This is a genomic window from Massilia sp. TS11, from assembly GCF_022012445.1.
Taxonomy (GTDB): Bacteria; Pseudomonadota; Gammaproteobacteria; order Burkholderiales; family Burkholderiaceae_D; genus Telluria.
The window spans coordinates 1-221288 of record NZ_JAKLTS010000009.1; the positions used below are offsets into that span (position 1 = coordinate 1).

Annotated in this window: 219 protein-coding genes, 1 other RNA gene, 1 pseudogene and 1 riboswitch (1 of these 222 running past the window's edge); of the genes and pseudogenes, 95 read left to right on the forward strand and 126 right to left on the reverse strand. The window is 66.4% G+C overall.

Annotated features, from left to right (window positions below; translation table 11 throughout):
- The first annotated feature begins 20 nt into the window (after window positions 1-20).
- Genes LZ005_RS14335 through LZ005_RS14385 form a run of 11 tightly spaced genes read left to right on the forward strand, consistent with a single transcriptional unit; the run spans window position 21 to window position 12188 of the window.
- Entirely contained in the window at window positions 21-4895 is a 4875-nt protein-coding gene (locus tag LZ005_RS14335) for a hypothetical protein (protein ID WP_237808768.1), read from the forward strand.
- Window positions 4892-6388 carry a hypothetical protein gene (locus LZ005_RS14340; RefSeq protein ID WP_237808769.1) on the forward strand — a complete coding sequence of 499 codons (1497 nt, stop codon included), beginning with the start codon at window positions 4892-4894 and terminating at the stop codon, window positions 6386-6388. The genes LZ005_RS14335 and LZ005_RS14340 overlap by 4 nt, the downstream gene beginning before the upstream one ends.
- Window positions 6385-7665 carry a hypothetical protein gene (locus LZ005_RS14345; protein WP_237808770.1) on the forward strand — a complete coding sequence of 427 codons (1281 nt, stop codon included), beginning with the start codon at window positions 6385-6387 and terminating at the stop codon, window positions 7663-7665. The genes LZ005_RS14340 and LZ005_RS14345 overlap by 4 nt, the downstream gene beginning before the upstream one ends.
- Before the next feature lie 3 nt (window positions 7666-7668).
- Window positions 7669-8307: a DUF4376 domain-containing protein gene (locus tag LZ005_RS14350; RefSeq protein ID WP_237808771.1), complete on the forward strand. Its 639-nt coding sequence runs from the start codon at window positions 7669-7671 to the stop codon at window positions 8305-8307.
- Entirely contained in the window at window positions 8304-10184 is a 1881-nt protein-coding gene (locus tag LZ005_RS14355; RefSeq protein WP_237808772.1) for a hypothetical protein, read from the forward strand. Before LZ005_RS14350 ends, LZ005_RS14355 begins: the two co-directional genes overlap by 4 nt.
- Before the next feature lie 2 nt (window positions 10185-10186).
- On the forward strand, window positions 10187-10687 hold the full coding sequence (locus LZ005_RS14360; protein WP_237808773.1) for a hypothetical protein: 501 nt from the start codon (window positions 10187-10189) through the stop codon (window positions 10685-10687).
- 9 nt (window positions 10688-10696) lie between these two features.
- On the forward strand, window positions 10697-10882 hold the full coding sequence (locus LZ005_RS14365; protein ID WP_237808774.1) for a hypothetical protein: 186 nt from the start codon (window positions 10697-10699) through the stop codon (window positions 10880-10882).
- A complete protein-coding gene (locus LZ005_RS14370; RefSeq protein WP_237808775.1) occupies window positions 10879-11322 on the forward strand; it encodes a D-Ala-D-Ala carboxypeptidase family metallohydrolase in 444 nt (147 codons plus the stop codon). The genes LZ005_RS14365 and LZ005_RS14370 overlap by 4 nt, the downstream gene beginning before the upstream one ends.
- Complete coding sequence (locus tag LZ005_RS14375) at window positions 11319-11573, forward strand: hypothetical protein (protein ID WP_237808776.1); 255 nt, start codon at window positions 11319-11321, stop codon at window positions 11571-11573. Before LZ005_RS14370 ends, LZ005_RS14375 begins: the two co-directional genes overlap by 4 nt.
- Complete coding sequence (locus LZ005_RS14380) at window positions 11566-11931, forward strand: hypothetical protein (RefSeq protein WP_237808777.1); 366 nt, start codon at window positions 11566-11568, stop codon at window positions 11929-11931. The genes LZ005_RS14375 and LZ005_RS14380 overlap by 8 nt, the downstream gene beginning before the upstream one ends.
- The gene (locus LZ005_RS14385) at window positions 11928-12188 is read left to right on the forward strand and encodes a hypothetical protein (RefSeq protein WP_237808778.1); all 261 of its coding nucleotides are present in this window, start codon (window positions 11928-11930) and stop codon (window positions 12186-12188) included. The genes LZ005_RS14380 and LZ005_RS14385 overlap by 4 nt, the downstream gene beginning before the upstream one ends.
- Window positions 12189-12481: 293 nt before the next feature.
- On the opposite strand, the gene LZ005_RS14390 is transcribed toward LZ005_RS14385, so the two are convergent.
- The gene (locus LZ005_RS14390) at window positions 12482-12814 is read right to left on the reverse strand and encodes an STAS-like domain-containing protein (RefSeq protein ID WP_237808779.1); all 333 of its coding nucleotides are present in this window, start codon (window positions 12812-12814) and stop codon (window positions 12482-12484) included.
- A complete protein-coding gene (locus LZ005_RS14395) occupies window positions 12759-13616 on the reverse strand; it encodes an ATP-binding protein (RefSeq protein WP_237808780.1) in 858 nt (285 codons plus the stop codon). Before LZ005_RS14395 ends, LZ005_RS14390 begins: the two co-directional genes overlap by 56 nt.
- 180 nt (window positions 13617-13796) lie before the next feature.
- On the opposite strand from LZ005_RS14395, the gene LZ005_RS14400 reads away from it, so the two are divergent.
- Window positions 13797-14042: a hypothetical protein gene (locus LZ005_RS14400; RefSeq protein WP_237808781.1), complete on the forward strand. Its 246-nt coding sequence runs from the start codon at window positions 13797-13799 to the stop codon at window positions 14040-14042.
- Between the two features lie 1090 nt (window positions 14043-15132).
- Here the strand turns inward: LZ005_RS14400 and LZ005_RS14405 are convergent.
- The 21 genes from LZ005_RS14405 to LZ005_RS14505 form a co-directional block, all read right to left on the reverse strand.
- Window positions 15133-15522 (reverse strand): RidA family protein, encoded by a 390-nt coding sequence (locus LZ005_RS14405; protein ID WP_237808782.1) that lies wholly within the window; start codon window positions 15520-15522, stop codon window positions 15133-15135.
- Between the two features lie 9 nt (window positions 15523-15531).
- Complete coding sequence (locus tag LZ005_RS14410; protein WP_237808783.1) at window positions 15532-16680, reverse strand: acyl-CoA dehydrogenase family protein; 1149 nt, start codon at window positions 16678-16680, stop codon at window positions 15532-15534.
- 1 nt (window position 16681) lies between these two features.
- On the reverse strand, window positions 16682-17536 hold the full coding sequence (locus tag LZ005_RS14415; protein WP_237808784.1) for an enoyl-CoA hydratase family protein: 855 nt from the start codon (window positions 17534-17536) through the stop codon (window positions 16682-16684).
- An 8-nt stretch (window positions 17537-17544) separates the two neighbouring features.
- Window positions 17545-18060 (reverse strand): MarR family winged helix-turn-helix transcriptional regulator, encoded by a 516-nt coding sequence (locus tag LZ005_RS14420; protein WP_237808785.1) that lies wholly within the window; start codon window positions 18058-18060, stop codon window positions 17545-17547.
- An 8-nt stretch (window positions 18061-18068) separates the two neighbouring features.
- Window positions 18069-18827 carry an SDR family NAD(P)-dependent oxidoreductase gene (locus tag LZ005_RS14425; protein ID WP_237808786.1) on the reverse strand — a complete coding sequence of 253 codons (759 nt, stop codon included), beginning with the start codon at window positions 18825-18827 and terminating at the stop codon, window positions 18069-18071.
- Window positions 18828-18830: 3 nt separating this feature from the next.
- Complete coding sequence (locus LZ005_RS14430) at window positions 18831-21185, reverse strand: bifunctional salicylyl-CoA 5-hydroxylase/oxidoreductase (protein ID WP_237808787.1); 2355 nt, start codon at window positions 21183-21185, stop codon at window positions 18831-18833.
- Entirely contained in the window at window positions 21182-22807 is a 1626-nt protein-coding gene (locus LZ005_RS14435; protein WP_373889334.1) for an AMP-binding protein, read from the reverse strand. Before LZ005_RS14435 ends, LZ005_RS14430 begins: the two co-directional genes overlap by 4 nt.
- A gap of 115 nt (window positions 22808-22922) precedes the next feature.
- Window positions 22923-23633 carry a response regulator gene (locus LZ005_RS14440; protein WP_237808788.1) on the reverse strand — a complete coding sequence of 237 codons (711 nt, stop codon included), beginning with the start codon at window positions 23631-23633 and terminating at the stop codon, window positions 22923-22925.
- Window positions 23634-23734: 101 nt separating this feature from the next.
- On the reverse strand, window positions 23735-28618 hold the full coding sequence (locus LZ005_RS14445) for a two-component regulator propeller domain-containing protein (RefSeq protein ID WP_237808789.1): 4884 nt from the start codon (window positions 28616-28618) through the stop codon (window positions 23735-23737).
- A gap of 9 nt (window positions 28619-28627) precedes the next feature.
- On the reverse strand, window positions 28628-29353 hold the full coding sequence (locus LZ005_RS14450; RefSeq protein WP_237808790.1) for a response regulator transcription factor: 726 nt from the start codon (window positions 29351-29353) through the stop codon (window positions 28628-28630).
- Between the two features lie 34 nt (window positions 29354-29387).
- Window positions 29388-30557, reverse strand: a complete 1170-nt coding sequence (locus LZ005_RS14455) for a patatin-like phospholipase family protein (RefSeq protein WP_237808791.1) — start codon at window positions 30555-30557, stop codon at window positions 29388-29390.
- A gap of 71 nt (window positions 30558-30628) precedes the next feature.
- Complete coding sequence (ggt, locus tag LZ005_RS14460) at window positions 30629-32407, reverse strand: gamma-glutamyltransferase (RefSeq protein ID WP_237808792.1); 1779 nt, start codon at window positions 32405-32407, stop codon at window positions 30629-30631.
- A gap of 101 nt (window positions 32408-32508) precedes the next feature.
- Window positions 32509-33267: a 3-hydroxyacyl-CoA dehydrogenase gene (locus LZ005_RS14465; RefSeq protein ID WP_237808793.1), complete on the reverse strand. Its 759-nt coding sequence runs from the start codon at window positions 33265-33267 to the stop codon at window positions 32509-32511.
- A 125-nt stretch (window positions 33268-33392) separates the two neighbouring features.
- The gene (locus tag LZ005_RS14470; RefSeq protein ID WP_237808794.1) at window positions 33393-33707 is read right to left on the reverse strand and encodes a hypothetical protein; all 315 of its coding nucleotides are present in this window, start codon (window positions 33705-33707) and stop codon (window positions 33393-33395) included.
- 54 nt (window positions 33708-33761) lie between these two features.
- Entirely contained in the window at window positions 33762-35891 is a 2130-nt protein-coding gene (locus tag LZ005_RS14475) for a sodium-translocating pyrophosphatase (protein WP_237808795.1), read from the reverse strand.
- Between the two features lie 156 nt (window positions 35892-36047).
- A complete protein-coding gene (gene adk, locus LZ005_RS14480; RefSeq protein ID WP_237808796.1) occupies window positions 36048-36704 on the reverse strand; it encodes an adenylate kinase in 657 nt (218 codons plus the stop codon).
- Between the two features lie 152 nt (window positions 36705-36856).
- Window positions 36857-37606, reverse strand: a complete 750-nt coding sequence (kdsB, locus tag LZ005_RS14485) for a 3-deoxy-manno-octulosonate cytidylyltransferase (RefSeq protein WP_237808797.1) — start codon at window positions 37604-37606, stop codon at window positions 36857-36859.
- Window positions 37603-37773, reverse strand: coding sequence for a Trm112 family protein (locus LZ005_RS14490; RefSeq protein WP_237808798.1), 171 nt, complete (start codon window positions 37771-37773; stop codon window positions 37603-37605). The genes kdsB and LZ005_RS14490 overlap by 4 nt, the downstream gene beginning before the upstream one ends.
- Window positions 37754-38785, reverse strand: a complete 1032-nt coding sequence (gene lpxK / locus LZ005_RS14495; RefSeq protein WP_237808799.1) for a tetraacyldisaccharide 4'-kinase — start codon at window positions 38783-38785, stop codon at window positions 37754-37756. The genes LZ005_RS14490 and lpxK overlap by 20 nt, the downstream gene beginning before the upstream one ends.
- 7 nt (window positions 38786-38792) lie before the next feature.
- Entirely contained in the window at window positions 38793-39221 is a 429-nt protein-coding gene (locus tag LZ005_RS14500) for a biopolymer transporter ExbD (protein ID WP_237809043.1), read from the reverse strand.
- Window positions 39221-39826, reverse strand: a complete 606-nt coding sequence (locus LZ005_RS14505; protein WP_237808800.1) for a MotA/TolQ/ExbB proton channel family protein — start codon at window positions 39824-39826, stop codon at window positions 39221-39223. Before LZ005_RS14505 ends, LZ005_RS14500 begins: the two co-directional genes overlap by 1 nt.
- 628 nt (window positions 39827-40454) lie before the next feature.
- Here LZ005_RS14505 and xseA point away from each other — a divergent pair.
- From xseA to LZ005_RS14520, 3 genes are all read left to right on the forward strand, one after another.
- The gene (gene xseA, locus LZ005_RS14510) at window positions 40455-41810 is read left to right on the forward strand and encodes an exodeoxyribonuclease VII large subunit (protein WP_237808801.1); all 1356 of its coding nucleotides are present in this window, start codon (window positions 40455-40457) and stop codon (window positions 41808-41810) included.
- A gap of 90 nt (window positions 41811-41900) precedes the next feature.
- On the forward strand, window positions 41901-42479 hold the full coding sequence (sodB, locus tag LZ005_RS14515; RefSeq protein ID WP_237808802.1) for a superoxide dismutase: 579 nt from the start codon (window positions 41901-41903) through the stop codon (window positions 42477-42479).
- Between the two features lie 177 nt (window positions 42480-42656).
- The gene (locus LZ005_RS14520) at window positions 42657-43343 is read left to right on the forward strand and encodes a response regulator transcription factor (protein ID WP_237808803.1); all 687 of its coding nucleotides are present in this window, start codon (window positions 42657-42659) and stop codon (window positions 43341-43343) included.
- Here the strand turns inward: LZ005_RS14520 and LZ005_RS14525 are convergent, their stop codons facing one another.
- The 3 genes from LZ005_RS14525 to LZ005_RS14535 form a co-directional block, all read right to left on the reverse strand.
- Window positions 43344-44042: a hypothetical protein gene (locus tag LZ005_RS14525; RefSeq protein WP_237808804.1), complete on the reverse strand. Its 699-nt coding sequence runs from the start codon at window positions 44040-44042 to the stop codon at window positions 43344-43346. It abuts the gene before it with no gap.
- 9 nt (window positions 44043-44051) lie between these two features.
- Window positions 44052-44909: a MipA/OmpV family protein gene (locus tag LZ005_RS14530; protein WP_237808805.1), complete on the reverse strand. Its 858-nt coding sequence runs from the start codon at window positions 44907-44909 to the stop codon at window positions 44052-44054.
- A gap of 79 nt (window positions 44910-44988) precedes the next feature.
- Window positions 44989-46218: a hypothetical protein gene (locus LZ005_RS14535; protein WP_237808806.1), complete on the reverse strand. Its 1230-nt coding sequence runs from the start codon at window positions 46216-46218 to the stop codon at window positions 44989-44991.
- A 315-nt stretch (window positions 46219-46533) separates the two neighbouring features.
- Here LZ005_RS14535 and LZ005_RS14540 point away from each other — a divergent pair, with 315 nt between their 5' ends.
- Window positions 46534-47853 (forward strand): ATP-binding protein, encoded by a 1320-nt coding sequence (locus LZ005_RS14540; protein WP_237808807.1) that lies wholly within the window; start codon window positions 46534-46536, stop codon window positions 47851-47853.
- Here the strand turns inward: LZ005_RS14540 and LZ005_RS14545 are convergent.
- From LZ005_RS14545 to LZ005_RS14575, 7 genes are all read right to left on the reverse strand, one after another.
- The gene (locus tag LZ005_RS14545; RefSeq protein ID WP_237808808.1) at window positions 47850-48158 is read right to left on the reverse strand and encodes a hypothetical protein; all 309 of its coding nucleotides are present in this window, start codon (window positions 48156-48158) and stop codon (window positions 47850-47852) included. The genes LZ005_RS14540 and LZ005_RS14545 overlap by 4 nt on opposite strands.
- Entirely contained in the window at window positions 48155-48832 is a 678-nt protein-coding gene (locus LZ005_RS14550; protein WP_237808809.1) for a thiol:disulfide interchange protein DsbA/DsbL, read from the reverse strand. The genes LZ005_RS14545 and LZ005_RS14550 overlap by 4 nt, the downstream gene beginning before the upstream one ends.
- Window positions 48833-48964: 132 nt before the next feature.
- Window positions 48965-49486: a hypothetical protein gene (locus LZ005_RS14555; RefSeq protein ID WP_237808810.1), complete on the reverse strand. Its 522-nt coding sequence runs from the start codon at window positions 49484-49486 to the stop codon at window positions 48965-48967.
- A 290-nt stretch (window positions 49487-49776) separates the two neighbouring features.
- Window positions 49777-50649 (reverse strand): cobalamin-binding protein, encoded by an 873-nt coding sequence (locus LZ005_RS14560; protein ID WP_237808811.1) that lies wholly within the window; start codon window positions 50647-50649, stop codon window positions 49777-49779.
- Window positions 50650-50652: 3 nt separating this feature from the next.
- Entirely contained in the window at window positions 50653-51423 is a 771-nt protein-coding gene (locus LZ005_RS14565) for an ABC transporter ATP-binding protein (protein WP_237808812.1), read from the reverse strand.
- A complete protein-coding gene (locus tag LZ005_RS14570) occupies window positions 51420-52469 on the reverse strand; it encodes an iron ABC transporter permease (protein ID WP_237808813.1) in 1050 nt (349 codons plus the stop codon). Before LZ005_RS14570 ends, LZ005_RS14565 begins: the two co-directional genes overlap by 4 nt.
- A gap of 20 nt (window positions 52470-52489) precedes the next feature.
- A complete protein-coding gene (locus LZ005_RS14575) occupies window positions 52490-54463 on the reverse strand; it encodes a TonB-dependent receptor (protein ID WP_269106727.1) in 1974 nt (657 codons plus the stop codon).
- Window positions 54464-54528: 65 nt separating this feature from the next.
- Window positions 54529-54760, reverse strand: a riboswitch (cobalamin riboswitch).
- A gap of 75 nt (window positions 54761-54835) precedes the next feature.
- Between LZ005_RS14575 and LZ005_RS14580 the strand changes: the two genes are divergently transcribed.
- Genes LZ005_RS14580 through LZ005_RS14590 form a run of 3 tightly spaced genes read left to right on the forward strand, consistent with a single transcriptional unit; the run spans window position 54836 to window position 58550 of the window.
- On the forward strand, window positions 54836-56875 hold the full coding sequence (locus LZ005_RS14580) for a M1 family metallopeptidase (protein ID WP_237808814.1): 2040 nt from the start codon (window positions 54836-54838) through the stop codon (window positions 56873-56875).
- Window positions 56876-56878: 3 nt separating this feature from the next.
- The gene (locus LZ005_RS14585; protein ID WP_237808815.1) at window positions 56879-57739 is read left to right on the forward strand and encodes a hypothetical protein; all 861 of its coding nucleotides are present in this window, start codon (window positions 56879-56881) and stop codon (window positions 57737-57739) included.
- A 10-nt stretch (window positions 57740-57749) separates the two neighbouring features.
- Window positions 57750-58550, forward strand: a complete 801-nt coding sequence (locus tag LZ005_RS14590) for a class III extradiol ring-cleavage dioxygenase (protein WP_237808816.1) — start codon at window positions 57750-57752, stop codon at window positions 58548-58550.
- Here the strand turns inward: LZ005_RS14590 and ylqF are convergent.
- Together ylqF and LZ005_RS14600 are read right to left on the reverse strand one after the other, a co-directional pair.
- A complete protein-coding gene (ylqF, locus tag LZ005_RS14595; protein ID WP_237808817.1) occupies window positions 58547-59494 on the reverse strand; it encodes a ribosome biogenesis GTPase YlqF in 948 nt (315 codons plus the stop codon). The two genes, LZ005_RS14590 and ylqF, sit on opposite strands and share 4 nt — an antisense overlap.
- 44 nt (window positions 59495-59538) lie before the next feature.
- Window positions 59539-60471, reverse strand: coding sequence for a histone deacetylase family protein (locus tag LZ005_RS14600; protein ID WP_237808818.1), 933 nt, complete (start codon window positions 60469-60471; stop codon window positions 59539-59541).
- 122 nt (window positions 60472-60593) lie between these two features.
- On the opposite strand from LZ005_RS14600, the gene LZ005_RS14605 reads away from it, so the two are divergent.
- The 5 genes from LZ005_RS14605 to LZ005_RS14625 all read left to right on the forward strand — a co-directional run bounded on the left by LZ005_RS14605 (window position 60594) and on the right by LZ005_RS14625 (window position 66172).
- Complete coding sequence (locus LZ005_RS14605; protein WP_237808819.1) at window positions 60594-61514, forward strand: MoxR family ATPase; 921 nt, start codon at window positions 60594-60596, stop codon at window positions 61512-61514.
- Between the two features lie 6 nt (window positions 61515-61520).
- Entirely contained in the window at window positions 61521-62522 is a 1002-nt protein-coding gene (locus tag LZ005_RS14610) for a DUF58 domain-containing protein (RefSeq protein ID WP_237808820.1), read from the forward strand.
- The gene (locus tag LZ005_RS14615; RefSeq protein WP_237808821.1) at window positions 62507-64504 is read left to right on the forward strand and encodes a DUF3488 and transglutaminase-like domain-containing protein; all 1998 of its coding nucleotides are present in this window, start codon (window positions 62507-62509) and stop codon (window positions 64502-64504) included. The genes LZ005_RS14610 and LZ005_RS14615 overlap by 16 nt, the downstream gene beginning before the upstream one ends.
- On the forward strand, window positions 64495-65601 hold the full coding sequence (gene mltB, locus LZ005_RS14620) for a lytic murein transglycosylase B (protein WP_237808822.1): 1107 nt from the start codon (window positions 64495-64497) through the stop codon (window positions 65599-65601). The genes LZ005_RS14615 and mltB overlap by 10 nt, the downstream gene beginning before the upstream one ends.
- Before the next feature lie 226 nt (window positions 65602-65827).
- A complete protein-coding gene (locus tag LZ005_RS14625; RefSeq protein WP_237808823.1) occupies window positions 65828-66172 on the forward strand; it encodes a hypothetical protein in 345 nt (114 codons plus the stop codon).
- Between the two features lie 44 nt (window positions 66173-66216).
- On the opposite strand, the gene cysM is transcribed toward LZ005_RS14625, so the two are convergent.
- From cysM to gyrA, 19 genes are all read right to left on the reverse strand, one after another.
- Window positions 66217-67119 (reverse strand): cysteine synthase CysM, encoded by a 903-nt coding sequence (cysM, locus tag LZ005_RS14630; RefSeq protein WP_237808824.1) that lies wholly within the window; start codon window positions 67117-67119, stop codon window positions 66217-66219.
- Between the two features lie 83 nt (window positions 67120-67202).
- Window positions 67203-67520, reverse strand: a complete 318-nt coding sequence (locus LZ005_RS14635; protein ID WP_237808825.1) for a DUF655 domain-containing protein — start codon at window positions 67518-67520, stop codon at window positions 67203-67205.
- Window positions 67521-67633: 113 nt separating this feature from the next.
- Window positions 67634-68470: an alpha/beta hydrolase gene (locus LZ005_RS14640; protein WP_237808826.1), complete on the reverse strand. Its 837-nt coding sequence runs from the start codon at window positions 68468-68470 to the stop codon at window positions 67634-67636.
- Between the two features lie 109 nt (window positions 68471-68579).
- A complete protein-coding gene (gene rfaE1 / locus LZ005_RS14645) occupies window positions 68580-69545 on the reverse strand; it encodes a D-glycero-beta-D-manno-heptose-7-phosphate kinase (RefSeq protein WP_373889335.1) in 966 nt (321 codons plus the stop codon).
- On the reverse strand, window positions 69542-70909 hold the full coding sequence (locus tag LZ005_RS14650) for a UDP-glucose/GDP-mannose dehydrogenase family protein (RefSeq protein WP_237808827.1): 1368 nt from the start codon (window positions 70907-70909) through the stop codon (window positions 69542-69544). The genes rfaE1 and LZ005_RS14650 overlap by 4 nt, the downstream gene beginning before the upstream one ends.
- Before the next feature lie 9 nt (window positions 70910-70918).
- Window positions 70919-72094, reverse strand: a complete 1176-nt coding sequence (gene lapB / locus LZ005_RS14655) for a lipopolysaccharide assembly protein LapB (RefSeq protein ID WP_237808828.1) — start codon at window positions 72092-72094, stop codon at window positions 70919-70921.
- Window positions 72095-72112: 18 nt separating this feature from the next.
- Entirely contained in the window at window positions 72113-72415 is a 303-nt protein-coding gene (locus LZ005_RS14660) for a lipopolysaccharide assembly LapA domain-containing protein (RefSeq protein ID WP_237808829.1), read from the reverse strand.
- 105 nt (window positions 72416-72520) lie between these two features.
- Complete coding sequence (locus tag LZ005_RS14665; protein ID WP_237808830.1) at window positions 72521-72826, reverse strand: integration host factor subunit beta; 306 nt, start codon at window positions 72824-72826, stop codon at window positions 72521-72523.
- A gap of 8 nt (window positions 72827-72834) precedes the next feature.
- Window positions 72835-74538, reverse strand: a complete 1704-nt coding sequence (gene rpsA / locus LZ005_RS14670; RefSeq protein WP_269106728.1) for a 30S ribosomal protein S1 — start codon at window positions 74536-74538, stop codon at window positions 72835-72837.
- A 118-nt stretch (window positions 74539-74656) separates the two neighbouring features.
- On the reverse strand, window positions 74657-75331 hold the full coding sequence (gene cmk / locus LZ005_RS14675; RefSeq protein ID WP_237808831.1) for a (d)CMP kinase: 675 nt from the start codon (window positions 75329-75331) through the stop codon (window positions 74657-74659).
- A gap of 13 nt (window positions 75332-75344) precedes the next feature.
- Window positions 75345-75608, reverse strand: coding sequence for a helix-hairpin-helix domain-containing protein (locus LZ005_RS14680; protein WP_237808832.1), 264 nt, complete (start codon window positions 75606-75608; stop codon window positions 75345-75347).
- A gap of 33 nt (window positions 75609-75641) precedes the next feature.
- Entirely contained in the window at window positions 75642-78047 is a 2406-nt protein-coding gene (locus LZ005_RS14685; RefSeq protein WP_237808833.1) for a catalase, read from the reverse strand.
- Between the two features lie 145 nt (window positions 78048-78192).
- Window positions 78193-79521 (reverse strand): 3-phosphoshikimate 1-carboxyvinyltransferase, encoded by a 1329-nt coding sequence (gene aroA / locus LZ005_RS14690; RefSeq protein WP_237808834.1) that lies wholly within the window; start codon window positions 79519-79521, stop codon window positions 78193-78195.
- A gap of 9 nt (window positions 79522-79530) precedes the next feature.
- A complete protein-coding gene (locus LZ005_RS14695) occupies window positions 79531-80442 on the reverse strand; it encodes a prephenate dehydrogenase/arogenate dehydrogenase family protein (protein WP_237808835.1) in 912 nt (303 codons plus the stop codon).
- Between the two features lie 18 nt (window positions 80443-80460).
- Window positions 80461-81567 (reverse strand): histidinol-phosphate transaminase, encoded by a 1107-nt coding sequence (gene hisC, locus LZ005_RS14700; RefSeq protein ID WP_237808836.1) that lies wholly within the window; start codon window positions 81565-81567, stop codon window positions 80461-80463.
- Between the two features lie 13 nt (window positions 81568-81580).
- Entirely contained in the window at window positions 81581-82660 is a 1080-nt protein-coding gene (gene pheA / locus LZ005_RS14705; RefSeq protein WP_237808837.1) for a prephenate dehydratase, read from the reverse strand.
- A gap of 40 nt (window positions 82661-82700) precedes the next feature.
- Window positions 82701-83789: a 3-phosphoserine/phosphohydroxythreonine transaminase gene (serC, locus tag LZ005_RS14710; protein WP_237808838.1), complete on the reverse strand. Its 1089-nt coding sequence runs from the start codon at window positions 83787-83789 to the stop codon at window positions 82701-82703.
- 47 nt (window positions 83790-83836) lie between these two features.
- Window positions 83837-84382 carry a DUF2059 domain-containing protein gene (locus LZ005_RS14715; RefSeq protein ID WP_237808839.1) on the reverse strand — a complete coding sequence of 182 codons (546 nt, stop codon included), beginning with the start codon at window positions 84380-84382 and terminating at the stop codon, window positions 83837-83839.
- Between the two features lie 88 nt (window positions 84383-84470).
- Window positions 84471-87092: a DNA gyrase subunit A gene (gene gyrA, locus LZ005_RS14720; RefSeq protein WP_237808840.1), complete on the reverse strand. Its 2622-nt coding sequence runs from the start codon at window positions 87090-87092 to the stop codon at window positions 84471-84473.
- Between the two features lie 333 nt (window positions 87093-87425).
- Between gyrA and ompA the strand changes: the two genes are divergently transcribed.
- The 3 genes from ompA to LZ005_RS14735 all read left to right on the forward strand — a co-directional run bounded on the left by ompA (window position 87426) and on the right by LZ005_RS14735 (window position 89603).
- Window positions 87426-88145, forward strand: a complete 720-nt coding sequence (ompA, locus tag LZ005_RS14725; protein ID WP_237808841.1) for an outer membrane protein OmpA — start codon at window positions 87426-87428, stop codon at window positions 88143-88145.
- Between the two features lie 63 nt (window positions 88146-88208).
- Window positions 88209-88904, forward strand: a complete 696-nt coding sequence (ubiG, locus tag LZ005_RS14730; protein WP_237808842.1) for a bifunctional 2-polyprenyl-6-hydroxyphenol methylase/3-demethylubiquinol 3-O-methyltransferase UbiG — start codon at window positions 88209-88211, stop codon at window positions 88902-88904.
- A 9-nt stretch (window positions 88905-88913) separates the two neighbouring features.
- Window positions 88914-89603: an HAD family hydrolase gene (locus LZ005_RS14735; protein WP_237808843.1), complete on the forward strand. Its 690-nt coding sequence runs from the start codon at window positions 88914-88916 to the stop codon at window positions 89601-89603.
- Between the two features lie 12 nt (window positions 89604-89615).
- Here the strand turns inward: LZ005_RS14735 and LZ005_RS14740 are convergent, their stop codons facing one another.
- Entirely contained in the window at window positions 89616-89945 is a 330-nt protein-coding gene (locus LZ005_RS14740) for an energy transducer TonB (RefSeq protein ID WP_237808844.1), read from the reverse strand.
- Between the two features lie 241 nt (window positions 89946-90186).
- On the opposite strand from LZ005_RS14740, the gene ssrA reads away from it, so the two are divergent.
- The 4 genes from ssrA (at window position 90187) to LZ005_RS21900 (ending at window position 93136) form a co-directional block, all read left to right on the forward strand.
- Window positions 90187-90546, forward strand: a transfer-messenger RNA (tmRNA) gene (gene ssrA / locus LZ005_RS14745).
- Between the two features lie 349 nt (window positions 90547-90895).
- Window positions 90896-91516, forward strand: a complete 621-nt coding sequence (locus LZ005_RS14750; protein WP_143504896.1) for a DUF6088 family protein — start codon at window positions 90896-90898, stop codon at window positions 91514-91516.
- Window positions 91509-92525 carry a nucleotidyl transferase AbiEii/AbiGii toxin family protein gene (locus LZ005_RS14755; protein WP_237808845.1) on the forward strand — a complete coding sequence of 339 codons (1017 nt, stop codon included), beginning with the start codon at window positions 91509-91511 and terminating at the stop codon, window positions 92523-92525. Before LZ005_RS14750 ends, LZ005_RS14755 begins: the two co-directional genes overlap by 8 nt.
- Window positions 92526-92806: 281 nt before the next feature.
- Window positions 92807-93136 carry a DUF2793 domain-containing protein gene (locus tag LZ005_RS21900; protein WP_373889336.1) on the forward strand — a complete coding sequence of 110 codons (330 nt, stop codon included), beginning with the start codon at window positions 92807-92809 and terminating at the stop codon, window positions 93134-93136.
- Between the two features lie 6 nt (window positions 93137-93142).
- On the opposite strand, the pseudogene LZ005_RS14765 reads toward LZ005_RS21900, so the two are convergent.
- Window positions 93143-93946, reverse strand: a pseudogene (locus tag LZ005_RS14765) (COG2958 family protein); the annotation flags it as partial.
- Between the two features lie 18 nt (window positions 93947-93964).
- Window positions 93965-94924 carry a BREX system Lon protease-like protein BrxL gene (locus tag LZ005_RS14770; protein ID WP_237808846.1) on the reverse strand — a complete coding sequence of 320 codons (960 nt, stop codon included), beginning with the start codon at window positions 94922-94924 and terminating at the stop codon, window positions 93965-93967.
- 122 nt (window positions 94925-95046) lie between these two features.
- Here LZ005_RS14770 and LZ005_RS14775 point away from each other — a divergent pair, with 122 nt between their 5' ends.
- The 3 genes from LZ005_RS14775 to LZ005_RS21905 all read left to right on the forward strand — a co-directional run bounded on the left by LZ005_RS14775 (window position 95047) and on the right by LZ005_RS21905 (window position 98725).
- Window positions 95047-96870, forward strand: coding sequence for an ATP-binding protein (locus LZ005_RS14775; protein ID WP_237808847.1), 1824 nt, complete (start codon window positions 95047-95049; stop codon window positions 96868-96870).
- Complete coding sequence (locus LZ005_RS14780; RefSeq protein WP_237808848.1) at window positions 96857-97897, forward strand: DUF3322 domain-containing protein; 1041 nt, start codon at window positions 96857-96859, stop codon at window positions 97895-97897. The genes LZ005_RS14775 and LZ005_RS14780 overlap by 14 nt, the downstream gene beginning before the upstream one ends.
- Window positions 97898-98209: 312 nt before the next feature.
- Window positions 98210-98725 (forward strand): tyrosine-type recombinase/integrase, encoded by a 516-nt coding sequence (locus LZ005_RS21905; protein ID WP_373889337.1) that lies wholly within the window; start codon window positions 98210-98212, stop codon window positions 98723-98725.
- Window positions 98726-98966: 241 nt separating this feature from the next.
- Here the strand turns inward: LZ005_RS21905 and LZ005_RS14785 are convergent, their stop codons facing one another.
- The 5 genes from LZ005_RS14785 to LZ005_RS14805 form a co-directional block, all read right to left on the reverse strand.
- Complete coding sequence (locus LZ005_RS14785; protein WP_237808849.1) at window positions 98967-99356, reverse strand: hypothetical protein; 390 nt, start codon at window positions 99354-99356, stop codon at window positions 98967-98969.
- An 11-nt stretch (window positions 99357-99367) separates the two neighbouring features.
- Window positions 99368-99739 carry a BPSL0067 family protein gene (locus LZ005_RS14790; protein WP_237808850.1) on the reverse strand — a complete coding sequence of 124 codons (372 nt, stop codon included), beginning with the start codon at window positions 99737-99739 and terminating at the stop codon, window positions 99368-99370.
- A gap of 513 nt (window positions 99740-100252) precedes the next feature.
- Window positions 100253-100807 (reverse strand): DUF4865 family protein, encoded by a 555-nt coding sequence (locus LZ005_RS14795; RefSeq protein WP_237808851.1) that lies wholly within the window; start codon window positions 100805-100807, stop codon window positions 100253-100255.
- Entirely contained in the window at window positions 100804-101196 is a 393-nt protein-coding gene (locus LZ005_RS14800) for a tautomerase family protein (protein ID WP_237808852.1), read from the reverse strand. Before LZ005_RS14800 ends, LZ005_RS14795 begins: the two co-directional genes overlap by 4 nt.
- 10 nt (window positions 101197-101206) lie before the next feature.
- The gene (locus LZ005_RS14805) at window positions 101207-101539 is read right to left on the reverse strand and encodes a carboxymuconolactone decarboxylase family protein (RefSeq protein WP_237809047.1); all 333 of its coding nucleotides are present in this window, start codon (window positions 101537-101539) and stop codon (window positions 101207-101209) included.
- 109 nt (window positions 101540-101648) lie between these two features.
- On the opposite strand from LZ005_RS14805, the gene LZ005_RS14810 reads away from it, so the two are divergent.
- Window positions 101649-102608, forward strand: coding sequence for a LysR substrate-binding domain-containing protein (locus LZ005_RS14810; protein ID WP_237808853.1), 960 nt, complete (start codon window positions 101649-101651; stop codon window positions 102606-102608).
- Here LZ005_RS14810 and LZ005_RS14815 read toward each other — a convergent pair.
- Window positions 102605-103492, reverse strand: a complete 888-nt coding sequence (locus tag LZ005_RS14815; RefSeq protein WP_237808854.1) for a LysR family transcriptional regulator — start codon at window positions 103490-103492, stop codon at window positions 102605-102607. The two genes, LZ005_RS14810 and LZ005_RS14815, sit on opposite strands and share 4 nt — an antisense overlap.
- A gap of 155 nt (window positions 103493-103647) precedes the next feature.
- On the opposite strand from LZ005_RS14815, the gene LZ005_RS14820 reads away from it, so the two are divergent.
- The gene (locus LZ005_RS14820; protein ID WP_237808855.1) at window positions 103648-105141 is read left to right on the forward strand and encodes a hypothetical protein; all 1494 of its coding nucleotides are present in this window, start codon (window positions 103648-103650) and stop codon (window positions 105139-105141) included.
- Between the two features lie 41 nt (window positions 105142-105182).
- Complete coding sequence (locus tag LZ005_RS14825; protein ID WP_237808858.1) at window positions 105183-105485, forward strand: YciI family protein; 303 nt, start codon at window positions 105183-105185, stop codon at window positions 105483-105485.
- 79 nt (window positions 105486-105564) lie between these two features.
- On the opposite strand, the gene LZ005_RS14830 is transcribed toward LZ005_RS14825, so the two are convergent.
- Window positions 105565-105948 (reverse strand): carboxymuconolactone decarboxylase family protein, encoded by a 384-nt coding sequence (locus LZ005_RS14830; RefSeq protein WP_237808859.1) that lies wholly within the window; start codon window positions 105946-105948, stop codon window positions 105565-105567.
- Between the two features lie 317 nt (window positions 105949-106265).
- On the opposite strand from LZ005_RS14830, the gene LZ005_RS14835 reads away from it, so the two are divergent.
- The 3 genes from LZ005_RS14835 to LZ005_RS14845 all read left to right on the forward strand — a co-directional run bounded on the left by LZ005_RS14835 (window position 106266) and on the right by LZ005_RS14845 (window position 108512).
- On the forward strand, window positions 106266-107273 hold the full coding sequence (locus LZ005_RS14835; RefSeq protein WP_237809048.1) for a quinone oxidoreductase: 1008 nt from the start codon (window positions 106266-106268) through the stop codon (window positions 107271-107273).
- A gap of 37 nt (window positions 107274-107310) precedes the next feature.
- Complete coding sequence (locus LZ005_RS14840) at window positions 107311-107622, forward strand: EthD family reductase (RefSeq protein ID WP_237808861.1); 312 nt, start codon at window positions 107311-107313, stop codon at window positions 107620-107622.
- A gap of 182 nt (window positions 107623-107804) precedes the next feature.
- The gene (locus tag LZ005_RS14845; protein WP_237808866.1) at window positions 107805-108512 is read left to right on the forward strand and encodes an ABC transporter substrate-binding protein; all 708 of its coding nucleotides are present in this window, start codon (window positions 107805-107807) and stop codon (window positions 108510-108512) included.
- 23 nt (window positions 108513-108535) lie between these two features.
- Here the strand turns inward: LZ005_RS14845 and LZ005_RS14850 are convergent, their stop codons facing one another.
- On the reverse strand, window positions 108536-108871 hold the full coding sequence (locus LZ005_RS14850; protein WP_237808872.1) for a hypothetical protein: 336 nt from the start codon (window positions 108869-108871) through the stop codon (window positions 108536-108538).
- A 447-nt stretch (window positions 108872-109318) separates the two neighbouring features.
- Between LZ005_RS14850 and LZ005_RS14855 the strand changes: the two genes are divergently transcribed.
- Entirely contained in the window at window positions 109319-109798 is a 480-nt protein-coding gene (locus LZ005_RS14855) for a Dps family protein (protein ID WP_237808874.1), read from the forward strand.
- Here the strand turns inward: LZ005_RS14855 and LZ005_RS14860 are convergent.
- The gene (locus LZ005_RS14860) at window positions 109795-110622 is read right to left on the reverse strand and encodes an ion transporter (protein ID WP_237808875.1); all 828 of its coding nucleotides are present in this window, start codon (window positions 110620-110622) and stop codon (window positions 109795-109797) included. The two genes, LZ005_RS14855 and LZ005_RS14860, sit on opposite strands and share 4 nt — an antisense overlap.
- 103 nt (window positions 110623-110725) lie before the next feature.
- Between LZ005_RS14860 and LZ005_RS14865 the strand changes: the two genes are divergently transcribed.
- Window positions 110726-111955 (forward strand): dipeptidase, encoded by a 1230-nt coding sequence (locus LZ005_RS14865; RefSeq protein WP_237808877.1) that lies wholly within the window; start codon window positions 110726-110728, stop codon window positions 111953-111955.
- 1 nt (window position 111956) lies between these two features.
- Here the strand turns inward: LZ005_RS14865 and LZ005_RS14870 are convergent, their stop codons facing one another.
- The gene (locus LZ005_RS14870; RefSeq protein WP_237808878.1) at window positions 111957-112583 is read right to left on the reverse strand and encodes a Crp/Fnr family transcriptional regulator; all 627 of its coding nucleotides are present in this window, start codon (window positions 112581-112583) and stop codon (window positions 111957-111959) included.
- Window positions 112584-112676: 93 nt separating this feature from the next.
- On the opposite strand from LZ005_RS14870, the gene LZ005_RS14875 reads away from it, so the two are divergent.
- Window positions 112677-113255 carry a TMEM165/GDT1 family protein gene (locus tag LZ005_RS14875; RefSeq protein WP_237808880.1) on the forward strand — a complete coding sequence of 193 codons (579 nt, stop codon included), beginning with the start codon at window positions 112677-112679 and terminating at the stop codon, window positions 113253-113255.
- A 1-nt stretch (window position 113256) separates the two neighbouring features.
- On the forward strand, window positions 113257-114423 hold the full coding sequence (locus LZ005_RS14880; RefSeq protein ID WP_237808882.1) for an MFS transporter: 1167 nt from the start codon (window positions 113257-113259) through the stop codon (window positions 114421-114423).
- A gap of 3 nt (window positions 114424-114426) precedes the next feature.
- On the opposite strand, the gene LZ005_RS14885 is transcribed toward LZ005_RS14880, so the two are convergent.
- The 3 genes from LZ005_RS14885 to LZ005_RS14895 form a co-directional block, all read right to left on the reverse strand.
- Window positions 114427-115620, reverse strand: coding sequence for a DUF4382 domain-containing protein (locus LZ005_RS14885; RefSeq protein ID WP_237808884.1), 1194 nt, complete (start codon window positions 115618-115620; stop codon window positions 114427-114429).
- Window positions 115621-115757: 137 nt separating this feature from the next.
- Window positions 115758-117224 (reverse strand): glycoside hydrolase family 32 protein, encoded by a 1467-nt coding sequence (locus tag LZ005_RS14890; RefSeq protein WP_237808885.1) that lies wholly within the window; start codon window positions 117222-117224, stop codon window positions 115758-115760.
- Complete coding sequence (locus tag LZ005_RS14895) at window positions 117217-117735, reverse strand: arsinothricin resistance N-acetyltransferase ArsN1 family B (RefSeq protein WP_237809049.1); 519 nt, start codon at window positions 117733-117735, stop codon at window positions 117217-117219. The genes LZ005_RS14890 and LZ005_RS14895 overlap by 8 nt, the downstream gene beginning before the upstream one ends.
- Before the next feature lie 43 nt (window positions 117736-117778).
- Here LZ005_RS14895 and LZ005_RS14900 point away from each other — a divergent pair, with 43 nt between their 5' ends.
- The 5 genes from LZ005_RS14900 to LZ005_RS14920 all read left to right on the forward strand — a co-directional run bounded on the left by LZ005_RS14900 (window position 117779) and on the right by LZ005_RS14920 (window position 122635).
- Entirely contained in the window at window positions 117779-118918 is a 1140-nt protein-coding gene (locus LZ005_RS14900; protein WP_237808886.1) for an alkane 1-monooxygenase, read from the forward strand.
- 26 nt (window positions 118919-118944) lie between these two features.
- On the forward strand, window positions 118945-119487 hold the full coding sequence (locus LZ005_RS14905) for a dihydrofolate reductase family protein (RefSeq protein WP_237808888.1): 543 nt from the start codon (window positions 118945-118947) through the stop codon (window positions 119485-119487).
- 120 nt (window positions 119488-119607) lie between these two features.
- Window positions 119608-121212: an ATP-binding cassette domain-containing protein gene (locus LZ005_RS14910; RefSeq protein ID WP_237808895.1), complete on the forward strand. Its 1605-nt coding sequence runs from the start codon at window positions 119608-119610 to the stop codon at window positions 121210-121212.
- 41 nt (window positions 121213-121253) lie between these two features.
- On the forward strand, window positions 121254-122207 hold the full coding sequence (locus LZ005_RS14915; RefSeq protein ID WP_237808897.1) for a LicD family protein: 954 nt from the start codon (window positions 121254-121256) through the stop codon (window positions 122205-122207).
- The gene (locus LZ005_RS14920; RefSeq protein WP_237808905.1) at window positions 122204-122635 is read left to right on the forward strand and encodes an adenylyltransferase/cytidyltransferase family protein; all 432 of its coding nucleotides are present in this window, start codon (window positions 122204-122206) and stop codon (window positions 122633-122635) included. The genes LZ005_RS14915 and LZ005_RS14920 overlap by 4 nt, the downstream gene beginning before the upstream one ends.
- On the opposite strand, the gene LZ005_RS14925 is transcribed toward LZ005_RS14920, so the two are convergent.
- The 6 genes from LZ005_RS14925 to LZ005_RS14950 all read right to left on the reverse strand — a co-directional run bounded on the left by LZ005_RS14925 (window position 122632) and on the right by LZ005_RS14950 (window position 130026).
- Window positions 122632-123864 carry a TolC family protein gene (locus LZ005_RS14925; RefSeq protein WP_237808907.1) on the reverse strand — a complete coding sequence of 411 codons (1233 nt, stop codon included), beginning with the start codon at window positions 123862-123864 and terminating at the stop codon, window positions 122632-122634. The genes LZ005_RS14920 and LZ005_RS14925 overlap by 4 nt on opposite strands.
- Window positions 123861-124163, reverse strand: a complete 303-nt coding sequence (locus LZ005_RS14930; protein ID WP_237808913.1) for a DUF3240 family protein — start codon at window positions 124161-124163, stop codon at window positions 123861-123863. The genes LZ005_RS14925 and LZ005_RS14930 overlap by 4 nt, the downstream gene beginning before the upstream one ends.
- Window positions 124156-127239, reverse strand: coding sequence for an efflux RND transporter permease subunit (locus LZ005_RS14935; protein WP_237808923.1), 3084 nt, complete (start codon window positions 127237-127239; stop codon window positions 124156-124158). Before LZ005_RS14935 ends, LZ005_RS14930 begins: the two co-directional genes overlap by 8 nt.
- 1 nt (window position 127240) lies before the next feature.
- Window positions 127241-128350, reverse strand: coding sequence for an efflux RND transporter periplasmic adaptor subunit (locus LZ005_RS14940; RefSeq protein WP_237808930.1), 1110 nt, complete (start codon window positions 128348-128350; stop codon window positions 127241-127243).
- Between the two features lie 80 nt (window positions 128351-128430).
- On the reverse strand, window positions 128431-128802 hold the full coding sequence (locus LZ005_RS14945) for a hypothetical protein (protein ID WP_237808932.1): 372 nt from the start codon (window positions 128800-128802) through the stop codon (window positions 128431-128433).
- A gap of 69 nt (window positions 128803-128871) precedes the next feature.
- A complete protein-coding gene (locus LZ005_RS14950) occupies window positions 128872-130026 on the reverse strand; it encodes a beta/gamma crystallin-related protein (protein WP_237808933.1) in 1155 nt (384 codons plus the stop codon).
- Between the two features lie 130 nt (window positions 130027-130156).
- Here LZ005_RS14950 and LZ005_RS14955 point away from each other — a divergent pair, with 130 nt between their 5' ends.
- Both LZ005_RS14955 and LZ005_RS14960 read left to right on the forward strand, forming a co-directional pair.
- A complete protein-coding gene (locus LZ005_RS14955; protein ID WP_237808937.1) occupies window positions 130157-131539 on the forward strand; it encodes an MATE family efflux transporter in 1383 nt (460 codons plus the stop codon).
- A 26-nt stretch (window positions 131540-131565) separates the two neighbouring features.
- Complete coding sequence (locus tag LZ005_RS14960) at window positions 131566-133770, forward strand: S9 family peptidase (RefSeq protein ID WP_237808938.1); 2205 nt, start codon at window positions 131566-131568, stop codon at window positions 133768-133770.
- Window positions 133771-133901: 131 nt separating this feature from the next.
- Here LZ005_RS14960 and LZ005_RS14965 read toward each other — a convergent pair whose 3' ends face one another.
- Window positions 133902-136502: a M1 family metallopeptidase gene (locus LZ005_RS14965; RefSeq protein WP_237808939.1), complete on the reverse strand. Its 2601-nt coding sequence runs from the start codon at window positions 136500-136502 to the stop codon at window positions 133902-133904.
- 188 nt (window positions 136503-136690) lie between these two features.
- On the opposite strand from LZ005_RS14965, the gene LZ005_RS14970 reads away from it, so the two are divergent.
- Together LZ005_RS14970 and LZ005_RS14975 are read left to right on the forward strand one after the other, a co-directional pair.
- Entirely contained in the window at window positions 136691-137518 is an 828-nt protein-coding gene (locus LZ005_RS14970; RefSeq protein ID WP_237808940.1) for an HDOD domain-containing protein, read from the forward strand.
- 120 nt (window positions 137519-137638) lie between these two features.
- Entirely contained in the window at window positions 137639-137917 is a 279-nt protein-coding gene (locus tag LZ005_RS14975) for a flagellar protein FliT (RefSeq protein ID WP_237808941.1), read from the forward strand.
- A 288-nt stretch (window positions 137918-138205) separates the two neighbouring features.
- Here LZ005_RS14975 and LZ005_RS14980 read toward each other — a convergent pair whose 3' ends face one another.
- Window positions 138206-139333 (reverse strand): FimV family protein, encoded by a 1128-nt coding sequence (locus tag LZ005_RS14980; protein ID WP_237808942.1) that lies wholly within the window; start codon window positions 139331-139333, stop codon window positions 138206-138208.
- Between the two features lie 99 nt (window positions 139334-139432).
- Here LZ005_RS14980 and fumC point away from each other — a divergent pair, with 99 nt between their 5' ends.
- The 3 genes from fumC to LZ005_RS14995 are packed head-to-tail and all read left to right on the forward strand — an operon-like array spanning window position 139433 to window position 141400.
- Window positions 139433-140806 (forward strand): class II fumarate hydratase, encoded by a 1374-nt coding sequence (gene fumC / locus LZ005_RS14985; RefSeq protein WP_237808943.1) that lies wholly within the window; start codon window positions 139433-139435, stop codon window positions 140804-140806.
- A gap of 33 nt (window positions 140807-140839) precedes the next feature.
- Complete coding sequence (locus LZ005_RS14990; RefSeq protein ID WP_237808944.1) at window positions 140840-141058, forward strand: RNA-binding S4 domain-containing protein; 219 nt, start codon at window positions 140840-140842, stop codon at window positions 141056-141058.
- 51 nt (window positions 141059-141109) lie between these two features.
- Window positions 141110-141400: a DUF883 family protein gene (locus tag LZ005_RS14995; RefSeq protein ID WP_237808945.1), complete on the forward strand. Its 291-nt coding sequence runs from the start codon at window positions 141110-141112 to the stop codon at window positions 141398-141400.
- Here the strand turns inward: LZ005_RS14995 and LZ005_RS15000 are convergent.
- From LZ005_RS15000 to LZ005_RS15050, 11 genes are all read right to left on the reverse strand, one after another.
- The gene (locus LZ005_RS15000) at window positions 141375-141839 is read right to left on the reverse strand and encodes a DoxX family protein (RefSeq protein WP_237808946.1); all 465 of its coding nucleotides are present in this window, start codon (window positions 141837-141839) and stop codon (window positions 141375-141377) included. The genes LZ005_RS14995 and LZ005_RS15000 overlap by 26 nt on opposite strands.
- A 39-nt stretch (window positions 141840-141878) precedes the next feature.
- On the reverse strand, window positions 141879-143552 hold the full coding sequence (locus LZ005_RS15005; RefSeq protein ID WP_237808947.1) for a DUF692 family multinuclear iron-containing protein: 1674 nt from the start codon (window positions 143550-143552) through the stop codon (window positions 141879-141881).
- A 78-nt stretch (window positions 143553-143630) separates the two neighbouring features.
- The gene (locus LZ005_RS15010; RefSeq protein ID WP_237808948.1) at window positions 143631-143903 is read right to left on the reverse strand and encodes a DUF2282 domain-containing protein; all 273 of its coding nucleotides are present in this window, start codon (window positions 143901-143903) and stop codon (window positions 143631-143633) included.
- Between the two features lie 142 nt (window positions 143904-144045).
- Window positions 144046-144237: a hypothetical protein gene (locus tag LZ005_RS15015; protein ID WP_237808949.1), complete on the reverse strand. Its 192-nt coding sequence runs from the start codon at window positions 144235-144237 to the stop codon at window positions 144046-144048.
- 99 nt (window positions 144238-144336) lie between these two features.
- Window positions 144337-144534 carry a YjfB family protein gene (locus LZ005_RS15020; protein WP_237808950.1) on the reverse strand — a complete coding sequence of 66 codons (198 nt, stop codon included), beginning with the start codon at window positions 144532-144534 and terminating at the stop codon, window positions 144337-144339.
- Between the two features lie 33 nt (window positions 144535-144567).
- The gene (gene mobB, locus LZ005_RS15025) at window positions 144568-145095 is read right to left on the reverse strand and encodes a molybdopterin-guanine dinucleotide biosynthesis protein B (RefSeq protein ID WP_237809050.1); all 528 of its coding nucleotides are present in this window, start codon (window positions 145093-145095) and stop codon (window positions 144568-144570) included.
- Window position 145096: 1 nt separating this feature from the next.
- Entirely contained in the window at window positions 145097-145693 is a 597-nt protein-coding gene (locus LZ005_RS15030) for a general secretion pathway protein GspB (protein WP_237808951.1), read from the reverse strand.
- Window positions 145694-145696: 3 nt separating this feature from the next.
- Window positions 145697-147226: an ExeA family protein gene (locus tag LZ005_RS15035; protein WP_237808952.1), complete on the reverse strand. Its 1530-nt coding sequence runs from the start codon at window positions 147224-147226 to the stop codon at window positions 145697-145699.
- 4 nt (window positions 147227-147230) lie between these two features.
- Window positions 147231-147713, reverse strand: a complete 483-nt coding sequence (locus LZ005_RS15040) for a hypothetical protein (protein WP_237808953.1) — start codon at window positions 147711-147713, stop codon at window positions 147231-147233.
- 3 nt (window positions 147714-147716) lie between these two features.
- Window positions 147717-147908, reverse strand: a complete 192-nt coding sequence (locus LZ005_RS15045) for a hypothetical protein (protein ID WP_237808954.1) — start codon at window positions 147906-147908, stop codon at window positions 147717-147719.
- A gap of 35 nt (window positions 147909-147943) precedes the next feature.
- Window positions 147944-148861, reverse strand: a complete 918-nt coding sequence (locus tag LZ005_RS15050; RefSeq protein WP_237808955.1) for a LysR family transcriptional regulator — start codon at window positions 148859-148861, stop codon at window positions 147944-147946.
- Window positions 148862-148974: 113 nt separating this feature from the next.
- Here LZ005_RS15050 and LZ005_RS15055 point away from each other — a divergent pair, with 113 nt between their 5' ends.
- From LZ005_RS15055 to LZ005_RS15090, 8 genes are all read left to right on the forward strand, one after another.
- On the forward strand, window positions 148975-149238 hold the full coding sequence (locus LZ005_RS15055; RefSeq protein WP_237808956.1) for a hypothetical protein: 264 nt from the start codon (window positions 148975-148977) through the stop codon (window positions 149236-149238).
- A gap of 175 nt (window positions 149239-149413) precedes the next feature.
- Window positions 149414-150736, forward strand: coding sequence for a GIN domain-containing protein (locus tag LZ005_RS15060; RefSeq protein ID WP_237808957.1), 1323 nt, complete (start codon window positions 149414-149416; stop codon window positions 150734-150736).
- A 139-nt stretch (window positions 150737-150875) separates the two neighbouring features.
- Window positions 150876-151739, forward strand: coding sequence for a BadF/BadG/BcrA/BcrD ATPase family protein (locus tag LZ005_RS15065; RefSeq protein WP_237808958.1), 864 nt, complete (start codon window positions 150876-150878; stop codon window positions 151737-151739).
- Window positions 151736-152473, forward strand: coding sequence for a GntR family transcriptional regulator (locus LZ005_RS15070; RefSeq protein WP_237808959.1), 738 nt, complete (start codon window positions 151736-151738; stop codon window positions 152471-152473). The genes LZ005_RS15065 and LZ005_RS15070 overlap by 4 nt, the downstream gene beginning before the upstream one ends.
- Window positions 152470-153582, forward strand: a complete 1113-nt coding sequence (gene nagA / locus LZ005_RS15075; protein ID WP_237808960.1) for an N-acetylglucosamine-6-phosphate deacetylase — start codon at window positions 152470-152472, stop codon at window positions 153580-153582. The genes LZ005_RS15070 and nagA overlap by 4 nt, the downstream gene beginning before the upstream one ends.
- A complete protein-coding gene (locus tag LZ005_RS15080) occupies window positions 153572-154585 on the forward strand; it encodes an SIS domain-containing protein (protein WP_237809051.1) in 1014 nt (337 codons plus the stop codon). The genes nagA and LZ005_RS15080 overlap by 11 nt, the downstream gene beginning before the upstream one ends.
- A gap of 18 nt (window positions 154586-154603) precedes the next feature.
- Window positions 154604-156097, forward strand: a complete 1494-nt coding sequence (locus tag LZ005_RS15085) for a glycoside hydrolase family 3 protein (protein ID WP_237808961.1) — start codon at window positions 154604-154606, stop codon at window positions 156095-156097.
- Window positions 156098-156184: 87 nt separating this feature from the next.
- Window positions 156185-157465 carry a tetratricopeptide repeat protein gene (locus LZ005_RS15090; protein ID WP_237808962.1) on the forward strand — a complete coding sequence of 427 codons (1281 nt, stop codon included), beginning with the start codon at window positions 156185-156187 and terminating at the stop codon, window positions 157463-157465.
- Between the two features lie 164 nt (window positions 157466-157629).
- On the opposite strand, the gene LZ005_RS15095 is transcribed toward LZ005_RS15090, so the two are convergent.
- From LZ005_RS15095 to rpsP, 8 genes are all read right to left on the reverse strand, one after another.
- A complete protein-coding gene (locus tag LZ005_RS15095; protein ID WP_237808963.1) occupies window positions 157630-160020 on the reverse strand; it encodes a penicillin acylase family protein in 2391 nt (796 codons plus the stop codon).
- Window positions 160021-160096: 76 nt separating this feature from the next.
- The gene (locus tag LZ005_RS15100) at window positions 160097-160429 is read right to left on the reverse strand and encodes a DUF3579 domain-containing protein (protein WP_237808964.1); all 333 of its coding nucleotides are present in this window, start codon (window positions 160427-160429) and stop codon (window positions 160097-160099) included.
- A gap of 174 nt (window positions 160430-160603) precedes the next feature.
- Complete coding sequence (locus LZ005_RS15105) at window positions 160604-161563, reverse strand: CobD/CbiB family protein (protein WP_237808965.1); 960 nt, start codon at window positions 161561-161563, stop codon at window positions 160604-160606.
- Window positions 161564-161615: 52 nt separating this feature from the next.
- Window positions 161616-162296, reverse strand: coding sequence for a CoA pyrophosphatase (locus LZ005_RS15110; protein WP_237808966.1), 681 nt, complete (start codon window positions 162294-162296; stop codon window positions 161616-161618).
- A gap of 108 nt (window positions 162297-162404) precedes the next feature.
- Complete coding sequence (gene rplS / locus LZ005_RS15115; protein ID WP_237808967.1) at window positions 162405-162782, reverse strand: 50S ribosomal protein L19; 378 nt, start codon at window positions 162780-162782, stop codon at window positions 162405-162407.
- Between the two features lie 70 nt (window positions 162783-162852).
- The gene (trmD, locus tag LZ005_RS15120) at window positions 162853-163602 is read right to left on the reverse strand and encodes a tRNA (guanosine(37)-N1)-methyltransferase TrmD (protein WP_237808968.1); all 750 of its coding nucleotides are present in this window, start codon (window positions 163600-163602) and stop codon (window positions 162853-162855) included.
- A gap of 12 nt (window positions 163603-163614) precedes the next feature.
- On the reverse strand, window positions 163615-164142 hold the full coding sequence (gene rimM, locus LZ005_RS15125) for a ribosome maturation factor RimM (RefSeq protein ID WP_237808969.1): 528 nt from the start codon (window positions 164140-164142) through the stop codon (window positions 163615-163617).
- Window positions 164143-164391, reverse strand: coding sequence for a 30S ribosomal protein S16 (gene rpsP / locus LZ005_RS15130; protein ID WP_237808970.1), 249 nt, complete (start codon window positions 164389-164391; stop codon window positions 164143-164145). It abuts the gene before it with no gap.
- Window positions 164392-164522: 131 nt separating this feature from the next.
- On the opposite strand from rpsP, the gene LZ005_RS15135 reads away from it, so the two are divergent.
- Window positions 164523-164924: an NINE protein gene (locus tag LZ005_RS15135; protein ID WP_237808971.1), complete on the forward strand. Its 402-nt coding sequence runs from the start codon at window positions 164523-164525 to the stop codon at window positions 164922-164924.
- A 9-nt stretch (window positions 164925-164933) separates the two neighbouring features.
- Here LZ005_RS15135 and LZ005_RS15140 read toward each other — a convergent pair whose 3' ends face one another.
- From LZ005_RS15140 to ugpQ, 7 genes are all read right to left on the reverse strand, one after another.
- The gene (locus LZ005_RS15140) at window positions 164934-166931 is read right to left on the reverse strand and encodes a hypothetical protein (protein WP_237808972.1); all 1998 of its coding nucleotides are present in this window, start codon (window positions 166929-166931) and stop codon (window positions 164934-164936) included.
- Window positions 166932-167057: 126 nt separating this feature from the next.
- A complete protein-coding gene (locus LZ005_RS15145; protein ID WP_237808973.1) occupies window positions 167058-168848 on the reverse strand; it encodes an acyl-CoA dehydrogenase in 1791 nt (596 codons plus the stop codon).
- 104 nt (window positions 168849-168952) lie between these two features.
- A complete protein-coding gene (locus tag LZ005_RS15150) occupies window positions 168953-169885 on the reverse strand; it encodes an electron transfer flavoprotein subunit alpha/FixB family protein (RefSeq protein ID WP_237808974.1) in 933 nt (310 codons plus the stop codon).
- Window positions 169886-169900: 15 nt separating this feature from the next.
- The gene (locus tag LZ005_RS15155; protein WP_237808975.1) at window positions 169901-170650 is read right to left on the reverse strand and encodes an electron transfer flavoprotein subunit beta/FixA family protein; all 750 of its coding nucleotides are present in this window, start codon (window positions 170648-170650) and stop codon (window positions 169901-169903) included.
- Between the two features lie 158 nt (window positions 170651-170808).
- Complete coding sequence (locus tag LZ005_RS15160; RefSeq protein ID WP_237808976.1) at window positions 170809-171036, reverse strand: sulfurtransferase TusA family protein; 228 nt, start codon at window positions 171034-171036, stop codon at window positions 170809-170811.
- 240 nt (window positions 171037-171276) lie between these two features.
- Complete coding sequence (gene alaS / locus LZ005_RS15165) at window positions 171277-173886, reverse strand: alanine--tRNA ligase (protein ID WP_237808977.1); 2610 nt, start codon at window positions 173884-173886, stop codon at window positions 171277-171279.
- 71 nt (window positions 173887-173957) lie between these two features.
- On the reverse strand, window positions 173958-174713 hold the full coding sequence (gene ugpQ, locus LZ005_RS15170; RefSeq protein WP_237808978.1) for a glycerophosphodiester phosphodiesterase: 756 nt from the start codon (window positions 174711-174713) through the stop codon (window positions 173958-173960).
- A gap of 159 nt (window positions 174714-174872) precedes the next feature.
- Between ugpQ and LZ005_RS15175 the strand changes: the two genes are divergently transcribed.
- The 3 genes from LZ005_RS15175 to LZ005_RS15185 are packed head-to-tail and all read left to right on the forward strand — an operon-like array spanning window position 174873 to window position 177438.
- Window positions 174873-175349, forward strand: a complete 477-nt coding sequence (locus LZ005_RS15175; protein ID WP_237808979.1) for a Spy/CpxP family protein refolding chaperone — start codon at window positions 174873-174875, stop codon at window positions 175347-175349.
- Between the two features lie 48 nt (window positions 175350-175397).
- Window positions 175398-176111: a response regulator transcription factor gene (locus LZ005_RS15180; protein ID WP_237808980.1), complete on the forward strand. Its 714-nt coding sequence runs from the start codon at window positions 175398-175400 to the stop codon at window positions 176109-176111.
- The gene (locus tag LZ005_RS15185) at window positions 176104-177438 is read left to right on the forward strand and encodes a HAMP domain-containing sensor histidine kinase (RefSeq protein ID WP_237808981.1); all 1335 of its coding nucleotides are present in this window, start codon (window positions 176104-176106) and stop codon (window positions 177436-177438) included. The genes LZ005_RS15180 and LZ005_RS15185 overlap by 8 nt, the downstream gene beginning before the upstream one ends.
- Here LZ005_RS15185 and LZ005_RS15190 read toward each other — a convergent pair.
- A complete protein-coding gene (locus tag LZ005_RS15190; RefSeq protein ID WP_237808982.1) occupies window positions 177380-177694 on the reverse strand; it encodes a DUF1294 domain-containing protein in 315 nt (104 codons plus the stop codon). The two genes, LZ005_RS15185 and LZ005_RS15190, sit on opposite strands and share 59 nt — an antisense overlap.
- 52 nt (window positions 177695-177746) lie before the next feature.
- Between LZ005_RS15190 and LZ005_RS15195 the strand changes: the two genes are divergently transcribed.
- Together LZ005_RS15195 and LZ005_RS15200 are read left to right on the forward strand one after the other, a co-directional pair.
- On the forward strand, window positions 177747-179051 hold the full coding sequence (locus LZ005_RS15195) for a sensor domain-containing diguanylate cyclase (protein ID WP_237808983.1): 1305 nt from the start codon (window positions 177747-177749) through the stop codon (window positions 179049-179051).
- 34 nt (window positions 179052-179085) lie between these two features.
- Entirely contained in the window at window positions 179086-179583 is a 498-nt protein-coding gene (locus LZ005_RS15200) for a hypothetical protein (RefSeq protein WP_237808984.1), read from the forward strand.
- On the opposite strand, the gene LZ005_RS15205 is transcribed toward LZ005_RS15200, so the two are convergent.
- Complete coding sequence (locus LZ005_RS15205) at window positions 179580-181187, reverse strand: NAD(P)-binding protein (RefSeq protein WP_237808985.1); 1608 nt, start codon at window positions 181185-181187, stop codon at window positions 179580-179582. The genes LZ005_RS15200 and LZ005_RS15205 overlap by 4 nt on opposite strands.
- On the reverse strand, window positions 181187-182698 hold the full coding sequence (locus LZ005_RS15210; RefSeq protein WP_237808986.1) for a polyamine aminopropyltransferase: 1512 nt from the start codon (window positions 182696-182698) through the stop codon (window positions 181187-181189). Before LZ005_RS15210 ends, LZ005_RS15205 begins: the two co-directional genes overlap by 1 nt.
- Before the next feature lie 63 nt (window positions 182699-182761).
- Between LZ005_RS15210 and LZ005_RS15215 the strand changes: the two genes are divergently transcribed.
- Genes LZ005_RS15215 through LZ005_RS15240 form a run of 6 tightly spaced genes read left to right on the forward strand, consistent with a single transcriptional unit; the run spans window position 182762 to window position 187485 of the window.
- On the forward strand, window positions 182762-183148 hold the full coding sequence (locus LZ005_RS15215; protein ID WP_237808987.1) for a DUF350 domain-containing protein: 387 nt from the start codon (window positions 182762-182764) through the stop codon (window positions 183146-183148).
- A 21-nt stretch (window positions 183149-183169) separates the two neighbouring features.
- Entirely contained in the window at window positions 183170-184180 is a 1011-nt protein-coding gene (locus LZ005_RS15220) for an SPFH domain-containing protein (protein WP_237808988.1), read from the forward strand.
- A gap of 9 nt (window positions 184181-184189) precedes the next feature.
- Window positions 184190-185635, forward strand: a complete 1446-nt coding sequence (locus tag LZ005_RS15225; RefSeq protein ID WP_237808989.1) for a DUF4178 domain-containing protein — start codon at window positions 184190-184192, stop codon at window positions 185633-185635.
- 2 nt (window positions 185636-185637) lie between these two features.
- A complete protein-coding gene (locus LZ005_RS15230; RefSeq protein WP_237808990.1) occupies window positions 185638-185826 on the forward strand; it encodes a hypothetical protein in 189 nt (62 codons plus the stop codon).
- Complete coding sequence (speD, locus tag LZ005_RS15235) at window positions 185823-186215, forward strand: adenosylmethionine decarboxylase (RefSeq protein WP_237808991.1); 393 nt, start codon at window positions 185823-185825, stop codon at window positions 186213-186215. Before LZ005_RS15230 ends, speD begins: the two co-directional genes overlap by 4 nt.
- A 28-nt stretch (window positions 186216-186243) precedes the next feature.
- On the forward strand, window positions 186244-187485 hold the full coding sequence (locus tag LZ005_RS15240; protein ID WP_237808992.1) for a CaiB/BaiF CoA-transferase family protein: 1242 nt from the start codon (window positions 186244-186246) through the stop codon (window positions 187483-187485).
- Between the two features lie 2 nt (window positions 187486-187487).
- Here the strand turns inward: LZ005_RS15240 and LZ005_RS15245 are convergent, their stop codons facing one another.
- Window positions 187488-187814, reverse strand: coding sequence for a hypothetical protein (locus tag LZ005_RS15245; protein WP_237808993.1), 327 nt, complete (start codon window positions 187812-187814; stop codon window positions 187488-187490).
- Window positions 187815-187980: 166 nt separating this feature from the next.
- Here LZ005_RS15245 and LZ005_RS15250 point away from each other — a divergent pair, with 166 nt between their 5' ends.
- Together LZ005_RS15250 and LZ005_RS15255 are read left to right on the forward strand one after the other, a co-directional pair.
- Window positions 187981-189027, forward strand: coding sequence for a sensor histidine kinase (locus LZ005_RS15250; protein ID WP_237808994.1), 1047 nt, complete (start codon window positions 187981-187983; stop codon window positions 189025-189027).
- Window positions 189024-189800: a LytTR family DNA-binding domain-containing protein gene (locus tag LZ005_RS15255; protein WP_237808995.1), complete on the forward strand. Its 777-nt coding sequence runs from the start codon at window positions 189024-189026 to the stop codon at window positions 189798-189800. Before LZ005_RS15250 ends, LZ005_RS15255 begins: the two co-directional genes overlap by 4 nt.
- A 1-nt stretch (window position 189801) precedes the next feature.
- Here LZ005_RS15255 and LZ005_RS15260 read toward each other — a convergent pair whose 3' ends face one another.
- From LZ005_RS15260 to LZ005_RS15300, 9 genes are all read right to left on the reverse strand, one after another.
- A complete protein-coding gene (locus tag LZ005_RS15260) occupies window positions 189802-190983 on the reverse strand; it encodes a hypothetical protein (protein ID WP_237808996.1) in 1182 nt (393 codons plus the stop codon).
- A complete protein-coding gene (locus LZ005_RS15265; RefSeq protein ID WP_237808997.1) occupies window positions 190980-191708 on the reverse strand; it encodes an outer membrane lipoprotein-sorting protein in 729 nt (242 codons plus the stop codon). Before LZ005_RS15265 ends, LZ005_RS15260 begins: the two co-directional genes overlap by 4 nt.
- On the reverse strand, window positions 191701-192933 hold the full coding sequence (locus LZ005_RS15270; RefSeq protein ID WP_237808998.1) for an ABC transporter permease: 1233 nt from the start codon (window positions 192931-192933) through the stop codon (window positions 191701-191703). The genes LZ005_RS15265 and LZ005_RS15270 overlap by 8 nt, the downstream gene beginning before the upstream one ends.
- Window positions 192923-193618, reverse strand: a complete 696-nt coding sequence (locus LZ005_RS15275) for an ABC transporter ATP-binding protein (RefSeq protein WP_237808999.1) — start codon at window positions 193616-193618, stop codon at window positions 192923-192925. Before LZ005_RS15275 ends, LZ005_RS15270 begins: the two co-directional genes overlap by 11 nt.
- Complete coding sequence (locus LZ005_RS15280; protein ID WP_237809000.1) at window positions 193615-194256, reverse strand: hypothetical protein; 642 nt, start codon at window positions 194254-194256, stop codon at window positions 193615-193617. Before LZ005_RS15280 ends, LZ005_RS15275 begins: the two co-directional genes overlap by 4 nt.
- A gap of 172 nt (window positions 194257-194428) precedes the next feature.
- A complete protein-coding gene (locus LZ005_RS15285) occupies window positions 194429-194896 on the reverse strand; it encodes a CARDB domain-containing protein (RefSeq protein WP_237809001.1) in 468 nt (155 codons plus the stop codon).
- A gap of 123 nt (window positions 194897-195019) precedes the next feature.
- Window positions 195020-195688 (reverse strand): response regulator, encoded by a 669-nt coding sequence (locus LZ005_RS15290; RefSeq protein WP_237809002.1) that lies wholly within the window; start codon window positions 195686-195688, stop codon window positions 195020-195022.
- Window positions 195685-197232, reverse strand: a complete 1548-nt coding sequence (locus LZ005_RS15295) for an ATP-binding protein (protein WP_237809003.1) — start codon at window positions 197230-197232, stop codon at window positions 195685-195687. The genes LZ005_RS15290 and LZ005_RS15295 overlap by 4 nt, the downstream gene beginning before the upstream one ends.
- A 67-nt stretch (window positions 197233-197299) precedes the next feature.
- Window positions 197300-198496 (reverse strand): MFS transporter, encoded by a 1197-nt coding sequence (locus tag LZ005_RS15300; protein WP_237809004.1) that lies wholly within the window; start codon window positions 198494-198496, stop codon window positions 197300-197302.
- 74 nt (window positions 198497-198570) lie between these two features.
- Between LZ005_RS15300 and LZ005_RS15305 the strand changes: the two genes are divergently transcribed.
- Together LZ005_RS15305 and LZ005_RS15310 are read left to right on the forward strand one after the other, a co-directional pair.
- Entirely contained in the window at window positions 198571-199464 is an 894-nt protein-coding gene (locus LZ005_RS15305) for a LysR family transcriptional regulator (protein ID WP_237809005.1), read from the forward strand.
- 63 nt (window positions 199465-199527) lie between these two features.
- The gene (locus LZ005_RS15310; RefSeq protein WP_237809006.1) at window positions 199528-201069 is read left to right on the forward strand and encodes a cytochrome c peroxidase; all 1542 of its coding nucleotides are present in this window, start codon (window positions 199528-199530) and stop codon (window positions 201067-201069) included.
- A 9-nt stretch (window positions 201070-201078) separates the two neighbouring features.
- On the opposite strand, the gene LZ005_RS15315 is transcribed toward LZ005_RS15310, so the two are convergent.
- The 4 genes from LZ005_RS15315 to LZ005_RS15330 are packed head-to-tail and all read right to left on the reverse strand — an operon-like array spanning window position 201079 to window position 203563.
- Window positions 201079-201948 (reverse strand): hypothetical protein, encoded by an 870-nt coding sequence (locus LZ005_RS15315; protein WP_237809007.1) that lies wholly within the window; start codon window positions 201946-201948, stop codon window positions 201079-201081.
- Window positions 201949-201951: 3 nt separating this feature from the next.
- Window positions 201952-202728 carry a hypothetical protein gene (locus LZ005_RS15320; protein WP_237809008.1) on the reverse strand — a complete coding sequence of 259 codons (777 nt, stop codon included), beginning with the start codon at window positions 202726-202728 and terminating at the stop codon, window positions 201952-201954.
- 3 nt (window positions 202729-202731) lie between these two features.
- Window positions 202732-203232 (reverse strand): hypothetical protein, encoded by a 501-nt coding sequence (locus LZ005_RS15325; RefSeq protein WP_237809009.1) that lies wholly within the window; start codon window positions 203230-203232, stop codon window positions 202732-202734.
- A gap of 37 nt (window positions 203233-203269) precedes the next feature.
- Window positions 203270-203563, reverse strand: coding sequence for a DnaJ domain-containing protein (locus LZ005_RS15330; protein ID WP_237809010.1), 294 nt, complete (start codon window positions 203561-203563; stop codon window positions 203270-203272).
- A 130-nt stretch (window positions 203564-203693) separates the two neighbouring features.
- Here LZ005_RS15330 and LZ005_RS15335 point away from each other — a divergent pair, with 130 nt between their 5' ends.
- The 5 genes from LZ005_RS15335 (at window position 203694) to LZ005_RS15355 (ending at window position 209158) form a co-directional block, all read left to right on the forward strand.
- On the forward strand, window positions 203694-205433 hold the full coding sequence (locus tag LZ005_RS15335) for a glutamine--tRNA ligase/YqeY domain fusion protein (protein WP_237809011.1): 1740 nt from the start codon (window positions 203694-203696) through the stop codon (window positions 205431-205433).
- A gap of 121 nt (window positions 205434-205554) precedes the next feature.
- Window positions 205555-207372 carry a CHASE domain-containing protein gene (locus LZ005_RS15340; protein ID WP_237809012.1) on the forward strand — a complete coding sequence of 606 codons (1818 nt, stop codon included), beginning with the start codon at window positions 205555-205557 and terminating at the stop codon, window positions 207370-207372.
- A gap of 169 nt (window positions 207373-207541) precedes the next feature.
- The gene (locus LZ005_RS15345; RefSeq protein ID WP_237809013.1) at window positions 207542-208219 is read left to right on the forward strand and encodes a hypothetical protein; all 678 of its coding nucleotides are present in this window, start codon (window positions 207542-207544) and stop codon (window positions 208217-208219) included.
- A gap of 130 nt (window positions 208220-208349) precedes the next feature.
- Window positions 208350-208910, forward strand: a complete 561-nt coding sequence (locus LZ005_RS15350) for a glycine-rich domain-containing protein-like (RefSeq protein ID WP_237809014.1) — start codon at window positions 208350-208352, stop codon at window positions 208908-208910.
- A gap of 77 nt (window positions 208911-208987) precedes the next feature.
- On the forward strand, window positions 208988-209158 hold the full coding sequence (locus LZ005_RS15355) for a hypothetical protein (protein ID WP_237809015.1): 171 nt from the start codon (window positions 208988-208990) through the stop codon (window positions 209156-209158).
- On the opposite strand, the gene LZ005_RS15360 is transcribed toward LZ005_RS15355, so the two are convergent.
- Complete coding sequence (locus LZ005_RS15360) at window positions 209142-209396, reverse strand: hypothetical protein (protein WP_237809016.1); 255 nt, start codon at window positions 209394-209396, stop codon at window positions 209142-209144. The two genes, LZ005_RS15355 and LZ005_RS15360, sit on opposite strands and share 17 nt — an antisense overlap.
- Before the next feature lie 104 nt (window positions 209397-209500).
- Window positions 209501-210388 (reverse strand): NAD-dependent epimerase/dehydratase family protein, encoded by an 888-nt coding sequence (locus LZ005_RS15365; RefSeq protein ID WP_237809052.1) that lies wholly within the window; start codon window positions 210386-210388, stop codon window positions 209501-209503.
- 15 nt (window positions 210389-210403) lie between these two features.
- Between LZ005_RS15365 and LZ005_RS15370 the strand changes: the two genes are divergently transcribed.
- The 5 genes from LZ005_RS15370 to LZ005_RS15390 all read left to right on the forward strand — a co-directional run bounded on the left by LZ005_RS15370 (window position 210404) and on the right by LZ005_RS15390 (window position 214583).
- Window positions 210404-211432: a CDP-6-deoxy-delta-3,4-glucoseen reductase gene (locus tag LZ005_RS15370; protein WP_237809017.1), complete on the forward strand. Its 1029-nt coding sequence runs from the start codon at window positions 210404-210406 to the stop codon at window positions 211430-211432.
- 92 nt (window positions 211433-211524) lie between these two features.
- Entirely contained in the window at window positions 211525-212247 is a 723-nt protein-coding gene (locus LZ005_RS15375; RefSeq protein WP_237809018.1) for a class I SAM-dependent methyltransferase, read from the forward strand.
- A gap of 78 nt (window positions 212248-212325) precedes the next feature.
- Window positions 212326-213549, forward strand: a complete 1224-nt coding sequence (locus LZ005_RS15380; protein ID WP_237809019.1) for an MFS transporter — start codon at window positions 212326-212328, stop codon at window positions 213547-213549.
- Between the two features lie 20 nt (window positions 213550-213569).
- Window positions 213570-214223: a DUF1345 domain-containing protein gene (locus LZ005_RS15385; protein WP_237809020.1), complete on the forward strand. Its 654-nt coding sequence runs from the start codon at window positions 213570-213572 to the stop codon at window positions 214221-214223.
- Window positions 214224-214241: 18 nt separating this feature from the next.
- The gene (locus LZ005_RS15390) at window positions 214242-214583 is read left to right on the forward strand and encodes an HPF/RaiA family ribosome-associated protein (RefSeq protein WP_237809021.1); all 342 of its coding nucleotides are present in this window, start codon (window positions 214242-214244) and stop codon (window positions 214581-214583) included.
- 3 nt (window positions 214584-214586) lie between these two features.
- Here LZ005_RS15390 and LZ005_RS15395 read toward each other — a convergent pair whose 3' ends face one another.
- Complete coding sequence (locus LZ005_RS15395; protein ID WP_237809022.1) at window positions 214587-215357, reverse strand: helical backbone metal receptor; 771 nt, start codon at window positions 215355-215357, stop codon at window positions 214587-214589.
- A 76-nt stretch (window positions 215358-215433) separates the two neighbouring features.
- Here LZ005_RS15395 and LZ005_RS15400 point away from each other — a divergent pair, with 76 nt between their 5' ends.
- Window positions 215434-216399, forward strand: a complete 966-nt coding sequence (locus LZ005_RS15400) for a diguanylate cyclase (RefSeq protein ID WP_237809023.1) — start codon at window positions 215434-215436, stop codon at window positions 216397-216399.
- Between the two features lies 1 nt (window position 216400).
- On the opposite strand, the gene LZ005_RS15405 is transcribed toward LZ005_RS15400, so the two are convergent.
- Window positions 216401-216925, reverse strand: a complete 525-nt coding sequence (locus LZ005_RS15405) for a DUF5610 domain-containing protein (RefSeq protein ID WP_237809024.1) — start codon at window positions 216923-216925, stop codon at window positions 216401-216403.
- An 87-nt stretch (window positions 216926-217012) separates the two neighbouring features.
- Between LZ005_RS15405 and sbcB the strand changes: the two genes are divergently transcribed.
- Complete coding sequence (gene sbcB, locus LZ005_RS15410; protein ID WP_237809025.1) at window positions 217013-218455, forward strand: exodeoxyribonuclease I; 1443 nt, start codon at window positions 217013-217015, stop codon at window positions 218453-218455.
- Window positions 218456-218460: 5 nt separating this feature from the next.
- On the opposite strand, the gene pyrF is transcribed toward sbcB, so the two are convergent.
- Window positions 218461-219279: an orotidine-5'-phosphate decarboxylase gene (pyrF, locus tag LZ005_RS15415; RefSeq protein WP_237809026.1), complete on the reverse strand. Its 819-nt coding sequence runs from the start codon at window positions 219277-219279 to the stop codon at window positions 218461-218463.
- A gap of 85 nt (window positions 219280-219364) precedes the next feature.
- Here pyrF and LZ005_RS15420 point away from each other — a divergent pair, with 85 nt between their 5' ends.
- The 3 genes from LZ005_RS15420 to LZ005_RS15430 form a co-directional block, all read left to right on the forward strand.
- A complete protein-coding gene (locus LZ005_RS15420) occupies window positions 219365-220129 on the forward strand; it encodes an SDR family NAD(P)-dependent oxidoreductase (protein ID WP_237809027.1) in 765 nt (254 codons plus the stop codon).
- 550 nt (window positions 220130-220679) lie between these two features.
- The gene (locus LZ005_RS15425) at window positions 220680-220961 is read left to right on the forward strand and encodes a phage terminase large subunit family protein (RefSeq protein WP_237809028.1); all 282 of its coding nucleotides are present in this window, start codon (window positions 220680-220682) and stop codon (window positions 220959-220961) included.
- Between the two features lie 41 nt (window positions 220962-221002).
- Window positions 221003-221288, forward strand: partial view of a VanZ family protein gene (locus LZ005_RS15430; RefSeq protein WP_237809029.1) — the 5' portion only. Its footprint extends 107 nt past the window's final position; 286 of the gene's 393 nt are visible here — the first part of the coding sequence; its start codon is at window positions 221003-221005; its stop codon lies beyond the right edge, outside the window.

The window sequence follows — 221288 nt, forward strand, 5'->3', positions numbered from 1 at the left end:
TTTCTTTTCCAGGATAGCAAATGAACGTCGGAACTCTCGAAATTGAGCTGATGGCGAATATCGCCAGGCTGCAAGCCGATATGGACCGAGCTCAGCGCACCGTCGGTGGTGCAATGGCCGACATTAGCAAGACCGTAGAACTCGCGAAGAAGGCCATGCTCGGGTTTGCTGGGGTGGCGTCAGCCTCGGCTTTTGCAGACATGATCAAGGGTTCCATCGAAGCCAGCGCCGGAATGCATGACCTGTCGATTCAGACAGGGGCGTCCGTGGCTGCGCTACAAGCCCTGAAATCAGTGGCGGCAACCTCAGACACCACCATCGAAGGAATCGCTGAAGCGATGGGGAAACTTGCAAAAGGCATGGCTGGCGCAGATGAAGAAAGTAAAGGTGTCGGCGCCGCCATCAAAGCCCTCGGCCTGGATTTCAACCGCCTGCAAGCGCTGTCCCCGGATCAACAAATGCTCTCGATCGCGAAAGCAATGGATGAATTCGCCGACGGAGCCGGAAAGTCTGCCGCGGCAATGACGCTGTTTGGAAAGTCCGGGGCACAAATGCTCCCGTTCTTGAAGGATCTTGCGGATGAATCTGAAAACGTCACCGCCAAACTAACAGATCAGCAAGTGGCCGCAAAAGCCGCCCAGGCCGCAATGGCGGACGACTTCACCGACAACCTCACCAAAATCAAGAAGGCTGGCGAGAAGTGGAAAGGAGATATTGCAACTGGCATGCTTCCGGCGCTCTTTGAGCTGTCCCAGGCATTCCTCGACGTAAATAACAGTGCCGGCGGTATCAAGGCACAGATTTCCGGTCTGTCCAAAGACGGATCGATTACCGAATGGTCCCGGATGGCTGTTACTGGCGTGACCTATGCCATGGACGCATTCGAGGGATTCTGGCGCGTTCTCAAAGCACTCGGGAAAGGCATAGGGGCGTTCTTTGCTGCCGACATTGCCCTACTCCAGGGCGTCTTCACTGCAATGAAGCAAGGGATTCAGGGGAATTTCTCCGACGCCCTCAATACTTTGCAAAGCATGGGTTCAACGGTTGCAAGCGTTGTATCGGAATATGGCTCCGACCTTTCCGGCATTTTCAGCGAACAAACGCTAGGCCAAAAACTGCGGGACCGCATGAGCGAATTGCGTGGTGTTGCAGCTGTCGCAAAGGATGCTAAGCAGGCACTTGATTTCGACGCAAATGGCGATGCCAAGTTGGATAAGGAAGCTCAGGCATACGCAGCACTAATTTCTCAAATTAAGTCAAAAATCCAAGAAAGCAAACTGGCACTTGTGATCAACGATCAGTTGACCGAGGGTCAGAAGATCGCAATCAAGGTCGAGCAAGAACTTGCCTCGGGCAAACTCGTTCTCTCCGATGCACATCAGAAGGTCATTCAGTCTAAGTTGGCTGAACTGGCTGCAACCGAGAACCTCATTAAAGCTCAGGCCATTGAAAAGGACGTTCTCAATTGGATTATCGAGAGCACACGCGCGCGTCTTGCATCTCGCGACGCTCTTGAGATTGAGTATGCAATGTATGGGAAGTCGAATGCTTCCCGCGAAGTTGCAATGATCGCCATTCGTGAAGAAGCTGAAATGGAGAAGTTTCTTTCAGCCGAACGCAAGGCTGGGAAGTCAATTACCGAAGAGCAATTGGATCAACTTCGCCGGGAAACGGACCTCCGAATCGCAACAATGCAAGCCACGCTTGCCCAAACCAAGGCATTGCAAGGCGCCGCCACCCTGGCCGAGAAGAACAAGACCTTCAACGCTGAGTGGATCATTGATGACGAAGCGCGCGCTCAGGTCCAGCTCCAGCTTGAGGCTGAGAAATGGCAGGAGATGATCCAACTGGCCGGCGACGGAACCGACGCACAGAAGAAGCTGCAGAAGGAGTACGACCAGTGGTATGCAAATGAGTCGATGCGACCTGCTCTTCAGAAGCAAAAAGATCTCTGGAAGTCGATTGAAGGAGTGGCGCACGACACGTTCATCAGCATCCTCCAGAGCGGTAAGTCGGCATTCGATCGCCTGCGAGATGCACTGAAAAATGGCCTGTATGAGCTGCTGTACCAGATGACATTGAAGCAGTGGATTCTGAACATTCAAGGGAACGTCAGCAGCGTCCCTGGCGCACTACAAGCAGTCGGAAGTGCTGGATCGGCACTTGCCGCGGCGGGCTCTCTGTCTGGACTGCTTAACCTTGGTGGAGCGGCCGGAACCGCCCTCAATTCCAGCGTCGTCGGGCAGTTCTATTCCGGGCTTACGGGTTCCGCTGGTGCTGCAGCGCAGGCCATGGGAGCGGAGATGACCACGGCAGCCAGTATCGGTAATACCGTGGCGACCGTGTTCCAATCGCTAGGTGGTTGGACGACGGTCGCCGGTGTAGTGGGCGCTTGGCTGATTTCGAATTGGCTGGATAAGGGCCCGGAGGCCAATACCCGCCTCACGTTTGCCAACAACAACAAGCCGGGGAACATCAGTATCAACGAGCGCGGCAACGAGGGGCAGACCTCGAACCCGTATATCGGCGGCTATGGCACATCGGCCCTGGGCACGTTCGGCGTGTCGTCCAGCTTCTGGATGGATACCACCAGCAAGGCCATGCAGGACTTCATCAAGACCGTGAGCCAGACGGACGATGTTCTAGCTCGGCTGATGACGACGACTGAGCAGGCTTCGGTGAAGGACTACCTGACCGGCAAGAGCTACTACGCCTCCACCGGAGCCGAGGGGTCGAACCCGAATGCCAACGGGCAGCTAGACAAGGTATTCGCGCAGCGCCTGGCCAATATCCTCGACGGCGTAGAAAGCGGATTGTCCGATGCGATCAAGTCGTTTGTCGGAACGTCGCAGGAAGCGGCCACGGAGGCTGCGAAGATCCTCGCAGCCCGCCATAACCTCGATCTGAACAGCAAGAGTGTCTTCGGCGAGCAGGTATCCCTTCAGCAGATCATGGCACTGCGCGGCTCCTCGGAAGCGACGAGTGCGGCTCTCGATCGAGTCGTTCAGGAGTTCCAGCTGACGGACGCCGCCGCCAAAATGCTGGGCAAGACAACCGTCGAGGCCTACGGAAAGGCTGGCTTCGCTTCGGTCCAGGCGCGTGAGGAGTTCATTGCTGCTGCGGGTGGCATGGATGCCCTGACGGCCAAGGTTGGTGCCTACAACACGGCCATGGCCACGTTGACGTCGGCCCAGAGCGCATATAACTCCGCTGTGCAGGCCGCGCGCTCCGCGATGTCTACGGCCGCTGGCCAGTATATGAACTTTGTGAATGCCGTGACGGCCGCTCAGAGCGGCGTGGCCGACGCGCGCGCCGCAATCAGCGAGCAATACCTCGCCGCTGTTCAGGCCGAGCGCGACGCACGCAAGACCGTCATCGACGAACAGACGCGCATCACCGACGGTTACCTACAGGCCGCTGACAAGGTGGCCCAGGCGCGTCAGAAGATCGGCGACAGCTTTTCCAAGTTGGCGAACGATCTCGGCGAATTCCTGTCGAGCCTGGAAACCACGGACCTGGCAGGCGCGTCGAGCGCGAGTCAATACGCCGCCCTGCAGTCGCAATTTGCCGTCATGGGCGCTGCCGCCAAGGCCGGTGATGCCTATGCAGCGAGCCGCTTGCCGACAATCGCCACCAACCTCCTGAAAGCGAGCAAGGATCAGGCGAGTACTTCGCTCGAGTTCCAGCGTGATGTCGCGCTGGTGCGCAATACAGTTGGGGCGGCCCTCAATTACGCCAATGGCCGCGCAACGGCGGCCAATCCGAACGGAACACCAGACGAATTGGGTGCAGCTCTGGCCGAGCAAGCCAAATGGGCCGAGGCCGTCACCAAGTCTGGCGCCAGCTTCGAGCGATCGACCACCTCGATCCTGGCCGGCTATGACGCTGCGGTGGCGGCCCAGAAGGATGCCGCCGGCGCTGTAGCCTACTGGGCAACGGTCGCGCGCGACACTGGCGCCAGCACCGATCTGACCAAGTCGGCCCTGCAGACCCAGGGCGAAGCATTGATCGCACAGTACCTGGCCGCCCAGAACGCACTCGCCAAGGCTCAGATCGAGCTGGAGGCGGCGAACAAGATCAAGGGCGACCTGGAGCTCAAGCAAACCACGGCGCTCGAGGAATTTGCCACCAGCATCAAGAACGTCAATTCGACGGCGGCCGATGCCTACGCAAAGGCAAGCGAGCTCTTTACAGCCGCCAGCAACGAGCTTCTGGCCGGATCCGCAGCTGCGGCCGCAGCCCAAGTCGAAGCCAAGTCCGGCATGACCTACTGGGGCTCTGTCGTCACGAGCACGGCGGCCGGCATTGCGGCGTCCGTTGCCGCCCTGGCTGGCGTGCAGGCCCAGGTTCAGGCTGCCGCTGCAGCCAATGCCGCCGCCATCAAGGCGACGGGCACCGAGGCTCTGGTGCGCAGCTGGTACGCCGGGAATTGGCAGTACGGCGATGGATCCAAGCCTGACGCTGGCGGGGTTGCCTATTGGATGGACAAGCTGAAGCAGTACGGCATGGATACCGTCAAGTCCGGGTTCGCCGAGGCCGCGGCGCGCGATGCCGGCTACACCACCCCTCTCAGCATCAAGACTTTCGCAACTGGCGGGGACTTTGGCGGCGGCCTGCGCATCGTGGGCGAGAACGGCCCGGAACTGGAAGCAACCGGCCCATCGCGCATCTTCAATGCGGGCCAGACCCGTCAAATCCTGTCCGGCGGCACACAGGAACTGGAAAAGCGCATCGATCAAGTGGTGGCCGAGAACAAGCGTCTCAATACGCAGATGACCTCGCTCCTGGCATTCGTGGCCAAGCAGACCAAAATGATTGAGCGCGTCACCAACAACGGTCAGGCCATGACCGTCACCACCGACTCCGACAACCCGCTTCTCACGGAGACGGCATGACGACCGAGAATCCTTTCGCCCTCATCAAGCCGGTAGCCTTTGCCGCGGCCATGTTGGTGGGATCCAGCGTTTCCGAATCTGACCCGGCCGCGTGGAACTCCGGGACAGCGTATGCCGTTGGGGACGTGCGCTATGTCAGCCAGACCCAGCGTTGCTATACCTGCCTGGTCGCGAACACGGGGCACCGGCCCGATTTCTACGACGAGATCGCCATCCCTGAATGGCAGGTGTCCGACACCGAGGCCACGACCTGGGCCGCCGGCGAATATCTGATGGTCGGCGCCCGCCGTCGCTTGGCCAGCACGCACCTGGTCTACGAGTGCCAAGAGGCGCACTACAGCCGCAACGCCAGCACGGCGACCGTCACCATCTCCAACGCGACGCCAGGGGTCGTCGCCTGGACCAGCCACGGCCAGGCCGCCGGCACGCCGGTCGTGCTTTCGACCACCGGAACGCTGCCGGCCCCGCTCGTCCCGGGCGTCACGTATTACGTGTTGAGCCCGAACACCAACGACTTTCAGCTGGCGGCAACCGTTGGTGGCACGGCCATCAACACCACCAGCGCCGGCAGCGGTACGCACACCGCCACCGTGGCCAGCACGAGCCCTGAGCTGAACGTCGGCGATGGCCAACTGTGGGTCGAGGTGGGCGCGACCAACAAATATGCGGCCTTCGACAACACCTGGGGCACGCAAACCACCTCCCGCGCGGCCCTGGTGGACTGGAACAGTGGCACGAGCTACGCGGTCGGCGACCTCTGCAAGTCGGGGGGCATCATCTACAAGTGCCTGATCGCGCACAGCAACGCGGCCCCGGCCTCCAATACAGGAGGCGGTTCGCCCAAGTGGCTCGATGTGGGCGCGGCCAGCACCTACGCCCTGACCCTTGCCTACCAGCCTGGCCAGGTCGTCGACAGCGTGGCGTGCCTGAATCTGCTGGGCTCGAGCATCAATATCACCTGCACGAACGGCGGGGTGCCCATCTCGTCGAGGACCATCACGCTCGAGACGGATATTGGTGTCTACGACTGGTACAGCTACTTCATGGCGCCCATCGTTGCGGAAGACGATGTCGTCGAGACGGATCTGCTGCCCTACTACAACCAGATCGTGCACGTCACGATAACCGGGCCCAGCACGGTCGCGATCGGCAACATCGCTGCCGGGCAGTACGTTGAATTCGGCGCTCTGCAGCTGGACGCCAGCGCGAGCATCACCGACTACAGCAAGAAGACGACCGACGACTTCGGCCACATCACAGTGGTGGAGCGCCCCTACAGCAAGCGCTTCGAGGGCGTGGTGCAGATCGATTCGACCTTCACCGACCAGGCTGCCGCGATCCTCGCCCAGGTGCGCGCCACGCCGTGCGTCTACATCGGCGCCGGAAATCTCTTCTCCAGCCTGATCGTCTGGGGGTTCTTCAAGGACTTCCAGATCCTCTTCAAGCACCAGGAACAGCACTTCGTCTCAATCTCCATTGAAGGCCTCGTATGACCATCGACACCCTGCCAACTTTCAGCGTCGCGGCGCCAACGCGAACCGATCCAAGTACGTTCAGCGAGCGTGGCGACACGATCATGACCGAAATGGTGGCCCTGATCCCGGCCATGAACACGTCCATCGGCCAGATTAACACCGCCACGGCTCAGGTGACGACGGACGCAGCCACCGCAAGTTCGGCGGCGACAACGGCGACTACCCAAGCCACGGCAGCCGCAGCCTCGGCCGCGAGCGCGGTCAATGCCCCCGGCACCACCGCGACATCGACCACCAGCGCGGCAATACCGACCGCGATTCCGACTAGCGTGTCCCTCACCATCCAGACCGGCAAGAGCATCGTGGCCGGCCAGTGGATGATCGTGACCGCCACCAGCTCGACCAATAACTGGTTCATCGGCCAGGTCACCAGCTACAACAGCGGCACGGGCGCGCTGGTGCTGAACGCGCTCTACGCACAGGGCACCGGTACCTTCACCGCTTGGTCCGTCGCGCTGGCCGCGCCCGCGATGACCACCGTGAACAACGCCATCCAGACCAAGAGCGGCGCGTACACGGCTGTCGCTCAGGACAAGGGAAGCGTCTTCAAGGTCATCGGCACCTGGACCTTCGGATTCACGGCCGCCGCTACGCTGGGCTCCGGCTGGTACTGCTACCTTGAGAAGGACGACAGCGGAACGATCACGCTCGACCCGAACAGCACAGAGACAGTCAACGGGAAGAACACCATTGCGATCGGCAGAGCCCAGCGCTGGATGGTCTACTGTGATGGCTCTGCCCTGTACGCGTGGCGTGTTGCTGGGCTGGTTCCTTACCTGAAAGTTTCGGATCAGAAATCGAGTGGTACAGCAGGCGGCTCAAGTTTGAGCAACGACATTACGCAGACCCGTACGTTCAACACCACAGAGATAAACACGATCCCCGGCGCTTCAGTGAGTGGAAACCAGATCACCTTCACTGAGCCGGGTGATTACGAGTGCTACATCAGATGCCCAGCGTACGGTGTCAATGTTCACAAGGCGTTTCTTTACAACGTCACCGACTCGACCTACGCGCTTGTCGGATCGAGCGCCCATGCGTTCAACTACTCCGCTGGTGGTGTGTACGGCCAGACTGATTCCGTCGTGATGGGAATTATCACGATCACTGCAAGCAAGACGTTTTCGATTCGTCATTTAACGTCAGTAGCAGTGGGTACATATGGTCTCGGCATGCCAACCTCAAGTGGCCAGGTCGAGGTCTACACCGAAGCAATTTTCAAGAAGGTGGCATAAGAAATGATCGATTACGTGACCCACGACGGAGCCGGCAACCTGACCGGCGCGTTCTGCCAAGATCCCCACCATGACCACGTCGGCCTGCTTATCGAATGCACGCCGGACGAGCGCTCGAATTGGCTGGCCTACCGAGCCGTGCAGGTTGAGCGCCAAATCGGCGAGAAAGTTATCCCGCCCGCTGAAGGCGCCCCGGAAGGCACGGAGCCAACCATCGAGCCCATCATGGGTATGGTCTGGGAACTGGAGCTGAAACCGGCACCGGAATTCGACCTCGCTGCCGCCAAGGCAAAGTGCAACGATGCGATCAATGCCTGGCGCCTGCACGCGAATTTCTCGCACTTCACCCACGGTGGTAAGCAGATAGCTTGCGATCAGCTCTCGCGCTCGGACCTAGATGCTGTGGCCAATTCGATCGGCTTGACCGGCGAGTTCCCGGAAGGCTGGCCCGGCGGCTGGAAGGCCATGGATAACACTATCCTGCCACTGGCTACCATCGAAGCCTTCAAGAGCCTGTACGCATCGATGACGGCTCAGGGGACGGCAAACTTCGGCCAAGCTCAAGCATGGAAGGCCCAGCTGGCCGCCGCCGAAGACGAGGCAGACATTGCGGCAATCTATGAGGCCATGGAGGCAGCATGATCGGCATCGGAGCGAACCTTGCCCTGAAGGCGGTGACGGCCGCCATAATCGGATGCTGGCAGAGCGGCGCGGCGCTCGAATTTGACTTCAGTACCGGCTCGGCGAATCCGGTTGTCGGCAACGCGACGGTGTACTGCACTCGCTCGGGTGCGACGGCCACGCGCTGGAATTCAGCCGGCCAGCTTGAGACTTGCGCCGCCAATGATCTCCGGTTTGATCACGATCCGACGACGCTACTGTACGAGAATGTTTTTCTCTACTCGGAGCAACTTGATAACTCCTATTGGGGTAAGACCGGTGGCACAGTAATTCTTCCTGATGTGGCTGTTGCACCTGATGGCTCATCAACCATGGAAAAATGGGTTCCACCTGCTGGCATCTCAGGCGCAAATATTGCTGGCGCCTACATGAGCTTTAATGCCGGCACTACCTATCACCTGTCAATCTTTGGTAGGCAAGGCGGGGGATATGACACGTTCACCATGGTCGGCTGCGTTTCAGCGGCATTCGGCGGAGCTGGTGGCAATGCAGCCGCGACCTTCAATCTAGCTACCGGTGCGATTACCAACATTGAACGGGGAGACATAACCGCAACGTGCTCGCTCAACTCTGACGGTTCATTCCGATGCTCTATCAAATTTACGCCTACCGTCACTACTTTGTTCAGCGCTCAGATTGTGAGGCAGCCTGCGACGGCAGACGGAACCAGCGGGACATTTATTTGGGGCGCGCAGTTAAACACGGGTCCGACTCTGCTCCCGTATAAGAGAACCGGAGCCACTGCCTTCCCTAAGTACTACGCCTGCAAGGGCCTGCTGATCGAGGAGGCACGCACCAACAGCATCCGCAATAGCACGATGGTTGGTGCTGCGGCTGGGTCTCCTGGGACTCTGCCAAACTATTGGACCCTGTCCATCGCTTCCGGCCTTTCGTCGCAAGTTGTCGGAACCGGGGTTTCATCGGAGGGGATCAACTATATCGACCTGCGCGTCTTCGGGACCGCATCAGCTTCGGGCCAAATAAACATCGGCTTCGAAGGTGCCACTTCGATCGCAGCAACTTCCGGGCAGACATGGACGCATAGCTTTTTCGTCGCCTTGGTTGGCGGCTCGCTCACCGGACTAGCGTTCAAAAATACGATCGATCAGATCGCGATAGGCGGGGGATTTGTCACAGGAGGTCCTGAAGTCGCGATCACTCCAACCTCGGCCGCAATGTACGGTCAGCGAACTTCGACGACGGCAACTATCTCAAGCGGATCAACCGCATATATGCGACCTGTCCTCTACTCAAACGTCGCAAATGGTGCCGCTATTGACGTGACCCTTCGCATCGGCCTTCCACAGCTCGAGCAAGGCGCGTTTGCCACCAGCGTGATTCCTACGAGCGGGGCGGCCGTCACGCGCAATGCCGATGCAATTTACGCTTGGCTTGGGCCCTGGTTCAACTCGCTTGAGGGAACCATGCTGTGCGTCTTCGATGCGGCTGTGCCAGCCTCTGGGAGCTGGCCACGCGCATGGTGTCTGTCCGATGGAACGATAAACAACTTCATTCATGTTGTGATAAGCAGTTCGGCCCAGGTGTTTGGTGAGGTCTACGCCAGCGGCCACACGTTCAACTCGAACGCCGCTTTCAGCGGTTATGCCGGAGCCGTGACCAAGGTTGCGCTCAACTTCAAGGCGAACGACACCTCGATTGCCAAGGATGGCGTTTGCAATGCAACCGACACCAGTGTCACGCTCCCGACCGTCACCAAGCTCACAATTGGCAGCGATCACGCCAGCAATGCCGGCACCTTCCTGAATGGCCACGTGAAGCGCCTTGCATTCTTCCGCACGCGCGCGGCAAACGCCGACTCTGCCCAAATGGTTGCCTGACCATGGACACCATCACCGTCCGCTTCACTACCCGCTGGCCATGGAACCCTATCAGCCTGGCCGTAGCGCGTCTAACCGGTTCCCGCCAGTGGTCGCACTGCATGCTGATCATCGGTACCGAGGCATTCGAGGCATCGATGACGCACGGTTGCCGGGTGGTGCACATCGACGAGGCTATGCGCGGCGTCGTGGCGTGGCGTGACATGCTGGTGCCTGTTCCGAACTTGGCCGCCGCACTGGCCTTTGGCTATGCGCAGAACGGCCGCCCGTATGACTGGGCCGGCGCGCTGGCGCTGCCGCTTCTGGCTAGTGAGGACTGGGCTGACGATCGCAGCTGGTGGTGCAGCGAGCTGGTGTTCTCCATGCTCGGCGCAGGCGGCACCTGGGTGCTCGACCCGACCGAGGCCCGCCGCGTCACACCGAATGACCTCCACCAGGTCAACTATCCGAAGGGCGCGATCATCCGCGCCCGCCACATTTCCAACCGCCCAAACCCTGCGTAAAGGACCGCCATGCCAGAAGAAACCCGCAATTTGACCGACGCCGACGTGAAGGCAATCGCCGACGAGATGGAGACGCGCATGGTCAACCGCTTTTACAACGACCTCGGGCGCGGAGTCTGGGGCATGGTGTGGAAGGCCATCATCGTGGCTTTGATCGGCCTGGCCGCGCTCGGCTCGGTGAAGGGCATCAAATGAAGCTCTCACTGAACTTCACGCTCGAGGAGCTGACCTTCTCCCAGACCGCTACTCGCCTCGGTATCGACAATACTCCTGGCCCCGATGTGATCGAGAACCTGCGGCGTATCGCCCAGCTTCTCGAGCGCGTCCGGGTGCTGGTGGGCGGCCCGATCGTCGTCTCCAGCGGGTACCGCTCGCCGGCGCTGAACGCTGCTGTCGGCGGCGCTCAGGATCCGCCCAGCGCGCATACGCTGGGACTGGCCGCTGACATCACGACGCCACGCATGACGCCCAAGGCGCTCGCAATCCTGATCCGCGACAGCGGCATCGAGTTTGATCAGGTCATCCATGAGGGAACGTGGGTGCATATCGGCTTGCGCGCCGGCCAACTGCGGCGCCAGGTTCTGACCGCGCAATTCAATGGCGGCCGGGCCACATACACCGAGGGCGTCGCATGAACTGGCTTCGTGAATCGATTTCCGATGGCCGCACCGGGCGCGCATCGAGCAAGCGGGTGGCGATGCTGCTGGCCACACTGGCCCTGGCGCTGGCCGTGGTCATCCTTGCAGCTGCCGCCGTCTTCGGGCGCGACGTAGCGGCAGCCATAGCGGCAGTGGCAGTGCCGCTGGCAGGCATTGGTGGTGGTGCCTATGTTGGCGGCAAGAGTGCCGAGCGGCGGCGCGATGAAGATGGGGGCGCCAATGGGTAGCCTCGAGACTCTGCAGGCCAAGATCATTGCCGGCGGGCTGGCCCTGCTGGTGACACTGGCGGCCGGAGCAGCTGCCGGGGCAGTCGTCAACGGTTGGCGCCTCGAGGCTGGCCATGCCCGCGAGCTGGCCACGAAGGATCAGGAGATCTCCGGTTTGAAGGCGGCCATCGAGAAGCAGAACGGTGCCGTCGAAGGCCTGCGCGCGGCAACCGAGGCAGCTCATGGCGCACGGAAGCTGGCCGAGTCATACGCGCAGCGCGCGATCGGGACGCTCGACCAGCGCGCGGCCGCCGTCGCCGGCACCAAGGCTACCGACTGCCCGGGCGTCCTGCGCGAAGCATGGGGGGCTGGGAAATGATGCGCGTGATCGTGATGCTGGCCGTGGCCAGTCTGCTGCAGGCCTGCGCGACGGTGCAAAAGCCAGTCGAAGTGAAAGTGCCGGTAGCGGTCGGCTGCCTCGGGCCGAAGCCCGCACGCCCGGTCAGCAAATTCGGGCAGGGCCCATACCCTGGCGACAAGCCGGCCGCCCAGCTGGCGCTCGCCGATGCAATCGCGTGGGAAAAGTATGCAACCGGCCTCGAGGCTGCGATGGCTGGGTGCTCAGATTCTGACTAATTCAGTGTGAGGCGATATGCATCAAGAGCTGGGCCCTTGACTCGCCTCCCACCGATCGATGCATGGGTCCGCTTTACGCTTCGCTAACTCAATTAGCCCTTCGATTGTCCATGAAAGTTGAAGGTCAATCAGGCTGGTTTCGCAGTCGCCATATCGATTCGTTAGGCGTAGGGTGAAGGATGCCCCTAGCCCTTGTGATGTCTGCTTCGCTGGCGTGAACCGAAGAAAGCAATTTCGGTATTCGACGTCATCGATCGGGGTCATCACCGAGCCCTTGCCCGGGCTTTGATCCATCATGCGGCCCCGCACCGGGTTAGGATCACATGACGAACAAGCGGACGGGCATTCGCAGCAACGTTTACCAGCTTAACCCGGTTCTTGAAATCGATCAGGCCAATCTGGGCTGCCAGGCGACCAATGCACTCGTCCGCAAAGGACGGCGTGAGGCTTTGATCGTGGAAGTCTATTTCGATGTGATCGTGCTCGTGGAGCAGGTCAAGCAGTTGCTGACGCGCTTGTGCACCCACCGGCCGAGTTGTGAGTTCGGTGGCAAGCGACATTATGTCTACGCTAAAAGAAGTCATCATCGTCGATCCCCTCAGGAAGTGGAAGTTGGCGATAAACATCACCAATATCCATACGCCCACACAAGTCCCATTCGATAACAATGAGAGTACCACTCCATGGGACTTTTGTCTCAAACGTCTGGATTAAGCCGTTCCTTGTAACAAAAACTTCATCGCCAGAGTGAACGTAAAGCATCCCTCCGTTCTGCTCAAGAAGCATTCTCGCGACGGCAAGACCGTAGCCGCTGTGCCCATTTCCTGGCTTGCTCGTGATCCCGTACTCGGTTGCCATTGCGCAGGAATTCTCCGTTTGAAGGCGGGTCCAAAGTGACAAGTTTTGCTTTAAAGACGTTCGAATGCCGATTCCCGAATCGACCAAAGCAATTTGCCCCTTCATCCCTCCGCCCCAAATCTGAGCGCATATGGCACCATAAACACCGTCAGGCACTGCGGCATGTGCATAGCAATTGCCAATCAACTCGCGTAGCATCGTTTGAAGTGCGTCGACAGTTTCTGGAGTATCGCAAACGGATGCCAAAAGACGGCCTATCTTCCCTGCAATCGCCTCAATTCCGCGCTCATCGTTCAAGAGCTCAATTGGATGATACCTCCCGCCAAGACGAACTTTTGGCCCATAGGGTGACGGTATGCCAAGTGCATCCCATAGCTGCATGGTGTCGGCGTAGCTATCAAACTTTGAGCCCAGTGAAATATCCGCAAGCTGACGGTGTCGCAGCACATGTGCAAGCGTCGCAAGGTGATATGGCTTAAGGAACTTTGGGCTTTTGCAAGTTCCAGTCCTTTGTAATTTATCAAGGTCACCAAGCCAATTGCTGATGTCACTGACTAAAGTAAATTCCATTGCCCCGTGAGAGATTCAAAATTTCCATTCTATACAGTTGAGTTGGGAAAAGTTCCGCGAATTGTCACTGGCATTTATACTGTTTGGATGTACAGTACAGTCAAACGCCTCCGCGTCGTCGGCCGCCGCCGTTCTGACCGGGATATCAGTGCAGATCCGGGCATCGCCGGAGACCTGAGCATGGCCATGGTCGGCCGCAACTACGTGCTGGCTATCTGTGGGCCGAATCACAGCGCGATGGGCCCATGCCTATACGATGCGCGCCTGGTTACGATCAGTGGCGATCGGATGCTCTTTGAGGGAGTCGAGCGCGTAGGTGATGAGGCAAACCGCGAGGCCGAGTCCCATATGCAGGAATGGGCGGTTCACGTCACCCTCAAGCTGCCGGCGAGCTTCGGCGCCGTGCATGGTCACAGCAACGTCTAGAACCGGCGCCAACGCCTTTGCCATGGCCGCGTGAGAACACGCAGGGCCACATCAATCGGAATACCGCCGGCGGCCAGCTGGCGCGCAGCAGCAGGTATCCCCTCCACTTCAGCCACGACCTGGGCGAACAGCACCAGCCGCGTCATCTCGCGGCGCTCACTCGCCCTGCCGTCCCGGCCTCTCTTCATGCCCGCAGAGTACTCGCGGCGCGCCAAGCACAGTTGACCCTCCTCACACCGCACCCATCAAAAGAATTGCCGCCTATTTCAAGCCATACTCAGGCTTTGCGCCTTGAGTTGTCCTATGACAATCTGCGCAGGCTGTTAAGAAACAAACAATTAAAATTGAAGCGCACCAAAAATCAGTGCGCATGGGTAGACCGGAGAAAGAACGGCCAGTCGGCGTGGCCGCCATTTAATCCACTTTGAGGAACACGATGAAATACCGAAATACCGCCGACAAATCGAACGGCCAACACCCTGCCGTCGATGAAGTCGCAGCAGTCTGCATGCACGTCCTGTGCTTCGCTTCTTGGTACCGCGCACACGAGCGCCAAATCGTCTTGATGGACCGAGGTGCTGCCGCAACGATTGCCGATGTCATATCGGACGCAACCGGGACAGCGAGGCGATTACTGAGAGCGCGCCGAGTTACCCATCCTGAGCTCTCAGACTTCGACTGGACGCCGGCTGTCAGAACCGACACTTGCAACGAAGACGACATGTAATCCCGCCTACAAAGCGCCGACCTGATGGTATTTCTGATGGTATCTTGGCGCTACCGTTTCTCTAACCTATTGATTTCCCTGAATTTGGTCCCTCCGGTAGATTCCAGCCGGGGACCATCACTGGGCCAGCCGTGCCAAGGCAGTCAGCAGCGCGACAAGCGTCGCAAACTGGCCAATGGCCAGGCCAATATCCACTGCAGCTGGCGCGCGAGGCGCTTATTCACGCGCAGCCCGACTTGATGCAGCTTCTTGGCGATGGCGAGCTCGATCCGGCTGGCTTCCGGCGAAGTAGCTTCAATAGACGTCCCCGTATCGACTTTATGCGAAGCGGGTCCTGCAGGCCCACACGATACCCTTCAGCACTCAGGGCAACACGGCCGTGACTTCGATCTCGACGCGCGCAGCCTCCTCCATCAGGCCGCTGACCTGCACGGCCGTCATGGCCGGATAGTGGCGGCCGATCAGCTCGCGGTAGATGGCGCCAACCTCCTTGCCGGCCGCCAGGTACTCACCCTTGTCGAGCACATACCAGGTCATGCGCACAATGTGCTCGGGCCGCGCGCCGGCTTCGGCCAGCACGGCCACGACATTGGCGAGCGCCTGGCGCACCTGGCCGGCAAAATCCGTGGTCTGGAACTGCTTGTTGGCGTCCCAGCCGACCATCCCGCTGATAAACACCATGCGCCCGCTGGCGGCCACGCCATTGGCGTAACCGCTTGGACGCGCCCAGCCCGGAGGCTGCAGAATCTCCATGATTTCCTTTCAGTTGTGCTCGCGCAGCAGCTCGCGCGCGATGATCAGTTGCTGGACTTCGGTCGCGCCTTCGTAGATGCGCAGCGCGCGGATCTCGCGGTACAGGCGCTCGACCGGGTGCTCGCTGACGACACCGAGGCCGCCGAACAGCTGCACCGCATGGTCGATCACCTGCTGCGCCGTTTCAGTGGCCGTCATCTTGGCCATGGCCGCCTCGCGCGTGACCTTGCGGCCCTGGTCGCGCTGCCAGGCGGCGCGGTAGGTCAGCAAGGCGCTGCTGTCGATATCAGTGGCCATCTGGGCCAGCTTGGCCTGGGTCAGCTGGAAGTCGGCCAGCACCTGCCCGAACATGCTGCGCGTGCGCGCATGGGCGAGCGCCTCGTCGAGCGCGCGCCGGGCAAAGCCCAGCGCGGCCGCCGCCACCGAGGTGCGAAACACGTCGAGCGTGGCCATCGCCACCTTGAAGCCCTGCCCCGCCTCGCCCAGCCGGGCGCCGGCCGGCAGGCGGCAGTCACGCAGGCGCAGGCGCGCCAGCGGATGCGGCGCGATCACCTGGATGCGCTCGGCGATCTCGAAACCGGGCGTGGCCGCATCGATGATAAAGGCGCTGATGCCGCGCGCGCCCGGCTGCTCGCCGGTGCGGGCGAACAGCACATAGAAATCGGCGATGCCGCCATTTGAAATCCAGGTCTTTTCGCCATTGAGCACGTAGTCGTCGCCATCGCGCACGGCGGCGCACTGCATGGCGGCGACATCCGAACCGGCGCCCGGCTCGGACAGCGCAAACGCGGCGATGGCCTCGCCGCGCGCGACCCGTTCGAGATAGCGTTCGCGCTGGGCCGCGCTGCCGAACAGGCTGATGGCGCCGGAGCCCAGGCCCTGCATGGCGAAGGCAAAATCGGCCAGGCCGTTGTGGCGCGCCAGCGTCTCGCGGATCAGGCAGATGGCGCGCGTGTCGATGCCGCTGCCATCCTGATCGACTGCATGGCGCAGCCAGCCGGCGGCGCCGAGGCGGCGCACCAGTTCGCGGCAGTCGGCATCGGCATCGCCGCTGTGGACGTCGGCCGCGTGGCGGGCCGCCCAGACATCGAGTTCGTCGGCCAGATCGGCGTGGCGCGGGTCGAAGAAGGGCCAGTCGAGGTAGGTGCGGTCGGCCATGTCAGTCCCCTTCGAACTGCGGTTTTTCGCGCGCCACGAAGGCGTGATAGGCGCGGTGAAAATCGTTGGTGGCCATGCAGATCGCCTGGGCCTGGGCCTCGGCCTCGATGGCTTCGTCGACGCCCATATTCCACTCCTGCTGCAGCATCTTCTTGGTCATGCCGTGCGCGAAAGTGGGGCCCTCGGCCAGCATGCGCGCGAATTCCTGGGCGCGCGCCAGCAGCTGCTCGGATTCAGCCAGGCCGTTGAAGAAGCCCCAGCGCTCACCCTCCTCCCCGCTCATGCTGCGGCCCGTGTACAGCAGTTCGGCCGCGCGGCCCTGGCCGATCACGCGTGGCAGCAGGCTGCAGGCGCCCATGTCGCAGCCGGCCAGGCCGACGCGCATGAACAAAAAGGCGGTCTTGCTGCGCGCGGTGGCGAAGCGGATGTCCGATGCCAGCGCCAGGATGGCGCCGGCGCCGGCGCAGACGCCGTCCACGGCCGCCACCAGCGGCTGCGGGCAGGCGCGCATGGCCTTGACCAGATCGCCGGTCATGCGCGTGAAGGCCAGCAAGCCAGGCATGTCGAGCCGCGTGAGCGGGCCGATAATGTCGTGCACATCGCCGCCCGAGCAGAAATTCCCGCCCGCGCCGGTCAGCACCACGGCGTGGATATCCTCGGCATAGGCGAGCGCGCGGAACAGGTCGCGCAGTTCGGCATAGCTGTCGAAGGTCAGCGGATTCTTGCGCTCGGGGCGGTTGAGGGTGATCGTGGCCACGCCCTCGGCGGCCTGGTAGTCGAAATGCTGGGGCACATAGCCACTCAGGCTAAGGCGGTTGCCAGGCAGGCTGTGGGCCTGGCCAGGAAGGTGGCGCATGGCGGTCCTTATTTTTCGTCGGTGTCGTTCAGGTGGTTCTTCAGGCGTGACAGCAGCGCAATCAGCTGGGCCTTCTCGTCGCTGCTCAATTCGCCCAGCAGCTCGCTGATCCAGGCTTCGTGTTCGGCCGCCATCTCGGCGAACACGCGCCGGCCAGCCCCGGTCAGCTTGACGCTGTAGGCGCGCCGGTCCTTGGGGTCTAGCACGCGCATGACCAGTTTTTCCTGCTCGAGCTGGTCGGTGATGCCGGTGACATTCCCGCCCGTGACCATCATGCGCTTGGACAGTTCGCCCATGCGCAGGCCATCGGGGAAGCGCTCGAGCTGGGCCATGAGGTCAAAGCGCGGCAGCGTGATGTCGAAGCGCGCCCGCAGGCGCGAGCGGATCTCGTTTTCGATGCGGGTCGTACACGACAGCATGCGCAGCCAGAGTTTGATCGACTGGCTGGCGTCCTGCGGCAGGCGGCTTTCCAGGTCCAGCACCTGGGCATCGGCGTCGTTCGGCTTGTGGTCGTCGTCTTTCATTCTCGTTCTCACATGACTTCACCGCCGGCGACGGCGATGGACTGGCCGTTGATGGCGGCCGCGGCGTCCTGGCACAGCCACAGGACGGTGTGGGCGACTTCGTCCGGGGTGACGAGGCGCTGTTGCGGGTTGGCGGCGGCCAGACTGGCGCGCGCCTGTTCGGTCGTGCGGCCGGTCGTCTGCACGATATTCGCGACCGCCTCGGCCACGATGGCGGTGTCGGTAAAGCCGGGACAGACCGCGTTCACGGTCACGCCCTGGGCCGCCACTTCGAGCGCCAGCGCGCGCGTCAGGCCGACCACGCCGTGCTTGGCGGCGCAGTAGGCGGCCACGTAGCGGTAGCCGGTCAGTCCGGCCGTCGAGGCGATATTCACGATCCGACCCCAGCCCGCCGCCAGCATGCCGGGCAAGGCCGCCTGGCTGCAGTGGAACACGCCGCCGAGGTTCACATCGAGCATGCGCTGCCACAGCGCGCCATCGGTCTTCAGAAACGGGGCCGATGCGGCTTGGCCGGCGTTATTCACCAGGATGTCGATGCGGCCGCTGCGCTCTGCGGCGGCGGCCAGCGCGGCCTGCACGGCAGGGGGGTCGCTGACGTCGCAGCACACCCAGCCCATGCTGGCCCCGGCCGCCGCCTGCAGGGCCGTCGCGTTTCGTCCGGCCAGGGTCACCTGTGCGCCGGCCGCGTGCAGGGCCTGCGCGCAGGCCAGACCGATGCCGGTGGCGCCACCGGTCACGAACGCGTGTTTGCCCGCGAGACTGGCCATGCGCTAGCCCTCCAGCAGGCGCGCGGCCCGCTGTTGCGGCGATTCGCCCGTGGCGCCAAGCGCGCGCTCGCGCGCCAGGTTGCGCTCGAGCTGCTGCTTGCCGGCGCGGTAGGGTTTGGGCCAGGGCACCGCCGTGACGCCGATGCGGGCGGCCTCCATCAGGGTCCAGGCCGGGTTGGCCAGATGCGGGCGGCCCACGGCGCACAGGTCGGCGCGGCCGGCGGCGATGATGCTGTTGGCGTGGTCGGCCTCGTAGATGGCGCCGACAGCGATGGTCGGAATGCCCGCCTCATTGCGCACGCGGTCGGCGAACGGGGTCTGGAACATGCGCCCGTACACGGGCTGCTCACGCTTGCTGACCTGGCCCGAGGAGCAGTCGATCAGGTCCGCCCCGGCGGCCTTGAACAGGCGCGCGATCTGCACCGCGTCGGCCGGCGTGATGCCGCCCTCGACCCAGTCGTGCGCCGAAATGCGCACGCTGATCGGCTTCTCGTGCGGCCAGACGGCGCGGATCGCACGGAACACGCGCAGCGGATAGCGGCAGCGGTTTTCCAGGCTGCCGCCATAGTCGTCGTCGCGCTGATTGGTCAGCGGCGAGATGAAGGACGACAGCAGATAGCCGTGCGCGCAGTGCAGCTCCAGCCAGTCGAAACCGGCGGCATCGGCCGCGCGCGCGGCGCGCACGAAGTCGGCCTCGATGCGCTCCAGATCGTCCAACGTGGCGGCACGCGCCTGCTGCGACACGCCTTCCAGATAGCGTTGCGGGCTGGCCGAGACCAGCGGCCAGCCGCCCTGCGCGAGCGGCTGGTCGATCCCTTCCCACATGACGCGGGTCGCGCCCTTGGCGCCCGCATGGCCAAGCTGCACGCCGATGGCGGCGTCGCTGTGCGCGTGCACATAGTCGGTGATGCGGCGCCAGGCCGTCACGTGCTCGGGAAGGTACAGGCCCGGGCAGGCCGGCGTGATGCGGGCGTCGGCCGAGACGCAGGTCATCTCCGCCATCACCAGCGCGGCGCCGCCCAGCGCACGCGCGCCCAGGTGCACGAGATGATAGTCGCCGACGCAGCCGTCCACGGCCGAATACTGGGCCATCGGCGAGACCACGATGCGGTTCTTCAGGGTCAGGCCGCGCACTTTGTAGGGCGTGAACATCGGCGGCAGCGCCGGCCCGGGCGGCAGTGCCACTCCGGCCTGGGCGCAGGCGCGCGCGGCGAACCAGTGCTCGAAGCGGGCCACGTAGCCAGCATCGCGCAGGCGCAGATTCTCGTGCGAGATGCGCTGGCTGCGCGTCAGCATCGCATACGCGAACTGTTCGGCTTCCAGGGCCGTGTAGCGCGCCACGTTCTCGAACCACTCCATCGAATTGCGCGCGGCGCTCTGAATTTTCAACACCTCGACGGCGCGCGTCTCCTCGTAGGCGGCCAGCGCGGCGGCCAGATCGGGATGGGCGGCGCAGCAGCGCGCCAGTTCTATCGCATCTTCCAGCGCCAGCTTGGTGCCCGAGCCGATCGAGAAATGCGCTGTGTGGGCGGCGTCGCCCATCAGCACCACGGGCCTGCCGTCCTGCCAGTGCACCCAGCGCTGGCAGACGATGCGCGGGAAGGCGATCCAGATGGCCGAGCCGCGCAGATGGCTGGCATTCGACAGCAGCGCATGGCCGTCGAGGTGTTCGGCGAACAGCTGCTCGCAGAAGGCGATGCCCTCCTCCTGGCTCATGGCCTCGAGGCCGGCGGCGCGCCAGACTTCCTCCGGCGTCTCGACGATGAAGGTCGACGTCTCGCCGTCGTACTGGTAGATGTGAGCCTGGAACCAGCCGAACGGGGTCTCCTTGAAGACGAAGGTGAAGGCCTCGAATTTCTTCTTCGTGCCGAGCCAGACGAAGCGGCAGCGCCGCGTTTCGACCTCGGGCCGGTAGCTGTCCGCGTAGCGCTTGCGGATACGGCTGTTCAGGCCATCGGAGGCGATCACCAGATCGGCATCGTAGGCCAGTTCGTCGTCGACCTCGGTCTCGAATTGCAGACGCACGCCGAGCTCCTCGCAGCGCGCCTGCAGGATGTTCAGCAGGCGCTTGCGGCCGATGCCGCAGAAGCCATGCCCGCCCGAGCGCACTTGCGCGCCGCGGTAGAAAACGTCGATATCGTCCCAGTGGTTGAAGGCCTGCAGAATCTGGCGCGCGGTTGGCGCATCGGCCTGCACCAGATTGCCCAGGGTCTGGTCGGAGAACACCACGCCCCAGCCGAAGGTATCGTAGGGGCGGTTGCGCTCGATGACTGTGATCTCGTGGGCCGGGTCCTGCTGCTTCATCAGCAGGGCGAAATACAGGCCGGCCGGGCCGCCGCCGATGCAGACGATCTTCATGCCTGCCCCGTGCGCAGCTTGAAGCGCTGCAGCTTGCCGGTCTCGGTGCGCGGCAGGCTCGCATGGAAGGCGATCGCGCGCGGGTATTTGTAGGGCGCGATCGCCTGCTTCACGAAGTCCTGCAGGGTCTGGACCATGGCGGCGTCGCCGGTGAAGCCGGGTTTGAGCACGATATGCGCCTGCACGATCTGGCCGCGCTCCTCGTCCGGCTGGCCGACCACGCCGCATTCGGCCACGGCCGGATGGCGCAGCAGCACGTCCTCGACCTCGGCCCCGGCGATGTTGTAGCCGGCCGAGATGATCATGTCGTCGGTGCGGGCGCGGTAGTAGAAGTAGCCGTCGGCGTCCATTTCGTAGGCGTCGCCGGTGAGGTTCCAGCCATCGACCACGTAGTCGCGCTGGCGTTCGTCGGCCAGGTAGCGGCAGCCGGTCGGGCCTTTCACGGCCAGCCGTCCGACCACGCCCGGGCCGACCGGGCGGCCCGCCATATCGAGCACGCAGGCCTGGTAGCCGGGCACCGGCTTGCCGGTGGCGCCCGGACGGATGTCGGCGCCGGCGGCCGAGATGAAGATGTGCAGCAGTTCGGTCGCGCCGATCCCGTCGATCATCTGGAGGCCGGTGGCGGCCTGCCAGGCTTCGCGCACGGCCAGCGGCAGCGCTTCGCCGGCCGATACGGTCTGCTGCAGGCTGCGCAGATCGTGGCCGGCGGCCAGCGCCGCCATCTGGCGGTAGAAGGTGGGCGCGGTGAAGCAGATGGTGGCGCGGTGGCGCGCAATGGCGGCCAGCAGGCCCTCGGGCGTGAGCTTTTCGAGCAGCACGCCGGCGCCGCCCACGCGCAGCGGGAACAGCAGCAGGCCGCCAAGGCCGAAGGTAAAGGCCAGCGGCGGCGTACCGATGAAGATGTCGTCGCCGCTGCTGCGCAGCGTGTAACGCGGGAAGCAGTCGCAGATGGCCAGCACGTCGCGGTGAAAATGCATGGTCCCTTTCGGGATGCCGGTGGTGCCCGAGGTGAAGCTGATCAGGCAAACGTCGTCGGCCGCCGTGTCGCAGGCCGTGAACGCCGCCTCCTGCGCGCCCATGCGCGCTTCCAGCCCGTCCGGCGCGCTGCCGCCGAAGCACAGCACGGGTGGGCAGTCGGGGATGCCCTCGAGCTCCGCGCTCAGGCTGGCCGCGCACAGCACCGCATTCACGCGCGCCTTGCCGATGATGACCCCGAGTTCGCGCGCGCGCAGCAGCGGCATGGTCGGCACGGCGATCAGGCCGGCCTTGAGCACGGCCAGAATACAGGCCGCCATCATCGGCGTGTTCGCGCCGCGCAGCAGCACGCGCTGGCCCGGCACCAGGCCAAGGTCGCGCACCAGCACCTGGCAGATGCGGTCGACGCGCGCCTGCAGCTCGGCATAGCTGAGGGTCTCGTGTTCGCCGATCAGGGCCGTGCGCGCGCCCTGCCCGCGCGCCACGGCGGCGTCGAGCAGCTCGCGCACGCAGTTCAGGCGGGCCGGATAGGCCAGTTCGGGCAGATCGAAGCGCAATTCCGGCCACTGCGCGGGCGGCGGCAGGTGGTCACGGGCAAAGCTGTCCTGATGGGCCGATATGCCCAGGACCGGGGTCTGTCGTGTCATGGTCGCCTTTGTGAAGTTCGCGCGGGACAGTGGCAGGAACTTTAAATCTAAACAATCACGGCATCAAGTGATTTATCGAGGCGAATTGCGCTGACGCAAGCCAGCTGTGCGGGGATCAGGAGGCCTGGCGCAGGCGGCGCGTCAGTTCGGCCTGGTGGAGGACGGCGCCGATGGCGTCGGCCAGGGCCGCGTGCAGGCTGTCGGTGGTCAGCGCCGCCCCCTGCAGGGCCTCGAGGCGCGCGGCCATGCCGGCCAGACCGAGGGTGCGGCAGCCGTCGCGCAGGCGCAGCAGCTGCTGCTCTGCCGCGCCCCGTTCGCCGCGCGCCAGCAGGCTGTCGATGGCGCCGCCGGCGGCGGTCAGCTGGGCCTGAAAGCCGCCCAGATAGGCCAGCAGCTGCTCGCTGCTGATGCCCAGCCGCGCGACCGTGTCGAGCGGCGCCTCGGCCGCGGCGTCGGGCGCGCCACCGGACAGCGCGGCCAGATGCACGCGCACCTGCTCGGCCTCGAAGGGTTTGACGATGTAGCCGTTGGCGCCGCAGTCGCTGGCCTGGTGCACGGTATCGGCATCGGTGGCCGAGGACACCAGCACAAACGGGGTGGCGCGCAGGTCGGCGTCGGCCTTGACACGCTGCAGCAGGTCCATGCCCGACAGGCGCGGCATGCGCAGGTCGCAGAACAGGATGGCCGGGCGCAGACCGCCTTCGAGCTGCTCCCAGGCCGCCTGGCCGTCTTCCGCTTCGTGGATTTCGAAGTCGCCGCAACTGTCGATCAGGTGCATCAGCACCATGCGCGAGACTACGTCATCGTCGACCACCAGAACTTTCATGCGCCAACACGCCTTGGAATCATATGGAAATGACTGAATATTAACAAAAAGCCTGCCATTTCGACATTAAATTCCGTAGTTTTTTTACATCGTGCACACAGTCAGTCGGTTTCATCGACCACCGGCATATAGGCCTGCAGCAGCCGCTTCAGGCGCGGCAAGGCGCCCTGGATCACGCCCCAGCGCTCGTCGTCGGCGGCCTTTTCCAGCTCGCTGCACAGGTGGTGCAGGTCGGGCTCGTCGAGATAGGCGGCGCTGCCCTTCATCCCGTGCAGCACGCGCCCGGCGCTGTCGTTGTCGAGCCGGCCGATGGCCGCTTCCAGCTCGGCCAGACGGGCCGGCAGGTCGGCCGAAAAGGCCGTGCGCATGCGCGCGCGCAGGGCCGCGCTGCGTTCCTGCTCGGCCGCGCTGTCCTCGGCCAACGGCGCCGTGTCGACCCCGAACATGGCGTCCAGCTCGCGCATGCTGGGCGTGCGCCCGGCCACAAACCCCATCGGGCTCAGGCCCAGGCCGCGCGCCAGCTGGCGCGCGATCGCGCGGCTCAGAATCAGGTGCAGGGCCGCCTCGTCGATCGGCTTGGTCAGGAAGTCGTCCATGCCGGCCGCCAGGTAGCGCTGGCGGTCCTCCTCGCTGGCATTGGCGGTCAGGGCCACGATCATCAGCTCGGCATCGAGCACCGGCTGGCCGGACGGGCCGCCGCTGCGGATCAGGCGCGTGGCCGTCACCCCGTCCATCTCGGGCATGCGTCCGTCCATCAGAATCAGGTCGTAGCGCGTGCGCGCGCAGGCCTGCACGGCCAGCAGGCCGTTATCGGCGATGTCGACCTGGTGGCCGAGCTCCTCCAGCAGCATGCGGATGATGATCTGGTTGGTCGGGAAGTCCTCGGCGCACAGCACGCGCAGGCGGTGGCTGTGCGGCTCGCGCGGCTGCTGTCCGGCCAGCGGCGGCGCCACCCCGGTCGGCAGCGGCAGCGTGAAGCTGAACATCGAGCCCTGCCCTTCGGCGCTGCGCACCTGGATCTCGCCGCCCATCAGCTCGACCAGCTGGCGGCAGATGGCCAGCCCGAGGCCGGTGCCGCCGTAACGGCGGGTGGTGGTGGCGTCGGCCTGCTCGAATTTCTGGAACAGGCGGGACAGCGCCTCCGGCCGGATGCCGATGCCGCTGTCCTGCACCGCAAAGCAGATCTGGTTCAGGCCGGCCGGCGTCGGCACGGGCGCGCGCGTGACGCTGATCTTGACGAAGCCCTGGTTGGTGAATTTGAAGGCATTGCCGACCAGGTTGACCAGCACCTGGCGCAGGCGGGTCGGGTCGCCGACCACAAACTGCGGCAGATCGGGCGCCAGATCGACGATGAACTCCAGGCTCTGCGACAGGGCCTGCTCCTCGAACAGGCTGATCACGTTTTCCAGGGTCTGGATCAGGGAGAAGTCGATGTTCTCGATACTCAGCTTGCCGGCCTCGATCTTGGAGAAGTCGAGCAGGTCATTGATGATCGCCAGCAGCGACTGGGCATTGATCTGGCCGCGCTCGATCTGCTGGCGCGTGGTCGGCGCCAGGCTGGCGTCGCGCAGCGCGAAGCCGAGCATGCCGATCACGCCGGCCAGCGGGGTGCGCATCTCGTGGCTCATATTCGCCAGGAACTCGGACTTCTGGCGCGTCGCATCCTCGGCGCGCTGCTTGGCCAGGCGCAGGCGCTCCTCGTTCTCCTGCAGCGCGGTATTGGCCAGGGCCAGTTCCTCGGTGCGCTGGCGGATCTGCTTTTCCTGCTCGAGCAGGCGCTCCTCGTTGTCGGCCAGCTGCTGGTAGGCGCGCGCGTTGTCGAGGGCGATGGCGGCGTGCGCGGCCAGGGTCAGCAGCATGTCCATGTGCACGCGCCGGTAGGCCTGCTTCTCCACGCTCTGCACGCACAGCACGCCCATCACGCGCTCCTTGACGATCAGCGGCGCATACAGCATCGAGGCCGGCAGCTGCGGGCGGCTGCCGTCGACCAGCTCGGTCATGGTCAGGGTCTCGATCCCTTCCGGCCCGATGTAGTTGTGGTACTCGGCGTCGATGTCGTTGATGAAGATCTCGCGCCGCTGGTTCAGGCACCAGACGGCGAACTGGTTGGGGTCGTCGAGCGAGCGCGAATACGGCCGGCTGCGCACGCCCTGCTCCATCGAGAACGGGAAATCGATGCAGTTGGCCTCGGGCTGGTAGATGCCGATGCCGAAAATGCGCGCATCCATCAGGTGGTGCACATGGCGGTAGACCGTCATCATGATGGTCTCCATGTCGAGCGTGGCGGTCATCTCGCGCCCGATCTCGGACAGGGTCGCGATATTGCGCTGCGCCTGTTCGACGCGGTCCTTCTGGCGCTCCACCTCCTCTTTCTGGCGTTCGGCCTCGAGGCGCCCTTCGACCGCCTCGGCGCGCTGCTTTTCCAGCTCGCTGGTCTGCAGCTCGAGGCGGCGGTTCTGCTGTTCGATCTCGGTCACGCGCTCGCGCACCTGCTGTTCGAGCATGGCCTTCTGGCGGCGCAGGCCGAGCACGCGCATGCGGTAGCCGCCGTACACGCCGCCCAGCACCAGGCTGGCCGCCAGCAGGCGGAACCACCAGGTCTTCCAGAACGGCGGCCGGATCACGATCTCCAGCGTGGCCGCGCGCGCGCTCCACACGCCGTCCTTGTTGGCCGCCTTGACCATGAAGGTGTAGCTGCCCGGGTCGAGATTGGTGTAGGTGGCGAAGCGCTTGCTGGCGTCGGTGGTGACCCAGGTCTCGTCGAAGCCCTTGAGCTGGTAGGCGAAGCGGTTGCGCTGCGGGGCCGCGTAGTGCAGGGCCGAGAATTCGAGCGAGAACACGGAGTCGGTCGCCTCCAGCGTCAGGCTGCTGGCGTTCTCGATGGCCGTCTTCAGCAGGCCGGGACGGGCCAGGCCGACCGACTTGTTAAACACCTGGAAGTCGGTGATCACGGCGCGCGGCGCGATCTGGTTATCGGTAATCGACTCCGGAATGAAGGCCGTCATGCCATTGAAGCCGCCGAAGTACAGACTGCCGTCGCTGGCGCGGGCGGCGGCGCCGTCGAAATAGGCGCCTTCGATGGTGCCGTCGCCGGCCGAGAAATTGCGCCAGCGGCCAAGCGCCTGGTCGAAGCGTGAGATGCCGGTATTGGTGCTGATCCACAGGCGCCCCAGGCTGTCCTCCTGCAGGGCGGCGATGGCGTCGTCGGCCAGGCCGTCCTTGATGCTGAAGCGGCGAAAACGCAGCTTGCCGTCGGCGCCCTGGTCCATCCGGTTCAGGCCGGCCGCCGTGCCGACCCAGATCTTGCCGTTGCGGTCCTCGTACAGGTAGTGCACCTCGTCGTGCGAGAGCGAGGACGGGTCCTTGGGATCGTGGTGGTAATGGCTGAAGCGCCCGCTGGCGCGGTCGAGCAGATCGAGGCCATTGAAGGTGCCGACCCAGAGCCGGCCCTTGCTGTCCTCGAGGATCGGGCGCACCACATTGTCGGCCAGGCTGGAAGGACTGTTGGCGTCGTGCCGGAAGCTGGTCAGCTGGGCGCTGGCCGGGTCATAGCGGTGCAGGCCGCCGCGCGAAGCCACCCACAGGATGCCGGCGCGGTCGATATACAGGTAGCGGATGTTCTGGGCATCGGGATCGCTGGGCAGCCCGGCCACCAGGCTGAAACGCTGGCTGGCCGGATCGAACAGGCGCAGGCCTTCCTTGGAGCCGACGTACAGGCGGCCGCGCGCGTCGCGCGCGATCGCGGCCACGGTCTGGTCGGCGCTGGCCGGGCCCGGATAGCGGTAGACGGTCGAGACATTGCTGGCCGGGTCGTAGTGATCGAGGCCGCTATTGGTGCCGAGCCAGAGCATGCCCTTGCTGTCGGCGGCGATCGCGCGCACCTTGTTATCCGAGATCGAGCGCGGGTTGTCGGTGGTGCGCACCACGCGCGCGAAGCCGCCGCTGGCCAGGTCGACCCGCGACACCCCCGCATACCAGGTGCCGACCCAGAAGGTGCCGACGCGGTCGCGGTAGAGGGCCGAGATCTGGTTGTCGGCCACGCTGTTCTTGTCGTTGGCCATGTGCTTGTACTGGGCGAAGCGGCCGGCCTGCGGCAGCCAACGGTACAGGCCCTCGGTCAGGCTGCCGACCCACAGGTTCTGGTCCTGGTCTTCGTACAGGGTGATGATCTGGCCAGGCTGCAGGCCCTCGGCGCGGCTGAGGCGCTGGCGGCTCAGACGCCCGGCGCGGTCCCAACGCCAGGCTTCCAGCCCGCCCAGACTGCCGATCCAGAGCGCGCCGTCGCTGGCCACCTGCAGCGCCTGCACCGAACGCAGGCGCGATTCGGTGCCTTCCAGATTGTGGTGCTCGAAGCGCGCGGCGCCAGGGGCCAGGCTATCGAGGCCGCTGGCGGTGCCGATCCACAGGCGGCCCTGCTTGTCGAGCGCCAGCGCATTGATCTGGTCGTCGCCGAGGCTGTGCGGATCGTCGGGGTCGTGGTGGTAGACGGTGAATTTGCCGCTGGCCGGATCGAAGCGCTGCAGGCCGTCGCCGCTGGCGATCCACAGGCCGCCGGCGCCATCGTCGATGATGGCGCGGATGTGACGGTAGCCGCTGCCGCGCTTGGCCAGCTCGCGCGGGGCGAAGTGGCTGAAGCTCTGGGTGGCCGGCTCGTAGCGATTCAGCCCGCCGTCGGTGCCGATCCACAGGCGGCCGTCGCGGTCGACGTGCAGCACGCGCACCCAGTTGTCGGCCAGGGCTTTCGGGTCCTGCGCGCTGCTCTTGTAGACGGTGACCTTGTAGCCGTCAAAGCGCGACAGGCCGGCCTGGCTGCCGAACCACATGAAACCGTCGGCGTCCTGGGCGATGGCCAGCACCGACTCCTGGGCCAGGCCCTGCTCGACCGACAGCTGCTCGAAGCGCAGCGTGCGCGCCGGCGCCGCGTCCGCCAGGGGCGCGGTCAGCGCCAGCACCAGCGCCAGCAGGCAGGCGGTCAGGACGCGCATCGGACCCCGTCAGCCGCCCGCCCCGCTGGCGGCCATGCTGTTCTTCACGCGCTGATGCTGGCGCTCGGCGGCGGCCGCCACTTCCGCGATGACGGCGCCGATGCGCTCGGCATCGAGCTCGCTGCCCTTGCGCTGGCTGTCGAGCAGCGTGGCCACATGCCACAGGCCGAGCGTCATGCAGCCCGTGTGCAGCGCGTCCAGGCGGGCGCGCGCCCCCTCGTCGTCGTAGGCCGAAATCAGGTCGGCGATGTCCTCGGCGCCGCTGGCCAGCTGGCCCTGGAATGCCTTCAGGTAGGAGGCCAGGCGCGCCGGGCTGATATTCAGGCGCTTGAGCGTGGCCGAGGGTGCCTCGGTCAGCTTGTCGAGCGTGATCTTGAAGATTTTTTCGAGATGGGCGCGGGCGTCGATCGCCTTCAGCGGCTTGAGGATGTAGCCGACCGCGCCCAGCTTCACGGCCTGCAGCACGGTGTCGCGGTCGCTGGCCGAGGACACCAGCACGAACGGCACCTCGGCCAGGGTCGGATGGCTTTTCAGCCTTTGCAGCAGCTCGATGCCCGACATGCGCGGCATGCGCACATCGCAGAAGCAGATGACCGGGCGCAGGCCCTCCTCCATCATCTGCCAGGCCGCCTCGCCGTCCTCGGCCTCGAGCAGCTCGAAGCTGTCGAAGCTCTGCAGCAAATCCATGAGGGCCATGCGCGAGACCACATCATCATCGACAACAAGGGCTTTCATCCAATTCTCCGATCAGTTATGACTATTATGTAACTCACGATCCAAAAAAAGCCAGCACATCCGCCTGGCGCGCATAGGTGTCGCGCTGGCCCAACTGGATCAGCTCACGGGTGTAGCTCAATTCAAACAGCAGATACGAGGCCAGCGCCGCGCCGCGCGTTTCGGTGGCGCCGATCCCGCCCAGCATGGTACGGATCGGCGCCGGCAGATTGTGCACATGGCGCGCGGCCAGGTCGTCGAGCCGCTCGGACGGCGCGATCACCAGCAGCTGCACGGGGCGCAGCGGGGTGTCCTGCAGGCGCTCGGACGGCAGCATCGACAGGGTCTTGTTGATGCGGTTCAGGCGTTCGATGTCGACCGCCAGCGAATCGAGGAATATCGAACTCATCGCATGGCCGGCGATCTGCGCCAGGCTCGGATAGCGCGCGCTCTCCTGGGCCTGCGGCTGCGGCTCGTGCAGGCGGCCGGCGCCGACCACCAGCACCTTGTCGGCGCCCAGGTGGATGGCCGGCGAGATCGGCGCCAGCTGGCGCATGGTGCCATCGCCGCAGTACTCGCGGTGGCCGCCGATGAACAGGGGCACGGCCGGAAAAATGAAGGGGATCGCGCTCGAGGCCAGCAGATGCTCGACCCCGATCTGGTCCTGCAGCGCGATGCGCTGGCTGCGCACCCAGGGCGCGATGTCGGCCAGGGTCTGGTAGAAGGTCAGGTGGTGGCCGCTGCTGTAGGACGAAGCCGTTACGGCGAGCGCATGCAGCAGGCCCTCGGACAGCACATGGTCCAGGCGCGGCAGGTCGAGCATGCGGTGCAGCAGGCCGACCAGGGGGGTGTTGTCGAGCAGCGAAGCGGGCGGCGCCGCGCGCCATTTGCGCAGCAGCCAGCCGAACGACAGCAGCGACAGCCAGCGCGCGCCCGAGCGGATCACGCCGAGCGAGTCGGCGCGGTAGACCTGGTCAACGACGATGTGTTCCCAGACCTCGCTCAGGGTCTGCACGCCCTCGCCGAAGTTGTCGGCGCGGCAGGCCAGCGCGGTGGCATTGATGGCGCCGGCCGAGGTGCCGCAGATGATGGCAAACGGATTGCGCGCCGGCGGCCAGCCGGCTTCCCACAGGATGCGCGCCAGGGCTTGCAGGACCCCGACCTGGTAGGCGGCGCGCGCGCCCCCTCCCGTCAGAATCAAGCCGGTTTTCTGCGTAAATGCCATGCCGCAAGAGTATCAGCGTTTCGCGCTTTGTTGTGGAGCGACCAAGCGCCTGACACAATCTTGCAACAGTTTTAATCCCCGCGTGCCACGCCCTCGCGCCGCGGATCGGCACCGCCGAGCCAGACCTTCTGGCCATTGACGGTGGCGCGCATGATGCCCTGCAGGCCCGAGGTCTGCTCGATCACGCGCACCTGGTGGCCCTTGGCCTGCAGCGCATCGATCAGGCTTTGCGGGGCGCGCTTGGCTTCGAGCTCGGTCGGCCCGTTGCGGCTGCCGAAGTTCGGCAGGCTGATCGCCTGCTGCACATCGAGGCCCCAGTCGAGCGTGCCGACCAGCACCTTGGCCACATAGTTGACGATCGCGGTGCCGCCCGGCGAGCCGGTGGCCAGCACCAGTTCGCCCGTGCGCTTGTCGAACACCAGGGTCGGACTCATCGCGCTGCGCGGGCGTTTGCCGGCCTGGACGCGGTTGGCCACCGGGCCGTACTCATCCTGCGAGGCGAAGGAGAAGTCGGTCAGCTGGTTATTCAGGATGAAGCCGTCGACCATCATGCGCGCGCCGAACGCGTCTTCGATGGTGGTCGTCATCGACAGCGCGCCGCCATAGGCATCGACCGCCACCACGTGCGAAGTGGACGGGTTTTCGATCGCATTGTCGGTGCCCCAGGCCACGTTCAGGTCGTCCGGCTTGCCGGGCGCGGCGCGCCCCATCGAGCGCTCGCCGATCAGGGCGGCGCGCTTGGCCAGGTAGGCCGGATGCAGCAGGCTGGCCACGCCCTTGCCGGGCAACGGCACGAAGTCGGGGTCGGCCAGGTAGCGGTCGCGGTCGGCATAGGCCAGGCGGCCGACTTCGCTAAACAGGTGGACCGCCTCGGGCTGCAACTCGCCTTTCTGGGGCGGATAGGGACGCAGGTCCTTGATGGCGAACATGCCGAGCATCTCACCGATGATCAGGCCGCCCGAGGACGGCGGCGGCATGCCGCACACCTGCCAGACGCGGTAGTCGGTGCAGATCGGCTCGCGCACCTTGGGCTGGTAGCCCTCGATGTCGGCCACCGTCAGGCCGCCCGGATTGCTCGGGTGGCCCTGCACGCGCGCCGCGATGTCCTTGGCGATATGGCCCTTGTAGAAGGCGTCGGCGCCGCCCTCGGCGATTTCGCGCAGGGTCTTGGCCAGGGCCGGATTCTTCAGCAGATAGCCGACCGGGCGGGCATTGCCCTGCTCGTCATAGAAATACGGGCCGGCGACCGGGTCCTTGCGGATGTGCTTGTCCCAATTGAGCAGCGCGTTCAGGCGCGGGCTGACGGCAAAGCCGTTCTCAGCCAGGCGGATGGCCGGTTCGAACAGGGTCTTCCAGGGCAGCTTGCCATGCGCCTTGTGGGCCAGTTCGAGCACGCGCACGGCGCCCGGCGCACCGACCGAGCGGCCGCCGACGATGCCCTGCTCGCGCGACATCGGACGGCCGTCGGGCAGCTGGAACAGTTTTTCGGTGGCGCTGGCCGGGGCCGTTTCGCGGCCGTCGTAGGAACGCACCTTCTTGCCGTCGTAGAACATGATGAAGGCGCCGCCGCCGATGCCCGAGGATTGCGGCTCGACCAGGGTCAGCACCATCTGGATGGCGACGGCGGCGTCGACCGCGGTGCCGCCCTGCTTGAGCATCTCGTAGCCGGCCGCGGCCGCCAGCGGATTGGCCGCGGCCGCCATGTACTTGTGCGCCACGGCCGCCTGTTTTTCCTGAAAGCCGGTGGCGATTTCGGGCGCGCGCTGCGGCGCTTCCTGGGCCAGCAGCGGCGCGGCGGACAACAGGCCCAGCAGGAACAGGGCGCGGGACAAGGACGTCAGGCGGATCATGCGTTCTCCAAAGTGAGGCGCGGCCCAAACCGGGCCGCGCATGGCGATGACGCATCCTACCTCAAAACCGGTTTTGACTCACGTCAATACCGGCGCCGTTTTTATTTCGGCTGCATGCGGATGGCGCCGTCCAGACGGATGGTTTCGCCATTGAGCATGCTGTTTTCGATGATGGACTTGGCCAGCTGGGCGTACTCGTCCGGCTTGCCCAGGCGCGAGGGGAAAGGCACCATTTTGCCGAGCGCGTCCTGCACTTCCTGCGGCATGCCGAGCAGCATCGGCGTTTCGAAGATGCCCGGCGCGATCGTCATCACGCGGATGCCGTTACGCGACAGGTCGCGCGCCATCGGCAGGGTCAGGCCGACCACACCGGCTTTCGAGCAGCCATACGCGGCCTGGCCGATCTGGCCGTCGAAGGCCGCGACCGAGGCGGTGTTGATGATCACGCCGCGCTCACCCCATTCGAGGGCCTCGGTCTTGGCCATGGCATCGGCCGCCAGGCGTGCCATATTGAAGGTGCCGACCAGGTTGATGTTGACCACTTTCTGGAACAGTTCCAGCGCATGCGGGCCATCCTTGCCCACGGTCTTCATGGCCGGGGCGACGCCGGCGCAGTTGATCAGGCCGCGCAGGGTGCCGAGCGCGGTCGCGGCCTCGACCACGGCCTTGCCGTCGGCTTCCGAGGTCACATCGCACTTGACGAACACGCCGCCGAGGGCCTGGGCCAGGGCCTGGCCCGGCTCCACCTGGACGTCGGCGATGACGACCTTGGCGCCGTGGGCGTGCAGCATGCGCGCGCTGGCGGCGCCGAGGCCGGACGCGCCGCCGGTGATGATGAAGACATTGTTCTGGATTTGCATGGAGGTCTCCTGGTGTCGAATCAGATATGACGTTTACGTTAACGTCAAGCACGCGGATTGTAGCACCGAAGCCCGCGCGCCGGTCCACTTTTTCCGCCAGGAGAAATTGGGGTCAGACCCCGATTTTACTGGCAGTAAATGAAACCGCCCTGCAGGGTGCACGGCCGGCCAGCCGGGTCCTGCAGCACGCCGCCGACGGGGCCGGTGTAGCGCGTGCCATTGCTGCCGGTGCAGCCGAGGCTGTCGCACTGGCCGCTGACGGGGGCGGGACTGGTGGGGATGGCGCCGGGCGCAGGCGCTAGCAGCGCAGGCGGCGCGGGGACGCCGATCCGGCGCACCGGGCTGATCTCTTGCAACACAGCGCGGCGCGGCGGAATCGGTCGGGGGGGCAGGTCGCGCGCGCCCAGCAGGGCGGGCAAGACCAGAATCATCAGGGACATGGCTACCTCGCAGGCCCTATCATCGGCCTGCGCGGCAGCCCTGGCAAGCAGGCCCTACTTGGCCGGCGCCGCTTCCACCACCGGTGCGGCAGCCGGCGTGACGGCCGGGGCCGGCGCGTGCACAGCGGCGAGCGGCTTGGGCGCGGCCGAAATCGACAGCCAGCCAGTGGCCGGCAGCAGCGGCACCAGCAGCAGCGCGACGATGTTGATAATCTTGATCAAGGGGTTCACGGCCGGGCCGGCCGTGTCCTTGTAGGGGTCGCCCACGGTGTCGCCGGTCACGGCCGCCTTGTGCGCCTCCGAGCCCTTGCCGCCGTGGTTGCCGTCCTCGATGTATTTCTTGGCATTGTCCCAGGCGCCGCCGCCGGTCGTCATCGAGATCGCAACGAACAGGCCGGTGATGATCGTGCCCATCAGCAGGCCGCCGAGCGCGGCCGGGCCGAGCACCATGCCGACCAGGATCGGCACCGCCACCGGCAGCAGCGAGGGCAGGATCATTTCCTTGATCGCCGAGGCGGTCAGCATGTCGACCGCCTTGTCGTATTCGGGCTTGCCGCTGCCATCCATGATGCCCTGGATGGTCTGGAACTGGCGACGCACTTCGACCACCACGGCGCCGGCCGCGCGCCCGACCGCCTCCATCGCCATCGCCCCGAACAGATAGGGAATCAGGCCGCCGATGAACAGGCCGACGATCACCATCGGATCGGACAGGTCAAAGCTGACCTGCTTGCCGACCGATTCGAGCGCATGCGTGTAGTCGGCGAACAGGACCAGGGCGGCCAGGCCGGCCGAGCCGATCGCATAGCCCTTGGTCACGGCCTTGGTGGTATTGCCGACAGCGTCGAGCGGGTCGGTGATGGCGCGCACCGAATCGGGCAGACCGCTCATCTCGGCGATGCCGCCGGCGTTGTCCGTGATCGGGCCGTAGGCGTCGAGCGCGACGATGATGCCGGCCATCGACAGCATCGAGGTGGCGGCAATCGCCACGCCGTACAGGCCGTTGAGTTCAAACGCCACCAGGATGGCGATGCAGACCACGATCACCGGATAGGCGGTGGCCTTCATCGACACCCCGAGGCCGGCGATGATATTGGTGCCGTGGCCGGTGGTCGAGGCGGCCGCGATATGGCGCACCGGCGTGAAGTCGGTGCCCGTGTAGTATTCGGTGATGTAGACCATCAGGCCGGTCAGGACGATGCCGACCACAGCGCAGCCGAGCATCTTCATGCGCATCGCCTCGTCGGGCCAGATCATCCAGGTGACGACGGCAAAGCCGATCAGCGACAGAATCGCGGCCCACCACAGGCCCGTGTACAGGGCCGACATCACGTTCTTGCCGGGCTTGGCCTTGACCATCGCGCAGCCGACGATCGAGCCGAGAATCGACACGCCGCCCAGCACCAGCGGATACAGGGCCGCCTTGGCGGCGTCGCCGGCCACCATCAGGGCGCCCAGCAGCATGGTCGCGATCAGGGTCACGACATAGGTTTCGAACAGGTCGGCCGCCATGCCGGCGCAGTCGCCGACATTGTCGCCGACGTTGTCGGCGATCACGGCCGGATTGCGCGGGTCATCCTCGGGAATCCCGGCCTCGACCTTGCCGACCAGGTCGGCGCCGACGTCGGCGCCCTTGGTGAAGATGCCGCCGCCGAGGCGCGCGAAGATCGAGATCAGGGAGGCGCCGAAGGCCAGGCCGATCAGCGGCTTGATGGCCTCGTGCGAGCCGCTCCCGCCCTGCACCAGCATGGCATAGAACAAGCCCACACCAAGGAGGCCGAGGCCCACCACCAGCATGCCGGTGATGGCGCCGCCGCGGAAGGCCACGTCGAGCGCCTCGTTCATCCCCTTGGTGGCGGCCTGGGCGGTGCGCACATTGGCGCGCACCGAGACATTCATGCCGATAAACCCGCACAGCCCGGACAGCACGGCGCCGATCAGAAAGCCGAGCGCCGTCTTCATATCGAGCAGCAAGCCGATCGCGATCAGCAGCACCACCCCGACCAGGCCGATGGTCTTGTACTGGCGCGCCAGATAGGCGGCCGCGCCTTCCTGAATCGCCTGGGCGATCTGCTGCATGCGCGCGTTGCCCGCTTCCTGCTTGAGAATCCACGCGCGCGAGACCAGGCCGTAGATCACGGCCACGATACCGCAGGCAATGGCAAACATCAGTCCATTACTCATTGTCGTCCCCTATTCTTGATATCAAGCAAAACACCAACAGCTACGGAATCCCCGCTTGTGGCGGGCCATCTACTGCTACTGCAAAACTGATACGGAACTTCAGGAGCGCGCGGCGCGCGGCCAAGAAAAAAGCGGACCCGCAGGTCCGCTTCAGGCTTAGCTGGCGAGGGCCGCGAAGGCGGCGTCGCGAATTTGTTCTACCGGACCCAGGCCGCTGATCTTGCGGTATTTGGGTGCGCCCGGCTGACCGGACGCGGCCCACTGGCCGTAGTAGCCGAGCAGCACCTTGGTCTGGTTGTGATAGACCTCGAGGCGCTTTTTCACGGTCTCGGGCAGGTCGTCGTCGCGCTGCACCAAGGGTTCGCCGGTGATGTCGTCCAGGCCCTCGACCTTGGGCGGATTGAATTTGACGTGGTACACGCGGCCCGAGCCCGGGTGGCTGCGGCGCCCGCTCATGCGCTCGACGATGGCTTCGTCGGGCACGTCGATTTCGAGCACATAGTCGATCGGCACGCCGGCGTCCTTCATGGCGTCGGCCTGGGCGATGGTGCGCGGGAAACCGTCAAACAGATAGCCGTTGGCGCAGTCGGGCGCCTGCAGGCGGTCCTTGACCAGGCCGATGATGATGTCGTCCGACACCAGGCCGCCGGCATCCATCACTTTTTTGGCGGCCAGACCGAGTTCGGTGCCAGCCTTGATCGCTGCGCGCAGCATATCGCCAGTGGAGATTTGCGGGATGTTGAATTTTTCTTTGATGAAATTGGCTTGGGTACCCTTGCCGGCCCCCGGCGCTCCTAGCAATATCAGACGCATTGAATAATTCCTAAACGGCAATTTGAAAAGTGGTATTGATTTTTATAAGTGCGAGGCTTGATATATACCTGACGATCTTTGCACGAAACTTACCACAAAATCCTACATACGCGGCAAATTCCCAAGCAAAGGCTTGATTGCTTTGCGCTGAGTCAGGAAAAGTGCGCGCGCACGCGCAGCAAGTCCTCGGGCGTGTCGACCCCGGCTGGCGGCGCACGGTCGGTCACGTGCACGGCGATCGGGTAGCCGTGCCAGAGCACGCGCAGTTGTTCGAGCGCTTCGAGGGTTTCGAGCGGGGCGACCGGCAAGGCCGGGTAGGCCTGCAGGAAATCATTGCGGTAGGCATACAGGCCGATATGGCGCAGCGGCGCAAAGCCGGGCGGCAGCGCGCTGCGGCTGTGCATGAAGCCGTCGCGGTGCCAGGGAATCGTGGCGCGCGAGAAATACAGGGCGCGCCCGGCGCGGTCGAGCACCACCTTCACCACATTCGGATTGAAGGCCTCCTCGGCCGAGTGCAGCGGATGGGCGCAGGTGGCCATCGGCACATCCAGACTGATGCGGGCGGCGCAGGCGTCCAGCAGGGCCGGATCGATCAGCGGTTCGTCGCCCTGCAGATTGACGACCACGTCGCTGTCGGCGAGGCCGAGGGCGCGCGCCACTTCGGCGATGCGGTCGGTGCCGCTCGGGTGGTCGGCGCGGGTCAGGTAGGCCGGCACATCATGGGCGGCGCAGGCGGCCAGGATGTCGGCATGATCGGTCGCCACCACGATGCGGGCAGCGCCGCTGGCGGCGGCGCGCTCGGCCACGCGCACCACCATCGGCTTGCCGCCGAGGTCGGCCAGCGGCTTGTTCGGCAGCCGGGTCGAGGCCAGGCGCGCCGGGATAATGACGGTGTAGCTCATGCGGCGTCGAGCTTGCGCGCTTCCTGTTCCCACATGATGGGGATGCCGTCGCGGATCGGGAAGGCGAGGCGGTCGGCGCGGCAGATCAGTTCCTGCGCGGCCTTGTCGTGTTCGAGCGGGCCCTTGCACAGGGGGCAGACGAGAATATCAAGCAGACGGGCGTCCACGGCAGGTCTCCAGTATGTGGGCAGCGAGGGCCGGATCGAGGCGGGCCGTGACGGGCACGACCCACAGGCGCGGATCGCTGCGGAAGGCTTCAAGTTGCGCACATTTTACTGCATCCTTCTCGGTGATCAGAATGATCTCGGCCGCGCTGGCGGCAAACGGATTGTGCGCGTAGTCGAAATGGTCAGGCAGGGCCAGGGTCTCGGCGCGCAGTCCGGCCGCGCCCAGCATGGCGAAGAAGCGGGCCGGGTCGCCGATGCCGGCTGCGGCCAGGATGCGGCGCCCGGCGAAGGCCGCCAGCGGCTGGCGTTCGGCCGGCGCGCCGAGGCGCCAGGCGCCCTCGCCCACCAGGTCCATGCGGTAGCTGCGCACCGGGTCGGCGCCGAGGGCGGCCAGCGCGGCCGCATCCAGGCTGGCGCCGTTGATGACGGTGAAGTCGCGCCGCCGCTGCAGCGGCTCGCGCAGCGGGCCGGCCGGCAGCAGCCAGCCATTGCCGCCGCCGCGCGCGTCGAACAGCACGATCTCGGCGTCGCGCGCCAGCGCGTAGTGCTGCAGGCCGTCGTCGGCCACGATCAGGTCGAGCTCGGGATGGGCCGCCAGCAGGGCCTGGGCGGCGGCCGCGCGCTGCTGGCCGACCATCACCGGGCAGGCGCCGTGGCGCGCGATCAGCAGCGGTTCATCGCCGACCGCGGCGGCGCTGGCGTCCGGCCCGACCAGGCAGGGTGCGCCGGCGCGCCGGCCGAAGCCGCGCGAGACCACCCCGGGCCGGGCGCCGAGGGCGCGCAGCTGCTGCACCAGCCAGATCGTGAACGGGGTCTTGCCGGTGCCGCCGACAAACACATTGCCGACGACGATGACCGGCACCGGCAGGCGCGTCACGGCCAGCCGGCCGTCGGCATAGCGGGCGCGGCGCGCGGCCGCGAGCGCGCCGAACAGCTGGGCCAGCGGCCACAGGGCGCGCGCCAGCGGGCCGCGCCGCTGCCAGTTGCGCATCAGGAAGTCGTGGGCGGCCATTGACGCCCTAGCGCGCCGTGGCCGTCTGGGCCGCGAACGTCAGCTTCTCGAAACCGGCCAGGCGCGCCGCCTCCATCACATTCACCACCATCTGGTGCATGGCCAGCTGGTCGGCGTGGATGATCAGCACCGGGCTGTCGCGCCGCCCGGCCGGGGCCGCGCGCCTGAGGTCCTCGGCCAGGCCGGCCGGGCTCTGAAACGACACCGGCTGGCCATTGATCGTGTAATTGCCCTTGGCGTCGACCGTCACCGTGATCTCATTGGGCCGCTCGGCCGCCTTGTTGGCCTCGGCCGTCGGCAGGGTGATGTGCAGCTCGGCGTAGCGGCTGTAGGTGGTGGTCACCATCAGGAAGATCAGGATCACCAGCAGCACGTCGATGAAGGGGATCAGGTTGATCTCCGGCTCCTCGCGCTGGCGGCCGCGGCGAAAATCCATCATGCGCGGCTGCCGTGCACGAGGTCGACGAATTTCACCGCCTGCAGTTCCATGTCGACGATGAAGCTGTCGACCAGGGCGCGGAAGTGGCGGTAGAACACCAGGGTCGGCATGGCGATCACCAGACCGAACATGGTGTTGTACAGGGCCTCGGAAATGCCGTGCGCGAGCAGGGCCGGATTGGTGCCGGTCGGGCTCTGGGCGGCGAAGATGTCGATCATGCCGACCACGGTGCCGAACAGGCCGAGCAGCGGCGCCAGCGAGGCGATCGTGCCGAGCGTGGTCAGGAAGCGTTCGAGCTGGTGGGCCACGCCGCGCCCGGCCTCCTCGATCGCCGCCTTCATCTGCTCGCGCGGGCTGTGCACATTGCGCAGCGCGGCCGCGAGCACGACGCCGAGCGGGGAATTCTGTTCCAGCCGCAGCAGGGTTTCCTCATTGATCTTGCCGCCCTGGTAGACCTGGATCACTTCGGCCAGCAGGGTCTTGGGCAGCAGGCGGGCGCGGCGCAGATACAGGGCGCGCTCGATGATCAGGGCGGTGGCGACCACCGAGGTGCTCAGCAGCAGCCAGATCGGCCAGCCGGCGGCTTGGAAAATAGCGAGCAAGGGACTTCCTCACGGGCAGGGACTGAATCCGGCAATATAGTCGCTTGGCGGGCGCGCGGCAAGGCCGGTCCGGCGCGCGGCTATGCACAGTCTGTGTGGACATCTTTGTGAGCAAGCCCTTTGACAGTTGGTAAAGTCCTTGATTCCTAAAGAGTTTTTCGTGCTGGTCAAAAAACGGGCAGGGCCGCACCCGGCCCTGTTTAACTTTGCACATGTTTTGTGGACATCTTTGTGAGCAAGCCGGGCAACACCCGATTAAGTCTTTGATTTAGCTTGGAATTTTTCCATCGATCAATTTTTAGGCAGAGGTGCGCCGGGCCGGTTCTGCACACCTTCTGTGGACAAAAGTGTGAGCAATTCGACCGATGTCGGAACAATGTCTTGATTTGTAAGGAAATTTTTCCAAAGCTCAATTTTTAGGCAGCGCGCTTACCCCCATTTTGTGTGGATAACTTTGTGAGCAAGTCTTAAGACTTGCGCCAAAGTGCTTGATCCGTAAGGACTTTTTTGATTTGCATCAAAACCAGGCAGGCGAATAATCCTTTTATAATCAAGCACTTACAAAAAGTCCTTGCGACGTGAAAGAATCTATGCCATAAGCGTGGCCTGTTTTGCTTTCTGTGGACAGATGCAGCCCTACGACGCCCCTCCCCCGGCCCAGCCGGTCCTCACCGTCACCGCCCTCAACCAGCAGGTGGCGCGTCTGCTCGAACGCAGTTTCCCCCTGTGCTGGATCGGCGGCGAGGTCTCGAACTTCACGCGCGCCGCCTCCGGCCACTGGTATTTCACGCTCAAAGATGCCCAGGCCCAGGTGCGCGCCGTGATGTTCCGCGGGCGCGCCCAGTTCGCCGACTTCCAGCCGCGCGAGGGCGACAAGGTCGAGGTGCGCGCCCTGGTCACCCTGTACGGGCCGCGCGGCGACTACCAGCTCAATGTCGAGGCGATCCGGCGCGCCGGGGTCGGCAGCCTGTTCGAAGCCTTTCTGCGCCTGAAGGAGAAGCTCGGGGCCGAGGGCCTGTTCGATCCGGAGCGCAAGCGCGCGCTGCCGATTTTTCCGCGCCGCATAGGCATCGTCACCAGTCCCCAGGCGGCCGCCCTGCGCGATGTGCTGACGGCGCTGCGCCGGCGCGCCCCGCATGTCGACGTGATTCTGTATCCGGCCCCGGTCCAGGGCCAGGGTGCGGGCGAGCGCATCGCGGCCGCGATTGCCAGCGCCGGCCGGCGCGCCGAAGTCGACCTGCTGCTGCTGGTGCGCGGCGGCGGCGCCATCGAAGACCTGTGGAGCTTCAACGAGGAAGTGGTGGCGCGCGCCATCGTGGCGGCGCCGATGCCGGTCATCGCCGGGGTCGGCCACGAGACCGACTTCACGATCGCCGACTTCGCCGCCGACCTGCGCGCGGCCACGCCGACGGCGGCGGCCGAACTGGCCGTCAGCCCGCGCGCCGACTGGCTGGCCGGCCTGCGCGGCGACGCCCTCGACCTGACGCGCGCGCTGCGCCGCCAGCTGGCCGACGCCAATCTGAGCCTCGATCATGCGGCGCGCCGCCTGCTCTCGCCCGCGGCCCAGATCGCCCAGCAGCGCCTGCGCCTGCAGGGCCTGGCCGGCGCGCTCGGCCATGCGCTGCGCCAGCCGCTGCACGCCGGCCACCTGGCGCTGGCCCACTGGCTCGGGCGCCTGCAGGCGCGCCGTCCCGACCCGCGCGGCGCACGCCAGCAGCTGGCCGACTGGCAGCGGCGCGCCGCCGGCGCCCTGCCCGCCCGCCTGCAGCAGGAGCGCGCGCGTCTGGCGGCGCTGGCGGCCCAGCTCGAGATGCTCAACCCGCAGCGCACGCTCGAACGCGGCTATGCGATCGTGCGCGACGCCAACGGCCAGGTGCTGCGCGCCCCGGCCCAGATCACGGCGCCCGGGCGCCTGCAGCTGCGTCTGGCCGAGGGCAGCGCGACGGTCGCCGTCAGCGCCGTCCAGACCAGTCTGCTCGAGTAACCCCCTTCGCCGCCGGGTCAATGTGCACGTTCGGCGACGACGAATTACAATACGCGGGTTTCAAACATACCAACTGGAAGGAAACCGCACATGGAACATACGCTCGCTCCGCTGCCCTACGCGCTCGACGCGCTGGCCCCGCACATCTCGAAAGAGACGCTGGAATACCACTATGGCAAGCACCACCAGACCTATGTGACCAATCTGAACAACCTGATCAAGGGCACCGAGTTCGAAAACCTGTCCCTGGTCGAGATCGTCAAGAAGTCGTCCGGCGGCATCTTCAATAACGCCGCCCAGGTGTGGAACCACACCTTCTACTGGAACGGCATGAAGCCCAACGGCGGCGGCGCCCCGAGCGGCGCCCTGGCGGCCGCGATCGACGCCAAGTGGGGCTCGTTCGACAACTTCAAGGCCGAGTTCACCAAATCGGCCCTGGGCAACTTCGGTTCGGGCTGGACCTGGCTGGTGAAGAAGGCCGACGGCGCCCTCGACATCGTCAACACCACCGGCGCCGGCTGCCCGCTGACCAGCGGCGACACCCCGCTGCTGACCTGCGACGTGTGGGAACACGCCTACTATGTCGACTACCGCAATCTGCGCGCCAAGTACGTCGAGACCTTCTGGGGTCTGGTCAACTGGGACTTCGTGGCCGGTAATTTCGCCTGAGTTCCACCCAGGCAGTACGAAGAACGGGCCAGTTGGCCCGTTTTTTGTTGAAGAAGCATGCCTTTTCGATGCAAATTCAATTGTCTTTTATTTGTAGCAAACTGTATTCTTCTGTCTAGCCTGTCGCATCGCCACATTTAGCTCTACTACAATGGCCGGTTCTGAGGAGGATGGTTCATGTTTCGAGTGATGTTGGTGGAAGACGATGCCCGTCTGGCATCGCTGGTGTCGGAATACCTGTCTGCGTACGAATTCAAGGTCGATGTGGTGGCCCGTGGCGATGAAGCCATGGCCCAGTTCCAGACCAATCCGCCCGATGTGGTGGTGCTCGACCTGATGCTGCCCGGCCTGGACGGGATGGTGGTGTGCCGCCAGATCCGCGCCCAGAGCAATGTGCCGATCCTGATCCTGACGGCGCGCGAAGATTCCTACGACGAGGTGTCGGGCCTGGAACAGGGCGCCGACGACTTCGTCAACAAGCCGATCCAGCCGCGCGTGCTGCTGGCGCGCCTGCGCGCCCTGCTGCGCCGGACTCAAACCAAGGCCGCGGCCGAAGCCAGCGTGCTCGAATTCGGCGCCCTGCAGATCGCCAAGAACGACCGCACCGTGACCTGGCGCGGGACCCCGGCCGCCCTCTCGAATACCGAATACAAGCTGCTGCTGGTGCTGGCCGAGTCGGCCGGGCATGTGCTCTCGCGCGACGACCTGCTCAAGCGCCTGCGCGGCATCGAATTCGATGGCCTCGACCGCAGCATTGACAACAACATCTCGCGTCTGCGCCGCAAATTCGACGATACGGAATCAGAGAAAATCAAGACGGTGTGGGGCGAAGGCTATCTGTTCTCGCCCTCGGCCTGGGGCTGATCACTCGATCAGGGCGGCGATCGCCAGCGGCATCGCCGGGCTCAGCACCTGGCCCTTGTCGGGCAGCTCGGCGAAGCGCAGATTGGCCACGCGGAAGTTTTCCACGAGGTCGTCCGGAAACGCCGCGCCCTCGGCCACGCCCAGCGCCGTTTCGCGCCCGCCCGCCTTCAGCCGCGGGGCCACCGTCACCGTGCGCATGTAGGACAGGCGCACACCGACGCATTTGCGTCCCTGCACGCTGGCCGGATCGGCATAGCGCTGATAATTGAGTACTTCCTCGCAGGCCGCGCGCAGGTCGGCCAGTTCATACACGCCGTCGGTGCGGGTCTGGATCGACACGCGCGGGCGGAAGCGGTAGGCCGCCACCTTCTGATTGAGCATCAGGGCGGCGTTTTCATCGTAGGCGGCCTTGGACAGCGGGAACACCGCGCGCCCGGCCGCATCGAGCGGCAGATTCAGACTGCCGGCCTTGCTGTTCAGGCTCAGCTTCAGACCGTCGAGGCTGGCGCCCTTGTCGCGCGGGGCCACCTGGAAATGCACCTGGATGAAGCGCTTGGCCTTGCCGTACTTTTCGAACCACAGCATGCTGCGGTAGGCATCGCGGTAGCTGACCCATTCTTCGTCGGGCACCTGCGCGCCGGCGCCGGCTGCAAGCAGCAGCAGGCTGGCGAAACACAGGGCGCGCAGGGTCGGCTTCATGGGCAAGGGTCAGAAGCGGTAGGCCAGAGCACTGCTCAGGCTGTATTGGAGCGGACGCTCGGTCAGCGGGCTGTCGGCGGCCGTGCCCTGCAGGCGCGCCACGCGCGCGCTGCTGACCAGCATCCAGGACGGCGACAGCTTCCAGTTCCAGCGCAGGCCCAGATGCACATCCTTGAGACCGGCGCTGGCTTCGTACGGTGCATTGATCGAACGCAGAGACTCCTCGGCCGTCACGCCGAACTGGCTGGCATTGGCGGCGCGGTTGCCCAGGCTCAGGCCGGCCGACACCGAAAGACTGTGGCGGCTGGCCACCTCGGCATTCAGGGCCAGCTGCAGATCGCTGTCCAGGCGCAGGCCGCGGCGCTGCTGGCCGGAGCCGTACAGCAGGCTGTTGGTCCAGCGCAGGTCGCGGTTCAGATAGACATTGAGGAAGCCGCCATAGCTGAGGCGCGTGCTCAGCTCGTTCATGCCAACCAGGCGGTTGCGCGTGTCGGGCTTCTTGATGGCGCCCGGCGGCAGCAGGCCCGGCAAGGTGGCCGAGCCGATATCGCCCGGCGCCGTGGCCACGCCATCGACGCCGCGGCCGGGCAGAACGCTCAGCAGCGGGCCGTACTCGAGGTCAGGCTGGTTCGACAGGTGCATGCCCATGCTGGCTCCGGAAAGGAACAGTCCATTACTCCACTGAACCTGGAGCACCGGCAGGTAGCGGGTGCGCTGCTGGTCGGCGCCTTCATAGCGCGGCACCGACTGCAGGCCCAGGCCCAGATACATATCACGGCTCCCATCGGGCATGAGATTGGTGGCCGGGGTTTGGGCGGTGGCGCATTGCGCCAGCGCGCCCAGAGTCAAAGCAAGCAGGCTTTTCATAGGGGCATGCGGGAAGGTAAGAACGCTCGCCATTGTAAGGCCTATGCGTATATTTCCCACAAGAACCCCGATTTCCGCCTCAGAACGGCAGGCCGTCGGCCGAGAAGATCACCGGCGCGTCGCTCTTCGGCACCGCCATGACCAGGCCCGGGGCCGTCAGGTTCAGCGAGCACATGGCGCCGCGGATCTGGCTGCGTTCGTGATAGGTCACATGCAGTTTGCCGTCCTGGGTGAAGACTTCGCCCGCGGCGATGCCGGCGCAGCCATTCGGCTTGGTGCCGAGGAAGACCGCGACCACCATCTGGCGGCTGAAGTCGACATCGCTGACCGGCAGCGGCAGCTGGGCCTGATCGCCGTAGAACTGCTTCATCAGCACGAAGAATTCCTTCTCGTCCTTGACCACGGCCGTGCGCGCCTCGGCCACGCCGGTCAGCGAGGACTCGGCCAGCACGTTGGCCTTGACCAGATTGGCCGTCACGTCGGTGAAGCTGACCGGCAGGTCGGAACGCGGCACCGTCACCATCTGCATGGCGCTGGTCATCACGGCCGGGCAGATCGCGAAGGTCTGCAGCACGCTTTCCGTGTAGGCCACGCTGAGCGCGGCGCCGTTCTGGGTCACGGCCTTGATCGCGGTGGCCTTGCAGCCGTCGTTCGACTGGCCGGTGAACACGGCGATCACCATCTGCTCGCGGAAGTTCACTTCCGGCACCGGCAGCATCGGGCTGACCGTGCTGGCGTGCTCATTCCAGATGCGCGTCAGGGTGTCGGCGTCCTTGATCACCAGCTGCTGACGCTTGACCACGCCCGACATCGCGGCGCTTTCGATCACCGTCATCGGCACCGCTTTAGCGTCGGCCGGCGGCAGGAAGTTCAGTTCTTCGACCTTGTGGTCCTTGCCCAGGCCGAGGTCGGGCTTGTCGAGGTTCTTGGTCATCGTCACGAACAGCTCACGGTAGCGTTCATCGCTGCACAGGGTGCGCGGGCCGGCGATGGTGTCCATGGCGGAGCACAGGGTCTGCTCCGGGGTGGCGCCAAACAGGGTGTAGCCATAGCTGTTGTCGGCGCAATTGCCGCTGCGCGCCCAGAACACCTGCTTGTTGTCGATGATGTACAGGCGGTTGCTGGTGCCGGCGCAGCTGGCGCCCTTTGCCATGGCGGTGAAGGTGACCGCGACCGGGGCCGGATCGACACTGACGGTGCCCGAGGACAGTTGGGTCGGGCTGCTGCCCGAGGTGGCGGCGCCGCCGCCGCAAGCGACCAGCAGGACTGCGGCAGCCACGGGGAGCAGGGAAACGAGCAAAGATTTCATAGTCAGACACTCCTGGGTGGGGACCGGTGGCGCCGCTGATTGGGGCGCCACCGCTCGCGAATAAAAAAACCCGATGTAGCTTGCACCGCAACGGGTAAAACACCTTCCCCAGTAATTCGGCCACGCCGTACAACCAGCCGACACTTCGGGAAAATGAAGGGAAATCGTGGGGTACCCATCACCCGATTCAATGCTGTGCATCTTAGAGACGGCGGCGGAAAAAATCGTCCAAGGACTTGGAGCAATTTGTCATGAATTTGTACATTGCCAAGGCGGAAAATCGCGGCGTCTCTGGTCTCCTTTACAATGCCGGGCGTGAACCGCCTCTTCTTCCGCTTCTTCGTGTTGGTGATGCTGGCCATTTCGGTGGCCACGTTTGTCGTTTACTTCGCGATCAACCGGCTGTTTGGCGATCCGCTGGAAGACATCGCGCGGCGCCAGGCGGCCGCCCAGATCTTTCTGCTTGAGCAATACATCGACCAGGCCCCGGCCGACGAATGGCTGCTGCGCCTGAACAAGGTGCGCGAAGTCTCGAACATCGCCTACGAACTGCTGCCCCTGGCCAGCGTGCGGCCCCAGATCGCGCCGGCCCAGCGCGCCGCCTTCGAGCGCGGCGAGATCGTCATGGATGTCGGCGCCAAGGCCTTCTACCGCCGCGTCGACCTCAAGGGCAATGCCTATGTCGGCGCGGACGAGGAGGCGATCCGCGCCAGCGGCCTGCCGATCGACGTCGGCCTGGCCCTGCGCATGGAGGTGGTGCGTTTCGTGGTCGTGGCCCTGGCCCTGTTGATTCCGATCGCGCTGTGGTCGCGCGCCCACTGGCAGGACCTGCAGCGCCTGTCGGCCGTGGCCGACGCCGTCGGCGAAGGCGAGCTGACCGCGCGCGCCGCGCTCGCCCCGAGCGCCAGCGTCTACCCGCTGGCCCAGCACATCAACCGCATGGCCGAGCGCATCGCCGCCCTGCTGGCGGCCCAGCAGACCCTGCTGCATTCAGTCTCGCATGAGCTGCGCACGCCGATCGCGCGCCTGCAGTTTGCGCTCGAACTGGTGCGCGACGTGCCGCCCGGGCCCGACCTGACGCGCCGCCTGGCCGGCATGGAAGCCGACCTGGCCGAACTCGACGCCCTGGTGGGCGAACTGCTGTCGATGAACCGCCTGTCGGCCCAGCCGACCCTGCTGCGCGAAGACATCGACCTGGCCGCCGCCCTGCGCGAGCTGGTCGCCTCGCTCGACCACACGGCCGGCGCCGAACACATCGTGCTCGATCTGGCGCCCGACCTGGGCCACCTGACGGCCGACCGGCGCCTGCTGCTGCGCGCCGTCGGCAATCTGCTGAAGAACGCGCTCAAGTACGCGGCGCGCAGCATCCATCTGCAAGCCGGTCGCACCGCGCAGTCGGTCTGGATCGTGGTGGAGGATGATGGCCCCGGGATTCCCGAGGCCGAATGGGACAAGGTGTTCACGCCGTTTTACCGGCTCGACCGCAGCCGCGACCGCAATACGGGCGGCTTCGGCCTCGGCCTGGCCATTGCGCGCCAGGCGGTCGACCTGCACCGGGGCAGCCTGCAGGTCGGGCGCGCCGCACTCGGCGGCGCGCGCTTCGTCATCAGTCTGCCGCTCGACGCAAACGCTTAGCTGTTGACGTGGGTGACCGCGTACCACCAGTGCTGCCACCAGTGCTCGCGCGAGTGCGTGGTGCGCAGGCAGGCGGCATCCATCTGGCCCTTGAAGACCGGATCGGCGCACTTGCCCTGCACCATGGTGTTGCGCTGATTCTCGGCATTGACCAGGGCGATCGACAGCCAGAACACCAGGCCGCAGGCAATCAGCAGCAGGGTCAGCATGGTGTGGTTGATGCGGGTCGCATAGTACAGCTCCCGCTCATCCGGCAGCGCGCCGCCGTACGCGGCGATCAGCTTCTTTTCGCGCTCCTCACTCATTTCGCGGGCTTGATGCCTTTTTCTTTTTGCACCTTGGCGACCAGGAAGTCGAGCGTCTGGCCAAGCGCCTTGACGGCGGCCTGTTCGCTCATGCCGGCGTTGGCGTTCATCACGGCGCCGGGCGAGGTCATGTAGCGGCCGTCGATCACCAGATTCGGGGCGCTGTCGACCTTGTATTTTTCCACCAGGCCGTTCAGACGCTTCATCTTGCTCTGCACGCCGAAGGAGTTCCAGTATTCCTTGAACTTGTTGAGGTCGATGCCGGCCGAGGCGGCCCAGTTGAAGGCGTCCTCATCCTTGGTCCAGTAGCGGCGCAGCTTGGCGATCGCCTGCATGGCGCTGTAGGTGTGGGTCTCGGCCAGGCCCATCGCTTCCAGGGTCAGGTAGGCATGGGCTTCGGGATCGTTGGGGCCGGTGTAGGGGAAGTGGATGCGCTTGAACTCGATGTTCGCGCCCTGCTTTTTGACCCAGGCTTCGAGGTCCGGGTTGAGCATGTAGCAGTGCGGGCAGTGCAGCATGAAGAACTCGATCACTTCGACCTTTTTATCGGCGGCCGGGGCGACCGGGCTGGCCAGCTGGATGTACTCGGCACCCAGTTTGGGCTCGGCCGGCGAAGCGAAGGCCGCACTGGCGGCAAAACCCAGGGCGAGCAGGGCGATACGCAGAGGACGCATGGTTTTCCTTTTCGGTAGTGAAGGCGAACGGCCGCAATCTTAGCCGCTTTTCGCCGCCATTGTATGCGATGGCGGCGCCGCAGGCTTAACCGAAGCTTAGCGGCGCCCTGCCCTCACTGCCGTCAGGACCGGCTAGCGCGCAGCCACGCTGGTGTCGCGGTGGTAGACGAGGGTCGCATCGTGGCCGGCTACCTGGGCCTGGATGGTCAGGGTGCTGCCATCCGGGCTCAGTTGCCAGGTCTCCTGCATCGTGCGGCGCACCGGCGCGCCGAAGAAGGTGGTATTGACGGCCGTGCCGAGGTGGGCGCGGCCCTGCTCGTCAAAGGCCATCTGGGCGTGGGCCGGGGCCCAGCGCGCCCAGCCGAGACGGTTGCGGTTCAGGGCTTCGTATTCGGTGTCGCTGCCATTGGTGGCGTATTGCACGGTCTCGCTCAGCACTTTGCCGCCGGCGTTGCTGACGCTCGATACCTTGAGCGTATTGCTGTCCTGGTAGGTGACGAGCTGCTGGCGCTCGACCGCCGCAAACTGCGCGGGCAGGCTCTGGCTGGCGGCCTTGTCGAGGGTCCAGGTACCGGTGTAGTTGAGGGGAGCTGCCGCGGCAAAGGCGGCGCACAGGCAGGCGGCAACGCCGGCCGCGATCGGAATCAGGCGCATGATAGTCTCACTTTCGATTTGTCAGGGAGACCTGCACTTCGTATTTGGCAGGTCACGCTGCATATTACGCCGCGCCCCCTGAAAAGTTCCTGAAATCCGATACAACGCGGAAATCGTGCGATGAAAGGCCGGGATTCCGGCCTGGAAGGGATTGTAGGGACCGTTTTCAAGCCCGCTCTAAAACGGTCTTGCAACGCGGATAAATCGGGGTCAGACCCCATTTATCTGGCCGGCAAAGCTGCTTGCTGGATAAATGGGGTCTGACCCCATTTTTAGTCTGTCAGCTGTTCCTATTTGCGGCGCTGGCGCGCCAGGTCGATTTTTTCGCACAGCTCGGCCATACCCTCGGCCATGCGCGGGGTGGCGCGGGTCAGGCGTTCGCCGCCGAGCGAAAACAGATTGGCGCGCTGGACGGCGAGCAGGCTCTTGTAGCCGCGCCAGATGTTGATGCCCTTGTCCTCGGGATCGTGCTGGTCGCCGCCGAAGATGACTTCCGGGTTCTGCTGCAGCACCGCCTCGGTGCTGACCTGGGGTGCCACCACGTTCAGGCCGGCGAACACGTTGACGCCGCCGCAGGCGCTGATGGCGTCGCTGATGATGTGCTGTCCGCTCAGGGTGTAGAGCGGCTTGTCCCAGATCTGATAGAAGACCTTGACCGGCGCGCGCTGCGCATAGGTGGCGCGCAGCTGGCCGATCCGGCTGCGGAAGGCCTGGGCGGCCGCATTGGCCTGCGTCTCGGTGCCGAGCAGCTGGCCCAGGCGCGTCAGGCTGGTGGCGACTTCATCGAGCTTTTTCGGCTCGCTGTAAAAGATCGGAATACCGAGGCTGGCCAGCTGTTCGAGCTGGCGCGCCGTGTTCCCGCTTTGCCAGACCACCAGCAGATCGGGCTTCAGCGCCAGCACACGCTCCATGTCGATATTCGCGTTCGAGCCGATCAGCGGAATCTTGCGCGCCGCCTCAGGATAGTCGGAGAAGTTCATGGCCCCGACCACGCGCGCGCCGCCGCCCGCGGCGAACAGCAGCTCGGTGATATGGGGCGACATCGAAATCACGCGCTGGGCCGGTCTGGCCAGCGTGATGCTGTGGCCAGCGTCGTCGCGCACGGTGACGGCCGCCTGCGCACCCGCGGCCAACAGCAAGAGCAAAGAACCCAAGAGACGCATGATTTACTCGCTTTCGGCGGCGACAAAGACCGTGCGGCCGCCATGGTGAAGCACATCGATCGGGTGGCCCAGGCAGGCCGACAGGGTTTCGGGGCGCATGACCTCATCGACCGGACCGGCCAGCCAGCGTCCCTGCCCCATCAGCAGCAGCGCGTGGCTGCAGGTGCTGAAGGCCAGGTTCAGGTCATGCCCGACCAGCACCACGCAGCGCCCCTCGTCGCGGCACAGGGCAGCCAGCAGGCGCATGGCGGCGATCTGGTGCGGCAGGTCGAGGGCGGTGGCCGGTTCGTCGAGCAGCATCAGCGGGGCCTGCTGGGCCAGCAGGGCCGCCAGGGCCACGCGCTGGCGCTCGCCGCCGGACAGGCTGCGCACGTCGCGCTGGGCCAGGTCGGCCACGTCCAGCGCCGCCAGCGCCGCCATGGCGATGCGGTGGTCGTCGCTGCCGTCCCAGTAGCGGTCGGCGTGGTAGGGATGGCGCGCGGTCAGCACGGCCTCGATCACGCGGTAGGCAAAGGCGTCGCTGCGCGACTGGGCGAGGAAGGCGCGTTCGCGCGCCAGCGCTTCGAGCGGCCAGTCGGCCAGCAGGCGCCCGCCCAGATGCACCTCGCCCTGCTCGGGCAGGCGCAGGCCGGCCAGGGTGCGCAGCAAGGTGCTCTTGCCGGCCCCGTTGCGGCCCAGGACGGCCCAGCATTCGCCGGCCTTGGCCTCCCAGTCGAGTGCATCGACCAGGCAGCGCGGCCCCGCTTCCAGGCACAGGTGGGTGGTGCGGATCATGGGCGGCCTCCGCGCACGCGGTGCAGCTGGTGCAGCTGGATCAGGAAGATCGGCACGCCGATCAGGGCGGTGAGCACGCCGACCGGCAGCTGCTGCGGCGCCAGCAGCGAGCGCGCCAGGGTATCGGCCAGCACCAGAAAGGCGCCGCCGGCCAGGGCCGATGCGGGCAGCAGCAGGCGGTGGTCAGGCCCGAAGGCGATGCGGCAGGCATGCGGCACGATCAGGCCGACGAAACCAATGGCACCGGCCGTGGTGACGGCGCCGGCCGTCAGCAGCCCGGCGCAGATGAACAGCGCGCGGCGCAGACGCGCCACGTGCACGCCGAGCGCGGCGGCGGCTTCCGCGTGCAGGGCCAGCACATTCATCGCGCGCGCCTGGCGCCGCGCAAACAGCAGCGCGCCGCCCAGCAGCAGCCAGGGCAGCAGGCGCCACTGGACGCCGCCGAGGTCACCGATCATCCAGAACACCATGCCGCGCAGGCGCGAGTCGGGGGCGATCGACAGCATCAGTGTGACCAGGGCCATGCAGGCCGAGGCCAGGATCACGCCGGTCAGGAGCAGGGTCGAGGTGTCGCCGGCCAGTTCGCGCTGCAGCTGGCCGCCCAGGTCGCGCCGCGCCAGCGCGTACAGCAGCAGGGCGATGCCGAGCGCGCCGCCGAGGGCGGCCAGGTCGACCAGCCACAGCGCCGCGCCCAGCAGCAGCGCGCACAGGGCGCCGACGGCGGCGCCGCTGGAGATGCCAAGCACGTAGGGATCGGCCAGGGGATTGCGCAACAGGGCCTGCATCATCACGCCGGCCAGGGACAGGCCGGCCCCGGTGGCGAAGGCGCTGGCCGCGCGCGACAGGCGCAGTTCCAGCAGGGTGGCATCCATGCTGACGGCCTCGCCGCGCACGATCTGCCACAGACTGGCGGGCAGTTCGGCCAGCGGCAGGCTGACCGAACCGACCAGGCAGGAGAGGACCAGCACGGCCAGCGCGCACGCGCCCAGCGCCAGCAGAATCTGGCGCTGGCGGCGGCGCGCGGTAGCGCTGAGAACGGGCGTCATCGGCCTCTCCTTGGGCACACTCAGAAGTCGTAGCGTGCCGCGATTTTCAGCTGGCGTCCATCGCTCGGATAGATGCCGCCCTTGCAGCCATAGGCATTGCTGAAGTAGCGCTTGTCGCTCAGATTGCTGCCGCTGAGCGACAGCTCCCACGGCCCGAGCTGGCGCGCATAGCGGGCGTCGAGCGTGCTGTGGGACGGGATCTGGGCGCTGCAGCTGTTGGCGAAGTCGCCGCCGTAGCGCTGGCTGTCGACCCACTGCACGCCGGCGTCGGCGGTGTGGCCGCCGCTGCGCCAGGTCAGGCGCGCCGTCAGCACATTGGCCGGCACCAGCACCATCTCGCGGCCGGCATACGGACCGGCCGTGAAGCTGGCCGCCACATGCTGGTAGTGGGCGCTGGCGCGCCATTCGCTGTCGAGCGCCGCGCTGGCGTCGATCTCGACGCCCTGGCGCTTGGTCGGGTCGAGGTTGACGTTGGCGCCAAAGCCGTTGACGGTCGGATCGTAGTAGATCTCGTTGGTCAGGCGGTGGCGGAACCAGCGCGCCGTCAGGCTGCGCGCGCCGTCGCCCAGGGTGGTGCCGAGTTCGAGGTCGTGCGCGCTCTGGCCCTTGAGCGGCACATTGGCCTTGGGCGTGTAGGCGTTTTCGTCGGCATTGGCCACGCGGTAGCTCTGACCGGCCTTGGCAAAGCCCTCCAGACCCGGCAGCAGGCGGTAGCTGGCCGCCAGTTCCCAGGCGTTGAGCGACTGCTTGGTGCTGTAGGTGGCCGTGGTGTACGGGGCCGGATCGTTCGAGGTCTTGTCAAACACCTCGTGGCGCAGGCCGAGCGCGATGCGGCCGTCGTTGGCGCGGTCGAACTTGAATTCATCGCGCAGGTACACGGCCTGGGCGTTCTGTTCGGCGTCGGCCAGCGAGAAGCTGGAGTCGGTCTTGCGGTCCCAGCGCGTGAAGTCGGCGCCGGCCACCAGTTCATTCAGGCCGCCGGCGACGCTGTCGAGCAGGCGCAGGCGCGGCGAGAACTGGGTCTGGTGTCCCTTGTAGGCCATGCGCGTGGTGCCGTAGGCGCTGACATAGGTGGCCTTGACGGTCTTCTCGCGGTGCGACAGTTCGGCCGCGAAGTCGATGCCGGCGATGCGCTGCTCGTACAAGGCGCTGACGCGGTCGATATCGTGGCTGCCGAAGTCGTTCGGGGTCTGGGCCGTGCGCGGCGCGCTCTGGAACTGGGCCAGGCTCAGGGCGCCGGGGAAGCGCTGCTCCTGGCGCGCGCTGTCCAGGCGCAGGGCCAGGCGGCCGCCGGCCAGTTGCCAGGCCACGCCGCCGCTGAAGGCGGTCTGGCGGAAGCCGGCGTTGGCGCGGTAGTTGTCGGTGGTCTGGCGCGCCACGCTGGCGTCGAAGGACCCGCCGTCGAAGGCGCGCAGCACGGTGGCGCGGGCGTCGCGCGCGCTGAACTGGCCCAGCTCGGCGCGCAGATTGCCGCTCGCCTCGCCGGCCTTGGCACGGTGCGTGACGATGCGGATCACGCCGCCGGTGGCGCCGTCGCCATACAGCACGCTGGCGCCGCCGCGGATGATTTCGATGCGTTCCACGCTGTCGATCGGGATGGCCGAGAGGATGGCGCCGGACAGCTCGTTTTCGGACAGGCGCACGCCATCGAGCACGATCACCATGTTCTGGGCGCTATTGGTGCCAAAGCCGCGCAGGTCGAGGCCAAAGTCGGGCGAGCCGTCGAGCGACTGGCGGCCATACACGCCGCCCAGCTTGCGCACGGCCTGGCCGACGTCGCTGGCGCCGGCGTCACGGATGTCGGCGGCGCGGATGATGGTGGCGCCGATCGGCTGCAGGTCGGCAGCGGCGGCAAAACGGGCGCCGGTGATGGCGACGGTGGGAATCGTCTCGGAGACGGTCTGGGCATGGACGGTGGCCGCGGCCAGCAAAGAAGCCGCCAGAGCAAATGGCGTACGCGCGCCCAAGGCACGCAGGGTGTGAGTTGTGGTCATTGCGAGATTACTTCGGGGTTCATCCGGCCCGCGTCCCCGCAAGCCAGACTCCAAGGCAGGCGCGTACGCCTGCCACCTATCCTGGCCGGTATCCGGGCTCCAAGCATGACCGTTCCACCTTCCTACGCGACGCGCAGTGGTTGCCGGAGCGGCCTGCCAGCCCTGCCGGGCTGGCGCTTGTTTACCGTTGCGGGGGCAGCACACCTTAGCCAGCGCGGCGCACCGCGGCGGCCTGGTGTTTCCCGTTTAACTGCCGGCGAGACGACGCCGGCGGGCACCAAGACGGGGCAGATTATAGCCGATCGGCGCCGCGCCTTGCGTTTTTGTCATACAAAATCGCGTATAGTGGCGCCGCATACGCAAGGGGAAAGCATGTTCACACGCCTGGTCTGTCTGGTCCTGCTGGCGCTGACGGCGCTGACGGCGGCCTCGCAAGCGGAGATCTTCAAGATTCCGGATCCCGATCTCGATCCCGGCCTGCCGCTGGCGCCGCCCACGGCCGCCGCCGTCACGACGCCGAGCGCGCCCGCCGCCTGGGGCGGCCCGCGTCCGGCCCAGGGCGAGGCGCTGTCCGAGCGCGTGGTCCAGTACGCGATCGACGTCAGCCTCGACCCCGAGCGCCATCTGCTGTCCGGACGCGAGCAGCTCACCTGGCGCAACCGCAGCAGCCAGCCGGTACGCTCGGTGTACCTGCATCTGTATCTGAATGCCTTCCGCGACGCCGGCTCGACCTTCTTTACCGAAGGCCGCCAGCAGCACGCGGGCTTCCGCTCGGGCATGCTGCCGGGGCCGGGCGAATGGGGCTCGATCGACATCACGGTGCGCCAGGGCGGCACCCGCCTGCCCTACAGCTTCGTCCATCCGGACGGCGGTCCCAGCACCGACCGCACGCTGGTGCGGGTCGACCTGGCGGCCCCGGTGGCCGGCGGCGCCAGCACCACGCTCGATATCGGCTTCGCGGCGCGCCTGCCGCGCATCGTCGCGCGCACCGGCTATTTCGGCAGCTTTCATCTGGTCGGCCAGTGGTTCCCGAAGATCGCCGTCCTCGAACTGCCGGGCGAACGCGGGGCCACGGCGGTGCGCTGGAACGCCCACGAATTCCATATGAATTCGGAGTTCTACGCCGACTTTGGCAGCTACGACGTGCGCATCCGCGTCCCGCGCGACTACCAGGTGGGCGCCACCGGGGTGCGCCAGGGCGCGCCCCAGCCCATGCCCGACGGCAGTCTGGTACACCACTACCGCCAGGACGACGTGCACGATTTCGCCTGGACCGCCGACCGCCGCTTCGCCGCGCCTCTGCGCGCGCGCTGGCAGGACGTCGACGTGACGGTGCTGTACCACCCCGAGATGGCCGATTCGGCGCGGCGCGCGCTAGCCAGCAGCCAGGCCGCGCTTGACTACTTCGGACGCAAGCTCGGGCCCTACCCCTACCGCAGCCTGACGGTGGTGATTCCGCCCCTGAACGCGGGCGAAGCGGGCGGCATGGAATACCCGACCTTCATCACCGGCGACGGCAATGCCGGCGCGGCCGACGGCAGCATCACGGCCGCCAACGAGGACGCCACCACCATCCACGAATTCGGCCACAACTACTTCTACGGCATCCTCGCCTCGAACGAATTCGAAGAGCCGATGCTCGACGAAGGCGTCAACGAATACTGGCAGAACCGCATGCTGGCCGAGCGCGGCCCGGCCCTGCCCGCCCCGGCCTGGGCGCGCCTGGTGCGCGGCCTGAATGCGCCCTGGCCCTGGGCCGACTTCGAGCGCAGCCTGGCGCCGCTGCGCACCCCGACCGACGCGCCGGGCGCGAACGCCTGGCAGCGCATCGACGGCCTGGGCCCGATCTATGCGCGCACGGCCACCGTGCTGCGCGATATCGAGGCGCAGATCGGCACGGCCGCGCTGGACGCAGGCTTTCGCCTGTTCTACACACGCTGGCGCTTTCGCCATCCGAGCGTGGCCGACCTGCGCGAGGCCCTGGCCGAGGCCAGCGGCCAGCGCGCCTATATCGAGGCGATGTTCGCGCGCCAGATCTACCGCAGCGCCGCGGTCGACGATGCGGTCGAGGCCCTGTACAGCGCGCGCCTGCCCGGCAGCGCCCTGTACGAGAGCACCCTGGTACTGCGCCGGCGCGGCGCCGCCGTGCCGCAGGAGGTCGTGATCCGTTTCGCCGACGGCAGCAGCGAGCGTCTGCGTTGGGACGATGACGACAGCTTCAAGCGCTACCACTGGCGGCGCGCGGCGCCGGCAGTCTCGGCCCGGATCGATCCGGACCGCCAGCACGCGCTCGATGTGAACAAATTCGACGACAGCCGCACGAGTGCGCCCGACGGCCGCGCCAGCCGCCACTGGAGCGTGCAGGCGGCCACCCTGTTCCAGCTGCTGCTGGCCCTGATCGCGAGTGTCTGAACCATGCTGACCACCACCCTGCACGCCTGGCGCCGCGCCGCCCAATGGCGCCTGCTGCTGCTCTGGCTGATCGCGCTCGGTCTGCCGACCCTGCTGGCGGCGCTGCCCCTGCACGCCTTTCTGGCCGCGCAGTTCGACCGCAGCGCCCATGTCGCGGAGCTGGCCGCCCAGCTTGACCTGGTGGCCCAGACCGATCTGCGTCTGCTGTTCGCCGAACAGGGCGGCGCCACGCGCGCGCTCGGCGCCGCCGGCCTCGTCCTGCTGCTGATCTGCACGCCCTTCCTGCAGGCGGCGACGGCGGCCGCGGCGCGCCTGCCGCACGCGGCCAGCTGGGCCGAACTGCTGGCCGGCGGCGCGCGCGACTATCTGCGCATGGCGCGCCTGCTGCTGGTCTGCCTGCTGCCGGCGGCCGTGCTGGCCTGGCTGCGCCTGGCCCTGGGCGCGGCCGAAGCGCGCGCGCTCGACGCCGCCATCGTGCCGGCCGAGGTCAGCCTGCACAGCGCCGCGGCCAGCGTCCTACCCGCGCTGGCCGGCGCCGTGCTGCTGCTGTGGAGCGAAAGCGCGCGCGCCCTGCTCGCGCTCGACCGCCGCCGCCGCGCCGCGCCCAGCTTGTGGCAGGCGCTGCGCCAGCCGTGGCGCCAGCAGGCCCGCCTGGCTGCCGCGTATGGGCTGTGCAGCGGCCTGGGCGTGCTGGCGGCCGCCCCGCTGCTGGGCCTGCGCCTGGCCCTGCCCGAGGCCGGCCTGGCCGGCGATCTGGCTGTGCTGGCGCTCAGCGAAGCGGCCGTGCTGCTGCTGGTGTGGGCGCGCTGCGCGCGTCTGTTTGCCCTGATGGGCGTGCATGCGCAGGCGCCGAAATCGGCGTAATATAGTACGTATGCGTACTAATTTCCCTACCTTCTTCCTGTCGCACGGCGGCGGACCCTGGCCCTGGATGCAGCAGGAATTCGGTCGTACCTATGACGTGCTGGCCCAGTCGCTGGCCGACCTGCCGCGCCAGCTCGGCGCCACGCCGGACGCGCTGCTGGTCGTCACCGCGCACTGGGAGGCGCCGCAGTTCATGGTCTCCGCGGGCGATGCGCCCGGCATGATCTACGACTACGGCGGCTTCCCGCCGCACACCTACCAGATCCGCTATCCGGCGCCGGGCGAACCGGCATTGGCGCGGCGCGTGCAGGCGCTGGCGGCGGCGGCCGGCATTCCGGTCGGCCTCGATCCGGCGCGCGGTTTCGATCATGGGACGTTTTCGATGCTGGCGCCGGCCTACCCCGAGGCTCAGCTGCCGGTGGTGCAGCTGTCGCTGCGCCAGGGCCTCGATCCCGCGGAGCATCTGGCCCTCGGGCGCGCGCTGGCGCCGCTGCGCGCGGAAGGCATCGCGATTCTCGGCAGCGGCCTCAGTTACCACAATCTGCGCGCCTTCGGCCCGGCCGGGGCGCAGGCCTCGGCCGCCTTCGACGCCTGGCTGCAGCAGACGATGGCGCTGGCGCCGGCCGCGCGCACGGCCGCCCTGCTCGACTGGGAAAAAGCGCCGGCCGCGCGCCAGGCCCACCCGCGCGAGGAGCATCTGCTGCCGCTGATGGTGGCGCTCGGCGCGGCCGAACAGGGCGCGGCCAGCACGGTCTACCACGAGCGCGACTTCTTCGGCGCCCTCACGGTCAGCAGTTTTCGCTTCGCTTAAGTCCCGCGCTTGCCGCGCATGCGCTCTTCGAGGCGGGCGGCGGCGGCGGCCGCCTCCTGCTCCTGCTTGATGCGCATCGCTTCGGCATGGGCGGCCAGGGCGGCCGTGCGGGTGTCCGGGGTTTCGAGCGAGATCCGCCCGAGCGCCCCGCTGCGGTAGTCGAGCAGCAGGGTGTGGGCCGCCTTCTCGTAGTCCATGTCGCCGCCGCGCAGCTTGAAGCCGCGCTTGGCGGCCAGGCCTTCGATCACGCCGACCGCGTCGCGCCCGGCCGTGGCAAAGCCGTAGCGCGCCGTCAGCAGCTGCGGATAGCGCTGCAGCAGCAGGCCGGCCAGGAATTCGGCCACTTCCTCCTCGATCACGGCATTCGTGCCGACCGCATGGCTGGCGGCCAGCATCAGGCCGTCCGAGGGCAGCTCGATCTTCGGCCACAGCAGGCCCGGGGTATCGATCAGCACCACCTCGTTCGACAGATAGATGCGCTGCTGGGTCTTGGTGACGGCCGGCTCGTCGCCGACCTTGGCCACGCGCCGCTTGAGCAGGGCATTCATCAGGGTCGACTTGCCGACGTTCGGAATCCCCATGATCATCATGCGCAGCGGCTTGGTGGCGTCGTTGCGGTGCGGCGCCAGCTTCTTCGCCATCGGGATGATGCGCGCCACGTCGGCCGGCTTCTTGGTCGTCATCGCATACGCCGTGGTGTCGGGCTGGGCGTCGAAATGGGCGCACCAGGCCTCGGTCACGGCCGGATCGGCCAGGTCCGACTTATTCAGGATCTTGAGGCAGGGCCGGTTGCGGAAGCGGCGCAGCTGTTCGACGATCGGGTTGCAGCTGGCCATCGGCAGGCGCGCGTCGAGCACCTCGATCACGAGGTCGACGTTCTCCATCGCTTCCTCCGCCTTCTTGCGGGCGGCGTTCATGTGGCCGGGGAACCATTGGATCGACATGGGGGGCTTTCAAATCAGGCGGACAAACCGCGTATTGTAACCCGCTACTCGAGTTCGGCCAGAATGCGCAGGTGGGCCACCACGCTGCGCGCCAGCGCCGACAGGTTGTAGCCGCCTTCCAGACAGCTGACGATGCGGTTGCCGCAGTGTTCGCGCGCGACCGCCATGATCTGGCGCGTCATCCAGGCGTAATCGGCTTCGACCAGGGCCATGCCGCCCATGTCGTCCTCGCGGTGGGCGTCGAAGCCGGCCGAGATGAAGATCATCTGCGGCCGGTGCGCGTGCAGGGCCGGCAGCCAGTGCTCGGTGACCAGCTGGCGCACCACGTCGCCGCCCGAGCGGGCCGCCACCGGCACATTGACGCTGGTGGCGGTGATCGGTTCCGGCTCCGTGTACGGGTAGTAGGGATGCTGGAAGAAAGAGCACATCAGCACGCGCGGGTCGTGCCCGACCGCCTCCGCCGTGCCATTCCCGTGGTGGACGTCGAAGTCGATGATGGCGACCCGCTCGAGGCCCTTGACGTCGAGCGCATGGCGCGCCGCGATGGCGACATTATTAAACAGGCAGAAGCCCATCGCCCCGCTCGGGCGCGCATGGTGGCCGGGCGGGCGCACGGCGCAGAAGGCATTGCGCACATCGCCGGCCAGCACGGCATCGGTGGCGGCGACGGCGGCGCCGGCCGCGCGCAGGGCCGCGTTCCAGCTCGAGCTGCACAGCAGGGTGTCGGCGTCGATCGGATAAAAGTCGCCGGCCTGCTGCGGCACATTGTCGCGCACCAGGGCGATCGCCTCGCGCGTGTGGACGCGCTCGAGGTCGGCCAGATCGGCCAGCGGGGCGTCGCGGTGCTCGAGATAATCGTCGATGCGGGCCAGGATCAGCTGGTCGCGGATGGCCTGCAGGCGGGCCGGGGATTCTGGGTGCCAGGAGCCCATATCGTGCCGGATGCAGTCGGCGTGGCTGTAAATCGCTGTACTCATTACGTGGACGGCCATTCAGTTGCACGGTGGCGCCCGATCTCGCATAGAATCGGGGCGTGGCGCAGGGCCGCGTCTCCTCATGGCTAATCTACCACGTTTTGAATCCGCCCGATAAGGTGAACATGTTCGACAAACTGCATGCGGTCGCCCGCCAGGTCGGCCAGATCGTGGTCGGCAAGGACCAGTCCATCCGCCTCGCCCTGACCTGCCTGCTGGCCGGCGGCCACCTGCTGATCGAAGACGTGCCCGGGGTCGGCAAGACCACACTGGCGCACGCACTGGCCATCTCGCTCGGCCTGCGCTTTAACCGCGTGCAGTTCACCAGCGACCTGCTGCCGGCCGACGTGGCCGGGATCTCGATTTTCGAACGCGGCCAGAACGCTTTCGTGTTCCACCCGGGCCCGATCTTCACCCAGGTGCTGCTGGCCGATGAAATCAACCGCGCCACCCCGAAGACCCAGTCCGGCCTGCTCGAAGCGATGGAGGAGCGCCAGGTCACGGCCGACGGCGTCACGCGCGCGCTGCCGGCGCCCTTCTTCGTGATCGCCACCCAGAACCCGGCCCACCAGGTCGGCACCTTTCCGCTGCCCGAGTCGCAGCTCGACCGCTTTCTGATGTGTCTCTCGCTCGGCTACCCCGATCCGGCCGCCGAGCGCGCCCTGCTGATGGGCGAGGACCGGCGCGCCATGCTGGCCGCCCTCGGCCCCCAGATGACGCCCGAGGAGCTGCTGGCGGCCCAGGCCGGGCTGCGCCAGATCCACTGCAGCGCCAGCCTGATCGACTATGTCCAGGCCCTGGCCCAGGCCTCGCGCAGCGGCGCCCTGTTTGCCGAGGGCCTGTCGCCGCGCGCCGCGATCGCCCTGCTGCAGGCCGCGCGCGCCTGGGCCGCGCTCGAGGGACGCAACCATGTGATTCCCGAAGACGTGCAGGCGCTGCTGGTGCCGGTCTGCGCGCACCGCCTGCGCCCGCTGAAATCGGCCCAGGGCCAGGCCCTGGCCAGCCGCGACCTGGTGCTGCAACTACAGAAGGCGGTGCCCGTCTAAACCGGCATGGCACACCGCATCCTGACCTGGTGGCGCACGCGCACCGCCCAGTGGCTGTTCCGCCTGCGCGACAGCGAGCCGGGCGAGGTCTACCTGCACCGGCGGCGCGTCTACATCGTGCCCACGCGCGCCGGTTTCGGCTTTGCCGTGCTGGTGCTGGCCCTGCTGATCGGCGCCACCAATTATTCGCTCGGCCTCGGCTTCGGCCTGTGCTTCCTGGTGGTCGGCCTGGCCCTGGTCGACATGGTCGCCACCTTCCAGAACCTGGCCTACCTGCACCTGCAGCCGGGCCGCGCGCGCCCCGTATTCGCCGGCGAGGAAGCCCAGTTCGAGCTGCTGCTGCTGAACCGCACCGGGCGCGCGCGCCACGCGCTGTGGGTCGACTTTCAGGCGGCCGGCGCGCCGCGCCACAGCTGCGACGTCGACGCCCACAGCCGCACCAGCGTGCTGCTCGGCTGGCCCAGCACGGCGCGCGGCTGGCTGGCAGCGCCGCGCGTGCGCCTGGCCACGCGCTTTCCGCTCGGCCTGTTCAATGCCTGGAGCTACTGGCAGCCCGAGCTCAAGGCCCTGGTCTATCCGTTTCCCGAACGCGCCGCGCCGCCGCTGCCGGTGAGCGGGACCGGCCTGCGCAGCGAGCACGGCGCCGGCGGCGATGAGGAATTCGCCGGCGTGCGCCACTACCAGCCGGGCGACCCGCTGCGCCAGCTGGCCTGGCGCCAGATCGCGCGCGTCGATCCGGCCCTGGGCGGGGCCCTGGTCAGCAAGCGCTTCGAAGGCGGGGCCGGCACCGAACTGCGGCTCGACTTTCAGCAGCTGCCGTCCGAGCTCGACCTCGAGCTGCGCCTGTCGCGCATGACGCGCTGGGTGCTCGAGGCCGAGCAGCGCGGCCTGCCGTATGGCTTCCGGCTCGGCGCCCTCGATCTGCCGGCCGGCCTTGGCGAGGCCCACCAGGCCGCCTGTCTGGCGGCGCTGGCCCTGCACACGGAGGCCCGATGCGCGCCTGGCTGACGGGCCTGCGCCAGCTCGCGCGCGACAAGGCCGACACCCTGCTGCTGCTGGCCGCCGTGGCCCTGGTGCTGGCCCCGCACAGCCTGCACCTGCCGCTGTGGATCACGGGCACGGCCGCCGCCACCTTGCTGTGGCGCGCCGTGCTGACCGTGCGCGGCCTGCGCCTGCCGCCGGTCTGGGCCCTGCTGCTGCCGGCCCTGGCGGCCATGGGCGGCGTGTATGCGCAGTACCACTCCTTCCTCGGGCGCGACACCGGGGTGGCCATGCTGGTGCTGCTGCTGGCCTTCAAGACGCTCGAGATGCATGCGCGCCGCGACCTGTTCGTGGTGCTGTATCTGAGCATGTTCGTGCTGCTGACCCACTTCTTCTATTCGCAAAGCCTGGCCAGCGGCCTGCTGATGGGCCTGACCCTGTGGCTGCTGGTGGCCGCCCAGCTGAGTTTTCAGTACGGCCCCGGCACGCCACCGCTGGCGCGCCGCCTGCTGCTGGCCGCGCGCATGCTGGGCCTGGCGCTGCCGCTGGCGCTGGCCCTGTTCGTGCTGTTCCCGCGCATCCAGGGGCCGCTGTGGGGGCGCCCGGGCGAAGCTGGCGCCAGCAGCGGCCTGTCCGACAGCATGTCGCCCGGGCGCATCGCCAGTCTGGCCCAATCCGACGACGTGGCCTTCCGCGTGCGCTTTCGCGATCCGGCCCCGGCCCCGCTGCAGCTGTACTGGCGCGGCATCGTGCTGGGCGACTATGACGGCAACACCTGGCGCCGCCTGGGCGAGAGCCAGCCCTTCGCCAACACCGTCAACATCGAGGTCGGCGGCGCGCCGGTGCGCTACCAGATCACGCTCGAACCGAGCCAGACGCGCTGGCTGTTCACGCTCGACGTGCCGGAAGCCCTGCCGCGCCTGGCCGAGCTGGCGACCCAGATCAGCCCCGAACTCGAAGTCAGCGCCGTCGCTCCGCTCCAGCAGCGCGTGCGCTATGCGGCCACCTCCTATCTGGCCTACACGCTGCAGGGCGACGAAAGCCTGCCCCATCTGGCGCACTGGCTGGTGCTGCCGCCCGGGCGCAATCCGGCCGCCTACAATCTGGGCCGCATGCTGGCGCGCCTTCCGCAGCCGGCCGCGCGCGCCGACGCGCTGCTGCGCATGTTCAACCGCGAGGGCTTCCGCTACACGCTCGAGCCGCCCCTGCTCGGGCGCGACGCCGTCGACGAATTCCTGTTCACCACCAAGGCCGGCTTCTGCGAGCACTTCGCCGGCGCCTTCGTGTATGTGATGCGCGCGGCCGGCCTGCCGGCGCGCGTGGTGCTCGGCTACCAGGGCGGTGAACTCAATCCGCTCGATGGCTACTACACGGTGCGCCAGTCGGACGCCCACGCCTGGGCCGAAGTCTGGCTCGGCGCGCGCGGCTGGGTGCGCATCGACCCGACTGCCGCCGTCGCGCCCGAGCGCGTCCAGTACGGCGCCCGCCGCGCGCTGCCGCGCCGCGCCCCGCTCGGCATCCAGGCGCTGGCCGGGGTGGTCGATTTCGCCCTGTCCGGCGACAGCTGGCTGGGCCGCCTGCGCTACCAGTGGCAGGCCCTGAACAATGGCTGGAACCAGTGGGTGCTCAACTACACGCCCGAGCGCCAGCGCGCCGTGCTCGACGGTCTGGCCCTGGCCCTGCTCAACGGGCGCAGTCTGGCCGGACTGGCGCTGGCGGCCGGCCTGCTGTGGCTGCTGCACTACCAGCGCCGGCGCCAGGCCGTCGATCCGGCCGCGCGTCTGTACGCCGAACTTTGCCAGCGCCTGGCGCGCCGTGGTATCGTGCGCGCGCCCGACGAGGCGCCGCGTACGCTGGCGGCGCGGGTGCAGGCCTGGGACGGGCCGCCGGCCATGGTGGCCGCGGCCACCGCCTTCCTGCATTTGTACAGCGACCTTCTCTATCAACCCGATGTGGCGCGCGCGCCGGCCCTGGCGCGCCTGGCCCGTCTGCTGCAGGAATGCCGATGAATACCATCCGCCGTCTCGCCCTGCTGGTGCTGCTGGCCCTGCCCCTGCTGGCCACGGCCGCGCCGCCCAAAAAGACGCACAAGGCCAAGCCGAAAGCCCACGCGGCAGCGCTGAAGAAAAGCGGCACCGATTACGTGGGCGAGGCCGTCAATTTCCCCGGCTGGCAGAGCGTGGCCGCGTTCGAGGACGAGATGGTGGCGCGCCACGGCTTCACGCGCGCCGAGCTCGATGCGCTGTTCGCCCAGGTGCGCCTGGTCGACGCCGCCGCCCAGCTGATCAAGCCGGCGCCGCCGGGCAAGCCGAAAAACTGGCAGGCCTACCGCGCGCTGATGGTCAGCCCGAGCCGCATCGCGGCCGGGGTCAGCTTCTGGAATACGCATGCGGCCACGCTGGCGCGCGCCGAGGCCGAATTCGGCGTGCCGGCCGAGATCATCGTCGGCATCCTCGGCGTCGAAACCCTGTACGGCCAGAACACCGGGCGCTTCCGCGTGATGGACGCGCTCACCACGCTCGCCTTCGCCTACCCCGAGGCGCCGAACCGCGCCGCGCGCATGGACTTCTTCCGCGCCGAACTGGAAAGCACGCTGCTGTTCGCGCGCCAGCACCAGCTCGATCCGCTCAGCCTGCTGGGCTCGTACGCGGGCGCGGTCGGCCTGCCGCAATTCATGCCCGGCAATATCCTGCGCTATGCGCTCGACTACGACCAGGACGGCCAGATCGATCTGCGCAATTCTCCCGCCGATGCGATCGGCAGCGTCGCCCGCTTTCTGGTCGCGCACGGCTGGCAGGGCGCGGAAGCGGCGCCCTATGTGTATGCGGCCCAGGTGTCGCCGGCGCGCCAGTGGGAAGGCCTGATCGGGCGCGGTCTGGTGGCCGAGTATGCGCTGGCCCAGCTGGCCGAGGCCGGTGTCACGCCGGCTGCGGGCACGCCGCCGGCGCGCCTGTATGGTCTGGTCGATCTGCAGAACGGCGCCGAACCGAGCGAATACTGGCTGGCCAGTCATAACTTCTTTGCTATCACGCAGTACAACCGTTCTTACTTCTATGCCATGGCCGTGATCGCCCTCGGGGAGGCCGTGCGCAGCGCCCGCCCCTAATTGTGCGTGTTACAATTTTTTTCTCCGAAACAAGTTTTTTTCGTGGTTTTGTGAGAGAATTGCGGAGAGGCTACGTTGCGGCTGGACAACTGTGCTATAAGGAAAACAACCGTCAGTTGTTTCTCCGAAGTACGACCACGCGCAAATGCTTGTACAATGACTTAGTCTTTTTATCACGCTTTATCTTTGGTGCTCGTAGTGCCCCACTCTAAGAGGATTGAAAGAAATGACCAATCAAGTCGGAATTGATATGAACAGCGACGGCGAGGGCGACGATCTGCTGCAGTACAACCCGAACCGTTTGCTCGATACCCTGATCGAGAATCTGCGCCTGAAGAATGACGCTGCGCTGTCGCGCGCGCTCGAAGTGGCGCCGCCGGTGATCTCGAAAATTCGCCACCACCGCCTGCCGGTGGGCGCGTCGCTGCTGATCCGCATGCACGAAGTCAGCGACCTGTCGATTCGCGACCTGCGTTATCTGATGGGCGATCGCCGCGCGAAGTTCCGCATCAGCGACAAGCAGTTCAAGCCGAAAGACAAGAAAGACGGCAAGGACGAAGCCAAGTCCTGAGTCCTTGGGACGCCCTGCCCTTCCGCTGGAAGGGCGGGCGATGCTCAGGCCGGGAAGACCCCGGTTGACAGATAGCGGTCGCCGCGGTCGCAGACGACGAACACGATGGTGGCGTTCTCCACCGTCTGGGAAATACGCAGCGCGATCTCGCAGGCCCCCGCGGCCGAAATGCCGCAGAAAATCCCTTCCTCCGCCGCCAGCCGGCGTGCCATGGCTTCGGCCGCGGCCTGGCTGACACTCTCCACCTGATCGACGCGCGCCTTGTCGAAAATTTTCGGCAGATAGGCTTCCGGCCATTTGCGGATGCCCGGAATCTGCGAGCCCTCTTCGGGCTGGGCGCCGATGATGCGCACGTCCGGATTCTGTTCCTTCAGGTATTGCGACACGCCCATGATGGTGCCCGTCGTGCCCATGGCCGACACAAAATGGGTGACGCGCCCGCCCGTATCGCGCCAGATTTCGGGGCCGGTCGCCTCGTAGTGGGCGCGCGGATTATCGTCGTTGGCGAACTGGTCGAGGATGATGCCCTTGCCGTCGCGCTGCATCTGCTCGGCCATGTCGCGCGCATATTCCATGCCGCCCGTTTTCGGCGTCAGGATGATCTGGGCGCCGTAGGCCGCCATGCTCTGGCGCCGTTCGATCGACATGTACTCGGGCATCAGCAGCAGCATCTTGTAGCCCTTGATGGCGGCCGCCATCGCCAGCGCGATGCCGGTGTTGCCGCTGGTGGCTTCGATCAGGGTGTCGCCCGGCTTGATCTGGCCGCGCTGCTCGGCGCGCGTCAGCATCGACATGGCGGCGCGGTCCTTGACGGAACCGGCCGGATTATTGCCTTCGAGCTTGCCGAGGATGACATTATTGCGGGCGGCGGCCTCGGCACCGGGGATGCGCTGCAATTGCACGAGCGGCGTGTTGCCGATGGTGTCGGCGATGGTCAGATAAGACATGCTAGATCGGCGTTTCGGATCAACAAAGCCCTATTCTATCCGAGCCGCCCGGGCCCCGCTGGCCGGCGCCGACACGCCCCGCCCTATTTGCCGGCCTTGGGCGCCTTGGCCAGCGCCGCATCGGCGCCGTCCTTGGCCTTGCCATTGATCTGCAGCCCGGCCTTGGACAGGGCCTGGGCCTTCTTCTCCTTCACGCCCTTGATGCGCGACTGGAAATCGGTCCAGTCCTTGAAGTCGCCGTGCTGGGTGCGCTCGTCGAGAATTTCCTGCGACATCTTGGGGCCGATGCCCTTGATGCTGTCGAGCGCGGCCTTGTCGGCCTTGTTCACCTCGACCTGGGCGAAGGCGACGCCGGCGCTGGCCGCCAGCAGGGCCAGGATACTGATCAAACGTGTCAACATGGGAATGCTCCTTGTGCAGTGAGAGCAGACGGGATGCCTGCCTGCCGTCTCAACGCCAAGCACGCGCCGCTGTTGACGCGGCGCGCTTGAGCCAACGCAAGGCGTGCGCGGCCTTATTCTGCGTACAGCCAGAGCAGGCTGCGCGCCAGCTCCTGGCGCCAGAAGCTCTCGTGGTGCACGCCGATCGGATTCATGTGGTAGCGCGTGACCTGGCTGCTGCGCCCCTCGGCCAGCATGAACTCATACATGGCCAGGGCATCGCTGACGGCACCGGTTTCGAAGCCGCCGATGACGATGTCGACGCGCGCATCGGCCGGCAGCGGATGGCTGTGCAGATAGGCCTTGGCGCTCGGCGCGATCCAGTAGGACGGCGAGAACACGCCGGCCTTGCCGAACACCTGCGGGTAGCGCGCGATCGCGTAGTGCGAGATCAGGCCGCCCATCGAGCTGCCCATGATGCCGGTGTACTGGCGCTCCGGGCGCGTGCGCAGGCGCTGGTCGATCAAGGGCTTGACCGTCTCGACGATGAAGCGCACATAGGCCTCGCCTTCCTTCTTGCCGGCCTCGGAATCGTCGAAGCCGTTCAGCTCCGTCATGCGCTTGTCGCCGCCGTTGTCGATGCCGACCACGATCAGTTCCAGCTTGCCTTCCCTGGCCAGGGCGTTCAGGGTTTCGTCGACGCCCCACTCGCCCGAGTAGGAGGTGGCGTCATCGAACAGGTTCTGGCCATCGTGCATGTAGAGCACCGGATAGCGCTTGGTCGATTCGGCATAGCCGGGCGGCAGATACACGCGGATCTGGCGCGTGCGGTTCAGGCCCGGCATCGGCAGGGCCTCGGGCCAGACGCTGACATTCGGCTGGGCGGTCGAAGGGCGCGCCGGGTCGGCGGCGCAGACCAGGCTGGCCCAGCCCAGACAGAGGATGGCTAATAGCGGACGGATGGATGGCATGAACACTCCCGGTAGCGATGCGCGAGCGATTCTAGCACCGGGAGTGGAAGCAAAATTACGTGCATATCAAATAATTTTGAACGCACGCCGCTCTGAGGCGGTAGGCAAACTACGCGCCGAACAGTTCCTCGCGCGTGACCGTGGCCGTGCCCAGCTTGCCCACCACGATGCCGCCGGCCTGGTTCGCCTTCCACACGGCCTCGTCCAGCTTGGCGCCGGCCCCGAGCATGGCGGCCAGGGTGGCGATCACGGTGTCGCCCGCGCCCGAGACGTCGAACACTTCGCGCGCATCGGCGTGCACGTGCAGGTCTTCGCTGCCCGTGTACAGGCTCATGCCCTCCTCCGAGCGCGTCAGCAGCAGCGCGTCGAGATCGAGCGAGGTGCGCAGCGCGTGCGCCTTGGCCGTCAGCTGGGCTTCGTCCTTCCAGCTGCCGACGATGCGCTTGAGTTCGGACTTGTTCGGCGTCAGCAGGGTCGCGCCGCGGTAGGGCGTGAAGTCGTCGCCCTTCGGATCGACCAGCACGATCTTGCCGGCCGCGCGCGCGGCCGCGATCATCTGGGCCACGTTGACCAGACCGCCCTTGTTGTAGTCGCTGAAGATGATGACGTCGAAATCGGGCAGCAGGGCATTGAACTGGGTGAGCTTGTCGCGCAGGACCACGTCGCTGGGCGCATCCTCGAAGTCGATGCGGATCAGCTGCTGCTGGCGGCCGATCACGCGCAGCTTGACGATGGTGGCGATGCCCTCGTCGCGCTTCAGATAGCTGGTGATGCCGCCTTCGCGCAGCAGGCGCTCGACCTCGTTGCCGGCTTCGTCGGCGCCGACCACGCCGAGCAGGCCGCAGTGGGTGCCCAGCGCGGCCGCATTGCGCGCCACGTTGGCGGCGCCGCCCAGGCGCGCTTCGCGCTTGACCACGCGGCAGACCGGCACCGGCGCCTCGGGCGAAATGCGCGCCACGTCGCCAAACCAGTAACGGTCGAGCATCACGTCGCCGACCACCAGGATGCGCACGCGCGCCAGATCGGGCGCGGCCATCTGGCCCTGGCTGGCGGCCGTCAGCAGGCGCGCGCTCATTGGCGTGCGGCGGCCGAACGGCCGATGCCAAAGTAGTCGAACCCGGCTTCCAGCATGACGGCCGGCTCGAACAGATTGCGGCCGTCAAACACCACCGGCTGCTTCAGGCGCGCCTTGATGGCCTCGAAGTCCGGGCTGCGGAAGGCCTTCCATTCGGTGACGATGATCAGGGCGTCGGCGCCGTCGCAGGTGTCGAGCGGGCTGCTGGCAAAGCGCAGGCGCGCGCGCAGCTCCGGGCTCAGATCGAGGGCCAGCACGCGCTCGGCCTCGCGCATCGCGACCGGGTCGTAGGCGGCCACGCTGGCGCCGCGTTCGAGCAGATCGCGGATCAGCACGCGCGACGGGGCTTCGCGCATATCGTCGGTGTTCGGTTTGAAGGCCAGGCCCCAGACGGCGAAGTGCTTGCCGCGCAGGTCGGGGCCGAACTGGCCGACCACCTTCTGGCCCAGCACCTGCTTCTGACGGTCGTTGACGGCTTCCACGGCGCGCAGGATCAGCAGCTCCTGGTCATACTGGCGCGCCGTGCGTTCGAGCGCCTGCACGTCTTTCGGGAAGCAGGAGCCGCCGTAGCCGGCGCCCGCGTACAGGAAGCTGTGGCCGATGCGCGGATCGGAGCCGATCCCGTGGCGCACGGCCTCGATGTCGGCGCCCACATGGTCGGCCAGATTGGCCAGCTCGTTCATGAAGGAGATGCGCGTGGCCAGCATGGCATTGGCCGCGTACTTGGTGAATTCGGCCGAGCGGATGTCCATCCAGTAGGTGCGCTCGTGGTTGCGGTTGAACGGCGCATACAGCTTCTTCATCAGGTCGCGCGCCTTGAGGCCGGCCGGCGACTGGTCGTGGCCGATCACGATGCGGTCCGGGCGCATGAAGTCCTCGACCGCCGCGCCCTCTTTCAGGAACTCGGGATTGGACACCACGGCAAAGTCGAGCGCCACGCCGCGCGCGGCCAGTTCGCCTGCAATGGCGGCCTGCACGCGGTCGGCCGTGCCCACCGGGACGGTCGACTTGTCGATCACGACCTTGAAGTCATTCATGTACTTGCCGATGTTGCGCGCGGCCGCCAGCACATACTGGAGGTCGGCCGAGCCGTCTTCGTCGGGCGGGGTGCCGACCGCGATGAACTGCAGCTGGCCGTGCGCCACGGCGGCTTCGACATCGGTGGAGAACTGCAGGCGCCCGGCGGCGCGGTTGCGCGCCACGATCTCTTCCAGGCCCGGTTCGTGGATCGGAATCCCGCCGTTATTCAGGATGGCGATCTTGTTGGCGTCCACGTCGAGGCAGAACACGTTGTTGCCCAGTTCGGCGAGGCAGGCGCCGGTCACCAGGCCCACATAGCCGGTGCCGATAATCGTAATTTTCATGGTGTCTTCTTAGTTCATCACATTCAGTTCTTCGGTGCGGCGCGGCGGGTAGGTCTCCCACTGGCTGCAGCCCGGGCAGTGCCAGTAGAACTGGCGCGCCTTGAAGCCGCAGTGGCTGCACTGGTAGCGCGCCAGCTTCTGGGTATAGCCGTGCACGAGGTTCTTCACCATCGACAGTTCCGACATCACGGCCGCCGGCGCGTCCATCAGGCGCGCCTCGAGCAGCTTGTCGAGGCCGAGCAGGGTCGGGCTGCGGCGCAGCTCCTCGAGCACGACCTGCTTGGCCGCCTCCACCCCTTCGGCTTCGCTGACGGCCTTGAACACCACCTCCAGCAGGTCGATCGAGGGCGCTTCGGCCAGATAGGATTTCAACAGGCTCAGGCCCTCGGCCGGGCGCCCGACCTTGCGGTAGCCGTCCATCAGGCGCTGGGCCACCAGGGCCACGTGCGGCACCGACTGCTGCTCCACGCGGCGCCAGCTGACCAGGGCCGCCTCGACCTCGCCCTTGGCCAGCTGGGCGTCGCCGGTGAGGATGGTGGCGCGCACGTTCGAGCGGTCCACCTGCAGCGCCTCGTCGAGCAGGGCCAGGGCGTCGTCCGGGTGCATGTGCACCAGCGCGTCCTGCGCCATCTCGCAGTAGAACTGGGCGATCTCCTTCTGGCGCGTGCCGGCGCCCGACTCCTGCAGCGCGCGCGCCGATTCGATCGCGCGCTTCCATTCCTTCTCGCGCTGGAAGATCTCGAGCAGGGCGCGGCGCGCCTGGCCGTCGTAGGCGGTGTCGCGCAGCTGGTTGAAGCATTCTTCGGCGCGGTCGAGCAGGCCGGCCTTCAGGTAGTCCATGCCCAGTTCGTAGCGGCCCTTGGCATGCTGGGCCGGCGGCAGATCGGGGCGCGCCAGCAGGTTCTGGTGCACGCGGATCGCGCGTTCGACTTCGCCGCGGCGGCGGAACAGATTGCCGAGGGCGAAATGCAGGTCGGCCGTCTCGGGGTCGAACTGGACGATTTCGATAAAGGCGTCGATCGCCTTGTCGGGCTGTTCGTTGAGCAGGAAATTCAGGCCCTTGAAGTAACCGCGCGGCAGGGTGCGCGACTCGGACACGACCTGACGGATGTCCACGCGCGCGGCCAGCCAGCCGAGCGCAAAAAACAGGGGGATGCCCAGCACCATCCAGATTTCGAATTCCATGGGGGCGCGTGTCTCGTTTTAGTGGGTGCGCACGGCGTCCGGCTGCGGCTGGGCCAGGCCCTGGCGCGCATTGGCCTGCAGTGCGGCGATGGTGTTCTTCTGGCGCGTCGCTTCGCGCCGCTGGCGGATCAGGGTCGGCGTCACGGCCAGCACGGCCAGCACGGCGCCGGCGACGAAAAAGGCCAGCAGCATCAGCACCAGCGGGCCGCGGATTTCATAATTCAGGAAAACGCGCAGGTCGACTTCCTGCTGGTTCTTCAGGGCGAAGCCGAAGAACAGCACAAACATTGCCAGACCTACCAGGGAGGTGATGAACTTCATCGGCCATTCCTCAATGAACACTAAGTGTGAAGGATACAACAGAGTGCCCGCCAGGCACCAATAAAAACGGCGTCCGAGGACGCCGTTTTGGAGAGGCTTGCGACTTCAGTCTTCGATGATCGGCTGACCCACCATGGCGTCGACGCGCTCGCGCAATTCCTTGCCAGGCTTGAAGTGCGGTACCCGTTTTTCCGGCACCATCACTTTGTCGCCCGACTTGGGATTGCGCCCGATGCGCGGCGGCCGGCTGTTCAGCGCGAAGCTGCCAAAACCGCGGATCTCGATGCGCTGACCAGTGGCCAGGGCCGTGGTCATCGCGTCGAGAATGGTTTTGACCGCATATTCCGCGTCCTTCGCCACCAGCTGCGAATAGCGCTCAGCGAGGCGATTGATCAACTCGGACTTGGTCATGAAGACAATCAGTTCTTGTTATCGAACTTGGCCTTCAGCAGCGCGCCCAGGCTGGTCGTGCCCGAGGCAGCGCTCGAATCCGAGGCCAGCGACTTCATCGCGGCTTCGGTGTCGGCGTTGTCTTTGGCTTTGATCGACAGCTGGATCGAACGGGCCTTGCGATCGATATTGATCACCATGGCTTCGACGCTGTCGCCCACTTTCAGGTGGGTGCCGGCGTCTTCCACGCGGTCGCGCGAGATTTCCGAAGCGCGCAGATAGCCTTCGACTTCTTCGGTCAGGGCGATCACGGCGCCTTTCGGCTCGACCGACTTGACGGTGCCGGTGACCAGCGAACCCTTGTCGTTCATGGCGGCGAAGTTGGTGAACGGGTCACCTTCGAGCTGCTTCACGCCCAGCGACACGCGCTCACGCTCGACGTCGATGGCCAGCACGATGGCTTCCAGCTCGTCACCTTTCTTGAACTTGCGCACGGCTTCTTCGCCCGGCTCGGTCCAGGACAGGTCCGACAGGTGCACCAGGCCATCGATGTTGCCCGGCAGACCAATGAACACGCCGAAGTCGGTGATCGACTTGATGGCGCCCTTCACTTTGTCGCCCTTCTTGTGGTTCATGGCGAACTCGTCCCACGGATTCGGCTTGCACTGCTTCATGCCGAGCGAGATACGGCGACGTTCTTCGTCGATCTCCAGGACCATGACTTCGACTTCGTCGCCCAGCTGGACAACCTTGTTCGGGGCCACGTTCTTGTTGGTCCAGTCCATTTCGGAGACGTGCACCAGACCTTCGATGCCCTGCTCCACTTCGACGAAGGCGCCGTAGTCGGTCAGGTTGGTGACCTTGCCGAACAGACGCGTACCTTGCGGGTAGCGACGCGACAGGCCGGTCCACGGATCGTCGCCCAGTTGCTTGACGCCCAGGGACACGCGGTTCTTTTCCTGATCGTACTTGAGGACCTTGGCGGTGATTTCCTGGCCAACCGTCAGCACTTCCGACGGGTGACGCACGCGGCGCCATGCCAGGTCGGTGATGTGCAGCAGGCCGTCGATGCCGCCCAGATCCACGAACGCGCCGTAGTCGGTGATGTTCTTCACCACGCCGGTCACGACCGTGCCTTCTTTCAGGGTTTCCATCAGCTTGGCGCGCTCTTCGCCCATCGAGGCTTCGATCACGGCGCGGCGCGACAGCACCACGTTGTTACGCTTGCGGTCCAGCTTGATGACTTTGAATTCGAGGGTCTTGCCTTCGAACGGGGTGGTGTCCTTGACCGGACGGGTGTCGACCAGCGAACCCGGCAGGAAGGCGCGGATGCCATTGGTCAGCACGGTCAGGCCGCCCTTGACCTTGCCGTTCACGGTACCGGTGACGATCTCGCCCGATTCCATGGCTTTTTCCAGAGCCAGCCAGGAGGCCAGGCGCTTGGCTTTGTCGCGCGACAGGATGGTATCGCCGAAACCATTTTCCAGCGATTCGATGGCCACGGAGACGAAGTCGCCAACGTTGACTTCGAGTTCGCCCTGGTCATTCTTGAATTCTTCAACGGGGATGAACGCTTCGGATTTCAGGCCGGCGTTGACGATCACGAAGTTGTGATCCAGACGCACGACTTCAGCGGAGATCACTTCGCCGGAGCGCATATCTTGACGCGCGATCGACTCTTCGAACAGGGCGGCAAAGGATTCCATACCGGAAGCGGAGGTAGTAGTAGACATGTTAAGTTTTCGGTGAGCCAGCAAGGCCCGCGGAGTGCGGCTTCAACTGGGTTGTGGTTATACAAAACGCCTGCGCCGGCCATGCGACCGGAACAGGCACCCGGGTTCGCCCGACGAATCAGGCGGAATGCTTGATGCGTGCGTACAAACGGAGCACTTCGAAGATGGCCTCATTGGCCGTCAGGTGCGAGGTGTCGATGACGTGCGCGTCCTCGGCCGGCTTGAGGGGCGCGATGGCACGTTGGGAATCACGCGCGTCGCGGGCCTGCAAATCTGCCAGAAGGTCTTCCATACTAGCAGAAAAACCTTTTTCAATCAATTGCTTATACCGGCGCTCGGCGCGCGCCTCGGCCGACGCGGTGAGGAAGATCTTGAGCGTGGCGTGGGGAAAGATGACGGTGCCCATGTCGCGCCCGTCGGCCACCAGGCCCGGCGTCTTGCGAAACGACAGTTGCAGTGCATACAAGGCCTGGCGCACGGCCGGCAGGGCGGCGATCTTCGAGGCCAGGTTGCCGACCTCTTCCTGGCGAATTGCCTGACTGACGTTTTCCTCGCCCAGCATGGCGTGGCCGTCGATGAAGCTGCAAGGCAGATGCTCGGCCACCTTGGCCAGCGCGTGCTCGTCGGCCAGATCGGTATGGCGGCGCAGGGCCGACAGGGCCGTCAGGCGGTAGAGCGCGCCCGAATCGAGGAAATGAAAGCCGAGTTCGTCCGCAACGCGGTGGGCCACGGTGCCTTTGCCGGAAGCGGTCGGGCCGTCGATGGTAATGACAGGAATAGCGTGTTGTTGCATGTTTTATACGGCCTCAGTCTTTCCAATGCCACCATTTTAATTTCTCCGGCTCAGGATGGACAGTCTCGGCGTAGTAGACGGCGCCGCGCGCCACATACAGCCAGCAGCGGTCCACGTGGCAGCCCTGCAACGCGCACTGGCGCCGGTACATGGCCTCGGGGTCGGCGCCCTGCAGGTCGGCCACGCGGCGAAAGCCCTGCTCCCACAGGTCGCGCGCGATGGACGGCCCGACGCCGGGAATGCGCTGCAGGTCTTTGAGGTCGGCGGTGGTGGGCATGGGTACATGCTACACCCATGCCCGGGTGAACGGTCAGACGCGCGGCGGGTCGGTTTCGCGCGCGTAGACCTTTCCGGTGGCGAGGACGGCGGCGAAGGACTGCAGGGCCGCATCGACATCGACCGGCGCGGCCACGATCAGGCCCGGGTCGGGCTGACCGTCGGGCAGATCCGGCGGCAGGCCGGCCGCATCGACCAGATCGCGCGCGCTGCCAAGCACCAGCAGCGGCTTGTCGTGGCGGTAGGCGTCGCGCAGGAATTCGCGCAGGCGGCCGTCCGCGCCCAGCGCCCCATCGATCCCGTCCGGCAGCAGCACGGCGTCGAACAGCACGGCCGGCATGGCCTCGTAGGTCACTTCCACATCGAGCGCGCAATCGCCGTCCGCATCCAGTTTGCCCAGGCGCTGGCCGACCAGGCGCGGCACCGCGCCCTGATCGAGCAGCACGCGATAGCAATGGCGCACCAGCGCCGCGTCCACGCCCTGCCCCACGATCACGGCCACGCGGCGCGTGCGGATGCCGGTGCGGGTCGGATAGGACAGCAGCGACAGCGCCGGCGACGGCGGGTAATCCGGAATCGGCAGATCGCTCGCGCGCGGCAGCGGCTCCGGCAGCTGCAGGCCGAGCTGCTCGGCCAGGGCCGCGGCCAGGCCCTCGTCGACATGGCGCAGGCCCGCCACGATGCGCACCCGCACCTGCGGCGTCTGCACGCGCGTCAGCTCAAAGCGGAAGGCGTCGAGGATGTGGCGCTGCTCGGCCGGGCTCTGGCTTTTCCAGAACAGGCGCGCCTGGCCAAAATGTTCGGCGAACAGTTCGGCCTTGCCGCGCACCTTGCTCGCCTCGATCTGCTCCGGATAGCTGACGAAGCCGCGCGCCCCGGCCTGGAACGGGCAGCCGCCGGCCAGGGAATTGGGCTCGTAGGCCACGCGCCCGCGGTGCACGGCCTGGCGGTGAAAGCCATCGCGCTGGTTGTTGTGCACCTGCGCGACCGAGGAATTGATCGGGATTTCGTGGAAGTTCGGCCCGCCCAGGCGCGTCAGCTGGGTGTCGATGTAGGAATGGATGCGGCCCTGCAGCAGCGGGTCATTGGTGAAGTCCAGGCCCGGCACGAGATGGGCCGCGCAAAAGGCCACTTGCTCGGTCTCGCCGAAGAAGTAGTCGACATTGCGGTCCAGGACCATGCGCCCGACCGGCTGGCGCGGCACCAGCTCCTCCGGCACCAGCTTGGTCGGGTCCAGCACATCGAAGACGCCGAAGTCGGCCGCCTGCTGCTCGCTGAAGACCTGCACGCTCAATTCCCATTCCGGGAAGTGGCCGGCCTCGATCGCCTCGTACAGGTCGCGCCGGTGGAAGTCCGGGTCGGCCCCGGCCAGCTTGACCGCCTCGTCCCAGACCAGCGAGTGCGTACCCTGCAGCGGGGTCCAGTGGAATTTGCAGAACTGGCTTTCGCCCTGCGCATTCACCAGGCGGAAGGTGTGCACGCCGAAGCCCTGCATGGTGCGGAAGCTGCGCGGGATGGCGCGGTCCGACATCACCCACATCAGCATGTGGAAGATCTCGGGCGACAGACCGGCGAAGTCCCAGAAAGTGTCGTGCGCGGTCGAGGCCTGCGGGATCTCGTTGTGCGGCTCGGGCTTGGTGGCGTGGATCAGGTCCGGGAACTTCATCGCGTCCTGGATGAAGAAGACCGGGATGTTATTGCCGACCAGGTCCCACACGCCTTCGTCGGTATAGAACTTGGTCGCGAAGCCGCGCACGTCGCGCGCGGTATCGGCCGAACCGCGCGAACCGGCCACGGTGGAAAAGCGCACGAACACCGGCGTGCGCTTGCCCGCCTGCGAGAACAGGTGGGCGCGCGTCAGATGCGACAGGTCGCGGTAGTTCTCGAAGAAGCCGTGCGCGCCGAAGCCGCGCGCATGCACGACGCGCTCGGGAATGCGCTCATGGTCGAAGTGGGTGATTTTTTCGCGGAAGACGAAGTCCTCGAGCGCGGTCGGTCCGCGCAGGCCGATCTTCAGCGAGCTCTGATTGTCGGCCACCTTCACGCCCTGGTTGGTGGTCAGGGTACGCGCGCTGTCGTCGACGCGCACGCGGTCGAGCGGGCCGTTATTCGGATTCTGGCCGATGTCCGGCTGGCCGCGCCCGAGCTTGGGCGAGGCCACATCCTCGGTGCTGGTGCTGGCCGTGGCCAGCGGCGTGCGCGGCGCATGGCGTTCGCCCTCGTGCGGGGCGCGCGCCGGCGCGCCGTATTCGAGCGGCTTGGTGGTATTGAAGGGCATCTGCGCCGCCAGCTGTTCGTCGCCGACGACTTTTTCGAGCAGGCGCGCGCTTTCCGACGTCGGCGCGCCCAGGTCGGACGGCGGCGCCGCCTCCGACGGACCACCGATGGTACTGAGCACCGAGCCAGCGCCGGCCTGGCCATTGGACTTCTGAGTCGTCATGATTCACCTCACACAAAGTCAGCAGGAAACGCTGAGTGTGCAAGGCCCCCGCTCCACCCTTATTGACGGAAACGGGGTCAGGTCTCAAAAACCGCCAAAGCTTATCAAGCTGACAAAATGGGGTCTGACCCCATTTTTCCGGTGGTCAGAACAGGCTGTCGTGGGCGATGCTGTGGAAGGCCTGGAAGAACTCGGGGAAGGTCTTGGCCACGCATTTCGGGTCGTTGATGCGCACCGGCGCGCCGCGCCGCGCTTTGCCATCGAGCGACACCAGCGAGAAGCACATCGCCATCCGGTGGTCGTCGTAGGTATCGATCTGGGCGAACTGGATCTGCTCGGGCGGGGTCACGCTCAGCCAGTCGGGGCCCTCCTCCACCTTGGCGCCGACCTTGCGCAGCTCGGTCGCCATGGCGGCGATGCGGTCGGTCTCCTTGACGCGCCAGCTGGCGATATTGCGCAGCGTGGTCGTGCCCTCGGCGTACAGGGCGGCGACGGCGATCGTCATGGCCGCATCGGGGATGTGGTTGAAGTCCATGTCGATGGCTTTCAGCGGCTGGTCGCAGCGCGCTTCGATCCAGGTGTCGCCGCGCGTGATGGTCGCGCCCATCGCTTCCAGCGCCTCGGCAAAGCGCACGTCGCCCTGGATGGAGTCGCGCCCCACGCCTTCCACCCGCACCGGGCCGCCGGCGATGGCGCCCGCGGCGAGGAAGTAGCTGGCCGACGAGGCGTCGCCTTCCACGTGGATGCTGCCCGGGCTGACGTAGTGCTGGCCGGCGCGCACGGTGAAGGACTGCCAGCCATCCTGCTCGACCTGCACGCCGAAGCGGCGCATCAGGTTCAGCGTGATCTCGATATAGGGCTTGGAAATGAGCTCGCCTTCGACGTCGATGCTGACGTCGTGCTGCTTGGCCATCAGCGGCGCGGCCATCAGCAGCGCGGTCAGGAACTGGCTCGACACATTGCCGCGCACCGACATGCGCTCGGTATTGAAGTGGCCCTTGTGGATGTGCAGCGGCGGGTAGCCGGGCTGGCCGGTGTAGGCGATGTGGGCGCCGACCGCGTTGAGCGCGTCGACCAGATCGCCGATCGGGCGCTCGTGCATGCGCTGCACGCCGTGCAGCGTGTAGTCACCGCCGATCACGGCCAGCGCCGCCGTCAGCGGGCGGATCGCGGTGCCGGCATTCCCCATGAACAGGTCGGCCTTCGGATTCGGCAGCACGCCGTTCACGCCGTGCACCGTGTGGTGCTGGCCATCTTCCTGATGCCACTTCACGCCCAGCGCGTGCAGGGCCTGCAGCATGACGAGCGTATCGTCGGAGGCCAGAAGGTCGACGATGCGGGTGCTCCCCTTGGCCAGCGCGGCCAGCAGCAAGGTGCGGTTGGAGATGGACTTGGACCCCGGCAGTTTGACCGTGCCCTGCACATGCATCACGGGTTTCAGGTCGATGTGGCTGGGGTAGTGCTTGTGCTGCATGGCGTTTCCTTATTCTGCTGCGGTGTCTTGCGGGCGCGGCGCTTCGGCCGCTTCAATGGTGTCGATCCAGCGCTGGCGCGCCTGCTGGCCGTTGGCGAACAGGGCCAGCATGGCGGGGCCGTCGGCGCCATCGAGCATGGCGCGCAGCTTGTGCAGCTGGGCCATGTAGGCATCGAGTTCGCCCAGCAGCGCGCTGCGGTTGGCCAGGCTGATGTCGCGCCACATTTCGGGCGAGGCGCCGGCGATGCGGGTGAAGTCGCGAAAGCCGCTGGCCGCATACTGGAACAGCAGCGCCGCATGCGGCTTGTTGGCGATGTCGTCGACCAGGGCGTAGGCCAGCAAATGGGGTAAATGGCTGACGGCGGCGAACACGCGGTCGTGGTCTTCCGGCGTCAGGCTGTGAATCAGAGCGCCGCAGGCGGCCCAGGCGGCGCTGACGCGCGCAATGGCGTCCGCGCTGTTCTCGGGCTGGGGTGTGACGACGAATTTTTTACCGCGGTAGAGGCCCGCGAGGGCGGCCTCGGGGCCGTTGATCTCGCGCCCGGCGATCGGGTGGCCGGGCACGAACTGGCCGCTGCGCGCGCCCAGCACGCTGCGGGCGGCGGCCACCACGTCGGTCTTGGTGCTACCAGCGTCGGTGATGATGGTGTGCGCTTCCAGATGCGGCAGCAGCTGGCGCAGAATCGGTGCGGTCTGGGCCACCGGCACGGCCAGCAGCACCAGGTCGGCGCCTGCCAGCGCCGCCGGATCGGCGCCGATGCTGTCGATGATGCCCAGTTCCAGCGCGCGCGCGGCCGCATCCGGCGCGCGGTCGAAGCCCACCACATGACGGACGGCGCCGGCCGCCTTGAGGCCGAGGGCGAAGGAGCCGCCAATCAGCCCCACGCCAAACACGACCAGCTTACCGATGGCCTCAGCCATGCGCCCTCCGTCGTCGTGTCATGCGAGCGCCTTTTTCAGTGCGGCGATGAAGGCGGCGTTCTCGTCGGGCAGGCCGATCGAGATGCGCAGCCACTGCGGCAGGCCGTAATTGCCGACCGGGCGCACGATCACGCCCTGTTTCAGCAGCGCCAGATTGACGCGCGCGCCGGCGCCCTCGTCCGCGCCCACTTTGACGAGCACGAAATTGCCCGACGAGGGCACATACTCGAGGCCGAGCTCCTCGAAGGCGGCCACCAGCTGCGCATAACCGGCGCGGTTGTTGGCCGCGCCCTTGGCGAGGAAGGCCTGGTCATTGAGGGCGGCGATGGCCGCGGCCTGGGCCAGCGAGTTGACGTTGAACGGCTGGCGGATGCGGTTCATCAGATCGGTCGCCTCGGGCTGGGCGATGGCGAAGCCCACGCGCAGCCCGGCCAGACCATAGGCCTTGGAGAAGGTGCGCGAGACGATCAGGTTCGGGTATTGCTTGACCCAGGCGGTCGACTCGTACTGCTGCTCGGGGCTGAGGAATTCGTTATAGGCCTCGTCCAGCACCACGATGACGGAGGCCGGCACCTTGCGCAGGAAGGCTTCGATCTCGGGCGCGCTGACGAAGGTGCCGGTCGGGTTGTTCGGGTTGGCGATGAAGACCAGGCGGGTGTCGGCGTCGATGGCGGCGGCCATGGCGTCGAGGTCGTGGCCGTAATGCTTGGCCGGCACCACGATCGCGCGCGCGCCCACGCCCTGAGTGGCGAGCGCGTACACGGCGAACGAGTACTGGGCGTAGACGATGGCCTGGCCCTTTTCCACAAACGCGTGGGCGGCGATTTCAAGGATGTCGTTGGAGCCGTTGCCGAGCGTGATCCAGCTCATCGGCACGTCGTAGCGCGCGGCCAGGGCCGACTTCAGATCGAAGGCGTTCGCGTCCGGATAGCGGCCCAGATCGGCGGCTGCGGCGGCCATCGCCGTGGCGGCCGATGCGGGCAGGCCGAAGGGATTTTCGTTCGAGGCCAGTTTGACGATCTTGGCTTCGTCCAGCCCGAACTCGCGCGCGACTTCGGAAATCGGTTTGCCGGCCTGGTAGGGGGCGATCGCGCGGACGTAGGAAGGACCGTAGTGTTGGGACATCGTGCTCACTCGTTTAAAAGGTGGTTAGACAGACCGGGTAGGAGCCCAGAACCTTGAAGAAGGCGGCGTTGTCCTTGAGTTCGGCCAGCGCCTTCGCCACCGCAGGATCCTGCCGGTGGCCCTCGATATCGACGTAAAAATAGTATTCCCAGGTGCCGATGCGGGCCGGGCGCGACTCGAAGCGCGTCATCGACACGCCATGGCGCGCCAGCGGCTGCAGCAGGTCGTACAGGGCGCCGGCCTTGTTCGGCACGGCCAGCACCAGCGAGGTGTGGTCCTTGCCCGAGGGGCCGGTCTGCAGGCTGCCGATGATGGCAAAGCGCGTGCGGTTGTGCGGGTCGTCCTGGATATGGGCCTGGACCACGCCCAGGCGGTACTGTTCGCCCGCCATTTCGCTGGCGATGGCGGCGATGGCCGGGTCTTCGCTGGCCATGCGCGCCGCCTCGGCGTTGGAGGCGACGGCGCGCCGTTCGATGTGCGGGTGGTGCAGATTGAGCCAGACCTGGCACTGCGCCAGCGCCTGCGAATGGGCGCAGATCGCGCGCACGCCGTCCATGCTGCCGGTTTTGCTCATCAAACTGTGGTGGACCGGGATCGCCACCTCGCCGCTGATGATGCAGGTGGTCTGCAGCAGCAGGTCGAGGGTGCGGTTGATCGCCCCTTCGGACGAATTTTCGACCGGGACCACGCCGAAATCGGCGGTGCCGGCTTCGGCCGCGCGGAACACTTCATCGATCGACACGCAGGGCAGCGCCTCGATGGCGGAGCCGAACTGCTGGTACACGGCCTGCTCGCTGAAGGTGCCGGCCGGGCCGAGGTAGGCCACGGTCACGCGCTTTTCGAGCGAGCGGCAGGCCGACATGATCTCGCGGAAGATGGTCTGCACCTCGGGCGCCTTGAGCGGACCGGGATTGCGCTCGGCCACGCCGCGCAGCACCTGGGCTTCGCGCTCGGGGCGGAACACGGGCGCATTGGTTTCGGCCTTCACATGGCCGACCTCCTGGGCCAGGCGGGCGCGCTGGCTCAGCAGCTCGAGGATCTGGGCGTCGATCGCATCGATCTTTTCGCGCAGGGGTTTCAGTTTGTCGTTCATCGTCTGGGCACTTAAAAACCGCCCGCTGCTCGATGTCGGATCAGCGGCCGGCAAACTCGTTCAGGTAATCGACCAGGGCTTGCACCCCTTCGATCGGCATCGCGTTGTAGATCGATGCCCGCATACCGCCGACGGACTTGTGGCCCTTCAGTTGCAGCAGCCCGCGCGCCTTGGCGCCGGCCAGGAATGATTCATTCAGGGATTCGTCGCGCAGATAGAACGGGATCGTCATGCGCGAGCGGCACTCGGGCGCGACGCGGTTCTGGTAGAAGTCGTCGGCATCCAGTGCAGCATACAGTAGTTTAGCTTTTTCGATGTTTCTCTGCTCGATGGCGTCGACGCCGCCCTGGGCCTTCAGCCATTTGAAGACCAGGCCGGCGATGTAGATGCCATAGGTCGGCGGCGTGTTGTACATCGATTCGTTGTCGGCCACGTTCTTCCAGTCGAAGGCCGAGGGGCAGATCGGCAGCGCCTGGCCAAGCAGGTCCTCGCGCACGATCACCACGGTGACGCCGGCCGGGCCGATGTTCTTCTGAGCGCCGCCGAAGATCACACCGTACTGGCTGACGTCGATGCGGCGGCTCAGGATATGGCTCGACATATCGGCCACCAGCACGGTGTCGCCCTGCACCGTCGGGGCGAACTGGAATTCGACGCCGTCGATGGTCTCGTTGGTGCACACATGCAGATAGGCCGCGCCCGGCGTCAGGCGCCAGCTGTCCTGCGGCGGAATGTGGTCGAAGCGGCTTGCCTCGCTGGAGGCGGCCACGTTCACGCGCGCATAGCGGCGCGCCTCCTTGATCGACTTGCCCGACCAGGAGCCGGTGTGGACAAAATCGATCACCGGGTCAGGGCCGGCGCGTCCCAGTAGATTCATGGGGATGATGGCGTTCTGGCCCAGGCCCCCGCCCTGCTGGAACAGGATCTTGTAATTGGCCGGCACGCGCAGCAGTTCGCGCAGGTCGGCCTCGGCCTCACGGTAGATCGAGATGAATTCCGGCCCGCGGTGGCTCATCTCCATGACCGACATCCCGCTGCCATGCCAGTCGAGCATTTCGGCGGCAGCTTGTTCGAGGACGGGTTGCGGCAGCACGGCCGGGCCGGCGGAGAAGTTATAAATGCGGGTCACTGCGGGGTTCCTGTTGGTGGCGGAGCGGCTTTGCCATTATCGCCGATTTATTTCATCGCTTCCCTGGCGGCGGCTTCGGCCATCTTGGTCAGGCGCGGCAGCATGAGCGTCTGAATCGCGCCCATCATCTCCGGCATCATCTTCGGCCCTTCGCTGAGCAGCTTGGCGCCGGCCGGCGAGGCATAGAAGGCGCCGATCTGATTCAGCTCGTCCACACTGAAGTGGCGCGCATACACCGCCACGCTGGCCGCCAGCATCTCGTCGAAGACAGCCGGATCCTCAAACAGGCCCTGCATGCTGCGGCCCTGGACTGGCGCCGACTTGGCGGCGCGCTCGAGCAGTTCCTTCTTCTTCTCCGGGCTCAGTTCCTTGTTCTGCTCGATCATGCGGGCGGTGACCTGCTGCGTCAACAAAGGCAGCTGCGCGCTGAGCTGCTGGCTGATGGCGAGCATGGTATTGCGCATGCGCGCGACCTCGAACATCTTGCGCGCCGCCTCCAGCGCGGCCGGATCGGGGGCCGCCGTCTGCGACCAGGCGGGCAGCGCCAGCAGCAAGGCGCCAGCGGTGCTGAGCGCGAGAGCAAATCGTTTCATGAGGGGACTCCGGGATGGTCAGACGCGGCTGCAACGCCCGCCGCTGGCGTGGCGCGCTGGCGTGCCGCGGCACGCCAGCGACGCCGTTTTATTCCGCGGCGGTCTCGCCCGGCGCCTCTTCGTCGGCGTCGGCTTCCACGATGCGCTGCAGGCCGGACAGCGTGGTGCCATCCTCGACCGCGATCAGGGTCACGCCCTGGGTGGCGCGGCCCATTTCGCGGATCTCGGAGACGCGCGTGCGGATCAGGACCCCGCCGGTGGTGATCAGCATGATCTCGTCGGTGGTCTGGACCAGGGTCGCCGCCACCACCTTGCCGTTACGCTCGGAGGTCTGGATGGCGATCATGCCCTTGGTGCCGCGGCCGTGGCGCGTGTACTCGGTGATCGGGGTGCGCTTGCCGAAGCCGTTTTCGGTCGCCGTCAGCACCGACTGCTGCTCGTTCTCGGCCACCAGCAGCGCGATCACGCGCTGGCCTTCCTCGAGCATCATGCCGCGCACGCCGCGCGCCGTGCGGCCCATCGGGCGCACATCGTTTTCGTCGAAACGCACGGCCTTGCCGGCGTCGGAGAACAGCATCACATCGTGCTGGCCGTCGGTCAGGGCGGCGCCGATCAGGAAGTCGCCCTCGTCCAGGTCGACCGCGATGATGCCGGCCTTGCGCGGATTGGAGAAGTCCTTCAGCGGGGTCTTCTTGACCGTGCCCAGGCTGGTGGCCATGAACACGAAATGGTCCTCGGGGAAGCTGCGGTTATCGCCCGACAGCGGCAGCACCACCGTGATCTTCTCGTCGTCCTGCAGCGGGAACATATTCACGATCGGCTTGCCGCGCGAGTTGCGCGAGCCCTGCGGCACTTCCCACACCTTCAGCCAGTACATGCGGCCGCGGTTGGAGAAGCACAGGATGTAGTCGTGCGTGTTGGCGATGAACAGCTGGTCGATCCAGTCGTCTTCCTTGGTGGCGGTGGCCTGCTTGCCACGCCCGCCGCGCTTCTGGGCGCGGTACTCGGACAGCGGCTGCGACTTCATATAGCCCGAGTGCGACAGGGTCACCACCATGTCCTGCGGGGTGATCAGGTCTTCGGTCTCGAGGTCGGTGGCGTTCATCTCGATGGTCGAGCGGCGCACGTCCTTGTTGCCTTCGCCGTATTCGAGCTTGGCGGCGCTCAGTTCGTCGCTGATGATCTGGGTCACGCGCGCCGGCTTGGACAGGATGTCGAGCAGGTCGGCGATCAGGGCCATCACGTCCTTGTACTCGTTGACGATCTTGTCCTGCTCGAGACCGGTCAGGCGCTGCAGACGCATCTGCAGGATTTCCTGGGCCTGGTCTTCGGACAGCTTGTACAGGCCGTCGGCCTGCATGCCGTAGTGCTTGGGCAGGTGCTCGGGGCGGAAGGCCTCGATGCCGCCGATGGTCTCGCCCTCGCCGGTACGCTTGAGCATTTCGCGCACCAGGGACGAATCCCAGGCGCGCGCCATCAGTTCGGCTTTCGCGATCGGCGGCGTGGGCGCGGCCTTGATGATCGCGATGAAGTCATCGATATTGGCCAGGGCCACGGCCAGGCCTTCGAGCAGGTGGCCGCGTTCGCGCGCCTTGCGCAGATCGAACACGGTGCGGCGCGTGACCACTTCGCGCCGGTGCGACAGGAAGCACTCGAGCAGCTGCTTGAGGTTCAGCAGCTTGGGCTGGCCGTCGACCAGGGCCACCATGTTCATGCCGAAGGTGTCCTGCAGCTGGGTCTGTTTGTAGAGGTTGTTCAGCACCACCTCGGGCACTTCGCCGCGCTTGAGTTCGATCACCACGCGCATGCCCGACTTGTCGGACTCGTCGCGGATGTCGCTGATGCCTTCGAGCTTCTTGTCGCGCACGTTTTCGGCGATGCGCTCGAGCAGGCTCTTCTTGTTGACCTGGTAGGGCAGCTCGTCGACGATGATGGCCATGCGGCCGCCATCCTTGCCGTATTCCTCGAAGTGGGTCTTGGCGCGCATGACCACGCGGCCCCGGCCGGTGCGGTAGCCGTCGCGCACGCCCGACAGGCCGTAGATGATGGCGCCGGTCGGGAAGTCCGGGGCCGGGATCATCTCGATCAGCTCGTCGATGCCGCAGTCCGGATTGCGCAGCACGTGCAGGGCGCCGTTGATCACCTCGGTGATATTGTGGGGCGGGATATTGGTGGCCATGCCGACCGCGATACCGGCCGAACCATTGATCAGCAAGTTGGGAATGCGGGTCGGCAGCACCGACGGCTCTTTTTCCTTGCCGTCGTAGTTGGGCACGAAGTCGACCGTCTCTTTGTCGATATCGGCCAGCAGCTCATTCGAAATCTTGTCGAGGCGGCACTCGGTGTAACGCATGGCGGCCGCGTTGTCGCCGTCGATCGAGCCGAAGTTGCCCTGGCCGTCGATCAGCGTGTAGCGCAGCGAGAAGTCCTGGGCCATGCGCACCAGGGTGTCATAGATGGCCTGGTCGCCGTGCGGGTGGTACTTACCCATGACGTCGCCGACCACGCGCGCGCACTTCACATACGGACGGTTGTAGACCTGATTCGCTTCGCCCATGGCGAACAGCACGCGGCGGTGCACGGGCTTGAGACCGTCACGCGCATCCGGCAAGGCCCGTCCCACGATCACGCTCATCGCGTAATCGAGGTAGCTCTTGCGCATCTCTTCTTCGAGGGAAATGGGGATTGTTTCTTTTGCGAATTGATCCATGCGTCGGGCAGCTCTGCGGCTATGTTGCGTTCAAACCAAGGATTCTAACACGCGAAAAAGCCCGTTCGGCGGGGTTTGGGGGTGGAATTGGCGTGGTTCGCGGCATGTTCCGTTTCGTTGCACGAAAACAACGCAGCCCTTATCATTCCCGAGGCTTTCACAGGCCTGTCATCGTGCCATACCGACGTATGTGGCAAAATGGTGCATGAAGCATCTTGCTTGTTTCACAAGCTGAACACCAGGACCCAAACGTCCGTGGTCCGCGCTGGCGCGGCACGCTCTTTTGCGCCCTGATGCCGGCCTGGTGGACATCAACCCGAAAGGAACAAAAATATGACGAAACTCTTGAGGCTTGTACTCGCCGTGTGCGCGGCGTTTGCAGCCAGCGCACAGGCGCAGAATGCGCCGGTGACGACCGATATCAAGGCGAAGACGCCGAACAGCGCCTACGTGCAAGATGGCCGCGGCGTGATCGCGCGCGACCCCTTCGGTCTGTGCTGGCGTACGGGCTACTGGACCCCGGCCGACGCCGTGGCCGGTTGCGACCTGCCGCTGTGCAAGGACGGTGAAAAGCTGGAGAACGGCAAGTGCGTAGCCCCGCCGCCGCCGCCCCCGCCCCCGCCGCCCCCGCCGCCCCCGCCGCCGCCGCCTCCCCCGCCGCCGGCTCCGGTTGTCACCTCGGAGAAAGTCAGCTTTGCTGCTGACGCCTTCTTCGACTTCGACAAGTCGGTGCTCAAGCCGGAAGGCAAAGAGAAGCTCGACGATCTGGTCAGCAAGCTCAAAGGCATCAATCTGGAAGTCATCATCGCCGTCGGCCACACTGACTCGATCGGCACCGATGCCTACAACCAGAAGCTGTCCGAGCGCCGCGCGAATGCCGTCAAGGACTACCTGATGGGCAAAGGCGTGGAAGCCAACCGCATCTACACCGAAGGTAAAGGCGAGAAGCAGCCGGCCGTGGACAACAAGACCGCTGCCAACCGCGCCAAGAACCGTCGCGTGGAAATCGAAGTCGTCGGCACCCGCAGCGTGACCAAGCCGGCCACCAAGTAAGCTGGTCCGCAACGCTCAAAAACCCCGCTCCGGCGGGGTTTTTCTTTTGGTATGATGGCGGGCATGAATGCCGATCCCGTTGAAATCCAGAAGTTCTCCGAACTGGCCCACCGCTGGTGGGACCCGACCTCCGAATTCCGTCCCCTGCACGAGATCAATCCACTGCGCCTGGAGTGGATCGACGCGCGCGCCCCGCTGGCCGGCAAGCGCGTGCTCGACATCGGCTGCGGCGGCGGCATCCTGGCCGAGGCCATGGCGCGCAAGGGCGCCGAGGTGACCGGCATCGACCTGTCCGACAAGGCGCTCAAGGTGGCCGATCTGCACGCGCTGGAAAGCGGCGTGGCGGTGCGCTACAAATCGATCTCGGCCGAGGACATGGCCGCGGCCGAGCCGGAAAGCTTCGACGTCGTGACCTGCATGGAGATGCTCGAGCACGTGCCCGATCCGGCCGCCGTCGTGCAGGCCGCCGCGCGCCTGGTCAAACCGGGCGGCAAGCTGTTCTTCTCGACCATCAACCGCAATCCCAAGGCCTATCTGTTTGCGATTGTCGGTGCCGAGTACGTGCTGCGCCTGCTGCCGCGCGGCACCCACGACTATGCCAAGTTCATCACCCCGGCCGAGCTGTCGCAGATGGCGCGCAATGCCGGCCTGCAGGTCGACGACCTGAAGGGCATGAGCTACAACCCGCTGACCAAGATGTATTCGCTGAACCAGGACACGGCGGTGAACTACATGGTGGCCTGCACCCGCAACGCCTGAGGTTTCCTGATGCAGCAGCCCGCCCCGGCGGCCATCCTGTTCGATCTGGATGGCACGCTTGCCGACACCGCGCCCGACCTGGCCGCGGCCGTGAACCGGCTGCGCACCGCGCGCGGCCTCGATCCGACGCCCTACCCGCTGCTGCGCCCGACCGCCTCGGCCGGGGCGCGCGGCATGATTGGCGTGGCCTTCGGGCTGACGCCGCAGGACCCGGGCTACGAGGCCCTGCGCCAGGGCTTCTTCGACAACTACCAGGCCGCCATGGCGGTCGAGTCCTGCCTGTTCGAGGGCGTGCCGGCGCTGCTGGCCGGTGTCCGCGCGCTGGGCATGGACTGGGGCATCGTCACCAATAAGCCGGCGCGCTTTACCGATCCGCTGCTGCCGCTGCTGGGTCTGGACCACGCCGGCTGCGCCGTGTCGGGCGACAGCACCGCGCATGCCAAGCCGCATCCGGCGCCGGTGCTGGAAGGCGCGCGCCGGCTCGGCGTGGCGCCCGAACGCTGCTGGTATGTGGGAGACGATCTGCGCGACATCCAGGCCGGCCAGGCGGCGGGCATGCGGACGGTAGCGTGTGCGTGGGGATATTGCGGGGCCGTGGAACCGGCCAGCTGGGGGGCGGACTATCTGCTGCCCACGCCGCAGGCCCTGCTGGACCTGCTGCGCGTGGCGCATGGCCAGGCCGCGGAGCTCGCGGCCTGAGCGTTCAGAAGCTTACAGCTTCCAGGTGTACTCGACCTTGGTCCAGGTCGAGGCCGGCGAACCGTCCTTGCTGCCCGGCTTGAATTTGCAGGCGCTCAGGCCTTTGATGGCGGCGTTGTCCAGGGTCTTGAAGCCGCTGGTCTTTTCCACTTTCGATTCCTGCACCTTACCATCGGCCGAGACCAGGAACTTCACCTGGACCGTGCCCTGTTCTTCGTTGATCAGCGAGGACTTCGGATAATCGACCTTGCAGGCCGAGGTATCGAGCGAAGCCGGGACTTCGGAAGCGAAGGCAGCGTTAGCAGCAAACAGGGCGACAGCGAGGGTAACGGTCTTGAACATGTAGCTCTCCAATTGTGTTGGTTGATTTTTGCTTGCAGCTAACACGCTGCGGTGGTGACGTTGACGGACAGCACTGTAATGCCTCGTGGCAACGTCATCTATTGTCCTTTGGTGCCATGCGGAAACAATATCGTTTCCGCAAAGCCCGCTACTATGCCACGAAGAAACATTATCGTCAATTCTCACGGGGGCTTGAAAAGGGCCCGCCCTGCCCCATATGGGGTATAATCCGAAGCAATGCGGGGGCGACCTGGTTTCGACGTGGGTTGCAAAGCAGCGCAGGGCATACCGAGGGCTGGTGACCTCGTAAATCCATCCAGAAACAAACTAACTGCAAACGATTCTTCGTACGCACTGGCAGCTTAATGCAGCCAGCTCCACAACACTTCGTCCCTGGGGTGTGCCGGCAACGGTGGTGGAGTCATTTACAGGGACTCGGCTTGAATCGCGCTACTTGAAACAAGCTTAAATCTAAGGTGGCTCGCCTTTGGAAAGCGTGCACGTTCGCGTTCCAGGGGTTAAATCAAAAGACAGTGCTAAGTATGTAGAACTGTCTGTCGAGGGCTTGCGGACGAGGGTTCAATTCCCTCCGCCTCCACCAATATTGAAACCCCAACCGTTCTCGGTTGGGGTTTTTTCTTGTCTGTTTGCGCCAGCTCCCGAGTGTTGTTGGGGGTTCCTGCGGAAGCCTGCGGACTTCGTCGCCCGCCAGAACTGGCCGTTCCCGGCCACATTTCACTCTCTCCTGGCCATTCCTCGCTCCGACCTCGCTCCCTGAAACTGGCCCGAAGTCCGCAAAGGCCGCCAGTCACACCCATACAGATCAAAGAGTTACGCGCGGACGAATCAAGCGGTTGGATTGCAGCATTGGCTACCGGAGGGAACACGAGCACCTCCATGGGAGTCAATCGCACTTGCATTTTGTCAGAAACTCGCATACATTTTCGTACATGAACACGACGACCAAGACCGCCGAGCTGATTCGCCAGCGCATCGAGGCGATGCCGATCGGGGAGCCTTTCACCCCGACAGCATTCCTGGAGTGCGGCACGCGTGCGTCCGTCGATCAGACCCTCTCCCGCCTCGTCAAGGCAGGGTCGATCGAGCGTGTGACGCGCGGCGTCTTTGTGCGTCCCGAGGTAAGCCGTTTCGTTGGCAAGGTGATGCCAGAGCCTCTTAAGGTGGCCGAGACCGTTGCAAAGACCACTGGTGCCGTCGTCCAGGTTCATGGCGCTGAAGCGGCGCGTCGGCTCGAACTGACCACGCAGGTCCCGACCCAGTCTGTATTCGTGACATCCGGCCCGTCGAAGCGCATCCGCGTGGGCAAGATGGAGATCCGTCTGCAGCACGTCTGCCAACGCAAGTTGGCCCTGGCAGGACGACCCGCCGGGCTCGCGCTTGCGGCGATGTGGTATCTCGGCAAGAAGGAAGTGACGCCGGCTCTCGTCGAGAAGATTCGGCGCAAGCTGGGATCGAGCGAATTCGAGGTGCTGAAATCAGCCACCAGCTCAATGCCCGCGTGGATGAGCGACGCCATCTTCCGCAACGAGCGGACGGCCGTTCATGCCTGAGTCCTTCCTGCACCTGAAAGCTCAAGAGCAGTCCCAAATCTATCGGGCACTGGCCCCGCAACTTGCCCGCACGCCCGTCGTACTGGAAAAGGATGTCTGGGTCTGCTGGGTGCTGCAGACCCTCTTCACCATGCCCGACCGACTGCCGATGGCCTTCAAGGGCGGCACCTCACTCTCCAAGGTATTCGGCGCCATTGCCCGCTTCTCCGAGGACGTGGACATCACGCTCGACTACCGTGGCTTGGACGGTGCCTTCGACCCGTTTGCCGAAGGCGTCTCACGCAATCGGCTGAAGAAATTCAGCGAGGATCTCAAGTCCTTCGTGCGCGACCATGCCCACGGTGTCGTGGCGCCGCACTTCCAGAAAATGCTGGCGGAGGAGTTCGATGCCCAAGCGTTCCAGCTTGAAGTCAGCGATGACGGCGAGCAGATGCGGATGCACTACCCGAGCGTGCTGGAGGTACCGGGAGACTATGTGGGCAACAGCGTCCTGATCGAGTTCGGTGGCCGCAACATCACCGAACCGAACGAGGAGCATGAGGTACGGCCCGATATCGCGGAACATATCGCTGAACTCGATTTCCCTCGATCGACGGTCAGTGTGTTGTCTCCGGCACGTACCTTCTGGGAAAAAGCGACGCTGATGCACGTCGAGTGTCAGCGCGACGAGTTCCGCACAGGCGCCGAACGCCTGTCACGCCACTGGTACGACCTGGCCATGCTGGCCGATCTTGCCCATGGGCAAGCCGCTGTGGCCGATCGTGCTCTGCTCGCCGATGTCGTCAAGCACAAGAAGGCCTTCTACAACGCGAGCTACGCCAACTATGACGCATGCTTGGCCGGGCAGCTCAGACTCATTCCGGAAGATGCCGCACTGGCCGCGCTGCGCGATGACTTCCAGCGCATGATCGGTGCGGGCATGTTCATCGGCGAGCCCCCCGCTTTTGATACCATCGTCGACCGTCTGCGTGCGCTAGAAGCAGCAATCAATGGGAGCGGCAATGGTTGAAGCTGGCATCGCTGTTAAGGCTCTGCTGCAAGGCGCCACGCCGGAGCGCAAACAAGAAATTGAGGACCTATGGGATCACTATGCACCCAAGGTCCGCGTAGTCGAAGACGCTCGAGGCGTGAACATCAGCGCCGGCAAGGGGCGCATCCAGTTTGACCACAAGACACTCGAGGCAATCTGGCTGCTCGGCTTCAACGGGTGGAGATCTATCGAGACGTACTCTCCAGCGATCATTCTGGCCGGCATCACTGGTGGGGCCCTTGAAGACATACTGCGCGCGGATGACGAGCTTGCTGCTTTCGCGATGGATTACAAGTCTCGTTCAAATTCCGCTCGATCTATCATCGAAGAGCAAAGCTCTGTTTACACCACTTGGCCGCAAGATGTGTCGCGCCCCCACACCACCGGCCAGCCCCGCCAACGGCGACCGCTACATCGTGCCTGCGGCAGCTACGGGCGTGTGGGCAGGCAAAACCAACCAGATCGCCGTGCGCATCGCCGATGCCTGGGAGTACCACGTGCCCAAGATTGGCTGGCTTTGCTACATCGAGGACGAGGCCAAGCTCTCGGCCTACAAGTCCACCGGCTGGAGCGCAGGCCTCGCCATCTGAATTTCCATCTTTGTACCCACCGGAAATCAGAACCTGGCTTTCAGATGGATTCTCAACATCCAGTTTGATCAGGCCAATGTCGTGAGCCGCAAACAGCATGCGCAGCTCTTTCAATGTGTCCTGGCCCTCGATCTCGGCAGCCACCAGGTAACCGAAGTTGGACCACGAGGAATTCGAAACAGACTGGAAGAAGCACTCACGGACATTCGACCGGTTGATCAGCAGCTTCACTTCGAATGACCACAGCTTGGTGCGCTTGTCCGAATACTGATTGACGCAATCCTTGACCTCTTGGTGCCAGTCGGCCCCCAGGTCCTCCATGCCGACCAGATCCGGATAGAGTCAGCGGTTGCCGTTGGGCCCACGTTTGTTCGACGAGCGCTTCTCATCAATGCGCTTTGAGTACACGCCGAACTCGGCCCAGAGATAGCTGCTTAGCAATGGGTACAAGCCATGTTCCCCGATCTTTGCATCATCTTTGCCGACCGGAGCAGCGACGCCGACGTTTTCCGCTGCTGCGACCTCAGCGCTGTCTGATTTCTCCGAGATGTAGTATTTGCGAGGGCGGCCCTCGGTAGTCTTGAGGCTGGGATGCTTCTTCTGCAAGCGCGGGCGCTGTGAGCCAATTTCCGCCACCAACTGCTGCAGAAGGTCCGCGTCCGTCTCCAGCGCCTGGCTGCTGGCCTTCTTGGCGCTACATTCATCCGGAAAGGTCGCGACAAGCCACTCGGCAATTTGTCGAGCGGAGAATTTCTCTTCAGGATGCGCGGTCAAGAAGTCTACGACCGCCTTGCCAAGGTTAAGAGCCATAGTGTTGTTCCTTTGGGTTCACTCGGCCATGGCCTTCAGCAACGCGTCTCGGGCGTCGGAGTAGAACTGGATGTCGATCTTGGTCGCCATGTCATCGGACAAGTCGACCAACTGGCGCCGACACGCCACCGGCATGAGCAATGAGGTCGCGCCTTTCTCAACGGCGATCTCAGCGATCGTGACCGCGTTGTGGACTGGTTCGATGGAGCCGCCGAGGTTGATCTCGCCAACGATGATCAAGCCGCCGCGAACGCTTCGCTTCAAGAGCGACGTGCATAAGGCCACCAACGAGGCCACGCCCAGCTTCGCGCCTGACTTGGCAGCGTCAAACGCCCGAAGCTGCACAGTAAACTCGTGCTGTCTGGGATCTTTGTCACCAACCAACTGCGTGGATCTGGCGTACAGATTCTTCTCGGCGAAGCCAATGCTCTCGCGGAACGCTGGAGGAATGGGTTTGTTGAGCACCTTCAAGCCATTCCCCGGGCCTTCATTGACCTCAATGCGGTAAAGCCCCGAGTTTTCTTCGCCACCACCGGGGCTAATGGACCACACCTGACCTGGCTCTAGCGGATCGCCGCCGATGCTATTTTCGCTTTGCAGCTCCGGCGTAGAAACGAACTTCTCGACCCCGTCCGCGCCCATGATGTAGCTGAAGTGAGTGTTCCTAAACTCTGCGGCACCAACTCTCTTCTGTTGCTCTTTGACTCGGCGCCGAACTTCCATGGCGATGCGAACAGCCCACTCCAGGTCTTCGTCCGGCACAGCGGCATCCGAGCTGGGATAGAGCAGTTTGAGCAAACCGCTGACTGTCTTGTTAATCGCATTCGTATCGCGGCCAGACAAGGCACCGCCAAAGAACACGCGGTTTTGCAATTCGCTCACGCGGCTCTGATTGCGAAGCTGGCTCCAGCACTCGGACAGGAAGTCGCTGACTAGGCCGAAGTGGTTGGTCACCAAGTCCTTGTTGATCTTGGGCACGTCCCTTTGTTGGCGAACTCGTTGAGGTAAAGCCTGACGAGGCCGAATGGCAGGGGGCCATCGAGCGCGTACTGCACGGGTTTGCGCTCTCACTCCTGGTAGACGAGCGCCAGTATTCGGCATTGGCCAATCACATCAACACCACCCACCTTGGGCAGCGCTTGGTGTATTACCGGACTGGCCGCCCGGAGACGTGGCAGGCCAAGCCCATTGGTGCCAATTCGCTCGTCCTCAAGCTGAACGTCAAGGATGGTACGTATGCCGATTGGCTCCAGGCCGAATTACGGCAACGCTTCGATTACTCGTGCGTCGACTCTATTCAGTCCTTCAGGAGCGCAGATCGCGCCATCACCCGTGAAGGCCAGGCCAAGCACAGCAAAACCCGGCACGAAAAAGACGACCGTAGAAGTGTCGGCGACCGACGAAACTGGGTGCTCGGATTCGATAACCGGGAGAAGCTCGGGCTCTTTCAAGCTCAGGCGCAGGATCTGGCTGACACCATTTCTCGCCTCGGCGGGGAGATCGACAAACTCTCCGACCAAGACAAGAATCGTGCGACCCGAGCGATGCAGTGCCAAACCCTGGTGAACCTCCAGTGGCAAGAAATCGATCTGCTCCCATTGCTGGATCGTATTTCCACAATCGAGCGACAGATCCGCGAAGCGCGGGAAGGCAATACAGCTCTACTGCAAATCAGTCAACGGATCGACAAGCAAAAGCACCTGGTTGAGCAGGCTGACAAAGATCTCCGCGAAGCCAAGGTCGCGCATGACTCAGTTCTCAAACAGATCAAAGATAGCACTCAAAAGCTCGAGTCCCTCCTGCAAGATGCTTCCAGAGTTTCATTGACCCCCCACCAGATAAAGGGGCTCGACGAACGATTCATCAAACAGTCAGACGTGGTCAGGCTCGAAAGCCTCGACAAGGTAACAACGGCTGTTGAGAGAGGGCTCAACACGGAAATCAGTGAGATCAAAGATGAGATCACCGATTGCGAGAAAGAAATAGAAGCACGCTTTGCCGATTTCAAAAGGCAATGGCCGATGGACGCGGGCGACATGGACACGAGTCTTGCCAGCGCGCCAGACTTCTTCGCCAAACTGGTTCGGCTGGAGACGGATGGTCTGCCCGCCTATGAGCAGCGGTTCTTTGAATTGCTGCAGAATCAAAGTCACCAGAATCTGGCGGCGCTTTCCACCTACCTGAACGATGCGCGTAAAGCCATCCTTGAGCGAATGGATCTGGTCAACGATAGCCTTGGCCAGGTGCCGTTTAACCAAAGCGCCAATCAACGCACCTATCTACACATCGATGCCAGCGACCGGCAGCTTGTCGACGTCAAGGAGTTCAAGCAGGAGATCCACCAGGCGCTGAGCCATGCATGGACGGAGGATCGCGAGTTTGCCGAGGCACGGTTTCTAGCCTTGCGACGACTTGTTGATCGACTTGCCAGTCAGGACCCAGAGCAAAAGCGCTGGCGTGAGACAGTGCTCGATGTTCGACAGCATGTTGAGTTCATCGGACGAGAAATCGATGAAAGCGGTGTCGAGGTCGAGATTTACCGCAGCGGAGCAGGCAAATCTGGCGGCCAACGGCAGAAGCTAGCCACCACGTGCTTGGCTGCAGCCCTGAGATATCAACTGGGCGGGAACGACCACGGTGTGCCGATGTATGCGCCCGTCGTGCTAGATGAAGCCTTCGATAAGGCGGATAACGAGTTCACCGCTTTGGCGATGAACATCTTTACCAATTTCGGATTCCAGATGGTGGTCGCTACACCGTTGAAGTCCGTCATGACCCTTGAGCCATTCATCGGTGGCGCCTGTTTCGTGGATATCAGCGATCGGCGAGTCTCAGGCGTCTTGCTGATCGAGTACGACGGTGATCGTCAGCGGTTGAAGCTACCCGAGCACGCACGAGAGGAGGCTAGCGTTGAAGCTTCCTGAAGATGTTCGGCAACTTCTTGCCCGTCGCTTTCAAAGCAAGCACCGCGAGTGGTTGATCGGTGATCCGGGCGAGGTCCAATGGCCGCTGGAAGTTCCGCTCGGCATTCCGACGGAGCAGGCTGCACTGAGACAAGTCGACGGCGTTCGTGCTTGGGTGAGCGCATGGCAAGGCTGGCAAGGGGTCGGCACCCTATCCTGGTGTGAGCGGCGGTGGAAGGCGCTTGGTGCCCAGCGACTGCCAGAGAAACTAGCGTTGCGCGGTCCCGAAGACGTTGCCATGTGGATTGGTGAATCCGCACTGTGGGAGCGCGCCCAGTCTCGCTACCGGGCGCTCATTGCCCGCTGGCCGGTACTGGCGCAGCAGTTGCCGAGATACTTTGATGTCCTCGCAGACTACAGCGATGCCGATTTCCGTCGACTGGCAGAGATGCTGGCTTGGATCAATAGCAATCCGAAATCGAATCTCTACCCACGACAAATTCCGGTTGCCGGTGCCGACAGCAAATGGCTGGATTCTAGAAAAGGCATCATCTCTGACTTAATTGGAACGCTCCAGGGTGACCCAACAGGAGAGCGCGACTTCTTCTGGCGCTGCGGCTTGAGGGCACAGCCGCAGTTAATGCGCATGCGCGTTCTAGACCCGGATCTAAGAGCCCATTTTGGCGGTCTTGGCGATATCTCTGCGCCTTGTGAGGAGGTCGCGAGTATTGGTATACGACCAAAGAATGTCTTCGTTGTTGAGAACCTTCAAACTGGCCTGGACTTCCTGCTCCTGTTCAGCGACGCAGGCCGTGTGGTCGTCGAGGTTGACGGATCTCAGCACTTCGCCGAAGACGGGAAGCCATCCCTCGCCAGGTACGCGGACATGGTGGCGGCCGATCGTGACCTCCGGCTCGCTGGGTACGAGGTCTATCGTTTCGGGGCCAACGAGCTCACCGGCCACGGGTCGGCTGAACGGATCGAAGCATTCTTCCGGCGCTTACTACGGAAGCACGCAGTCCTTCCCGGAGCCTGTTCGGCTGAGTGAAACCATACCAACTGATCCGGATTTGCGGACGCGGGTTCAATTCTTGGAATTGGAATCGAACTGGCGGCTGGTTACCTGCACACGGTTGATGCCAATGGGCAGTCGGAACTGGTAGGATTGCGGGCATCAAGGGTTGGATTCTGCACCTTTCCGCAGCAGTTTTAAGCGGTTGTAAGGCGCTGAGTTACTGAGGTTTGGCGCAGGGTCCCACCCCACCACCACCAATTCATCCGAATGGATTCAACGCCGTCCTCGTGACGGCGTTTTTCTTTGATCTCCCTCTAGGAATGCGTCCGGATGCCGGGCGCCAAAATGGCCGGCGCCAGGAATACATTCGAAGCCGTCGCGCAAAAATGGCTGCAGATGAAGCGAAAGGAATGGAGCGACGGGCATTACAGCCGATCCGCCCGGGCTATTGAGCGCAATGTCGTCCCTGCCCTTGGCAAGCTGCCGGTCGCCAACATCACGCCCGCGATGATCGCCACGACGATGTTAGCGATTAACAAGCGGGACGTATTTGAGAGGACTTCGCGCATCCTTCAGCACGTGAATGGGGTATTTCGGAATGCCCAGGCAAGGGGCCTGTGCCGCGACAATCGAGCTGGGCCCGTGCGCAAAATCCTCCCGCGCAAAAAGGAGTCAGGGCGAATGGCCGCCCTCCTCAACTTCGATGCACATCGGGACGTACTAAGGCGCGCTCAGTTGGCGCGCCTATCGCCGGCAGCCCATTTCGCGCATCGCCTATCCGTCATGAATTGGCTCATGGCGCGAGCACGTGCCTTTCGATGGACATCGTCACGGTCGCAGAATGGCATCTGGCGATCTTGATAGAACGCTCTATTTTTGTGCTTCTCAATTTAGATCTCCCAGACGGAATTCGACCTGGGAACCTCCTTCTGCGCAACGGTGGAAAAGGATGGTACGAACAAAAGATGTGGATGCCCCTGCAGACGAAGAAAGGCAACTCCATTTAAGGTGCGAATTCACCAACCCGCTTCAAGAAAACGATACTAGGCACCCCATGGTTCTTGTCCTTACTTCGCCCTTTATTGTTCACATAATTCTGAATCTATCGACAAGAAAAAATTAAACTGAAAGGCACGACGCCATGGTCACGCCGTGCTCGCCAGCGACCTGTACATTTGCGCGCGTTCGCCACATCGAGACTGACATAGCGTTCGGTGCCAGCGTACGTGCAGTCGACTTCGTAAATGAAGGCTGGCGCATCTTCGTTCATGATCCAGGTTTGATAAATAAACCCAGACTTTTCGATTTCCTCCCATGGCGGACCGTCGTATTCATCGCGATCATTGCCCAGTGTCGTACCACGCGGATAAGAAATTACGCGTATGGTTTCCAAAGGCTTCGAGCCGATATTCCACGAACGGGGCGCAAATCTAGGACAAGCCTGCAGCTTGGCTGTCTGGGTGTGTGGCGCCGACATCAGGGCCAGAGTCAATATCGCGCCTATCATAGAACCACCGAATAGGACTCGGCCCGCAGGAAAATTTTCGGTTCCTTAACACCAAATGCCAAGGTGCTGATATGTGGCGCCTTGCCTTTCCATTGATGGAAGACGCGTGCGCCATTGCCGACCCAACGCAGAAAGATGGCTGCATGGTTTCCATGTGACTTGTTAGGGTAACGACCATCGGAAAAGGTCGCGATTGCGGTGCCAGGTGCAATGTAGACATTTGCCTCCAGCAGATCGATGAGTTTGCCGCCTTCACGCCAAAGTGAAGACGGAGGTGCGTCGGTCAGCGCGCGGACGAGCGCGACGCATTGGCCGGTGCCGAAAGCCTTTTTCTGTTTAGTAAAATCGCCATCCGCCTGATAAGACATAGAGCCTCCTTGTCGATCGGAAACCTCGATCTTAATTTCACGTCCAGCGCCAACTTTGAGATGACTCATACGTCGGCACGCGACATTGAGTTTGGGCAAAGGATGGTGAATTGGAAGCGGTATCGAGAGGGGTACTGCAAAAACTGCTTGTGTGGTGATTTGGATGTAAGCCGTTGAATCCAAGGGCCACACGGCAAGCTGTTCGATAGCCCTCCCACCAATTCATCCGTATGGATCCAACGCCGTCCTCGTGACGGCGTTTTTCTTTGATCTCCCTCTAGGAATGCGTCCGCGCAGAGCTTGTCAGGACCTACGACAGACACTGGTCATTTAGCGAGCCAACCGGGTATCGGCCGATTTTCCCCACTGTTTTCGGGTATCCAAAAGTATGGAAGCAGGTATGCGGCTGTTGGCTCCCTCAACGAATGGAAACTCACCCTTGCAGAGCGGGCAGAACACCATATGGCCACGTCCGGCAATCGGCTGTCCCATGAGGATCCGCATCCTCCACGCTCAGCCTCGGGAAAGGTGGCCGAGCGCGTACACGGTAGTGGGGTCGACGCTGGCTGGCACCTCGTCCCAAAGCCGGAAGCGCATCACCTGCCAGCCGGTCGGATCGAAGCCGGCCACTGCCGCTAGCGCCCCCTCCTGCGCCATGCTGTCGGCCGCACGCTGGCATTCCTCGGCTTGAAGTGCTGACAGATCTGCGTGCCGCGGAATTGGCACCAGGTCGATGCTGGCGTAGCGGGCCTGGTGCGCGTCTGCCCCCAGCCGCGCCCACCACGTCGACCACAACTCCACGATCGGCCGCCCGAAGGCTTGCGTCAGGCCCGCAAAGCCGGGGCCGCATAGAAACGCATTCATCGCCGCCGCCGATTCCCACACATAAAACGGCGCATAGCGGTTGTTCCCCGGTCCCGGGAGGTCGCTGTGCCGGGCGCTCAGGTAAGCCTTGAACACGAGTCCGGGAAAGCCATCCGTAAAGTGCCCCTTCTCCGCAATGCGGCGAGCAATGATCGCCATGTCGTAGTCTGCGGGGAAAGTAAAGCCATAGTGCATTGCAATCATTGGACCTCCACATCGGGCGCGGCAATGCCGTGCGCAAACGACCAGTCAATCGGCTCGGTCGTCTCGATGACGACCATCACGTCGCGCGGCGCAATGCCAGGCGCTGTGCTAAGCAATTCGGTCAGGCGACGATAGAAAGCGCGCTTCGTTTGCGCCGACCGGGAGCGTCCCGCAGTGACGTGCAGCAGAACAAAGTCATCCGTGCGCGGGCCGCCCATATAGTGGCGGTCAAATACGAGTTCATGCGGCTCGCATTGTTGGATGACCTGGAAGCGATCATCCGGTGGCACATCGAAGCTGTCGACCAGCGCCTGATGCACACTCTCTGACAGCGCCCGCAGGAAGGCGGGCGATTTGCCCTTCAACAGAGAAATTCGGACATACGGCATCGCGCCCTCCTCATGCTTCGTCGGGCGCGGACTGCGGTAGCGCGTCGAGCCGCTGGATGGCGCTCACCGCCGCGGGCCAACCCGCATAGAACGCCAGATGCGTGGCCGCCTCAGATAGCTCCTCGCGCGACAGGCCATTTTCGATAGCGCGCTGCAGGTGGAAGGGCAACTGCTCCAGCCGATACAGGGCGATCAGCGCAGCCACCGTCACCAGGCTGCGCTCGCGTGGCGACAATTGGGGCCGCTGCCAGATATCACCGAAGAGCACCTCACTGCTCAGTTCGGCTAATTTGGGGGCAATCTTTGCCAGCGTCTGCTGTGCGGCGGTCTGCGATGGGTTCATCCTGGCCTGGCTCCATAAAACAAGTAGGTCAGGGCATGGTAGAACCAGACTTTCGTTTTGAAAATCGAATAGTTTCGAATACACTTTCCCGAAAAACAGGATGATTAAGATGCGAAAAGTCATTTTCGATCTCGACGCACTGCGCACACTGCGCGTTGGCATTGAACTCGGGAGCTTTGCCCAGGCTGCAGACAGGCTCAATCGATCAACCTCGGCCGTCAGCGCGCAACTTAAGAAGCTGGAGGAGCAGGCCGGCACGCCCATTCTGCGCAAGGTGGGGCGCGGTCTGCAGCTGACGGACGCTGGCGAGATCCTGCTGCGCTATGCGCGCCGCATGCTCGACCTGAACGAAGAAGCCGCGCTGGCGCTCGGCAGCCTCGGTTTAGCTGGTACCGTGCGCTTGGGTCTGCAGGAAGATTTCGGCGAAAACCTGCTGTCCGATGTGCTTGGCGGCTTTGCGCGCAGCCATCCTGCGGTCCATATCGAAGCGCGTATCGCGCGCAACGCGGAACTGGTGTCGCGCATGCAGACCGGCGATCTGGACCTGGCGCTCGCCTGGGAGCAGCATCCCAAGCGCACGGCGCACAGCGAACTGGTCGGCACCTATGCCTTGCGCTGGATCGCCGCCGAGCACTACCAGCCCTCGGACGCTGGACCGATTCCCATCGTCGCGATGGACGCCCCCTGCCTATTGCGCAAGGCCGCCACCGATGCCTTGGACGCAGCGGGCATCCCGTGGAAAATCGTCTTCACCAGCCCCAGTCTGGCGGGTGTATGGGCGGCCGTCGCGGCCGGGCTGGGGCTGACGGTCCGGACCCATTTTGGCCTGCCGCCGCGCGTGCGCATGCTCGACCCGCAGGCATGCGCGCTGCCGGTGCTGGGCAGCCTGGACCTGGTGCTGCACAGCGCTGCGGCCGGTCTGAATCCTGCCGCGACGCGCCTGCGGACAATTCTGCTGGACCGTATTGGCGAGCCCAGCCAAATTTGGCAACGCGAAGGCGACGCCCCCGCGTGGGCGTCCGAGGGTCGCGAGTCTGCCCTGAGCAGCGCCAAGCTAGGGGTACGCTAGGCGCGGCCGGTCACGCCGATCAATTCCTTGCGGGCGGCGTCGAAAGCCTCGGCCACCAGATCGGCCACCTGGCGGATACGCGGCGACCTGCGCACCCCGGAATGCATGACGAGCCAGACGGCACGTTCGGGCGGTGCCGATGGCAGCGCGATATGTGCCAGGCCTGGCTCACGCGCCGCCAGGAAATGCGGTAGCACGGCGGCGCCCAGACCGGCCCGTGCTGCATCAAGGAGCACCAAGGGATCATTGCTGCGCACCACGTAGCGCCGTTCCGCGGAGATTTCGCTCAGCCACTGCTGGTGTGGCACCTGCAGGTGGCCATCTTCATACCCGAGGAAACGCCACTCGGCGGCAGGGCGCTGTGCATAGCCGGGGCTGGCATACAGCCCGTATCCCAGCATGCCGATGCGCCGCGCAGTCAGTCCCATGGCCGACGGCCGCGACATGCGAATCGCCATGTCGGCCTCGCCGCGCGCCAGGTTGGCCTCGCGCGACTCGCTGAAAATGACCAGGTCGATATGCGGCCAGCGGTCCTGCATGCTGGCAAGGCGGGCGACCAGAAAACTGCTCGCCAGCACCGGCGGCACCGACACCCGCACCGTCCCTTGCAAGGACGACACCCCGAGCGCCAGGCGCGACAGCACTTGCATCTCGTCGCCGATCCGCGCCGCCTGCGCCGCCAGCTTCTCCCCTTCCGCCGTCAACACCCAGCCGCGCGGCAGACGGTCGAACAAGCGCAGCCCGAGCGCTTTTTCAAACGCATCGACCCGCCGCGCCACCGTGGAATGGTCGACATCGAGCTGGCGCGCGGCCGCGGACAGGCTTTGCGTGTGCGACAAGGCGAGAAAGTAGCGCACGTCGTCCCATTGATGAGCGGAACTCATGGCCGGAGGAGGTGGGGATTTTTGCACAAATAATGGGCTGCCAAGGAGATTGCCGAGTGATTATCCGCAGCGTAAGCTTGCCTGACAAGCATTTTGCAAAATCGGATTGGGGCCTGCTTTCATCACGGCCATCCGCGGAAGGACATCCACCACTCATGAAAATACGCTATCTAACGGCGGCGGCGAGCGCCCTCGTCGCCCTGCCCGCGCTCGCGGCGGATCCCGCCTGCAGCGCCCGGCTGAAGCAGGCTCTGGCCGCCCAGGGCGGCGAAGACAAACTGCGCGCGATCCGCTCAGTGTCTTTTCAAGCGAGCGCTTATCGCAACATGCTCGAGCAGTCTGAACGCCCGGAGGGACCTTACTTCGTCAGCTTCCTGGAGACGAAGGAACAACACGACCACGCGCACCATGCGCTGTCGCGGCAGTCGGCAATCAACGCGCCCGGCGGACAGCGCTACACCACCGGCCTGCTCGTCGCGGACCGGGTCGCCATGCAGTCGTTCGGCGCGCGCCAGATGCCAGGCAGCGCACGCGATGTCCGTGCCGCGCTGGAAGACTTGGCGCTGGCCCCAGAGCGCGTGTTGCTGACGGCGCTGGACGCGGCCGACACGCATTGCGAAGCCGACACCATCCTCCAGGGCGTGCCGCATCGTGTGCTCGCCTTTAGCTTCGATGGTGCGCCGGCGCGCATCTACCTGAATGCCTATACCCAGCTCCCGACCGCGCTCGACTACAGCGGAACGGCTGCCGCCACCGGCTATGCGGCCTATCTGGGGGACGTCACCACACGCACGCTGTGGAGCTTCTGGCGCCTTGACCGCAATGGGGTGCGCTATCCGATGCAATGGGACATTCAGCTCAATCAGCTGCCCGCCCAAACGCTGATGCTGCGTGAGCTGAAGTTCGATGCGCCCGCTGACCAACAGCTGGCTGTACCATCCGAGGTTGCCGCGCGCTTCAAGCCGGACGCGCCCGCGCCAATCCCGGACAACGCGCGACTCGGACAGGAGATGGAGGAAATCGCCCCGGGCGTGCTGCAGATCCGTAGTAGCTGGCACGTCGCGATCGTGGAACAGACCGAGGGCCTGGTCATCATCGAGGCGCCGATCTCATCCAGCTATTCCGAGCAAGTGCTGGCCGAAGCGGCGCGGCGCTATCCGCACAAGCCGGTCATCGCCGTGGTCACGAGCTCCGATTCCTGGCCCCACCTGGCGGGCATTCGCACCTATGCGGCGCGCGGGATTCCGATCTACGCGCTGGACCTGTCGGCGCCGATCGTGCAGCGCACGCTGAGCGCATCCTACGCCAGCCATCCGGACGCGCTCCAGGCCGCGCCACGCAAAGCCGATATCCGCCTCGTCAGCGCCAAAACGGTCATCGGCAGTGGTGCCAATCGCATCGAGCTTTATCCCTTGCGCGGCGAAACCAGCGAACGCCAGCTGATGGCCTACCTGCCCGAACGCGGCCTGCTGTACGCCAGCGACCCATTCCAGCGGCGTGCCGATGGCAGCTATACCGATCCGCAGGCGGTCAGTGAACTGCTGCAAGCAGTCGCGCGTGAACATCTGCAAGTCGAGCGCTTTTTCATGATGCACGTCGCGCCGCGGCCCTTCAGCGAATTGCAGGTCGTGCCGGGCAGCGCGGACTAAAACCATCCTATTTGCATGCCTTGACCACCAACAGGAGAACCATGTTCGTTATCGTCTTGCATTACATCCAGCCTCTGGATCAGGTGACTGTGCAACTGGAAGCCCATCGCGCCTACCTCGATCGGCACTACGCGGCTGGCAACTTCATCGCCTCCGGTCCGCAGAATCCTCGGACGGGCGGCATCATTCTGGCACGCGCCATGGCGCGGACCGAACTCGACCAACTGCTGACGGAGGACCCCTTTCATCAGCACGACGTCGCCCGATATGAAGTCATTGAGTTCACACCAAACAAGTTCGCCCCGGGGGTCGAATCCGTCCTGGCGTGGCCTGCGCCGCGCTAAATTCCGCCCCCCTTTGCAACACACCCCAAGACCGCGCCAGGCGCGCTTGGGGTGTTCGCCATCCCGCTAACGTGCCGGTTCAGGAACCCGGCGCGAGGATTTCCTCGTAGCCCGTGCGGACCGTCGGCAGCGTGATCGAGCCGCCAGTCAGCAAGCCGATCCGCAGCGCCTCCATCATCTCCTTGACACTCGCCCCAGCGCTTTTTGCATTGCGCAAGTGGAAGCGCAAACAGGGCTCGCAGCGCTCCACCACGGAAATCGAGGCGCCCGTCAATTCCTTGTACTTCTTCGGAATCGCGCCCTCGCCCCAGGTCGTCACGTACATCTTGTGGAAGTCCTCGGTAAAGCTGGGGTCGACTTTCCGCATCGGATCTTCTTTCTGCGGTGGGGGATCGGCCGCCATGGCCGCAGGGCCAACAACGACGCTGGCAAGCAGTAACAACACGGGCAAGAACTTGGGCATGTCGACTCCTGAAAATGGAAAGGCGCCCAGACTAGCGTCGAAAAATTGACAAATCAACATGCATACAGGCCGGTGGCAGCGCGGCCAAACCGCGGCCCCGGCTCCCGCCGCGCCTTGGTCAGAAGCGCCTGTTTTCATAGGCAGAACGGGCTGCCGCAGGCTCTCCTGGGGCGCGCACATCCGCGCATTCTGTGTGCGTCTTTCTGGGTATTTCTGCACACAATCTGACGAGTCATGCGGAATTGCCCTGCAATTTCACGCAAGTTATGCTGCACATGCAACATCACCAACAGGAGAATCAGGTGTCCTCATCGTCCATGTCGGCTCCAGCCGATCTGTTAGCCACCCAAATCGTCATTGATCGCTACGGCGATGCCGATGCGCTCAGCTGCAGGCAGGCAGTGCTTGCGCCGCCCGCGGCAGGCGAAATCCGCATGCGTCATACGGCAGTCGGCGTCAACTACGTCGACGTCTACCATCGCACCGGGCTGTACCCCCTGCCGACGCTGCCCGGCGTCCTCGGTGTGGAAGCCGCAGGCATCGTCGAAGCCGTGGGCCCAGGTGTCGACCACCTGGTGCCCGGCCAGCGCGTCGCCTATGCCGGCGCCCCCGTCGGCGCCTATGCGAGCGCACGCAATTTTCCCGCCGAGCGCGCGCTCGCCCTACCGGACGACATTGCCGACGATACGATCGCCAGCTTGCTGCTGCGTGGCATAACTGCGCATATGCTGTTTTCTTACGTCTACCCGGTCAGATCCGGTGATACCGTTTTCGTCCATGCGGCCGCGGGCGGCCTCGGTCTGGTATTGGTGCAATGGGCCAAGTCGCGCGGGGCGCGGGTGATCGGTACGGTCGGCTCTGCTGAAAAAGCCAGGCTCGCGAAAGAACACGGGCTCGACGATGCAATCCTCTACCGTGAGCAGGACTTTGTCGCGGCCGTGCGCCAGCTGACCAAAGGACGTGGCGTGGATTACGCGATTGACGGGATCGGCGGCGCCACCTTGCGGCAGACACTGAATATCGTACGGCCGTATGGCATGGTCGCCAGCATCGGCCAAGTCGCGGGGGACCCGGGGCCGCTCGATCCAGCCTGGCTGGGTCCGGCTCACGCCGTCGCCCTGATCCGTCCCGGTGTGCTGAGTTTCATGTCGGACCCAGCGCGCTACCGAGAAGGCGTGCTCGCCACCTTCGCCGAGCTGCAGCGCGGATTAAAAGCAAACATCGGCCTGATCCTGCCACTGGCCCAGGCGGCAGAAGCGCATCGTCGGCTCGAGGCCGGCGAGACCAGCGGCTCGATCTTGCTGCGCCCCGCTGCTGACGCGTAAAATGCAATCTTTACACTTTTTCAATACTCGACTTACCATGATCAAAGTTAGCATCTTGTATCCGAACAGCCCCGACGCCCGTTTCGACGTGGACTACTACGCGACTCGCCATATGCCCATGGTCAAGAACCTGCTCGGTGCCTGCTGCACCGGCTTCCAGGTCGACATCGCCATGCCGGACCACGCAGCGGACGCGCCCGCCCCCTATATCGCGATGGGACACCTGCTGTGCGATTCACTGACCGCCTTCCAGACTGCCTTTGCACCGCATGCAGAAACGATCATGGCCGACATCGCCAACTACACCAATCTCACCCCGCAGCTCCAGTTCAGCACCGTGCTCGTCTGACGACGCCAGTGCTCGTCGGCTTGAAACAAAAGTTTTAGCGGCGAGCAAAACATGCTAGGATGTCATCGAAATAGACGGGCCGTCGCCGGCCCGTTTCGTTCCGCTGACTGACCACAACGTCCGCCAGACTGCAACCACGCCGTGCGATGGCTGTCGCATCGGCGTTTTTTATTTGTGTCTGAATGCTCAAGAGATTTCTGCCGCTCCTGCTTGCCTGTGTTTCGGTCTCGGCCAGTGCCGAAGCGCCGCTGCGCCTGCTGCTGACGGAGACGGTCAGCCTGATCCGCCCGGGCGCGGATGGGGTGACGCCGGAGGGCCCGGCCGTCGATCTGCTGCGCCAGGCGCTGCAGCGTGCGCAGATTCAGGCCACGCTGGAACTGGTGCCGACGGCGCGCCGCGTCGATGGCGCGCGCACCACGCCGCTCAGCTGCGCAGTGGGCCTGCAACGGGTGCCGGCCAACGAGGACCAGTTCAAGTGGGTCGGCCCGGTCAGCCAGGACAATATCTATCTGTTCGGCGCGCCGGACTTTCGCACCCGGGTGCGCAGCATCACCGATGTGCAGAAGCTGCCGGTCGGCGCCGTGCGTGGCTCGGTGCTCACCCAGCTGCTGCGCGACTATGGGATTGCGGTCGATGAAGCCGTCGACCTGAAAATGAACATCCGCAAGCTGATGGCCCACCGCGTGGCCCTGATTCCGATCAGCAGCATCGAGATGGCCGCCATGCGCGAGTCGCCGGACGCGGTCAAACTCAAACAGGTGTTCAAGCTGCTCGAACTGCGCACCTGGATCGGCTGCCATCCGAGCGTCAACAGCGAAGCCCTGGGCCGCCTGCAGCGCGTTGTCGATGCTCAGCGGCAGGCGGGCGAGCTGCGCCTTCTCGGCCTCTGAGCCCGCCCGGCCCTGCGCCGCACTTACTGCCCGCGGTACTGCAGGCTGATGCTGGCCACCACCGCGTTCGGCGACTGGTCGAAGGCCACTTTCAGCTTGCTGTCACGGCTGACGAAGGTGCTCGGATCGACCGCCACGATCTCCATGCGCGGTGCGCCTTCCACCTGCACGTAATAGCGGCCGTCGGCCATGTAGACGCTGGCCGTCTTGCCATTTTCCAGCTCGTAGGTGCCTTTGAAGGCGGCAAAGTCATGCGCCTTCATCACGTAGCGGCTGGCGCTCACATTGACCGAGGGCGCCGTGCTGGCCGATGCCAGACCAGCGGTTGCAAGCAGCAGAGTAGCGATGACGAATTGCATATTGACCTCCTTAAGGTGAGTAAAACAAGCGCTGTGCTTTTGGCACAACTTCCCTAACGCACGATCTGTGCCAGCTTGTTTTTGCCGAATTAAGCACAGTAGAACGCCTGCCAATGGTGCGCCGCAACAATTGCATGTGCTGCCTTGGTGCAACTTTCCTTGGACTGGTGCGAGGCCGATTGGGTCCAGGCCGAACCGGCTCAGGCCAGTGTGCCGGCGCGGCGGGCGCGCCGCCAGCGCCAGCTGACGAAACCGGGATTGGCGGGGTCGAATGGGTGAAAATCGCGGATAAGCTGAAAACTATCGAATCGATACAATCAATTCATTTGAGCTATTTCGCGCCGCAGCGGATACTAGGCTTCATCGACTGAGTGGTGAACTGCGGCGTCTGGCACCGGTCCAAACCTGCGGCAGACCTGCAAGTCCGTACCGACACGAGGAGGAAACATGAGCAGCCACATCAACACCGGCATCGATGCCGCCGACCGCGCCGAGATCGCCCAGGGCCTGGGCCGCCTGCTGGCCGACACCTTCACGCTCTACCTGAGCACGCACAATTTCCACTGGAATGTGACGGGGCCGATGTTCAACAGCCTGCACAATATGTTCATGACCCAGTACACGGAACTGTGGAATGCGGTCGACCCGATTGCCGAGCGCATCCGTTCACTCGGCATGCCGGCGCCGGGTTCCTATGCCCAGTTCCGCAGCCTGAGTTCGCTGCCGGACGTGCCCGACATGCCGGCCAAGGCGCTCGAGATGGTCGCCATCCTGGCCAGCGGGCACGAGGCGGTGGCGCGTACGGCGCGCAGCCTGTATCCGGCGGTGGAACGCGCGCACGATGAGCCGACTGCCGACCTGCTGACCCAGCGCATCGCCGTGCACGAGCAGGCGGCCTGGATGCTGCGCGCCCTGCTCGAGACTTAATCGAGCGCGCTGCCGCAGAACTGGCAGAAGCGCGCCTTGGGGCTGTGGTCGGTGGCGCCGCAGCCCGGACAGGGCGCGTGCTGATTCTGGCGCTGCATGGCCAGCTCGGTCGTCACAATGCCGGTCGGCACAGCCAGGGTGCCCCAGCCGAGCAGCATCATCACCGAAGTGATCAGGCGGCCCAGCTCGGTCTTGGGCGTGATGTCGCCGAAGCCGACCGTGGTCATGGTCGTCACCGCCCAGTACACGGCGGTGGGGATGCTGGTGAAACCATTGGCCGGCCCTTCCACCACGTACATGACGGTGCCCATCACGATCACCACTGCCACCACCACCGACAGGAAGACCATGATCTTGCGCGCGCTCGCCACCAGGGCCGCGCCCAGGGCCTGGTACTCGTGCACATAGGCGCTGAGCTTAAAGATCCGGAAGATGCGCAGCAGGCGCAGCACGCGCACGTCGATCAGCGCATGCACTTCGGGGAATAGCAGGGCCAGATAGGTGGGCAGCACGGCCAGCAAATCGACCAGGCCGAAAAAACTCAGCGCATAGCGCAGCGGCTGGCGCACGCACAGCAGGCGCAGCACATACTCGGCTGTGAACAGCAGCGTGAAGCTCCATTCGAGCGCGTTGAAGGCGGCGTCGAAGCGCTGCCCGAGCGACTCCACGCTGTCGGCCACCACCACGCCCAGGCTGGCGAGGATCAGCAGAATCAGGATTTTGTCGAACAGGACGCCAGCCCGCGTATCGGACTGGAACACGATGCGATAGAGGGCGCCACGCCAGCCCTCGGGCGGTCCGCCATACGGCAATGCAGTAGCCATGCTGGTACGGTCTATGACAGGAAGGCTCCGAGATTACCGCGCCCGCCCACGCCACGCAAGAAATTCGGTACACTCGGACGATCGTCAACCGAGACCCCTGCCCATGCGCTCTGTTCTGCTGCCCCTGCTGTTCGCCGCCTGCTCCGCCCACGCCGCCGATGATGCCGCCCTGCGCCACGCGCGCGCCCTGCTCAAGGCCACGCCCCTGGTCGATGGCCACAATGATCTGCCCGAGCTGATCCAGAATTACAAGCCGGCCCCGAGCGACCTCGACGCCTACGACCTGCGCAAGCCGACCGTCAACGAAACCGACATCGCGCGCCTGCGCGCCGGCCAGCTCGGGGCGCAGTTCTGGTCGGTGTACGTACCGGGCGAACTGAAGTCGGGCTGGGCCCGCATGCAGCTCGAGCAGATCGAACTGACGCGCCGCCTGATCGCGCGCTATCCCGATGTGTTTGTGCCGGCCACGCGCGCCGACGACATCGGGCGCGCCTTCAAGGCCGGCAAAATCGCCTCCTTCATGGGCATCGAAGGCGGCCACGTGATCGAAAACAGCCTAGGCGCCCTGCGCGCCTACTACGACCTGGGCGTGCGCTACATGACGCTGACCCACAACGTCACGCTCGACTGGGCCGACGCCGCGCTCGACACGCCGCGCCACCATGGCCTGACGCCGTTCGGCAAAGAGGTCGTGCGCGAGATGAACCGGCTTGGCATGCTGGTCGACCTGTCCCACGTCAGCCCGGAGGTGATGCGCGACGCGCTCGACACCAGCGAGGCGCCGGTGATTTTCTCGCATTCGTCGGCGCGCGCGCTGACCGAGCATCCGCGCAATGTGCCGGACGAGATCCTCAAGCGCATGCAGGCCAATGGCGGCGTGGTGATGGTGACCTTCGTGCCCAACTTCGTGAACCAGGCCGGGGCGCGCTGGGGCATGGGCCTGATGGCGCGCCAGAAGGGCGTGAGCGACGAGGCCGAACTCGAACGCATCGCCAAGGCCTACGAGCAGGAAGTGGGGCCGCGTCCGCCGGCCACGCTGCAGCAGGTGGCCGACCATATCGATTACGTGGCGCGCGTGGCCGGCTACGACCATGTCGGCATCGGCGCCGACTACTGCGGCCTGCCGGTGTCGCAGGGGCTGGAAGATGTGTCGACCTATCCGGCCCTGTTCGCGGAGCTGATCCGGCGCGGCTGGAGCGACGCCAACCTGAAGAAGCTGGCCTCGCAGAACCTGGTGCGCGCCATGCGTCAGGCCGAGCAGGTGGCCGCGCGCCTGCAGAAGACGCGCGCGCCGTCCACCGCCACCATCGAAAAGCTCGACCGCAAGGCCTGAGTCAGAAGCTGCGGTAGCCGCCCGGGCGCAGCTGCAGTTCGGGGATATCGTCGATCGACGGCGTCTTCAGCGGCGCCGCTTCGGCGTCTGCCGCGGCCTGCTCCGGCGCGGCCTCGGCATCCGCTGCATCCGCGGCCGGCGTCTCGGCCGCGGCCTCCTCTTCCGGCTCCTCGGGCGCGATCTTCGCGGTCAGGTCCAGCACCTGGCTGTTGGTGTGCTTCAGGCGCGCCACCAGCACCTTGGCGATATTCCGGTACAGGTAGGAGGTGATTTCGGTATCGGCCTTCAGCCGCGCGATCGGAAAATACATGGCCGTGCAGTCGGTCAGCGCGCGCACGCGCGCCGTGCGGATCTTGTCATCGACCAGCGACATCTCGCCGAAGCTTTCGCCCGGATTGAGCTGGGCCAGCTGCACCCATTTGCCGCCCTTGACCTGCTCCACCGCCACATGGCCGATCACCAGGATGTAGAAGCTTTCGCCGGTGTCGCCTTCGTTGAAGAACAACTCGCCGGCCTTGAGGGTGACCTTGTCGGCCGCGCCCAGCATCCGGCCCAGCAGCATCATCGGCATACCGGCGAACAGGCGCACATTCGCGGCCAGGCGTAACAACGGGCTCGGAGCATCCATCGCGACTTCTCCCTCGATCAGGTCAGTGTTGTCGATATTGTAGCGGCAGGCGCGCTTACTGGAACCGCTTCGGTCCGGTAAAATCGGGGGATCATGGAATCCCTCCTCGTCTCCACGGGCGTCGTCGCCCTCGCCGAAATCGGCGACAAAACCCAACTGCTGGCCTTCCTGCTGGCAGCCCGCTTCAAGAAGCCCGTGCCCATCATCCTGGGGATTCTGGCCGCCACCCTGGCCAACCACGGCCTGGCCGGCGCGCTCGGCGCCTGGATCACGGCCACGCTGAGTCCCGGCGTGCTGCGCTGGATTCTCGGCCTGTCCTTCCTCGGCATGGCCGCCTGGACCCTGATCCCCGACGAAATCGACGAAGACGAAACCCAGATCAGCCAGCGCTTCGGCGTGTTCGGCGCGACCCTGGTCACCTTCTTCCTGGCCGAGATGGGTGACAAGACCCAGATCGCCACCGTGGCCATGGCGGCCCACTATCCGAATCCGCTGCTGGTGGTGGCCGGCACCACGCTCGGCATGCTGATCGCCGACGTGCCGGCCGTCTTCATCGGCGACAAGCTGGCCAAGCGCATCCCGATGCGCCTCGTGCACGGCATCGCCGCCCTGATGTTCGCCGCGCTTGGCTTGGCCACCCTGCTCGGCGCCGGCGCCGCTCTCGGCTTCTGAGATGGACCGCCCACGCATGCCACGCAGCGTGTGGATGCTGGGCTTCGTCAGCCTGCTGATGGACGTCTCGTCCGAGATGATCCATAGCCTGCTGCCGCTGTTCATGGTCGGCGCGCTCGGCGCCAGCGCCCTCGATGTCGGCATCATCGAAGGCATGGCCCAGGCCACCGCCCTGATCACCAAGACCTTCGCCGGCGTGCTGTCTGACTACCTCGGCAAGCGCAAGGCCCTGGCGGTGCTGGGTTACGGCCTCGGCGCCCTGTGCAAACCCTTGTTCGCCCTGGCCGGATCGACCGGCATGGTGCTCGGCGTGCGCCTGCTCGACCGCGCCGCCAAGGGCATCCGCGGCGCCCCGCGCGACGCGCTGCTGGCCGATATCACCCCGCCCGGCCTGCGCGGCGCCGCCTTTGGGCTGCGCCAGTCGCTCGATACGGCCGGCGCCTTTCTCGGTCCGCTGACCGGCGCCGCCCTGCTGTATTGGTGGACCAGCGATTTGCGCGCCGTGTTCTGGGTGGCCGTGCTGCCGGCCCTGCTCGCGGCCCTGCTGCTGGCCTTCACCGTACCGGAAGCACCGCCCGCAGCGCCGGCCGCCGGCGCCGCCCTGTTCACGCGTGAACGCCTGGCCGAACTGCCGCGCGCCTTCTGGTGGGTGGTGGGCGCGGGCGCCATCTTCACGCTGGCGCGCTTCTCCGACGCCTTCCTCGTGCTGCGCGCCCAGAACGCCGGCGTGCCCACGGCGATCGTGCCGCTGGTGATGGTGCTGATGAATGTGGTCTACGCCGGCACCGCCTATCCGTTCGGCCGTCTGTCCGACCAGACCGACCCGCGCCGCCTGCTGGCCATCAGCCTGGTGGTGCTGCTGGCGGCCGATGTGCTGCTGGCCTGGGCCACCAGCTGGCCGCTGCTGCTGGCCGGTGTGGCCCTGTGGGGTGTGCACATGGGGATGAGCCAGGGCCTGCTGTCGGCGCTGGTGGCCGCGCATGCGCCGCCGGCCCTGCGCGGCACCGCCTTCGGCATCTTCAACCTGGCTTGCGGCCTGGCCCTGCTGGCGGCGTCCAGCCTGGCCGGCCTGCTGTGGGAAAAAGCCGGACCGGCCGCGACTTTCGTCGGCGGCGCGGTCCTGTGCGTGCTGGCCCTGGCCAGCATGTTCAGCGTGCGCCAGCGCTGAAGCTCACTTCAACACGAAGTTCTGGGTGGCGCCGGCGGTGCTCACGTCGACCTGCACCTGCTGGGTCGCAAAGCCGCTGGCGGAGGCGTCGATGCCATACTTGCCGGCCGCCGTCGCCTGCGTCGTGAAGGCCAGCGGCAGACTACCGTAAGCAGCCAGGGACGGGGCGCCAATGGGCAGGCTCAGTGCATACGCACCCGTGGCCAGGTCCGCATTCACCGATTTGATCGCCACCGTGACCCCGGCTGCTACGGTCTGATTCGCCTTGACGCTGCCCTCGGCGGCGATCGGCAGCAGGGTACCGGCCACGCTGTTCATGGCCGATGCCGCCAGCTTGATCGGCGCGCCGCTGCTGGACAAGGCGGTGTCCTGTTTGGCCGTCACCGGCACGCCGGTGATGACGGCGGTGGCGCTGTTGTCAGCCGTGACCACCACCGTGTACTGGCCGGCCGCGCTGCTTTGCACCAGCGGCGACAGCGAGAACGCGCCGCTGCTCGCATCCGGCACCGTGGCCTTGACCACCGCGCCATTGATCTGGGCCGTGATCACCGGATGGCTGGCCGCCAGCTGCGGATCGATGTAGCCGGTAATGGCGCCGCTGACGATGGTCGGAATCACCGAGACGGTCGGCTTCAGCTGGTAGTTGCCGTTACCGCGCGTGAGCACCGATTTGCAGGCGTCAAAGTCGAGCGTGAGGTCGACCAGGCTGTTCGCCGCCACGTCGAATTCGTGAATCAGCTTGATCCCGGACTGCACGGCGCTCGGCGTGTCGAGCGCCACTTCGCTGCCACCCGTGGGCACCACCGAATTGGCCAGCGGCGTGGCGCTGCTATTGGCCGCCACCACCAGCCGCAGTTGCGAATAATGGCCGACCGCGAGCGGCGTCGAGCCCAGGTCTTCGAGCGCGCCATTGGTCAGCTTCAGCAGATTGATCTTGCGCGCGGGGTTGAGCGTGATGTCGGTCCAGCCGGCGTCGGTGTCGCTCGCGTTGGCGCTCTGGTGCACGCGCACCTTGGCCACGGTGACATTGACGGCATCAAAGCCGCAGGCCGGAGCGTCGGTCAGGCCGACACGCAGCTGGCCCATATTCGTCATCGGCGTGGTGCTGGTGCCGGGGGCGCCGCCGCCGCCACCGCAGGCCGACAGGGCCAGGGCGGACAGCAGGGCCAGAAGAAAAACGTGGGCGCGGTTTTTCATGATGAGACCTCCTTGTTGTTGAACCGTGCTGGGGAGTTTATGGAGCACGATTGAACGCACAAGTGACGCTCACCACATCTTACAAACGCTTACAAATCAATACCTTATAGATTTTTGGCAAGAGAATTTGCAGGCTTTTATCGAGGCTTTCCGGCCCGCAGCGGGCTGATCTGCAGGCGCGTGCCCGACGGGCCTTCGAGCGCCACTTCGGTGTAGGGCTGGCGCGGGAAGAACAGGGCCGTCATCGCCGTCAGGCCGCCATCGGCGAACAGTTCGACCGAGGTCGTATCGAACACCAGGTCCAGGTCGAGCGCACCGCCGACGGCCAGGCGCGGCGCACTGGCCAGGCCGCTGAACTTGTCGCTGAAGTCGCGCACGCCGGCCGCGCTGCGGTCGATCAGGTAGCGCTGCAGGGCCGCCTCGTAGGCGATCACCAGCCGCTCGCCGCCCGCATTCGACAGCACCAGACGGAAGCTGTCGGCGCGCGGCGCCTGCAGCTTCAGGCGGAACTGGCCCGCGAGGCCGGCCAGACTGCCGCCGCTGCCCAGCGCGCGCGGTTTGCCCTCGGCGCGCGCCAGCTCGCGCGCGGGCGTGCTGACCAGGCGCAGGCCCTGCCCCACCGGCTGCAGGCGCAGCTCGCGCGGCAGGGTCATGGCGCTGCGCCAGGGATCGGTCGGCAGCTGCTGGCCGTAGTCCCAGTTGCTCATCCAGCCGAGCACCAGCGCGCGTCCCGGCACATTCGACCAGCTGACGCTCGCGTAGTTGTCGGGGCCATAGTCGAGCCAGCGCGTGCCGCCGTCGTCCGGCGTGAAGCGCTGGCCGTCAAAGTCGCCAATGAAGTACTGGGTGGCCGAGCCGCCATTCAGTCCGCCCGGATTGATCGACACCAGCAGCACCCAGCGCGTGCGCCCGCCCACGGTCAGCGGGATCAGGTCCGGACACTCCCACACGCCGCCATGGGCGCCGGCGTCGGCGCCGAATTCGCTGGCCAGGGTCCAGTCCTTCAAGTTGGCCGAATGGTAGAACTGGATGCGGTCTTTCGCGGCCAGGGCCATCACCCAGCGCTTGCTGGGCGCGTGCCAGAACACCTTGGGATCGCGGAAGTCGAAGATGCCGGGGTTCTTCAGCACCGGATTGCCCGCGTATTTGGTCCAGCTGGCACCGCCATCGAGGCTGTAGGCGAGCGACTGGTTCTCGTGCAGACCCGGATTCGATTCAGCCAGGGCGCCGTCGTGCTGGGTGTACAGGGCCACCAGCGGCGTCTGGCCTGGCTTGCCCAGGCCCGCGCTGTTGTGGGTATCGACCACGGCGCTGCCGGAGAAGATCATGCCCTTGGCGTCGGGCGCCAGCGCCACCGGCAGTTCCTCCCAGCGCAGCAGGTCGGTGCTGACCGCATGGCCCCAATGCATCGGCCCCCACACCTTCGCATACGGGTAGTACTGGTAGAACAGGTGGTAGCGGCCCTGATGGTAGACGAGGCCATTCGGATCGTTCATCCAGTTGGCGCGCGGCGTGAAGTGCAGGCCGGGACGCCATTGCGGCGTGGCGGCGCCGGCCTGGCTGCACAGGGCGGCCAGCATCAGACCAAGCAGGGGCTTACGCATCGGGGTTCTCCTTGGGTTGCAATTGCAGCTGCCAGTAGCCGACGTCGCGCCAGTCGCCGGCCTTGAAGCCGACCTCCTTGAACAGGGCCACCTGCACGAAGCCCAGGCTTTCATGCAGGGCCACGCTGGCCGGATTGGGCTGGGCGATGCCGCCGATCGCGCAGTGCATGCCGAGCGCGCGCAGGCGCTCGAGCAAAGCCGTGTACAGCTGGCGGCCGAGGCCACGGCCGTGCGCCGCCGGGGCCAGGTAGACCGAGGTCTCGACCGAATGGCGGTAGGCGGCGCGTTCGCGCCATTTACTCGCATAGGCGTAGCCCAGCAGCTCGCCATCGGCTTCGATCACCAGCCAGGGCAGGCCGGCGCCCACGGTGCGCGCCAGGCGCGCCGCGATCTCCTCGGCGCCCACGGGCTGCTCCTCGAAACTGATGCAGGTCTCGAGCACATAGGGGTTGTAGATGGCCGCAATGGCGGCGGCATCCCCGGGCTGGGCGGGGCGGATCGTATTGTGCATGGCAGGATTGTAGCCGCAGCCCGGCAGGTTTAGCATAGGGCCCATGGCCGCCTTCCATTACCTGAAATTCCTCTACTTTCATCTGGTCGCCCTCAGTGCCGTGCACGGGCTGCTGGCGGGCGGCGCGCACACCACGCTGGGCCTGGCCGTGTTCCTGGCCGGCTTCGTCGTACTCGACATCGTCGGCGGCGACGACCTGTCCACGCCCGAGTACCGCCACCCGGGCATCCTCACTTTTCAGCTCTGGCTGGCGCTGCCGATTCTGTCCCTGATCGTGTTCACCGCCGTGTGGCGCTGCAGCAGCGGCGACCCGCTTGGCTATGGCGCTTTCATGCAGCGTTTTCTCAGCTTCGACGTGTTTGCCGCGCGCGCGGCCAACCAGTTCGGGCACCAGCTCAGCGCCATCTTCCTGACCGGCTTCATGATCGGCATGGTCGGCACCATCACCGGGCACGAGCTGACCCACCGCACGCGCGACCGCGTGTCGATGCTGATCGGGCGCTGGCTGCTGGCCTTCAGCTTCGATACCAGCTTCGCCGTCGAACACGTGTATGGCCACCACCGCTATGTATCGACCGCGCTCGACCCGGCCACGGCCCCGCGCGGGCGCAACGTGTACGCGCATATTCTGCGCTCCACCATCGCCGGCAACCTTAGCGCCTGGAAGATCGAAGCGGCGCGCCTGCAGCGCCACCAGCTGCCCGTCTTCAGCTGGCATAACAGCCTGCTGCGCGGGGCCGCCATGAGCGCCACCCTGGTCGCCATCGCAGCCCTGATGGGCGGCTGGGCCGGCGCCGCCTTCTTCATCGCATCGGCCCTGTGGGGCAAGGCCCTGCTCGAAATCGTCAACTACATCGAACACTATGGCCTGGTGCGCCTGCCCGGCACGCCGGTGGCGCCGCGCCACTCCTGGAACACCAACCGCCGCTTCAGCTCCTGGGGCATGTTCAACCTGACGCGCCACTCGCACCACCACGCCCAGGGCGCCCTGCCCTACCACCGGCTGCGCCCGATCCCGGAGGCGCCGCAGATGATCAGCGGTTATCTGAGCACGATGTTCCTGGCCATGCTGCCGCCGCTGTGGTTCCGCCTGATGGCGCCGCGCCTGGCCGCCTGGGACCGCGACTACGCCACGCCCGAGGAACGCGCACTGGCGCGCTTGGCCGAAGCCGATGCGCGATAATGGCGGTTCCGTCCAAGGAGAACGCCATGTCCCTGCCCCGTACCAGTGTGTTTGTCGGCCTCAGTCTCGACGGCTTCATCGCCGGCGAACAGGATGACCTGTCCTGGCTCGACCCGTATGGCGTCGAATCGCCCGAGGCGACCGGCTATGCGGCCCTGATGGCCTCGGTCGACACCCTGGTCATCGGCCGCCACACCTACGACGTGGTGTGCGGCTTTCCCGAGTGGCCCTACGGCGGCAAGCGCGTGGTCGTGCTGACCCACCAGACCCTGGCCGCGCGCCCCGGCTGCGAATTCTGGTCGGGCCAACTGCGCCCGCTGTTCGAACGCCTGCATCAGGAAGGCACGCGCCACATCTACCTCGATGGCGGCGCCGCCATCCGCGCCGGCCTGGCCGAAGACCTGGTCGACGAACTGACCCTGACCTGGGTGCCGGTGATTCTCGGCCGCGGCGTCCCCCTGTTTGGCGAGCCCCTGCCCCAGGCCACCTGGGAACTGCACGACAGCCGCAGCTTCGCCAGCGGCCCGGTGCAGGCGCGCTACCGCAAACGTGGCATAATCGCGCCCTGATTCCTCTCACCGGAGATCACGCCCATGCGCCTGTAATGCGTGCTGCCACTGGCAGCCAGCCCCGTTCCCGCCGCCGTTTCGCACGGCCGGGCCGTTCGCACGCATTCACAGGAGTCTCCCATGGCGTCTGCCATTCTCACCCTGCACCGGGTCCACCTTGCCCTGCCCGATGGGCGCATTCTGCTTGACGACTGCAGCACCACGCTGGGCCCCGGCCTGTGCGCGCTGATCGGTCCCAATGGCAGCGGCAAAACGCTGCTGGCCAAGATCCTGGCAGGCCTGGCCGCACCCACGCGCGGCAGCATCCAGCGCGCCTGTGCCATCGCCTATCTGGACCAGCATGGCGGCAGCGGCGACAGCCTGGCCGAGGTGGCCGGCCTGGCCCCGGCCCTTTACGCGCTGGCGCGCCTGCGCGACGGCAGCGGCGACAGTGCCGACCTTGAACTGCTGGACGAGCGCTGGGACCTGGACACGCGCTGGCACGCGCAGCTGGCCGCGGCCGGACTCGACCCCGCCTTGCCGGCGGCGGCCCTGAGCGGGGGCCAGCGCATGCGCCTGGCCCTGATCGGCGCCTTCTGCAGCACGGCCGGCTACCTGATCCTGGATGAACCGTCCAACCACCTCGACGCCAACCAGCGCCAGTGGCTGCTGGCGCAGATGCAGGCCTGGTGCGCGGGCGGGCGCGGGCTGCTGCTGATCAGCCACGACCGCGCCTTGCTGGCCGCGGCCGACAGCACCCTGGCCATCGCCCAGCGCGGCCTGCGCCGCTACGGCGGCGGCTGGGACCTGGTGGCCGCCAGCCGCACCGCCGAACTGGCCCAGGCCGAAACGGCGCTGGCCCAGGCGCGCGCGGCCCAGCGCCAGGGCGAACGGGCGCGCCAGGAACAGAGCGAGCGCGCGGCCCGCAAAGCCGGGCGCGGCGCGCGCGAACGCGCCAGCGGCAGCCAGTCCAAGCTGCTGTACGACTTCAAACGCGAACGCGCCGAACAATCGGCCGGCGCCCTGCACACGCGCCATGCGGCCGAACGCGCGGCCAATCTGGCCGATCTGCGCGCCGCCGCCGACAGCGCCCACGCGCTGCAGCAGCGCGCCGCCTTTCCGCGCACGGCGCCGCCGCTGGCATCGGGCCAAACCGTGCTGCATCTCGATCAGGTGCGCCTGCCCTGGGGCTGGCAGCGCCCGTTCAGCGCGCAGCTCTGCGGCCCCCAGCGCGTGCACGTGCGCGGGCCGAATGGCTGCGGCAAGAGCAGCCTGCTGCATCTGATCGCCGGCCGCCTCGCGCCCGCTGGCGGGCAGCTGCGCACGCCCTGCGGCGCCGCCTTGCTCGACCAGCGGCTCGATCTGCTCGCGCGCTCCGCCAGCGCCCTCGAGCAGCTGTGCGCGGGCGGCCTCGACGCGGCCACGGCGCGCCACTGGCTGCACCAGGCCGGGATCGGCGCCGCTGCTGCGATGCGCCCGGCCGCCACCTTGTCCGGCGGCGAGGCCCTGCGCGTGGCCCTGCTGCTGGTGCTGCTGCAGCGCCCGCAGCCGCGCCTGCTGCTGCTGGACGAACCGAGCAACCACCTCGATCTGGATGCGCTGGACGCGCTCGAAGCCATGCTGCGCAGCTGGGGCGGCGCGCTGCTGCTGGTGTCGCACGATGCGCGCCTGGCCGAGGCGATCGCGCCGGATCAGGTCTGGCAGTACGACGGCGCCGGCTGGGAGGTGATTGCGGCACCCGGCTGATGGCGCTACAGTGGTGGCCCGCACACTGCTCGCCCGCTTCTGTGAACCACGCCGCCGCCCACGCCCTGCTCAATGAAGCCCATCGCCGCATGGTCGATGATGCCGCGCGCGCCCATACGGAATTCGACCAGGCCGTGCGCTCGCTCGGCGGCGCGGCCGGCATGCTCGGCGCGCGCCTGCAGATCTGCCGCGCCCTGTGCAGCCTGCATCTGAACCAGATCGCGCGGCTGCAGGCCGAGGCCGCGGCCCTGCTCGACACGGCGCGCACCCTGCCCTGGCCGGCCGAAGCGCCGCCGCGTCCGACCCATTTCGAGCCGGGCCAGGCGCGCGAATTTCTGGATGCGACCCTGGTGCACCTGGCGCGCCGCGGCCTGATCGCCTTTGCCACCGCCGGCACCCTGCTTGGCCTGGTGCGCGACGGCGCGCTGCTCCCGAACGACAAGGACCTCGATCTGGTCGTGCCCTTCCGCGCCCTCGACGAGGCTTGCCGCGCCGTGCGCGAACTCGGTTGGGAGGACAGCTGGGTCGCGCTCAACGCCAGCAATTACCGCTGCTTCGTGCATGCCGACAGCGGCATCACGCTCGACCTGATCGGCTACGACAGCGACCCGGCCGGCGCCGGCGTGCTCGGTGGCTGGTGGCCGCAAGGCCTGGCGCGCGAAGACGGCCGCCTGCTGCGCTTTTCGGAATTCCAGATCACGCGCCAGCAGAGCGAGCGCGGCCCCTACTGGGCTCTGAGCGAACCGCGTCAGATGCTGGAGGAATTGTATGGCCCGGGCTGGGTCACGCCCGACCCGCATTTCGACGCCATCCTCGGCACCCCGGCCCTGGTGGCCCACAATGCCTTCACCCACGCCTGGGGCCATCTGCGCCTGGGCGAAGCCTGGATCAATGGGCGCCGCGCGCCCTTCAGCCGCCTGCTTGCGCTGCTGGCGCGGCTCGACCCGGCCGATCCGCTGCTGCCGCTGGCGCGCGCCATCGAGGCCCAGGCATGACGCGCGTGGCCGGCACCATCGGCGCCTTCGACCTGCTGCACGTCGGGCATGTGCGCTTTCTGCAGGCCTGCCGCGCGCAATGCGATTATCTGAAAGTGGGACTCGGCGCGGATGCGACCTGCGAACGCTCGAAGCAGCGCCGCCCCGTGATCGACGAGGAGCAGCGCATGGAGATGCTGCGCGCGCTGCGCTGTGTGGATGAAGTGCGGCTGTTCACGCCGGGCCTGGACAACACCGAGGCCACGGCCGACTGGATCGCCGCCTGGCAGGTGGACCTGATTTTCGTCAGCGAGGAATGGCGCGCCGGGCCGCGCTGGAGCCGGCTCGAACCGGCCCTGGCCCAGCGCGGCATCGCGGTGGCCTACCTGCCCTACACCGAGGGCGTGTCGACCTCCGCGATCAAGGCGCGCATCCGCGCCGGCGCCTAGTCGTGCTCCAGGTCCCAGACCAGGTGGGCGTCGACCAGCAATAGCCCGTAGGCGCGCACGGCTGCGGCCTGGGCCTGCAGTGCCGCCTGCTGGGCCGCGCTGCTCTGGCGGCGCGCCGCCAGCAGGGTTTGCAGATCGCCTTCGCCCAGCGCATACGCACGCTGGACCAGGGCCGCACTGGCCTGGGCCGCCTGGGCGCTGTCGGCCGCCACCTGGGCCGCCGCCATGCTGCCTTCCGCCTGCGCCACCTGGGCCGCCACGCGCGCATCGATCTCGCGCTCGGCCAGCGCCACCTCGAAGGTTCCGACGCGCGCCTCGGCCGCGGTACGCGCGCCACGCGCGGCACGCGCGGCCCCCGGCAGCGGCACGCTCAGGCTGATGCCGGTCAGGCGTTCGCGCCCACCGAGCTCGGAGCCGTGGAACACGCCCACGGTCGGATCGGGGGTCTGCTCGGCATGCGCGCGCTCGGCCAGCGCGGCGCTGCGCGCGGCCGCCGCCTGCACCATCTTCAGCTCATCGCTTTCGGACAGGATGCGTTCGCGCCACCAGCGCTCGGGCGTGCTCAGGGCAGTCAGCGGCGGCAAGGCCGTGACCTCGCGCCCGAGACCCGGATAGCGCACCGACAGCTGCGCCCAGGCGCTGTTGGCGGCGGTGCGCGCCTCCAGTTCGGCGCGCTGCTGGTCGGCCGCGTCGGCCCGCGCCAGCTGCAGGTCGAGACGGGCGGCGTCGCCGGCGCGCTGGCGTTTTTCCACGGCCGCCAGATTGTCCCGCGCGGCCTGCAGGCTGGCGCCCGCCAGGCGCGCCTGGTGTTCGGCCGTCAGCCAGTCGAGCCACAGGCCGAAGAAGCTGCGCGCCGCTTCGTGCAAGGTTTCGCCGAAGCGGGCCTTGGCGGCGGCGCGCGCCGCGCTGGCCAGCTTGTCGTCGGCGCTGCGCTTGGCCGGCAGACGCAGGCCGCGTTCGACGGCCACGTTCCATTCGCCGTAGCTGAGGCCCGCTTCGGCGCGCCGGGTCTGGCGCGTGACGCGCGGCGTCCATTCATAGGGCGAAGCCTCGGACTGGCGCGCTTCCTGCTCGCCCACTTCGAGGTGGGCGCGCGCCGCTTCCACGGCCGGATCGCGTTCGAGCAGCGGGCGCACCGTCGTCACCGGCGGCAGACCGGCCGGCAGCACCGGCTGCTGGGCCAGGGCCGGCAGGGCCGCCAGCCAGAGCGTCATCAGGATCGGCTTCATGCGAAACCTCCGCTCGCCAGAATCGGCGTGATCCAGTAGCGCACGCCGCTGCCGCGCAGTTCCGCCGCCAGCCGCGCCAGCAGGCTGGCCTGGGCGTCGGCGCCGAACACGGCCAGCACCAGGGTCGCGCGTGCGCGCCCCAGCACCTGCTCGCTCTCGTCCAGATTATCGGGCGCGATGCCGTGCGCCGAAGTCGGATTACTCGTATAGCTCGTCACTTCCGGCGTCAGCAGCAGCAGGTCGAGCACTTTCTCCTCCACGGCCGGCGGGCACAGGAGGGTCAGACACAATTCATTCATGGGACACCTCGTGTTTCGGGAAGGCGAACTGACGGTACAGGATCGGCAGCAGCATCAGGGTCAGGGCGGTGGCGGTGATCAGACCGCCGATCACGACGATGGCCAGCGGGCGCTGGATCTCGGAACCGGGGCCGCTGGCAAACAGCAGCGGCACCAGACCGAAGGCCGTGATCGCGGCCGTCATCATCACCGGACGCAGGCGGCGCAAGGCCCCCTGCAGCACCACCTCGCCGATCGGCAGGCCTTCGCTATGCAGCTGGTTGAAGTAGGACACCAGCATCACCCCGTTCAGCACCGCGATGCCGAGCAGCGCGATGAAGCCGACCGAAGCCGGCACCGACAGGTACTCGCCGCTGACCCACAGCGCCACCACGCCGCCGACCAGGGCGAACGGGATGTTCGACAGGATCAGCAGGGCCTGGCGCACCGAGCCGAAGGTGGAGAACAGCAGCACGAAGATCAGGCCGAGGGCCACCGGCACCACCACCGCCAGACGGGCGGCGGCACGCTGCTGGTTCTCGAACTGGCCGCCCCAGGTGATGCTGTAGCCGGTCGCCAGCGGCAGCTGCTTGGCGATCAGGGCCTTGGCATCCTCGACGAAGCCAACCAGGTCGCGCCCGGCCACGTTCGCGATCACCACGCTGTAACGGCTGCCCATTTCGCGGTCGATCTTGACCGGACCGTCAGCCCGTTCCAGCGTGGCCACGCTGGTCACCGGCACGCTCTGGCCGTCGCGCGTGGTCAGGCGCAGGGCCGCGAATTCGGCCGGCGACAGGCGCACCACTTCCTGGCCGCGGATGATGATCGGCACGCGCCGGTTACCCTCGATGACGGCGCCCGCGCGCTGGCCTTCGATCTGCACGCGCAACGCGTCCTGCACCTCCTCCACCGACAGGCCAAAGCGGCCGGCGGCCAGGCGGTCGACGGCCACGCGCAGGTACTGCATGCCGTCGTTTTCGATCGTGTACACGTCCTGGTGGCCGGGCACGGTCTTGAGCAGGGCCGCCACCTTGGCCGCGTAGTCGTTCAGCTGCGCCAGGTCGGGGCCGTAGATCTTCACGGCCAGGTCGCCGCGCACGCCGATGATCATCTCGGACACGCGCATCTCGATCGGCTGGGTGAAGCTGTAGTGGATGCCGGGGATCGGATCGAGCACCTTGCGCAGCGCGTCGAGCAGCTCCTCCTTCGACTTCTGGCGCCACTGGCCGCGCGGCTTGAGCTGCAGGAAGGTGTCGGTCTGGTTCAAGCCCATCGGATCGAGACCGATTTCATCCGAGCCGACCCGCGCCACGATGCCCGTCACTTCGGGCACGCCCTGCAGGATGGCCTGCTGGATCTTCATGTCCAGCGCCACGCTCTCCTCGAGCGAAATCGAAGGCAGCTTTTCGATGCCGACGATGACGTCGCCTTCATCCATGGTGGGCATGAAGGCCTTGCCGACCTGGGTGTAGAGCAGCACCGCCAGCAGCAGCAGCACGCCGGCGCCGGCCGCAACCAGCTTCGGACGCGCCAGGCCCCAGCGCAGGGCCGGGGTGTACAGGGCCGCCAGCTTGCGCGGCAGCCAGGGATCGTCGTGGCTGGCGTGGCCAAGCAGGTAGGACGACAGCACCGGGATCACGGTCAGCGACAGCAGCAGCGAACCAAACAGCGCGAACACGATGGTCAGCGCCACCGGGGCGAAGAATTTGCCCTCCAGGCCCTGCAGGGTCAGCAACGGCAGGAAGACCGTGATGATGATCAGGATGCCGGAGGTGACCGGGGCCGCCACTTCACGCACGGCGCGGTAGATCGTGTGCAGGCGCGGCAGCCGGCCCGCACTGGGGTCGGTGGCCAGGCGCTGCACGATGTTCTCGACCACCACCACGGCCGCATCGACCAGCATGCCGATGGCGATCGCCAGACCGCCCAGGCTCATCAGATTGGCCGACATATGAAACAGGCGCATCATGATGAAGGTGACCAGGGCCGCCAGCGGCAGCACCAGCGCCACCGTCAGGGCCGCGCGCAGATTACCGAGGAAAAGCACGAGCAGCACCAGCACCAGGGCGGTCGCTTCGAGCAGGGCCGAGGACACCGTGCCGACAGCCTTTTCCACCAGCGAGGCGCGGTTGTAGAAGGCTTTGATCTGCACGCCCTTGGGCAGGGTCTTGGCCAGCGCGGCCAGCTTCTGTTCGACGCCGTCGACCACCTGCTGGGCATTGGCGCCGGCCAGACCGAGCACCAGGCCTTCGACCGCCTCGGCGCGTCCGCTCTGGGTCACGGCGCCGTAGCGCGTGACGGCGCCACTGCGCACCTCGGCCAGGTCGGCCACGCGCACCGTCAGGCCATTGCGGTTGGCGACCACGATGGCGCGCAGGTCGTCCAGATTGCGCACCGCGCCTTCGGTCCGCACCAGCAGCACTTCGCCGCCTTCGGCCAGGCGGCCGGCGCCATCGTTACGGTTGTTGGCGTCGATCGCTTCGCGCAGCTGCGCCAGGCTGATGCCGTGCGCGGCCAGCTTGAGCGGGTCGGGCACGACTTCGAGCGCGCGCACCACGCCGCCGAGGGCATTCACATCGGCCACGCCGGGCACCGTGCGCAGCACCGGACGGATGGTCCAGTCGAGCAGCGCGCGCCGCTGTTCCAGGCTCATGTCGGGCGCCTCGACGGTGAACATATACATCTCGCCGAGCGGGGTGGTGATCGGCGCCATGCCGCCGCTGATCCCGGATGGCAGCGCGTCGCCCAGGCCGGCCAGACGTTCGGCCACCTGCTGGCGCGCCCAGTAGATGTCGGTGCCGTCTTCAAAATCGATGGTCACGTCGACCAGGCCGTACTTGGTCACGGAGCGCAGCAGCCGCGTATGCGGAATGCCGAGCATCTCGACCTCGATCGGCACGGCGATGCGCGCTTCCACTTCCTCCGGCGTCATGCCGGGGGCTTTCATGATGACCTTCACCTGGGTGCTCGAGACATCCGGGAAGGCGTCGATCGGCAGGCCGTTCCAGGCCATCCAGCCAGCACCGGCCAGCAGCACGGTGGCGAGCAGCATGAACAGGCGCTGGGCCAGCGCAAATTGCACTATCCTGGCGAGCATCTCACTCTCCCTTGGCGGACAGCCAGGCGCCCTTCAGGGCCACCACGCCGCTGATCGCGACCTGCTCGCCCTCCTTCAGCGGTCCCTGCACCTGCACGCGCTGGCCGCCGCTGGCCTTCACGCCGACGGCGCGCGCCTCGAAGCCATCGCGCGTGCGCACGAACACATAGGCCTGGCCGCCATCATGGGCCACGGCCGCCAGCGGCAGGTCCCAGCCATCCTTGCTGGCGCCGACCGGCAGTTCCACCTGCACCATCTCGCCGGCGCGCAGGCCGCTGCCTTCGACCACGGCGCGCAGCATCAGGCTCTGGCTGCCCGGCGTGACGCTCGGCGCCATGCCCTGCACGCGTGCCGTCGCCGTGCGGCCGCTGACCAGCACGCGCGTGCCCGCGGTCCAGGCGGCGGCCACGCTGGCCGGCAGCTGAATATCGAGCACCTGGGCACTGCCGCTGCTGATGCTCAGCAGCGCGGTGCCCGCTTCCACCCGCTGGCCGGGGCGCAGCGCCAGGGCGCCGACGGTGCCGGCGCGCGGCGCGGCCAGCAGCACGCTGCCCTCGGCCTGGCCGCTTTTCAGCAGCGCGCTGATGGCGCCCTGCCCCATGCCAGCCAGACGCAGCGCGGCCGTGGCCTGCTGCTGTGTGGCCTGGGCCTCGGCCAAAGCGGCCTGGGCTTCCTGCAGGCGGCGCTGGGCGATGATGCCTTCTTCGAACAGCTGCTGTTCGCGCTGGGCCTGGGTGCGCGCCAGCTGCAGGCGGCTCTGAGCCTGCACGGCCTGCAGCTGCCACTGGCCGAGTTCTGGGCTGGCCAGGCGCAGCAGCGGCGCACCGGCCTTCACGGTCTGGAAGGGCTGCACCAGCACCTGGGCCACCATGGCCGGCAGGGGGGCGCTGACGATCTGTTCGGCTTCGGGCGCGGCCATCACCTGGGCCGGATAGCTGGCGCGCACGCCCTGGGCCTGGGCCGACAGCGGGGCGAGCTGGATGCCGAGCGCCTTGATCTGGGCGTCGGCGACTTTAAAGGCGGGGCTGGGACCGGCGGCGAAGGCCGGCATGGCAAATACACAGGCCAGCGCGCACAGACGCGCGCGGGCACTCACGATGGGGAAGTTCATGGTCAATCCTGAAAGCAGGCCCGCCACGGCGGGCACACAGCGGAAGCAGCCCGGTACGGGCTACACGGCGTTAGCAGCTTTCAGGCCAGACGCGGGGGACGGAACAGGCCGCGCGGCTCGGTTTGCGAGCTGGCCAGGGCGGGCGGCAGCGCCGGCACGATGGCCATCACCACCCCGGCCAGGGCCAGAGTCTGCTGGCTGGGCAGCGCGGTCGGCAGCTGGCCGGCCGCGTGCAGCAGATGGTGTTCGAGTGCGCCCAGGGATTCGTGTTTGACGCCGCCGGCCAGCAATTGCAGCGGCGGGTGGCCATGGTCGGCCAGCAGCGGGGCCGGGGCCTCGCTGTGTGCAATCTCATGCGCGAGCCAGCGGCCGCCCATCACGCTGCCCAGGCTGCTGGCAAACACCAGCGCCAGCATCAGGCAGGCGACAATACGGCGAAAATGGGCGTTCATGCTGTCATTACACGCGATCGGCAGGATTCATACCGATATGGTAACGGATTTCGCACAAACAAGTTAGTCTCAGTTCACCCGCCGCAGGGAGGAAATCTGGCCGCTGAGGGAACCGAGCGAGGCATAGCGACCCGGTCCGTAGACGACGCACTGGCCGCCGAAATCGCCGTGCACGCAGAACTCCCAGGTACCGTAGTGGACGATGATCGAGAAGGCGCGGTCGTTGAAGTCGTATTCGGTCAGCGTGCGCACGTCACGCTTGAGCGGCACCCGGGCGCCGCGGAAATCAGGCTGGGAGAACAGCTCGACATCGCCTTCGTAGCGGCCGGGCCCGCCCGAGCTGGCCACCTGGCGCACCGAGCTGATCGCGCGGTACAGGCTGCCGTCGAGGCTGCGGTACTGGCCCGGACCGAGAATGCGGCACATGCCGCGGTAGTAAGCATCGACGCAGAATTCCCAGGTGCCCTGCTGGATCAGGATCGACTGGGCCGTGTCATTGAAGCCGAGCGGCACCAGATCGGGCGTGTCGCCGCGCACGGCCACCGAGCGCCCGCGCATATTCTCGTCCTGGAACATCAGCAGCGGCACCGAGGGGTCGAAGCGCGGCGGCGGATTGCGGTCCTCGTCCGGGGCCACCATGCGCGCCGAGGAGATTACGCCATTGAGCGCGCCCAGATCGGCATAGCGGCCCGGGCCCAGCGTGCGGCAGGCGCCGCGGAAATCGGCGTCGACACAGAACTGCCAGGTGCCGTCCTCGATGACGAGGCTGCGCGCGCGGTCGTTAAAGCCGATCTGCACGAAGTCCGGGGTGTCGCGCACGATGCGCGTGGAGTTGCCGTTCAGCCCAGGCTGGGCGAAGAACTCGACCAGGCCGCGCCGGCCCTCGTAGCGGCGCCAGCTGCCCGGATGGCGGCCGGTGCCGACTTCGCGCGCCGAGGAAATCTGGTTATTGAAGCGCTCCAGGTTCGGATACTCGCCGCGCTCGAACACCACGCACTCGCCGCGGAATTCGGCATCGACGCAGATTTCCCAGCGCCCCGAGCGCACCACCAGGCTGCTGGCGCGGTCATTGAAGCCCAGATCGGACAGATTCGGCGTCACTTCGCGCAGGGTCACCTCGCGGCCGCGGAAATGGTCGCGTGAATACAGCGTGATCTCGCCGGCCTGGGCCGCGAGCTGGCCCAGCCACAACATCCCGAGAACGATCGCAAGGCGCTGCAACATGATGAGTTCCTAGTATTCAGTTGGCGCTATTGTGAAGTTTCCGCGATCGGAATACCAGCCTCGCAACGGTGATAGATGTAACAATTTCCTTCCACCGCTAGAATGGACGCTTTTCCGCTTGCCGCCGTCCATGCCCACCCCTGCCGCCCGCCTGCTGCGCGAAGTCCGATCGATCTGGCAACTGGCCTGGCCGATGCTGGTTGGCCAGCTGGCCACGGTCGGCATGGGCGTGGCCGATGTGGCCATGACCGGCCACGCCAGCGCCACCGAACTGGCTGCGGCCGCGCTCGGCGCCTCGGTCTGGTCGATCATCCAGGTCACCGTCAGCGGCACCATGATGTCGATGAACACCCTGGTCGCGCACGAGGTCGGGGCCGCGCGCTTCGGCCGTATTCCGCATCTGGTGCGCCAGGGCCTGTGGAAGGCGCTGGCCATCGGCCTGGCCTGCGCCCTGCTGGTGAATCTGGCCGCGCTCGTGTTTGACTATCTGTCGCTGGAGGCGGAGGTCAATGCGCGCGCCAGCCAGTTCCTGCACATCATCAGCCTCGGCATGCCGCCGTATGCGCTGTACCGCGCCCTGTACGGCTATGCCACCAGCATCAACCAGACCAAGCCGCTGATGCTGATCGCGCTCGGCGGCCTGGCCTACAACGTGCTGATCAACTGGGTCTTCATCTTCGGCCACTGGGGTGCGCCGGCGCTCGGTGCGCTCGGCTGCGCGATCGGCACCGCCAGCGGCCTGTGGCTGATGCTACTGGTGCTGCTGTGGTGGATCCGGCGCGCCGAGGCCTTCAAGCCCAGCTATCCGTTCAGCCACTGGGAAGGCCCGCGCTGGGCCGAGATCCGCCCGATGCTGCGCCTGGGCCTGCCGATCGGGATCACCTATTTTGCCGAGGTGTCGGCGTTTGGCGCCGTGTCCCTGCTGGTGGCGCGCTTCGGCGTGGTCGAGGTCGGCGCCCACCAGATCGCCCTGAATTTCATCTCGCTCGTGTTCATGGTGCCGCTGTCCTTCGGCATCGCCCTGATCACCCGGGTCGGCCAGGCCCTGGGCGAAGGCGACCCGCGCCGCGCCCGCTTTGTCAGCTGGACCGGGGTCGCCATGTGCCTCGGTTTCGCCGCCCTGTCGGCCCTGGCCATGGCTGCGCTGCGCTGGCAGATCGCGGCCGCCTACACCAGTGATCTGGCGGTGCAGGCCCTGTGCGTCGAGCTGCTGCTGCTCGGCGCCCTGTTCCAGCTGTCCGACGCCACCCAGTGCGCGACCTCGTGCGCGATCCGCGGCTACCAGGTCACGCGCCAGCCGATGCTGATCCAGGTGCTGGCCTTCTGGGTCGTGGCGCTGCCGGTCGGCATCTGGCTCGGCTGGGCGCCGGCCTGGCTGCCCTTCGCCCCGCCCGCCCCGCTGGGCGCGCGCGGCTTCTGGATCGGCCTCGTGCTCGGCCTCAGCGTGGCCGCCATCTTGTTGAGTTTTGCGCTATTCCGCCTCGCCCGGAAGCGGGCACATCTGATACATTGACTCTTTTCCCACCCCACCACCACACCATGCGACGCTTATTCTGCTTGCTCACCGCATTGACTGGCTTATCGGCCAGCGCGGAACAACTGACCCTCGACCGCCTCTACGCCGACCCGGCCCTGTCCGGCCCCGGCGTGCGCAGCATGAAAGTCTCGCCGGACGGCAACCGCGTGAGCTTCCTGCGCGGCCGCCCCGACAACCAGTTCCAGCAGGATCTGTGGGAATTCAATATGCAGACCAAGCGCCTGCAGCGCCTGGTCGACTCCAAGCAGCTGGTGCCGCAGGAAAACCTGTCGCCCGAAGAAAAGGCGCGCCGCGAACGTGAGCGCACGGCCGCGCTGTCCGGCATTCTCAGCTACACCTGGTCGCCCGACGGCAAGCAGCTGCTGGTGCCGATCGCCGGCGACCTGTACCTGGTCGAGATCGTCAAGCCCGAGGCCGCGCGCAAGATCGCCAGCGGCGCCGTGGGCGACGCCAAGATTTCGCCCAAGGGCAAATACGTCTCCTACATCAAGGACCAGAACCTGTTCGTGATCGACCTGGCCAGCGGCGTCACGCGTCAGCTGACCAGCGACGGCAAGGGCACCGTCCACAATGGCGAGGCCGAGTTCATCGCCCAGGAGGAAATGGGCCAGCGCACCGGCTACTGGTGGGCGCCCGACGATTCGGCCATCGCCTTCAAGCGCTATGACGAAGCCAAGGTGCCGGTGGCGCGCCGCTTCGAAATCTACGCCAACCGCACCGACGTGATCGAGCAGCGCTATCCGGCCGCCGGCGACCCGAATGTGCAGATCAGCCTGAAGATCGTCTCGCCCGCGACCGGCGAGCAGAAGACCATCGACCTCGGTCCCGAGCAGGACATCTACCTGGTGCGCGCCGACTGGATGCCGGGCGCCAAACGCCTGGTCTACCAGCGCCAGAGCCGCGACCAGAAGCGGCTCGACCTGGTGGCCGTCGACGTCGACAGCCTGGCCCAGCAGACCCTGCTGAGCGAAACCTCGCCGACCTGGGTCAGCATCCACGAAGACCTGCGCTTCCTCAAGCAGCGCCAGGCCTTCCTGTGGGCGTCCGAGCGCAGCGGGCGCAATCACCTGTATCTGTACGACCTCAACGGCAAGCTGCTGCATGCCGTTTCCAAGGGCGACTGGGGGATCGACAATATCCTCGCCGTGGACGAAAAAGGCGGGCGTGTGATCGTCGCCTCCAACCGCGACAATGTGGTCGACAAGCAGGTGTATGCGCTGGCCCTCGACGGCAGCCAGGCCGATCAGCCGCAGCGCATCACGCGCGAGGACGGCTGGCACGAAGCCACGTTTGCCCCGAATGGCGCCCTGTTCGTCGACACCTATTCAAACCCCAGCCTGCCGCCCCAGGTCAGCATCCGCAAGCCCGATGGCAGCCTGATCGAATGGCTCGAGCACAATGAGGTCGGCCCCAATCATCCGTATGGCAAATACCTGAGCGACCACCTGCCGACCGAGTTCGGCAGCATGAAGGCCAAGGATGGCCAGACCCTGTACTACTCGCTGATCAAGCCCGCGCATTTCGATCCGGCGCGGCGCTACCCGGTGTTCCTGTCGACCTATGGCGGGCCGCACTCGCAGCACGTCAAGCGCGCATGGGGCAATCTGTTCGACCAATACATGGCCCAGCAAGGCTTCGTCGTGTTCCGCCTCGACAACCGCGGTTCACATCGGCGCGAGCGCGCCTTCACCGACGTGATCTACCAGAACCTCGGCAAGGCCGAAGTGGAAGACCAGGTGAGCGGCATCGAGTGGCTGGCGCAGCAGCCCTGGGTCGACGCCAAGCGCGTCGGCGTGTTCGGCTGGAGCTATGGCGGCTTCATGACGCTGCGCCTGCTGGCCGGCGCCTCCGACAAGATCGCGATTGGCGCCTCGGTGGCACCGGTGACCGACTGGAGCCTGTACGACACCCACTACACCGAGCAATTCGTCGGCGGCACCCCGAAGAGCGTGCCCGAGGCCTACCAGCGCAGCGGCGTATTCGGCCATCTGGACGGATTGAAGTCGAAGCTGCTGCTGGTGCACGGCATGGCTGACGACAACGTCCTGTTCACGAACACGACCAAGCTGATCGACGCCCTGGTCGCGCGCAACATCCACTTCGATCTGATGACCTACCCCGGCGCCAAGCACGGCATCTCCGGCCGCGCCAACCAGCGCCATGTGTACGGCCTGATCGCCGAGTTCTTCAAGAAAAACCTCCAGTAACTACACGGGGTCAGGTCCGGCAATCGGACATCCGAGAACTAAAAAGCCCACGAATTGTCGTTCTGAGAGGACGACATTCTGTGGGCTTTTTAGTTCTCGGATGTCCGATTGCCGGACCTGACCCCGTTCAGTTATAGGGCGGTGCGGATTTGGGGGAGGAGCTTGGCTTTGAGCTGGGCGCGCACGCGGATCGCGGCGGCCACGCGCTTGGACTCGGTCTGGGCCTCGGGCGGCAGCTGGGACTGGGTCCAGGCGTCGAGCTGGTCGGCTCGGGCGCTGTCGCTGGCGCCAGCCAGCACGCTCGGGAACAGGCGCGGCGCATTGACGGCGTCGACAAACTTCATCAGCTCGTCTTTGTGCGCGGTGGCGTAGGCCCAGGCCTGGTCGAGGTGCTGGGCACGCGCGATCGCCGGTAACAGGCGTAGCTTGACGGTCGCCGAGACGTCCTCGCGCAGCAGCAGCGCCAGGCTGCGCTCGGCCAGCGCGGGGTCGCGCGCGGCAGCCATCGCGCCGAAATAGCGGTTGCGCTCTTCGGTGCTGGTGCTGGCGAAAGCGAGCTGGTGCAGGGCCTCGTAGGTGGCGGCGTCGGCATGGCGGCCGGCCACCTGCACGACGAAATCGAGCAGCGAGGTGGGCACACTGCTGGGCTTGGCCCGGAAGGCGCTGAAGCGGCGCTGGGCTTCGGCAATCGTGGCGGCATCGCCGGCATCGGCCAGGGCCATCGCCAGCAGGGCGCGCAGTTCGCGCTCTTCCACCGTCTCGCCGGGCTTTTCATCCCAGCCGAGCTGGTCGAAGCGGGGCTTGATCAGCTTGATCATGGCGGCGCGCACCTTGGCGTTCTCGGGCGTGCCCTGGCTCAGGCTGTTGAGGGTGCTGAAATTGGCGCTCAGCACGTCCCAGATCGCGAGGCGCGGCTCCTGGCCGTAGCGCGCAGCCAGATCGAGGTAACTGCCGAGCTGGCTGCGGTCGGCCATGACCAGGGCCCAGCTGTCGGTCAGCAGTTTCAGGCGCGCCGGGTCGGGCAGCTTGGGCAGCTCCTGGATCAGGGCGGCGAAGCTGGCTGCGTCGTACTGCACGCGGTAGTAGCCGACGGCCCAGGGATCGAGCACGAGGCTGCCTTCGCAGCTGGGCAGCACGAGGCTGCCCTTGGCGTCGTTCAGCAGATAGGGCTGGCTGCGCCCGTTGATGGTGCCGACCGCCACCGGCACCGGCCAGACCAGGGGCGCGGGCGCACTGCCGTCGACGCGGAACATCTCCTGGCTGAAACTGAGCACGCGCTTGCCCTGCTCGCAGCGCTGGCTGACCGTCAGCAGCGGGAAGCCGGGCTGGGTGGTCCAGGCCGACGCGAGCTTTTCGACCGGCTTGCCGGAGGCCTGCTCGAGCGCGGCCCACAGGTCGGCCGTGGTGGTGTTCGAATACTGGTGGCGGGCCATATAGGTGCGCATGCCGCGCCGGAAGGCTTCCTCGCCCAGATAGTTCTCCAGCATGCGCAGGAAGGCCTGGCCTTTGCCGTAGGTGATGCTGTCGAACGCATCGGCCGCCTCGGCCTCGTTGTTCACCGGCGACTGGATCGGGTGGGTGGTCTTGCGCGCATCTTGGTTCATCACGCTTTCGCGCTCGGCCGTGGCATCCAGCCAGGGACGCCATTCGGGATGGAAGTGCTCGCTGGCCTTGGTGCCCATCCAGGATGCAAAACCTTCGTTCAGCCACAGATTGTCCCACCAGGCCATGGTCACCAGATTGCCGAACCACTGGTGAGCGGTCTCGTGCGCCACCACCTGGAAGGAGGTGCGCTTGACGCGCTCGGGGCTGCGCGCCGGATCGTACAGGATGGACGCTTCGTTATAGATGATGCCGCCCCAGTTCTCCATGGCGCCGGGGAAACCGCCCGGGATCGCGATATGGTCGAGCTTGGGCAGCGGGTAGTTCTGGCCGAAGTAGTTGTTGTAGTAGCGCAGCAGATCGCGCGAGCTGTTCAGGGCGAAAGCCGCCTGGGCCTGCTTGCCCGGGGTGGTGACGACGCCGATCTCGACCCCGTCCTGCTGGGTGGTACTGCGCTCGAGCTCGCCCACGGCCAGCACGAACAGGTAGGACGGCATCTTGGGCGTGGTGGCGAAGCGGATGCGCTGGGTGTTGGCATCGAGCTTTTCCTGCTTTTCGATCGGCATATTCGCCACGGCGCGCAGATTGGCCGGCACGTCGACGGTCAGCTTGAAGCGCGCGCGGAAGGCCGGTTCGTCCCAGCTGGGCAGGATGCGGCGCGCGTCGCTCGGCTCGAGATTGGTGGCGATCATCGGCTTGCCGCCCGGGTAGCTCAGGCGGAACAGGCCGCGCCCGTCCTCGGTGATCTGGCCGCGCCATTTGATCGACAGGCTGTAGCGGCCCGGCGCCAGCTCCTTGTCGAGGGCGAAGCGCAGCAGCTGCTTGTCCTTGTCGAGCTCGGGCTTGAGCACCAGCGACAGGCCCTTGCCCGCCAGGCTGGCGCTGTCGATCTCGAGCTGGTCGGCATTGAGAACGATCTCGCGCACCGGGCTCAGCACGTCGATCTCGACCGTTTCGGCGCCGAGGAAGCGGCGGTTGGCCACATCCGGCGTCAGGTGGACGGCGTATTGCTGCGGCACCAGCTGCTTGGGCAGCTTGCCGGGGGTGTTGGCGAAAGAGAATGGGCTTTCGGCATGGGCGGCACAGGCCAGCGCGATGCTGGCGGCCAGGACAGTCGTGGTCAGGCGCATGGTGGTCTTGTCAATAAAACGCAGGTTTTCTCCCAGCCTGCACTGTAAGCCCAAGCCGGGCCAGCGCGGCCGATTTTGCGACAGACTGCACAAATCGCGCCCCAGCCGGTGGGAAAGCTGAAATTCTTGGCCCAGGCCCGGGGTTTGGATTTATAGTGCCACCCATCTGCCGAACGATGGAGACGTGCATGAAACTCGAAGCCCTGTTCCAGAACCCGCATGCCCTGCCGACCGCGCCCAAGGTGGTCGAGGAGCTGATCGCCAGCTTCGACAATGCCGGCGTGACGACCCAGGAAATCGCCAAGAAGCTCGCGACCGACCCCGTGCTCAGCGCCAAGCTGCTGCGCCTGGCCAATTCGGCCTACTACCATGTGTCGCGCTCGATTGGCACGGTCGATGATGCGGTGATGATGCTGGGCTTTGTCACGGTGCGCACCCTGGTCATCAGTTCGGGCCTGGTCACCGGCTTCAAGACGGTGCCGGGCATGGACCTGAAAACTTTCTGGCGCTACAGCCTGCACTCGGCCGTCGGCGCCAAATGGCTGGCCAAGACCTGCAAAGAAAACATGGACCTGGCCTTCACCATCGGCATGATGCATGCGATCGGCCAGCTGGTCATGCACGCGGCCATGCCCGAGCAGGCCATGCAGCTCGACAAAACCGCCCTGCCCCTCAGCCATGGCCGTTTCGACGCCGAACAGGCGGCCTTCGGCTACACCTTTGCCGATGTCGGCGCCGAACTGGCCAACCGCTGGAAGTTCCCGCCTGTGTTCGCCAGCACGATCCGCGCCTTCCCCGCGCCTCAGGGCGAGAGCGGGATCGACCGCATGGCCGCCCTCATCCACCTGGCCGCCTGGCGCGCCCGCTGCGACGAGGCGCATGCCAGCCGCGAGGACATGCTGGCCCAGTTCCCGAGCGCCGTGGCCGGCGCCCTCGGCCTGAGCGAAGCGGCCCTGCTGGACGAGATGCCGCCACCGGCCGAGCTGGCGGCGGGCCTCGAAGAGTTGGTGAAATGACCACAATCTCGGGGCGGCGAAAAATTTTTAAATTTTTTTTCAAAAAACCCTAAAGTTCCGGAATCGGCTGCCGTAAAGAGGGGATAAGCAGTAATCCACCCAGAGACAAAGGCGGCCGATATGACCTCGAACGAAGTCCTCGCGATGTACGAAAATATTGCTGGCATCACTGCCAAGATGGCCGTGGCTGCACGTGCCGGCGATATGGACAGCCTGGGCCGCCTGGAAGCCGACGTGGCCAGCGAAACCCGCGCCATCGCCAGCGGCGTCCCTGCCCTGAGCGGCGACGCCCGTCAGCGCAAGATCGAACTGCTCAAGCAAATCATGGCCAACGACCGCGCCGTGCGCGACGTGACCGAACCGTGGCAAGGCCAGCTCGCTGGCATCATGACCCACTAAGCCCCGGAAAAAACACAAGCAGAAAAGGAAAAAGCGCCCCGAGAGGCGCTTTTTGTTTAGAGAGCGAACGCCGGGCATCTCCCGGCTGTCGCCTCTTGCCGGTTGCATCCGGCGTCCTCGCACGCTGTTGTGCGTCAGACCGCTTCCGGGACAGGCGTTTCATCAACGACTACCTGCTTGCGCGTCACACTATCTCTGGTGACTGCGCGAGGTCCTGCCCCGTCTTTGTGCGAGATTTTAAAAATCTCACAACTTCAGTATAGCCGATTTTGGCAGCTTGTGTATACATCAGCTTTCCAGGCTCGGCTCTTCATGTTGCTCGGGTGCCGGTGCGGCGCCCTTGCTTTCTTTACGACGCAGGCGGCCGAAAACTTTAGCCATCAGACCCGGCTTGCCCTCTTTCGGTGCAGCGTCTTTCTTGCCCTTCTTGGCTTTTTTGCGGCTCAGCATGAACCAGCCCCCGCCAGCGAGGGCCAGCACCGCGCCGCCTATGCTGCCCAGCATGACCCAGTCGGTCTGCGGACCTTTCTTCTCGGCCTTGCCGTTCTTGCTGGCCTTGGCCGAGGCGGCGGCAGGGTGCGCGGCGCTGGCGCTGGCCTCCTCATGGACTGGCGGCGGTGCGGCCTCGGCATGGGCGGACGCGGACGCGGACGCGTCGCCGTGGGCCGAGGCCGAATCGGCTGCCTCGTGCTCGGCGGCGGCCGCGCTGGCACTGGCCTTGGCGCTGGCGCTCGCGCTGGCGCTCGCGCTGGCGCCCAGACCGGCCTGCAGGGTCTTGACCTTGCTCTCCAGCGCCGCCAGCTGGGCATTCAATTCGGCGTTGCGGGTAGCGAGGATGGCGCAGGTGCGTGCACTGCGCCCGCAGGCGCCACTCGGCTCGGGCGCCGGTTTCGGATAGCTGACCTGGCGGCGCGCGCGCTCGATGGCGGCCTGCAGGGCCGGCGACGGCGGCGGTTCCTCGGTCAGCGCGGCGGCCGGCTCGGGCGGTGTGACCGGCGCCGGCGGCCGCGGGTCCTGGTCGAACCACAGGGTCGCCAGGCGCACGATCTGCTGGCGGCTATTGCTCAGCTCCAGATACAGATGCAGGTAATTCGACTGGACCGGGCGCACCGAGGTCACATGCAGGAACATTTTGCCGTCGCGCCGCATCACAGACATATGCACATAGGAGAGCACCGGGTCCATGGCGACGTTGGCGCCGCGGTACACGTCCTGGCGCGCCAGGCGCACGTTCAGGCTGTTCAGGTCCTCTTCGGTCGGCTGCAGCAGTTCGATGTCAGCAATGATTGGCTGGCCGATGTAGGATTTCACCACGGGCTCGCCGAGCTCGGCCGCATGCGCCGCGGCGGCGGCCAGCGCCAGCACGAGCGCCGCGCCAGCAGTGCGCAGCGTGTGGATGTAAGATAAAGCTTTCAAGAAATACCAATCATTGTGTTATCGGGCCTTGGCGTTATTAACGATCATAAACCCTGAAGTCTTTAATCGGAGCGGCAAATCATGTCTTCGGATAGCAGAATGGAACGCGACAGCTTCGGCCCGATCGCCGTGCCCGGCGAGCGCCTGTGGGGCGCCCAGACCCAGCGTTCGCTCGAATTCTTCAAGATTTCCAGCGAACGCATGGCGCCGGAACTGATTGCCGCCCTGGCCCGCGTCAAGCGCGCGGCGGCCGTGGTCAACCGCGACCTGGGCGAACTGGCGCCGGCCAAGGCCCAGGCCATCATCATCGCCGCCGACGAAGTCCTGGCCGGCCTGCATGCGTACGAATTTCCGCTCTCGGTCTGGCAGACCGGCTCGGGCACCCAGACCAATATGAACATGAACGAGGTGCTGGCCAACCGCGCCTCCCAGCTGCTCGGCGGGGACATCGGCCCGGGCCGCCTGCTGCATCCGAATGACGAGGTCAACCACGGCCAATCCTCGAACGACATCTTCCCCACTGCCATGCACGTGGCCGCCGCGCTGGCGCTCGACCGCAGCGTGCTGCCCGCGCTCGACCGCCTGCACGCGACCCTGGGCGCGCTGGCCGAGGCCTTTGCCGAAGTCGTCAAAATCGGCCGTACCCACCTGCAGGATGCCACCCCGCTGACCCTGGGTCAGGCCTTTTCGGGGCTGGCGGCCCAGCTGCATCTGGCGCGCACGGCCATCGCCGGCGCCACCGCCCCGCTGCTGGCCCTGGCGGCGGGCGGCACCGCCGTCGGTACCGGGCTCAACGCGCATCCCGAATTCGGCCCGCGCATCGCGGCCGAACTGGCGCGCGACACCGGCCTGCCCTTCGTCACGGCCGACAATAAATTCGCCGCCCTGGCCGGGCACGAGCCGCTGGTGGCGGCCCACGGCGCCCTCAAGACCCTGGCTACGGCCCTCAACAAGCTGGCCAATGATGTGCGCTGGATGGCCTCGGGTCCGCGCTCGGGCCTGGGCGAAATCAGCATTCCCGAAAACGAGCCGGGCAGCTCCATCATGCCGGGCAAAGTCAATCCCACCCAGTGCGAGGCGCTCAGCATGGTGTGCTACCAGGTGCTGGCCAATGATGTGGCCATCGGCCTGGGTGCGGCGGCCGGCAACTTCGAGCTGAACGTGTACAAGCCCCTGATTGCCCACAATTTTCTGCAAAGCGCGCGCCTGCTGGCCGATGCCATGGACTCGTTCGACCTGCATTGCGCGCGCGGCATCACGCCGAATTTGCCGCGCATCCAGCAGCTGCTCGACGCCTCGCTGATGCTGGTCACGGCCCTGACCCCGCATATCGGCTACGACAAGGCGGCCGAGATCGCCAAGAAAGCGCAGCGCGACGGCAGCAGCCTGCGCGAAGCCGCGCTCGCCCTCGGCTATGTCAGCGCCGAGCAGTATGCGCAGTGGATCGATCCGCTCGCCATGACCCACCCGTGATAGACTACGCGCCCTCTTGTGATCGGACCGACTATGCAGCAACTCCAATTCGACCTCGACGGTGAATTCGTCGAACTCAACCAGTTGCTGAAACTGGCCGGCCTGTGCGACAGCGGCGGCGCCGGCAAGCAGATCGTGGCCAGCGGCATGGTCAAGGTCGACGGCGTGCAGGAGCTGCGCAAGACGGCCAAGATCCGCGCCGGCCAGCGCGTGACGCTCGGCGACGTGAGCATTTCAGTGAAAAGCGCATAAAAGTACTTGCGCTGAGGCAATGTTGGGCTACACTCTTGAAAGAGGACCCGCATGGACCAGCCACCGAACACCCCACCGGACCAGGCGCGCCTGATCGGCGACCTGCGTCAAGTCATTGAAAACGCTGAGGAATTGCTCAAGAACACGGGGCAATTCACGAGCGAGGACTATGCGCGGGCGCGCAGCAAGCTGGCCGAGGCCCTGACCCACGCCACCGATGAACTGGTGCGCATCGAGGATGCCCACCTGCTGCGCATGATCGCCGCCACCGAGGACGCCTGCCGGCGCCACGCCGAACCAAGCGGCGAAGCGCGCATCATGCGCGCATTTTCCGACGAATAAGCGCGTCCAGGGCCAGCCGCCCGGGGCCGATCGCGCACAGGGCCAGCAGCAGCCAGCCCCAGTAGAAATGCTGGTTGATGGCGGCCGGGCAATCGAATTCAAACAGGCGCGGATAGGACAGCACGGCCACCGCATTGACCGCGAACAGCGCGAGCGCGGCCGGGCGCGTCAGCAAGCCACTCCACAGCAGCAGCGGCAGCAGCAATTCGCCGCCCGCCCCCAGCACGGCCGCCAGCGCGGGCGGCAGCAGCGGCACATGGTATTCCTCGCGAAACAGGGCCAGGGTCGCGTCCCAGTCGTGCAGTTTGACCAGGCCGGAGGCGAAGAACTGCCAGCCCACATAGGCGCGCAGCAGCAGGCTCATCAGGGTAGCGCCCCAGTCGGCGATCAGAGCGTCAAAGCGCGCGGACGCGCGCAGCGCGGGCAGAAGGATGTGCATAGGTTGTCGGATAGCGGGTTGAACGGGCAGGCCTGCCGTTCAGTCCGGCTTATGCACACCGACGAACAGGCCCAGCGTGATCCACTGCGCCAGCGCGGCGCCGGGATCGAAGTCTTGGTCGGCGGCGCAAGCCAAATCTAACGCCGCGCCAAAAGTTTTTCCTTCGGCAAGCGCCTGCAGGGCGAGGAAAGCCGCCGGCGTCAGCGCGGCCAGCTCGGCCTTCCAGTGCGGGCGCGCGACCACGGCCTGGCTGGGCCGGCCCCAGTCCTCGGGGAAGGCCTGGCCGCTGTCGGGCTGGTGGGCCAGCCACAGCGGCACCACCGCATACTCGGAGCGCAGCAGGCTGCAGGCCGGATGTAGACGCAGACCGCTCGCCTCCAGCTCGACCGGGTCGAGCGCGGCGAAGTCCTGCACGCTCAGGGCGCTGGCGTCGGGCGCATAGTAGGCCTGCTGCAGCGCCCATTCGAGCCGCGCCATGTCGGGCAGATAGGGCAAGCTGCGGACATGCTCGAATTCCGCCAGAAAGCTGGCGAAGCGGCCGCCGAACTGGTTGAGATCGGGGTCCTCGGACGGACAGGCGCGGCCGAAGGCGCGCGTCAGGGCGCTGAAAAATTCCTCGCCGACCAGAGCGCGCACAACGGGGAAAGCCGCGCTCAGCACCTTGTCCCAGGTCGCGCTGAGGTTGCCGCGGTAGAGGGCCAGCCGCTCGGCCGCCTGCTCGCCCTTGAGTTGCACCAGCACGGCCGGCGTGGCGTCGACGTCGAACAGCGCCGCCGAAAAATCCTGCTGCAGGGCGGCCAGCGGCCCGCTCGCGGCGATCTGGCTGAAACCGGAACCACTGCCCGACACATGGGGGTCGCGCGCGGTCGGAAAGCGCGCCAGGATGGCGCGCGCCTGGGCCGCTTCATCGAGCAGCACGGACAAGTCGGGAATATCGGTATCCCATTCGATCAGGGTCGGCACCTGGCCCAGACGGTCGAGCGCCGCCTCATACAGGCGCCACACAGCCGGGGCCACGCGGTCGCCATGGTGGTCGACCACGGCCAGATCGGTGACCAAATGGCCGGCCAGATGGATCTCGCCGACGCTGCCGCGCGCCAGGCTGGCGATGGCGCGCATCGGGTCCTCGCCGTGGTTGCGGTAATTCACGTACAGGTTGTTGACGTCGAGCAGAATCCGGCAGCCCGTGCGGCGCGCCAGCGCAGACAGAAACTCGGCCTCGCTCATGGCATCGGCGGCAAAGCGCAGATAGGTCGAGACGTTCTCCACCAGAATCGGGCGGCCCAGGGTCTCCTGCACGAGGTCGACACGTTCGGCCAGCAGATCGAGGGCGGCCTGATCGAGCTGCAGCGGCAGCAGGTCATTGAGCTGGCGGTCGGCCACCGCGCCCCAGCTCAGGTGCTCGGACACCAGGGCCGGCTCGATCGCCTCGACCAGGGCCCGCACGCGCTCCAGATGGCGGCGCGAAAAGCCGCGTGCCGAGCCGAGGCCGAGGCCGACGCCGTGCAGCGACAGCGCATAGTCGGCGCGCAGGCGGCGCAGCACTTCCCAGTCCCAGCCGGCGCGGCCGATAAAATTTTCGGTATGAACTTCGAGCCAGTCAGCCGCCTGTTTCTCCGCCAGGAAGGCGCGGTAATGGGGTGCGCGCAGCCCGACGCCGACACCCAGGGCGGGCAGCACGGGAAAGACAGGAACGGCAGGCGGCAGAGCCATCGGCGTGTATTGACATGAACGGGCGTCTGAGCATTGTAGCCTTTGACGCCCGCCAATTGCATGTTTTTTACATCCTAATCATTTCTTTTCGCCAACGTTCATTTTCTCGGCCATCATTTTGCCGCCCATTTTCTCGCAGCTGCCCTTGGCCACGAACTTCCATTCGTTCGGGGCATTGTCCTTCTTGGACTGGCCGGCGCAGGAATGGGTGCCGTCGCCGGTGGCGCAGTCGTTCTGGCCGGCCTTGGCGATGCCGTAGCACTTTTCCTTGTCGGCCATTTTGTCGGCGGCGGAAGCGCTGACACAGGCGGTGGCGAGGGCGGCGGCGATGAGGGCGTGACGTTTGTTCATGGCAGATCTCCTTTTCGATTATCAATGGGGTATCGAGCACAGTGCCGATACGCCATCAGTCGGACGGGAGCGCACTTCCTTACACGCCAAAAAGAAAAAACCCGGCTGAGGCCGGGTTTTCTTGCGGGGCTAAGCGGCCAGATCAGGCAGCGCTATCGGCCTTGGCGTGCTTCTTGGCAGCCTTCTTGTGGTGCTTGGCCTTTTTGTGGGCCTTTTTAGCGGCCGGGGCAGCGGCGGCATCCGCGGACGGAGCAGCGGCCGGCGCCGGAGTCTGCGCGAACGCGGTGCCCATGGCGAACGAAGCGGCGATGAGGGCGGCGATCAGTTTTTTCATGCTGTTTCCTTTGAAGTTAGACGTCCGTAATTACGGACGCCTGCCTGTAACGCAGGGAGCCGCGTTTATGTTGACGCGCTCCGGCAAAATTTTTCGCTTTTATGCGGTGGTATTGATCTTGCTGCCCAAATGCGGCGGCAGATTCGGCGTCGGCACCGCTTTCAGGGCGTCGATCAACTGGGTCGCGGTCGAGGTTTCCACCTCCTGCGCCTTGCGCAGAACGGCGAAATCGACTTCGCGTTTGGTGCCGGTATCGGCGACCGTGCTAGCAAATTTGGCAATGCCCGAAACGTCCATGGCCTGACTCCGGATTAACGGTGAACACCCCGTTTACGGCAGGTCTGAAGGGAACTTTAGGGCTGCCAGCAGCCAGTCGCGCACTTTATCGGGGGCATTCAGGTCCAGCCAGACGAGGCCGGGCCGCAGGCCGGCCGGGGCCGGACTGTCGCTGGCCACGGCCACGATATGCAGGTCGTCCGGGTAGAGCGGGCGCTGGCCGACGGCCGGGCGGTAGACCTCGAGCTTGGGCATGGCCTCCCATTTATAGCCCTCGACCAGGTTCAGGTCGGCCGGGCGCAGGCGGGCCAGCAAGGCGCGCAGCGGCGGTTCCGGTTCGCCGCGCAATTCCTCGACCAGCGCGATGCGGTAAGGCGATACCGTCATCACCTCGGCCGCACCGGCCGTGCGCAGGCGCGCGCTGTCCTTGTGCGGCGGTTCGAGCACGATGTCGTGGTGGCTGTGTTTGACGACATTGACACGCAGGCCGCGCGCGGCAAGATCGCGCACGAGCACTTCGAGCAGGGTGGTTTTGCCGCTGCCGGACCAGCCGACCACGCCAAGCAGTTTTTCTTCGAGCATGTCAGTAAGGCGCGCGGTAGCGCGTGCCACGGTAATTCATGATGGCCGCCTTGGGCAGCAGCTTTTCCAGCACCAGGCCGGGGGCGACCTCCTCCCCTTCGTGGCGCAGGGTCTTATCGATCAGCAGCAGGCGCTCGGCCGGGTCGGGCGAATAGATGTAGCCGCCGAAACTGACCGTCGGCACCGTGCGCTGCACTGCATCCGGCAGCTGGCGCAGCAGAGGCAGGCTCTCGTCGTCAGCCGCGCGGGCAACGGCCGGCGGCGCCACCGGCTGGGCGGCGCGCGCGACCGGAATAGACGCCACCGGCGCCACCGGCGCGGCCGGCAAGGGCGCGGGCTGGGCGGCCAGCGTTGGCGCGGTGGACGGCGCCGGGGCCCCGGCCAGCGCCGGCGCGGCAGGAGCGGCGGCCGGACGCCACAGCCACCAGGCCGCGCCAGCAATCAGCACGGCCGCGCCGCCCAGCGCCAGCCACAGGCGCGTGCGCGCGCCAGCGGCTGCGGCCGGCACAACGGCAGCCGGGGCACTGTGCAGACCGGGCGTGTGGCCCAGTTCGCGTTCAGCCTGGGCTTTTTTCAGCGCATCAAGAATATAGGACATGGCTCAGGGTCGGGGTAAGGCCTGCAGGCGCGGCTCATCGATGCCAGCCAGCTGGTTCAGGCGGATCCAGGTGCGCGGGCCCACGCGGCCGTCGGCCTTCAGACCGGCGTCCTGCTGGAGCTGGCGCACGGCCGCCTGCATCGCCGCATCATACTTGAGACCGGGCGCGGGCGCCGCCCTGCCCTCGGCCTTGGCCAGGACCGCCGCCACCCAGTCGACATCGGCGCCGCTGTCGCCCGCACGCAGGGCATCGCGGAAGGCCGGGGCCGAGCGCCACAGGCTCAGCACTTCACCGTCGAGCCGGGCGGCAAAGCGCGCCAGCGGCACCAGCACCCGCTGACCGTCCTTCTGCAGCCAGGCACGCTCGCCGTCGAGCCCGGTCAGCACGGCGTAGCGCAGGATCTCGCCCTCGCGGATGCCGAGCAGCACCGGCCGGTCGAGCGCGCGGATTTCAAACAGGCTCAGCCGCGCCTGCATGCAATGCAGCACGGCCTGATCGGTGCAGGGCTGGCCGGCATCGGTGCCCCACAGGCGCGCCAGCTCGCGCTGGGCCGCCTCGGCCGAATCGAACAGGGGCAGCGGCGCCGGCGCCGGCTTGTGCAGCGGCGCGGCCGGCGCGCGCGGGGCCGGGGCCGGCGGCTGCCAGACGATGGCGGCGGCCAGCGCCGCCAGACCGAGCAGGGCCGGCGCCAGCCACCAGGCGCGCCGCGACGGCCGCCCTTCGTTGCCGAACACTTCGGCCGCAGCCTTGCGCACAATGGCGCGCGTGGCGGCCGCCCGGTTTTCGGCATAGGTGCCGAGCAGGGCCCGGTCGCACAGCAGATTGATGCGGCGCGGCACCCCGCCGCTGAGCCGGTGCACGAGCGGCATCAGGGCCGGCGGCAAGGGCGTGGCGCCGCTGATCCCGGCCACGGCCAGACGGTGCTGGACATAGGCCGCCGTCTCGGCCGCCGACAGCGGCCCCAGGTGGTAGCGCGCGATCACGCGCTGAGCCAGCTGCTCGAGCTCGGGCCGGGCCAGCATGCCGCGCAGCTCGGGCTGGCCGATCAGGATGATCTGCAGCAGCTTGCGCTCGCTGGTTTCCAGATTCGTCAGCAGGCGCAGCTGTTCCAGCACCTCGGGCGCCAGATTCTGGGCCTCATCGATGATCAGCACATTGTTCAGCCCGCGCGCATGGCAGTCGAGCAGGAAGGCATTGATCGCATCGACATAGGCCTTGACGCCCGCGCCTTCGGGCGGCTGGGCGATGCCGTATTCCTCGCACACCGACTGCAGCAGCTCGGGCACCGACAGGCGCGGGTTGAAGATATAGGCCAGCTTGCAGTTGTCCGGCACCTGCTCGATGAAGCAGCGGCACACCGTGGTCTTGCCGGCGCCGATCTCGCCCGTCAGCAGCACAAAGCCGCCGCCGCTGCCGACCCCGTACAGCAGATGGGCCAGGGCCTCGCGGTGGCGCTCGCTCATGTACAGGTAGTGCGGATCGGGCGCGATCGAAAACGGCAGCTGCCGCAGATGGAAATAGGCCTGGTACATGGGCTTAGGCGCGGCGTGGCTTGAATTTGGCGCAGTAGAGCTTGGCCTTGTTCAGCGCGTAGGCCAGGCGCGTGCCCGCCTGGGTTTCGCGCAGCGGGAAGGCGCCCGATTCGATCTTGCGGAAGGCCACGCCGACGCCGGCGCGGATGCCCTCCTCCCAGGCTTCGGGCGTGGTTTCGGCCACGGCCGCCACGAACACCATGGCGCTGCTGTCGTCGCTGACCATCACCTCGGTGATCGTCGCCCCCCACAGATTGCCGTCCGCCTTGAACCACCAGGCCCCGCCCTCGTGACGCACGGGCGGACCGAAAGCCTGGCTCAGGTACTGCATGAAATACACGCTGTCGATCTCGCCGCGGCACAGCAGGGCGCTGCCGAGGATGGGGCTGAGCGTGGTGGGTGCGGCCCGCACCGGCGTGCCGGGGCCTGACAGCAGCAAGGCCGTCAGACCGGCGAACAGGTAGAGCTTACAGGCCGCAATCTTCATGCATTACAGTTTGGACAACCAGGCGCGATTGGCTGCGATCTGCGCCTTGGCCGAGGCCGGCAAGGCGTCATAACAACCCGGATACTGCTTTAACGCACTTTCCCGGATTTCCTTTTGCTGTCCGTTGATAATAAAGACGTACAAGACCCCGCCGTCGGGCGTTTTCCGCGTCCCCATGTAACGAATCATTGCCATGTCTCCAAGCTTGACGACGGCCCCATTATGGCATTTCAGAGGGCCGACAACCAAGGATCGGCTTCCGGCTCCGGGAAGGACTGGGCCATGAATTCGACAAAGCTGCGCACCTTGGCCGACAGCAGGCGCCGGCTCGGATAGACGAGCATCACCTCGAGCCGTCCCAGGTGGTGGCCTTCGAGCAGGCGCACCAGGCGCCCGCTGCTGAGGTCATCCTCGATCGAAAACGAGGGCCGCACCATGATGCCCATGCCGGCCAGGGCCGCCTGGCGCAGCACCTGCCCATTGTTCGACACCATCTTGCTGACGATCGGCACCTCGATGCGCTTGTCGCCCAGTTCCATCTTCCAGGCGTGGCGCAGCTGCTCGAAGGCGAAATTCAGGCAGTCGTGCTCGGCCACATCCTGAGGCGAGCGCGGGGCGCCGCGTCGCGCCACATAATCGGGCGAAGCCAGCAGCACGATGCTCGAGGAGGCGAGCTTGCGCACGATCATGGTGGCGTCGAACTTTTGCAGGCCGATGAAGACGCCGATGTCGAAGCCCTCGCGCACCAGGTCGACCGCATGGTCGGCCAGGGTGACGTCGAGCAGCACCTCGGGATAGCGCTTGGCATAGCGCGGCAGCATGGCCGCCAGCTGGCTCTGGCCAAAGCCCGGCTGGCAATAGATGCGCAGGGTGCCGCTCGGGCGCGCGGCCGACTGGCCGGCGATGGCCTCGGCGTCCTCGATGTCGATCAGGATCTGCTGGACGCGCTCCAGATAATGCTCGCCGGTCTCGGTCAGCGAGAGCTTGCGCGTGGTGCGGTTCAGCAGGCGCGTGCCCAGATGGGCTTCGAGGTCGGCCACCAGCCGGGTGACGACGGCGTTCGACAGGTCGAGCGCTTGGGCGGCGCGGGCGAAACTGCCCTGCTCGACCACCTTGGCAAACACCCGCATCGACTGCAAACGGTCCATATACCCTCCATTATTCCCAATTTCGCAATTATATATTGCTACCAGCACTGTTTTTTGCCAAGGCCGCAAAGCCTACACTGGAGTCATCGCCAATCCGCTGAAGGAGAAATGTGATGAATGCCAAACTGATCGCCGCCGCCCTGAGCCTTGCCGCCAGCACCGCGTTTGCCGCCGACACCCCGGCCGCCGCCCCCGCCGCCGCCGTGAAAACCGTGGCCGCCAGCCAGGCCGTGAGCATGGCCGCCGCCACGACTCTCCCGGCCATCGAAATCAAACAGGACAGCGGCCGCACGCGCGCCGAAGTCCACGCCGAAGCCGTCGCCTACCTGGCCACGCGCAAATCGACGCTGGCCGAACAGCTCGAGCAATACAAGTAATCCCCTGCCTGAACGGCTAACCGTTCCGCAAGGCCCGCTTCGGCGGGCCTTGTTGTTTTCATCCCCCACGGCTGCAATTCATTCCGCAAATTCGGCGCTCCGTCGTATTCTTTCGGCAAGAGCCAGGCTGCGCACGTAAGCTCCAGGCTCGTCGCTAACTTTGCCCCCTGCCCCTATGAGCCAAGCTATCCTGCGCGCCGCCGGCGGCGCCCTCCTCGTCCTCTCCCTCCAAGCGGCCTGGGCCGCAGAGCCGGCCACCACCCGCGTCAACGAGAATCGCCCGGTCGGCGCCTTCCGCCAGATCGACGTGTCCGGGCCCTACCATGTGGTGGTGCAGGCCCAGGCTGCGGGCAAGACCGCGCTCGAGCTCAGCGGCGAGCGCAAGCAGCTCGACGAGGTCGAAACCCTGGTCCAGGGCGACACCCTGGTGATCCGTCCCCTGAAACGCATCGGCTTCCACTTCAGCTTCGGCAAAACGCGCGAGGCCGTCACCATCCGCGTCAGCGCGCCCGGCCTGAAGAGTCTGCGCAACGGCGGCAGCGGCGACGTCGAACTCGAACAAGTGAGCGCCGACCAGTTCAGCCTGAATAACGATGGCTCGGGCGAAGTGCGCGCCAACGGCGCCGTCAAGGACCTGACCGTGAACAACCGCGGCAGCGGCGACCTCGACCTGCACAATCTGCGCGCCGCCAATCTGGGCCTGCGCATGGACGGCTCGGGCGACGTGTATGTGGCCAATCTGACCGGCGAGCTGAGCGCTGAGATCAAGGGTTCGGGCGATCTGCGCGCCGACAATCTGCGCACCAACAGCCTGCGCCTGCAGCAGCGCGGCTCGGGCAATGCGCGCCTGAGCGGCGCCACGCGCGAACTCAAGGCCGAGCTCAACGGTTCCGGCGATCTGGAAGCCTGCGCCCTGGCGGCCGAGGTGGTCAGCACCCAGCTGCGCGGCCCGGGCAATGCCTGCGTGGCCGGCACCATCAAGAAATTCGACGGCGAAGTGCACGGCTCGGGCGACCTGAGCGTGCGCGGCCTGCAGGCGGGCAGCCTGCGTCTGCTGATGGACGGGCCGGGTGAGGCCTCGCTCAGCGGCAGCGCAGTCCAGGCCAGCATCGAGCTGAGCGGCTCGGGCGCCCTCGACGCCCACGCTCTGCAGACGCGCAATATGAGCGTGCGCGGCCGCGGCGCCGGCGACCTCGCCCTGGGCAGCATCAGCGAATCGCTCGACGCCGAAGTGCGCGGCTCGGGCGAACTGAAGGCAGCCATCAGCGGCAAGCGCGCCCTGCTCAAACTGGGCGGCGCCGGCGACACCCGCCTCGAGGGCAGCGTCGACCAGCTCAACGCCCAGCTGAGCGGCTCCGGCAACCTCGACGGGCGCAATCTGGTCGCCGCCCACAGCGACGTCAGCGTGCGCGGCCCCGGCAGCGCCAGCTACAGCCAGAAGGCCCAGGGCCAGCTGCGCCCCGTCACGGTCGAGCGCGGCGGCAGCCATCAGCAGTAAGCGCCACGGCCGCTACGCCGGCTGTTAATACCACTTAGATGCCTGTTGACTTACTGGTCTGCACGCTATACAGTGCAGAACGCACACCCGTGGGCTGGTGACGCCAGCCACACTGGAACCAATTGCAGACCACATCAACATGATCCATTACCTCATCGGCGTCGACGGCGGCGGCACCGGCACCCGCGTCCGTCTGGCCCGCGCTGACGGCAGCCTGCTGGCCCAGGGCCAGGCCGGCCCGTCCGGCTTGGCGCATGGCATCGACGCCGCCTGGCAGGCCATCGAGCAGGCGATCGGCCAGGCCTTTGGCGCGGCCGGTCTGGCGCCCGCCCCCATGGCCGAGCGCGCCATCGGCCTCGGCCTGGCCGGGGTGCACAACCGCGCCTGGGCCGATCAGTTCCGCGCCGCCGATCCCGGCTACGCACGCCTGGTCCTGAGCACCGATGCCTACACCACCCTGCTCGGCGCCCACGGTGGCCAGCCCGGCGCCATCATCGCGCTCGGCACGGGCAGCGTGGGCGAGGTGCTGCAGCCCGATGGCGTCCAGCGCGAAGTCGGCGGCTGGGGCTTCCCGGCCGGGGACGAAGCCAGTGGCGCCTGGATCGGTCTGCAGGCCATCAATTATCTGCAGCAGGTGCTCGACGGCCGGCGCCCCGCGAGCGCCCTGGCCCAGGCCCTCGATGCCGCCTGCGGTGGCGGGCGCGACGCCGTGCAGGCCTGGCTGGCGCGCGCCAACCAGACCGCCTACGCCAGCCTGGCCCCGCTGGTGCTGGCCCACGCCGCCGACAACGCGGCCGCGCGCGCCATCCTGGAACGCGCCGGCGCCGAAGTGCAGCGCATGGCCAACGCGCTCGACCCCGACGCGCGCCTGCCGCTGGCCCTGTGCGGCGGCCTGGCCGCGCCGCTGCGCCCGTATCTGCCGCCGGCCCTGGCCGCGCGTGCGCGCGACCCGCTCGGCGACGCCGCCGCCGGCGCCCTGCAGATGATCCGGGCGGCCGTGTGAGCGCCGGTCCGCTGGCCGGCTTCCGGCCCGATCCCGCCAGTCTGACGCCGCTCTATGTGCAGCTGGCGAACCAGCTCGCGCGCGGCATCGCCGACGGCGACTGGCATCCGAATACGGCCCTGCCCTCGGAGCGCATGCTGGCCGAGATGCTGTCGATCTCGCGCGTCACCGCGCGCAAGGCGATCGCCATCCTGTGCGAGCGCGGCCTGCTGACGCGCCGGCACGGCTCCGGCACCTATATCACGCCCAAGCTCGAGCAGCCGCTCTCGCGCCTGACCAGCTTTTCCGAAGAACTGAGCCAGCGCGGCTTCGCGGCCGGCAGCCGCTGGCTGGCGCGCGAGCTGGGCGCGGCCGCCCCGTTCGAGGTGCTGGCGCTCGGCCTGTCGCCGAATGCGCCGGTGGCGCGCCTGAAGCGCCTGCGCACCGCCGACGAGGTGGTGATGGCGATCGAAACCTCGACCATCCCGGCCCTCTACATGCCGGACCCGCAGGGCGTGCAGGACTCGCTGTACGGCTACCTGGAGGCGCACGGCCATGTGCCGGTGCGCGCGCTCCAGCACATCAAGGCAATCAACGCCAGCGCCAGCCAGGCGGGCCTGGCTGGCATCGCGCCCGGTGCGGCCATGCTGCACATCACGCGCGTGTCCTATCTCGAAAACGGCGCTGCGGTGGAACTGACCCATTCCTACTGCCGCAGCGATTACTACACCTTTGTCGCGGAGTCGCGCCGATGAGCGAAACTTTGAAGGGCAATATCCTCACGCCGGATGGCTGGGTGCACGGTACGATCGCGTTCGGCGAACGCATCGCCAGCATCAGCGGCGCGATCAGCAACCCGGCCATCAACCAGGACGACTACATCCTGCCGGGCTTTATCGACCTGCACGTGCACGGCGGCGGCGGCAAGGACATCATGGAGGCCGGCGAGGCCCCGCACGTGATCGCCGCCATGCACGTCAAGCACGGCACCACCTCGCTGCTGGCCACCACCATGACGGCGCCGCCGCAGGACATCACGGCCGCACTCAAGGCCATCGGCGCGGCCTGTCAGGCGCGCCGCCCGCAATCGGCGCGCATCCTCGGCGTGCACCTGGAAGGCCCCTACATCAACAGCGGCAAGCTGGGCGCCCAGCCGAACTACGCGCGCGCCGCCACCATCCACGAAGTGCGCGACCTGGAAAAATACGCGCCGCTACGCCTGGTGACGGTGGCGCCCGAAGTGCCCGGCCATCTGAGCCTGGTGAAGGAGCTGGCCCAGGCCGGCATCCGCGTGCAGATCGGGCATACGCTCGGCTCCTACGAGGACGGCGTGGCCGCGCTGCAGTGCGGCGCGCACGGCTTCACCCACCTGTTCAATGCCATGACCGGCCTGCACCACCGCGAGCCAGGCATGGCCGGCGCCGCCCTCGCCCACGCCCAGTACGCCGAGCTGATTCCCGATCTGCTGCACGTGCATCCGGGCGCGATCCGGGTGGCGCTGCGCGCGATTCCGCACCTGTACTGCGTGACCGATTCGACCGCCGCCACCGGCATGCCCGACGGCGACTACATGCTCGGCCGGCACAAGGTCCAGAAATGCATGGGCGGCGTGCGTCTGCCCGACGGCACCCTGGCCGGCTCCACCCTGACGATGGACCAGGCGCTGCGCAATCTGGTCGGCCTCGGGCTGGAGCTCGACGACGCCTCGCGCCGCGTGTCGACCTATGCCGCCGACTATCTCGGCGAAACCGAACGTGGCCGCCTGAAGGCCGGCTGTTATGGCGATGTGGTCGTCCTCGACCGCGATCTGAAACTCAAGGCAGTGTATGTGGAAGGAGAAGCGTGTGAGCTCAATGATGCTTAAGGAGGCCGAAGCGGCCGCGCAATGTGTCGCCCTGCAGCTGGCCTGCGATGGCGAGCGCTTTGCGGACCTGGGCCGCACCCTGAGGAGCACCAGCTTTCACACGGCGCTGACGGTGGCGCGCGGCAGCTCGGACCACGCCGCCAACTACTTCGGCTACCTGACCATGGCGCGCACCGGGCGCATCGTCGCCTCGCTGCCGATGTCCCTGATCACCCTGTACAAATCGCCGCTGGTCACGCGCGACACCCTGACGGTGGCCATTTCGCAGTCGGGCCAGAGCCCCGACGTGGTCGAACCGATCCGCTACTTCCGCGATGGCGGCGCCACCACCGTCGCCCTGGTCAACGACGCCAGCTCGCCGCTGGCCGCCGCGGCCGAATGGGCCATGCCCCTGCACGCCGGGAAGGAGCAGAGCGTGGCCGCCACCAAGAGCTTCATCACCAGCCTGACGGCCGGCGCGCGCCTGGTGGCGCACTGGCAGAACGATCCCGAGCTGCTCGAAGGCCTGGCCGCCCTGCCCGCGGCCCTGCAGGCCGCCACGCGCGTCGACTGGTCGGCCGCGATCGAGGTGCTGGCGCCGGCCCGCAACATCATGGTGGTCGGCCGCGGCATCAGCTTCCCGGTGGCGCTGGAGGCGGCCCTCAAGCTGAAGGAGACCTCGGCCCTGCAGGCGGAAGCCTTCAGCGGCGCCGAAATCAAGCACGGCCCGATGGCCCTGATCGAAGACGGCTACCCGCTGCTGATCTTCGCCACGCGCGGCCCGGCCCAGGCCGGCCTGATCGCCCTGGCCGAGGAAATGCGCGGGCGCGGCGCACGCGTGCTGCTGGCCGCGCCGGACGATGTGGCCACGCGCGACCTGACCCTGCCCGTGGCCGCCACGCCGGACCTCGATCCGATCGTCGCGATCCAGGCCTTCTACATGATGGCCGCCCAGCTGTCGCAGGCGCGCGGCCTGGACCCGGACAAGCCGCGCCACCTGTCCAAGGTCACCCGCACCAGCTAAACCCCGAAGGCAGACCCCATGAGCACGCATAAAACCACGGCCGGACAACTGATCATGATCCGCTTTCCGGGTCACGAGCTGGATCCGGCCACCGCCGATTTCATCCGCGCCAACGGCATCCGCGCGGTCTGCCTGTTCCGCCAGAATATGCGCGACGCCGCCCAGCTGACGCGCCTGACCGGCGCGCTGCGCGCGCTGATGGGCGAGGACGCGCTGATCGCCATCGATCAGGAAGGCGGCGCCGTGGTGCGCGCCACCTGGGTGCCGGCCCCGCCCTCGGCGATGGCCCTGGGCGCGGCCGACGACACCGCGCTGGCGCAGCGCACCGGCGCCGCCGTCGCGCGCGCCATCAAGGCGCTGGGCTTCAACTGGAACTTCGCGCCCGTGCTGGACCTGAACAACAACCCACACAACCCGGTCATCGCCGAGCGTTCGTTCGGCGCCGATCCGGTGCGCGCAGCCGCCCTCGGCATGGCCTGGATGGCCGGTTCGGAAAGCGAAGGCGTGGCCTGCTGCATCAAGCACTTCCCCGGCCACGGCGACACCCACGTCGACTCGCACCGCGCCCTGCCGACCGTGCACAAGCCGCTGGCCGAACTCGAAGCCTTCGAATTCCAGCCATTCCGCCTGGCCGCGCCGGCCGCCCCGGCGATCATGAGCGCGCATATCGTCTACCCCGCGCTCGACCCCGACTACCCGGCCACGATGAGCCCGCGCATCCTGCATGGCCTGCTGCGCCAGGACTGGCGCTACGAGGGCGTGATCATCACCGACGGCATGGACATGCACGCCATCGCCGGCCGCTATGGTGTCGGCCAGGCCGCCGTGCGCGCGCTGCAGGCCGGGGCCGACATGGTCATGGCCCTGGGCACCCCCGAGACCCAGCGCGCGACGCTGGACGCAATCCAGGCCGCGCTCGACAGCGGCGAGCTCGATCCGGACGCGATCCGCCAGAGCCTGTCCCGCCTGGCCCGCCTGGCCCGCCGCTACCCGTGCGCCCACCCGCCCTACACCAGCGAGGCGGCCGACCGCGCGCTGATGGCCGAAGCCTGGCAGCGCGCCCTGACCACGCTGGGCGATCCGCCGCGCCCGCAGCCGGGCGCCGCGCTGCGCCTGGTGGCGCGCGCCGACGTCGTCAGCGACGGCGTGTCCGAGTCGGGCGTCCCGGCCAGCCAGATCGCCGCCGCACTGGGGCGCCGCTTCGCGGTCGACCTCGTAACCTTCAGCGACGCCGAGCAGTTCGACTGGGCCAGCCTGCCGCAGGACGGCCGCTTCACCGTGCTGGCCTCGACCTCGCGCATCCGCTACGGCGCCCAGGCGCGCGCCAGCTGGCGGCCCGACCTGCACATCGCGCTGTGGAACCCCTACCAGGCGCTCGACATCAGCGCGCCGGCCCTGCTCACCTACGGCTTCGCCGCGCCGGCGCTGGACGCCGTCACCGCCTGGCTGGCCGGCGAGCTGACGGCCGCCGGGCGCTGCCCGGTCCCCGGTTTCGAGCGCGCGCCCGAGTAAAGACGGGCGTCGCAAATTCCACAGCAGGGCCGGCAATTTGTGGGAGAATATGGCCCTCATTTGTTCGACTCTTAAGAAGGATTCTTCATGTCCCACACCCGCTTCGCCCGCATCAGCGTGCTGCTCGCCGCCCTGCTGGGCGCCGCTGCCTTCACCGCCCCGGCCTATGCCGCCGAAGAGAAGAAGGAAGCCGCACCGGCCGCCAACACGGTCCGCCCCGAAGTCTTCAAACTGATCGACGCGGCGGTGTTCAAGGACCTGATGGCCCAGAAGAAGTACGACGATGTGAAAGCCCGCCTGGCCCAGGCGATGGCCATCCCCAATCTGACCCCGTTCGAAGAGTACGCGATCAACAACCAGCGCATGGTGCTGGCCTCGACCACGGGCGACAACAAGACCACGCTCGAGATCCTGGAAAAGGTCGTGCACTCGCCCTTCCTGCCCAAGACCGAAGTGCCGCGTCTGCTGGAAGTGATGGTCTCGCTCTACTTCAACGAGAAGAACTATCCGAAGACCATCGCCGCCGCCAAGGAATTCCAGACCGTCAGCGACAGCCCGAACAAAGTCAATCCGACCCTGTACCGCGCCTACGCCTACAGCAATGACTACGTGAACGCCAAGGCCACGCTCGACCTGCTGATGGCCGAGAGCGCCAAGGGCGGCAAGCCGGCCTCGAAGGAAGACCTGAACAACCTCGCCTTCCTCGCCAACAAGATGAAGGACGACGCCCTGTACGTGAAGACGCTCGAGCAGATCGTCACGCTCTACCCGTCCGAAGAATACTGGCTCGACCTGCTGAACCGCGTGCGCCGCGTGCCCGGCTATGCCCAGCCGCTCGACCTGTTCGTGCTGCGTCTGCAGATGCTGGTGACCAAGCAGCTGCCGGACGAGTTCTACTACACCGACCTGGCCGAGCTCGACATGCTCGAAGGCTTCTTCACTGAAGCCAAGCAAGTGGTGGACGCCGGCTACCAGGCCAACCTGCTGGGCACCGGCAACAACGCCGCCAAGCACAAGGCCCTGCGCGACAAGGCCAACAAAGCCTCGGCCGACGACATCAAGAACATCGCCGCCGGCGAAGCCTCGGCCGCCAAGGCCAAGGACGGCATCGGCCTGGTCAAGACCGGTTACGCCTACGTGACCATGGGCCAGATCGACAAGGGCCTCGGCTTCATGCAGCAAGGCATCGCCAAGGGTGTGGCCAAGCGTCCGGACGACGCCAAGCTGCTGCTGGGCATCGCCTACTACAAGGCCAAGAAATACGACGAGGCCATCAAGACCTTCGCCGAAGTGAAGGCGAATGACGGTTCGCTCGAAGTGGCGCGTTTCTGGACCATCAAGGTCAAGCAGGAACAAGCGGGCAAATAAACCCAGTGCGGCCCGCGGGCCGCAGTGACAACGGGGCCGGACCGCGCGCAAGCGCCGTCCGGCCCCGTTTTTTTCCCCACCCCAAAATCGGGGTCAGACCCCATTTATCCACCCGGCATGCCAACTTTCCGGGCGGGGAAATGCGGGTCTGACCCCGATTTTTCTTAGGGGTACAGGCGCAGGGTGTGGATGCTGGGGCCGGGCAGCAGCGGCATCGCTTTGCCGGCCGCCCAGCTCGCATGGCCGGCGAGGAAGAACGGCGACAGCGGGTGGCCGCTCTGGCCGCCCGGCATCGCGAACAGGCCCTGCTCTTCCTTGCCCGGGGTGACGCTCATGCGCTCGGATTGGCCGAAGCTGCGCCCGGCCACGCGCGGCATGTGGTTGTCGCCAGCGAGCTGATCAGGCGGCGTGCTGAGCCAGCCTTTGAGGAAGGGTACGGCGCCGGCGATTGGATGGGCAATGCCGGAGGTGTTGCGCGCCCCCCAGGTGGCCTGGGCCAGCGGCTTGCCGTCCTGGGTCAGGTCGGCAATCACGCGGTCGAGCGCGGCCAGCTGCAGCGCATCCCAGTCTTTGTAGCCGCGCGGCAGCCAGGCGGCCGGCTGCGCGTCGATCAGGCGCGCCAGCAGCGCCGGCCAGCGTGCGCTGGCACCGGCGAAACTGGCCCGCTCGTCGAGACGCGCCAGCTCGCCGTTGACGCCTTCGAACAGCAGATCGTAGAGCGCGTGCAGGTAGCCGCGCGTGATGCGGTAGCCGACCGAGTCGGTGCTGGCGTGGCCGCTCCAGCTGGTCTGCAGCAGGCGCAGGGCCTCGGCGCGCGCGCCGCTGGCGGCGCCTGGCTTTTGCAGCACGCGCAGCGCGCGCTCGCGCCATGGGCTGAGGAAGACGGCGCGGTCGTCGAGCATCACCTGATAGACCTTGGCCACGTCGGTGCGCGGGCCGAGCGCCTGCAGGCTGTCGCGCAGCTGCTTGCTGCGCGCGCCCAGATCGAAGCCGCCGTCGCCGATGCGCGCTGCATCGGGGCCGGCCAGCTGGCGGCTGTTGGCGGTCCAGATCTGGCCACCGGCCGGATCGCGCACCATCGGGTGCTCGGCGGCCGGAATCAGGCCCTGCCAGCGTGCGCCCGGGTCCTCGGCCTTGAGCGGATAGCTGCTGTCGGCGCCCACGCCGCTGCGCTGCGGCAGCGGTCCGGCGACGGTCCAGCCGATATGGCCCGCGGCGTCGCCCGCCGTGAAGTTCTGCGCCGGGATGCCGAGCGAGGCCGCCAGCGGCAGCGCTTCGTCGATGCTGGCCACGCCTTCGAGCAGGCGCGCACGCAGGTTGACGGCGCCGGCCTGGTGCGCCGTCCAGTGCACCACGTACTGCTTGCCGTCGACGCTGCGCACGGGACCGAGCGCGGTCTCCTGCACCACCAGGGTCTCGGGCGCGGCCCCTTTCACCAGGATCTGCTCCTGATGCACGCTTGGCTTGACCCAGCCTTCGGGCAGGCGCAGCTGGCCGTCGCGCGCCGCGACTTCGATCAGGTCGAGGTAGTCGCCATAGCTGTTGGTGAAGCCCCAGGCGAGCTTGCCGTTCGAGCCGGCCACCACCAGCGGCGCGCCCGGCAGGGTCACGCCGACGATGCGGCGCGGCGCGCCCTGGGCATCGGGGTACTGGAGCACGGCGCGGTACCAGGTATTCGGCAGCATGATCCCGAGGTGCATATCGTCCGAGACGATGGCGCCGCCGTCGGCGCTGCGGCTGCCGGCCACCACGGAATTATTGGAGCCGACCGCCAGCGTGGGATCGGGCTGGAACAGGCTGGCCACGCGGCGCAGGTCGCGCGTACCCGCCTTGCCCCACCAGGCCGGCGCCGTGGCCGGCAGCGGCGCGGCGGCGCCCAGCTGCAGGTCCTGGTCGATGGTGGCGTCCCACTCGGTGGCGTCGGGCAGCAGGAAGGCCAGCTGTTCGGGGCTGCTGTGCGCGCGCAGCCAGCCGCGCGCCAGTTCGCGCCCTTCCAGATTGCCCTGCAGGTCGAAGTACATGGCCCACACCACCAGCAGCGAATCTTCCAGCGCCCACGGGCGCGGCACCTGGCCGAGCAAGGCGTATTCGAAGGGGCGTGCGCCGAGCGCATTCAGGCCGTCGTTGATGCCGGCGACATAGCGTTCGAGCAGCTGGCGTTCGTCGGCCGGCATGGCCGCCACGAACTGGCTGGCGCGCGCGCGGAAGCGGTGCAGGCGGTGGGCCTTGTCGGCATTGAGCGCACGGGCCCCGAACAGCTCGGACAACTCGCCGGCCGCATTGCGGCGCAGGAGGTCCATCTGGAAGTAGCGCTCCTGGGCGTGCACAAAGCCGGTCGCATAGGCGACGTCATTGCGGTCTTTGCCGGCGATGGTCGGCACCCCATTGGCGTCGCGCGTGATGCTGACCTCGGCCTGCAGGCCAGCCACGCGCCGCTCGCCATCGAGCTGGGCGAGGCTGGCGCGCAGGAACAGCCAAAGGGACAGTGCAATCAGCAGCAGCAGCGCGATCAGCGTGAGCGCGATGCGCTTGGACCAGGTCTTAAAGCGATTCATGGCTACCCCGAAGTTGGACTGCGGGGCAGTGTGCCAGAAAAATGGCGGCGCGGATACGGATCAGGCGCCGCGCGGCTCACACGCCGGGCGGGGCGTTCAGGGCGCAGGCGTCGATGACCTGGAGGTCGTTGTCTTTGGCGAAATTGACGACGAAGTGGTAGGCCATCGGCTCGATCTGCTTGATGGCGCCATTGACGACGACCGCCTTCACGCCATTGAGCATGGTCGGCCAGACGTAGGGGGAGAACTGGGTCGAGCTGCCGCGCTTGGAACTGCCTTCCGGCTGGAAGCAGGCCATCACCCCGCACAGACGCTCCGCCCAGTCGCTGGGACGAAAGGTCTTGCCATTACTGGTCAGTCCAAGAATGAAAAATTCTTCGGCGACAGGTTTGTGGGACGAATGGGCCATGGCGCGGCAGGATCAGGGGACAGCAGTATTATATCTTATAGAAGACTTGATGACGATAGGCGCGACAGCAATCCACAGCCTAACACAGGGTCCGCCGCGCCGGCTTTTCCGCCTGAACATGCACCAGGCTGGGGCGTGCGGCCATGAAAAAAGGCGGGTTGCCCCGCCTTGCGCTTAGCCGAGCCAGACGGCACCGGACAGGAGCAGCAGCAGCATCATCCACAGCAGCAGAGCGCGCCAGACCAGGCCCACGGTGCTCTGCAGGGCGCGCACGTTCGGCTTCTCGCCGGGCAGCATGTCGGGCTCGGCATCGGAACTGTCGACCGTGGCGGCATCGGCCAGCACGACCTTGGCCGCGTGCTCGTTCGGGGTGCCCAGGCGCACGCCCATGGCGCCGCCGCCGGCCGCCAGAATGATGCCGATCGACTCATTCGCCCAGCGGTGGGCAAAATTGCGCCAGGCATAGACGGCGTCCTCGAAATTGCCGACCACGGCGAAGGCCACGGCCGTCAGGCGCACAGGAATCCAGTCGATCCAGTAGAAGGCGCGCGCGGCGAAGTCGCCGAAGGCCTCGTTCTTCATGTGATCGGGCTCGTTCCAGGCGCGCGCCAGGTATTCGGCCACGCGGTACATGACGGCGCAGGCCGGACCGAGCGGCATCAGGAACCAGAAGAACACGCCGAACACATTGCGGTGCGTGGTGACCAGGGATTTTTCCACGGCCACGCGGGCGATCTCGGAGGCGTCCATGCCGACCGTGTCGAGCTTGGTCCATTCGGCCAGCAGGGCGCGCGCGGCCGCGTCGTCGCCGCTGTTGAGGGCGATCTGGATCGAGGTGAAATAGTGGCTGTAATGGCGGAAGCCGAGCGTCAGGTAGACGATCAGCACGTTCCAGCCGAAGGCCAGGAAGATGTGGTCATAGCGCTTGAGCAGCCAGTAGACCATGCCGGTCGGGATCATCAGCAACAGCATCATCACGATCCAGCCCATGCGGCCATGGCTGGCGTGGCCGGCATTGAACCAGCCCTCGATGCGGTTGGCCAGGGCCTTGATCTGGGCGTAGATGGCATTGTCCGCGCGCAGGGGCTTGAGCTGTTCAATCAAGAGAGCGCACAGGATCGACAGGAAGGTCATGCGTATTCCTTTTTGTAATGAGCCGCTAGGGTAGCGCAGAGCCGCGCGGGAATCAAACCGCCTCCGCCCGCAGGAAGTGGAACAGATTGCGCAGCATGCCGGCAGTCGCCCCCCAGATGAAGTAGTTCTCGTAAGGCATGGCGTAGAAGCTGCGGCTGCCCTGCCCGTCCGGCAGCTGCACGGTGCGCACCTGGTGGCGCGCGCCATCCATCAGAAAGGCCAGTGGCACCTCGAAGATCTCGGCCACCTCGAAGGGGTCGGCGCGCAGCGCGAACGGCGGCGCGACCAGGGCGGCGACCGGGGTCACGCGATAGCCGGTGCCAGTGAAATAGTCGGGCAGCTGGCCGATCACTTCGATATGGCGCGGCGCCAGGCCGATCTCCTCCTCCGTTTCGCGCAGGGCGGTGGCGACGGCGTCGGCGTCGTGCGCTTCGCTGCGCCCGCCGGGAAAGCTGATCTGGCCGGCATGGTCGTGCAGATGGGCCGTGCGCTGGGTCAGCAGCACCGCCAGGCCGTCCGGGCGCTGCACAAGCGGCACCAGCACGGCGGCCGGGGTCGGCGTGCCGGGGCGCGCGAACCAGGCCTGGTCCTGGGTCTCGGGCGTCCACACGGGCGGCGGCGCGGCGAAGCGTTGACGCAGCCAGTCGGGCGCCAGGCGCTCGGGCGGCAGCGCCGCCTCGCCCGCCAAGGCGGACACCGGCACCAGCTGAGAATCAAAAAGCGGACGAGCCATACGACATGATAACAATTTCCGTGCGGGGAAATCGGGGTCAGCCCCCTTTTTTCCGGGATGAAAAAAAGGGGTGCCGAGGCACCCCTTTTCCAACGCAAGTCCGGTCGCTTATTCGGCGGCAGCGGCTTTGCGGTTCGGCAGTTTTTCCTTGATACGTGCCGACTTGCCCGAGCGCTCGCGCAGGTAGTACAGCTTGGCACGACGGACGTCACCGCGGCGCTTGACTTCGATCGAAGCGATCAGCGGCGAGTACAGCTGGAAGGTACGCTCCACGCCTTCGCCCGAGGAGATCTTGCGAACGATGAAGTTCGAGTTCAGACCACGGTTGCGGCGAGCGATCACCACGCCTTCGTAGGCCTGGGCGCGCTTACGCGTGCCTTCGACCACGTTCACGTTCACCACGACGGTGTCGCCGGGGGCGAAGTCGGGGATGTTTTTGCCCAGGCGGGCGATTTCTTCCTGCTCAAGTTGCTGGATCAGATCCATTGCATTTCTCCTAGAACCATCTTGCCGGCGCCATCTGCCCGGTAGAGGATGGGGTTAAGCACAAGCAGCCTTACGACAGGCTGCCCAGGTATTGCTCGTCGGCCTTGGACAACTGGCCGGCGGCGCGGGCCTTCTCAATCAGATCGGGCCGCTTCTTCAGCGTCGCCTCCAGCATGCGCTGGCGGCGCCACTTCTGAATCTCTGCATGGTGCCCGCCGAGCAGTACCGGCGGCACCGGCACGCCTTCGTACACCTCGGGCCGCGTGTAATGCGGCGCGTCGAGCAGACCATGCACAAAACTGTCTTCCACTGCCGAGGCCTCGTCGCCGAGCACGCCCGGCAACTGGCGCACGACGGCATCCATCAGGGCCATGGCCGGCAATTCTCCGCCGGACAGGACGAAATCGCCGAGGCTGATTTCTTCGTCCACGCAACGGTCGAGCAAACGCTGGTCGACCGCTTCGTAGCGTCCGCACAGCAGCACCAGACCGGGCTCCGCGCGCAATTGCATCACACGCGCATGATTGAGCGGCTGCCCCTGGGGCGACAGATAAATCACACGCGGCTTGGGCAGCCCCAGCGCCTGCTGGCGCGCCTGGGCGGCGCCGATCGCCTGCTCGAGCGGCCGGGCCAGCATCACCATCCCGGGCCCGCCGCCATACGGGCGGTCATCCACGGTGCGGTAATTATCGCTGGTGAAATCGCGTGGATTCCAGGTCTGCAAATGCCAGCGCTGCTGCTCAAACGCCCGGCGCGTCACCCCGGATGCGGTGAGCGCGGTGAACATCTCGGGAAACAGGCTCACAACATCGAACTGCATGGCCGCCCCGTTTCAGTAATCCAGACCCCAGTCGACCGTGATGCGCTTGCCGGCCAGGTCCACCGTTTTGACGAACTGGTCCACGAAGGGGATCAGGGTCTCGCTGGCGTCGGCGCGTTCCACACGCAGAATCGACTGGGCGCCGTTGTGCATCATGTCGTGCACAGTGCCGATCGTTTCACCCTGCTCGTTGATCACTTGCAGGCCGATCAGGTCGGTCCAGTAGTACTCGTCTTCCGGCAATGCCGGAAACTCGGCACGCGAGATCTTGACCACGTGGCCTTTCAGGGCCTCGGCCGCATCGCGGTCGGCGGGACCGTCGAAGCGGGCGACCACGTCACCGCTGTGGTAACGGGCCTGGCGCACTTGCACCGGGTACAGATGACCGGATTTCTCCAGCCACCAGGTTTTCACGGACAACAAGGCGTCGGCTTCGGTCGAATGCGGGCGCACCCGCACCATCCCGACCACACCGTATGCCCCCGCCAAATACCCGACCTCGATCAGGTCGGCGGGAACGGACGCCTGGGTGTCAGTCAATTAGGCAGCAGCCTTGTTGCTAGCGACCAGCTTGGCCACGGCGGGGCTCAGTTGAGCGCCCACGCCTTGCCAGTGAGCCAGACGGTCAGCGGCGATGCGGAAACCTTCGGCAGCGCCCGAGGCCATCGGGTTGTAGAAGCCGATGCGCTCGATGAAACGGCCGTCGCGACGGTTACGCGAATCGGTTGCAACGATGTTGTAGAAGGGACGCTTTTTAGCGCCGCTACGAGCCAGACGGATAACGACCATAATAATTCCAATAAAAGAAGCTGGACGGAGAAAGCCGACGATTATAAAGGGTAAAGCCGGCTTGCGGCAAGCACATTCGTGGCCGCGCAGGGAAAGAGAAGCATTATACTGCGTATTTTTCCCGAGAATTCATGCAAAAGAATAAGTCCCTGGCCACCCTGCTCGCTTTCCTGCTGGGCGGCGCCGGCCTGCATCGGTTTTATCTTTATGGCAAGAAGGATGTCTGGGCCTGGCTGCACCTGGCGAGCCTGCCCCTGAGCGGCCTCGGCCTGCTGCTGCTGCCCGGCCTCGATCCCTACTTCCCCTGCCTGCCGCTGAGCCTGTCGGTGCTGGCCGCCTGGGTCGAAACCCTGGTCATTGGCCTGACCCCGGACGCCGCCTGGGACGCCAAGATGGGCAATGCCCAGCCGTCCGACACGCGCTGGCCGATCGCCGTGCTGCTGGTGCTGACCCTGGGCGTCGGCGCGACCGGCCTGATCTGGACGATCGCCCGCCTGTTCGACCTGCTCTACACGGGCGGCGCCTACGGCTAAGCGGCGCGCCTAGTGGGCCCCGCGGCGCAGGTCGGCCCGCAGGGCTTCGCTGCCCGTGGCCAGGCCCTGGACGCGCGCACTGATCCTGGCCTGGGCCAGGGCCACCGGGCTGATGGCCAGATTGGCCGTCCAGCTCAGGCCGGGGGTCATCTGGATCGGGGCCGGCAGCTTGTCGACCTCGGCCGGATCGATCCAGGGCGCCATGCGCTGCAATACCAGCTTGATGCGCGGCTTGACCTTGGGATCGGCAATGCGCCCGCGCTGGCCCCAGCCGACGATGGCGGTGTCGGCCGTGTCGCTGCTGCTGAGCTTTTGCGAATACGCGGTGTCGTACTGCACGCCGTGCCGGTAGCTCATCATGAATTCCTCGAACAGCATGGCCAGGTCTTCGCGCGAATTGTCGCTGCCATTGATCGAATAGGCGTAGTCGTCGCTGGCGCCATCGCTGGCGAAGAAGGCGCCGACCTGGGCGGCCGTGTAGGCCTTCTGCACGGCCGTCGGGGTGGCGCCGCGGTACAGCACCTGGCCCAGGCCCAGCCATTCCTGCGAGGTCAGCGGATAGGTGCGCGCCAGCACGTCCGAGGGCAGGCTCTGGTTCACGCGCCCCACGACATTGTCCCAGAAGGGTTTGTTCATATTCAGGCTGGCGCGCACGGACGGCGCCAGATAGTCGCTCGCGTGGCCGAGCTCGTGATACAGCAGGCGCCCGAGCGCATTGATCAGCTCATCGAGGCTGCGCGTCACCCGCGCCGTGCTCGAGTAGGTGCGGCGCGCATAGGCATTGTTCTTCACCTGGCGCCCGAGCGGGGTGAAATTCAGGGCCGCGCCGAAATCGCTGCGGTAATCGGGCACTTCGGTCACCAGATCGCGCTGCTCGGCGCTCAGCCAGAAATTGTCGGCGTCGAGGTAGATGGCGCCGCTCGCCGGCGTGTAGTAGCTGGGCCGCACATGGGCGCCGATGACCACCGCCGTCACGCCCGCCAGCAGGCGGCGGAAGTCGCCATTGACATCCTGGGTGCGCAGAAAGGCCTCGAAATTGGCGGCCAGTGCGTCGTGCGAGGTCAGCACCCGGCTCATCACCTGCTCCACGCTCGGCACCGCGGCCAGGCCCGCTTCGGTGGCCAGCGGCGGCAGCGTCGCCAGCGTGCAGAAGTTGTTGTTGCTGCTGCTGACGTAGTTGAGCTTGCGGTCGTAGACGCAGGGCTGCAGCACTTTGGCGTACTGGCCGGCGCTGATATACGGATGGACGCGGTCGACGGCGTCGAAGATATTGCCATTGAGCGCGGGCAGCGTGTGCTCGACGGCGATCGTCACCTCGTCGCTGTCGCTGGCGCCGCTGCTGGTTTTCATCGTGGCCTTGAACTTCAGCACCGTGTCCTGCTCGACCTTGGGCGCGGTGAACATCATCACCCGGCCATCGCTGACATTCATCGTCACGGCCGGGCCTTCGGTCTGGGTCCAGCTAATGCTGCCAAGGGTCTCGCCGTTTTTCAGCACGGGCCAGGCGCGCACCGAGGTGTCCATTTCCATGCGCACCGACTGGTCGGCGCGCACCGTCACGTAGGAACCGGCCGGGGCCGCCGTCACGGGGACGCTGGCCGTCACCGTCTGCACGCTGCCGTCGGCCATCGTCACCACGGCCTGCAGGGCCACGGTGCCGGTGCTGGCCGCCTCAAACGCCAGCGTCGGGCTGCGATTGGCCAGCAGGCTCACGCTCGGGCCGCTCAGCTGGGTCCAGCTGACGTCGGCAATGCTGTCGCCCGTGCCGAGGCAGGGCAGCACCGAGGCGCTGGCCGTCTTGCCCAGTTCGACACTGGCATCGGCCACCACCCGCACCTTCTCGCACAGGGGCGCGGGCGGCGGGGTCGGCGTCGGCGACGGCTGGGGGGCCGGGACCGGCGTCGGCGTGGCCGGCGTGCCACCGCCGCCGCCGCCGCCACAGGCGCTCAGCACAGCGGCGCCAGCCAGGGCCAGCACCGAACGGGACAGACGAGAATCGAAGCGCATCTTCCAGCTCACAGGCAGAGTTTTTTGGCGAGTCTACAAGATTTGCTGTAAGCACGCCTCCCGCTTCGCAAAAAAACAAAGCGCCTGCCCACCAGCTGGTGGACAGGCGCTCGCTGGGTCCTAGGCTCAGAACTGGGCTTCGTCCAGAGCCAGCACGCCGGCGGCACCGGTCGTGATGGCCGTGGCCATGCCCGCAGCCTGGCTGAGGAAGTGATCGGCGAAGAAGCGCGCGGTGCCGATCTTGGCGCGGTAGAAGGCGCTGTCGGCCTCGCCGGCGTCGAGCTTCTGCTGGGCCACGAGGGCGGCGCGGCCCATCTGCCAGCCACCGAGCACGATGCCGGCCAGCTTCAGATAGGGCACGCTGCCAGCGAACACGGCTTTGACATCCGATTTGGCATGCGCGACCACGAAGTCGACCACGGCCTCGAGCGCATCGGCGCCGCCGGCCAGGCCGCGCGCGATGGCGGCAAAGTCGGCGTGGTCGCGCGCGGCCAGAGCGGCCTGGGTGGCGCGCACATCGGCCAGCAGGGCCTTGGCCACGGCGCCGCCGTCGCGCACGGTCTTGCGGCCGACCAGGTCATTCGCCTGGATCGCCGTCGTGCCTTCGTAGATGGTGAGAATCTTGGCATCGCGGTAGTGCTGGGCCGCACCGGTTTCCTCGATGAAGCCCATCCCGCCGTGCACCTGCACGCCGTCGCGCGCCACGTGCTCGCTCATCTCGGTCGACCAGCCTTTGATGATCGGCACCAGATACTCGTAGATCGCCAGATTGCGCTTACGCACCTCGGCGTCCGCGTGGTAGTGGGCGATATCGGAAATGGCCGCGCCCACATAGGCGAGCGCACGCGCCGCCTCGGTCTGCGATTTCATGCTCATCAGCATGCGCCGCACATCGGGGTGGTGGATGATCGTGACCGGACCGGCCGAGCCGGCCAGATCGCGCGACTGCACGCGGTCCTTGGCATAGGCCAGGGCCTGCTGATAGGCGCGCTCGGCCAGGCCGATACCCTGCATGCCGACCCCGAAGCGGGCCGAATTCATCATGATGAACATGTACTCGAGGCCGCGGTTCTCCTCGCCCACCAGATAGCCGGTGGCGCCGCCGTGGTCGCCGAACTGCAGCACCGCGGTCGGGCTGGCCTTGATGCCGAGCTTGTGCTCGATCGACACGCAGTGCACATCATTGCGCGCGCCGAGCGAACCGTCGGCGTTGATCATGAACTTCGGCACGATGAACAGCGAGATGCCCTTCACCCCCGGCGGCGCGTCCGGCGTGCGCGCCAGCACCAGGTGGATGATGTTCTCGGCCATGTCGTGCTCGCCGTAGGTGATGAAGATCTTGGTGCCGAACAGCTTGTAGCTGCCATCGGCCTGGGGTTCGGCGCGCGAACGCACGGCCGCCAGATCGGAACCGGCCTGCGGCTCGGTCAGATTCATGGTGCCGGTCCACTTGCCGGTGATCAGGTTCTCGAGGTAGACCGCCTTCTGCGCGTCCGAGGCGGCCGTCTGCAGGGCTTCGATCGCGCCATCGGTCAGCAGGCCAACCAGGGCGAACGACAGATTCGAGGCGTTCAGCATTTCGAGACAGGGCGTGGCCACCAGCTTGGGCAGGCCCTGGCCGCCGTAAGCCTGCGGGTGGGCGACGCCCTGCCAGCCGGCCTCGACGAAGGCGCGGAAGGCTTCCTTGAAGCCCTTGGACGTGGTCACCTGGCCATCGTGCCAGAACGAGGGTTCCTTGTCGGCCGCATGATTCAGCGGGGCCACGACTTCACTGCAGAATTTGGCGTTTTCTTCCAGAACAGCCTCGACCGTATCAGCGGTCGCGTCTTCGCAGCCGGGCAGCTGGGCGATCTGGTCCAGACCGGCCAGTTCCTTGACGACGAAGGCCATGTCCTTGAGGGGGGCGGTGTAGCTCATGCTTGTCTCCTGACGGGGAATCAATGGACAGAGGGCGGGTCTCCAGCGCCGCGCGGACATGCGGCGCGGGTCTGAAGACCCGCCCTACCGGGTCTGATGCGGGATTAACCGAGCTCGGCGACGAGCTGCGGCACGACCTCGAACAGGTCGCCGACGATGCCGTAGTCGGCCACGGCGAAGATCGGGGCTTCCGGATCCTTGTTGATGGCGACGATGGTCTTCGAGTCCTTCATGCCGGCCAGGTGCTGGATGGCGCCCGAGATGCCGACCGCGATGTACAGGGCGGGGGCAACGATCTTGCCGGTCTGGCCGACCTGCCAGTCGTTCGGCACGAAGCCAGCGTCGACGGCAGCGCGCGAGGCGCCCATGGCGGCGCCCAGCTTGTCGGCCAGGGGCTCGAGCAGCTTGAAGTTCTCGGCCGAGCCGATGCCGCGCCCACCAGAGACGATGATCTTGGCGGCCGTCAGTTCCGGACGGTCCGACTTGGCCACTTCGCGCCCGACGAAGGCCGACTTGCCGGCGTCGGCGACGGCGGCCACGGTTTCGGTGGCGGCGCTGCCACCGCTGGCGGCGGCGGCGTCAAAGCCGGTGCTGCGCACGGTGATGACCTTGACCTTGTCGCCCGACTGGACGGTGGCGATGGCGTTGCCGGCGTAGATAGGACGCTCGAAGGTGTCGGGGCTGTCGACCTTGGTGATTTCCGAGATCTGGGCCACGTCCAGCTTGGCGGCCACGCGCGGCAGGATGTTCTTGCCGTAGGCGGTGGCCGGGGCCAGGATGTGCGAGTAGGCGCCAGCCACGGCCAGCACCTGCTCGGCCAGGTTTTCAGCCAGGCCATCGGCCAGGTGGGCGGCGTCGGCGACCAGCACCTTGCTCACGCCGGCGATCTGGGCGGCAGCGGCGGCGGCGGCGCCGGCATTGTGGCCGGCCACCAGCACGTGCACTTCGCCGCCGCACTGGGCGGCAGCGGTGACGGTATTCAGGGTGCTGCCCTTGAGGGAAGCGTTGTCGTGTTCAGCAATAACGAGTGCGACCATGATTGTGTTCCTAAATTAGATGACTTTGGCTTCCGTGCGCAGCTTGTTGACCAGGGTGGCCACATCCGGCACCTTGATGCCGGCCGAACGCTTGGGCGGCTCGGCCACTTTCAGGGTCTTCAGGCGCGGGCTGACGTCCACACCGAGCTCTTCCGGCTTGGTGGTGTCGAGCGGCTTCTTCTTGGCCTTCATGATGTTCGGCAGCGTCACATAGCGCGGCTCGTTCAGGCGCAGGTCGGTGGTGACGATGGCCGGCAGGCTCAGGGCCAGGGTTTCCAGACCGCCGTCGACTTCACGCGTGACCGTCACCTTGCCCTCGTCGAGCACGACTTTCGAGGCGAAGGTCGCCTGCGGCCAGCCGAGCAGCGCGGCCAGCATCTGGCCGACCTGGTTGGCATCGTCGTCGATCGCCTGCTTACCCAGGATGATCAGGTTCGGCTGTTCCTTGTCGGCCACGGCCTTGAGCAGCTTGGCCACGGCCAGCGGTTCCAGCTCGGCCGTCGTTTCGACCAGAATGCCGCGGTCGGCGCCGATGGCCATGGCCGTGCGCAGGGTTTCCTGGCACTGGCTCACGCCGCAGGACACGGCCACCACTTCGGTCGCCTTGCCGCCTTCCTTCAGACGCATCGCCTCTTCCATGGCGATTTCGTCGAAGGGATTCATCGACATTTTGACGTTGGCGATATCGACGCCGCTGCCATCCGATTTCACGCGCACCTTGACGTTGTAATCAACCACGCGCTTGACGGGAACCAGGACTTTCATAGGTCTGCCTTTTGTGTAGGGTAAGAAGTGAACAAATGGGTGAAATTATAAATGCTTTACGTATGCGTCATCTAATTTAAGCACGACCGTGCGATTTTTGGCTAGAAGAAAACCTCTATCGCCGGATGGCCGATAGAGGCGTTCTGTGGGCCGGCGCCTTATTTGCGGCGCAGCAGAAACACGAATTCGTAGCCGTTTTGCGTATGGCCGAGCAAGGCATTGCCGGTCTGCTTGGCAAAGGCCTGGAAATCGCGTACCGAGCCGGTATCGGTGGCGGTAATGCGCAGCACCTCGCCCGACTGCATCTCGGCCAGTGTTTTCTTGGCTTTCAGGATGGGCAAGGGACAATTCAAGCCACGCGCATCGAGGTCACGATCGAATTCCATGGTCACGGCTTCAACAACAAGTTCGCTCATCGTAAAAATACGCGGTGGGGTTCAGAGAGTTTGTGAATACTACCTGAATTTGGCTTTTTTGACGCACCGCATCAATGAATTTTTTGTGGCGCCACCACCACAGCCCCACGCTTAACATATTAACAAAATGGGGTCTGACCCCGATTTCTCCGTGCGGCAAAAATTGCCGTGTGGGGAAATCGGGGTCAGACCCCGAATTTCTGTACTGAATTAGAGGCGCTCGCCGATCCAGCCAGCCACGCCGTCCAGGGCCGGCGTCAGGCCGCTCGGGTCGGTACCGCCGGCCTGGGCCATGTCGGGACGGCCGCCGCCCTTGCCGCCCACCTGCTGGGCGACAAAGTTGACCAGTTCGCCAGCCTTGATCTTGCCCGTGGTGTCGGCCGTGACGCCGGCGATCAGGCTGACCTTGCCGTCGTTGACAGCGGCCAGCACGATCGCGGCCGTCTTCAGCTTGTCCTTCAGCTTGTCCATGGTCTCGCGCAGGGTCGGCACGTCGGCGCCGTCGAGCTGGGCGGCCAGCACTTTCACGCCCTTGATGTCGAGCGCCTTGCCGGCCAGCTCGTCACCCTGGCCGGCGGCCAGCTTGGACTTGAGCGCGGCGACTTCTTTTTCGAGCGCCTTGACGTGGTCCTGGACCTGGGCGATGCGGCTGCTCAGCTCGTCCGGATGGGTCTTCAGCGCGGCCGCGGCCTGGTTCAGCCGCTGGTCGAGCGCCTGCACCAGGGCCAGCGCGCCTTCGCCGGTGACGGCTTCGACGCGGCGGATGCCGGCGGCCACGCCGCCTTCGCTGATGATCTTGAACAGGCCGATGTCGCCGGTGCGGCTGACGTGGGTGCCGCCGCACAGCTCGCGCGAGCTGCCGATGTCGAGCACGCGCACGGTGTCGCCGTATTTTTCGCCGAACAGGGCCATCGCGCCGTGCTTGACGGCGTCGTCAAAGCTCATCACCTGGGCCTGGGTGGCGGCGTTCGCCAGAATCTCGGCATTGACCTTGGCCTCGACGGCGGCGATCTCGGCGGCCGTCAGCGGGGCATTGTGGCTGAAGTCGAAACGGGTCTTGTCGGCATCGACCAGCGAGCCCTTCTGGGCCACATGGCTGCCGAGCACTTCGCGCAAGGCCTTGTGCATCAGGTGGGTGGCCGAGTGGTTGCGGATGGTGCGTGCGCGCAGGGCCGTATCGACCTGGGCGCTGACGCTGGCGCCGACCTGCAGGCTGCCCTGCTCGACGGTGCCGTGGTGGCCGAACACGTCGGCCTGGATCTTCAGCGTGTCCTGCACGGCGAAGCGGGCCTGGGCGTCGCCGATCTGGCCGCGGTCGCCGACCTGGCCGCCCGATTCGGCGTAGAACGGGGTGACGTCGAGCACGACGATGCCGTGCTCGCCCGCATTCAGGGTCTGGACCGGGGCGCCATCCTTGTACAGGGCGATGATCTTGGCGTCCTGGGCCAGCGACTCGTAGCCGACGAAGCTGGTCTTGGCGCCCGCGTACCCGACATTGGCAGCCATCTTGAACTTGCCGGCCGCGCGCGCGGTCTGCTTCTGCTGTTCCATGGCGCTCGCAAAACCGGCCTCGTCCAGCACGACATTGCGTTCGCGGCAGATATCGGCCGTCAGGTCGAGCGGGAAGCCATAGGTGTCGTACAGGGTGAAGGCGGTGGCGCCGGCCAGGCGCGTGGGATCCTTGGCCAGTTCGGCCTCGAGGATCTTCATGCCGTGCTCGAGGGTCTCGCCGAAGCGCTCTTCCTCGGCCTTGAGCACCTGCTTGACGCGCTCGGCCGCTTCCGGCAGTTCCGGATAGGCCTGGCCCATTTCCTGGATCAGGTCGTCCACCAGCTTGTGGAAGAAGGGCTTGGTCTGACCCAGCTTGTAGCCGTGGCGCAGCGCGCGGCGGATGATCCGGCGCAGCACATAGCCGTGGCCTTCCGAACCCGGAATGATGCCGTCGACGATCAGGAAGGCCGAGGCGCGGATATGGTCGGCGATGACCTTCAGGGAGTTGTTGTTCAGGTCGCTGGCGCCCGTTTCGCGGGCGGCGGCGCGGATCATGTTCTGGAACAGATCGATTTCGTAGTTGCTGTGCACGTGCTGGAGCACGGCGGCCAGGCGCTCCAGGCCCATGCCGGTGTCGACGCAGGGCTTGGGCAGGCGCGTCATATTGCCGGCCTCATCGCGGTTGAACTGCATGAACACGAGGTTCCAGATCTCGATGAAGCGGTCGCCGTCCTGCTCGGGCGAGCCCGGGGGGCCGCCCCAGATCTCGGGACCGTGGTCGTAGAAGATTTCCGAGCACGGGCCGCAGGGGCCGGTGTCGGCCATCTGCCAGAAGTTGTCCGAAGCGTAGCGCGCGCCCTTGTTGTCGCCGATGCGGATGATGCGCTCTTTCGGCACCTTGATGTCATTGGCCCAGATGTCGTAGGCCTCGTCGTCCTCGAAATACACGGTGACGGTCAGCTTGTCGGCCGGCAGCTGGTAGACCGTGGTCAGCAGCTCCCAGGCGTAGTGGATCGCATCGCGCTTGAAATAGTCGCCGAAGCTGAAATTGCCCAGCATTTCAAAGAAGGTGTGGTGACGCGCCGTGTAACCGACGTTCTCCAGGTCATTGTGCTTGCCGCCCGCGCGCACGCAGCGCTGTACGGTGGTCGCGCGCGAATAGGGGCGCGTGTCCAGGCCCAGGAACACATCTTTGAACTGCACCATGCCCGAGTTAGTCAGCAGCATGGTCGGGTCATTGCCCGGTACGAGCGGGCTCGAACGGACGATCGTATGACCCTTGGATTCGAAGAATTTCAGGAATTTGTCGCGAATTTCAGCAGATTTCATGTCGTCAGGGCGAAAAAGGGCAGCATGCAAAACGCCGATTATAGCAGCCAATGCGGCCCAAAATCGCGGGCTTAGAGGGGAAACTCGGGGCCGATGCGGTCGATGGCGTCCGTGCACAGGCCGTCCACCCCGGCCGCCAGCAGGCTGCGCGCAATGGCCGGATCATTGACCGTGTAGCAGAACAGACCGAGACCGGCCGCTTTGACGGCGCGGATCTGGCCCGGCTGCAGGTGGCGGTAATCGGTGTCGATGGCGATGGCCCCGACCCGCCGCACCGCGTCCAGCCAGTCGCCGTCGAGGGTCTCGAACAGGCAGGCGCGCGGCAGATCGGGCGCGGCCGCCGCCGCCGCGGCCAGGGCCGTCATGCTGAATGAGGAGAACAGGGGCAGGCGGCGCGGCTCGCCGCTGGCCAGGGCGTCGGTGAACAGGGCGCGCGTGACATTCGCGATCAGGCGGCCGGTCTCGGCCTCGAAGCCGGGCACGGGCTTGAGCTCGATATTCATCCAGATCCCGTGCTCCTGGCAGAACTGGACGAACTGGGTGAACAGCGGCACGGGTTCGCCCGCAAAGGCAGGGCTGAACCAGCGGCCGGCGTCCATGCGCGTCAGTTCGGCCGCGCTCAGGGCCGCCACGCTGCCGCTGCCGGCCACGGTGCGCCCGAGTTCGGGGTCGTGCAGCACCACGCCGACACCGTCGCGGGTCAGCATGACGTCGAATTCGACGGCGCGGAAACCGTGCGCCAGGCCGGTGCGCAGGGCCGCCAGGGTGTTTTCCGGGGCCAGGCTGCCGCCGCCGCGGTGGGCAAGAATGCGCGGATAGGGCCACATGCTGTTCTCCTTCGGTCGGGGCGCGGGATTCCATGTTACCGCGCGCCTGAGCCGATTTACAAAACTTTACCGGCGGAATATCGACGCTTAACCAAGCTGGCCCAGAATGGCTTCCAGAGGATGCGCACTGTGCGGCATCCCACACTTCGGGAGTCCACCATGAACCACCTTCGTTTCGCCAAAACCTGCGCCGCCCTGCTGATCGGCGGCGCCGCCCTGCTCACCACCCTGCCCGCTTCGGCCATGGGCTGGTTCGGCCACCACCATCACCGCGCCGGCATGGACCAGCTGGACCCGGCCAAGGCCGACCAGCGCCTCGAGCACATGATCGCGCGCCTGGCGGCCGACGCCACCGCTGAACAGAAGGCCAAGATCAAGGATATCGCCAAGGCCGCCATGAGCGATCTGAAAGGCATCCGCCAGCAGCTGCGCGCCGGCCACCAGAAAGGCATGGCCCTGCTGACGGCGCCCCAGATCGACCGCACCGCCATCGAGTCGCTGCGTATCGAGCAGATGCGCCTGGCCGAGCGCGCCTCGCAGCGCATGTCGCAGGCCCTGGCCGATGCGGCCGAGGTGCTGACGCCCGAACAGCGCGCCAAGCTGGCCGCGCGCATGGCCGCCCATCACAAGCAATAAGCCAGTCCAGGCGGGCCGCGCGCCCGCCTTTTCCTTTATGATGGGCCCATGTCGCACACCATCCTGATGATTGAAGACGACCGCCGCCTGGCGGACATGGTCGGCACCTACCTCACCCAGAACGGCTATACGGTCGAACACTGCGGCAGCGGGGCCGAGGGCCTGGCACGCCTGCGCCAGCCGCCCTTGCCCGACCTGGTGCTGCTCGATCTGATGCTGCCCGATACCGACGGCCTCGAGCTGTGCAAGCGCATCCGCACCCAGCCGCTGCCCCTGGCCAGCCTGCCGATCGTGATGCTGACGGCCAAAGGCGATCCGCTCGACCGCGTGATCGGCCTGGAACTGGGCGCCGACGACTACGTGGCCAAGCCCTTCGAGCCGCGCGAGCTGCTGGCGCGCCTGCGCGCCGTGCTGCGCCGCCCGCCGCTGGCCAGCACCGACAGCAGCGAGCCGCAGATGCAGTTCGGCCAGCTGGCGATCTTCCCGGCCGCGCGCATGGTGCGCCTGCGCGGCCAGGAGGTCAGCCTGACCTCCTACCAGTTCGACCTGCTGCTGGCCCTGGCCGAGCGCGCCGGGCGCGTGCTCACGCGCGAACAGCTGCTCGACGCCGTCAAGGGCGCCAGCCTTGATCCCTTCGACCGCTCGATCGACGTCCACATCGGCCGCCTGCGCGCCGCCATCGAGGACGATCCGCGCCAGCCGCGCCGCATCCTGACGGTGCGCGGCGCCGGCTACGTCTTCGCCAAGGCCCAGGATGTCTAAGCTGCTGTCCTGGTTCCGGCGCGGGGCGCTGGCGCGCCATCTGTACCTGCGCATCTATCTGGCGCTGCTGGCGGCGATCGCCATCGCCGCCATCGCCTCGGCCGTCGCCACCCACCTGCGCTATGCCGACCGGCCGCAGTTCTCGGAGGCGCGCGCCAACACCTATGCCGACATGGTGGCCGAATTCCTGCCGCCGCCCGAGGCGCCCGCCAACGAGCAGCAGGAAAGCCTCAAGCGCTGGCGCGTCGTCACGCGCACCGACATGTCCCTGTATGCGGCCAATGGCGAGCTGCTGGCCCAGGTCGGGCGCGACATGCCGGTCTGGCAGCCGGACGGGAACAGCGGCTATGTGCCGGGCCACCCGGCCGTGTTTGCGCTGCATCTGCGCGACGGCCGCTGGCTGCTGGTGCGCCACCGCCTGCCGCGCGGGCCGGTGCTGAATATCGGCGTGATCCTGGCCATCATCGCGCTGGTGGTGGGCCTGGGCGCCTACCCGGTGGTGCGCCGCCTGACGCGCCGCCTGGAAGCCCTGCAGACAAATGTCGAGACCTTCGGCAGCGGCCAGCTGTCGACGCGCGTGCCGGTCGACGGCAATGACGAAGTGGCGCGCCTGGCGCACAGCTTCAATGAAGCGGCCGGGCGCATCGAGGACCTGGTCGGCTCGCACAAGCGCCTGCTGGCCAATGCCTCGCACGAACTGCGCTCGCCGCTGGCGCGCATCCGCATGGCGGTGGCCCTGATGGAAGGCGCGGCGCCGCCGGCCATCGCCACGGAACTGAACCGCAATATCGCCGAGCTCGATCAGCTGATCGACGAAATCCTGCTGGCCAGCCGCCTCGACGCCAACGGCCACGAGGCCCAGGCCGAGGACGACGTCGACCTGGCCGGCCTGGCCGCCGAGGAGTGCGCGCGCGTGGACGCGGCCCTGCACGCCGAACCGGCCGCACCGGTGCGCGGCGACGCCCGCCTGCTGCGCCGCATGGTGCGCAATCTGCTGGAAAACGCCCAGCGCTACGGCGATGCTTCGCCGGTGCGCGTCAGTGTGCGGATGGTGCGCGACCAGGTGCGGCTCGACGTGTGCGACCGCGGCCCCGGCGTGCCGGAGGACGAACGCGAACGCATCTTCCAGCCCTTCTACCGGGCGGCCGGCGCCAGCGAGGCGGCCGGCGGCGTCGGTCTCGGTCTGGCCCTGGTGCGCCAGATCGCGCGCCGCCACGGCGGCGACGTGGTCTGCTTGGCCAATCCCGATGGCGGCAGCTGCTTCCGGGTCAGCCTGCCAGCCAGCGCCAGCCCAGACCCAGCGCCATCAGGTGCAGGCCCACGCTGATCCAGAAGCGCCACAGGAAGGTCGGCTTGGCCGATTTATGGCGTAGCAGCTGCTGCGCCAGCCAGCCCCCCGGCCAGCCGCCCAGCAGGCCAAGCACCAGCAGCTGGCGCTCGGGCACGCGGCGGCGTCCGGCGCGCGCGGCCGCCTTGTCGTAGGCGTAGACCAGAAAAGTCAGCAGGCTGAGAGCAGTGTAGCCAGCGCCCAGCGCCAGCAGCAGATCGGGATGCGAGAACATGGCGCCGATTGTACAGCGCATGCATATTTCGCTACACTAGTGGTCATCTTTGCCAGCCTGCTCCCCCTGTCCCATGTCTGACCCGCGCGCCCCCTCCCCTGCGCCCTTGGCGGAAGTCGCCAGTCTGCGCAGCGTGCTCGATTCGGTCGGCGCGTATATCTTCACCAAGGACCTGCAGGGCCGCTACACCTTCGTCAATGCCCTGGTCTGCGAGCTGCTTGGCCAGCCAGCCGAGGCGGTGCTGGGCCGGGACGACAGCCTGTTCTTCGACCTCGAACGCTCGCAGACCCTGCGCGAGAACGACCGCCGCGTGCTGGAGCTGGGCGAGACCATCGCCAACGAGGAGGTCAATGTCGTGAAGGGCAGCGGCGAGGTGCGCATCTACTGGTCGGTCAAGCAGCCGATCCGCGACGCGGACGGACGCATCATCGGCATGAGCGGCATCGCCACCGACATCACCGAGCGCAAACGCCTCGAGCGCGAGCTGCAGGCCCAGCGCGAGATGCTGACCACAGTGCTCGACCACACCGAGGCCGCGGTCTACATGAAGGACCGCGAGGGCCACTACCTCTACGTGAACGACAAGACGGCCGCCGTCTTCGGCCTGCCCAAGGACGACATCCTGGGCCGGCGCGACAGCGAACTGCTGGAGCCGAGCCAGGCCGCGGCCGTGCGCGCGATGGACCTGCAGCTGTTCACCACGCGCGAAAAGCAGTGCGGCGAGGAGACCATGCCCGGCCCACAGGGCAGCCGGCGCCACTTCTGGACGATCAAGGTGCCGCTGTCGCGCGAGAGCAGCGGCGACACCCTGGTCGGCATCTCCACCGACATCACCGAAATGCAGGTGCTGAAGGAAGAACTGCAGCGCCAGGCCTACACCGACATGCTGACCGGCGTCTCGAACCGGCGCCACTTCTTCCAGGAGGCGGCCAAGGAATTCTCGAAGGCGCGCCGCTACCGCCTGGCGCTATCGGCCATCGTGCTCGATCTCGACCACTTCAAGCAGATCAACGACCGCTATGGCCACCAGGCCGGCGACGCGGTGCTGGTCGAACTGGCCCAGCATTGCGTGCGCACGGTGCGCGACTGCGACCTGTTCGGCCGCCTGGGCGGCGAGGAATTCGCCTTCGTGCTGCCATCCACCCAGCTCGACGCCGCCTACATCCTGGCCGAACGCCTGCGCACCTCGCTGACGGGCATGCTGATCAAAGGCGACTGGCCGGGCGCCATCGCGCCCACGGCCAGCTTCGGCGTGGCCATGCTGAATCCGCAGGACCGCGACATCGCCGCCCTGCTGGCGCGCGCCGACAAGGCCCTGTACCAGGCCAAGGAAGGCGGGCGCAATCGCGTCTGTATTGCCTCGGACGCCTACTCCTAGCGATAATGCGGAACCCAAGCCGAAGAGGTTCCGCATGAAGATGATTCCCCTGTTGCTGCTGCTGGCCGCCAGCGCCCCCGCCCTGGCCCAGGACGCCGCCCTGCAGCGTTGCCGCGCGATTGGCGATGCCAGCGCGCGTCTGGCCTGTTATGACGCGATTGCTGTCGCCACACCGGCCCCGGCCGCGCGCCCCGCCGCTCCGGCGGCAGCGGCCGCATCGATGGCACCGGCGGCCGCGCCGGCCGCCAAGACCGACGACCCGCGCGTCGCCAATTTCGGCATCGAGCAGGTGAAGAAGCCGGGCGAGCAGCTGGACGTGATCGAGACCTCGATCAAAGGCTATTTCGAAGGCTGGCGCCCGAACCTGGCGATCACGCTCGCCAACGGCCAGGTGTGGCGCGTGGTGGACGACAGCGATGGCCTGGTCGGCGTGGAGAACCCGCGCGTGGTGCTCCGGCGCGGCATGCTGGGCGCCGTCTACATGGAATTCGACCAGACCAACAAGTCGCCGCGCGTGCGCCGCATCCGCTAAGCGAGCGCCCGTTCGGCCGCGGCGATGCCCCACCACGCGGCTTCCTCAAATACGGAAAAACCGGACAGGTCGGCGTGGGCGAACAGGATCGGCCCGCTGGCCGCGCGCAGCGCACGCAGGCCGGCATTGCTGCGAAAGCCGGGGCGCGGAATCGCCATCGCATGGCCACGCACCGTCGCTTCGGCGCGCTCGACGCAGGGCGCGAACTTCCAGCCATAGGCCGCTTCAAGGTCGCGCGCGGCCAGCTCCATGATGGCCTGCGGCGTGCTGTTGACGAGCCACTCGCGCGCCGCCTTCGGGCTCTGGTGCGACAGCGCCACGTAGGACGTGAACACCGTCTTCTCGGGCGGCGTAACGCGGATGTCCTGGTGGGTGGCCACCACATAGCCAAGGCCCGGTTCATCGTAGACGACGTTATCCCAGCACAGCGGCACGCCCGGGCCTTCGCCGGGAAAATCACGCATCAGAAAACTGGTGACCAGCCAGGGCGCATAGGCCGGCGTGTGCTGGCGCGCGTCGAAGCCGAGCGCGCCGATGTCCTCCACCACGCGCGCCGCCACATACAGGGGCATGGCGCAGATGGCCTTGCGGGCGCGCACCGAGTAGCTGCGCGGTTTGCCGTCGACCAGCGCAAAGCAGTCCACCTCCACGCCCTGCCCGGCGCGGCGCACGCGCACGGCCGTCCCGGCGCGGTGCTCGGCCTGGGCCAGGCGCTGCAGGCCGTCGGCCAGCACGGACAGGCCGCCCGGCCAGGTGAGCCAGGCGCCGTTGCCCGCATTGGCCGCCTGCCCCCAGCGCGAGCAGTAGTAATGCAGGCCGGCCCAGGCCGACACCTGATCGTAGCGCGCGCCGTAGTCGTCGCGGCAGCAGTAATTCAGATACCAGTGCAGGGTGGGCGCACGGTAGCCGTGCTGGTCGAGCCAGTCCTTGAGGGTGATGCGGTCGAGCGCCTGCCAGGCCGGGTCCTCGCTCGAGAGCACGGTCGGAAACACGAACAGGCGGCGGCCGTCGCTGCCGCGCAGCTGGCGCAGGCGCTCAACCTCGGCGAAGAAGCGGCGCTGCTCGGCCAGCTCCCAGGCCGGCACGCCCTCGGTCGGGATGAAGCCGTCCTGCCAGTGGCCCTGATGCAGCAGGCGCTCCTCGGGCGCATGCAGGATCGCGCGCTCGTCGTAGTAAGGCTTCTCGGCAAACGGGTCGCGCTGGATGATGCCCAGTTCGGCCAGCATCTCGCGCACATGGGTCGATTCCGGCGACGGCAGCGGCAGGTAGTGGGCGCCGGTCGGATAGGCATAGTCGCCGAAGCGCCCGCCAGCCGCATTCCCCTGCGGTTGCGGGCCGTCGATGATGAGGGCGCCGCGGTGGCCGAGCTTGCGCAGCTTCCAGGCCGCGCTCAGACCCGCCACCCCGGAACCGAGGATGACGATATCGGTCTCCACCCGCTCGGACGGCGGCGGCAGCTGCGTGTGGTCGCGCAGCGCATGCCCCTCGGCGCGGCCCGGGAAGTGCACGCCGGCCGGATAATCGACCCAGCGCCGCCCGCCCCAGGCCAGGCCAGCGCCGGCCGCCACCGCGGCGCCGGCCAGCACGAAGCTGCGCCGGTCCATCAGCGGATCACCCGGCGCCAGTCCTGCTCGAATTCGTGCACGAGCGACTGGGTGTTCAGGCGGTTCGGCGCCATCGGCAGGGCCGGCATATCGGGCGGGAAGACAAACATCGCGCGCGTCGTCTCCGCATTCAGGAAGCGCATCGGCAGGCGGTAACGCGTGGGCGGCGTGTAATCGAGTTCGGGCGAGGCGAGGATGAAGCCCCACTCGCCGAACGACGGCACATAGGCGTGATACGGCCAGGTGCGCAGACCGGCTTCGCGCAGGGTGGCGTCCACCGTCCAGTAGGCGTGGGGCGCGAAGAACGGCGAGGTGGACTGCACCACCACCAGGCCCTTGGCCGCCAGGTGGCGTTTGACGTTGGCGTAGAACGGCACCGAGTACAGCTTACCGAGCGCGAAGCTGGACGGATCGGGGAAGTCGATGATGACGGCATCGAACATCTCGCTGCTGCGTTCAAGCCAGAGGGCGGCATCGGTATTCACCACGCGCACGCGCTTGTCGCTGAATGAGCCGTGGTTCAGGGCCACCAGCTCCGGACGCTGGGCGAAGGCGGTGGTCATGGCGGCGTCCAGATCGACCAGGGTCACCTGCTCGATCTGCGGATAGCGCAGCACCTCGCGCAGGGCCAGCCCGTCGCCGCCGCCCAGCACCAGCACGCGCCGCGCCCACGGCAGGGCCTCGAGCATCGGATGCACGAGCGCCTCGTGGTAGCGGTATTCGTCGCGCGAGGAGAACTGCAGATTGCCGTTGATGTAAAGGCGCAGATCGTCCTTCCAGCGCGTGATCACCAGGCGCTGGTAGGGGGTGCTGGTGGCATACACGATGTCGTCGCCAAACAGCCCGCGTTCGCCGAAGTGCACCATGCGGTCGGCGCCGAGAAAGCCGAGCACCAGCACCAGCATCACCACGGCCGCGCGCAGCACGCGCCCGCTGATGTCCGCCAGCTCGTGGCGGAAGGCGCGCAGGGTCCAGAAGGCCACGGCCACGTTCGCCATGCCGAACACGAAGCCGGTGCGCACCAGCCCCAGTTGCGGCGCCAGCACCAGCGGGAACAGCAGCGACACCGCCAGCGCGCCCAGATAATCGAAACTGAGCACGCGGCTGACCAGTTCCTTGAAAGCCGTCTTGCGCGCCTCGAGCGCGCGCATCACCAGCGGAATCTCCATCCCCACCAGCGCGCCGATCAGAAACACCAGCACGTACAGCATGGTGCGGAAAGGCGCGGCCAGCCACGCATAGCTGAGAAACAGCAGCGCCGCCGAGGTGCCGCCGATCAGGCCGACGGCCAGCTCGATATCGATGAAGCGCGCCAGCACATGCTCATCGTCGACGAACTTGGAAAAGTGCGCACCGACGCCCATAGCGAACAGGTAGCAGCCGATGATGGTGGAGAACTGCAGGACCGAATCGCCGAGCAGATAACTCGACAGGGCGCCGGCGATCAATTCGTAGGCCAGACCGCAGGACGCGACCACGAACACCGATAACATCAAAATCCGTTTTGTCATGCGTGGTCTTTTGCTCTAAGATTTCATGTGTGCTGTCAATTTTGCAATCACCCGAGAGTATACATGGACGCCATCCTCAATTACCTGTTGCATCTTCTTCTCTCGGCGGGACTCGTGGCCGCCTTTTTCTGGATCTACACCGGCATCACGCCCTTCAAGGAAGTGGCGCTGATCCGCGGCGGCAATATGGCGGCCGCCCTGTCCCTCAGCGGCGCTGTGCTCGGCTTTGCGGTCACCTTGGCCTCGGCCCTCATGCATACGCCCGACTACCGCCAGTTTCTGCTGTGGGCGGCGCTGGCCCTGATCGTGCAGCTCGCGTGTTACTTTGTCGCCACACGTCTGCTGCACATGGCGCAGGACCAGATCGAAGCCAATAACAAGGCCTTCGGCACCCTGCTCGGCGGCATTTCCCTCTCCATCGGCCTGATCAACGCAGGCTGCATTTCCTGAACACTCACTAAGGAGTGAAGCATGTCCTTCGGTTCTTTCATCAAGAAGCAGTTTATCGACATCCTGCAATGGAACGAAGACCAGGACGGTGTGCTGGCCTGGCGCTATCCGATGCAGGACTTTGAAATCCAGAACGGCGCCCAGCTGGTCGTGCGCGAATCGCAGATGGCGGTTTTCGTCGACGAAGGCAAGATCGCCGACGTGTTCGGTCCCGGCACCCACCGCCTGAGCACGGCCACCCTGCCCGTGCTGACCTATCTGCGCAACTGGGACAAGCTGTTCGAGTCGCCGTTCAAGTCCGACGTCTACTTCTTCAGCACGCGCGTGCAGACCGGGCGCAAATGGGGCACGACCCAGCCGATCACCGTGCGCGACAAGGATTTCGACATGATCCGCGTGCGCGCCTTCGGCATGTACTCCTACCGCATCGCCGACCCGCGCGCCTTCTTCACCGAAGTCAGCGGCACGCGCGAGAGCTATACGCGCGACCAGGTCGAAGAGCAGCTGCGCGGTCTGATGCTGGCCACGATGGCCAATTCGATCGGCGCCTCCCAGGTGCCCTTCCTCGACATGGCCGCCAACCAGACCCTGATGGCCCAGCAGGTCAAGGGCGATCTGGCCACGGCCTTCGCCAAATACGGCATCGGCCTGGACGAGTTCAACGTCACCAGCGTCAGCCTGCCGGAAGAGCTGCAGGCCGCCCTCGACGAGCGCATCGCGGCCGGCATGAAAGGCTCGCTGGCGCCGAACAAGATGAGCGGCTTCACCCAGTTCCAGGTCGCCTCCAGCATTCCGCTGGCGGCCCAGAACGAGGGCGGCCTGGCCGGACTGGGCGCTTCGCTCGGCGCCGGCATGGCGGTCGGCCAGGCCATGGGCCAGGGCCTGAACCAGGCGATGACGCCGCCGGCTCCGGGCCAGGAACCGATCGAGGAGCGCCTGGCCAAGCTCAAGGGTCTGCTCGACAAGGGCCTGATTTCCCAGGCCGACTACGACAGCACCAAGGCCGAACTGCTGAAAAAACTGATCGGATAAGACACCCGGATGCAAACCGTTTCTTGCCCCAGCTGCGGCGCGCCCGTTCAGTTCCGCTCGCACGCCTCCGTGATGGCGGTGTGCGAGTACTGCCAGACCAGCGTGCTGAAGGACGCCGACAGCGTCAAGGATCTGGGCAAGATGTCCTCCGTGCTGGAGGACTACTCGCCGATTCAGATCGGCACCAGCGGCGTGTTTGGCGGGCGCGGCTTCAGCGTGGTCGGGCGCATCCAGCTGCGCTACAGCGCCGGCATGTGGAACGAGTGGTATCTGCTGTTCGAGGATGGCGGCACGGCCTGGCTGGGCGATTCGTCCGGCCTGTACACGCTGACGCGCGCCATCACGCCCGGCGGCGCCCTGCCGCGTTTTGCCGACATCGTCCCCGGCGACATGTACCGGATCGGCCCCGAGGCCTGGACCGCGGCCGAGAAGCGCAGCGCCCAGTGCGTGGGCGGCCAGGGCGAACTGCCGTTCCGTGTCGGCGCAGGCTGGCAGGCCGAGGTGGCGGACTTCCGCAGCGGCAGCCAGTTCCTGACCCTCGACTATTCGGATGGGCCGACACCGGTCGTCTATCAGGGCCAGGCCGTCAGCCTCGACGGCCTGCAATGCCAGCTGCTGCGCGACGACGATGCCATCGCCGCCAGCGCCGGCAAGTACAAGGGCCGCGTGGCCGCGCTCGACTGCCCGTCCTGCGGCTCGCCCGTGCAGTACCTGCCCGGCCTGACCGGACATCTGGTCTGCCAGGCCTGCCACAGCCAGATCGACGCCGCCAGTCCCAAGGCCCAGGTGCTGGCCAAGGGCGAGGAAGTCGAGCGCGTCAGCACCACCTTGCGCCTGGGCGCCCAGGCCACGATCAATGGCCAGCTGCACACCGTCATCGGCGCCATGCAGCGCCAGGACGAGGAAGGCAATGCCTGGACCGAATACCTGGTCTACAACACGCGCAACAGCTTCTTCTGGCTGGTGGAAACCCCGGACGGCTGGTGGCGCGCCAACGTCATGCCCGACTGGCCGCTGTGGCTATCCACGGCGTCGGAATCGGTGGTGGCCGACAAGACCAATTTCCACAAGCTGTATGACTACGTGGCCAGCGTGACCTGGGCGGCCGGCGCCTTCAACTGGCGCGTGCAGGTCGGCGACCAGGTGCGCGTGTACGAATTTGAACAAGGCAGCACGCGCCTCGCGGCCGAGCTGACGACCGAGGAAATGACCTGGTCGCGCTCGGTGCGGCTGGCCAATGACCAGGTGCTGGCCTGGTTCGGCAAGGACGTGAAGGCCGAGCGCATGCCGAGCCCGCGCCAGCGCAAGTCGACCCTGGCCACGCTGCTGTGGTGGCTGCTGGCCCTGAACGCCATCCCGCTGCTGCTGGAGCCGGGCGCGACCTGGGTCTATCCGGTACTGGGCGCGCTGGCCATCTATCTGCCGGCGAAATTTCTGGAATCGAGCGAGTCCTGAGCATGGGTGGCAAATTCTTTGTGTATGCGGTGTTTGTCATCGCCATCACCACGGCCTCGAGCTGGGTGAAACTGTTCAGCGTCGCCAGCCGCGGCGGCGGCAATAGCTGGGTCTCGCACACCGGTGGTGGCGGCGGCAGCTATGGCGGCGGCTACAGCGGCGGCGGCTATGGCGGAGGCGGCCACAAATGAACGCGCCCCTGCCTGCCCCCGCACTGGGCGGCGTGCACGCGAGCAGCGGCCAGCACCTGCTGGCCGACCTCGGCGGCATCGCGCCGGAGCGTCTGCGCGACGCCGCCGCCATCGACACTCTGCTGCGCGCAGCCGCCGAGGCGGCCGGCGCCCGTGTGCTGCACAGCCACTTTCACAGCTTCGGCCCCGGCCTGGGCGTGACCGGCGTGGTGCTGCTGGCCGAGTCGCACATTTCCATCCACACCTGGCCGGAGACCGGCTTTGCGGCGGTGGACATCTTCATGTGCGGCCAGGCCGAGCCGCAGCGCGCGCTGGCCCTGATCTGCGCCAGCCTGGCCCCGCAGCGGCAGCGCGCGCAGCTGGTGGGGCGCAGCAGCGCCGGCTTATAATCCGGGCCAAGCCCATTTCACCTCGACCATGACTGCAACGACCTCCCTGCCCAAGGCGCTTGGGCATATCCGCGTGCTCGACCTGAGCCGCGTGCTGGCCGGCCCCTGGTGCTCGCAAAACCTGGCCGACCTCGGCGCCGACATCATCAAGATCGAACGCCCGACCCTTGGCGACGACACGCGCGCCTGGGGCCCGCCCTATGCCAAGGATGGCGCCGGGCGCGACACGAGCGAGGCCGCCTACTACCTGGCAGCCAACCGCGGCAAGCGCTCCGTCACCGTCGACATCGCCAGCGCCGAGGGCCAGGCCCTGTTGCGCGACCTGGTCAAGCATTGCGATGTGGTGCTCGAAAATTTTAAAGTGGGCCACCTCAAGCGTTATGGGCTCGACTACGACAGCCTGAAGGCCATCAAGCCCGACCTCGTCTATTGCTCCGTCACCGGCTTTGGCCAGGACGGCCCGTATGCCCATCGCGCCGGCTACGACTTCCTGATCCAGGGCATGGGCGGCCTGATGTCGATCACCGGCGAGCGCGACGATCTGCCCGGCGGCGGCCCGCAAAAGGCCGGCGTCGCCATCACCGACCTGATGACCGGCATGTATGCGACCGTGGCCGTGCTGGCCGCCCTCACCCACCGCGACCGCACGGGCCAGGGCCAGCATATCGACATGGCCCTGCTCGACACCCAGGTGGCCATGCTGGCCAATATGGGCAGCAACTACCTGAATAGCGGCAAGCCACCCAAGCGCTGGGGCAATGCGCACGCCAATATCGTGCCCTACCAGACCTTCGCCTGCGCCGACGGCCACATCATTGTCGCCACCGGCAACGACGGCCAGTACCAGAAGTTCGTCGAAGCCGGCGGCCGGCCCGAACTCGGCCAGGACCCGCGCTTTGCCACCAACCCGCTGCGCGTGCAGAACCGCGACGTGCTCGTGCCCATCCTGGCCGAGATGGTCAAGACGCGCACGCGCGACGACTGGATCAGCGCGCTGGAAGCCGTGGGCGTGCCCTGCGGCCCGATCAATGACCTGCACGACGTGTTCGAGAACCCGCAGGTCAAGGCGCGCGGCATCGCCATCGACGTGCCCCACCCGACGGCGGGCCAGGTCAGGCTGGTGCGCAGTCCCATGCGCCTGTCGGCCACGCCCACCACCCAGGACGTCCCGCCGCCGCTGCTGGGCCAGCATACGGAGGAAGTCCTGCGCGAGGTGCTCGGCTACGACGCGGCACGCATTGCGGCCCTGCGGACGCAGGGCGTGGTTTAGGCTCAGTGCAACTGGTGCTTCAGGCGCGATAGCTCGTCATGCGCGCGTAGCACGGCGTCTTTGACCGTGCTGGGCGCGCTGCCGTCCATCGTGCAGGCGCGCTTGGCCTCGTCACCGAGCGACTCCAGCTCGTCCACACACTGGCGGATGCGGTTTTCGTCCTGCGACTGAATGACGCTTTCCGCCACATGGCATTGCCTGTCGAGCTCCTCGATGCAATGTTTGAGCTTGGGCGACAGATTCTGCTCGGTCTGGCAGGACTGGGCCGCCTGACCCACGGCTTGTTCGATACGCGTGATGCGTTGCTGAATTTCTGAATTTTGCAGCATGATGCGACCTCCCAAATCAGGCGGCACCGAAGTGTGCCGCTCCTGGTTCGATCCTTGAGGGCGCTAAAAAGTTCGGCGCCGCGTGCACACCGTTTCGCGCCACGCGGGCGGCGTTTCGTCGCAACGCCCCTGTCCAGGCCGCCGGGCATCCTGCTACCATGCGCGCATGAGCCCCGCCCGTCCGCCCTTCCCCCTTGGCCGCTTCCTGCGCGATGGCGTCTTCGCCATGCTGCTCAATGTGCTGTGCGCCCTGACCCTCACCTATGTCCTCGGCAATGGCGGCGGCTTCGGCCCCAACCTGCTGGCCTCGATGTGCATCGGCACTCTGGCCTGGGCCATGATCGATGGCGGTCGCCTGCTGATCTGGGGCGAATGCGCGCGCCCCAACTGGCTGGTGTTCGCCGGTCTGGTGGCGGTGGCTGTGCCGGTCGCCCAGGTGGCCGGCATGACCCTGACCGGCCTGCTGCTGGGCGCACGCATCAATGGCTTCAGCAGCCTCTCGCGCACCAGCATGACCGGCGTGGCCTTCACCCTGATCGCCACCGGCGCGGCCACCCTGTTCTTCACCAGCCGCGACCGGATTCTGCGGGCCGAGGCGCGCGCCGCCCAGCAGGAGGCGCACGCGCTGCAGGCCCGCCTGCAGGCGCTGCAGGCCCAGATCGAACCGCATATGCTGTTTAACACCCTGGCCAATGTGCAGGGCCTGATCGCGCTCGATCCGGCGCGCGCCCAGCACATGCTCGACCAGCTGATCCAGTACCTGCGCGCCACGCTCTCGTCCTCGCGCGCCGAAGTCACGACTCTGGGCCAGGAATTCGCCCTGCTCGACGCCTACCTTGGGCTGATGCAGGTGCGCATGGGCGAGCGCCTGCGCTACCAACTGGCGCTGGCGCCCGAACTGGCCGCCTGCCAGCTGCCGCCGCTGCTGCTGCAGCCGCTCGTCGAAAACGCCATCATCCATGGCCTGGAGCCGAAAATCGATGGCGGCACCCTGAGCGTGCGCGCCAGCCGCGATGCCGGTCGCCTGCTGCTGGAAGTGGCCGACAGCGGCCTCGGTCTGGCCGCGGCGCCGGCCAGCAAAGGCACGCGCCTTGGGCTGGCCAATACGCGCGAGCGCCTGCAGGCCTTGTACGGCAGCGCCGCCCGCCTGGAGCTGCTGCCCAATTCACCCGAAGGCGCGCTGGCGCGCCTGACCCTGCCCTTGACGCCATGAGTATCCGCATTCTGATCGCCGAAGACGAAGCCATTCTCGCCGCCACCCTCAGCGCCGCCCTGCAGCGCCTGTGGCCCGAGGCCGAATTCGTCGCCACCTGCGCAAATGGAGTGCAGGCGGTCGAACAGGCCCTGGCCCTGCGCCCGGACGTGCTTTTCCTCGATATCAAAATGCCGGGGAAGACCGGCCTGGAAGCGGCCGAGGAGATCACCGAGGCCTGGGACGGCAAGCCGCCGCTCGTGGTCTTCGTCACCGCTTACGACCAGTATGCGGTGGACGCCTTCGACCAGCAGGCCGCCGACTACGTGCTCAAGCCGATCAGCGATGCGCGTCTGGCGCGCACGGTCGAACGCCTGCAGGCGCGCCTGGCCACGCCCGCGCCGGAGACCGAGATGGCGCAACTGCTGCAGCAGCTGCGCGCGCTGGCGCCGGCCGCACCGCCCGCGCCGCGTCTGCAGATGATCCGCGCCGCCGTCGGCAACCAGGTGCGTATGATTCCGGTGGCCGACGTGATCTACTTCGAGGCGATGGACAAGTATGTGAATGTGGTCACGGCCGACAGCGAATCCCTGATCCGCACCAGCCTGCGCGAGCTGCTGCCGCAGCTGGACGCCGACCTGTTCTGGCAGGTGCACCGCGGCACCGTGGTCAATAGCAGCTGCATCCTGGCCGCCATGCGCGAGGAGAACGGCAAGCTCAGTCTCCAACTGCGCGGCCGCAGCGAGCGGCCGCGCGTCAGTCCCCTCTACGCCCACCTGTTCCGGCAGATGTAAATCAGAAGGCGCGTTCGACGGCGACCACGGCCTGCCAGCGCACCGGCAGGCTGGCCAGCGGCGCGCCGCCGCTGAAATGGCGCAGGCTGGCCGACACGGACCACGGCGCCGGCTTCCAGCTCCACATGGCACTGGTGATGCGGCCGCCGTCCTCGGGCGTCCACAGCACGTCGGCCGAGAGGTCCGCATCCCCGAAATTTTGCGCCACCCGTGCAAACACGTTCTGGCGGCGCAGGGTGCTGGTCTGCAGCAGGCTGGCCTGCCAGCCCAGATTGGCGCGCTGCAGGGCGGGCGGCAGCGGGCTCGGGGCCTGCAGCGCGCGGTTGCGGGCACGCCAGGCGTCCCACTCCGCGCCGCTATAGGCCGTGGTGTCGCGCCAGGCTTCGCCGATGATCGACAGCTTGCCCTCGGTGGTCCAGGTAAGGCCGGCCAGCGCGCGCAGGCCGCCGCCTTGCGCCTCCCAATGCCCGGGGTCCTGGGTCACCATGGCGCCGCCGCCGGCCCCGGCCCAGCGCGTGTGGCGCTGCTGCAGCAGCAGCGAGCCATGCAGCTCCAGCCCCGGATTGACCACGTCCGAGAACGACACGCCGCCTTCAAGCCCGTCGCGCGCCGATACGCGCAGCACGGCGTATTCGTCGCGCGTGCCGCTGCGCCGGTAGTAGCGCAGCGCCAGTGCACCGTCGTCGCGCGGCTGGGCGCGCCGGCCGGCGCCGGGGTTGGACCACACCACGCTCACGGCCTGCTCGCTGTCGAACCATTCCCAGGCCAGCATCGGCACGCCTTCCAGCGTCGGCGCATACAGCGCGCGCCGGTCCTCCTGCTGCACCACGTCGAGCGGGCGGAAGGCATAGCCCACGTCCCAGCTCATGACTTTTTTGCCGGCGCTCAGAAAGCCCGCGCCAAGCGGCCGCTCGAGCGACAGCTCGTTGAGCGTGGCGCGCGTGCCGCCATCGCTGACGCGGCGCGCACTGAGCACGCCGCGCACCGCGCTGGCTTCCAGCGCATCCCACTGAAAACGCAGCTCGCCGGTCTGCACATTGCGCAGGCTGTCGGCCCGCGGCAGCAGGCTGTCCGGGTTGGCGTGCGCCTGCTCCCACTGGGTGCGCAGGCGCAGGTCGAGCTGATCGTCGGCCAGGGCCGGCGCCGCCAGCATGGCCGCCGCCAGCGCAATCGCGGTCCTCATTTGATGTCGCTCCGGCTCAGGTACATCGGATTGAACAGCTCATCGCCAAACTTCTTCGGCGTCGAGGACAGCACGTGGATCACAGTTTCGCGCTGGGTCTGAATCGCGTCGCTCAGATAGGTGCGCGTGACCTGCAGGCGCCCATCGCGCTGCTCAAGCTCGTAGCGCGCGCTTTTCAGCTTGCGGTTGGAGCTTGCATACAGGTCGGCGCGCAAAGGGCGGCCATCACGCTTGGCCAGAAACAGGGTGATCTTCTGGTAGCTCAGGGCCGGGCGGCGCGCGCTCAGATCCAGCTCCCAGCAGGGCTGGCCGTCGATCTCGGTCTCCTGGCGCAGCACGCCGTCATAGTCGCCGGCCCAGGTCATGGTGGCGATGTCGCCGGTGGCGGCGTCGCCCAGCAGCTTTTGCAGCGGCGTGATGCGGATCGGCCGCGCACTGCCCGGCATCAGCATCCAGAAGTCGTCGCCCTTCATCAGCACCTTCTGGCCCGACTCGCCCGGTGAGCGGAACAGCACCAGACTCTGGCCGCCGGGCCGCACCAGCACCTCGTAGCGCTTGCTCTTGTCGACCTGGCCGTTCTTGATGGTCTGGACTTCGGTCTGCAGCTGGGCCGAGGCATCGGGCATGCGGAAGCTATCGGCTTTTTTCAGCATGGCCTCGATATCGGCCGCCAGGGCGCCGCCACTGAGACACAGGGCGGCAATCATCATTGCGAGTTTAGACATGGGACAGGGCCTCCACGACAGCTTGTTTAGCGGCTTTGCGGCTGACGAACCAGGCCGCCAGTGCGGACAGCAGCGTCACCGTGACGGCCGCGCCCAGATACATCAGCGGCGACACCGTCACCACCAGCGGATAGCCTTGCGAGCGTCCGGGCGGCGGCGGCATCTGCACCTTGAACAGCACCAGGCACAGTGCGACGACGGCGGCCACCAGCATGCCCAGCACGGCGCCGCCGCCGGCCAGGCTCACGCCTTCGAGCGTGAACACCTTCATCACTTCGCCCGGGGTCGCGCCCATCGCACGCAAGGTGCCGATTTCACGCGTGCGCTCAAGCACCGCCATCGCCAGGGTATTGGTCACGGCGAACAGCACGATCACCAGCACGATCACGCCGATGAAACCGAAGATGCGGTCGTAGATGTTTTTCACGCTCTGGTAGAACTGCGCCTGTTCGAGCCAGGTGCGCACTTCCAGCTGGCCGCCCTGCTCCGCTTTCAGCTTGGCGGCAAAGGCGTCGGTCTGGTCCATCGCCTCCAGATAGACGGACAGGCTGCTCACTTTTTTGGTCGCCAGCAGGGCCTGGGCCGTGCTCAGGTCCACCATCGCGAGGCGGCGGTCGACCTCCGTTACACCGGTGCTGACGACGCCCGTCACCACCACGTCCAGCGCATTCAGACTGCCCGTGGTCGTGGTCGAAATCAGGGTCAGGCTGCTGCCCGGTTCCGCGTGCAGGTTCTGCGCCAGGCCTTTGCCGATCACGATGCCGGGACCGCGCGCCGGGTCGTGCGCATCGAGCAGCACGCCGCGTTCGGTGCGCATGGTCGGGCCTTTGACCAGATATTCCTGGCTGGCGTCGACCCCGCTGCCGATCACGATCTCGCTCTTGTCGCCATTCGAGATCAAACCCGAGAACTGCAGGCGCGGCAGCACGCGCATCACGCCCGGCATGGCCAGCAGCTTGCGGCGCAGGTCCTCGCTGCCGGCCAGGCCGTGCTCCAGCGGGCTCGCTTCGTTGTTGTCGAAATGGTGGGGCGCGGCCACCACCACATGGCCGGTGTCGCGCGCGCTGAACTCGGCCAGCGACTCATAGGTTTGCAGGGCGAAGCCGCCGCCGAGCAAAGCAGCGGCCGTGCCGATGGCCGTGATGGCCAGCGTGGCGAACGAGCGGCGGCGGTTGCGCATGGCGTTTTTCAGGGCCATGGCGAGCCAGGGGAATTTAGCGAGCATATGCGCCTCCTGCCAGCACGCCGTCGTCCAGCACCAGGGCGCGGTCGCAATGCCCGATCAGGCGGTCGTCGTGGGTGGCGATCAAAAAGGTGGTGTCCTGTTCGTGGGCCAGGGTCTTCATCAGTGCGACGATCTGGGCCGCTGTAATGGCGTCGAGATTGGCCGTCGGTTCATCGGCGATGACCAGGGCCGGCTGCTTGACGATGGCGCGTGCAATCGCCACGCGCTGACGCTGGCCGCCCGAGAGCTGGTCGGGCCGGTGGCCGCCAAAGCCGCCCAGGCCGACGCGCTCGAGCGCCTCGCCCACGCGGCGGCGGCGCTCGGCCAGCGGCACCCCCAGCAGGTGCAGCGGAAAATCGACGTTATCGTGCGCGCTCATCACCGGCACCAGGTTAAAGCTCTGGAACACAAAGCCGATGGTCTGGCGCCGCAGTGCGGTCTTGCGCGCCTCGTCGCCGGCGCGCAGCGGCTGGCCAGCGTAGGTGACGGCGCCGCCATCGCACTGATCGAGCAGGCCGCAGATGTTGAGCAGCGTGCTTTTGCCGCTGCCCGAGGGCCCGGTGACGGCGGCCAGCTCGCCGCGCCGCACGCCCAGGTCGATGCCCTTGAGGGCGTGGATGGTTTCGCCGCCCAGATGGTAGGCCTTGCTGACCCCATCGAGCTGCATCAGGATATCGCTGCTCATTGGCCCAGCTCCTTCAGGCGGGCGGCGGCGCGCAAGCCGGACGGGGTCTGCGGACCCAGGGCAGCGACCTGCTTCCAGTACTGGACTTCGTCGGCGCTGCGCTTCTCACGGGCGGCCTGCTGGGCGGCGACGGCATAGGCGCGCTGGCGCACGGCGGCCGGCGCGCTGGCCAGGGCTGGCATGGCCAGGGCCGCGTCGAGCGCGCGCTTGCCGAGAGTGGCGCGGTTCATGAAGTCCGGCAGGGCCAGCAGGGTCTGGGCCGCGACCAGGCGCGTTTCCAGGCTTTCCGGCACGCCGCCGATGGTCTGGCTGTCGTGGCCAGGCGCCAGCAGGTTGAGGGCCTTTTCGATCATATTGGCGCCCTGCTCGGCGAACTTCATCTTCGACCACGGCATCAGCGCGTCGCGCCCCTGCAGGGCAATGGCCGAGCCCTGATAGGCCAGCATCAGCGGATGCTCGGGGTGAGTGGCAGCGAGGCGGCCAAAGGCGTCGGCCGCGGCGTCGCGCGCGCTGGCGTCGCCATTGGTGGCGGCCACGTAGTTCTGTACCGCCTCTTTGTAGCCTTTGAGCTGGACTTCCTCGCCTTGAGCCAGGGCGCAGCAGCTGGCGAACAGGGCGCCGATCAGCAGATGTTTCATGGTCTTTCCTCCTTGTGTTGTGGGACTGCGCACAGACTAAGGAGGGCCACGCGGGCGGGCGAGCGGCAAGCGATGAAAACGAATCGGACGACCGCGAAACGGGGCTGGCGCGGCGCGAAAAAAAGCCGGTCCGGTGCGGGACACCGGCGCCGGCGTGGGGAAAGCTTGCGCCCTAAAGCGCCCGGCAGGCGCCGCTGACGGTCACCGTCAGCGCCAGCGCGTTATTCGCCAGGTTCGATTCGGCCAGCTGGTTTTCGGCGTCCAGCTGCAGACCCAGCACGTAGGTGCCGGGCTCCAGATAGGGCTGGGTGAGGACATGGCGCGTTTCGCCGGGCTGCAGCGGCTGGGCGCTGCTGATGGCGACGATAGCGCCTTTCGCGAGCAGGAAGTTCTTGAAGCTGGCCGTGGGGCGGTCGCCCAGATTGCGCAGATCGTAGCCGACATTGAAAGCGCAGCGCCCCTTGGTGCGCAGCATGGCATCGCGCTCAGTCAGCACGATGCTGCCGCCCCAGGGCACGGCGCGCGTACCGAAATGCATACCTTGCAGGCTGGTGACGTCGGCGTGGATACCGGATGCCGGCGCGACGTTGAAGATGGCAGCCGCGCACAGGACGCTGCCCAGCATCTTGAATAGACCCATGTACCCTGCTTTCTCGTTGATGTGGTGGGTAGCAGGGACTTTGCAAGCGGCGTGCCAGGCCTTTCCGCGTGCGGATTGACAGAATTCGTCAGCCGAGCCGACAAAAGCTGCCAGGCGGCTGACTCAGAGCGGCGGCTCGAAGCGGTAGCCGACACCGTACACCGACTGCAGGCACTCCGACTGCGGCAGCTTGCGGCGGATATTCTTGATGTGGGAGTCGATCGTGCGGTCGTTGATGTCGCGCTGGTCCTCGTGGGCGAAGTCGAGCAGCTGCTGGCGCGAATAGACGCGGCTTGGGTTGTCGATCAATTCCGCCAGCAGACGGAATTCGACGGGCGTCAGCGCTACCGCCGCCCCGCCATGCAGGATCTGCATGCGCTCGCGGTCGACCACGAAGGCCGCGCCCGTGGGCTGCGGCGTTTGCTGGCTGCGGCGCAGATGGACCTTGACCCGCGCCACCACCTCGCGCGGGCTGAAGGGCTTGCACACGTAGTCGTCGGCGCCGGTCTCCAGGCCAAGCAGGCGGTCGATTTCGTCGACCCGCGCCGTCAGCATGATCACCGGGACCTGCGAGAAGCCTCGCAGCTGCTGGCACACGGCCACGCCATCGAGCCCGGGCAGCATCAGGTCGAGCGTGACCAGATCGACCGCATGGGAGCGCAGATAGTCGAGCGCCGCCTGGCCATTGGCGAGTTGGGTGCTGCGAAAACCGGCGGCGCTGAAATAGTCCGTCAGCAGCGCGGCGATCTTGTCGTCGTCTTCCACCACCAGGATATGCGGCTGTTTGTTCATGCATATTCTCCAGACAGTGGCAGGCGCAGATGGATTTTCAGCCCGCCCAGCGGCGACGGTCCGGCGCTGATGCTGCCGCCATGCGCCTCCACCAGCACCTTGACGATGGCCAGCCCCAGGCCGCTGCCGCCCGTGGTCCGGGTGCGCGCGCTATCGGCCCGCACCAGACGCTCGAACAGGTGCGCATGGGTGCCCGCCGGGACGCCGGGCGCGCTGTCCTCCACCCACAGATCGGCGTGGCCGTCGTCGGCCATGGCCATGCTGACCACGATGTAGCCGCCCGCATCGGTGTAGCGCACGCTGTTTTCCAACAGGTTGATCAGCACCTGGGTCAGGCGTCCGTGGTCGCCGCGCACTGGCACCGGCTGGGTAGGCAGGTCCCAACCGAGATCGAGGCCGGCCTTGGCGGCGCGCGGGCGGTAGCGCTCCAGCAGCGGGCGCACCAGGGCGGCCAGATCGAGCTGCTGCCAGTCGTAGTGCAGCTCCCCGGCGTCGGCCAGGGCCAGCTGATGCAGATCGTCGACCAGCTGGTTCAGGCGCAGCACCTCGCCATGCAGGGATTCGAGGGCCTTCTGGTCGGCGCTGCGGATGCCGTCGATCAGGGCTTCAAGCTCGCCGCGGATCACCGTCAGCGGGGTGCGCAGTTCGTGCGCGACATCGGCGATCATCTGGCGCCGCTGCTGCTCGGAGGCCTCGAGCGCCTGCGCCATTTCATTCACGTGCACGGCCAGCTCGGCCAGTTCATCGCGCGACAGCAGGGGCGCGCGCGCCGCGAAATCGCCCTGGGCCAGACGCGCCGTCACATTGCGCAGGGCCGGAATCGGGCGTAGCAGATGGCGCGCGAGCGCCGTCGCCAGCAGCGCGGCGAAGGCGATCAGGGCGGCGGCCATCAGCAGCATCTCGTTGATCTGATCGCGCAGGAAGGCGCTGGCGGCGGCGCCGTCGTTACCTTCGGCGGCCTGGCGCAGCGGGCGCAGCTTGAGCAGGCCAATCAGGCGGCCATTGAGCAGAATCGGCTGCTCGATCGCGTCGACTACATGGGGCGGGCCCATCACCGGCTCGCCGTCGGCGTCGAACACGGACAGGCGCGGCGCAAAGCCGAAGGGATCGCGCGGGCGCGGCGGCTCGCCCGCGCGGCCCTCGTCTTCCGGCGGCGGTGCGGCCTCGCGCGGCGGCGGTGGCGGCCGCTGCGGGCCGTAGCCGCGCACCGGGGGCGGCTCGCCGGCGCGCGGCGGCGGGCCATCGCGGCGCGGCTGCGGCCGCGGATTCTCGGGCAGCACCAGCGGATTAGCGGGGTTCATCCGGGCCAGCACTTCGCGCATGCCGGCCGGGCGGTGGCGCAGCCAGTCCCAATTGCCCTCGCGCGCATAGCGCTGGGCGATCAGCTCGGCGACCTTGTCGAGGTCCTTGCGCTGCGCACCATTCAGGTAGGCGACGAAGCCGCGATTCAGATTGGCCGTGGTGAACCAGGCCATGGCGCCGATACTGAGGATGGCGACGGCGACCACCGCCAGCGCGATCTTGCGCGCGATCGTCAGTCGCATACGGTGTCCTGATGTCGGTAGCTCACGCGGACATCATAACCGCCAAATGTGCAGAGATTGTGGAAATTCAGGCCGGCTGCGGCTGGCGCGGGGCCAGGCCGCGCAGGCGCATCGCGATCAGCAGGCCGAGACCGAGCGCGCAGCCAAGGCCCGCCACCACGGCCGCCCAGCCGCCGCGGCTCCACAGCACGCCGGTGGCCGAACCGAGCACGCTCGAGCCCAGGTAGTAGAACAGCAGGTAGAGGGCCGAGGCCAGGGCCTGGGGCGCGCCGGCACGCCGTCCGACCCAGCTGCTGGCGATCGAATGGGCGGCGAAAAAGCCAAACGTGAAGATGCCCAGACCGATCAGCACCAGCGGCAGCTGCGGGGCGAGCGTCAGCAGCAGGCCAAACAGCATCAGGCCCAGCGCCTGCCACAGCACGTGGCGGCGGCCCAGGCGGTCGGCGCGGCGCCCGGCCCACACGGCGCTGTAGATCCCGCTCAGGTAAAGCGCGGCGAGCGCGCCGACAGCGGCCGGGCGCAGGCTGAACGGCGCCGCCAGCAGGCGGTAGCCGATGTAGTTGTAGACCGAGACCATGCAGCCCATGAGCAGAAAGCCGATGGCGAACATCCACGGCAGGCCCGCGTCGCACAGGTGACGGCGCGCGCCCTGCAGCAGCACGTCCCAGCCGGCCGGCTGCGGGCGGAAGTGGCGCGAGGCCGGCAGGCTGCGCACACATTCGAGCGCCACCAGCAGGGCCAGCACCCCCATCGTCGCCAGCGCCGCGCGCCAGCCGAAAACGTCGGCCACGGCGGCCGCCACAAAACGTCCGATCATGCCGCCAAAGGCACTGCCGCTGATGTACAGGCCCATCGACAAGCCAAGCGAGGCCGGTTCGATCTCCTCGCTCAAATAGGCCATGGCCACGGCCGGCATCCCGCCCAGGGCCACGCCGAGCAGGGTGCGCAGCAGCAGCAGCTGGCGGTAGTCCTCGGCAAAGGCGCAGGCGATGGCCAGCACGGCGCCCAGCAGCATCGAGGCCAGCATCAGCGGGCGGCGCCCGACCCGATCCGACAGCACGCCCGAGACCAGCAGCGACACGGCCAGGGCCGCCGTCGCCATCGACAGCACGCCGCTGCTCTGGGCCGGACTCAGGGCGAAGGCCTGGGCCAGCACCGGCATCAGCGGCTGCACGCAGTACAGCAGCGCGAAGGTGGAAAAGCCGGCGCACAGCATGGCGCGGTTGGTGCGGTGGAAGGCGGGAGTGGCGGCAGCGATCTTCATGCAGACCATGCTAGGCTTGTTCAGTAATTCAGTCCAATATATATTTCTGTCGTCTCTCATACATTTTATAGATTATGGAACTGCGCCACCTGCGCTACTTCATCGCCGTCGCCGAGGAACTGCACTTCACGCGCGCGGCCCAGCGCCTGAACATCGGCCAGCCGCCGCTGTCGCATGCGATCGCCCAGCTCGAGGAGGAAGTCGGCGCGCTGCTGTTCGAGCGCAGCAAGCGCTGGGTGCGGCTGACGCCGGCCGGCAGCCTGTTCCTCAGCGATGCGCGGCGTATTCTGGCCCTGGCCGAGCAGGCCCAGGAGACCGCGCGCCGGGCCGAACGCGGCGAGGCCGGCGAGCTGCGCATTGGCTTTACCTACTCCACCCCGTTCACGCCGCTGTTCGTGGCCGCCATCCGGCGCTATCGCCAGCAGTACCCGGGCGTGACGCTGACCCTGCGCGAGCTGTCGAGCCAGCGCCAGATCGAAGCGCTGGCCCAGCGCGAGCTCGATCTGGCCTTCACCCGACCCCTGAGCGTGCCCGATGCGCGCCTGGCGATGGCGCCGCTGCGCGACGATCCGCTGGTGGCCGTGCTGCCCAGCGAGCACCGGCTGGCGCACACGCGCCACCTGGCCCTGCGCGATCTGGCCAACGAACCGTTTGTGATGTACCCGGCGGCGGCCGGGACCGCCATCGTGCCGCTGATTCTGCGCCTGTGCCGCGCGGCCGGTTTCAGTCCGCACGTGGCGCAGGAAGCGGGCGAATCGGCCTCGATCATCGGCCTGGTGGCGGCCGGCTGCGGCGTGACCGTGCTGCCCGCGACCTTCCGCCGCATCCGCATGGAAGGCGTCAGCTACCGCCAGCTGCAGGACGCCGACGCCCGCACCAGCCTGATGCTCGGTTGGCGCGCGGGCGAACACGCGCCGCTGGTGGACGCCTTCGTCGCCATCGCCCGGGCCGCCGCGGCGAGCGACTAAGCCCTCCATTTTTGCTGCACATTTGCGCGCCATCCTGCGCCCATCTCAACGCAGGAGCCCATCATGCAGCCACGCGCCCACCGCCTCGCCAGCCTACTCGTCCCCAGCCTGCTGCTTGCCGCCTGCGGTGGCGGCAGCATCGACAGCAGCAGTCCCGCCGCGACGCCCGCGCCGGTCCAGGACAGCAGCATCGCCAGCGGCAGCGGCGCCGCGCGCTCGGGCGACATCGGCCACAGCACCCTGAGCGTGCCGGTGACGCAGCCGAACGAAGAAGGCGCGGCCCTGACCGTGAGCAGCAGCGGCAGCATCGACAGCGCCAATCCCTTTTTTCGCCCGCTGGGCAATGGCCGCAGCTGCGCCAGCTGCCACGAAGAGGCCAATGGCTGGACCATCGGCCCGGCGCGCCTGCAGCAGCGCTTCGAGGCCAGCGCCGGCCTCGATCCCGTGTTCCGCCTGGTGGATGGCGCCAACAGCCCGAACGCCAGAGTTGACAGCGTGGACGCGCGCCGCAGCGCCTACAGCATGCTGCTCACGCGCGGCGTGATCCGCGTCGGCCTGGCGCTGCCCGCCGATGCCGAATTCACGCTCGAACGCGTGGACGACCCCTACGGCTATGCGAGTGCGCGCGAGCTGTCGCTGTTCCGCCGCCCCCTGCCCTCGGCCAATCTGCGCTTCAGCAGCACCCTGATGTGGGACGGGCGCGAGACCCTGCTCGACGCCGCCTCCAGCCTGTGCATCAAGGGCGCACGCCCGGCCGCCTGCTACGCGGCCCTCGAAAAGGACCTGGCGCAGCAGGCCAGCGACGCCGTCAAGGGCCATGCCGAAGCGACGAGCGCCCTGAGCGAGAGCGAGCGCGCCGCCATCGTCGCCTTCGAGCAGAGCCTGACGATTGCGCAGCAGGTGTCGAAGGACGCGGGCGACCTCAGTAGCGCCGGCGCGCTGGGCGGCCCGGCCAATCTGGCGCGCACCGACTTCTATTTCGGGATCAATGACGTGGACGCGGGCGACTACCGCAGCGGCGCCGCCTTCAACCGCAATGTGTTCAACCTGTTCGGTGCCTGGCGCAATCTGGGCCAGCCCCAGCCCGGGCCGCGCGGCGGCCGCCCGCAGCCACCGAGCGCCCAGGACCAGGCGCGCGCCGCCATCGCGCGCGGCGAACAGCTGTTCAACACCCGCCCGTTCACGCTGACGAACGTGGCCGGCTTCACCGACACCTTGCGTCCCGGCCTCGCGCGCGCCACCTGCAGCAGCTGCCATTCAGCGCCGAATGCCGGATCCCTGTCGGTGCCGCGCCTGTTCAACACCGGCACCTCGGCGGCCGTGCTGCGCACGCCCGATCTGCCGCTGTACACGCTGAAGAACAAGACGACGGGCGAAGTGGTGGAGGTCAGCGATCCGGGCGCCGCCATGCAGAGCGGGCGCTGGCGCGACATCGGCAAGATGAAGACACCGAGTCTGCGCGGCCTGGAAGCGCGCTCGCCCTACTTCCACGACGGCTCCGCCACCAGTGTCGAAGCGGTGGTGCGCTTCTACGACCGCCGCTTCCGCATCGGCCTGACGCCGCAGGAAGTCGCCGACCTGTCCGCCTTCCTCAAAGCCCTCTGACCCCGTTGTTTAGAAGTCGGCGTCGAGCTCGGTGCCGGCGTAGTTTTCCAGCTCGGCGAACAGGGTCTTGAGCGCGGTGCGGCTGTTCAGCTTGTGCAGCACCGTGCAGTGGGCGCGCAGATTGTCGATGCGCTCGACCAGCACCGGATGGTGCTGCACCGGCACCACCTGCAGCAGCTCGGCCCAGCCCTGCTCGAAGTCGGGCTTGTGCTTGCGCACGGCGCCGACGAAACGCGCGAACTCCTGCTGGCCGGTGCGCGCCACGATGCGGCCGCCGCCTTCGACCGCGAAGATGATGGCCAGCGCCAGCACGCCTTCGGCATTCAGGTCGCTGTCCTTGATCGGACCTTCCCAGTGGTGGCGGCGCAGCCAGCTGGCGGCGCGCACCACGGCCTGCACCTGCTTGCGCTGATTGAGCTGCATCTCGTAACGCGCCGGGCCGTCCCAGTTCTCGCCGGGGTCGGCCGCGCAGATGTCGATGAACAGCTCTTTCAGGCGGCGCTGGGCGTACACGGGGTCCTGGTCGAATTCGCCGACCAGGCTGTCCTCGGGCAGCGCGGCCAGCTCCTTGAGCGCGCGGAATCCCTGCTGGAACGCGTGCTCGGCCCCTTCGCCGATCAGGTATTCGAGGGCGCTGGCGTCGTCCTGCTCGACCAGGGTGCGCTCGATGCCGAGCGAGACGCAGCCGACCGTCAGCAGGTAGGCGCGCTGGATGCCTTCGGCCGTGCGGTCGTTGGTGAAGCGCTCGGCCACCATGGCGGTGATGCCGGCCAGTTCGTCGGCCAGCACGGCGGCGTCTTCGTCCTGCGCGGGCAGGTCGAAACAGCGGATCGCGCGCACCAGCCGCGGCGGGCGCGCTTGGATGAGGGCGGGCAGCATGGCTTAACTGAAGATGCCGGTGCCGAGGCTCTTGCGGGTGCCGCGCTTGGGCGTGGTGCGCACGCTCGGCACCTGCTTGCGCAGGCGGTACAGCAGCTCGCGCGTGGTGCGCTGCAGATGCTTGGGCTCTTCGTCGGGATCGTCCGAGAATTCGGCGTCGGCCAGGTCGGCGCTGTGGCGGAATTCGGGGAACAGCTCGAACAGCGCGCGGTCCCAGCCATCCTCGCTGGCGCGCGCCAGCTCCACCGCCAGCGGCACGATGTCGCTGTCGCTGGTCGTGTGGGCCGTGATCCAGGGTCCGCGCGAGGCGATTTCGCCGGCCAGCTCGAGCACTTCGCGCGGGGCCAGCGAGAACAGGATCGCAAACGCGGTGCAGCCATGGTCGGTGGCGGCGGCGGCCTGCAGCAGCTCGTGGCGGCGCTCCTCGTCGTCGGTGGCGAACACCACGCCGTGGATGTGGGCGAACAGGGACTCGGCGATGCGCTCGGGATCGTCCTCGATCAGGTTGTCGGGCCAGGTGGCGGCGATGAAGGCGAGGCTGTCGGCCCACACCTTGGGCGGCACCAGCAGGGTCGCGAGCGAGGTCTTGCCGCCGTCGAAGCCGGCCAGATGCAGGGCCGTCACCTGGGGCGGAATCTGTTCGAGCACTTCGGCCACGGCATAGTCGCCATGCGCTTCGGCGGCCTCGGAGAAGGCCTGTTCGGCATGCTGCAGGGAGCCGGCCAGCACCAGTTCGGTGACTTGCTTGACGACGGCCGGCAGATTGCTGTTATCGCTCATCGCTTATTCCTCATCCTGGTCAAACAGTTGGGCGAAGTCCTCGGTGACCTCGCCGATCTCGTCGTCCTCGTCGCCCTCGTCCTCGTCTTCGCGCAGGGCGTCGAGCGAATTGTCCTCGTCCACCCAGCCTTTCGGATGCTTGTGCAGGAAGACGGTGATGATGGCCTGGCGCGTCAGTTCGGGCCAGTCGCCGATCATCGCCTCGAGCGCGGCGGCGCCGGCGCCATCGGCCGAGGCGGCCGCGAACACGGCCTGGGCGTCGCCCTCCTCGAACTGGGCGGCCTCGCGCAGCAGGGCCTTGGCATCGTGGATGCGCAGCGTTTCATTGAGGGCGAAGGCCATCATGTTCAGGTCTTCGATGCCCTTGCCTTTGGCGTATTCGGCCAGCAGGGCGTCCAGCATGCGCTGGTAGTTCTTCTTGTCGGGCGGGTCGCCGAGGATGCCATCGATATAGCCCTCGAGCTCACGCGCCTGATAGGCGAATTCCGGGTGTACGCGTTTCATGTCTTCTTCTGGAAAATGGGGATGGCGCGCTGTCGCTTCAAGCCGGCGGCAGGTTCACGCCCTGCAGCGCGAACAGGCTGCGCCACAGGCCATACGCCTCGGCCACCGGATCGATGACGATACGGTGGTTCAGGGTCTGGTTGTATTCCTCGCGTTTGAGCGGGTCCGACAGGACCTCGTAGGCCTTGGTGATGCTCTTGAAGCGCGCTTCCGCCCCCGGCGCCTGGTTGCGGTCCGGGTGGTAGCGCATGGCCAGCGAACGGTAGACTTTCTTGATCTCCTCGTCCGTGGCATTGGGTGCAACACCGAGAATCAAGTACAAATTTTCCATTTTGGAAACTCCCGGCTGGAAAGCGAACGCACAAAGGCGCAATTATCCTACAGAAAGCGGAGCTGCGCCGCACTTACGGTAAAATGGGCGATTGTCCCGGGCATCCGCCCCCTGCATGCGTTCACACATTATGAGTCACGATAAGAATACGGCGGCAGCGCCCGCCCCTGCGTCGAACTTTTTGCGCGGCATTATCGATGCCGACCTGGCCGCCGGCACCCACGCCCACACCGGCCTGCCGCCCGTCATCACGCGTTTTCCGCCCGAGCCGAACGGCTACCTGCACGTCGGCCACGCCAAGTCGATCTGCCTGAACTTCGGCCTGGCGCGCGACTACCAGGGCCGCTGCCATCTGCGCTTTGACGATACCAATCCGACCAAGGAAGAACAGGAATACGTCGACACCATCATCGACAGCGTCAGCTGGCTCGGCTTCTCCTGGGGCGAGCACCTGCACTACGCGTCCGATTATTTCGAGCAGCTCTACCGCATGGCCGAATACCTGATCGAGGCCGGCCACGCCTATGTCGATTCGCAGACGGCCGAACAGATCGCTGCCACGCGCGGCAACTTCAGCACGCCGGGCACGAATTCGCCCTACCGCGAACGGCCGGCGGCGGAATCGCTGCAGCTGTTCCGCGAGATGCGCGCCGGTAAATACGCCGATGGCCAGCTGGTGCTGCGCGCCAAAATCAGCGCCGACGCGATGGCCGCGCCGAACATGAATATGCGCGACCCGGTCATCTACCGGATCCGCCATGCGCACCACCACCGCACCGGCGACGGCTGGTGCATCTACCCGATGTACGACTACACGCACCCGATTTCGGATGCGCTCGAAGGCATCACCCACTCGATCTGCACGCTGGAATTCCAGGACCACCGCCCCTTCTACGACTGGCTGCTCGAGCGTCTGGTCGAAGGCGGCTTCTTCCCGCAGCCGGTGCCGCGCCAGTACGAATTCGCGCGCCTGAACCTGACCTATGTGGTGACCTCCAAGCGCAAGCTGCGCCAGCTGGTCGACGATGGCATCGTCACCGGTTGGGATGACCCGCGCATGCCGACCATCGTCGGCCTGCGCCGGCGCGGCTATACGCCGGAAGCGATCCAGCTGTTCTGCGAGCGCATCGGCGTGTCCAAGGCCGACGGCTGGATCGACTACAGCGTGCTCGAAGGCGCGCTGCGCGACGACCTCGATCCGAAGGCGGCGCGCGGCATCGCCGTGCTGCGTCCGCTTAAGCTGATCATCGAGAACTTCCCCGCGGGCGAGGCGATCGACTGCACGGCCCCGGTCCACCCGCACCAGCCCGAGCGCGGCCTCAAGCACTTCCCGATCACGCGTGAAGTCTGGATCGAACAGGAAGACTTCATGGAAGTGCCGAGCAAAGGCTACTTCCGCCTGTACCCGCCGATCGACGGCCAGCCGGGCGCGCGCGTGCGCCTGAAGTACGGCTTCGTGGTCGAGTGCACGGGCTACGAGAAGGACGCCGATGGCAAGGTGGTGGCCGTGCGCTGCCAGTACTTCGCCGATTCCAAATCGGGCACCGATGGCGCCAACAACTACAAGGTCAAGGGCGTGATCCACTGGGTCTCGGCCACGGCCGCGCTGGCTGCCGAGGTGCGGCTGTACGACCGCCTGTTCACCGATCCGCAACCCGACGCCGGCGGCAAGGACTTCACCAGCGTGCTCAATCCGAACGCGCTGGAGACGATCACCGCCTATCTGGAACCGGGCCTGGCCACGGCCCAGGGCGACGAGCGCTTCCAGTTCGAGCGGCACGGCTATTTCGTCGCCGACCGCGTCGATTCCCAGCCGGGCAAACCGGTGTTCAACCGCATCACCACGCTCAAGGACAGCTGGGGCAAATAAGCCTGCGGGCGGGCCACGCGCCCGCCCTGCTTTGGCCGGCGCGGCGTTTATGTGACGCTCGCGCTTGGTTTTTCCGCAAAGTTTCTTGACAATTAATGTCGTGCCTCCTTAGGCTGGCGCGATGTTGCACGAAATCCACTCCCCCTCGCGTTTCCGGATTCCGCAGCGTACGCTCGCAGGCGGACTCGGCATCGTGCTGTCCGCCACCGTGGGCCTGGGCTTCTACCTGGCCACGGCCCGCTGGATCGAGGGCGACGCGCGCGAACGCTTCCGCAACCTCGCGCGCAACTCGCAGTACACGATCAATGCGCGGATCAAGTCCTACACCGACCTGCTGCGCGGCGCGGCCAGCCTGTTCAACTCGGGCGACGAGATCACGCGCGGCCAGTTCCACCGCTACGTCAAGGGCATGGACGTGGCGCGCAATTTCCCGGCCATCGAGACCATCAATTTCGCGCGCTATGTGACCGACGCCGAGCGCCCGGCCTTCGAGGCCCACATGCGCGAGCGCGACCGCGACAGCCGCGACGGCTACCCGCCCTTCGCCATCAAGCCCGAGGGCCACCGCGCGGCCTATTCGGTGCTGACCTATATCGAGCCGATCGATCCGTGGTCGCAGACCTTTGGCCTGGACATCGCCGCGCGCCCGGCCGTGGCCGAAGCCCTCAATTACTCGCGCGACCAGGGCACGATCGTGACCTCGGGCCAGCCGATTGCCGCGATGAGCAACCGCCAGCGCGTCGGCCTCGGCATGCGCCTGCCGATCTACCGCTACCATGCGCCGCTGAGCACGGTGAACGAACGCCGCGCCGCCTATCTGGGTTCGGTGGGGATTGCCTTCAATGTGTCGACCCTCCTGCATGGGGTGCTCGATGAAATGTCGCTCAAGCGCGTGCGCCTGACCGTGTACGACAGCCACCTTGCCCAGGATGGCCAGCTCGACACCGACACCACGCACGACGTGCTGCTGTTTGACAGCGACCCGGGCGCCCTGGTTCCGCCCGAGGCCAGCCCCGACCACTTCTTGACGACCCACGCGATTCCCTACAACGACCGGATCTGGCGCGCCGTGTTCTCGGTGCCGCAGGCCAGCCTGTACACGGCCTTCGACAGCGCCATTCCGTGGCTGGCGGCGCTGGCCGGCTTCATCTCCACCCTGCTGCTGTATGCGCTGTTCCAGTCGATGTCGACGGCGCGCCGGCGCGCCGTGCAGATGGCCAAGGCGATGACCAAGGAATTGCGCGAGAGCCAGATCAAGCTGCAGCTGTCGCACGAGAAGCTGCGCGCGCTGGCGGCCCACTCGGAACAGATCAAGGAAGGCGAACGCAAGCGCATCGCGCGCGAGATTCATGACGACCTCGGCCAGAACCTGCTGGCCCTGCGCATCGAAGCCGATCTGCTGGCCTCGCGCACGCGCGCCAGCCATGCGCGCCTGCATGCGCGCGCCGTCGCTACCTTGCAGCAGATCGACGCGACGATCCGCAGCGTGCGCCAGATCATCAATGACCTGCGCCCGAATGTGCTCGACCTGGGCCTGCCGGCCGCGGTCGAGTGGCAGGTGTCGGAATTCCAGCGCCGCACCGGCATCACCTGCGAATTTTCCGAGCCCCATGTCGAGATTAATCTGAACGATAATTGCGCCACTGCCTTCTTCCGCGTACTGCAAGAATCGCTGTCCAATATCTCGCGGCATGCGGCTGCCAGCCATGTGAAGGTCGACCTGCAGCTGCACGACGGGCGCCTGACGATGACCGTCTCGGACAATGGCATCGGCCTGCGCGCGGGCGGGCGCAACAAGGTCGGCTCCTTCGGCCTGGTGGGCATCGAGGAGCGCATGGCCATCCTCGGCGGGGCCTTCTCGCTGATCTCCAGCCCCGGCGCCGGGACCACGGTGCGGGTCTCGGTGCCCTTGCCACAAGACGAACAGGTCTTGATTTAGCTCAACATCGCAATTCCTACGTTGGTAAGAATCTTCCTTAGGGCTTGAGCCCGGCATGTTGCAGCACGCCGGGCTTGTCGGGCCCGCGCGCCGGGTGCAGCCCATCTGGCGCGCTTTTTTCCGGACGGAGCCACGCCCCCGCCCCCCGTTCACAATGAAAGGATCCCTCATGATTGCCAACGAAGACTTCCAAGCGATTGCTGCGCTGAACCTCGACCCGATCAAGGTCAAACTGATGCATGAAGAATCCGGCGAAGGCTGGACCCGCGCCCAGGCCGACGCGGTGGAATTCGAATACCGGCGTTTTCTGTATCTGATGAAAACCTTCCCGAACGAGCCGGCGGCGCCCTCGATGCAGGTGGATACCTTCTGGCACTATCACATCCTCGACACGATGGCCTATGCCCAGGACTGCGCGGCCGTGTTCGGCTACTTCCTGCACCACTTCCCCTACATCGGTCTGCGCGGCGAGGCCGATCTGGAAGCCCACCATGAAATCGGCAACCGCATGAAGGAGCTGTACGAGGCGACTTTCGGCGAGGCCTATGGCGCGCGTGAGCATGCGGCGTTTGCGGCCGAGGCCGGCGCCGCCTTCTCGGCCGTGCCGGTGCAGGCTGCGTTCTCGGCGGTGCCGGTCAAATCGGCCTTCTCGGCGGTGCCGGTGAAGTCGGCTTTCTCGGCCGTGCCGGTGCAGGCCGCCTTCTCGGCCGTGCCGGTGAAATCGGCCTTCTCGGCGGTGCCGGTCAAGGGCGCGTTCTCGGCGGCCCAGGTGCAGACCGCCTTCTCGGCCGTGCCGACCGACCTCAGCCGCTTCTACTCGGAGCGCCCGCGCCTGCAGGCCGCCTGAGACCCTGTCTGCTTGCCGGCCGCCCAGGCCGGCAAGCGCGCGGGGCCTGCATTTTTTCCTGGTTCTATCGTGCGGCCGGGGCGCGCCGCGCGGACGATAATCCTTTCATACCCTTGTGAAAGGATTCATCATGATTCAGCAGCACGCCTTCCAAGCCATCGCCGATCTCGATCTCGAACCGATCAAGGTCAAACTCATGCACCGTGAATCCGGCGAAGGCTGGAGTCTGGACCAGGCCAACGCCGTCGAGTTCGAATACCGCCGCTTCCTCTACCTGATGAAGCAGTTCCCGCACGAGGCGACAGCCCCACGCCAGGATGTCGACATCTTCTGGCATTACCACATCCTCGACACCCTCAAATATGCGCAAGACTGCGAACGCGTGTTCGGCTATTTCCTCCACCACTTCCCCTACATCGGCCTGCGTGGCGAAGAAGACGAACTGGCCCACCACCGCGTCGGCCAGCGCATGAAGGAGCTGTACGAAAGCACCTTCGAGACGCCCTATCCGGGCGCCGGCCGCGACGCGTTTTCGGGCGCCGCCGTGCAGACGGCGTTCTCGGGCGCGGCGGTGGCCACGGCCTTCTCGGGGGCGGCAGTCGGCACGGCCTTTTCGGGCGCCGCCATCGACAGTCTCAGCCATGCCAGCACGGCGGCCCGCTTCTACAGCGAACGCCCGCACCTGCGGTAGGAATTCTGAACGGAAACATTTCCGGTCGGAAATGCGGTAAAATGGGCCTCAGTGTCGCACCACCGAGGTCCCTCAGCATGGCAATTTCTTCGATTTCGTCCAACCAGCCCGTCGCCCAGCCGATTCCCCAGCAGCAGGCCAAACCGGCCGCTGACAAGCCGGCCGAGCAGACGCCGCCGCCCGCCCCCCAGCCGGTGATCAACACCAGCGGCCAGACCACGGGCACGACGATCAATACCAGCGCCTGAGCCAGGGCGGCGGCGCCAGCCACCACCAGCCCAGCGCCCAGGCGGCCAGGGCCGGGTCGAGCCCGGCCTGCCAAGCGCCCTGCCAGGGCGCAGCTTCGGGCGGCGCCATGCCGTCGATCTGCCAGCCCAGTTCGGCCCGCACGTCGGCCGGGGCCGGCGGCGGCAGGGCCGCATGTTCACGCTGCGCCATCCAGGCGCGTACCTGTTCCTTCGTCGGATGGGTAATCCTGTGTGGCATGCCGCCTCCTTGCCCGAATTTCCGGGCTGTAGCACAGCGTCCGTGTCGCCCCGCGACCTGGATCACCACCTTACGCCCCCACTCTGCCGGAGCTTTGCGCGACCTCAAACGGGCGCCAGCACTTTCAGTGCAGCACTGACGTCCGGATACACGAGGCGCACGCCGAGCTCAGCCTTCATGCGCGTATTGCGCAGGCGCCGCGATTCCGACATGAAGGACAGCAGCATCGGCGAGACCTGGGCCGCCAGCGCGGCGCGCGCCAGGCGCGGCGGGCGCGGCTTGCCGAAGGCATCGGCCACCAGATCGAAATACTCACCCATGCGCAGCTGGCTGTCGTCGCTGGCGTGGTAGACCCGGTTCGGCCGCCCATGCCAGAGCGCGGCCACGCTGATGCGGGCCAGGTCGTCGGCATGGATGTGGTTGGTGTAGACATCGTCCTCGGCGCGCAGGGCCGGCGTGCCCTGCTCGAGCCGGGCCAGCGGCAGGCGGCCGTCCCCATAGATGCCGGGCACGCGCAGAATCGACAGGCGCGCCGCGCGCCGCCGGGCCCAGGCGCGCAGCGCCGTTTCGGCGTCGACGCGGCGCCAGGCGCGCGCATTGCGCGGCGCGGTCGGACGAGTTTCGTCGACCCAGTCGCCGCCGCAGTCGCCATACACGCCGGTGGTGCTGATGTAAACGAGCTGGGTGCCCTCAGGTAAAATGGCGGCCAGGTTGCGGCTGCGCTGATCGCGCTGGCCCTCGCCCGGCGGCGGCGCCAGATGCAGCACGCGCGGCGCCAGCCGGCTCAGGCGGCGCAGCGTGTCGGGCTGATCGAGGTCGCCCACGAGCGGCACCGCCCCGGCGGCACGCAGGGCCGCGCAGCGCGCCGGCTGGCTGGTCAGGGCGAACACGCGAAAGCGGCCGACCAGCAGCGGCAGAATGCGCAGGCCGACATCGCCGCAACCGAGGATTAGCAGGCGCGGCAAACCAAGCGCGCGCGATTTTTTATTCATCATTGTGGGGATTGTATGACGTTCCAGATCACTGTCCAACCGAGCGGCCACCAGTTCGACTGCGAGGGCGACGAAACCGTCCTGGCGGCGGCCATCCGGGCTGGCATCGGCCTGCCGTATGGCTGCAAGAACGGCGCTTGCGGCTCGTGCAAGGGCAAGGTGGTGGCCGGGGACTTCGAGCACAAATCCTATCAGGAACGGGCGCTCTCCGCTGCCGAGCGCGCCGAGGGCTATGCGCTGATGTGCTGCGCCAGCCCGCGCGGCGCCCTGACCATCGAGGCGCGCGAAGTGGCCGGCTCGTCCGACTACCCGATCCGCAAGATGCCGACCCGCGTGCAGAAAATCGAACAGGTGGCGCCGGACGTGGTGGTGCTGACCCTGCAGCTGCCGGCCAATGAGGCCCTGGCCTACCGCGCCGGCCAGTACATCGAATTCCTGCTGCGCGACGGCAAACGGCGCAGCTATTCGATGGCCAATGCACCCACGCTCGAGGGCCCGATCACCCTGCACATCCGGCACATGCCGGGCGGCCTGTTCACCGACCAGGTGTTCAGCACGATGAAGGAGCGCGACATCCTGCGCTTCGAAGGTCCGCATGGCAGCTTCTTCCTGCGCGAGGATTCCGACAAGCCGATCATTCTGCTGGCCTCGGGCACGGGCTTTGCGCCGATCAAGGCCCTGATGGAGCATCTGATCCACCTGAAGTCGACGCGCCCGGTCAGCCTGTACTGGGGCGGGCGCCGCCCGCACGACCTGTACATGCGCGCCCTGTGCGAGCAGTGGGCGGCCGAACTGCCGCACTTCCGCTTCATTCCAGTCGTCTCCGACGCCCAGCCGGAAGACCAGTGGCAGGGCCGCAGCGGCTTCGTGCACCGCGCCGTGATGGACGACCACCCGGATCTGTCGGGCTACCAGGTGTATGCCTGCGGCGCGCCGATCGTGGTCGATTCGGCCAAGCGCGATTACGTGGCCCAGTGCGGGCTGCCGGCCGACGAGTTCTATGCCGACGCCTTCACCAGCGAGGCCGATCTGGCCCAGGGCTGAGCGGCGCCGCGTATGCATCCAATCGCCGAGCAGGGCCGGAAAAAATGGAGTAAGGTGTGGCTCTTTTCGCACACTGATTGAAAGGGAGACCGATGCGCCTGAACCGTGTTGTTGCCGCTTTCCTGCTGGCCCTGGCCGCCAGCGCCAGCCTGCCTGCCCTGGCCGCCGATGACGGCTTTGCCGCAGCCATCGCCAGCCCAATCCGCACCGACGCCGACCGCAAGGACGACGCCAAGCGCAAGCCGGCCCAGTTCCTCGAGTTCGCCAAGGTCAAGCCGGGCATGAAGGTGCTCGACGTGGTCGCCGGCGGCGGCGCCACCGCCCAGCTGCTGGCCCTGGCCGTCGGCCCCAAGGGCGAGGTGTATGCCCAGAACAGCAAGCCCAACGCCAACCTCGACAAGCGCCTGGCGGCCCAGCCCCAGGCCAATCTGAAACCGGTGGTGCGCGGCTTCGACAATCCGGCCCCGGCCGGCGTGACGGGCTTCGACCTGATCACCATTAACATGAACTACCACGACATCGTCAACGCCCCGGTCGACCGCGCGGCCATGAACAAGGCCCTGTTCGAGGCCCTGAAACCGGGCGGCTATCTGGTCATCATCGACAATGCCGCCAAGGAAGGCCAGGGCCTGAGCGTGACCAATACCCTGCACCGCATCGAAGACGCGAGCGTCATCGCCGAAGTCAGCAAGGCTGGCTTCGTGCTCGACGGGCGCGGCGACTACCTGCGCGTGCCGAGCGATCCCAAGGACCAGCCCTTCTTCAAGATGGATGGTCCGGACGACAAGTTCGCGCTGCGCTTCGTGAAGAAATAAACCTGACTCCCCGGGGCCGGTCCGCCCGGCCCTGCCCCATTTTTCCGGGAGGGCGCTGCATGGCGCCCTTTGCTTTCCATGCATGCTGCTGTCTCCGTTCTGCGCCACCGCCAGCTGGCGCGCTATCTGTCGGCCCGTTTTCTCGGCACCATCGCCGTGCAGATGCAAAGCGTCGCGGTCGGCTGGCAGGTCTACCAGATGACGGGCAGCCTGTTCGATCTGGGCCTGATCGGCCTGGCCCAGTTCGCGCCCTTCCTGCTGCTGATTCTGTATGCGGGCCACGCGGCCGACCGCTATAACCGCCGCACGATCATCGGCCTGTGCCTGCTGGCCCAGTGGCTGTGCGGCCTGCTGCTGCTGGCCTTTACCTGGGCCGGGCTGGCCGTCGTCTGGCCGGTGTTCGCCGTGCTGGCCGTATTCGGCAGCGCGCGCGCCTTCATGATGCCGGCCAGCCAGGCCGTGCTGGTCAACCTGGTGCCGCCGGCCGACTTCGGCCGCGCCGTCGCCCTCAGCTCCTCGAGTTTCCATGTGGCCGTGATCGTCGGCCCCACGCTCGGCGGCCTGCTGTACCTGGCCGGGCCGGCCACCGTCTATCTGATCGCCGTTGGCCTGCTCAGCCTGTCGCTGCTGCTGATGCACCTGACGCCGCCGATTGCGCAGCAGCAGCACAGCGCGCCGGCCACCTGGCACACGCTGCTCGAAGGCCTGCGCTTTGTCTGGTCCAAGCCGGTGGTGCTGGGCGCGCTCTCGCTCGACCTGTTTGCCGTGCTGTTCGGCGGCGCCACCGCCCTGCTGCCGGCCTTCGCCCACGATGTGCTGCAGGCCGGGCCGACCGCCCTCGGCCTGCTGCGCACCATGCCGGGCGCGGGCGCAGCCCTGTGTTCGATCACGCTCGGCGTGTGGCCGATCCGGCGCCATGTGGGCGCCTGGATGTTCGGCGGTGTGGCCGTGTTTGGCGCGGCCACCGTGGTGCTCGGCCTAACGCGCGAACTGGGCGTGGCCCTGGTCTGCCTGTTTCTGCTCGGGGCCGGCGACATGGTCAGCGTCTATGTGCGCCATCTGCTGGTGCAGCTGGAAACACCGGACGCGATCCGTGGCCGCGTGTCGGCCGTGAACGCGGTGTTCATCGGCGCCTCGAATGAACTCGGCGAATTCGAGTCGGGCCTGACGGCCAGTTGGTTCGGCCTGGTGCGCGCGATCCTGATCGGCGGCATCGCCACCCTCTGCGTCACCGGCCTGTGGGCCTGGCGCTTCCCGGCCCTGTCGCACATGGACCGCTTCCCGGAATCGGCACCGCGCTAAAGCTTTGCTACCATGGGCGCATGCGACGCCTGAGCCAATTTCTGCGCCACCGCCCGCACCTGTCGATGGCCATCGGCATTGGTGCGCTGGTGGCCGTGTTCGCGCCGGCCGAACTGCAGGCCGTGCGGCGCGCCCTGGTCGCCTGGGATGCGGCGGTCTGGTTCTATCTGCTGTCGATGGTCAGCGTCGTTCTGCGCACCGACCCCGAGCGCGTGCGCGCGACCGCCGTGGCCCAGGACGAGGCGGCCGGTCTGGTGCTGGTCTCGCTGACGGCCGCCGCTGTCGCCAGCCTGACCGCCATCGTCAGCGAGCTGACCGGTGCAGCCGGGCATGGCGGTGCGGCCCACGCCCACTACCTGTTCGCCGCCCTGACCGTCAGCGGCAGCTGGTTCCTGCTCGGCGTGGTGTTCGCCTTCCATTACGCCCACCTCTACTACCGGCCGCGTCCGGGTCCGCCGCCGCTGCGCTTTCCGGATACCGAACTCGCGCCCGATTACTGGGACTTCCTGTATTTTTCCTTTACCGTCCTGGTCGCGGCCCAGACGGCCGACGTCGGCGTGGCTTCGCGCGCGCTGCGGCGTGTGGTCATGGTCCAGTCGATCCTGAGTTTCTTCTTCAACCTATCCATTCTCGGGCTGTCTGTGAATATCGCCGCCAGCCTGCTCAATGGCTGAAGCCAAGGGAGCTTGTCCATGCAAGTGATTGTCCACACCGATACGACGATTGGCCGCCACCAGGGCCTGGACGCGCATGTGCAGCAGGTGATGCGGGCGGCGCTCCAGCGTTTTGGCGAACACATCGGCCGAGTCGATGTCCATCTGAGCGATGGCAAGCGCGAAAAATCGGCCGACGGCGACAACAAATGCACGGTCGAGGCCAAGGTGCACGGCTACCAGCCGGTCGCCGTCAGCGCCCATGGCCTGAGTCTGCATCAGGCCATTGATGCGGCCGCCGACAAGCTGGTGCGCGCCCTCAGCAGCGACCTCGGGCGCGTCTACGACAGCCGGCGCCAGCCGCCCCCCGCGGCTGAATAAGGCTCAGCGCGCGGCCAGCGCCTGCAGATAGTGCAGGCCGGCCAGCGCGCGCGTGCCATACCAGGACAGCATCTCACCATCGACCAGCCAGACCGGCTTGCCCAGCTCGGCCGCCAGGGCCGTGGCGTCGGCTTCGGTAAATCGGTAGGGCTCGCTTGAGAGCAGGATCAGATCGAGCTCAGCCAGCAGCTGCGGCGTCCAGTCGAAGGCCGGATAGCGCGCCGTGCCCAGCGTCGGCACCTGCCAGCCGATGCTGGCCAGCATATTGGCGATATAGGTGTCGCGGCTGACCGTCATCCACGGGTCTTTCCAGATGCAGTAGAGCACGCGGCGGGGCGTCCCCGGCCGCAGTCCGGCCAGGGCGGCGCTGAATTGCGCGCTCCAGGCCGCCGCTTCGGCCTGGCGGCAGAACACGCCGCCGAGCAACGCGGCCAGGGCCAGATTGTCGCGCGGGGCCAGCGGATGGGTGACGACGATGCGCGCGCCCATGGCCGCGATCTGGTCGACGGTGGGCTTCTCGTTCTCGTCGATATTCACCACCACATGGCTGGGCGCGAGACGGCGCAGCTTGTCCAGATTCACATCCTTGGTGCCGCCGACTTTGGCGATCGCCCGCACCTGCTCGGCCGGATGCACGCAGAAGCCGGTGCGCCCGACCAGCTGCGGCGCCAGGCCAAAATCACACAGCATTTCGGTGACCGATGGCACCAGCGAGACGATGCGTGCCTGCGGGTCCGGCCGGTGCGCCTGGCCGATGGCGTCGATCCATTCCATGCATGAACCTTTGGACAAATTTGGACCGCTATTGTAGAGGCCGATGCGCTATCATGCACAGCGAAGGAGGACACCTGTGGACAGAATTGGCAGTTTTGGCGAGAGCACCTACCGTATCGAGGACATGCAATTGTTCCGCGGAACGCAGGACCCGCAGATTGCCAAGTTGCTGGCCCCCTGCCCCATCCTGCGCGTGGCAGCTGGCGCCCAGGTGCCCGAGAGCGGGCGCGGGCGCCTGATCGTCGTGCTCAAAGGCGCGCTGGCGGTGGCGGCCGATACGCGCACCGGCTTTACCGATGGCACGGTCAGCAAGGTGCTGCCGGGCGAGAGCGTCGGCGAGCAATCGGTGCTCGACGAATCGGCCGACCTGATCGCCATTACCGCACTCGACAATGCCGAGCTGTTGATGATTCCGTCCGACACCGTGTGGCGCCTGATCGATGAATCGAACGGGGTCGCGCGCAATCTGCTGCGCCTGCTGTCCTTCCGCATCCACGCGGCCAATGCGCAGATGCGGCGGCGCCAGAAGGTCGGCGAGTTCTACCGCCAGATGTCCCTGGTCGACGGCCTGACCAGCCTGTACAACCGCGCCTGGCTCAATGACAAGCTGCCGAGCCTGGTCGCCCAGGCCCAGGAACAGGGCACGGACCTGTCGATCATCATGGTCGACCTCGATCACTTCAAGCGCTTCAACGACACCCACGGCCACCTCGGCGGCGACCAGGCCCTGCGCGCAGCCGCCAAGGCCATCAGCGGGGCGCTGCGCCCGAGCGATTTCGCGGTCCGCTATGGTGGGGAAGAAATGCTGGTGATTCTGCCGGAGACCAATGAAAACCTGGCCCTGATGGTGGCCGCGCGTCTGTGCGAGCGCGTGCGCCAGGCCGTGGTGTTTCCCGATATGCGGGTGGCGATGCCGCAGATCACCGGCTCGTTTGGCCTGGCCTGTCTGGCGCGCGGGCAGGACGAGCAGGCCTTGATCGAAGCGGCCGACGCCGCCCTTTACCGCGCCAAGGAAGGCGGGCGCAACCGCGTGTCGCAGTGACTCAGGCAGCCAGCCTGGGCGGGCTCGCCTCGCGCGCGAAGCGGTCCAGTCCCTGGCGCACCAGATGGTAGGTCGTATCGAGCGTCGCCGCGGCCGGGGCATCGAGGGCCTGCATGCCGCTCAGCACCTGGCGCGCTTCGCCAAAGCCGCTGTCGATGCCGCGGTGGATCGCCTGCATGAAGGCCTGCAGCACGGCCTCTTCCGATTCGCCCAGATGCTGCTGGCGAAAGCTCTGGTAGAAGGCGACCGACATGGCCAGAATGCGGGCCGAGGTCAGCACCGGATTGGCGTCCTGGGCGACGACGGCCGTGCTGGTCTGGCCGCCGAGTTGCGCGCTCATGCCGTCGACTGCGGTCTTGAACACCAGCGCCAGCGGCTCGCCGCCGGTGGTCAGCGAGACGTTCGAGGGGGCGCTGTCGGCGGGCGCGCGCGGCGCAGCGGCAGCGGCCGGCGGCAGCGGCGTCGGGCCGGCGGCATCCTGCAATTGAAAGGCAGCGGCGGCGGGTGCGGAAACGGGCAGAGACATGATCGACCTCGGTCACATAACGACGTTGACAAGCAGTTAACGACGCGTCCAAATTAATCTTTAGACATTTAAAGTTAGAAAAAAGCTATGGCGAACCACACTTTCCTCTGGCATGACTATGAGACCTTCGGGGCCGTACCGCGCCGTGACCGGCCGGCCCAGTTCGCCGCCATTCGCACCGATGCCGAGCTCAACGAGATCGGCGAGCCGATCATGGTGTTCTGCCAGCCGGCCAATGACTATCTGCCCGATCCGGGCGCCTGCCTGATCACCCACATCACGCCCCAGCAGTGCCTGGCCGAAGGCGTGCCCGAGCACAGCTTTGCCGAGATCATCCAGGAGGCCTTCAGCGTGCCGGGCACGATCGGGGTCGGCTACAACACGATCCGCTTCGATGATGAGGTCACGCGTTTTCTGCTGTGGCGCAATCTGATCGACCCGTATGCGCGCGAATGGCAGAACCAGTGCGGGCGCTGGGACCTGCTCGACGTGGTGCGCATGACCTATGCGCTGCGTCCGGACGGCATCGCCTGGCCGCGGCACGAAGACGGCCGGCCCAGCTTCAAGCTCGAACACTTGTCGGCCGCGAACGGGCTCGTGCACGAGGCGGCGCACGATGCCCTGTCCGACGTGCGCGCCACGATTGCGCTGGCGCGTCTGATCCGCCAGCAGCAGCCGCGCCTGTTCGACTTCTGCTTCAGCCTGCACCGCAAGGAACGCGTGCTCGAGGAAATCCAGTGGCATCTGCCGCCGGCCCAGCGCGCGCCCTTCCTGCATGTGTCGGGCATGTTCCCGGCCGAACAAGGCTGCATCAGTCTGATGTGGCCGCTGGCCCAGCACCCGAGCAACAAGAACGAGATCCTGGCCTGGGATTGCCGATACGATCCGAGCGAACTGTTCACGCTGGACGCCGACACGATCCGCCTGCGCCTGTTCACGCGCAGCGCCGAGCTGCCCGAGGGCATGACGCGCCTGCCGCTGAAATCGGTCCATGTGAACAAATCGCCGATGCTGGTGTCGAACCTGAAAACGCTGACGCCCGAGCTGGCAGCGCGCTGGGGGCTCGACCTCGACCAGGCCCTGGCCCACGCGCGCGCAGCGGCGGCGGGACCGGCGCTCGATAGCGTCTGGGCCCAAGTGTTTGCGCGCACGCCGCAGGCGGCGCTCGATGTCGATGAAGATTTATACGGCGGCTTTGTCGGCAATAACGACCGGCGCCTGCTCAATCAGCTGCGCCTGCAGCCGCCCGAGGCCCTGGCCAGCGCGCGCCCGGGCTTCGAGGACCAGCGTCTGCATGAGCTGTTGTTCCGCTACCGTGCGCGCAATTTTCCGGCCACGCTCAGCGCGGCCGAGCAGGCCCAGTGGGAGCAGCACCGCTATGCCCGTCTGTTCGAAGGCGCCGGCGGCTGCCGCACGCTGGCCCAGTTGAGCGAGGAGATCGACACCTTGTCAGAAACAGCGGACGAAGCGGCCCAGGAGATTCTGGGCGCCCTCTACGACTATGCCGAGGCGATTGCGCCCCAGCACTGAGGCCCTCAGCGCCAGGCGTTGATCGCGTCGCGCGTTTCGCGCGCCACGCGGCGGGCGGCGGCGCGCCAGTCTTCACCGGCGGCTGGCGCGGCGTACAGGATCGCGCGCGAGGAATTGATCATCATGCCGGCGCCATCGGCCGTGCGGCCGGCCTTGACCGTCGCAGCCACATCGCCGCCCTGGGCCCCGATGCCCGGCACCAGCAGGGGCATGTCGCCGACCAGGGCGCGTACGGCCGCCAGTTCCTGCGGGAAGGTAGCACCGACCACGAGCGCGCACTGGCCCGTGGTATTCCATTTCTCAGCCACCAGACGTGCCACATGCTGGTACAGCGGCTGACCGCCGACATCGAGAAACTGCAGATCCGAGCCGCCCGCATTCGAGGTGCGGCACAGAATGATGACACCGCGCTCGGGCCAGGCCAGATAGGGCTCGACCGAATCGAAGCCCATGTAGGGATTGACGGTCACGGCGTCGGCGCCATAGCGCTCGAAGGCCTCGCGCGCGTACTGGGCGGCAGTGGCGCCGATGTCGCCGCGCTTGGCATCCAGAATCAGGGGCAGCTCCGGATAGCGCGAGCGCAGGTAATCGCACAGGGCCTGCAGCTGGTCTTCGGCGCCGAGCGCAGCAAAGTAAGCGATCTGCGGTTTGAAGGCGCAGGCCAGATCATGGGTGACATCGGCGATTTGCTTGCAGAACTGGAAGATCGCGTCGGGCTGGCCCGCCAGTTCGGCCGGCAGGCGGCTCACATCGGGGTCCAGACCCACACACAGCAGCGACTGGTTGCGCGTCCATGCCGCCCGGAGTTTGTCGATGAATGCCATGCCGCCCCCTTATCGAAAAATGCAAACCCGTCATTGTAACCCGTCCTTGCCGTACAATCGCCTCTCCTCGTTTCGGAGACCCACCATGAGACTGCAAGACCAAGTCGCCATCGTCACCGGCGCCACCCAGGGCATCGGCCTGGCCTGCGCCCAGCGCCTGCTGGCCGAGGGCGCGCGCGTGATGCTCGTTGATATCAAACCCGAGGGCCAGGCCGTGGCCGACAGCCTCGGCGAGCAGGCGCGCTTCTGCCTGGCAGATGTCAGCCAGAAAGCCGACGTCGATGCGATGGTGGCCGCGACCCTGGCCGCCTTCGGCCGCATCGATATCCTGATTAATAATGCCGGCGTGACGCACAAGGCGCGCTTCCTCGATCTGAAGGAAGAGGACTTCGACCGCGTGCTGGCGATCAATCTGAAATCCATGTTCCTGTGCGGCCAGGCAGTGGCGCGCGCGATGCTCCAGCAGGGTGGCGGCTGCATCATCAATATGTCGAGCGTCAATGCCACGCTGGCCATCCCCGACCAGGTGCCGTACGTCATTTCCAAGGGCGGCATCAACCAGCTGACCAAGGTGATGGCGCTGAACCTGGCCGAACACAATATCCGCGTCAACGGCATCGGCCCCGGCACCATCCTGACCGAACTGGCGCGCCAGGCCGTGCTGTCGAGCCCGGAAGCACGCCATACGATTCTGTCGCGCACCCCGATGGGGCGTTGCGGCGAGCCGGAAGAAGTGGCCAGCATCGCCGCCTTCCTGGCGTCCAAAGATGCATCCTACATGACAGGCCAAACTTTGTATGTCGATGGCGGCCGTTTGCCACTCAATTATACGGTTCCCGTTAAAGAGTAGGCACTAATCGCGCATGAGATATGCGATATTCGCATATCAGTCATGGAAATAAAAAATTGGACGAATATTCGGCGTCGCACCATACTGGTGCCTGTCTCCACTATTCTCCTCCAAGAAAATAGTCTTAAGCCCCCGATGAACTCGGGGGCTTTTTTTTATTCCGCGCGAAAATCCCCGCAACCAAGCCTTTCCCGCCAGATAAATCGGGGTCAGACCCCATTTTTCCGGTCGGATAAATGGGGTCTGACCCCGATTTTTCTCTTCCTCCTTTTTTGCACCAACGCAGAGCATCGATGCAATGTTTGCGCTGCGTCATCACGGGGTCACATTCTCCCCCTACACTGGCTTCATCTGCTGCACGCGCCACCGATAGGCCAGGCAGCAGCCAGGTGTGTGGTTCCTTTGGACGGCCGCACACCGCACCGATTTCAGTGCCCCTGACCCGGCTTGGGTTTTGGCCCGCTTTGACCAGCGGGCCTCTTTTTTTGTGCGCCCCTTGCGGCGCGCGCGCGGCGCGATAACATACAGACATCGAGCAAGGAGGAGCGCGATGAGCCAGCCCACTTCCAATCTGCGCCCGCGGCGCCCGGCCCCACCCCTGATCCTGCATGAGCTGGCCCCGGCCAGCGTGATCGATCTGCCGGACAGCGAGCTGGTCTGCCACCTGACGACCTTTGGCAGCAGCCGCGAAACCTGTCCGCATTGCAGCGGCCGCCATCTGCAGCTGGTGCTGCGCCAGGAAAACGTGCGCCAGGCCCACCTGCTGTGTCCCGGCTGCGGGCGCTGCTTCGACGCCAGTTATCCCGACGGCCAGCCCGCGCTCTGCTTGTGAAGCTTGTGCTAGGCTGGCGCTTTTCGCTGCCACGCCTACCGATGCTGACCCTGCTGCTTTCCCAACGCTGGCCACGCCAGCGCCTCGCCCTCGCCCTCTGCCTGTATGCGCTGGCCGTGATCATCGGCTCGGTGCCGGGCGCGCGCGCCGAGATGGCGCACTATGCCTCCGGTGTCGTGCTGCATGGGGTGTCGTATGCGGGCCTGGCCTGGCTGTGGTTCACCGGCAGCCGTGGCACGCCGCGCCAGCGCGCACTGCAGGCGGTGGCGGCGGTGGCCCTGATGGGCGCGGGCGACGAGTGGGTGCAGTCCTTCTTTCCGTATCGCC

Bases quoted from the DNA above. Each gene is read 5' to 3' on its own strand.
- LZ005_RS14335 (WP_237808768.1), top strand. From the start codon at position 21: ATGAACGTCGGAACTCTCGAAATTGAGCTGATGGCGAATATCGCCAGG.
- LZ005_RS14340 (WP_237808769.1), top strand. From the start codon at position 4,892: ATGACGACCGAGAATCCTTTCGCCCTCATCAAGCCGGTAGCCTTTGCC.
- LZ005_RS14345 (WP_237808770.1), top strand. From the start codon at position 6,385: ATGACCATCGACACCCTGCCAACTTTCAGCGTCGCGGCGCCAACGCGA.
- LZ005_RS14350 (WP_237808771.1), top strand. From the start codon at position 7,669: ATGATCGATTACGTGACCCACGACGGAGCCGGCAACCTGACCGGCGCG.
- LZ005_RS14355 (WP_237808772.1), top strand. From the start codon at position 8,304: ATGATCGGCATCGGAGCGAACCTTGCCCTGAAGGCGGTGACGGCCGCC.
- LZ005_RS14360 (WP_237808773.1), top strand. From the start codon at position 10,187: ATGGACACCATCACCGTCCGCTTCACTACCCGCTGGCCATGGAACCCT.
- LZ005_RS14365 (WP_237808774.1), top strand. From the start codon at position 10,697: ATGCCAGAAGAAACCCGCAATTTGACCGACGCCGACGTGAAGGCAATC.
- LZ005_RS14370 (WP_237808775.1), top strand. From the start codon at position 10,879: ATGAAGCTCTCACTGAACTTCACGCTCGAGGAGCTGACCTTCTCCCAG.
- LZ005_RS14375 (WP_237808776.1), top strand. From the start codon at position 11,319: ATGAACTGGCTTCGTGAATCGATTTCCGATGGCCGCACCGGGCGCGCA.
- LZ005_RS14380 (WP_237808777.1), top strand. From the start codon at position 11,566: ATGGGTAGCCTCGAGACTCTGCAGGCCAAGATCATTGCCGGCGGGCTG.
- LZ005_RS14385 (WP_237808778.1), top strand. From the start codon at position 11,928: ATGATGCGCGTGATCGTGATGCTGGCCGTGGCCAGTCTGCTGCAGGCC.
- LZ005_RS14390 (WP_237808779.1), bottom strand. From the start codon at position 12,814: ATGTTTATCGCCAACTTCCACTTCCTGAGGGGATCGACGATGATGACT.
- LZ005_RS14395 (WP_237808780.1), bottom strand. From the start codon at position 13,616: ATGGAATTTACTTTAGTCAGTGACATCAGCAATTGGCTTGGTGACCTT.
- LZ005_RS14400 (WP_237808781.1), top strand. From the start codon at position 13,797: ATGGCCATGGTCGGCCGCAACTACGTGCTGGCTATCTGTGGGCCGAAT.
- LZ005_RS14405 (WP_237808782.1), bottom strand. From the start codon at position 15,522: ATGGAGATTCTGCAGCCTCCGGGCTGGGCGCGTCCAAGCGGTTACGCC.
- LZ005_RS14410 (WP_237808783.1), bottom strand. From the start codon at position 16,680: ATGGCCGACCGCACCTACCTCGACTGGCCCTTCTTCGACCCGCGCCAC.
- LZ005_RS14415 (WP_237808784.1), bottom strand. From the start codon at position 17,536: ATGCGCCACCTTCCTGGCCAGGCCCACAGCCTGCCTGGCAACCGCCTT.
- LZ005_RS14420 (WP_237808785.1), bottom strand. From the start codon at position 18,060: ATGAAAGACGACGACCACAAGCCGAACGACGCCGATGCCCAGGTGCTG.
- LZ005_RS14425 (WP_237808786.1), bottom strand. From the start codon at position 18,827: ATGGCCAGTCTCGCGGGCAAACACGCGTTCGTGACCGGTGGCGCCACC.
- LZ005_RS14430 (WP_237808787.1), bottom strand. From the start codon at position 21,185: ATGAAGATCGTCTGCATCGGCGGCGGCCCGGCCGGCCTGTATTTCGCC.
- LZ005_RS14435 (WP_373889334.1), bottom strand. From the start codon at position 22,807: ATGACACGACAGACCCCGGTCCTGGGCATATCGGCCCATCAGGACAGC.
- LZ005_RS14440 (WP_237808788.1), bottom strand. From the start codon at position 23,633: ATGAAAGTTCTGGTGGTCGACGATGACGTAGTCTCGCGCATGGTGCTG.
- LZ005_RS14445 (WP_237808789.1), bottom strand. From the start codon at position 28,618: ATGCGCGTCCTGACCGCCTGCCTGCTGGCGCTGGTGCTGGCGCTGACC.
- LZ005_RS14450 (WP_237808790.1), bottom strand. From the start codon at position 29,353: ATGAAAGCCCTTGTTGTCGATGATGATGTGGTCTCGCGCATGGCCCTC.
- LZ005_RS14455 (WP_237808791.1), bottom strand. From the start codon at position 30,557: ATGGCATTTACGCAGAAAACCGGCTTGATTCTGACGGGAGGGGGCGCG.
- ggt (WP_237808792.1), bottom strand. From the start codon at position 32,407: ATGATCCGCCTGACGTCCTTGTCCCGCGCCCTGTTCCTGCTGGGCCTG.
- LZ005_RS14465 (WP_237808793.1), bottom strand. From the start codon at position 33,267: ATGCAAATCCAGAACAATGTCTTCATCATCACCGGCGGCGCGTCCGGC.
- LZ005_RS14470 (WP_237808794.1), bottom strand. From the start codon at position 33,707: ATGTCCCTGATGATTCTGGTCTTGCCCGCCCTGCTGGGCGCGCGCGAC.
- LZ005_RS14475 (WP_237808795.1), bottom strand. From the start codon at position 35,891: ATGAGTAATGGACTGATGTTTGCCATTGCCTGCGGTATCGTGGCCGTG.
- adk (WP_237808796.1), bottom strand. From the start codon at position 36,704: ATGCGTCTGATATTGCTAGGAGCGCCGGGGGCCGGCAAGGGTACCCAA.
- kdsB (WP_237808797.1), bottom strand. From the start codon at position 37,606: ATGAGCTACACCGTCATTATCCCGGCGCGCCTGGCCTCGACCCGGCTG.
- lpxK (WP_237808799.1), bottom strand. From the start codon at position 38,785: ATGGCCGCCCACGACTTCCTGATGCGCAACTGGCAGCGGCGCGGCCCG.
- LZ005_RS14500 (WP_237809043.1), bottom strand. From the start codon at position 39,221: ATGGATTTTCGCCGCGGCCGCCAGCGCGAGGAGCCGGAGATCAACCTG.
- xseA (WP_237808801.1), top strand. From the start codon at position 40,455: ATGCAGCCCTACGACGCCCCTCCCCCGGCCCAGCCGGTCCTCACCGTC.
- sodB (WP_237808802.1), top strand. From the start codon at position 41,901: ATGGAACATACGCTCGCTCCGCTGCCCTACGCGCTCGACGCGCTGGCC.
- LZ005_RS14520 (WP_237808803.1), top strand. From the start codon at position 42,657: ATGTTTCGAGTGATGTTGGTGGAAGACGATGCCCGTCTGGCATCGCTG.
- LZ005_RS14525 (WP_237808804.1), bottom strand. From the start codon at position 44,042: ATGAAGCCGACCCTGCGCGCCCTGTGTTTCGCCAGCCTGCTGCTGCTT.
- LZ005_RS14530 (WP_237808805.1), bottom strand. From the start codon at position 44,909: ATGAAAAGCCTGCTTGCTTTGACTCTGGGCGCGCTGGCGCAATGCGCC.
- LZ005_RS14535 (WP_237808806.1), bottom strand. From the start codon at position 46,218: ATGAAATCTTTGCTCGTTTCCCTGCTCCCCGTGGCTGCCGCAGTCCTG.
- LZ005_RS14545 (WP_237808808.1), bottom strand. From the start codon at position 48,158: ATGAGTGAGGAGCGCGAAAAGAAGCTGATCGCCGCGTACGGCGGCGCG.
- LZ005_RS14550 (WP_237808809.1), bottom strand. From the start codon at position 48,832: ATGCGTCCTCTGCGTATCGCCCTGCTCGCCCTGGGTTTTGCCGCCAGT.
- LZ005_RS14555 (WP_237808810.1), bottom strand. From the start codon at position 49,486: ATGCGCCTGATTCCGATCGCGGCCGGCGTTGCCGCCTGCCTGTGCGCC.
- LZ005_RS14560 (WP_237808811.1), bottom strand. From the start codon at position 50,649: ATGCGTCTCTTGGGTTCTTTGCTCTTGCTGTTGGCCGCGGGTGCGCAG.
- LZ005_RS14565 (WP_237808812.1), bottom strand. From the start codon at position 51,423: ATGATCCGCACCACCCACCTGTGCCTGGAAGCGGGGCCGCGCTGCCTG.
- LZ005_RS14570 (WP_237808813.1), bottom strand. From the start codon at position 52,469: ATGACGCCCGTTCTCAGCGCTACCGCGCGCCGCCGCCAGCGCCAGATT.
- LZ005_RS14575 (WP_269106727.1), bottom strand. From the start codon at position 54,463: ATGACCACAACTCACACCCTGCGTGCCTTGGGCGCGCGTACGCCATTT.
- LZ005_RS14580 (WP_237808814.1), top strand. From the start codon at position 54,836: ATGTTCACACGCCTGGTCTGTCTGGTCCTGCTGGCGCTGACGGCGCTG.
- LZ005_RS14585 (WP_237808815.1), top strand. From the start codon at position 56,879: ATGCTGACCACCACCCTGCACGCCTGGCGCCGCGCCGCCCAATGGCGC.
- LZ005_RS14590 (WP_237808816.1), top strand. From the start codon at position 57,750: ATGCGTACTAATTTCCCTACCTTCTTCCTGTCGCACGGCGGCGGACCC.
- ylqF (WP_237808817.1), bottom strand. From the start codon at position 59,494: ATGTCGATCCAATGGTTCCCCGGCCACATGAACGCCGCCCGCAAGAAG.
- LZ005_RS14600 (WP_237808818.1), bottom strand. From the start codon at position 60,471: ATGAGTACAGCGATTTACAGCCACGCCGACTGCATCCGGCACGATATG.
- LZ005_RS14605 (WP_237808819.1), top strand. From the start codon at position 60,594: ATGTTCGACAAACTGCATGCGGTCGCCCGCCAGGTCGGCCAGATCGTG.
- LZ005_RS14610 (WP_237808820.1), top strand. From the start codon at position 61,521: ATGGCACACCGCATCCTGACCTGGTGGCGCACGCGCACCGCCCAGTGG.
- LZ005_RS14615 (WP_237808821.1), top strand. From the start codon at position 62,507: ATGCGCGCCTGGCTGACGGGCCTGCGCCAGCTCGCGCGCGACAAGGCC.
- mltB (WP_237808822.1), top strand. From the start codon at position 64,495: ATGCCGATGAATACCATCCGCCGTCTCGCCCTGCTGGTGCTGCTGGCC.
- LZ005_RS14625 (WP_237808823.1), top strand. From the start codon at position 65,828: ATGACCAATCAAGTCGGAATTGATATGAACAGCGACGGCGAGGGCGAC.
- cysM (WP_237808824.1), bottom strand. From the start codon at position 67,119: ATGTCTTATCTGACCATCGCCGACACCATCGGCAACACGCCGCTCGTG.
- LZ005_RS14635 (WP_237808825.1), bottom strand. From the start codon at position 67,520: ATGTTGACACGTTTGATCAGTATCCTGGCCCTGCTGGCGGCCAGCGCC.
- LZ005_RS14640 (WP_237808826.1), bottom strand. From the start codon at position 68,470: ATGCCATCCATCCGTCCGCTATTAGCCATCCTCTGTCTGGGCTGGGCC.
- rfaE1 (WP_373889335.1), bottom strand. From the start codon at position 69,545: ATGAGCGCGCGCCTGCTGACGGCCGCCAGCCAGGGCCAGATGGCCGCG.
- LZ005_RS14650 (WP_237808827.1), bottom strand. From the start codon at position 70,909: ATGAAAATTACGATTATCGGCACCGGCTATGTGGGCCTGGTGACCGGC.
- lapB (WP_237808828.1), bottom strand. From the start codon at position 72,094: ATGGAATTCGAAATCTGGATGGTGCTGGGCATCCCCCTGTTTTTTGCG.
- LZ005_RS14660 (WP_237808829.1), bottom strand. From the start codon at position 72,415: ATGAAGTTCATCACCTCCCTGGTAGGTCTGGCAATGTTTGTGCTGTTC.
- LZ005_RS14665 (WP_237808830.1), bottom strand. From the start codon at position 72,826: ATGACCAAGTCCGAGTTGATCAATCGCCTCGCTGAGCGCTATTCGCAG.
- rpsA (WP_269106728.1), bottom strand. From the start codon at position 74,538: ATGTCTACTACTACCTCCGCTTCCGGTATGGAATCCTTTGCCGCCCTG.
- cmk (WP_237808831.1), bottom strand. From the start codon at position 75,331: ATGCAACAACACGCTATTCCTGTCATTACCATCGACGGCCCGACCGCT.
- LZ005_RS14680 (WP_237808832.1), bottom strand. From the start codon at position 75,608: ATGCCCACCACCGCCGACCTCAAAGACCTGCAGCGCATTCCCGGCGTC.
- LZ005_RS14685 (WP_237808833.1), bottom strand. From the start codon at position 78,047: ATGACGACTCAGAAGTCCAATGGCCAGGCCGGCGCTGGCTCGGTGCTC.
- aroA (WP_237808834.1), bottom strand. From the start codon at position 79,521: ATGCAGCACAAGCACTACCCCAGCCACATCGACCTGAAACCCGTGATG.
- LZ005_RS14695 (WP_237808835.1), bottom strand. From the start codon at position 80,442: ATGGCTGAGGCCATCGGTAAGCTGGTCGTGTTTGGCGTGGGGCTGATT.
- hisC (WP_237808836.1), bottom strand. From the start codon at position 81,567: ATGTCCCAACACTACGGTCCTTCCTACGTCCGCGCGATCGCCCCCTAC.
- pheA (WP_237808837.1), bottom strand. From the start codon at position 82,660: ATGAACGACAAACTGAAACCCCTGCGCGAAAAGATCGATGCGATCGAC.
- LZ005_RS14715 (WP_237808839.1), bottom strand. From the start codon at position 84,382: ATGAAACGATTTGCTCTCGCGCTCAGCACCGCTGGCGCCTTGCTGCTG.
- gyrA (WP_237808840.1), bottom strand. From the start codon at position 87,092: ATGGATCAATTCGCAAAAGAAACAATCCCCATTTCCCTCGAAGAAGAG.
- ompA (WP_237808841.1), top strand. From the start codon at position 87,426: ATGACGAAACTCTTGAGGCTTGTACTCGCCGTGTGCGCGGCGTTTGCA.
- ubiG (WP_237808842.1), top strand. From the start codon at position 88,209: ATGAATGCCGATCCCGTTGAAATCCAGAAGTTCTCCGAACTGGCCCAC.
- LZ005_RS14735 (WP_237808843.1), top strand. From the start codon at position 88,914: ATGCAGCAGCCCGCCCCGGCGGCCATCCTGTTCGATCTGGATGGCACG.
- LZ005_RS14740 (WP_237808844.1), bottom strand. From the start codon at position 89,945: ATGTTCAAGACCGTTACCCTCGCTGTCGCCCTGTTTGCTGCTAACGCT.
- LZ005_RS14750 (WP_143504896.1), top strand. From the start codon at position 90,896: ATGAACACGACGACCAAGACCGCCGAGCTGATTCGCCAGCGCATCGAG.
- LZ005_RS14755 (WP_237808845.1), top strand. From the start codon at position 91,509: ATGCCTGAGTCCTTCCTGCACCTGAAAGCTCAAGAGCAGTCCCAAATC.
- LZ005_RS21900 (WP_373889336.1), top strand. From the start codon at position 92,807: ATGACGAGCTTGCTGCTTTCGCGATGGATTACAAGTCTCGTTCAAATT.
- LZ005_RS21905 (WP_373889337.1), top strand. From the start codon at position 98,210: ATGGCCGGCGCCAGGAATACATTCGAAGCCGTCGCGCAAAAATGGCTG.
- LZ005_RS14790 (WP_237808850.1), bottom strand. From the start codon at position 99,739: ATGTCTTATCAGGCGGATGGCGATTTTACTAAACAGAAAAAGGCTTTC.
- LZ005_RS14795 (WP_237808851.1), bottom strand. From the start codon at position 100,807: ATGATTGCAATGCACTATGGCTTTACTTTCCCCGCAGACTACGACATG.
- LZ005_RS14800 (WP_237808852.1), bottom strand. From the start codon at position 101,196: ATGCCGTATGTCCGAATTTCTCTGTTGAAGGGCAAATCGCCCGCCTTC.
- LZ005_RS14805 (WP_237809047.1), bottom strand. From the start codon at position 101,539: ATGAACCCATCGCAGACCGCCGCACAGCAGACGCTGGCAAAGATTGCC.
- LZ005_RS14810 (WP_237808853.1), top strand. From the start codon at position 101,649: ATGCGAAAAGTCATTTTCGATCTCGACGCACTGCGCACACTGCGCGTT.
- LZ005_RS14815 (WP_237808854.1), bottom strand. From the start codon at position 103,492: ATGAGTTCCGCTCATCAATGGGACGACGTGCGCTACTTTCTCGCCTTG.
- LZ005_RS14820 (WP_237808855.1), top strand. From the start codon at position 103,648: ATGAAAATACGCTATCTAACGGCGGCGGCGAGCGCCCTCGTCGCCCTG.
- LZ005_RS14825 (WP_237808858.1), top strand. From the start codon at position 105,183: ATGTTCGTTATCGTCTTGCATTACATCCAGCCTCTGGATCAGGTGACT.
- LZ005_RS14830 (WP_237808859.1), bottom strand. From the start codon at position 105,948: ATGCCCAAGTTCTTGCCCGTGTTGTTACTGCTTGCCAGCGTCGTTGTT.
- LZ005_RS14835 (WP_237809048.1), top strand. From the start codon at position 106,266: ATGTCGGCTCCAGCCGATCTGTTAGCCACCCAAATCGTCATTGATCGC.
- LZ005_RS14840 (WP_237808861.1), top strand. From the start codon at position 107,311: ATGATCAAAGTTAGCATCTTGTATCCGAACAGCCCCGACGCCCGTTTC.
- LZ005_RS14845 (WP_237808866.1), top strand. From the start codon at position 107,805: ATGCTCAAGAGATTTCTGCCGCTCCTGCTTGCCTGTGTTTCGGTCTCG.
- LZ005_RS14850 (WP_237808872.1), bottom strand. From the start codon at position 108,871: ATGCAATTCGTCATCGCTACTCTGCTGCTTGCAACCGCTGGTCTGGCA.
- LZ005_RS14855 (WP_237808874.1), top strand. From the start codon at position 109,319: ATGAGCAGCCACATCAACACCGGCATCGATGCCGCCGACCGCGCCGAG.
- LZ005_RS14860 (WP_237808875.1), bottom strand. From the start codon at position 110,622: ATGGCTACTGCATTGCCGTATGGCGGACCGCCCGAGGGCTGGCGTGGC.
- LZ005_RS14865 (WP_237808877.1), top strand. From the start codon at position 110,726: ATGCGCTCTGTTCTGCTGCCCCTGCTGTTCGCCGCCTGCTCCGCCCAC.
- LZ005_RS14870 (WP_237808878.1), bottom strand. From the start codon at position 112,583: ATGGATGCTCCGAGCCCGTTGTTACGCCTGGCCGCGAATGTGCGCCTG.
- LZ005_RS14875 (WP_237808880.1), top strand. From the start codon at position 112,677: ATGGAATCCCTCCTCGTCTCCACGGGCGTCGTCGCCCTCGCCGAAATC.
- LZ005_RS14880 (WP_237808882.1), top strand. From the start codon at position 113,257: ATGGACCGCCCACGCATGCCACGCAGCGTGTGGATGCTGGGCTTCGTC.
- LZ005_RS14885 (WP_237808884.1), bottom strand. From the start codon at position 115,620: ATGAAAAACCGCGCCCACGTTTTTCTTCTGGCCCTGCTGTCCGCCCTG.
- LZ005_RS14890 (WP_237808885.1), bottom strand. From the start codon at position 117,224: ATGCGTAAGCCCCTGCTTGGTCTGATGCTGGCCGCCCTGTGCAGCCAG.
- LZ005_RS14895 (WP_237809049.1), bottom strand. From the start codon at position 117,735: ATGCACAATACGATCCGCCCCGCCCAGCCCGGGGATGCCGCCGCCATT.
- LZ005_RS14900 (WP_237808886.1), top strand. From the start codon at position 117,779: ATGGCCGCCTTCCATTACCTGAAATTCCTCTACTTTCATCTGGTCGCC.
- LZ005_RS14905 (WP_237808888.1), top strand. From the start codon at position 118,945: ATGTCCCTGCCCCGTACCAGTGTGTTTGTCGGCCTCAGTCTCGACGGC.
- LZ005_RS14910 (WP_237808895.1), top strand. From the start codon at position 119,608: ATGGCGTCTGCCATTCTCACCCTGCACCGGGTCCACCTTGCCCTGCCC.
- LZ005_RS14920 (WP_237808905.1), top strand. From the start codon at position 122,204: ATGACGCGCGTGGCCGGCACCATCGGCGCCTTCGACCTGCTGCACGTC.
- LZ005_RS14925 (WP_237808907.1), bottom strand. From the start codon at position 123,864: ATGAAGCCGATCCTGATGACGCTCTGGCTGGCGGCCCTGCCGGCCCTG.
- LZ005_RS14930 (WP_237808913.1), bottom strand. From the start codon at position 124,163: ATGAATGAATTGTGTCTGACCCTCCTGTGCCCGCCGGCCGTGGAGGAG.
- LZ005_RS14935 (WP_237808923.1), bottom strand. From the start codon at position 127,239: ATGCTCGCCAGGATAGTGCAATTTGCGCTGGCCCAGCGCCTGTTCATG.
- LZ005_RS14940 (WP_237808930.1), bottom strand. From the start codon at position 128,350: ATGAACTTCCCCATCGTGAGTGCCCGCGCGCGTCTGTGCGCGCTGGCC.
- LZ005_RS14945 (WP_237808932.1), bottom strand. From the start codon at position 128,802: ATGAACGCCCATTTTCGCCGTATTGTCGCCTGCCTGATGCTGGCGCTG.
- LZ005_RS14950 (WP_237808933.1), bottom strand. From the start codon at position 130,026: ATGTTGCAGCGCCTTGCGATCGTTCTCGGGATGTTGTGGCTGGGCCAG.
- LZ005_RS14955 (WP_237808937.1), top strand. From the start codon at position 130,157: ATGCCCACCCCTGCCGCCCGCCTGCTGCGCGAAGTCCGATCGATCTGG.
- LZ005_RS14960 (WP_237808938.1), top strand. From the start codon at position 131,566: ATGCGACGCTTATTCTGCTTGCTCACCGCATTGACTGGCTTATCGGCC.
- LZ005_RS14965 (WP_237808939.1), bottom strand. From the start codon at position 136,502: ATGCGCCTGACCACGACTGTCCTGGCCGCCAGCATCGCGCTGGCCTGT.
- LZ005_RS14970 (WP_237808940.1), top strand. From the start codon at position 136,691: ATGAAACTCGAAGCCCTGTTCCAGAACCCGCATGCCCTGCCGACCGCG.
- LZ005_RS14975 (WP_237808941.1), top strand. From the start codon at position 137,639: ATGACCTCGAACGAAGTCCTCGCGATGTACGAAAATATTGCTGGCATC.
- fumC (WP_237808943.1), top strand. From the start codon at position 139,433: ATGGAACGCGACAGCTTCGGCCCGATCGCCGTGCCCGGCGAGCGCCTG.
- LZ005_RS14990 (WP_237808944.1), top strand. From the start codon at position 140,840: ATGCAGCAACTCCAATTCGACCTCGACGGTGAATTCGTCGAACTCAAC.
- LZ005_RS14995 (WP_237808945.1), top strand. From the start codon at position 141,110: ATGGACCAGCCACCGAACACCCCACCGGACCAGGCGCGCCTGATCGGC.
- LZ005_RS15000 (WP_237808946.1), bottom strand. From the start codon at position 141,839: ATGCACATCCTTCTGCCCGCGCTGCGCGCGTCCGCGCGCTTTGACGCT.
- LZ005_RS15005 (WP_237808947.1), bottom strand. From the start codon at position 143,552: ATGGCTCTGCCGCCTGCCGTTCCTGTCTTTCCCGTGCTGCCCGCCCTG.
- LZ005_RS15010 (WP_237808948.1), bottom strand. From the start codon at position 143,903: ATGAACAAACGTCACGCCCTCATCGCCGCCGCCCTCGCCACCGCCTGT.
- LZ005_RS15015 (WP_237808949.1), bottom strand. From the start codon at position 144,237: ATGAAAAAACTGATCGCCGCCCTCATCGCCGCTTCGTTCGCCATGGGC.
- LZ005_RS15020 (WP_237808950.1), bottom strand. From the start codon at position 144,534: ATGGACGTTTCGGGCATTGCCAAATTTGCTAGCACGGTCGCCGATACC.
- mobB (WP_237809050.1), bottom strand. From the start codon at position 145,095: ATGCTCGAAGAAAAACTGCTTGGCGTGGTCGGCTGGTCCGGCAGCGGC.
- LZ005_RS15030 (WP_237808951.1), bottom strand. From the start codon at position 145,693: ATGTCCTATATTCTTGATGCGCTGAAAAAAGCCCAGGCTGAACGCGAA.
- LZ005_RS15035 (WP_237808952.1), bottom strand. From the start codon at position 147,226: ATGTACCAGGCCTATTTCCATCTGCGGCAGCTGCCGTTTTCGATCGCG.
- LZ005_RS15040 (WP_237808953.1), bottom strand. From the start codon at position 147,713: ATGAAGATTGCGGCCTGTAAGCTCTACCTGTTCGCCGGTCTGACGGCC.
- LZ005_RS15045 (WP_237808954.1), bottom strand. From the start codon at position 147,908: ATGGCAATGATTCGTTACATGGGGACGCGGAAAACGCCCGACGGCGGG.
- LZ005_RS15050 (WP_237808955.1), bottom strand. From the start codon at position 148,861: ATGGACCGTTTGCAGTCGATGCGGGTGTTTGCCAAGGTGGTCGAGCAG.
- LZ005_RS15055 (WP_237808956.1), top strand. From the start codon at position 148,975: ATGAATGCCAAACTGATCGCCGCCGCCCTGAGCCTTGCCGCCAGCACC.
- LZ005_RS15060 (WP_237808957.1), top strand. From the start codon at position 149,414: ATGAGCCAAGCTATCCTGCGCGCCGCCGGCGGCGCCCTCCTCGTCCTC.
- LZ005_RS15065 (WP_237808958.1), top strand. From the start codon at position 150,876: ATGATCCATTACCTCATCGGCGTCGACGGCGGCGGCACCGGCACCCGC.
- nagA (WP_237808960.1), top strand. From the start codon at position 152,470: ATGAGCGAAACTTTGAAGGGCAATATCCTCACGCCGGATGGCTGGGTG.
- LZ005_RS15080 (WP_237809051.1), top strand. From the start codon at position 153,572: ATGATGCTTAAGGAGGCCGAAGCGGCCGCGCAATGTGTCGCCCTGCAG.
- LZ005_RS15085 (WP_237808961.1), top strand. From the start codon at position 154,604: ATGAGCACGCATAAAACCACGGCCGGACAACTGATCATGATCCGCTTT.
- LZ005_RS15090 (WP_237808962.1), top strand. From the start codon at position 156,185: ATGTCCCACACCCGCTTCGCCCGCATCAGCGTGCTGCTCGCCGCCCTG.
- LZ005_RS15095 (WP_237808963.1), bottom strand. From the start codon at position 160,020: ATGAATCGCTTTAAGACCTGGTCCAAGCGCATCGCGCTCACGCTGATC.
- LZ005_RS15100 (WP_237808964.1), bottom strand. From the start codon at position 160,429: ATGGCCCATTCGTCCCACAAACCTGTCGCCGAAGAATTTTTCATTCTT.
- LZ005_RS15105 (WP_237808965.1), bottom strand. From the start codon at position 161,563: ATGACCTTCCTGTCGATCCTGTGCGCTCTCTTGATTGAACAGCTCAAG.
- LZ005_RS15110 (WP_237808966.1), bottom strand. From the start codon at position 162,296: ATGGCTCGTCCGCTTTTTGATTCTCAGCTGGTGCCGGTGTCCGCCTTG.
- rplS (WP_237808967.1), bottom strand. From the start codon at position 162,782: ATGGATCTGATCCAGCAACTTGAGCAGGAAGAAATCGCCCGCCTGGGC.
- trmD (WP_237808968.1), bottom strand. From the start codon at position 163,602: ATGCAGTTCGATGTTGTGAGCCTGTTTCCCGAGATGTTCACCGCGCTC.
- rpsP (WP_237808970.1), bottom strand. From the start codon at position 164,391: ATGGTCGTTATCCGTCTGGCTCGTAGCGGCGCTAAAAAGCGTCCCTTC.
- LZ005_RS15135 (WP_237808971.1), top strand. From the start codon at position 164,523: ATGCAAAAGAATAAGTCCCTGGCCACCCTGCTCGCTTTCCTGCTGGGC.
- LZ005_RS15140 (WP_237808972.1), bottom strand. From the start codon at position 166,931: ATGCGCTTCGATTCTCGTCTGTCCCGTTCGGTGCTGGCCCTGGCTGGC.
- LZ005_RS15145 (WP_237808973.1), bottom strand. From the start codon at position 168,848: ATGAGCTACACCGCCCCCCTCAAGGACATGGCCTTCGTCGTCAAGGAA.
- LZ005_RS15150 (WP_237808974.1), bottom strand. From the start codon at position 169,885: ATGGTCGCACTCGTTATTGCTGAACACGACAACGCTTCCCTCAAGGGC.
- LZ005_RS15155 (WP_237808975.1), bottom strand. From the start codon at position 170,650: ATGAAAGTCCTGGTTCCCGTCAAGCGCGTGGTTGATTACAACGTCAAG.
- LZ005_RS15160 (WP_237808976.1), bottom strand. From the start codon at position 171,036: ATGGAATTCGATCGTGACCTCGATGCGCGTGGCTTGAATTGTCCCTTG.
- alaS (WP_237808977.1), bottom strand. From the start codon at position 173,886: ATGAAATCTGCTGAAATTCGCGACAAATTCCTGAAATTCTTCGAATCC.
- ugpQ (WP_237808978.1), bottom strand. From the start codon at position 174,713: ATGTGGCCCTATCCGCGCATTCTTGCCCACCGCGGCGGCGGCAGCCTG.
- LZ005_RS15175 (WP_237808979.1), top strand. From the start codon at position 174,873: ATGAACCACCTTCGTTTCGCCAAAACCTGCGCCGCCCTGCTGATCGGC.
- LZ005_RS15180 (WP_237808980.1), top strand. From the start codon at position 175,398: ATGTCGCACACCATCCTGATGATTGAAGACGACCGCCGCCTGGCGGAC.
- LZ005_RS15185 (WP_237808981.1), top strand. From the start codon at position 176,104: ATGTCTAAGCTGCTGTCCTGGTTCCGGCGCGGGGCGCTGGCGCGCCAT.
- LZ005_RS15190 (WP_237808982.1), bottom strand. From the start codon at position 177,694: ATGCGCTGTACAATCGGCGCCATGTTCTCGCATCCCGATCTGCTGCTG.
- LZ005_RS15195 (WP_237808983.1), top strand. From the start codon at position 177,747: ATGTCTGACCCGCGCGCCCCCTCCCCTGCGCCCTTGGCGGAAGTCGCC.
- LZ005_RS15200 (WP_237808984.1), top strand. From the start codon at position 179,086: ATGAAGATGATTCCCCTGTTGCTGCTGCTGGCCGCCAGCGCCCCCGCC.
- LZ005_RS15205 (WP_237808985.1), bottom strand. From the start codon at position 181,187: ATGGACCGGCGCAGCTTCGTGCTGGCCGGCGCCGCGGTGGCGGCCGGC.
- LZ005_RS15210 (WP_237808986.1), bottom strand. From the start codon at position 182,698: ATGACAAAACGGATTTTGATGTTATCGGTGTTCGTGGTCGCGTCCTGC.
- LZ005_RS15215 (WP_237808987.1), top strand. From the start codon at position 182,762: ATGGACGCCATCCTCAATTACCTGTTGCATCTTCTTCTCTCGGCGGGA.
- LZ005_RS15220 (WP_237808988.1), top strand. From the start codon at position 183,170: ATGTCCTTCGGTTCTTTCATCAAGAAGCAGTTTATCGACATCCTGCAA.
- LZ005_RS15225 (WP_237808989.1), top strand. From the start codon at position 184,190: ATGCAAACCGTTTCTTGCCCCAGCTGCGGCGCGCCCGTTCAGTTCCGC.
- LZ005_RS15230 (WP_237808990.1), top strand. From the start codon at position 185,638: ATGGGTGGCAAATTCTTTGTGTATGCGGTGTTTGTCATCGCCATCACC.
- speD (WP_237808991.1), top strand. From the start codon at position 185,823: ATGAACGCGCCCCTGCCTGCCCCCGCACTGGGCGGCGTGCACGCGAGC.
- LZ005_RS15240 (WP_237808992.1), top strand. From the start codon at position 186,244: ATGACTGCAACGACCTCCCTGCCCAAGGCGCTTGGGCATATCCGCGTG.
- LZ005_RS15245 (WP_237808993.1), bottom strand. From the start codon at position 187,814: ATGCTGCAAAATTCAGAAATTCAGCAACGCATCACGCGTATCGAACAA.
- LZ005_RS15250 (WP_237808994.1), top strand. From the start codon at position 187,981: ATGAGCCCCGCCCGTCCGCCCTTCCCCCTTGGCCGCTTCCTGCGCGAT.
- LZ005_RS15255 (WP_237808995.1), top strand. From the start codon at position 189,024: ATGAGTATCCGCATTCTGATCGCCGAAGACGAAGCCATTCTCGCCGCC.
- LZ005_RS15260 (WP_237808996.1), bottom strand. From the start codon at position 190,983: ATGAGGACCGCGATTGCGCTGGCGGCGGCCATGCTGGCGGCGCCGGCC.
- LZ005_RS15265 (WP_237808997.1), bottom strand. From the start codon at position 191,708: ATGTCTAAACTCGCAATGATGATTGCCGCCCTGTGTCTCAGTGGCGGC.
- LZ005_RS15270 (WP_237808998.1), bottom strand. From the start codon at position 192,933: ATGCTCGCTAAATTCCCCTGGCTCGCCATGGCCCTGAAAAACGCCATG.
- LZ005_RS15275 (WP_237808999.1), bottom strand. From the start codon at position 193,618: ATGAGCAGCGATATCCTGATGCAGCTCGATGGGGTCAGCAAGGCCTAC.
- LZ005_RS15280 (WP_237809000.1), bottom strand. From the start codon at position 194,256: ATGAAACATCTGCTGATCGGCGCCCTGTTCGCCAGCTGCTGCGCCCTG.
- LZ005_RS15285 (WP_237809001.1), bottom strand. From the start codon at position 194,896: ATGGGTCTATTCAAGATGCTGGGCAGCGTCCTGTGCGCGGCTGCCATC.
- LZ005_RS15290 (WP_237809002.1), bottom strand. From the start codon at position 195,688: ATGAACAAACAGCCGCATATCCTGGTGGTGGAAGACGACGACAAGATC.
- LZ005_RS15295 (WP_237809003.1), bottom strand. From the start codon at position 197,232: ATGCGACTGACGATCGCGCGCAAGATCGCGCTGGCGGTGGTCGCCGTC.
- LZ005_RS15300 (WP_237809004.1), bottom strand. From the start codon at position 198,496: ATGAAGATCGCTGCCGCCACTCCCGCCTTCCACCGCACCAACCGCGCC.
- LZ005_RS15305 (WP_237809005.1), top strand. From the start codon at position 198,571: ATGGAACTGCGCCACCTGCGCTACTTCATCGCCGTCGCCGAGGAACTG.
- LZ005_RS15310 (WP_237809006.1), top strand. From the start codon at position 199,528: ATGCAGCCACGCGCCCACCGCCTCGCCAGCCTACTCGTCCCCAGCCTG.
- LZ005_RS15315 (WP_237809007.1), bottom strand. From the start codon at position 201,948: ATGCTGCCCGCCCTCATCCAAGCGCGCCCGCCGCGGCTGGTGCGCGCG.
- LZ005_RS15320 (WP_237809008.1), bottom strand. From the start codon at position 202,728: ATGAGCGATAACAGCAATCTGCCGGCCGTCGTCAAGCAAGTCACCGAA.
- LZ005_RS15325 (WP_237809009.1), bottom strand. From the start codon at position 203,232: ATGAAACGCGTACACCCGGAATTCGCCTATCAGGCGCGTGAGCTCGAG.
- LZ005_RS15330 (WP_237809010.1), bottom strand. From the start codon at position 203,563: ATGGAAAATTTGTACTTGATTCTCGGTGTTGCACCCAATGCCACGGAC.
- LZ005_RS15335 (WP_237809011.1), top strand. From the start codon at position 203,694: ATGAGTCACGATAAGAATACGGCGGCAGCGCCCGCCCCTGCGTCGAAC.
- LZ005_RS15340 (WP_237809012.1), top strand. From the start codon at position 205,555: ATGTTGCACGAAATCCACTCCCCCTCGCGTTTCCGGATTCCGCAGCGT.
- LZ005_RS15345 (WP_237809013.1), top strand. From the start codon at position 207,542: ATGATTGCCAACGAAGACTTCCAAGCGATTGCTGCGCTGAACCTCGAC.
- LZ005_RS15350 (WP_237809014.1), top strand. From the start codon at position 208,350: ATGATTCAGCAGCACGCCTTCCAAGCCATCGCCGATCTCGATCTCGAA.
- LZ005_RS15355 (WP_237809015.1), top strand. From the start codon at position 208,988: ATGGCAATTTCTTCGATTTCGTCCAACCAGCCCGTCGCCCAGCCGATT.
- LZ005_RS15360 (WP_237809016.1), bottom strand. From the start codon at position 209,396: ATGCCACACAGGATTACCCATCCGACGAAGGAACAGGTACGCGCCTGG.
- LZ005_RS15365 (WP_237809052.1), bottom strand. From the start codon at position 210,388: ATGAATAAAAAATCGCGCGCGCTTGGTTTGCCGCGCCTGCTAATCCTC.
- LZ005_RS15370 (WP_237809017.1), top strand. From the start codon at position 210,404: ATGACGTTCCAGATCACTGTCCAACCGAGCGGCCACCAGTTCGACTGC.
- LZ005_RS15375 (WP_237809018.1), top strand. From the start codon at position 211,525: ATGCGCCTGAACCGTGTTGTTGCCGCTTTCCTGCTGGCCCTGGCCGCC.
- LZ005_RS15380 (WP_237809019.1), top strand. From the start codon at position 212,326: ATGCATGCTGCTGTCTCCGTTCTGCGCCACCGCCAGCTGGCGCGCTAT.
- LZ005_RS15385 (WP_237809020.1), top strand. From the start codon at position 213,570: ATGCGACGCCTGAGCCAATTTCTGCGCCACCGCCCGCACCTGTCGATG.
- LZ005_RS15390 (WP_237809021.1), top strand. From the start codon at position 214,242: ATGCAAGTGATTGTCCACACCGATACGACGATTGGCCGCCACCAGGGC.
- LZ005_RS15395 (WP_237809022.1), bottom strand. From the start codon at position 215,357: ATGGAATGGATCGACGCCATCGGCCAGGCGCACCGGCCGGACCCGCAG.
- LZ005_RS15405 (WP_237809024.1), bottom strand. From the start codon at position 216,925: ATGTCTCTGCCCGTTTCCGCACCCGCCGCCGCTGCCTTTCAATTGCAG.
- sbcB (WP_237809025.1), top strand. From the start codon at position 217,013: ATGGCGAACCACACTTTCCTCTGGCATGACTATGAGACCTTCGGGGCC.
- pyrF (WP_237809026.1), bottom strand. From the start codon at position 219,279: ATGGCATTCATCGACAAACTCCGGGCGGCATGGACGCGCAACCAGTCG.
- LZ005_RS15420 (WP_237809027.1), top strand. From the start codon at position 219,365: ATGAGACTGCAAGACCAAGTCGCCATCGTCACCGGCGCCACCCAGGGC.
- LZ005_RS15425 (WP_237809028.1), top strand. From the start codon at position 220,680: ATGAGCCAGCCCACTTCCAATCTGCGCCCGCGGCGCCCGGCCCCACCC.